This is a genomic window from Rahnella sp. NRRL B-41462, assembly GCF_003263525.1.
GTDB classification, from domain to species: Bacteria; Pseudomonadota; Gammaproteobacteria; order Enterobacterales; family Enterobacteriaceae; genus Rahnella; species Rahnella aceris.
In genome coordinates, this window is the sequence record NZ_JYDF01000009.1 from 1 (window position 1) to 183,528 (window position 183,528).

The window sequence follows — 183,528 nt, forward strand, 5'->3', positions numbered from 1 at the left end:
GATTACATTTGCAAGCCGTACAGCCCGCGGGAAGTGGTCGCGCGCGTGAAAGTGATCCTGCGCCGTTGTGTACGTCCGGGTGAGCACGTGGCAAAAGAAACCGGTCTGCATATTGATGAAGCCCGCTTTCAGGCGACATTCCAGGGGCACGAACTGGAGCTGACGCCAGCGGAATTCCGCCTGCTGAAAACCCTGTCCGTCAAACCGGGTTACGTTTTTACCCGCGAAGTGCTGCTCAATAATCTCTACGACGATTACCGCGTTGTGACCGATCGCACCATCGACAGCCACATCAAAAATCTGCGTCGCAAACTCGAATCACTGGACGGCGAAAAGGCGTTTATCCGCGCGGTATACGGCGTCGGTTACCGCTGGGAAGCGGAGCCCTGCCATTTGGTTTAACGCGCTTCTGGCCGGCAATTGAGTTTTGTAAAGTTGCTGAAAGTCTGTCGGCCAGTTCACATTTCATGCCTTAAATTTCTCCTGTCTCCGCGAAAAAGTTTCCTTTAACTACACTTATCTCTGGAAAATAACCCCTCTGATGGAGATTACCTTTATGGCTAATGGTCACTATGATCTGAAAAAAGCGAAGAATGGACAGTTTCACTTTAACCTGAAGGCCGGGAACGGAGAGATTATCCTCACCAGTGAAATGTATGCCAGCAAAGCCTCGGCCGAAAACGGCATTTCATCGGTTCAAACCAACGCACCTGACGAAGCGCAGTACGAAGTCAAACCCTCGAAAGACGGCCAGTTCTACTTTGTGCTGAAAGCAAAAAATCATCAGGTGATCGGCGTGAGCGAAATGTACTCCACGGAAAGTGCATCGAAGAAAGGCGTTCAGTCGGTCGTGAAAAACGGTACCAGTACCGATATCCGTGATCTTACCCAGCAAACCGCCTGACCTGATTGTCCTGAGGCTGCCACATTCCCTGTTGTAGCCTCAGGATGCAAAAATTGATCTGCCCCCGTAAAACCTCAAATACCCACACGAACTGGCTGCTTTTGATCAACTCAGACGTTACAATTCCGACCTTTCGTCGCCCCGCATCCGGGACGGCCCTGACTTGTGATCAGACTGAGATTGACTATGTTTACCCGCGATTCTTTTGTTCCGGAACTGCTGTCCCCTGCCGGCTCCCTGAAAAACATGCGTTACGCTTTTGCTTACGGTGCCGATGCAGTTTATGCCGGTCAGCCGCGCTACAGCCTGCGCGTACGTAATAACGAATTTAACCACCAGAATCTGGAGACCGGCATCAACGAAGCCCATGCTCTGGGTAAAAAATTCTATGTGGTAGTGAATATCGCACCCCATAACGCCAAGCTGAAAACCTTTATCCGTGATTTACAGCCGGTCATCGATATGGGGCCGGATGCCCTGATTATGTCCGATCCTGGCCTTATCATGATGGTGCGGGAAGCGTTTCCGCAGATGGATATTCACCTGTCGGTGCAGGCCAACGCCGTTAACTGGGCGACAGTAAAATTCTGGAAACAAATGGGGCTGACGCGAGTGATTTTATCCCGCGAATTGTCGCTGGAAGAGATCGCTGAAATCCGCGCTCAGGTGCCGGACATGGAAATCGAAATCTTCGTGCACGGCGCACTGTGCATGGCGTATTCAGGCCGCTGCCTGCTTTCCGGTTACATCAATAAACGCGATCCCAATCAGGGAACCTGCACCAACGCCTGTCGTTGGGAATATAAGGTTCAGGAAGGCAAAGAAGACGCCATCGGCAATATCGTGCATCAGTACGAGCCAATCCCCGTTCAACAGGTTGAAGCCGCCGAACCGACATTAGGCATCGGCCAGCCGACGGATAGAGTCTTTATGCTGGAAGAAGCGATGCGTCCGGGCGAATATATGAGTGCGTTTGAAGACGAACACGGCACTTATATTATGAATTCCAAGGATCTGCGGGCGATACAGCACGTGGAAACCCTGACCAAAATGGGTGTGCACTCGCTTAAAATCGAAGGCCGTACCAAATCCTTCTACTATTGCGCCCGCACCGCACAGGTTTATCGCCGCGCCATTGACGATGCAGTCGCCGGAAAACCTTTTGACCCGACTCTGCTTTCAACGCTGGAAGGCCTGGCGCATCGCGGTTACACCGAAGGTTTCCTGCGCCGTCATACGCATGACGCACAACAGAACTACGAATACGGTTTCTCCGTCAGCGACCGCCAGCAGTTTGTCGGTGAATTCACCGGTAACCGTAAGGATGGTTGGGCAGAAATCGACGTGAAAAATAAGTTCAGCGTCGGCGACAGTGTGGAAATGATGACGCCGCAGGGTAACGTTCAGTTCACACTGGAAGCGCTGCGCAACAAAAAAGGTCAGCCGACCGACGTGGCGCCGGGTAATGGCCACTTCGTATATGTCGCGTTGCCGGAAGATGTCAGCCTGGAATTCGCTATTTTGTTGCGTAATCTGGAAGAAACCGACACCCGGAATCCGCATTCAAAATAAGGAATTCTTCGAAAACAAGAATTCGATCACATCTATTTTTAGGGTGGCTGGTTAATATGCATTCGCAATTTACTTCGAATGCAAAATAAAGCACCGGACTATACCAGGAACCACCTCCTTGGCCAGCTCAATCTCCCTTGAGCTGGCTTTTCTTTTGGTATTCGGGCAATTCTCTGTTCTCCCATTCAGTGAACAAATAACCTCTTTCCGCCCTCAAAATAAAAAATCATTTGCAGATAAATAAGTGTTTTATTGAATGACTTTAACTGCAATTATTTAATACCAGAAAGAATGCTTCACTGATTTATCCGATAGCCAAATACGGTCATAATCATCTATTGTTGTTATGTATAGATAAAAGGAGCGTACATGACCACAGCACTGCTGATTTTAAATGGAAAAGGTGCAGCCATCGAAGAACTGCGCGAAGCGGTGAACGCGCTGCGTGCCGAAGGCGTGAAGCTGGAAGTACGGGTCACCTGGGAATACGGTGATGCCGCACGTTACGTCGCTGAAGCCATAGAACTGGGCTGTGAAACCGTGATCGCCGGTGGAGGTGATGGCACCATTAACGAAGTGGCAGGTACGCTGGCGCAAATTGACGGTGTCAGACCTGTACTGGGGATTGTGCCACTGGGGACGGCGAACGATTTCGCCACCGCCTGCGGTATTCCCCCGACGCCGGAACAGGCGTTACAACTGGCGGTAAAAGGCCGGGCCGTCGATATTGATCTGGCATGCGTCAACAGCCAGCATTTCTTCATCAACATGGCGACCGGCGGCTTTGGGACGCGTATCACTACGGAAACACCGGAAAAACTGAAAGCAGCTCTGGGTGGTGTTTCCTATTTCATCCACGGACTTTTACGCCTGGATACGCTCAAAGCTGACCGCTGCGAAATTAAAGGCCCTGATTTTCAGTGGGAAGGCGATGCGCTGGTTATCGGCATCGGTAACGGCCGACAGGCCGGTGGCGGGCAACAAATTTGCCCGGACGCGCTGATCAACGACGGCCTGTTGCAGCTACGCCTTCTGACATCAGAAGAGCTGCTGCCTTCATTCCTGCGCAGTCTGCTCAGCAATGAAGAAAATAAAAACATCCTTTCTGCCAGTCTGCCGTGGCTCGAAATCACCGCGCCGCACGACATGACCTTCAACCTCGACGGCGAACCGCTGACCGGCAAACAGTTCCGTATCGAAGTGTTGCCTGATGCCATCCAGTGCCGCTTACCCCCTCAGTGCGAACTGCTCGGCTGATATTACCCCTTCTCATTGTTCATTCTCTGTACTGTGATCCATCTTGCAGTACAGAGGAATTCTGCCCTTATTTTTGTGATCCCATCCGATAAAACCCACTTCACATACTTGTATGGTAGAGGTGCATTACCTAATTTTAATCTGCCGATGTCGCTGAATAATTCATTCATGAATTTTTTGCGGGCAAAAACGACGTATTTCTTTTTACGACTCTTATTTATCCGGTGACGGAATGCAGGGGTAGTATGATTAATCACGATAAAGAAAGACCGATATCGGTAAAAAATATGCTGGCTTACGGCGGAGGAGATTTCTTCGGCGGCGGTTGTTTTGCGGTTTTGGGTCTGTGGATAATGTTTTTCTATACTACCTATGCAGGATTAAGCCCCGCAGAGGCCGGTGCCGTTATTGCGACAGCACGTCTGCTGGATGCTTTTTTCGATCCGCTTATGGGGTATGTCACGGATAATTTCTATCGTAATCCGCTGGGTAAAAAATACGGCCGCCGCGGTTTCTTCTTCTTATTTGGTGCTCCGCTGATTATGGTGACCTACATTATTATGTGGGTCAGCGGCATGGGATTCTGGTACTACATTTTCACTTATATTCTATTCTATGCTGCTTATACGCTGGCAATTGTGCCTTATGAAACACTGGCAGCGGAAATGACATCCAGTTTTAAAATGCGCACCAAACTGACCGGCGTCAGAATGTTCTTCTCTACCGGTGCCGCGATATTAGCGGCCTGGTTACCCGGCCGGATCATTGCCTATCTCGGTGAAGATTCATCGTCATCATTTCTGATTATGGGGGTGATTTTTGGCGTGCTGTTTGCCGTGGTGATCCTGATGCTTTACTTCTACACCTGGGAGCGTCCGATCCCGGTTGACGTCGCTGCACCAAAACTTTCTTTCCGCCGTGACATGAAACATCTGTTTAAATCACTGATTTCGACAATGAAAGTCCGCACCTTCCGTCAGCATGTCGGGATGTATCTTGGCGGTTATGTCGCCCTCGACGTGCTCGGTGCGGTGCTGGCCTACTACATTATTTTTGTCCTCGGGCAAAACGCCGTGACCGCGTCGAATGCCATGACGTTAATGACTCTGGTGCAGTTTGTCTGCGTCGCCTTGTTTATTTTCCTGTGTATGAAATTAGGCAACGGGGCTTCTTACCGCATCGCACAGCTATTTATGCTGGGCAGTGTCGGGTTATTTTTAGCCATTCATTTATTACAATTGCCTTTTAATATGGCGCTGCTTTATCTCTCCGTCATTTTAATGGGCGTTGGCCGTTCGGGTACCAGTTATGTTTGCTGGAATATCTACAGCTTTATTCCCGATGTGGATGAAATGCTGACCGGAAAACGGCGCGAAGGGATATTCGCCGGGGTAATGACATTTGTACGCAAAGCCGTTCAGGCGGTGGCGTTATTTGGAGTTGGCCTGTTATTACAGCATTACGGATTTACACCGAAAAGCGCAACGCAACCGGTCGAAGCTGTTTACGGCATCACGCTGGTATTTGGCGCAGGTTCCGTCATTTTCCTGCTGGTAGGGTTATACAGCTCAATGAAATTCCGTCTCACCCGACATAACCATGCGTTGCTGGTCAGTGAAATTGAGCGGCTGAAAGCCGGCGGCAGTAAATACGATGTTACACCAGAAGCCCGTTTAGTTGCCGAGCAACTTACCGGCTGGCCATACGAAAAATGTTGGGGTGATAATAATATTCTTATCCAGACAGAAGAATTATCCCCTCTGACGCCTGATGATCTCTCAACCGGAGCCAACCATGCCAAGAATTGAATTCAGCATGATGCAACAGACCATCTTCCGCGCCCTGCAAAAAGCCGGTCTGGATGAAGAAAGCGCACATACCTGTGCACAAATCCACACAGAGTCCAGTTGCGACGGCATTTCATCCCATGGGCTGAACCGTGTGGCGCGCTTTGTCGATTACGTTAAAAAAGGCTGGATTGATATTCATGCCAAACCAGCGCTGGAAAAATCTCTTGGTGCCATCGCCATCTACAACGGTAACCGCGGGATCGGCATTACCAACGCCCTGTTTGCCGTCGAAAAAGCGGCGGAGATGGCAAAAGAATACGGCGTCGGCATTGTCGCACTGAAAAACAGCAGCCACTGGATGCGTGGCGGAAGTTATGGCTGGCATGCGGCAAAACAAGGCATGGCGGCGATTTGCTGGACGAATACTGAATCCTGTATGCCTGCGTGGGGCGGCAAAAACCCCCGCGTGGGCAACAACCCGTTCGTGATGGCCGTGCCCCGGGCCAAAGGCCCGATCGTGCTGGATATGGCGATGTCACAATATTCCTACGGTAAATTGCAGGTCACGCGGCTGAAAAAGGAAAAACTGCCGTTCCCCGGCGGCTACGATAAAGAGGGGAATCTCACAGACGATCCTGGCCCAATCGAGGCCTCCATGCGTATTTTACCGACGGGTTACTGGAAAGGCTCCGGCCTGGCAATTGTGCTCGATGCTATGGCCGCGCTGTTATCTGCCGGATCGCCCACCAATGAGATCGACAAAATAGGCAAAGGCAGTTGTACCGGCGCCAGCCAGATTTTTATGGTGTTTGACCCGACACAACTCGGTGGTGCCGAATTCACCGAACGCATGGCCGACAGCGTTGCAGACTATGTGAATCAGTCCGACCCCGCAGAAAACAGCCACGATGTCCGTTATCCGGGCCAGACTGCCGCTTCCAACCGCGAAGAAAACCGACGTTTGGGCATCCCGGTCGATGAAGCCGTATGGGATGAAGTGGTACGGCTGGCGGAATAGTTCCCGCTCTTTCACGTCAAATCACGCCTGTTAATAGCAGGCGTTTTGTTTTTAATCCCCGCAACATTTCCCTCACAAAGTGTGATCCTCTCCGGCAAAAAACGATAAACATACTTGTATGGTAGTTAGGATAAGGCGTATTTATAACCACAGAAAATGCATCCTACTTTTACTGCAGAAGGTCGTAACCGATGAAAATCGTGAATGCTGAAGTTTTTGTCACTTGTCCGGGACGCAACTTTGTTACGTTGAAAATCACCACTGACAGCGGACTGACTGGCATTGGTGATGCCACGCTGAACGGCCGCGAGTTACCGGTCGCGTCATATCTGAAAGATCATGTGTGTCCGCAACTGATTGGCCGTGATGCGCATCAGATTGAAGACATCTGGCAGTTTTTCTACAAAGGCGCTTACTGGCGTCGCGGCCCGGTCACTATGTCGGCGATTTCTGCCGTGGACATGGCGTTATGGGACATCAAAGCCAAAGCCGCCAACATGCCGTTGTACCAGTTGCTCGGCGGCGCATCCCGCACCGGCGTCATGGTTTACTGCCACACCACCGGCCATTCCATTGATGAAGTGCTCGACGATTACGCCAAACATAAAGAGCTCGGTTTCAAGGCGATCCGCGCACAATGCGGTGTTCCGGGCATGAAAACGACTTACGGCATGGCGAAAGGCAAAGGTCTGGCCTACGAACCGGCGACGAAAGGTAACTGGCCGGAAGAGCAGTTGTGGTCGACGGAAAAATACCTCGATTTCACGCCAAAACTGTTCGAAGCCGTGCGTGATAAATTCGGTTTCGACGAACATCTGCTGCACGACATGCACCACCGTCTGACGCCCATCGAAGCAGCGCGCTTTGGCAAAAGCATCGAAGAATATCGCCTGTTCTGGATGGAGGATCCGACCCCCGCTGAGAATCAGGAATGCTTCCGTTTGATCCGCCAGCACACAGTCACACCCATTGCAGTCGGCGAAGTGTTCAACAGTATCTGGGATTGCAAACAGCTTATCGAAGAACAGCTTATCGACTATATCCGCACCACACTGACGCACGCTGGCGGCATCACCGGCATGCGCCGCATCGCTGATTTCGCTTCGTTGTATCAGGTGCGTACCGGTTCCCACGGCCCTTCTGACCTTTCGCCGATTTGTATGGCCGCAGCCCTGCACTTCGACCTGTGGGTGCCGAACTTCGGCGTGCAGGAATACATGGGTTATTCCGAGCAAATGCTGGAAGTCTTCCCGCATAACTGGACGTTCGACAACGGCTACATGCACCCGGGCGAAAAACCGGGGCTGGGCATTGAGTTTGACGAAAAGCTGGCCGCGAAATATCCGTACGAACCGGCGTATCTGCCGGTGGCCCGTCTGGAAGACGGCACTTTGTGGAACTGGTGAGGGAGCGAAAAATGAACAGTGTCGTTATTCAGAAACCTGGAAAGTTAGTCATCGAGCAACGTGCTTTGCCGGTACCTGCCGCCGGTGAGGTACGAGTTCGGGTCAGTCACGCGGGCATCTGTGGTTCAGATGTTCATATTTATCACGGTCACAATCCGTTTGCGAAATATCCACGGGTAATCGGCCATGAGTTTTTCGGCCACATCGACAGCGTCGGTGAAGGCGTAGACGTCAAACGTATCGGCGAGCGCGTGGTTATCGATCCGGTCGTCAGCTGTGGACATTGTTATCCGTGCTCGATTGGCCGCCCGAATGTCTGTGCAGAACTGCAGGTTATCGGCGTCCACCGCGACGGCGGTTTCAGTGATTACGCCTGTGCGCCAGCGAAAAACGCTTATGTGGTGCCGGAAATAATCCCGGACAGACTCGCCAGTATGGTCGAGCCGTTTACTATCGCGGCCAATATCACGGCGTTTCTACAACCGACGCCGCAGGATACCGCGCTGATATACGGCGCCGGCCCGATGGGGCTGACGGTGATTCAGGTGCTGAAAGGCGTTTATGGTGTGCAGAAAGTGATTGTCGCTGACCGTATCGACGAACGGTTGCAGATGGCGCAGGCCAGCGGCGCAGACTGGATCATCAACAATAGCGAACGCAGCGTGGCTGATGAACTGGCCGCTGAAGGTGTGCGACCAACGCTCATCGTCGATGCCGCCTGCCATCCGGCGATTTTGCAGGAAGCTATTCTGCTGGCGTCTCCGGCAGCACGTATCGGTATGATGGGTTTCTCCGGCGAGCCCAGCCTGGTCACGCAGCAAAGCATTACCAGCAAAGAGATTTCACTGTTTTCTTCACGCCTGAACAGTCACCGGTTCCCCCAGGTGATTGAATGGATGGAGCAGGGAAAAATCGCACCCGAAAAACTGGTGACGCACTGGATGCCCGTCAGCGAAGTGGAAGCGGCATTAACGTTGTTTGAGAAAGATCAGCGTTCCTGCTGCAAGGTTTTACTGACATTCTGATTTTTTGATTTTTTTTTATAAAAGACGGGAAGATTTCAAATATCTTCCCGCCTCCCGTACCTCATATTCTACCTATAAAAACGCAACACTATTAAAACGACACCTACAAGTGGAGCATACATTTATGTTTAAGAACCTACGCTGGATCATCGTATTCTTGCTGTTCTTGGTTTACATGATCAATTACCTCGACCGCGTTGCGCTGTCGATTACTGTGCCTATGATAGAAAAAGAACTGACCATTAACCCCGAACAATTCGGCATGATATTTGGCAGTTTCTTCTTTGGTTACGCGATATTTAACTTTATCGGTGGCCTGGCCGTGGATAAATTCGGTCCGACGCTGGTAATGGGATTAGCCGTCGGCTTATGGTCAGTATTTTGCGGCATGACCGCTATCGCGACCGGTTTTTATTCCATGCTTATTTTACGGGTATTATTCGGCATGGCCGAAGGACCGATCTGCGCCTCAGCAAATAAGATGATTAACGGCTGGTTCCCGAAGAAACAGGCGGCAACCGCGATGGGCTTGCTCAGCGCCGGTTCTCCCCTCGGCGGTGCAGTGGCCGGGCCGATTGTCGGGTATCTGGCGATTTCCTTCGGCTGGCGTCCGGCGTTTATGGTCATTGCCAGTATCGGGATCGTCTGGATGGTCGTGTGGTTCTTTACCGTTGCCGATAATCCGCTGAAAAGTAAACGCGTTTCACCGGAAGAATTGCGTTTAGTTGATGAAATGAAGAACGAGCATTTAAGCGAAGAAGAGAATATGGCGCAGGCCGCACATGGTCTGGGCTATTATTTACGTCAGCCGATTATTCTGGTTACGGCATTTGCGTTCTTCTGCTACAACTATATTTTATTTTTCTTCCTCAGCTGGTTCCCGGCTTACCTGGTTCAGGCACATGGCCTGAATATCAAAGAGATGAGTCTGACAACGGTTATTCCGTGGATTGTCGGTTTTGTCGGCCTGGCATTGGGCGGTTATATTTCTGATAAGATTTTCAATATTACCGGCCGTTTGTTATTGTCGCGTAAAATTATATTAGTGGTCAGCCTGTTAGCCGCGGCTATTTGTGTCGCCCTCGCCGGTATTGTCACCAGCGTGGTGCCGGCAGTCATTCTGATGTCAGTGTCTATTTTCTTCCTGTATACCACCGGTGCGATTTACTGGGCGATTATTCAGGATGTGGTGCATAAATCCCGCGTCGGCGGCACCAGCGGATTTATTCATCTGGTCGGCAGCGTCTCGGGCATCATTGGTCCGGTCGTGACGGGTTTCATTGTGCAAAACACCGGACGTTTTGACAGTGCCTTTATTCTCGCTGGTGGCGTCGCCGCACTGGGTGCAATGCTGGTGTTCTTCGTGATTAAACCGCCAAAACACCTGCCCGACTCCACTCTGTCTCACAACTGATATTCTGAATACCAATGCTGCTCCCTGCCACAGGGGAGCGGCATTTTTCCCTATTCGCTGATTGTAATCTTACATTAACGCGATGCCGTTCATTCCGGAAGCGCCCTTTCCGCCATCTGCACAATCTGTACCCGGTACGCCATGCTTGCCATACTGCCCATCACTCAAAAGCCGTCAGAGCACATTTCAGGCGTAATGCATGAATCTTTGTAACACTGCGGTATTATTTTAATGGCAAAGTAAATTCCTTATTCTTCCTGACGCAACTGAGGGTGTTATGGCTTATATCATGGTGTTTTTGTCTTCGTTATTTATGGTGGGCTCAGTTTATGCGGCATCGGTGCCGGCCACAGCGATCTCTTCTCTCACAACGGCGATGAACGAACGCATGGTGGATATGAAAGACGTGGCGGCTTATAAAGCGGCAAATCATTTACCGGTCGAAGATTTGGTGCGTGAAAAGAAGGTCCTCTCTCTCGCGCAGGCTGAAGCGGAAGAGGCAGGACTTGACCCGCACTCGGTGCTTCCTTTTATTCAGGCGCAGATGGACGTCGCCAAAGCTATCCAGTACCGCTATTTTGCTGACTGGTTATCGCAGCCCGATATGGGGGACAAACCGAAAAGCCTCGATAGGGTCAGGGACTCCATCTCTGCACAAGATAAGCAAATTTTGAGCGCCATTAGTCAGCGCCTGTTGGCCGGCGGGTTCAGTGAGGAAGATAAATCAGAGATTATGATTCTGCTGCATGCGCCGCAGCTAACCGAAGTGGATAAAGCGCGTCTGGTCCAGGGGTTATCCGGGATCAGACGCGTGAAACAGGCTGAAGGATGACGGTTTTATTCGTCCACCCAAACCCGCATCTCTCCTTCCCCACGATTCGCCCAGGTAAAGTACGGCACAAAGGTTATGGTTTGCGGTACCGTTTGTTGCGCTGGCGGATTGTAACGATACAGTGGCTGCTGACTGGCCTGAACGGATGTCCGGCGTTCGCCCTGTGTCTGCAATAAGGTTTTACCGGCGAACAATCCGCTGCCGGAAATCAGACGGAATTGCGCATCACCCGGCAGGCGGATGTTATGCAGTTCACTGCCGTTGTCAGCCTGCTCAAGGCAATACACCAGCGGCCCGCGCTGCACTGCCACTTTCCCCGCAACATGCCGCAACAGCGCGTTGCCTTTCACCCGCATCACCGGCATCGGCAGCATCATTTCAATGCGATCGCCTTTCTGCCATTCCTGCGTCAAACGCAAATATCCACGTTGCGTCAGGCTGGTCAGTTCAAGCGGATTGCCATTGAGCGTGACCTGCGGACTGGCGCACCAGTCAGGTAAACGCAGCGCCAGCGTGGCTTCCAGTGGCTGATCGTTATCGATTTCAATCAGCACGCCTTCTGCCCACGGATAACCGCCGGACTGTTTCAGTCGCAACGCCTTTCCGCCGATGGTCGCTTCGACATCACTGCCGATATACAGATTGATATCCACACCGTCCGGACGCTGGGTATAGATGTAATGGCCGAGCGACGCCAGCAGACGCGCAATATTCGGCGGACAGCAGGCACAGCCGAACCAGCGCTGACGCACCGGTTTTACGTGGTCATAAATATGGTTGAACGGAATGCTTTTCGGATGCACTTCCAGAGGATTCACATAAAAAAAATGTTTGCCGTCGAGCGCCATACCGGCCAGCACAGTGTTATAAAGCGCACGCTCCATCACATCGGCATAACGGCTGTCAGAATCCATCTGCAGCATACGGTTGGCAAACATCATCAGGCCAATCGATGCACAGGTTTCGGTGTAAGCCGTGTCGTTGGGTAAATCATAGTCGGAAGAAAACGCCTCACCGCTGCTTTGCGAGCCGATTGAACCGGTGATGTACATCTGCCGCTGGGTCATGTTTTCCCACAATCGCTGGCACACCTCGCGTTTTTCCTGATCCTGACTCAACCGCGCCAGATGCGCCACACCGGCATACAGATACACAAAACGCACCGCGTGCCCGATGGCCGTTGTCTGCAAAGCCACCGGTACATGCGCCTGACTGTAGGCCTTATCTTTCACCATCCATGCCGGACCGTAAGTATTCCAGTGCGAGGTTTTTCCACGTTTTTCATATTCGATATCGTAGAAATGCGGCTGTGTGCCGCGCTGTTCAACAAAATAGCGGGTCAGTTCGAGATATCGCGTTTCGGCGGTTTGTTCATACAAACGCATCAGCGCCAGTTCAATTTCCGGATGCCCCGGATAGCCATGCAGTTGCTGTTCGCCCGGCCCGAAAACGTCTGCAATGTGATCCGCCAGTTTGCAGACAATCTCGAGTAACCGGGTTTTGCCGGTCGCCTGCGCATAGGCCACACCCGCTTCAATCAGATGTCCGGCGCAGTAAAGTTCGTGACATTCAGCCAGATTGGCCCAGCGTTGTTGCGGCTCTTTGACGGTGAAATACGTGTTCAGATAGCCGTCAGGTTGCTGCACCGCGCCGACCAGCTCGATCACCTGATCCGCCGTTGCTTCCAGCGCAGGATCCGGCGTTTTCGCCAGCAAATACCCCACCGCTTCCAGCCATTTAGCCACGTCGCTGTCCTGAAAAACCATGCCATAAAACTCGCCATCGCTTTGCCCGGCGGCAATCCGGAAATTTTCAATCGCATGGCTTGGTTCGGCGTCGGCGACGTCATCGTTGAGCGCTTTCCACTGATACGGCACCACCACATCTTTCACCAGTCGCTGATATTCCAGCCAGAACGCATCGGAAACATTCACTTTTTGCAAAGGCACTTCTAAAGAATCAACCGGAGAAAACGGCATACAACCTCCTGAAAAACAGTAAATTAGATTTTTGCGGCCAAATCGTGCGACATCCGCGACAGCAATTTGTTATCGAGTTTGCAAAACATCAGCGTTCCCGCCAGCAGCAGATGCATCGCCGCAGGCAACAATGTTTCCAGCAAAGTGATCCCGCCGAGCGACGCTGCAGTCTGATGCTCTGCGCCAGCCTGATAAGAGACCAGAATGAAGACCAGGCTGATGATCCCGGCACTTGATGCCCAGGCCAGTTTGATAAAGAACAAATTGAAGGCAAAGTTCATGCCGGAGGAACGGATACCATTTTTCCAGTGCCCGTAATCGTCGGCGAACGCCATGATGGAAAAGTGCAGAGGCAAGGTGAACCCGAGGATCACACAGTGTACAAAGATGATACCCAGCCACAGCGTCTGATAATGTTCACCGGCAGGGACAAACCACAGCATCAGGGAAAACACCGCCAGTACCAGATTAGTCAACATATACAGCCGCACGCTGTCGATAAATTTGGTCAGCTGATTGACGATCACCGCGCCAAGAATGGATGCCAGCGTTACCATGCCGAAGAACATAGAGGCGTAGCCCGCCCCGCCTTTCAGCACATAAGTGATGAAATACATGTAGCCGCCGCCACGCAGATTGAACACGTTGATCAGCAGGAAAGACATCAGTAAAACCAGCAGCAACTGATCGTTTTTCAGCATCCCGCGAATGTGTTCCTTAACGCTGAATTGCCCGAGCAGTGCAAGGGGCAGGCGTTCGCGTACCGTGAAGAAGCACCACAGGAACATCACCACAGCAACCGCGCAAAGCAACCCTACGCCCTGCTGATATCCCACCGCCGCATTGCCTTTACCCAACACCTGCACCAGCCACGGCAGCCCGACGGAAACCATAAAGCCCGCCACGCCGCACAGTACAAAGCGCCACGACTGACAAGACATCACTTCGCGATGATCAGTGGTCATGGTGTTAATCAGCGCGCAGTACGGCACGTTGATTGCCGTATAGGACACGGAGAGCAGGAAATAGGTGAAGAAGGCGTAGGCAATTTTGGCATCGCCACTCAGGCCGGGTACCGTAAAAGTGAGAAATCCGACCACGCCAATAGGCAACGCGATCCATAACTGCCAGGGACGAAAACGTCCCCAGCGGCTTTGCGTGCGGTCAGCCAGAATGCCCATCAGCGGATCGGAAATCGCGTCAATCACACGCAGCGAAATAAACAGCGTACCGACAATCGCAGGTGTCAGCCCGAAAACATCGGTATAAAAGAATGTCAGAAAACTGGTGATAAGACAGGTAATTATCGTGCCACCGGCATCACCTAATCCATAACCGATTTTTTCACTGACAGAAAGTTTGGCATTAGCAGAAAGTATTCTGTCCTCACCGTTTACCGGTGCAGAGCCTGTATTAACTGAATCTGTTGGCATTATCTTTCCTCGCTTTTATATCGTTATTTATAAGCTGTAGGAACACAATGAATAAGGCTAATTATTCGTATCAGCCCTGAGATGAAATAAGGTACGCCATAAATCTGGCATAGGGTTCTCATGCCAACAAGAGGAGAGAAAAGTAGTTAAACGGGACAATTCCGACTCACACCCAGAATCTGTGAAGCAGATCAAAACCTCTTCATGCCCGGCTGGTGGTGCACGTTTCCTGTGCTACTGTCAGGCAAAACTTGCCTGATGAGTGCCTTAAAATGCCTGAAATGCTCGCGTTCTCCGTAAATTACCCGGTTAAAGTGCAAAACGGTGGCCTGTTCATTTCCAGAGGAATTGGCACACATCCGACCCGACGTCTGAGTTCGCACGAATTAATTTATGTCGTCCGTGGCTCGTTGTCTTTACAGGAAGAAAATACGCGTTTTGATTTGCATACAGGAGAAAGTTTACTGTTATTTCCCGGCAGGGAACATAAAGGCGTCACAACCTTTGATCCCGATTTAAAATTTTACTGGCTGCATTTTGATATTGTGGAAGATATAGCAATCATTAAACCACAGCAAAATAGTCCCTCTTTACAGCTAAATATTCCACAGCATTGTAAAGTCAGGGACAGTGAACCCCTGTTAACGCTGTTCAGATTATTTTTATATGAACAGGAACGCGGCGGTAATTCTCTTGAGCTGTTCCTGATTTTGCTGTTAGAGGAAGTCTCGCGCGCCTGGCCGGAGAATGTCGAACCCGGCGGCCCCGGCGTGGCGCTGGCCTACAAAGCCCGTCAGCTGATCACAACACAGTTTCATCTGCCACTGGGGGCCTGTGAGCTGGCGCAGCGGCTGCACTGTAACGCCGATTATCTCGGGCGGGTTTTCCGCCTGACCTTTCAGATGACGCTGACGGATGCGCTGCATAAACAACGTGTCGCTGCAGCAGAAAAGCTGTTACTGGCCAATACCGGCAATGTGGCAGACGTGGCACGCCTGACGGGGTTTAACGATGTGGCGTATTTTCGCCGGGTATTTCGTAAACTGCTGGGTATCACACCCGCGGCCTATAAAAAGCTGTATTGCCGGGAGCATATAAACTCCCAATAATTTGATGAAAGCTTGCGCTAACAATCTCAAAAACATCAGAAAACTCATGTTAGTATTGTCGTTTCCCGACTTTAAAGACAACTTTTGCCCATGACAGACTCCTTTGAATTTCTCAGTAATGTGCCGGTTAATCAGCAGATTTATCGCACCTTGCGTCAGGACATCGTCACCTGTGCCATCGCGCCGGGGGCATTCCTGTCGGAGAAAGAAATTTCCACACGCTTTAATGTGTCCCGCCAGCCGGTTCGCGAAGCTTTTATCAAACTGGCCGAAGCCGGGCTGGTTCAGGTTTTACCGCAACGCGGCACCTATGTAATGAAAATTTCCTCCAAGCGGGTTGCCGACGGACGCTTCATTCGCGAAGCAGTCGAAACCGCCGTGGTACGCCGTGCAGCCATGGTCGCCACCGATAAAGATCTGGCCTTGCTCGAACATAATCTTGAGCGTCAGACGCTGGCGGCAAAGAGTCAGCAAACGCAGGAATTCCTGTTGCTGGATGATGAGTTCCACCGCACGATTGCGCAGATCATCGACTGCGCCTGGCATGGGAAACCGTCGAGCACATCAAAGCGACAATGGATCGCGTGCGCTTTTTGACACTCAGTAAAGTGTCACCGCCGGAAAATCTGATTGCACAACATTATGCGATTTTTGACGGGCTGAAAGCGCATGACCCGGACGCCGCTGAAAAAGCTATCCGCATTCATTTGCAGGAAATGATTTCCACCATTACCCCGATTGCTGAACAGAACAGTGACTGGTTTGATGCCGAGTAAGTAAAAGGACGTTGTAATACACAAACAGTGAACGACAGCGATCAAATTTTGCGGGTTATCCCTAAAATCTGTATGACAACTTGGTGTAAGCTGTAAACCACATCAATATCGTGGATACTTTTATGCCAGCCGCAGCCGCCCTGAAAAAAAGCTACTACAGTGCCGATCAGTCACTGTCCCTCTCCCAGCTCGATAACGAGAAAATCACCCAGATAGTTCATGATCTGGACGTGGCAGAAAGCGAAAAAGAACATTACGTCACGGGCTGGATGGGACAGAACAGCGTGGTACTGGTGAGAAATTATCAGGACAAACGGGGCACTTCCAGCGGCCTGGTGATGTCACGTGGCAACCGTTACAAACTCACCGTTCAGGCCATCACTTTCCGCATCCCCAAAGTGCTGCTGTGGGTCACATTCCGCCGTAAGCCCCGCACCATGACCGTTATTGCCTATAACAAGCTGGGTGAGCAGGCGACCGGCCTGCAACAGTTCATGCATGTGCAGGATCCTGAACTCAGGGAGAAACTGGAACAGGACTGGCGTGAACTGAACGATTATCTCGGCATGGCCTGCTGGCAGATGGATAACAACCGCCCGCAGTGGCGCCAGTTGTATGCGGATATCACGCCGCAAGCCCTCCTGACGCTGGCTGAATCACCGTGGTTCAGTGGCAAAAAACTGCAAAAGGATGGCGAATTTGAAGGGCTGTGGTCACACGGACAATTTATTGGCCGCCGCAGCGGTGAGCATGCGGCATTGCTGCTGTCGTGGCAGGACGAGGAGAACGACGATATTGCCAGCTATCTGTTTGAACGGATGTCAGCAACTAAAATCCGCGCCATGCTGCGCCCGCGTAAAGAAGAAAAATTCTATCCGCTGAACCCGTTTGATGCCGTTCATTTGCAACAGGCGCTGACGAAATTTCATCAGGTTGAACAGGCGCTGAGCGAAACCCAGCACCAGGCATAATCCGCGGTTACCACCAGCGGTGGAAATGATGCACAGGCCCGATACCGTGGCCGACTTCCAGTGAGTCGGCCTGCATCAGCGCCTGCTGTAAATAGGCTTTGGCTTCTCGTACCGTATCGGCCCAGTTGTGATGACGCGGACGTAACGCGGCCAGCGCGGCCGACAGCGTGCAACCGGTGCCATGAGTATGTCGGGTATTCACACGCGGCGCAGTAAACCGCTCACGGGAACCGGTCACAAACAACCAGTCAGGGCTTTCCTCATCACTCAGATGTCCCCCTTTCATCAGCACGGCACCACATCCCATCGCCAGTAAGGCTTCTCCCTGCTCACGCATTTCGGTTTCATTCGCCGCCACCGCACAGTCCAGTAACGCCGCCGCTTCGGGCAGATTTGGCGTAATAATGGAAGCCTGCGGGATCAGCAAACGACGCACGGCATCCACGGCCTCCGGCAGCAGTAACGGATCGCCACTTTTCGCCAGCATCACGGTATCCAGCACCACAAACGGCGGCTGATAATGTCTGAGTCGCTCCGCAACCGCCTCCACAATCTGACTGTTCGCCAGCATGCCGATTTTCGCACTGTCGATCCGCACATCGCTCAGTACGGAATCGAGCTGCGCTGAAACGAAACCGGGCTCAATGTTATAGACCGACTGCACACCACGGGTGTTCTGCGCCACCAGCGCGGTGATCACACTGGTGCCGTACGCACCCAGCGCCGAGAAGGTTTTCAAATCCGCCTGGATCCCCGCCCCGCCACTCGGATCTGTGCCTGCAATCGTCAGTGCATTAATACGTTTCATTGTATTTCCTCGCCATTCAGCCATTCCTCGCCCATTAAATACAGATTATCGAGGTATTCAGGCGTGAAACTGCCCGGCCCCTTCACGACCGCACAGGCGCGCTCGCCGGCACAGGACATCACCCGGCAGGCGGCGGCCACGTTATCCAGGCGATCACCCGGCAAAGCCACAAAGGCCGCCACCACCGCAGATAATGCGCATCCGGTACCCACCACGCGGGTCATCATCGGATGTCCGCCAGCCACCGCCCAACTGCGCATCCCGTCGGTGACGTAATCGGTTTCACCCGTCACAGCCACTACCGCGCCGGTCTCCCGCGCCAGTTGCTGTGCGGCAGGTAAGGCAGAAAGGGAATCATCACCGCTGTCCACGCCGCGCCCGGACGCACTGAGGCCGCTGAGAGCCAGGATTTCCGAGGCATTACCGCGGATTGCGGCAGGTTTAAGTGTGATGATTTCACGACAGAATTCTGTACGCCAGCTCAGACCGCCGACAGCAACCGGATCCAGCACCCAGGGCTTTCCGGCCTGAGTGGCTGCGTGAATAGCCGCCCGCATCGCATCGGCATGGGGATGTGTCAGCGTGCCGACGTTCACCAATAAGGCATCGGCAATGGCGCCAAATTGCGCCGCTTCGGCGGGATCAACCACCATCGCCGGAGATGCACCCAGCGCCAGCAGGACATTGGCGGTAAAAGATTGCACCACGTCGTTGGTCAGGCAGTGAACCAGCGGCGCTGAAAGGCGGAGTTGTTTGAGAGAAGTGGCGGCTAAGGCGCCGGGCAAGAAGGTAGGTCGGGTATTCATAAATCTCCCCACCGGCACTCAGGAAGGCGGTATCAGGAGAGATACCTGACTTCCCTACGCTGGCATAATCCAGATCAGGTAATACGGGTAAAATCTCAGCCCTGCTTTGCAGCGGGCACCCCGAGTCAAGGGAACATTATTGGCGGCGGAGGTCAGAAGATCAATCAGGAAATGCGTTAAAAAAACCGATCAGCCAACGTAATTGAACTCACTCCGCTTCACTGGCAGTATCAGGAAACAGACATGAACAACACACGTTGATGAAAAATTTCCTCAGGAGTTTTACTTGTCCTCATCACTTATTGTCCGTCCTTATGAAGAAGCAGACCGCCCGTTTTTACGCACGTTGTATCTGGCCTCACGCAAGCATACCTGGACATGGCTGGAAGACGATTTTCAGCTGGAAGATTTTGACCGCGCAGTGATCGGCGAGACGATTCTGGTGGCAGAACGTGACGGACATTTACTGGGATTCGCCTCAATTTTCACTCAGGAAAATTTCCTGCATAACCTGTTTGTTGATCCGCAATATCAGGGAACCGGCGCAGGTTCAGCATTGCTTCAGGCTGCGGAAGAAACGTTTACCCGTCAGGGGTCGTTGAAATGTTTAGTAAAGAGTAAAAAATCAGTCGCTTTTTATCTGTCAAAAGGCTGGAACATCATCTCTACGGGGGACAGTCCAAAAGGTGAATACTATTTGTTTCATTCATCAAAAAAATAATTAAGGAAGAAATGATTACCTCACAGAACCGTATTTTCGCGATCCTGATGAATATCAATTTTTCTTTGTCGTTAAGAGGTTAAATTCCGCAGCGGTGCTATACATACTTGGTCTTCCTTAAAATATTTCGAGGGTACGAATGAAAACAATAAAACTGATGCAGATCGCCGCAGTGACTGGCGCACTGTTCCTGGCCGGTTGTACCAGCCACATTACCAAGACGGAAAAATACTCAGGTTTTTTAGGCGATTATTCCGGCCTTAAGGAAGTGAAAACGGCTGGGGGAAATCCGGTTCTGCGCTGGATCGATCCTTCGTTTAAGAAAGAAAATTATTCTTACATCAAATACGAACCGATTAAATTCTACCCGGAACCGCAGCCTACGGCGCAGATCGACAAAACCACCTTGCAGGGGGTGCTGGATTACGCCAACAGCCGCATGAAACCTGCACTGGCAGAGCGCCTGCCACTGACAGATCACGCAGGGCCGCGCACATTGATTTTCAAAGGTGCGATCACCGGTGTGAACACGTCGGCAGAAGGTTTGCAGTTCTATGAAGTCGTCCCGGTCGCGCTGGTTATTGCCGGAACTCAAACCGCGACAGGCCACCGCACGCGTGACACTGAAGTGTATTTCGAAGGTGAGCTGATCGACGCCAGTACTGGCAAACCGGTGATCAAAGTCGTGCGTAAAGGATTCGGTAAACAAGTTTCTAATGATAAACAGAAAGTTACCGCCAACGATTTAAAAGTTGTGGTAGATAGCCTGGCGAATGATACCAAGCTGTTCAACGAATAAGTTCCGGTTTTCCGCACCGTCAGACACAGGCAGTCGTAAGGCTGCCTTTTTTCAGACTGAATCAGCGATAAACTCACGCAGCCACTGATGTGCAGGATCACGATGAGCGCGCTCGTGCCAGACCATGTACATCTCGAACCCCGAAACATCCAGCGGCGGTGTAGTAACCTGCAAAGCAGGATTTCCACGTACCAGACGTTCCGGCAACATCGCCACCAGATCAGTGGTCATCAGCACCTGAACGACAAACAGGAAATGCGGCACTGACATGACGACGCGGCGCGATAATCCAGTGGCCGCCAGCGCGATGTCGGTATTGCCATAGAAACCCCCACCATCAGGTGAAACGATCACATGTTCCAGTGCGCAAAACGCTGAACGCGATATCTCGCCTTTAACCTGCGGATGTCTTTTTCTGCTCACCAAAACATAACGTTCAGCAAACAATAATCGGCTGTGCAGGCCATTCATCACCGCCTCGCCGGTATGGAATGCGAGATCCAGCGTACCCTGCTCCATTTTGCGGATAATCCGCGCAGGTGACGTTTCAAAAATAGCCAGCCGTGCAGAAGGTGCGGCTCTACGTAATGCCCGTAACGCGGGCAGCACAATGGTCGATTCGCCATAATCTGCCGCCCCCAGATTCCAGGTATTCTTTGCCGTCGAGGGGTCAAACACTTCACCCGCAGACACGGCCTGCTCCAGCGCGGCCAGTGCCCGTCGCAGCGGCTCACGTAATTCATCAGCACGCGCGGTCGGCCGCATCCCCCGTGGTCCCGGCAGCAGCAAAGGGTCATCAAAAAATTCCCGCAACTTCGCGAGCTGAACGCTGACTGAAGGTTGTGAAAGATTACGGCGTTGCGCCGTACGCGTGACGTTTTGCTCGGCGAGCAGGACATCCAGCGTCAGCAACAAATTGAGATCCAAACGGCCGAAATTACTCATCGCTATACCTGCTATATGATCAATTCATTTCAACTATACCTGACAACAACCTACTCTGCGTTTACCACTTAGCGGAGAATTCGTCATGAATGTATTGATCGTCTATGCCCACCCTGAATCACAATCACTGAACGGCTCGCTGAAAGATTTTGCGGTCAGTCATTTGCAGGCCGCCGGGCACAATGTGCAGATATCGGATTTGTATGCCATGCAATGGAAAGCCGCGCTGGATGCCGGAGATAACACCGAGCCTTCACCAGGGCCTTTTCAACCTTCGCAGGATTCACAGCGCGCTTACCAGAATGGCACGCAAAGCCATGACATTGCCGCCGAACAGGAAAAATTACAGTGGGCTGATACCGTGATATTTCAGTTCCCGCTATGGTGGTTTTCAATGCCCGCGATTATGAAAGGCTGGGTGGAACGCGTTTATGCCTACGGATTTGCTTACGGCGTCGGTGAACATTCCGACACGCACTGGGGCGACCGTTACGGAGAAGGCAAAATGGCCGGTAAACGCGCCATGCTGATGGTCACGACCGGTGGCTGGGAACCGCATTACAGTGCGCGTGGGATTAATGGCCCTATCGACGAGCTGCTGTTCCCGATCCATCACGGCATCCTGCACTATCCGGGCTTCAGCGTACTGCCGCCGCTGGTGTTCTACCGCACCGGACGCATGGATGAAACCCGCTATGCGCAAATTTGCGCGGAGATGTCTCACCGGCTGGATACATTAGAAAGCGCGACACCCATTTCATTCCGCCAGCAGAATGGCGGCGATTACGCTATTCCGTCACTGATATTGAAACCGGAAATTGCGCCGGAGAAAAATGGGTTTGCGGCGCATTTGAAATAACGATCTGAGAGAATTTCAGGCATAAAAAATGCCAGTGGATAATTTAATCACACTGGCGTTTTGTGGATTTTAAATAGCAGATGTCTCTAAAACTTATTCCCATTTGATCGCTATTTTCTCAATGCGCTTTGCCGTTTTTGGCTAAATACATGGCGTTGTCGGCATATTCGAGAAGCTGACGTTCATCGTTACCATGCTCCGGATAGAGTGCGATTCCGATACTGGGCGTGATGGTCAAACTGTGGCCTTCCAGGGTAAAAGGAGGATTGAAAGCGTCACGGATTTTTTCTGCTACCCGAGCAGACGCGGGTAAGGAAACCCCCTGAAGCAAAACCACAAACTCATCGCCGCCGACACGAGCGACGGTGTCCGATTCGCGCACACACAACTTCAGGCGCGCAGCGGCCCCCTGCAGCAGTAAATCCCCAATACCATGGCCAAGCGTATCGTTAACCTGTTTAAATTTGTCGAGATCAATGTACAACAGCGACAACTGACCTTGCTCCCGACGTGCTGTTGAGAGCGCGACTTTCAGGCGGTCATGCAAAAAACCCCGGTTCGGGAGGTCGGTCAGTGGATCATACTGCGCCATATACTGCAGCCGAGCCTGCATTTGCTGACGCTCAATGACAGTCGCAATTTGAGTCGAAACGAACTGCAGTAACTCCTGATCCTGTTCGTTGTAGCACACACCCCCCGGGTAGCTTTTGACCATAAGCACGCCAATCGTGCCCTTATGCGACTTGAGCGGAACACCCAGCCAGCAGAATGGATTCATGCCAAAAGAGACCCGCAATTCTTCCATGCGGGCAACCATCGTTTCAGGTGTGAGCAGCAGCGGCAGACCGGTATGAATAATCTCTGCGTAGAACGTACCTGGGATCAGGGTAAAGGGGTCTGGCCTCGGCAGAAACTGATCCACATGATAAGGGAAGCTAAGTTTACCGGTTTCATCATCGTAGAGCGTCACCGAGAAATTATCGACGGGCAGCAGCGTGCCGACGATCTCATGAATACGCTGGAATAACTTGAGTAAATCTTCGGCGGTATGTGCAGCTTCAGAAATAGAATAAAGCGCAGACTGCAACAATTCGGATCGTTTGCGTTCGGTAATATCTCGGGCAACCCCAATGCGCAATTGATCAGCCGGTGACCAGCGTGCCGTCCACATGATGTTGACTACTTGTCCATTCTTATGAATGTAACGGTTCTCAAAATGAAACTGAGGATTGCCAGACATGATCCCCACCACCGAGTTTCGGGTTATTTCCCGATCTTCAGGCAGCATCATGTCAAACATGTTTTTGCCGATCATTTCTTTCGGCGTATAGCCAAAAATACGTTCGCATGATGCGCTCGCAAAAACGATATTGGCATGGGCATCAACCGCAAAAACAGCATCCATCATGAGATCAATAAAACTGGCCAACGGCGCGTGAGGATTCGATTCCATAGAGAAACTATAAGGCCTGAATATAAGAGTGAGTACGACTACCTTTACGATAGATATCCGTCGTCCATTAGCACTGCATCGTTTTGCACCACCGGTTAAAGATAGTACAGGTACAGTTGAATAAACTCAGGAAAGAATCACATGATAAAGTTGAAACGGCCGTTTGATATCTGACAGATATCAAAAAGCCCGCAGTTACGCGGGCTTAGAGGTACTTTACTGCTTTTACGTGCAGGCTGTTGCCAGACGCGAAATCATTCCCACTCAATCGTTGCCGGTGGTTTGCCCGAGATATCATAGACAACGCGGGAGATACCGTCGACTTCGTTGATGATGCGATTGGAGCAGCGGCCAAGGAAATCGTACGGCAGGTGTGCCCAGTGCGCGGTCATGAAATCGATGGTTTCTACTGCACGCAGGGAAACGACCCAGTCGTATTTACGGCCATCGCCCATCACACCAACGGAGCGGACAGGCAGGAAGACGGTGAAGGCCTGGCTGACTTTGTTATACAGGTCGGCTTTATGCAGTTCTTCGATGAAGATAGCATCGGCGCGACGCAGCAGGTCGCAGTACTCTTTCTTCACTTCGCCCAGCACGCGAACGCCCAGACCCGGGCCCGGGAACGGGTGACGGTAAAGCATGTCATACGGCAGGCCGAGTTCCAGACCGATTTTACGTACTTCGTCTTTGAACAGTTCTTTCAGCGGCTCAACCAGACCCAGTTTCATTTCTTTCGGCAAACCGCCCACGTTGTGATGCGATTTGATCACGTGCGCTTTACCGGTGGCCGAGGCTGCGGATTCAATCACGTCAGGGTAGATGGTGCCCTGCGCCAGCCATTTCACTTCATCCTGCTTGCAGGCTTCTTCATCGAACACTTCAACAAAGACGCGGCCGATGATTTTACGTTTGGCCTCAGGTTCATCAACGCCTGCCAGCGCAGACAGGAAGCGCTCTTCCGCAGCGACATGAACGATGTTCAGACCGAAACGGTCACCGAACATTTCCAGCACCTGATCTGCTTCGTTAAGACGCAGCAGACCGTTATCGACGAATACGCAAGTCAGACGGTCGCCAATGGCGCGGTGCAGCAACATGGCGGTCACGGAAGAGTCAACGCCACCGGACAGGCCGAGGATCACATGATCGTCGCCAATCTGCACACGCAGACGTTCAACGGCATCTTCAATGATTTTTGCTGGCGTCCACAGTGCTTCGCACTCGCAGATATCCATGATGAAACGTTCAAGCATACGCAGGCCCTGACGGGTATGCGTCACTTCCGGGTGGAACTGCACACCGTAGAAGCGTTTTTCTTCGTTGGCCATAATGGCAAACGGGCAAGTCTCAGTGCTGGCAACGGTCACAAAATCAGACGGGATGGCCGTCACTTTATCGCCGTGGCTCATCCAGACGTCGAGCAACGGTTTGTTGTTCTCGCTCAGGGCATCCTGAATGTCACGGATCAGCGCACTTTCAGTCTGAACTTCAACCTGCGCATAACCAAATTCGCGCTCGTTAGAGCCTTCAACATGGCCGCCTAACTGCATCGCCATGGTTTGCATGCCGTAGCAGACGCCCAGAACCGGTACACCGGCTTCGAAGACATAGTCTGGTGCACGCGGGCTGTCATGCTCGGTGGTACTTTCCGGGCCGCCGGACAGGATGATCCCGTTCGGATTGAATTCGCGGATTTGGGCTTCGGTTACGTCCCAGGCCCAGAGTTCGCAATAGACACCCAGTTCACGCACGCGGCGCGCAACAAGTTGGGTGTACTGGGAGCCGAAATCGAGGATCAGGATACGGTGCTTGTGAATATTTTCGCTCATGAGGGGGCGTTTTCCAGAAAGCAATAAAAGCGTTAAAACAACAGGTTAAATTTTCTAACAATCTTAAAAGCAGACAGCGAGCCTTTAGCTCGCTGTCTTTAGGGTCAGGATCCCATGCGGTAGTTCGGTGACTCTTTGGTAATCGTCACGTCATGTACGTGGCTTTCCTGGATCCCGGCACCGCTGATGCGGACAAACTCAGCCTTGGTGCGCAGGTCGTCGATGGTAGCACAACCGGTCAGCCCCATACAGGAGCGCAGACCGCCCATTTGCTGGTGGATGATCTCTTTCAGACGGCCTTTATACGCCACGCGACCTTCGATACCTTCCGGTACCAGTTTGTCAGCAGCGTTATCAGTCTGGAAGTAACGGTCTGAAGAGCCTTTGGACATCGCGCCCAGAGAACCCATGCCGCGGTAAGATTTGTATGAACGGCCCTGATACAGCTCGATTTCGCCCGGAGATTCTTCAGTACCCGCCAGCATCCCGCCGACCATCACACAGCTTGCGCCGGCAGCGATAGCTTTTGCGATGTCGCCGGAGAAGCGGATACCGCCGTCAGCGATAACCGGAATACCGGTGCCTTCCAGCGCTTCAACCGCGTCAGAAACGGCAGTGATTTGCGGAACACCCACGCCGGTCACGATACGGGTAGTACAGATGGAGCCAGGACCGATACCGACTTTCACCGCGCTCACGCCTGCTTTCGCCAGTGCCAGAGCACCTGCGCCAGTTGCAACGTTACCGCCAATGATTTGCAGATCCGGGTATTTCGCGCGGGTTGCGCGGATACGTTCCAGAACGCCTTCGGAATGGCCGTGAGAAGAGTCGATCAACAGAACGTCAACACCGGCAGCAACCAGCGCATCGATACGTTCTTCGTTGCCCGCACCTGCGCCAACCGCTGCACCGACGCGCAGGCTGCCCTGCTCATCTTTACAGGCATTCGGTTTACGTTCGGCTTTCTGGAAGTCTTTTACGGTGATCATACCGAGCAGATGGAATTGCGCGTCAACCACCAGTGCTTTCTCTACGCGTTTTTCGTGCATTTTTTGCAGCACGACTTCGCGGGCTTCGCCTTCTTTGACGGTGACCAGACGTTCTTTCGGCGTCATGACCGCAGTGACAGGCTGTTCCAGATCGGTCACGAAGCGCACGTCACGACCGGTAATAATACCGACCAGTTCGTTTTCTTCAGTCACGACCGGATAACCGGCAAAACCGTTAATTTCAGTGAGTTCTTTAACCTGACGCAAAGTGGTCGATGGCGTGACGGTTTTAGGGTCAGCAACAACGCCGCTTTCATGCTTCTTCACGCGACGGACTTCTTCCGCCTGACGCTCAATAGACATGTTCTTGTGAATGAATCCGAGGCCGCCTTCCTGCGCCAGAGCAATCGCCAGATTCGCTTCAGTCACGGTATCCATCGCTGCGGACAGCATAGGGATATTCAGACGGATTTTAGCGGTCAGTTGAGTACCGAGGTCGGCAGTATTAGGCAAAACTGTGGAGTGGGCTGGAACAAGGAGAACGTCGTCGAACGTTAGTGCTTCTTTTGCGATACGTAGCATGGGCAATATCTCACCAAGGTGGATGCGGAAAAGATAAAATATTGCAGCGGGAGTATACAGGTGAGTAGGCATTTCGACCAGAACTATTTCAAAAACTTCTTGATTACCTTTTGCGGGCATGTAGTATCGTTCGATTAAGTCTCTGTTTTTGAATTTGATCTGGATCACATGTCGCTACCTTCTTCGCCTCCTATTTTTACCGTAAGCCGCCTGAATCAGACGGTCCGACAGTTGCTGGAAAACGAAATGGGTCAGGTCTGGCTCTCCGGTGAGATTTCAAACTTCTCTCAGCCGTCCTCCGGCCACTGGTATTTTACGCTCAAAGATGACCGCGCTCAGGTCAAATGTGCCATGTTCCGCAACACGAATCGCCGCACAACGTTCCGCCCGCAAAATGGCCAGCAGGTATTAGTCCGCGCGACCATTACGCTGTATGAGCCACGTGGCGATTATCAGCTGATTGCCGAAAGTATGCAGGAAGCTGGCGACGGTTTATTGCAGCAAAAATTCGATCTGCTGAAACAGCAACTGGCCGCCGAAGGTCTGTTTGATGCACAGTTTAAACAACCGCTGCCCTCGCCTGCTAAATGCGTGGGTGTGATTACTTCCGCCAGCGGCGCCGCGCTGCATGACGTGTTAAATGTCTTAAAGCGTCGCGACCCGTCGTTACCCGTCATTATTTATCCGACGTCAGTTCAGGGCGCGGATGCGCCGGGGCAAATCGTCCGCGCCATTGAGCTGGCTAACGCTCGGGAAGAAGTCGATGTCCTGATTGTCGGGCGCGGTGGCGGTTCGCTGGAAGATTTATGGAGCTTTAACGATGAGCGCGTGGCACGGGCGATTTTTGCCAGCCGCATTCCGATCGTCAGCGCCGTCGGCCACGAAACCGATGTGACGATTGCCGATTTTGTTGCTGATTTACGTGCGCCGACGCCATCTGCTGCTGCCGAACTGATCAGCCGCAATCAGCTGGAATTGCTGCGCCAGATCCAGTCGCAGCAGCAGCGCCTCGAAATGGCGATGGATTATTATCTCGCACAACTGACGCAGCGCTTCACGCGTCTGAATCACCGCCTGCAACAGCAGCATCCGCATTTACGTCTGGCGCGTCAGCAAACGGCGCTGTTCAAATTGCGCCGTCGTCTTGATGAAGCCATGCAAAACCAGCTGCGTCAGATGCTGCGCCGCACCGACCGTTTGCAGCAACGCCTCACACAACAGCAACCGCAGCCGCGTATTCACCGCGCCCAGCAGCGGGTTCAGCAGCTTCAGTACCGGCTGCAACAGGCGATGTCATCGCAACTGACCGAAAGCCGTCAGCGTTTCGGTACTGCCTGTACGCAACTGGAAGGCGTCAGTCCGCTGGCGACACTCGCCCGCGGCTATAGCGTGACGACCACGCCGCAAGGCGCGTTGCTGAAGAAAACCACGCAGACTGCACCGGGCGATACACTGAAAACACGTCTGGCCGATGGCTGGATTGAAAGTGAAGTGAAATCGATTGTGGTAGAGAAGAAGGTGCGTAAACGTGCGGTTAAATAAGCGTTAGGTTTCCCCCATCCTCCCCCTTCGCAGGGGGAGGAGATTGAAAAGCTTACAGATTATAGTTATTTGTCTTCACGCCATTCACCCAAACTTCACGCGTTTCGCCTTGCGGCAGCACAATGCTCAGGGTTTTCCACGCTGGTTTGAAATCACCGCGCTGCGTCAGCGTGATGTTGATTCGCTGATCGTCACTGGCGATATCCCAGTTCAGCCACAGCGCATGATTCTGCTCCCAGCGATGGCTTTCGCCGTCATCTTCAAACAGCATGCCTGACGATGTCACCTGACCCGGTGCCGGATACACATGCAATTCACGCAGCATATCTTTACTGGCCTCAACATGCGCCAGACGGCAAGATTGCGGCAATGCAGCACCGGCGCGCACCAGCAGCGGCAATCTGTCCAGTGGTGCGTCGAGGGTGATTGTCTGCCCGCCCGCAAACCATTCGCCGGTATAGAAATCGCACCAGCCCATTCCGTTCTCAGGCAGATAAACATTACGCTCACGCTGCCCCTCATCCACCACGCTGGCGACCAGCAAATCACGTCCCATCAGGAAGTCATCGGTTTCCGCGAAGGTGTTTTTGTCGTGCTCGTGGTCGAGGAATGTCGGGCGCAGCATCGGCTCGTCATCCGCATGAGCCTGCCACAGCAAGGTGTAGAAATAAGGCAATAAGCGATAACGCAGACGGATGGCATCACGAATAAGCGGCGTCACCTGCGGATACATCCACGGCTCATTCACCGTGTGATCATCATTCCAGGAATGAATGGTGAAACGTGGATGCATCACGCCGTTTTGCACCCAGCGGACAAACAGTTCGGCATCCGGCTTATCCCCTGAGAATCCGCCGACGTCGTGCCCGACGTTATACAAACCGGATAAACTCATGCCGATGCCCATGCGGGTGTTGTAGCGCAGCGTCTGCCAGTTAGTGCGGTTATCACCGCTCCACGTTTGCACGTAACGCTGCATGCCGGAACAACCTGAGCGGGAAATCAGATACGGCCGGATTTCCGGCGCAAAGTTTTGCTGTGCTTCAAACGACGCACGCATCATCAGCAGCGGCATCACCGGACGGATATGTTTGATGGCGATAGACTTGCCAAAACCGTGGCAACGCGCATCGCTGTCCCAGACTTCATACTCGTTGTTGTCATTCCACGTCGAGCCGATGCCTTTTTCAAGCAGCTGTTGTGTCACGCCTTTCTGCCACCAGCGCACAGCGGCCGGATGAGTGAAATCGAGGTGGGAACCTTCGTCATCCCAGAATACTGAGCGTTCCGGCACGTCGCTTTCGCTGTCACGGATAAATAAACCCTGCTCAGCAACCTGTTCATATTGCGGGTGATCCTGCAACAGGCAAGGTTTGATATTGGCCGCCAGACGGATACCAGCGTCAAGAAACGCTTTCGACATCACTTCCGGCTCAGGCACTTTGTCGTAGTTCCAGTTAAAGACGTAGCGCTTGTTGCCGATCGAGGTGTAACCCGATGATAACTGGAATGAATCACACGGAATTTCATGCTGTTCGCACAGCGTGATGAATTTCATCAGCTGTTGCTGGGCATCCGGCGCATCGGTGTAATACATGGTCGAGCCACTGTAACCGAGACTCCATTTCGGCCCAAAGGTAGTTTTACCGGTCAGGCGCACCAGCTTTTTGGTGACGTCGAGTGACGTCGGGCCGACAAACAGGTAGTAATCCAGATCGCCCGCTTCGGCACTGAAACGACGGTAAGGCAGATGGTAATTATCCAGTTCATTGCCGAGATCAAGCCAGACATTGCTGAGATTGTCGTAGAAAACGCCAAAACTGACACCATTGCGCCGCGTCAGGGTAAACGGGATATGCTTATACAGCGGATCGGTGCTGGCGGCGTTATAACCCATCGCATCCAGATTACGCATTTCAAAGCGGCGGCCGCTACGGTTGAGATCACCGGCTTTCTCGCCCAGCCCGTACACGCCATCCTGCACCTCACGCAGCTGATAGTGCGCCGATGCTTCGTTTTTCACGCCGAGCATATACGCACCGGTTTTCCGATCTTTTACCAGCGGCTGCCAGACACCGGCCTCATTTTTATATTCCCACTCCAGCCACAACGGCTGATGCACCGTGACGCGCAGCGCCTCAGTGGTCAGTGTCAGGCAATCGTCGCCCTGTTCGAGCTGATAGCCCGGCACTGAAAAACCTTCGTTGCTCAGACGGCCACGCCCTTCCCATGGTGCATCATTTTGTGGTGCGATACTCCAGGTACGATCCAGCGCAAGCTCGCCGTTTCGCTGGATGAATACGCGGATTAAACCCTGTTCCAGCACACGCAGAGAAAACAGATGTTTACCATCAACCCGCAAATCCACGCCTGCTTCATCCTGCCCGGCAAGCTCCCAGTGTTTTAACGTCTTCATAGACTCTCCCTTTTTGCCGGATTGCGGCGTTCAGCGATCAGAGCAACCAGGAAGACTGCGCCGATCAAATCAAAGAAACCCATCGCGATAAACAGCGGATTGAAACCCATTTTGTCGGCAACGGCGCCGATCAGCAGTGAAAACAGGAAACTGGCGATCCACGCCGAAGAACCGCGCATGCCGTTAACTGTCGCCACCTGGCTCTTATCGAATGTCTCCACCACGACGGCGCTCAGCATGCAGGAAATCACCTGATGACCGAAACCGCCGATGGAAATCAGGGCGATGGCGGCATACGGGCTTTGCGTCAAGGCGACCAGCGCCAGCGACAGCATCATAAATGCGCCGGTGACGGAGCTGGCGACGATGGAGTTAATGCGGGTGCAGCCAAACACTTTGCGGTACAACGTGGTGAGATAGCCGCTGGCAATACTGCCGAGGTCGGCGGCCAGGAACGGCAGCCAGGCAAACATCACAATGTGTTTTAAATCCATCCCACGTTCATTGGCGAGATACAACGGCACCCAGAAACTGAACACCGCCCACGCAGGCTCAGCCAGAAATGCCGGAATGGCGATACCGTAGAATTTCTTGTTTTTACAGACAATTTTCAGCGATTTGATAAACGGCAGACGCGTTTGTTGCGGCTCGTTATCTGAACGGATCAGCGCCAGTTCATCTTTGCTCAGGTTCGGATGCGTTTCCGGTGAATGGTAGAACTTCCACCACAGCAGAACCCACAGCATCGACAGCACGCCGCAGAACAGGAACGCACCACGCCAGCCAAATGACACGTGCGCGACCAGGATAATCGGCGGGGCCAGCATGGCACCAATCGAGAAGCCTACGCCTGCCCAGCCCGCGGCAACCGGACGCTCTTTACGCGGGAACCAGTCGGAAATCGCTTTGGCGTTGGCCGGAGTCGCCGCCGCTTCGGCACTGCCCATAAAGAAGCGCAGAACGGCGAGTTGGATCCAACTGCCCGCCCCTGCATGCAGCATACAAACCACCGCCCAGATTGAGGCGCAGATCAGAAAGCCCAGCTTCAGGCCAATTACATCAATCAGCCAGCCGCACAACGGCTGGAAAATGGTGTACGCCGCCTGAAACGCCGCGACGATGTAAGAATATTGTTCCGTGGTCATGTTCAGGCTGGTTTTCAGTTCAGCCGCCAGTAACCCCAGAGAATTTCGGGTGACGTAGTTGACCGTCACGCCGAGCAGAAACAGCGCCAGCATCCACCAGCGTAAAGCCTTTATCTTTCTGCGTCCTGCAACCGCAGCTGTCCCGGTATTTATTTGAATTGTCATGTCCGTTCTCCCACCCGTCGGCCTGGCCGCAGATGATGTGTCATGTGAGGTACTTCTGCAGAGTAGGCAGCCGGATTTGTGAGGGAAACGTGATTTTTTGCAAAAGCTTTCACGCTATAACTGGACGGGGAAGTCAGGGAGGATAAAAGCTCACGGGAAGCACATCTTCTGATATGAAAATTTTTGCATGGACGATTTTGAAGGAGATCACAGTTTGAAAGGAAAGTTAAATATCCAGCAAATTGCCGACCAGACAGGGTTGTCGATCAGTACCGTTTCACGGGTTTTAGCCGGAAAAAATAACACCAGCAGCAAGGCGCGCGACAGCGTGCTTGAGTGTGCCAAATCTCAGGGCGTTCTCGATGGCCTTTCCACCGGCAGGCTGATGCTCAACAACATTTTGATTTTCGCTCCCGCCCGCGCCTTTGATGTGCGCAGCGATATTTTTTACTACAAGGTGATCCAGGGCATTCTGGCTGCCACCGCCCATCATGAAGTGCGCGTCCGTTATTGTGCGATGGAAGAAGAAAACGCCGATGCTGCGCTGTTCATCGCCAAAATGACCGATCCGCAAACCGAAGCCGTATTACTGGTCGGTATCGACGATCCTCACATTCATCAATTGGCCGCTGACATGGGCAAGCCCTGCGTGCTGGTCAATTGCCATGACCGGCATATGCGCCATGACAGTGTCAGCCCCGATCATCAGACGATGGGCGATTTCGCCTGCGACTATCTCTTTTCTCAGGGCCACACACATATCGTGACCGTGCAGTGCCTGCGACGTCATACGATGGAACTTCGGCTCACGGGGATTAAACAGGCGTTCACGCGCCATCATCAGGTTTTCAGTGACAGCCAGCATTTGCTGAATACCTCAGGATTCGGTGCCCAGGAAAGCGAACAGGCGCTGCTGGAATTTCTGGATGCCTTGCCGCCCGGCCAGCCGCTGCCGACCGCAATCCTGGCCGGTGGCGATTTTATGGCTTCCGGCGTGGTAGCCGCGCTGGCTAAACGCGGCTTTTCCGTGCCCGGGGATATCAGCGTTATCAGCACTGACGGATTCAATCTTGCAGAAATTCACGATGTGCCGCTGACAGCGGTGCATGTGCCGCGCGATGAACTCGGTGCCGAAGCGATTTCCCTGTTGCAACGGCGCATGCTGCGCCCCGATGCGCCTCACACAACGCAGCTGTTGCAGGGAAAACTGGTGGTGCGCGAATCGGTCAGAAAAGCCAGCGGACGCGCTGTGATTTGTCATTCACATACGTTGTATGACCCGCAGCCGGACAGATAAATCTCATCTTTAACAGGCTTAACGCTCAGCAGTCCTATACTGACGGTGATGACTATTCATTAGCCGGCTTTCAGTATCAGACGGTCAGAACACCTTGTTTTCACCTTCGGGTGACTCTTGATAAGGAGATTCACGATGAATCACAGTTCAGCAAAGCGTTACAACAGCGTTATCCCGCCCTACATGCTTAACCGTATTATTGAACACGGTTCAGAGCCCCAGCGCAGATGTGCCAGACAGACGCTGGTACATGTGAATACCCTGATGGCACAGCCCTACGCCAAACCGCAGAAGATCGTGACAGCCAAAGCGGGTCAGGTTGAGCGTGATATTTATGACGCCAAAAATACCACCCGACTACCGGGGGAATCCGTGCGTAAGGAAGGTCAGCCAAGTAACGGCGATGTGTCGGTGGATGAAGCCTATGATTATCTTGGCGTGACCTATGATTTCTTCTGGCAGGCCTATCAGCGAAATTCCCTTGATAACAAAGGGCTGGCGCTTCTCGGCACGGTGCATTATGACAAAGGCTATCAGAATGCCTTCTGGAACGGGCAGCAGATGGTGTTTGGTGACGGTGACGGCGAAATCTTTAACCGCTTCACGATTGCTATCGACGTTGTCGGGCACGAGCTTTCCCACGGGGTCACCGAAACGGAAGCAGGTCTGGAATATAACGGCCAGTCCGGCGCACTGAACGAATCGATGTCGGATGTGTTTGGTTCGCTGGTGAAACAATTCCACCTGAAACAAACTGCCGATAAAGCCGACTGGATTATTGGTGAAGGTTTGCTGGCGAAAGGCATTAACGGTTCCGGGCTGCGTTCTATGTCTCATCCCGGTACCGCTTACGATGACCCGCTGTTGGGTAAAGATCCGCAACCGGCGGACATGAAGGGTTATGTGAATACCCGCGATGACAACGGCGGTGTGCACATTAATTCAGGCATACCTAACCGCGCGTTCTATCTGGCAGCGACTAAACTGGGTGGTAACGCGTGGGAACGTGCAGGTTACGTCTGGTATGACACGGTTTGTGATAAATCCCTGCCCAAAAATGCAGACTTTGTCACGTTCGCCCAACTGACGATTCAGCATGCGGAAAAACGCTTTGACGCTTCCGTTGCACAAGCGGTTCGTGAAGCCTGGGAGCAGGTCGGAGTGATGTAAATGAAACCTTTAGATTCGCTGGAAAGTAATGCGGTCATTGAGATTTACCGCGAAGGCGGCATTGCGTTTATCCCGAAACTCAGCGGGCCGCGACGGGTCGAACTTTCAGGTATGAGTGATGATAAGCGGCGGGAAATTTGCCAGCTCATCAACAAAGCCCTGCCCTATGCTCAGGAAAAAGAAAACGCCGGTCATGGCGACCAGCGTTATTTCCGGCTGGAGATTTACTATGCTTCGCAAGCGCATTCGGCCAGCCTGGTGGTGATTATTCCTGAAACCGAAACGCCCGAGGAACTGGTGAATTTATGGAAGCAGGCTCCCCCTGACGATCACTCTGCGGAATAAGGCGAATACGTAAACCGTACCCTTTTTTTAGAAATCATCCCGTGCCCGTTTTGGCAGAAGTAATCGACCGCGCCGCAGGCTTTCAGCTCCTGCAACGGTTGCTGGCAATCCGGGCATAATGCGATTTGCTGATAGTCGCCATGGCTGGCGTCACAATGAAAGTGACCACTTACCCAGCTCATCGGCTGGCTGCAAACCGGACAAAGTGCATCCATCGTCTATCCCTCTAAATAACACCCAGAGTCCGCAGTAAATACAGACCCAGTGCGGTAGTGAAAAATGATCCGAGCGTGGTGACGGCAATAATATTCGCCGCCAGCGTCGCGTTGCCGCCCATTGCACGGGTCATCACGTAGCTGCCCGCTGCGGTCGGTGTGCAGGAAAAGAGAAATATAACGCCGAGCGCCGCGTCGCGAAAGCCAAACAGCCATGCCCCGAAGGTCATCAGCGCAGGCACAAATATCACACGTGACGCGGAAGACCAGGCTGCCACGTGAGAACTGCGGAACATCGCCTTCACGTCAAGACTGGCACCGGCACATAACATTGCCAGCGGCAGCGCCATCCCTGAAATAAACTCACCGGTGCTGGCAATGGTCGCTGGCATCGGTAAATGGCTGTACTTAAACGCCAGCCCGAGCACCAGACCAATAATCAGCGGATTGGTGATAATACCGCGCAGAATCGGCTTCAGCCCGATGCTATTCCCCTGCCCGCCTTTCAGGCTACGGGTTAGCGTAATCACGGAAAGCACGTTGAAGAGGATCACTGTGACCGCCAGATACATCGACCCCAGCGCAATACCTTCGCTGCCAAAGGCCAGCGAGGCATAAGCAAGACCCGCGATGCCGGTATTGGCGCGGAATCCTCCCTGCACAAAAATACCGCGCTCACGCGGGTCTTTCACCAGTTTTATCGCCACCAGTTCCAGCAACAGAAATGAAGCGACGGTGCCAAGGCCACCATAAATGGCGAGCGGCAGATTTGAGCCTGAGGAATCATGCCCTTGCGCCACGCTGAAAAAAAGCAGGCAAGGTAAGGCGATATTGAATACCAGACGGCTGGCTTTCTCGTTGAAATTGTCGTCCATCAGGCCGGTACGGCGGAGCACCACGCCCAGCAACAAGATCAGTAAGTTTGGGACCGTAACACCAAATGCAAAACTCCAGGTCTGCCAGAACATCCAGCCAGCTCCTTGCGGGGAAATTAAGACGAAAAAAAGAGGTACATTTTCATGCACCCCATTCGTTTAGGATTTGTTTTTCAGGTGCTGCATCAGACGTCGGCGCTTGCGCTGCTGGTGAGGAGAAAGCGAGTTTTTCTTGCCTTCATACGGGTTCTCACCTTCTTTGAACTGAATGCGGATTGGCGTTCCCATCACTTTCAGTGAACGACGGAAATAGTTCATCAGATAGCGTTTATAGGAATCAGCCAGGTCTTTCACCTGATTACCGTGAATCACCACGATTGGCGGGTTATAGCCCCCGGCGTGAGCATATTTCAGTTTCACGCGGCGACCATTGACCAGCGGTGGCTGGTGATCGTCAGCCGCCATTTGCATGATACGGGTCAGTAAGGAAGTGCTCACACGCGTGGTTGCACAGGTGTACGCTTCGTTTACTGACTCAAACAGGTTACCAACGCCGCTGCCGTGCAGGGCAGAGATGAAGTGAATGCGGGCAAAATCAACGAAACCAAGACGCAGATCCAGCTGATCTTTAACCTGAGCACGTGCTTCTTCGCTCATGCCATCCCACTTGTTGACCACGATAACCAGTGAGCGCCCGCTGTTGAGGATAAAGCCTAACAGCGAGAGATCCTGATCGGAAATGCCTTCGCGGGCATCGATAACCAGCATCACTACGTTGGCATCTTCAATCGCCTGCAGAGTTTTGATTACCGAGAATTTCTCAACGGTTTCAGTCACTTTGCCGCGCTTACGCACACCGGCGGTATCAATCAGAACGTATTCACGCTCGTCACGCACCATCGGGATATAAATACTGTCACGGGTCGTGCCCGGCATGTCGTAAACCACGACGCGCTCTTCGCCCAGAATACGGTTAGTCAGTGTGGACTTACCTACATTCGGACGTCGACGATAGCCAGTTTGATTGGCAGAGACTGCGGGTCGAAATTATCTTCTTCGTCTTCAGGGATTTCATCACCGGTGGCTTCCTGCTCGGCCCAGTAAGCCGCGTTAGCTTCTTCCTCGGTCAGTTCGACTTCTTCCGGCTTTTCACCCACGAACGGGATCAGTACGTGTTCGATCAGTTGCGTCACGCCACGGCCGTGTGAAGCGGCGATGGCATAGACTTCGCCAAGGCCCAGCGAGTAGAAATCGCCGGTGGCGCTGTCCGGATCCAGCCCGTCAGTTTTGTTGGCGACCAGGAAAGTGGCTTTTTCACGGCTGCGAAGATGCTGGGCAATGCCCTGATCGGCAGGCATAAGGCCCGCGCGCGCATCTACCATGAACAGCACGATATCCGCTTCTTCGATAGCCAGCAGAGATTGCCCTGCCATGCGGGTTTCAACGCCATCTTCGGTACCGTCAATACCGCCGGTATCCACGATGATGAATTCATTACCCTCAATTTCGGCACGACCATACTTGCGGTCACGCGTAAGCCCCGGGAAATCCGCCACCAGCGCATCACGCGTCTTGGTTAAACGGTTAAATAAAGTGGATTTACCCACATTCGGGCGCCCAACAAGCGCAACGACAGGTATCATTTTGAAGCCTCAGTGTTTTTATAGGTGGTGCTAAACGCAAATAGCTGGCCTGCTGAATTTCATTGCAAACCACTATAATTCAATTTGTTACAGCGTGATCTCTCATTTGGGATTACGCGGATTTCAGAATACGAAACGGCCCCTGAGCAATTCAGGAGCCGTTTTAAAGCCCGGGGTCAACCGACCTCAGGGCCAGATGCCGGTCGCAGTATTAGCGGGTGAAGGAGTAAACCTCGCCACCTTTCGCCTGCACAACCAGCTTGTCGCTTGCCACAATCGGCGCACTCAGGAAGCCATCGCTGTCGACTTTCTGCTGAGCAACAAAACGACCATCAGTGGTGTTGATCCAGTGCAGATAGCCTTCGGAATCGCCGACCACAATGTAACCATTATACAGCACCGGTGCCGTCAGGTTACGGTGCAGCAACTCACTTTGGCGCCACACGCTGACACCACCCTGAGTATCGAGCGCCATCACGCGGTCATCCTGGTCAACCATATAGATATGGCCTGCGTCGACAATGATGTCATTCACAGAACCAACATCACGTTTCCACATAATCTGACCAGAACGCAGATCCATCGCCACCAGATTGCCATTGTATGCCAGCGTATAAACAACGCCATCAACAATAACCGGCGTGGTATCCACATCGCTCAGACGGTCGATTTCAGTCGTACCGGTAGTCTGAGAAATACGTTGTTGCCAGATCAGCTGACCTTCTTTCATCAGTACAGCACTGACGCGGCCATTATCACCACCGACGATTGCAGCACCAAAGGCTACTGCAGGCGCTGATTCACCACGCAGAGACAGCGTTGGCATATCGAGGTTAGCGGTCCATTGAATGGTACCGTCGGATTCATTCAGACCCTGCAACATACCATTGCCGGTGTGAACCAGAACCAGACCATCGCTGACAACCGGACGGGACAATGCTTCCCCCGCCACTTTGGTCTGCCAGGCGATTTTACCATCAGTGGTGTTCAATGCATAAACGATAGCTTTTTCACTGCCAACGTAAACGTGATCACCTGAAACTGTCAGGCCGCCAGACAGCTGTGCAGAAATATTTCGGGAGAGGAAGCCGGTCTTTTCAGACAGGTTGACGCTCCATTTTTCTTTACCACTGTCAGCGTCGAGTGCTTTAACCAGACCAAAACGGTCAGCCGCAAAAATGGTGCTGTCCTGCCAGGCCGGACGCAGATTGGAGTAGAATTCGCCAATGCCGTCGCCTACGGATTTGCTCCACACTTGCGTCGGTGTGAACTGGTTCTCAACTTTTGGCAGAGGAGACATTTTGACCACGTCTTCTTCGCTGTTAAACAATGAACAGCCACTTAGCAGGGCAACAGAAACCCATCCTACCAAGAGTGTTTTACGCAATTGCATCGGGGTTCCCCTTAGCTGGCTAAGTTGTTCAATTTCATACGCAGCACGGTTTGCAGCGTTTGAGAGGGTTTAGAATCAAGTCCTTTGCTGTAGGCTTCACGAGCACCTTTTGCATCGCCTTTGGCAAGCAAAACATCACCACGGATGCCTTGTTGCATAGCCGTCCAGCCTTCACCCTTCACGCCGTCTAACGTTTTGAGTGCATCATCAAATTTGCCTTGCTGCATCTGGACACGCGCCAGACGTAAGTTCACCAGCGAACGTAAATTATCTTCTTTGGCCTGACCTTGCGCCTGCACTAATTGCTTTTCAGCATTGGCGAAATCACTGGTTCCGACAAAATGATCAGCCAGTTGCAGGGCGGCAAATACGCCGTAATTATTGTCATTGCTCTGAGCAAATTTTTCGAGATCAGTCACGCCTTTCGCGTTATTGCTGGTCAGCGACTGATTAGCTTGCTGGAAAGACGCAGAAGCTTCCGTCAGGGCAGAGTCCTGGTGACTCTGCCAGAAACGCCAGCCGCCCAGGGCTGCAATACCCAGAACAACGCCGATGGCCAGCGCTTTACCGTTTTCGGCAAAGAAGCGACGTACAGCATCAACCTGTTCATTCTCAGTGGTATAGACTTCCACAGTGTCCTTCTCCTTAACCCAACATCGAAGCCAGACGCGCGACGATTTCGCTTTGCGCCAGCGTTTCTTGCGTTCCACTCTGCAGGTCTTTTACGACGACCTGCTGGTTAGCGACTTCAGTTTCGCCTAGTACCAGGGCAACACGCGCACCCCATTTATCAGCACGGGCGAACTGTTTCTTGAAATTGCCGCCACCGTAGTTAGTCATAACTTTCAGCTCAGGCAGCGCATCACGCAGTGTTTCAGCCAGTTGCATAGCCACGCTTTGCGTGCCAGCACCGGATGAGATCACGTAGGTGTCGACGGTTGCCGGTGCTTTGAAGTCCGGGTTTACGGCCTGAACCAGTAATACCAAACGTTCCAGCCCCATGGCGAAACCGACACCCGGTGTTGCACGACCGCCCAGTTGTTCGACCAGACCGTCGTAGCGGCCACCCGCACACACAGTCCCTTGTGAGCCTAAGCTGCTGGTTACCCATTCGAACACGGTGCGGTTGTAATAATCCAGACCGCGCACAAGTCGCTGATTAACCGTATATGGGATACCAGACTGCTCTAAAAGTTCACACAGACCTGCAAAGTGTTCTCTTGATTCTTCATCAAGATAATCACCCAGCTCCGGTGCATCATTTAATAACGTCTGAATATCGGGATTTTTGGAGTCCAGAACACGCAGCGGATTGCTGTACATGCGACGTTTACAGTCTTCATCCAGCTTGTCTTTATGTTGCTCCAGGAAAGCCACCAGCGCATCACGATAGTTCGCGCGGGCTTCCAGTGAACCGATAGAGTTCAGTTCCAGCGCCACGTGCTCAGAAATCCCCAGCGCGCGCCACCAGCGGGCGGTCAGCAGAATTAATTCGGCATCAATGTCCGGCCCTTGCAGACCAAAGACTTCTACACCCAACTGATTGAACTGACGGTAGCGACCTTTTTGCGGGCGTTCGTAACGGAACATCGGACCGATGTACCACAGACGTTGTTCCTGATTGTACAGCAGACCATGTTCAATACCGGCGCGCACGCAGCCCGCCGTACCTTCCGGACGCAGCGTCAGGCTTTCGCCGTTGCGGTCTTCAAAGGTATACATTTCTTTTTCCACGACATCAGTCACTTCACCGATAGCGCGTTTAAACAATGGGGTCTGCTCTACAATCGGCATACGGATTTCACTGTAGCCGTAACTGCCAAGCACTTGTTTCAACGATCCTTCAATACGTTGCCACAGGGCTGTGTCTTCTGGCAGGTAGTCGTTCATGCCGCGAATGGCCTGGATATTCTTTGCCACGTCAGTTCTCTATCGTTTTATAAAAAATGAACCCGATTATAGGGGCTTTGTGGCTTGTGGTTCAACGCACAGACGCCATTACCCCAGTCGGGTTCAATATAATAATGCAGATGTACGCTGACACCTGCAACCGATGTTACTTTTCAAGATGATTGATAACGATACGTTTACTCTCATCCATAATCGCCGCTTTGGCGCGAATTTTTGCTTCTAACTGGTCGATCATATCATTGTTATCAAAACGCTCTCTCTGACGGACACCGTCTTCATAGAAACCGCTTTTGTTATGACCGCCGGTGACGCCCATGGTAGAAACCAGCGCTTCGCCCGGACCGTTAACCACACAGCCAATGATCGAAACATCCATTGGCGTGATGATATCTTCCAGACGTTGTTCCAGCGCATTCACGGTACCGATGACATCAAACTCCTGACGCGAACAAGTCGGACAGGCAATAAAGTTGATACCACGGGAACGGATACGCAGTGATTTGAGGATATCGAATCCGACTTTGACTTCTTCAACCGGATCGGCCGCCAGCGAAATACGCAGCGTGTCGCCGATACCTTCTGAGAGCAGCAGGCCCAGACCAATGGCTGATTTAACGGAACCTGCACGCAGGCCACCGGCTTCGGTAATTCCCAGATGCAGAGGCTGAACAATTTGCTTAGCCAGCAGGCGGTAGGACTCAACAGCCAGGAAAACGTCAGAGGCTTTTACGCTGACTTTGAACTGGTCGAAGTTAAGACGGTCAAGAATATCAACGTGGCGCATCGCCGATTCCAGCAGCGCTTGCGGCGTAGGTTCGCCGTACTTTTCCTGAATATCTTTTTCCAGGGAGCCGCCGTTCACACCGATACGGATAGGAATATTTTTGTCGCGTGCGCAATCCACCACGGAGCGGATGCGGGATTCGTTACCGATGTTACCTGGATTAATACGCAGGCAATCTACGCCGTATTCTGCAACCTGCAGGGCGATGCGGTAATCGAAATGAATATCAGCGACCAGCGGGACATTAACCTGCTGTTTGATAAGTTTGAATGCTTCTGCCGCATCCATGGTTGGCACAGAAACGCGAACAATGTCGACACCGACGCGTTCCAGTGATTTGATCTGTGCGACTGTCGCCGCGACATCTGTGGTGCGAGTGTTGGTCATCGATTGCACCGCAATCGGTGCTCCGTCACCTACAGGCACCTTGCCGACATAAATCCGGGTTGATTTGCGACGGGTAATGGGTGCTTGGTTATGCATTACTTCACTCTCCATCGTTGCAATCGTCTGACAAACTGCCGATTACTCGGCAGCTAAGGTCAGGCGCGCAACACGGCTTGATTTTACAAAACGACTTAAATCAACCGGCTTGCCCTGGAATTGGATATCCACCGCCCCCGGCGCACCGATTTTCAGTTTATACGGCGCAGTGCCCTTCACGCTGAAGGTCTCTCCGCCTTTCTTCATGCCGCTGAACAGGGTTTTCCCTGATGCGTCATCAATCTGGAACCAGCAGTCAGCTTTAAAGGTAAAGGTCACCGCTTGTGGATCCGCACCTGCTGCCGCAGTTTGTGCATCACCGGTTGGCAGACCGTTTTCAGCAGTTGCAGGCTGACTGGTTGAAACAGCGGCAGGCGCTTGCTCCGCTGGCGTACCTGATGCTGCCGGTGCGTTGCTTGCTGCTGCGCCCGGTGCGGTATTCAGCGGGATAGAATTCTGCGGCTGTGTTGTGTTTGCAGCAGGAGCCGGGTCAGAAGAAGTATCTTCTGTTGTCGGTGCAGAATTCGCATTGTCGCCCAGAGGAATAGTTTGCCCCTGGCCGTTATCCTGATTCAGTTGTGCCGATGATTGATCGGCCATTGTTGCGATTTCCTGCTGTTGCGCCTGATGATTTTGCCACCACCACGCACCGGTCAGGCCAATCACCACAAACACCACCAGCCAGGTAAAGCCCATCAGCCAGCCATCGCGTTTTTTGCGAGACTTACCGAGAGAGAATCCCTGCATTGAAGCCACTTTAGGCACTTTAATCGGCGCTTGTTTACCGATCAGACCTAATAATTCTTCTTCCGGGACATGAACCAGTTTTGCATAGGAACGGAGGTAACCACGCAGGAAAGTCGGCGCAAGATCGGCCGGCGTCGTTTCTTCTTCGATTTGGCGAATAGTTGAGACTTTCAGACACAGGCGTTCTGCAACAGCCTGATGACTAAGACCTAACTGTTCACGAGCCTGACGCAGACGTTCGCCTGTAGTCAGTTTTGCATTATTTTCTTGAGGGGCTTCAGTATTCATTGGCTAAGAACTGCTGGTACTGTTTAGATTGTGGATAACTACGCGCAAGTTGCTTACCGTAGCGTTGAACGCTATCCGGGTTGCCCGCTAACGCAGCGAATCGAATTTGTAACATGAGGCTGTCGGCAGTGGCTGGCAGAACATGTTGATATACATCCAGTAATAGTTTCGCCTGAGCGCGGTTCCCTTCCCCAAATTCTTTGGTTGCCTCAGTCAGCAAGGGTGCGCCTTTATCGGGATCCACTTTCAATGCCCGGCTTAGTAACACTCGCGCTTCCTCATTCTGATTGGCCTTCAGAAAACAGTAGCCTGCATTTTCCAGACTGTCAGCAACCTGACCGTAATCAGGCGCATTAGCTGCGGCGCTAAACTGCTGTTGTGCGGGTACATACTGCCCTAAACTACACAAAAACGCACCGTAATTATTTAAGACAGTCCCATTTTGCGGCGCCAGCTGCAACGCTTGCTGGTAGCGGCTTTCCGCTGCTTTCTGATTGCCGTTTTTTTGCTCGTAAAGCGCCATGCCAAGCTGTGTCCGATAATCCTGCGGCGCACCGTCAACGGCTTTCTGCAGATTCTGCCTGGCCGCCTCCATGTTCCCCTGATTCAGGTACGCCATGCCAAGTTCGAGACGCGTTTGTGCTGCGCCGCTGGCCTGTTGCGTTTCTTTCGGTGAACTGGAACATCCCGCCAGTAAAGCCACAGTCATGCCTGCGGCGATCAGCATTTTCACACTGCCCTTCATTGCCATGCTTAATTCCCTTTACCCTGCCAGCGACAATAAAACAGCGGGCTTCGACGGAACACCGTGGCGAAGCCCATTGGGATCAGACGGCTTTTACGGAAATCTGTTGCTCGCCTGCCATTTTTTTCTTCAACGTACGTTTGGTACGGTCGATAACATCACCGGCCAGCTGACCACACGCGGCATCAATGTCATCACCACGGGTTTTGCGCACGATAACTGTAAAGCCATAATCCATCAGCACTTTAGAGAAACGATCAATACGGCTGTTCGAGCTGCGGCCATACGGCGCGCCCGGGAACGGGTTCCAGGGGATCAGGTTGATTTTGCATGGCGTATTCTTCAGACGCTCAGCCAGTTCATGCGCATGCTCGGTGCCATCATTGATGTGATCCAGCATAACGTATTCGATGGTAACGCGGCCCTGATTGGCGTTGGATTTGCTAATATAACGCTCAACAGCGGCCAGGAAGGTATCGATATTGTACTTGCGGTTGATCGGCACAATTTCGTCACGAATGGCGTCGTTAGGTGCGTGCAGGGAAATCGCCAGCGCGACATCAATCATATCGCCCAGCTTGTCCAGCGCAGGGACGACACCCGATGTGGAAAGCGTCACGCGACGTTTTGACAAACCGAAACCGAAATCGTCGAGCATGATTTCCATGGCCGGAACCACGTTATTGAGGTTCAGCAAAGGTTCGCCCATGCCCATCATCACCACGTTGGTGATGGGGCGCGTACCGGCCACTTTCGCCGCACCGATAATTTTTGCCGCACGCCATACCTGACCGATAATTTCGGACACACGCAGGTTACGGTTAAAGCCCTGTTGCGCCGTGGAACAGAAAGTACATTCCAGTGCACAGCCGACCTGAGAGGAAACGCAAAGCGTCGCACGGTCGCCGTCCGGGATATACACGGTTTCAACCAGTTGTCCGCCCACCTGAATCGCCCACTTGATGGTGCCGTCAGTTGAACGTTGTTCTGACGCGACTTCCGGTGCACGAATTTCTGCAACGCGAGCCAGCTTTTCACGCAGCGCCTTATTGATATCGGTCATTTGCTCGAAATCATCGCTGCAGTAGTGATACATCCACTTCATGACCTGATCAGCACGGAACGGTTTTTCGCCCATGTTGATGAAGAACTCACGCATTTGCTTGCGGTTAAGGTCAAGAAGGTTAATTTTTGCGGCAGCAGGCACGACAGTATTCACGGCTTCTGCGGAAACAGCGTTATTTTCAGACAAAATTGGCTCGGACGTGTTGGATTCTAACATGATGAAAATGGCCTCGTTGTTACACGTTATGGCGTATTGGAAGTGCAGAGCCTGGCCCGAAAGGTAACGGCTGGCCTGCAAATAAAATTGCGCCCCGAAGAGGCTGGCTCATTCGGGGCGCAACATTGTACAAATTTTAGGGCACGGTTGCCATGTTTGGAAAGTACAGTTACAAAATTCTTGTGAATTTGCGGCTTATCTTCCAGCAACGGTGACTCAAAAATCTTAACGCGGGCAGATTTCGCTTTCGGTAAAGAAGTAAGCGATTTCGCGTTGTGCAGATTCTACAGCGTCAGAACCGTGAACCGCGTTAGCAGTGAAGCTATCCGCGAAGTCTGCACGCAGGGTGCCAGCCAGTGCGTTGTCCGGGTTAGTGGCGCCCATGATGTCACGGTTACGCTGAACCGCGTTTTCACCTTCCAGAACCTGAACCATGATCGGGCCAGAGGTCATGAACTCAACCAGACCGTCGAAGAACGGACGGCCTTTGTGCTCTGCGTAGAAGCCTTCAGCTTGTTCTTTCGTCAGTTTCAGCATTTTAGACGCGATGATGGTGAAGCCAGCGCGTTCGAAACGTGCGTAGATAGCACCGATGTCGTTGTTAGCTACGGAGTTTGGCTTGATGATGGAGAAAGTGCGTTCGATAGTCATGAAAAAACCTCTGTCTGACTTTTATAGGTAGGGCCGGTTAATTTAATGTTATACCTGCCGTAAAATGGCGGTGATTATAGGGAGCGAAGTTACGATTGCCTACCCGAATCACAACATTTAATTAAAAAAATGTGTGATTAATTCACTATCGAACCTAAACCACCTATTTCCCGCAAACAAAACAGGGGCAAAACGGTGCTTTCCCCTGGTGTCCTCTCACTTTATGCCTTTCCTGACGAAGGAATAATATTGCGCAACCAGCTTCCCCACTTGCGCTGATAGAACGGCTGGGTGTGGCTGATCAGATAATGGCTGATGCCACGCTCTTTTTCAGAAACGATACAGAAATCCACCGGACGCTCGTCGGGAGAGGTTTCACTCGCCACATTCCCTGCCTCGCGGATCAGCGCGTCAATCTCCTGCTCATCACCATCCGCTTCGACGCCAATCAGCAGGTTTGGCTGTTCATCCACGGCTTTATCGTGGATCAGCGCCATAAATGCACGGCGCACCGGTTTCTTCTGGGTGAAAAGCGTGGTGAGCGCGTCGATCATGGCGGAAGGATACTCCTCCGGCTGGCCGATCAGCAGCTGACTTTCTTTATCCAGCACCAGCTCAGATGGCGCATTTAACCCGCCATTGCTCAGCAACAGCGTCACCTCGTTCGGGGTGAATTCCTTGCCGTACTCCGACTTCGGATTCAGAAACAACTCCTCCCCTTGTGTCATTTCAAACAACACGCGGGCAGGCAGCGCGACAAACGCCTGCTCATCCGGGCTTTCGCCGGCACTGGCTTTTTCCAGAACCTCCACAGAGGAAAAGAAAGGAATGATCGAGCTGCCGTCCTGTTTTTCCCAGTGTAAAACATTCAGTTCACTGCCTGCGGTAATCGCCACACTGCCCTGCTTTTCAGCGTCATCCTGCCCTGCATCACCGAGCACAAACACGGTAGACTCCAGCAAAGTTTGATAAAACGCCGGACGCCAGGCAGGCGCGGTGACCGACAGGCGGAGCAGGCGCTCCAGCTCGTTTTCACCGTCGGTCGCCGCAGCGCTGGCAGGGAGATGATCGTGTGGGACACTCATGGTTCTTAACTCCGCTAGTGGTATAAAACGGGGCGCTGTTAAGCGCCCCGTTGTGCTTCATGCATGCATTGCTTTCTAAAACTTACTTCGCCTTGGCTAACAGCAGGTTGGCGACGGTACGCACCCCCAGACCTGTCGCACCGGCAGACCACTGATCCGCCGCGCTTTTGCGGTACGTTGCGGAACAGTCGATGTGCAGCCAGCCTTTCTTATAGTCAGTGACGAAATGAGACAAGAACGCAGCGGCAGTGCTCGCGCCCGCAGTGTGTGCAGGACCGGCAATGTTGTTCAACTCTGCAAAGTTAGATGGCAGATGAGAACGGTGGAATTCTTCCAGTGGCAGACGCCAGAACGGTTCGTGTTCGGCTTTCGCGCTTTCCAGCAGTTCGCCTGCCAGTGCATCGTCAAAGCTGAACAGTGCGTGATAATCGTTACCCAGCGCAGTTTTCGCCGCACCAGTCAGCGTGGCCGCATCAATGATCAGTTCAGGCTTTTGCGCAGAAGCGTCGATCAGGCCATCAGCCAGCACCAGACGGCCTTCGGCGTCGGTGTTCATCACTTCAACGGTTTTACCGTTGCGGTAGCGGATAATGTCGCCCAGTTTCAGTGCATTGCCGCTGACCATGTTATCCGCGCAGCACAGATACAGTTTCACACGTTTATTCAGACCGTTCGCCGCAGCCAGCGCCAGTGCGCCGGTCAGCGTGGCCGCGCCGCCCATATCCGCTTTCATGGAATCCATTGACGCGCTTGGCTTCAGGCTGTAGCCGCCGGTATCAAAAGTGATACCTTTGCCGACCAGACAGGCGTAAACCGGTGCATCTGCGTCGCCACCCGGGTTGTAATCCAGCGCCAGTAATACCGGCGGACGGTCAGAACCGCGACCTACGGTGTGGATACCCATATAACTTTGCTGACGCAGGTCGTCGCCTTTGGTGATGCGGTAGCTGACTTTTTCATTACCAAATTCACACATCAGATCAACCGCGCGGTCGCCAGTTGTTCAGGGGACAAATCCTCTGCCGGGGTATTAATGGTATTACGTACCCAGTCGATGATTTTCAGGCGTTGTTTAAGCGTGTTCGCGTCATCTTCGGACAATTCTGCCCATTCAACGTTGCGTGTGCCTTTCGGGCCACGGAAGCCTTGCCAGAATGCCCAGCTATTTTCGAGATCCCAGCCTTCACCCGCCAGTTTAACATTTTTAACACCCTGACCGTCGATACGACGCGCGGCACGGGCAATGACCGTCAGCACATCGCCGCCATTCAAATGAATGGTCATACCGGCGGAATCGGTGCTCAGTGTGGCTTTTTCGCCCCAGCGCGCATCAGCAGGCTGGGAAGAAAGGAATACGGACATTGCTTCATTGGTCGTGACTTCGGAACTCATAACAGCACTCCTGATGTTTTTTATCTTCAATGAATATTCATTTTCAATGACAGGCAAATCACCCTTTCATCGGGTGGCACTTCATTTCGTATAAACAGGTGGCAACTCACGCAGGCGGCGGACAGATTTCACCACCAGCGCAATCGCATAATCAATTTCTTCTTCCGTTGTCCAGCGCCCCAGCGAGAAGCGAAGGGAGCTGTGCGCCAGTTCTTCACTTAATCCCAGAGCACGCAGAACATAGGAAGGCTCAAGGCTGGCAGACGTACAAGCCGAACCTGACGATACCGCCAGATCTTTCAACGCCATGATCAGAGACTCCCCTTCTACACCGGCAAAACTGACGTTGAGAATATTCGGTGCCGCATGTTTCGGCGTGCCGTTCAGAAACACCTGATCCAGCGCCTGAATGCCTTTCCACAAACGATCGCGCAGTTCAGTCAGACGCGCTACTTCGGCGGTCATTTCTTCTTTGGCGATACGATAAGCCTCGCCCATCCCGACAATCTGATGCACCGGCAATGTACCGGAACGCATGCCGCGTTCATGACCGCCGCCGTGGATTTGCGCGTCAATCCGCACTTTCGGTTTACGACTCACGTACAGCGCGCCGATGCCTTTCGGGCCGTAAATCTTATGCGCGGAAAACGACATCAGATCAACCTGCAACTCGCTGAGTTCAATCGCAATCTTGCCCACACTTTGGGTCGCATCCACATGGAAAAGGATGCCCCGACTGCGGCACAGTTCGCCGATGGTCGCAATATCCTGTACCACGCCGATTTCATTATTCACCTGCATGATGGACACCAGAATGGTGTCCGGGCGCAGCGCCGCTTCAATCGCCGCTGGCGGAATAAAACCATCTGCCTGCGGCGACAGATAGGTGACGTCGAAGCCTTCGGTTTCCAGTTGAGCACAGGTGTCTAACACCGCTTTATGCTCAGTCTGGCTGGTAATAATGTGTTTGCCTTTCGCGCTGTGCGCGTGGGCGGCACCTTTAATCGCCAGATTGTCAGATTCGGTGGCGCCCGACGTGAAGACGATTTCACGCGGATCGGCATTAATCAGCTCGGCAATCTGGTTACGCGCCACATCCACCGCCTCTTCAGCCTGCCAGCCGAAACGGTGAGAACGGGAAGCCGGATTACCGAAAGTACCGTCCAGTGTTAAACACTGCATCATTTTCTGTGCAACACGCGGATCAACCGGCGTGGTGGCAGAGTAATCAAGATAAATAGGTAATTTCATGGCAGGTAAGCTCCGGACTGCGCGTTCGGCTTCGAACGAAAGAATTAAAAAACGACATCCAGTTTAAAACGGGTTCACGGCTTCTTAAAAGGGAAATGACGCTTTGCGGGCACTAATCGGTAAGAATTGACGTCAGAAAAGCAAAAGCCCGCGGAAATGTGCATTTCCGCGGGCTTTGAGTAACGTAAAAATTCACATGCATCCCCTAAATCATTCGTGTCGCATCAAGGCGGCAACGGAGCAAACCCCGAGGCGACGCGAAGGATGACAGGGATTAGGCTCGAAGATTGACGTTGATAGTTTCCATCTGGCGGCCATTCGGCTGACGACGGGTTTCACCGTTCTGACGGTCAGCCACTTCCAGGATTTCCTGATTATTGACCAGCTCTGCCAGCGTAATATTGTTCAGGAAGCCGCTGATGCGTTCGCTCAGATCACGCCATAAGGTGTGAGTCAGGCAACGTTCGCCATTCTGGCAGCCTTCTTTACCCTGGCAACGGGTCGCATCGACAGATTCGTCAACGGCAGTAATCACTGCACCAACGGCGATATCACCAGAATCTTTACCTAACAGATAACCACCGCCCGGACCACGAACACTGGCAACCAGACCATTTTTGCGTAAGCGCGAGAAAAGCTGCTCCAGGTAAGAAAGGGAAATACCCTGACGCTCAGAAATGTCAGCCAGTGGTACTGGTCCTTCCTGGGAATGCAGTGCAACATCGAGCATAGCGGTCACGGCATAACGGCCTTTGGATGTCAGTCTCATAGCATGGTTACCTGTTTAAATGACTTAGAAATTCAATAGTGCGGAACATGCAAACGAGTCTGCCATTCCCGAGTAAAACAGTCAACTATTTAACCTAGTAATTTACTCAAGTATTACAGAGCGGGCAGAACCGCACGATTTCTGTCATTTACTGATAATCGACAACCCTTTGATAAAAAGCCACAAACCGGTATTTTACAATCAAATTCCGATACTTATTCTTTGTTGCTATGAGTCTTTTCAATCGACGTCAGGATACCGCGCAGGATGTTTAATTCCTGAGATTCAGGTCGTGCACGGGTAAACAGACGGCGTAATTTGCTCATCACCTGCCCCGGATGTGCCTGACGAATAAAGCCGGTTTCCAGCAAGGTTTTTTCCAGATGCTGATAAAAACGTTCGAGATCGTCGACCAGCGGATACGGCGTTTCTTCGTATTCGATTTGCGGTTTTGCCGCTTCCAGCAAGGCCAGATGTGCGACGCGTACTTCATAGGCAATAATCTGCACAGCCATCGCCAGATTCAGCGAGCTGTATTCAGGGTTTGCCGGAATGCACACGTGATAGTTACATTTTTGCAGTTCTTCGTTGGTCAGCCCGACGCGTTCACGGCCAAACACCAGCGCCACCGGCGCGATTTGTGCGGCTTTCGCACTGTGCTCACCGCACTCGCGCGGTTCAAGCATCGGCCACGGCAGTGTGCGGGAACGTGCGCTGGTGCCGATCACCAGACTACAGCCAGCCAGCGCTTCATCAAGCGTATCAACAATTGTCGCGTTACCGATGACATCACTGGCTCCGGCAGACAAAGAGATAGCCTGAGAGTCAGGTTTTACCAGCGGATTCACCAGATAAAGGCTTGATAAACCCATGGTTTTCATAGCACGGGCGGTAGAGCCCATATTGCCAGTGTGGGACGTTTCTACTAATACAATGCGGATATTGGGCAGCATAGGAACTCTTAACCAGACGGAAAATCACAACAGCCTAACACAACGGTAGTTAATTTTCAGAACCCCTGCTATACTGCGCGCCGTTTCCCGTATTCCCGTTCTTTAACATCCTAGTTGGAAGATATCCATGCATCCGATGCTCACCATCGCCGTGCGCGCTGCGCGCAAGGCCGGTAACCTGATTGCCAAACATTACGAAACGCCAGACTCTGTAGAATCTACACAAAAAGGTACCAACGATTTTGTTACCAACGTAGACCGCGATGCAGAACACATGATTATCGATGTTATTCGCAAATCCTATCCAAAACACACCATCATCAGTGAAGAGTGTGGCGAGCTGGAAGGCGAAGACAAAGACGTACAATGGATTATCGACCCGCTGGATGGCACCACCAACTTCGTTAAACGCTTCCCACATTTCGCTGTTTCTATCGCCGTGCGCATCAAAGGCCGCACTGAAGTCGCGGTAGTTTACGATCCAATGCGTAACGAACTGTTCACCGCGAGCCGTGGTCAGGGCGCACAGTTGAACGGTTACCGTCTGCGCGGTACTAACGCGAAAGATCTCGACGGCACCATTCTGGCGACCGGTTTCCCGTTCAAAGCAAAACAACACGCAACCAGCTACATGAATGTGGTTGGCAAACTGTTCACCGAATGTGCAGACTTCCGCCGCACCGGTTCTGCTGCGCTGGATCTGGCCTACGTGGCCGCTGGCCGCGTTGACGGTTTCTTCGAAATCGCCCTCAAGCCCTGGGATTTCGCCGGCGGTGAACTGCTGGTTCGTGAATCCGGCGGCGTGGTGACTGACTTTGTTGGCGGCCACAACCACTTCTCGTCAGGCAACATCGTTGCCGGCAACCCACGCGTCGTTAAAGGTATTCTGATGACCATGCGTGATGAACTGAGCGAAGCGCTGAAGCGTTAATTCCGCTGAGTATCAGTTAAAAAAAACGGACGTCCTTTCGGGCGTCCGTTTTTTTATGTCTGTTGTTTATGTACAGGAGGTTATCCCCTGAATGGCCCGCCGGTTATCGGTGAAACATCACCGCCGCCGGTGCTGAAGAGCAAAATGCCCGCCACCAGCAGCACAATTCCGCCGGTCAGCGCCAGCAGTGACCAGGTGATCCGCTGCCACGCCGCAGGCGTGCGGGTTGCGCTTAGTTTCACTGCCAGCGCACGGCTGTAAAACACCAGCACACCAATCAGCGAGACGGTCAGCGAGGTGCCGATAGCCATCGTAATGGCTGAAATCACGCCCCAGTTGTAGACGCCAATCACCTTGGAAAACAGCAATACCATGATCGCGCCGGAACACGGGCGTAATCCCATCGCCAGCACAATCGCCACCTGCGTGCGCAAATCTCCGCCCGCCTGAAGCTGCTGATCGTTTGGCACATGCTGATGGCCGCAACCGCAATGTTCGTCGTGGACATGCGTTTCATTGCCCATCGGCGACAGGCTGTGGATTTTCATGGCGTGAACCGGACGCAAACTTTTGATGGTTTGCCACATCCGTTTAAGCGCCCGCCAGCACAACAGCAACCCCAGCAACATCACCAGAATGAAACTGCCCCGCTCCATCCAGAAACTGCTCTGATGCAGCTGACGCGAAGACAGTTGCAGCACGCCGAGCACCACACTGACCAATAATATTGCCACCAGCCCCTGCACAATCGCCGACGCGAAGGTCAGCTTCAGGCTGTTTTTCAGTCGCGAAGGATGCGTCGCCAGATAGGTGGTGATAACGATTTTGCCGTGCCCCGGCCCGATGGCGTGGATCACGCCATAAATCAGGCTAAAACCGGCCAGCGTCATACCCGCCTGCATCGGATTTTCTTTCACCTGCCGCAGCAGACCCGCCAGTTCCTGATGTAACTCCCGCTGCCAGATAATGCTGCTGAGCAAAATACGCGGCCAGTAATGGATTAACAGGGAAGCGCCGCCCGCCAGCAGCAACAGAAATACTGCCAGCGGCCAGAGATCGCGCCAGGACAGGGTTTTCGATGGCGTGGAGATTAATGACATTCCAGCGTGACCTTCTGAGCAAATTGCTGACCAAGATCCATGTCTTCAGGCGGGGCATCAGCCTTATCGAGTGACAGGGCATAATTTTGCAGCGAGGCATCCGGCTTCGGCGTAAACAGCGCCAGCGTACAGCGTTTTTCCAGCGCCGGTGGCAGATGCAACGCGGTTTTGTCTTTATAGGTCATATCGACAAAATACGAAGGATCAAAAGTGGAGAATTCCATCGGTTTGCCTTCCAGCCCTTGCGGTTTGGCCAGCGGCAGGACGAATTCCAGCACTGCCTGATCGCCCTTACGGGAAAGCTGATACTCACTGGGCAGATCCAGATATTTCACCGGTTTTCCGTTGCGATAGAAATCCGTGAAGTAATGCTGGCTCAGCACCCGCGCCATGACTTCGGCCGCCAGTTTCTTCCAGATATCCGACCCCGGTTTGGCGTTCTGTGCGTCGTACAGCAAATCTGCCGAGGTGATTTCATCCATCGTCCAGACCATTTTCAGCCCGGTCAGCGAGGTTTCATTCGCCACCAGCGTGGTCTGCATATCAATAAAACTGTGCGGGTGCGCCAGCACCGTTGCGGGCAGACAGAACAGCGCAACGCCCAGCCATTTGGCGTAACGGGAGAAAGGCCGGTTCCGGGCCTGGTGTAACGTCATTTCCATATCAGGCGCCATTATATTGTTACTAAGTAACAGTATTTTGCTGTGCATTTAACCGGTCGTCAAAAATATCTGTGATCTGAGTTGTAAGCCGGAGTAAAAGCCAATCCCCGCGCCTTATTGCGGGCATTCGCTTTGCTATGCTTGACTAATAATTTCAGGCGATACCTTTTCGGCAGGTGATATGAATCCAGAAAAACAGCCCTCCCCTGCGCTTTCCGCTACGCAACGCCGTTGCCACGTGTTGCTGATGCTGTACGCGCCGCTGACGGCGGTTCAGCTGGAGATCATCAGCGAAATTAACGGCGTCGGGCTAGACATGACGTGGGAAGATCTGGCGGAAGTGACCTGCGAAATTCAGCGGATCCACCAGCTTGATGTGCTGCAGTACAGCGAAAAAGAATGCCGCATTCAGGGCGATACGCTCGCTCAAAGGCTGTGTTTATTTCAGGGCTTGCGCCGTACATTGCGCATTTCACCGGACTTCGTTTCCCGCCATTTTATTCCCTGGCTGCATATTGCCTTCGAAGGCCAGGCCTGCCCGAAGGCTGCTCTGCGCACCGACATTCTTGGCATGATGCTGGAAGATTGCGGCGCGTTATTACCCAAACCCCTGAGCGGACACGACCGCCAGCTGATGCTCATCTGCCTGCAATACTGTCTGTGGCAAAACAATGGCCCGACCGGCTTACGCTTCACCGAACAACAGCGTCGCTGGCTGCGCGAAAAGCCCGAATATCCTGCCGCCCGCGAACTGTTTATTCAGTTACAGGAACTCAGCAACGGTCGGCTGGATGAGTGCGAATGTGAGTTTTTCACCCTGATGTTACGCATGCTGAAAATCCACAGTTATCAGAGTTCCGGTTCGACGGAAGATCAGCGGCTGTTATTAGAAATTGAAAATATGGTGGCGCGTTTTCAGGATATCGCCGGGATGAAATTCAGCAGTTACGAAGGGCTGGTCGGCCAGCTTTTCGCCCATCTGGGCCCGGCGATCGAACGCTGTCATTTTGGCATCGGCATCGACAATCTGATGCAGGAAGAAGTGAACCGCATGTATCCGCGTCTGGTGCGAACCACCCGCGAGGCGTTGCAGGGTTTCGAACACGAATATCTGATTACGCTTTCTGAGGATGAAATCGGGCTGGTGGCGATCACTTTCGGCGCGTGGCTGATGCAGGGTAATGCCTTGCAGGAAAAACAAATTTTGCTGCTGACGCACGACAATCCGCAGCTGGAAGAAGCGGTCGAGCAGCAAATTCGCGAAGCGACGCTGCTGCCGCTGAACATTAAATATCAGACGCTGGCGGATTTCTATAAATTCGGTGCGCCGAGTGGCGTAGCGCTGATTGTCACCCCTTACGCCACCCGCAGCACCGACGCCGACCCGCTGGTGATCCACACGCAACTACCGCTGGCCAAAGAGCAGCGTAAACGTATCCGCTCGCTGCTCGAAGCCCCCTAACGGGCTGACGTCACCGGCGCTGACGGCGTAACCACCGGACGCAGGAAAATCGCCGGCACCGCCAGCAGCGCCATCACCCAGAACAATCCGGCATGCAGATGTTCGAACAGGAAACCGGATACCATGGTCATCACGGCCACGCCGCCCCCCATCGCCAGTGCGGAATACACCGATTGCAGGCGGATCACCTGATCACGTGGTCGTGCGGCGATAAATCGCATGCCCGCCAGATGGCAAACCGTAAACGTGCCGCAGTGCAGAATCTGCATCACAATCAGCCACGGCAACGCGGTAAACGCGCCCATCATTCCCCAGCGCACCACGCCACACAAGGCCGAAAGCAGCAGCAGATCCCGCGCTGACCAGCGGCTGAACAGCTGTTTGCTAAAGGTAAAGACCAGCACTTCCGCCACGACGCCCAGCGACCACAAATAGCCGATGGTCGTGGAAGAATAGCCCACGTCCTGCCAGTAAATTGCACTGAAACCGTAATACGCCGCATGGGCGCCCTGCAACAGCGTCACACATAACAGGAAACGCCAGACTGGCTTTTCGCCAAGCAACGCTTTCCACGAAATACCCGGCGCACCGCTGGTACGCGGCTCTCCCACCGGCTTCACGCTCGGGCGCAGCAACATACCGAGCAACATCGCGGCCACGCCTGCGGTCAGTGTGTACAAAATCGCCTTATGACCGTAGACCTCAACCAGCTTGCCGGTCACCGCCGATCCAATCACGAAGGCAATGGAGCCCCAGACACGCACCTTGCCGTAATCCATATTGATCTGGCGTTGCAACGTGCCTGCCAGCGCATCGGTCAGCGGCACCAGCGGACCGAAAAACAGACTGAAACCGGCAATGTTGATCATCAGCCACGCCCAGCCGTTGCCAAACCAGAACCCGACGGCAAACGCCAGCGTAAGCAGCGCCAGAATACGCAAACCGGTGATGAGGTAAGACGGGTCTTTGATGGACGGAGAAATGATTAACGTGCCAAGAAAACGGGCGACCAGACCCGCACCCAGCAACAAGCCGATGCTTTCGGAGGAGATCCCCTCACCTTTAAGCCACAGGCCCCAGAAAGGAAGAAAAATACCGTAACTGAAAAAATAGGTGAAATAACTGAGTGCAAGCCAGCGCGTGGAACGCAATTCCATAAATCCTCCGGTGTGAGGCCAATACTTTGACAAAGCTCACAATCGCTAGCAATCCGCAGACGCTTTCATACTCCCGTAATGTCTGCCAGCTCACAAATTCTGATACATGCCCATAAAAAAACCCGCCGTAGCGGGTTTTAGCAGCTTAACGGCTTCGCAAATATTACGCGTAAACCGGGAAACGTGCACAGATGTCGAGAACTTTCTGTTTAACGCGTTCGATCGTTGCTTCGTCGTTCACGTTGTCCAGCACGTCACAGATCCAGCCAGCCAGTTCGCGCACTTCAGCTTCTTTGAAACCACGACGGGTCACAGCCGGGGTACCGATACGCACACCAGAGGTCACAAACGGGCTCTTCGGATCGTTAGGTACGCTGTTTTTGTTCACAGTGATGTTAGCGCGACCCAGAGCAGCATCGGCTTCTTTACCGGTCAGATTCTTATCGACCAGATCCATCAGGAACAGGTGGTTGTGCGTACCGCCGGAAACCACTTTGTAGCCGCGTTCCAGAACTACAGCCACCATTGCCTGTGCGTTTTTAGCCACCTGCTGTTGGTAAGCTTTGAACTCAGGTTCCATCGCTTCTTTCAGTGCTACCGCTTTACCGGCAATCACGTGCATCAGCGGGCCGCCCTGACCACCCGGGAAGACAGCAGAGTTCAGTTTTTTGTAGAACTCTTCGTCGCCGCCTTTCGCCAGAATCAGACCGCCGCGTGGGCCAGCCAGCGTTTTGTGCGTGGTGGTGGTCACGATGTGTGCGTGTGGAACCGGGTTCGGGTAAACGCCCGCAGCAATCAGACCGGCAACGTGTGCCATGTCAACGAAGAAGTAAGCGCCAACGCTGTCGGCGATTTCACGCATTTTTGCCCAGTCAACGATACCGGAGAATGCAGAGAAGCCGCCGATGATCATTTTTGGTTTGTGCAGTTCGGCCTGACGTTTCACGTCTTCGTAATCGATGTCGCCGCTTTCGTCGATACCATAAGGCACCACGTTATACAGTTTACCGGAAAGGTTAACCGGTGAACCGTGCGTCAGGTGACCGCCATGGCCAAGGTTCATCCCCAGAATGGTGTCGCCCGGTTGCAGCAGTGCGGTATACACCGCGAAGTTTGCCTGTGAGCCGGAGTGCGGCTGAACGTTGGCGAAATCTGCACCGAACAATTCTTTTGCACGGTCGATAGCCAGTTGTTCAACGATGTCGACGTACTCACAGCCACCGTAATAACGTTTGCCCGGGTAGCCTTCTGCATATTTGTTGGTCAGTTGCGAACCCTGAGCCTGCATGACACGCGGGCTGGTATAGTTTTCTGACGCAATCAGCTCGATATGTTCTTCCTGACGAACAACTTCTTTTTCCATTGCTGCCCACAGCTCAGCATCATAATCGGCAATGTTCATTTCACGCTTTAACATCCGCATCTCCTGACTCAACAAACTAAAAATAAACGCCCCTTCCGGGTTCTGCGCCACAGTGTAAATGTTTAAGCGGCCTTCGGATAGGGTCAGTTTGAGGTTTTTAGGCAAACGATTGGCTCCAGATACAGCAAGGCTTTGATCTGCGAACATCTGTCCATAATCAAGGGATAAATATTCACCTGAACATGTACAAATTTCAGCTTTGTGACTCAGCCCCTGTCGGGAAAAGCCCTTACCCCTTTAGGGGGTGTTTACAGAAATAGTGGGTTTATATAAGATGCATTTAAAATACATGTTTAAATAAAATCATCACAGACAAGGTGTTCACCATGCTTGATTCAGCCACTATCGCCACCGTTAAATCCATTATTCCTTTGCTCGCTGCGACCGGTCCGAAACTGACCGCACACTTTTATGACCGTATGTTTGCGCATAATCCCGAACTGAAAGACATCTTCAATATGAGCAACCAGCGCAACGGCGATCAGCGTCAGGCGCTGTTTGATGCCATCTGCGCTTATGCCGCCAATATTGAAAATCTGGCGGCGCTGCTGCCTGCAGTGGAACGCATCGCGCAAAAACACACCAGCTTCACCATCCAGCCTGAACAATACAATATTGTCGGCGCTCACCTGCTGGCAACGCTGGATGAAATGTTCAGTCCGGGTCAGGAAGTGCTGGATGCATGGGGCAAAGCCTATGGCGTGCTGGCGAATGTGTTTATTAACCGTGAAACCGAGATTTATCAGGACAGCGCAGAAAAAACGGGTGGCTGGCGCGGCACGCGTGAATTCCGCATCGCCGAAAAACAACCGCAGAGTGAGCTGATTACCTCTTTCCTGCTGGAACCTGTCGACGGTAAACCGGTGGCCGACTTCCAGCCAGGGCAATATCTGGCGGTATATATCCGCGATGCCTCACTGGAAAATCAGGAAATCCGCCAGTATTCCCTGACCCAGGCACCGAACGGCAAAACCTACCGCATCGCGGTAAAACGCGAAGGGCAAGGTGCCGTATCCAACTTCCTGCATAATTTTGCGCAGCCGGGCGACATCATTCATCTTGCTGCCCCTCACGGTGATTTCTTTATGGATATCAGCGATACCACGCCGGTGGCGCTGATTTCTGCAGGTGTTGGTCAGACGCCGATGTTGGGTATGCTCAATACGCTGGCAGAACGCGGACATCATGCGCCGGTACAATGGCTGCACGCGGCTGAAAACGGTGCCGTGCACGCATTTGCCGGTGAAGTGACAAGCGCGCAGAAAAACCTGCCGCAACTGGAAAGCCATGTCTGGTATAACCGGCCACAGGCGAATGATTTACCCGGTGAAGATTTTCAGTATGAAGGGCTGATGGATCTGAGCAAAGTCAGCGCACAGCTGAGCGATCCGGCGATGCATTTCTACCTGTGCGGTCCGGTCGGCTTTATGCAGTTTGCAGCGAAACAACTGCTGGCGATGAACATCAGCGAAGCCAACATTCATTACGAATGTTTCGGTCCGCACAAAGTCCTTTAATCCCTGCACGAAAAGAAAAGGCTGACACAGAATGTCAGCCTTTTTTATTGCTGTTCAGTACAGATTAATGACGACGTCGGCGACGTACAAAGAACAGCGCAATCAGCAGGATAACCACCAGTCCCGCAATGCCCATGCCCCAGTGCGCCAGTTCAAGCAACGGCGAAGGTTTGCCACCTGCACGCAATTCTTTCACGCGGTCAGATGTCACTTTCGCCTGATCGTTACCAAACTGCCGCAACAACTGATTGCTCAGCGTAGCGACCTGCGTATCCGACAGTAAATGCTCAAACGCTGGCATCGCGACATCTTTGCTTTCCGGCCCGCGCTGCACGCCATGCAGAATCGCCATCACCAGGTTGTCGCTGTTCAGGTGCCCGAGCGCTGTATTATTGATCAGCGACGGCAGGCCACCGTCCTTGCTGCCACGGCCGTCGGGCTGATGGCAACTGGCACAATAGCCGTCATAAACCTGCCAGCCAGTCATTTTATCGGCATCAGCCGGACGCGGAACACCACGCAAAGTATCGGCATAATTTGCCGGTGATCCGAACTGGTCTGCGGCTCTCGCCTGCCCTTGCTGACTGACCGGCGTGGTCTGTTTCAGCCAGACGGCAATTGCCTGCAAATCGCTGTCACTCAGATGGCTGAGGCTATGGTCGATCGCTTCCGCCATCGGCCCTGCCGCCTGCGCTTTACCCGGCGCGTGACCGGTTTTCAGGTAACCGGCGATCTCACCGGTGCTCCAGTTGCCAATCCCGCTGACCGCATCCGGCGTAATGTTCGGCGCGAACCAGGTGCCCAGACTGCTGCCACCCAGCGCTTTATCGCCCTCCTCCGCCATCAGCGCATTACGCGGCGTATGGCAGGTGCTGCAGTGCGCCAGTGCCTCGCCGAGATACGCGCCACGGTTGACCTGATCGCTTTTCGACGGATCGGCTTTAAACGCGCCTTTTTCGAGGAACAGTAAATTCCAGCCTGCCATCGACAAACGCACGTTGAACGGGAACGGCAGCGCCGTCGGCGTTGACGGCACATCCACCGGCTCCACGCCCTGCATAAAGTAGGCGTACAGCGCTTTCATGTCGTCATCGCTGATTTTGGCATACGAGGTGTACGGCATCGCCGGATACAGATTCGCACCATCACCGCGCACGCCATCACGCACCGCGTGTTCAAATTGCTCCAGCGTGTAATTGCCGATACCGTCTTTTTTAGACGGTGTAATGTTGCTCGAGTAAATAGTGCCCAGTGGCGTTGCCAGTCCGAGGCCACCGGCGAACGGTTTGCCGCCTTCGGTGGAGTGACAGGCCACGCAGTCCCCGGCGACCGCGACATATTCGCCTTTCCTGATCAGCGCATCCTGTTCCGGCGATAACGCGGCATAAGCCGCGCCCGTACTCAGGCTCAGGCCAAAGGCCAGCAACGCGCCCGTCAGACGTTTTTGAGTTAAACGATTCAGAGTCATGTCAGTCAGCCTATAGCGCAGTTTTGGCAAGATGATCAGCAGTGCGTAACGCCAGTGCGACAGCGGTCAGCGTCGAATTGACCGTGGCCGAGGTCGGCATGACACCGGTACTGGTGATGAACAGATTTTCATGGTCATGAGTACGTCCGAACGCATCCACCACGGAATCTTTCGGGTCATGCCCCATGCTCATCGTGCCGGTAATATGCTGGTTGTTGCCGTAAACGCCCGGCTTGCTGAAGCGCAAATTGGTGCCGCCCATCAGTCTGGCGATCTCGGTATATTCTTTTACCGCGCGCGCCATACCGCGATGCACATAATCGTCCATGTGGTAAATCGCTGCCGGTTTCGGGATACCCAGTTTGTCTTTTTTGTCGCTGAGAATGATGCGGTTATCGTAATTCGGCAACTGCTCCATCACGTTTTTCAGGCTGGTCTGGTGCGAGGCACGGCGACGAATTTCGTTATCCAGGCTGATGCCGTAAACGCCTTCCGCCAGCAGATCTTGCGTTACCGACTGCACCTGAGATGAGTTGGCGATATCGATACGGAACGAGGCGTAATCTTTACGGAAATCGCCGTCGCGCAGGCTGTTGATAGACGCCGGACTCATTGGCCCGCGCCCCGCCCACAACGGTTCTTCGGTTTCGAAGGTCAGTGAGTTACTCGGGTGATCCATCAGATGACGCCCGACGGTGCCGGAACTGTTTGCCAGCCCGTCAGGATATTTATCGCTGGCGGAGATCAGCAGCAGTTTCGGACTTTCGATGCCGTTCGCCGCCAGCACAAAGTTTTTCGCCGTAACTTTATGTTCGCCTTTATCCGGGTCGTAATAATGCGCGGCAACAATACGGCCTTTCTCATCATGCTCCAGACGGTAAACCACCGCGCTGGTGATCAGTTTTGCACCCGCCGCTTCAGCCGCCTGCGCGGCGATGCCGCCGTGATATTGCGCGTCAATCGGGCAAATCGGCATGCAGTTGTTGTTACCACAACAGGCAGGACGGCCGTCATAGTTACGGCTGTTACGGGCGGTGGTGTTAACGATCACCTCATAACCGCCCGGTGCCAGACGCTCGCGGAAACGCTGTTGCAGCCAGGATTCAGCGACCGGTTCCATCGGGAAGGGCTGGCTGCGCGGTGAACCGTTATTCGGCGCACCGGACACGCCCATTTTCACTTCGGCTTCGTAATAAAACGGTTCCAGCTCTTCGTACGACAACGGCCAGTCACGCCCGACGCCGTACAGTGTTTTAATCTTCATATCATTAGGCAGAACACGCCATGCCTGCGCCGCCCAGTGCCAGGTCGTGCCGCCCATAATGCGGATGTATTCCGCCGGGAAAGGATACGGCCCCTGCTGTTGCAGATAATCATTATCTTCCGGTTTATATACCGGATGCGGTGACCAGTCCGAGTACGGATATGGCGACATAAAGTCTTTTTTGCGCGGCGAATTACGGAAGTTTTCAGTCAGCGTACCGCGATCAATACGCGGGCCGGATTCGAGAATAATGACGGAGATGCCCTGTTTTGCCAGACGCTGTGCGACCAGCGAGCCGCAGATCCCCGAGCCGATGACGACGACGTCAGCGGAAAGTTGTTCACTCATTGTTTAACCCTTTTTGAACGTTATTTTCAGACAGGCTGTTTTGCCCAGGTGCCGTAAGCGCCGTAGGCATAACTCGGCGGATTGAGGTGATCGCGAACCGCAACATTCATCAGCGCATTTTCATACGCCAGACAAACCGCCTGTTTGCCATCGCCGACCACACCGAGATACCACGCCTGAAGAATGCTGCGCGGCAATTTCGCCAGCGCGGGCTGCTGTGCATCGAGCGCTTTTTGCAGTTCAGCGGCATCAATGTGATTCGCCGTAATAAACGCCTGCAACGCCTGAACCTGCGCGGTGAAGTCCGGATACAGCGCTAACATCGTCTGGTAATAACGTTCAGAAAGGGCCAGGTCCAGCCGGTCGTGACCGGTCAGATACAGCGAGAGTTGGGTGAAATCCTGTTTTGCCTGTGACAAACCGGCAACCGGCGCGGCATAGACCGGGCTGAGCAGCAGCTTATTCATCAACGGAACGGAAAGCGCCGCCAGTGCGCCCCCTAAAAATACGCGCCGGGAAATGCGTATGGGTTTTTCTGGTTGTGACATTGCAAAGCCTTCTGAATGGGTGTGAAAACCACGATCAACGGAGATCAATCCACACCAGTTCCGGCCGCCTGATACTTTCACCCTGAATTGTTTTAGTGGGTGATTACAACGTATCTGACAGGTTATCTGAAATGGTATAACAACAAACGTGATTTTACTCTCACTTTTTCAATGAAGTCACAATAAAAACCCCACAAATTTCACACAAAACTAACAAATAGCATTTTTTGTGGTTATTGGCGGAGAGGAACTTTGGGGGCTGATGAACAGAATTAACCGCTAAGAACTGGATAAACAAAGAGTTGAGAAGTGATGTGGTTAAAAAAAGATTGGTATAACAAGACAGGAAGGAGGAAACGGGGAATAACAGAGAAAAAACTCAGGGCCGGTAACATCGTATTACCCGCCCTGATGAAACATTAAATCGCTTCTTCGTCCTGCTCGCCGGTACGGATACGCACCACACGCGCCACATCAAACACGAAGATTTTACCGTCGCCGATTTTACCGGTCTGCGCGGTGGTCATAATAGTTTCCACGCAGGTATCCACGATGTCATCCGCCACGACAATTTCGATTTTCACTTTTGGCAGGAAATCGACCATGTATTCCGCACCACGGTACAGTTCTGTGTGACCTTTCTGACGGCCAAAGCCTTTCACTTCGGTCACGGTCATCCCGGTAATCCCGACTTCAGCCAGTGCTTCACGGACATCGTCGAGTTTGAATGGCTTGATAATCGCATCAATCTTTTTCATGGCGGACCCTTATAATCATTCGTTTGCTCTCCGCCTTCCTGAGCGGCAGCATGGTTCACAATCTGGTTTCGGATGCCGGAGGCATGCGAAGGCGCTAAAGGTATCATAGTTCAGCGGCAGGAATGTACCTCAAGCCTCTGAAAGTAAATTCCCGTTACTCTTTAAAATCGGTCGCTTCTAATTCATGACGGGACAGCAACTTGTAAAACTCGGTGCGGTTACGCCCGGCAATACGTGCTGCCTGCGTCACGTTGCCTTTGGTGATTTGCAGCAACTTGCGCAGATAATTCAGCTCGAACTGATTACGTGCATCGGCAAACGTTGGCAGCGCGGTATTTTCACCTTCCAGCGCCTGTTGCACCAGCGCTTCGCTGATCACCGGTGCAGACGTCAGCGCCACACATTGCTCGATGACGTTCACTAACTGGCGCACATTGCCCGGCCAGCTGGCAGCCATCAGCCGTTTCAGCGCATCCGTCGAAAAACTGCGCACAAAAGGTTTATGTCGCTGCGCCGCAACACGCAGCAGATGATTGGCCAGCAGCGGAATGTCTTCTGATCTTTCACTCAACGTCGGCAGCTTCAGGCTGACGACATTGAGGCGATAAAACAGGTCTTCGCGAAACTCCCCCTTCTCCATCGCTTTTGGCAAATCACGGTGCGTCGCAGAAATAATGCGCACATCCACATCGACATCCTGATTGCTGCCCAGCGGGCGCACCTTGCGTTCCTGCAACACGCGCAGCAATTTCACCTGCAGCGACAAGGGCATATCGCCGATTTCATCAAGGAACAATGTGCCGCCGGTCGCTGCCTGGAAAAGACCTTCACGGCTGCTCACCGCGCCAGTAAACGCCCCTTTGGCATGACCGAATAATTCGGATTCCAGCAACTGTTCCGGCAATGCGCCACAGTTAATGGCAATAAAGGCTTTCTTGCCGCGCGGGCTGGCACCGTGGATGGCCTGCGCCAGCACTTCTTTACCGGTGCCGCTTTGGCCGTTAATCAGCACGCTGACATCAGACTGTGCGACCATATTGGCCTGTTCAAGCAGACGCAACATAATCGGGCTGCGGGTGACAATCGATTCGCGCCAGCTTTCATCGACTGACGGGCTGGACTGCGCCAGCGCTTCATCGATAGCTTTATACAGCGCATCGCGGTCAACCGGCTTGGTGAGAAATCCAAATACGCCCTGCTGGGTGGCGGCGACCGCATCGGGAATAGAACCGTGTGCCGTCAGAATGATCACCGGCATGCCGGGCTGGAATTTCTGGATTTCGGCGAAAAGCGCCATGCCGTCCATTTCATCCATGCGCAAATCGCTCAGCACCAGATCAATACGTTCGCGATGCAGCAAACGCAACGCTTCAGCGCCGCTTTCCGCCGTGGTGACGCGAAAACCTTCGCTGGTCAGGCGCATGCCCAACAGTTTTAACAGGCTGGGATCGTCATCAACCAGCAATAAGCTGGCAGCTTTACGTATCGTCATTTGGCGTTCTGATCCTTAGCGGGCGGCGCATAGGTTTCGGCAGGTTTGACCGGCTTACCGGATGTCGCTTTCGCAGGTACGCTGGCGTCGTTATCCGGCAAATCTCCCTGAATTTGTTTACGCGAGGAAAGCTGACGCTCAATGTCGGTCAGGTTTTCCAGTTTACGCCGCGTATCCGCAAGATTGTTTTCCAGCACCTGCTGTCCGGCGATCATCGTCTGAAGTTTTTCTTCATTCATCACCTGCTGACGGGCGTTGCGGGCTTTTTCATCCCCCAGCACCACCTGCAAATTCTGACGTTCACGCCATAACTGCACCAGCGGGCGAATCGAACCCGGCATCTGGCCACGGTACTCGCTCACTTTCGCCAGCAATGCGCGACGCTGTTGCTGATCGGGATCCGCGCCGGCAAGCAGGATGCTTTGTTTAAACACCTGTTCCCAACTTGTGGCCGGGATCTGCTGCGCCTGGTAACGCGCCTGCGCATCACTCATCCGGTCAGCGCAGTCCATCGCCCGTAACCAGTACAGCGAATTGGTCAGCGCGTCGCTGTCATCCAGCGCCCAGAGGGTTTCACAGGGCGCAATGCGAAAGTCGATCACTTTGCTGTCAGGCACGACCTGATCGGAAACTTGCTGATAATAGGGATTACTGGCGGAATGCGGCGCGCAGCCTGCAAGCACCAGCGGTATGCTCAATAAGATTACCCGGCAGCGTAACAACACATGCAGCCAGCCTGAAAATTTCATCATTATTCATTCTTCTCAGCCGTCAGGGGCAATTCGATACGAAAACAGACGTCCGCATCCTCAACGGCAACCAGTTGCAGCTCTCCATGCATGCGGCGAATACAGTCCTGAGCAATACTCAACCCCAGACCGCTGCCTTTTACAGCCCCTTTCCTCTGCTGGCTACCCTGGTAAAAAGGTTCAAAAATCATCGTGCGCTCGGCCTGCGGGATCGGTATTCCGGTGTTCGCCACCTCGATTATCACCCGTCCGTTTTCCTGCCGGCTACGGACCCAAATAGTACCGGATTCAGCCCCGTAGTGCACCGCATTGGAATAGAGATTATCCAGCACCCGCCTCAGTAAGGTCGGTTCCGCCAGACACCGGGGTGCACCGATAATCACTTCACTGCGGATTTTCTTGGCGCGGGCGGGCAGGCTGTTAGCCGTTACGACGTCATCCACCAGCGCTTTAAGATCGACAAACACACTCAGCGTCGGCGCATCAGCCAGCTTGCGGTTGTAATCGAGCAGTTGTTCAATCAGCGTTTGCAGGTGACGGCTGCTGCTATTGAGGATAGCCACCACCTCTTTTTGATCCGGCGTCAGCGGCCCGGCCACTTCATCTGCCAGCAGTTCGGTGCCTTCACGCATACTGGCGAGCGGGGTTTTAAGTTCATGAGAAATATGGCGCAGGAATTCGTGGCGCTGTGATTCCAGCCAGGCAAGACGTTCACTCAGCCAGACGATGCGCTGCACCAGCGAGCGGATCTCCCGCGGCCCTTTAAAACGGGTCACATCGCCCAGATTACGCCCTTCGCCCAGCCGGTTGATCATTCGTTCAACACCTTTCACCGGCCCGATGATCATGCGGGTGAACAGCACCACCAGCGCGCCACTGAGCAGAAAAAGTACCAGCGCCTGCCAGCCAAAGAACTGACCACGTTCAGCAATCGCGCGCTGGAGTTGCTGTCCGCGCGAGAACACCACTTCCCGCGTCGCCTGAACCATTTCGGCATTGGTGCGCGAGAAATTTTCCAGCCGTGCAGAGGAATCTTTATCCGGCGAGTTATTCAGGCAGGCCGGTTGTGTCAGTTGAGTCAGTAAGGTGCGCAACGTCTGGTAATAGCGTAAATCCGGCAGCACAGACGCATGGGCATCCAGCAACTGGGCATATTGCTTGTGCTGATTCTGATAAAGGCGGGAAAGGGTCGGATCGTCAAGGACGCAATACTGGCGGTAGCTGCGCTCCATCTCCAGCGCGATGCCGGACATCGATTCACTGCGACGCGCATCACTCAGCGTGGTGCGGTTGATACGCGCCGCCTGCCGGCTGAGCTGATCCAGGCTGTCATAGGCCTGATAGGCCAGCACCAGCAACGGCAGCATCACCAGCAGGAAAGCCATTAAGACCAGCTGACGTAACGAGCCGGGGAATAAACGTCCTCTTTTCAACGCATTCATCTCATTGACCACAGATAACGTCATGCTAGCGGACAACGGTTTGAACAGCCAGTGTCAGAGAGGATATGTAAAAGGATTGGGAAACAAAAAGGCAGACTTCAGAGGGGTTGGTGTTGCAGAACATCCTGACGGATGTTCTGCAAACCGGAAGAGGTGGTGCCTCACTCAACGTGTCGTTCGATGTTTGATAACGTGCTTGCGCAACGATTATCGGTCGGGTGAACGATAGGCACCGTTTCTTTGGCGTCATTCGGACATTATGAGCATATCAACGCTTTCGCGTGAGCCAATCATAATCAGGTGAATGAGCAACTGCCCGATTCTAGCAGGATGCGTGCCAACTTTAAAGTTTAATTATCAAGTAGATGAATTTAAAGGTTTTTTATTTTAAATGTGTTTTCAGGCATCTGCACGACGCGCAATAACCCGTTTAAAAAACACCCGGAGTGTCGCCGAAACCCAACAGTATTCGATGAAGTAATTCAAACGCTTAATTATCAATATCTTAAATGTCTCCAAATGACGACATCACATAACGTGATTGTCGCCATTTTATGACACACGCTGTTTCGCAGGGGGATGACGGCTTTCCGTCGCAGAAAATATACGCAATGAAAAAATCTGCCGGTTTCACGGCCGCTTATACCTCCCGTTAAAGAGAAGCTGCAATATCATTATTCTTAAGAAGTGATTAAGTCATTAAAAAAAACTCATATGTTATATTCCTCACCATATTCCCCTAAAATTTACCCGCGAGATTATTATGTTTTCACATAAAAAATCAGGAATTCATTTTATTAAAAAGCAGGATATTAAATATTCATCTGGAGATAAGGAAAAAATACTCAACAGTTGGCGTTCCCTGCCGAAAAACTATTTGCTGGTTCATGCCTTTGAGGGTGAAGAAAGTCCTTTTTGCCAGCACCGCGCAGAGTCTATTTTAAGCAGTTGGGATATTATCAGCACCTCGTTGGTTGACTTAAAAGATATTAAACCCTTAACCAAAATTAAACGCTATACCGGGATGTATTGCACCACAGCCTTAATTCTGGATGTCCCGGTGCAAAATATTCTTGGGACGCATCCGACTGACGTCTGGTTTCCTAATCATATCGGGCGTGAAAATGACTATGCAGCGGGAAGAATTATCGATGCTTCAGCCCTGAGTCGGGCGATATTCCGGGGAGAAGGCAAAGAAGATTACCATTGTGAAGGTGGATATCAACGACTGCTGACACCTCAGTCGCTTCTGTCAGAAGATAAAAAAACACGCTCTATCGAATCACATAATGAGGTACTCATTATTGGTCGCCCGGGAGTTAAGTTATATGCAGGTCTGCCGGCAACACAAAGGATCCGGGTGCGCAAAATAGTCGTTGCCGAACCGACAGAGAGTAACAGCATGTATGACTATTATGCAGGCTCACCAGAAACAGTCGCCGCTAAAGTGGCGGAAATCAACGAATTAGAATACGAAATAGTTTGAAGGAATTTCGATAAGTACAGGATCCCGCCTGATGTAACACCATAACGATGAAAGCAGACTTAATAAAATATTGACTATTTCAGGATTGATATCATGCCATTTTTCAAAAAGAAAACCCCGACATTATCGCCGCATGCAATGTATTTAGCTGAGCGGGAAAAGCGGGGCGATAGAATAAAAGCGCGGAATCTGCAAAAAGCAGCCATACTGCAAAGCTGGGCCGTACTGCCTGAGCGCCATGTTTTGGTCCATACCTTTGAACTGCAAGAAAGCCCGTTCTGCCGTCAGGACGCAGCCTCCCTGTTTAATAGTTGGGATGTCTTCAGCACATCATTGGTTGATTTAAACGATATTAAAAAATTCACGACAGAGTCTTTTCGTTACACAGGGATGTATCACAACATCGCGCTGGTTCTTGACGTCCCCCGACAAAATATCCTCGGGACATTCCCGCGTGACGTGTGGTTTATGAACCATGCCGGACGGGAAGGATGTAACCCCCAAGGGCGGGTGCTCCAGCCCTATGGACTTGTGGAGTGCATTCAGAGCGGAAGAGGGGTAGGTGATTTCAGATGCGAGGGTGGCTATCAGCAACTTTTGACCCCCGCGGCTCTCATGACGCAAGATAAAGTGATCCGTAATCAATTTACCCACAATGAAATACTGATTATCGGCCGCCAGGGTCTGAATCTCTATGACGGGCTCCCCGCAACTCAAAGCATCCGGGTGACGAGAGTGTTAGGCGCCGATAAGAGGCAGTCTCCTGACTACAGTAAAGTCCCTGCTGGTCACATGAAGACCACGGAAGAGATTGGAAAACACGTTGCCCGGCTCAACAACGTGCCCTTTGAAATGCTCTGATCACACGCCCGGATCAATGCTCACTGAAACCGAGTGAATTTGGCGCCGGCACCGGTTGTTCGCAGTCTGCCGGATTATCCGCTTTGGCCGGATCACACATCACCGCCTGCGGCGGCAGGAAAATATGGTCGAGGATCGCCCGCGCGGTCGGCCCGGCCACCACACCATCACCGCCGCCATTTTCCATGATCAGCGCCATCACCACCGTCGGGTGTTTATAAGGCGCAAACGCAGTATAGAAAATATGGTCGCGCAAACGTACCGGCGTCATTTTGGCGTTATACACCTGATTTTCGCGCAGACTGAATACCTGTGATGTTCCGGATTTTGCCGCAATCTGATAAGGCGCGGTGTGGAAAAGTTTATAACCGGTACCATTCGGGAGATTAGCCATCCCGAACATCCCGTTTTTCACGATGCCCCAGATGGGCGATTTCGGGTCAGCGATTTGCTGCGTCGGCGGCATTTTATACGGCGTGATCACTTTGCCGCTTTTGGCGGAATATAACAGGTGAGGCGTTTCCAGTTTACCGTTGTTCACCAGTGCGCTCAGCGCCCGCACCATCTGGATCGGCGTCGCCACCCAGTAGCCCTGACCGATACCGACAGACACCGTATCGCCCTGATACCAGCCCTTTTTATGTACCTTCAGTTTCCATTCACGACTCGGCAGCACACCGTTATATTGCTCATCCAGATCAATACCGGTCGATTGCCCGTAACCAAATTTGCTCAGCCAGGTATGGATACGATCGATGCCCATTTCATAGGCCACCTGGTAGAAGAAAGTATCAGCGGACTCTTCGATAGCTTTGGTGACATTCAGCAGGCCGTGACCGGTTTTCAGCCAGTCGCGGTAATGCCGTTCTGTACCCGGCAGCGTCCAGGTCGGCGCACCAAAGAACGTGGTTTGTGGCGTGATCACCCCTTCAAACAGCGCCGATGTTGCCATAAACGGTTTCACCGTCGAGGCCGGCGGATACAGCCCCTGGGTCACACGGTTGATCAGCGGCAGATCCGGGTTCTTCAGTAACGCGCTGTATTGCTTACTGGAAATGCCGTTCACAAACGGGTTCGGATCATAACTCGGGCTGGAGACCATCGCTTTGATCCCGCCGTCACGCGGATCCATCACCACCACTGCCGCACGCTGCCCTTTCAGCACTTTTTCGATGTACTGCTGCAAATCCAGATCAAGCGTCAGATAGATATTTTGCCCGGCCTGCGGCGGAACCTCTTTCAGTAAACGCACCACATGACCGTGGTTATCGACCTCGACTTCCTGATATCCGGTGCGGCCATGCAAAATGTTTTCATAGTATTTTTCAACGCCCTGCTTACCGATATCGTGGTCAGCCGCGTAATTCTCAGCGATACCCTCCGCCTCGAGGCGTTTGGCATCTCTGTCGTTTATCTTCGAAACATAACCCACAACATGCGCCAGTTCCGCACCGTACGGATAACGGCGCTGCTGATAGGTGCTGATAGAGACGCCGGGGAAATCAAACTGATTGACGGAAAAACGCGCCACTTCAACATCCGTCAGCGCCAGCTTCAGAGGGATCTGCGCAAAGCGACGTCCGTGGATCATCGCATCGTGAAAACTGTCCAGATCGTCCTGTGTCAGATCGACAATGGGTTTCAGCGCATTCAGCGTGGCGTTGAGATCAGGCACTTTTCCCGGGATGACTTCAATCTGGTACAGGGTGATATTTTGCGCCAGCACGACACCGTTGCGATCCATGATCAACCCGCGACTGGGCGCGATCGGCAGCATTTTGATGTCATTCTGATTCGAGCGGGTCTGATAAAAATCATGCATGCCCACCTGCAGGTGATACAGGTTAAACACCAGCGCAGACGACAGGAGGATCACCACCATAAATGCGATCACGGCACGACGAACGAAAAGGACGGACTCGGCAGTATGGTCGCGGATTTCGTCGTTAAGTAAGGCCATAAGCGGGCAAATACCTTTTTTGTCTGCTTCTTGAAGCGGGCGAAAATGAAAAAAAGTGGGGACCGGAAAAGTGCGCAAGGATAGCCCGTCGTGCAACAGGCGACTATAAGAAGTGTGCTAATGAACTGGCAGGAGTGTTTCTATTTATTGCAGGGCGTTGCGGACAGACGTAACGCCCGGATTCAGAAAATGCTGTGGCCAGGATTTTTACTTCGCGGTATTCACTTTGCAATCTCCGTAAACATAACCTTCGGTTTGCGTGGCGACAACAAAACTGTCTTTTACGTGAATATACATCAGGTTATCTTGTGCACCGGCTTTCATGGGCTGATTGTCTTTGCCGATGATGTCCGTCAGTTCCGGGCTGGTGACCATTTTGCTACCATCCGGAGAAAAGCTGAACGTATTACCCGCATCATAGACCTGTGCGTTTTTATTGACGACTTCAGAAACATCGTTGCCATCATCAGACTGCGTGTGGTGCGTTAATACACATTGATACTGAGTGACAGCAGATGCTGAAAACGACGCCAGCACCAGGGTAACCGCCACAAAACTGCCTAACCTGACCATCAGATAAATCCATAAAGTGAGCAAGAGTTCCATGCTATCACTTGTCTGGCTGATAGAAAGAGTCCGGAAAAAAAATATTCACATGCTGAATGACTTAACGGGAATCCACCATCATTGATGATGCCGCCAGTCCCGGATGCGTGTTCACCCCTTTTTTATACTGCCGCTAAGAAAAATCCTGCCTATAATCCGCAGATTGCACTTAAGTGATTAACAAAGGATTGAGATGAAATCGTTCAAAGTACCCGGTATGGAAATGCAGTTACGTTTCCACGAGTTACCAGGGCTGGGTGTGCCGCTGGTCTTTTTACACGGCTTGGGTTGTGCAGCTTCCTGCGATTTTCCACGGGTGGCGACAGATGCTTCCCTGCGCCCGCGTCGCTCGCTGCTGCTGGATTTCGCCGGTTCAGGTTACAGCGATAAACCCGATGATTTCAGCTACAGCCTCCGGGCGCATACTGATTGTGTGATTGCCTGGCTGGAAAGCCTGGGTGTGCCACAGGTCAATTTAATCGGTCACAGCATGGGCGGCAGCATTGCCATTATGGTGGCAGCGCAGCGCCCTGACCTGATCCAGCGCCTGATTGTCGCCGAGCCAAATCTGGATGCCGGCGGCGGCACCTTCAGCCGCGCGGTGACTCAGTATTCAGAAGAAGCATATCTGCGCGAGGGCCATACACATCTGATTGATGTCGCCGTACGCGGGAATAATCACATCTGGGCAGGATGTATGAGCATCGCCTCGCCGCTGGCCATCCACCGTCAGGCGGTCGGGCTGGTAAAGGGGGAAACGGTATCATGGCGCGAACAGCTTTATCAGCTTGAAATGCCTGCGACGGTGTTGTTTGGTGAGTTTTCACTGCCTGAACCGGATGTCGCCGTTTTGCCGCAACATGGTGTTCAGACCGCCATTGTGCCGCAAGCCGGTCACTCGATGATGTGGGAAAACCCGACCGGCGTCGCGGCCGCGATTAATGCCGCGCTGAATACCGGGGCCTTGTAGGCCGGAACGCAGAAACAAAAACGAGCTCAAACAGCTCGTTTTTTTCACCTTTTTAATAATTAATCGTTTAAAACTCCCCCGGTCAGAATCTTTCTGATGCAGCCAATGACACAACGAAACCTTTGTAGCCCTGCCTGAAAAAACTAAATAACAGATTAGTGATCCAGATCAACTAAAACCCGCGCCCCGCAAGGCCTGCAGCGGTGTTTTAAGTCCAATTTTGAGCTGATTTTAGCCAGAAAATGGCGACTCATGCCGTCATGGATGCATTTCATTCCGCAACTCATGCATCTCACTCCACAAATCATCCGCATCCATTCCGCGGACTTATCATAGCCACAGTTAATTGAATCTACTTCGCTCGGGAGAACCCACTATGAGTGACAAATCTGGCATGCAGAACGACAACCGTACCCGCTGGCTGACACTGGCCGGTACCATTCTTACTCAGCTTGCACTGGGTTCCGTTTATACCTGGAGTCTCTTTAACGGTCAGTTGTCCGAAAAACTCGGCGAACCGATCAGCCGCGTTGCGCTGACGTTCGGTATCCTGAGTCTGTGTCTGGCTCTCGCCTCTTCCGTTGCGGGTAAACTTCAGGAACGGTTTGGTGTGCGTGCCGTCACCATCGCCGCCGGTTTACTGATGGCCGCCGGTTTCGCGCTGACCGCCCATTCCGATAACGTCATCATGCTGTACATCAGCGCCGGCGTGCTGGTCGGTCTGGCGGACGGTGCCGGTTACCTGCTGACCCTCACCAACTGCGTGAAATGGTTCCCTGAGCGTAAAGGCATGATTTCAGCCTGTTCAATCGGTGCTTACGGGCTGGGCAGTCTGTTATTCAAATTCGTCTGCGGTCATCTGCTGGCGACGGAAGGTTTGCAAAACACCTTCATGATCTGGGGTGGTGTGGCGATGGTGATGGTGATTGCCGGCGCACTGATGATGAAAGATGCGCCGAAACAGGAAACATCAGCCGTCACCCGTGAGGAAAACACCCTGAACGATAACAGCAACGACAGCCGTGATTTCACCCTGGCCGAAGCCATTCGTGCACCGCAATACTGGATGCTGGCGCTGATGTTCCTGACCGCCTGCATGAGTGGTTTGTATGTGATTGGTGTGGCGAAAGATATCGGTCAAAGCCTGGTTAAACTGGATGCGCTGACCGCCGCCAACGCCGTAACCGTGATTGCGATTGCTAACCTGAGCGGCCGCCTGGTGTTGGGTGTGTTGTCTGACAAAATGCAGCGTATCCGCGTTATCTCTATCGCGCAGATTGTGTCGCTGGCCGGTATGAGCATGATGCTGTTCACCCAGATGAACGAAATGATGTTCTTCCTCTCCGTGGCCTGCGTCGCTTTCAGCTTCGGTGGAACCATCACCGTTTACCCTTCACTGGTCAGCGACTTCTTCGGCCTGAACAACATGACCAAAAACTACGGCCTGCTGTATCTGGGCTTCGGTATCGGCAGCATCTTTGCCTCACTGGTGGCTTCCCTGTTCGGTGGCTTCGCAGTGACCTTCAGCATCATCACTGTATTATTGATTGTGTCATTGGTTCTTTCTGCCACAATTCGCTTACCGAATAAGTCAGAAGAAGCGCATAATACGCTCCAGCACGTGTAACACAGCAGCTGAGCGCAGCATAAATGATGAACGGGAGCACAATTAGCTCCCGTTTCTTATGAAGAAAGCATATAAAATCGGTCGCTGAATCACGTACCCTTATGACAAAATGTGAACAGACCGGACACCTGCAAAATGAAACGCATTACCCTCGCTCTTTTTGGCCTGATGATCTCAATGACCACGTTCAACAGTTTCGCTCAGGCTTACCCTTCCAGCGCTCAGGAAGTGGCTTCTGAACTGAACCGTAAAGCCAGCGAAAGCAGCACCAGACCTTCCACAACTATCGATGCCAGCGCGCATAACAAACTGAACGCCCGCACCGATTATTTGAAATAAAACTCGCTTAAGTCACCACACGCCAGTCAGCCCGACGTCAGCGAACCAAAGTGGCGCGCTTGCCGTCAAACGCCCAGCCGCGGATCAGATACTGCATGGCGATCGCATCATCGCGATCTTTGTGCCGCAGGTTGTTGTAACGCTGATGGGCGATGCCGACGGCATCCATATCCAGTTCAACGCCCAGCCCCGGCAGTTCATTCAGCGCCAGTTTACCGTCTTTAATCTGCAACGGGTTTTTGGTCAGATGCTGTCCCTCCTGCCAGATCCAGTGTGTATCAAATGGCGTGATCTCGCCGGGCGCGGCCGCCCCGAGATGCGCCAGCATCGCCAGCGACACATCAAAGTGATTGTTCGAATGACAGCCAAGCGTCAGCCCCCACGCATTACATAATGTGCCGATGGTATTCGCCCCGCGCATCGACCAGTAATGGGGATCAGCCAGCGGGATATCGATCGCATTCAGTTGCAGCGCATGGCTCATCTGCCGCCAGTCGTTGGCAATCATATTGGTCGCGACCGGTAATCCGGTGGCGCGCTTAAATTCCGCCAGCGTTTCACGTCCGGAAAACCCCTGCTCCGCGCCACACGGATCTTCAACGTAAGACAAAATCCCGTGCATGTTTTTGCACAGCGAAATCGCCTGATCCAGCGACCAGGACGCATTCGGGTCCACAGTAATACGCGCCTGCGGGAAGCGTTTTTTCAGTGCCCTGACCGTTTCTATTTCGACTTCACCCGCCTGCACGCCGCCTTTAAGTTTGAAATCTTTAAAACCGTATTTATCCTGTGCCGCTTCCGCCAGTTGCACCACTTTTTCGTGGCTCATGGCCTCCTGATGACGCAGGTGATACCACGGATGCTGCCCCGCCTGCGCCTTTCCTGGCTGATAATCCAGATCGGTTTTCTGCCGGTCGGCAATATAAAACAGATAACCGAGCACCGGCACTTCATCGCGCTGTTTACCGGGGCCGAGCAGTTGCGCCACCGGCTGATTGAGAAACTGCCCCATCAGATCCAGCAGTGCGGTTTCCAGAACCGCGACGGCATTGTGATGACGTTCGAGATCCCACGGCCGGAAGCCCGGCAGCACCGGTTTCGGCTGACGGTTTCCCTCCAGATCCCGTTTGTGCAAATCGCTCACCAGCTGATTCATGATGCCAATTTTCTGCCCGACGATATGCGGGATGGCATCATTGAGGATCTTCAGCACCACGCCGGTGGCGGGCGCTTCGCCCACGCCGGTATGTCCGGCACTGTCTTTGAGCACCAGCAAAATACGGGTGAAATAACAGTTATGTGCACCGGCAATGTTCAGCAGCATGCTGTCGTAACCGGCGACCGGAATGACCTGCATTTCGACAATTTTAGGCGTATCAGACATGACGTTTTGGCTCCATTCCCTGCGGGGCGTGATATTCAGGTTGCGTTGGCGTGCGGTGAGTTTTGGTGAAGAACAGCGTGATAGCGGCGAAAACCGAAATTCCGCTGAGGATATACAAACCCGCAGTGGTGCTGCCGGTGGTTTGTTGCAGATAACCAAACACCGCCGGTGCGAAGAAACCGCCGAGATTGCCCAGTGAATTGATCAGCGCAATCCCCGGCGCCACGATGGATGACGGTAGCTGACTTTGCGGGATCGGCCAGAACAATACCGCGCTGGATTTCGTCCCGATACACACCACGCATAGCGCAAATAAACCAAACCACGGACTGCCGACCGTACACAGGCAGGTGCCGATCGCAGCCACAATCAACGCCAGCGCCAGAATGGTTTCGCGACTGCCGCGGAAACGGTCGCTGACGCGGCCAAGAATATTGATGGCGATAATGGCGCAAATCCACGGAACGGAATTCAGCATGCCGATCTGGAAGGGGGAAAGCCCCTGAATGCGGCCGATGATCTCCGGCTGCCAGAACACCAGCGTGTAACCGGTCATGCACATCACAAAGAACAGGAAACACAGGTACGCCATTTTGCCGTCAGTGATCAGCTTCCAGCGCGACTGCCCCTGCGTATGTAAATCACGCGAACTGGATTCCGTGCTCAGCGCATTACTCAGCGCAAGTTTCTCTTCAGCAGTCAGCCATTTTGCCTCTTCAGGTTTCGACACCAGGAAGAATGCCGCCACGATCCCTACCAGCACCGACAGCGCACCTTCGATAAACAGCACCCACTGCCAGCCCGGCAATCCCATAAAGTCATGCAATTCCAGCAGGCCACCGGTAACCGGGCCGGAGAGCAAGTACGCGGCTGCTGAACCGGTGAGGATCAAAGCCGTGGCACGGCCGCGGTAAACATTCGGCACCCATTTGCGGAAATAGAACAGGATCCCCGGGAAGAAACCGGCTTCAGCGACACCGAGCAGAAACCGCAGCACGTAGAATTGCATCGGTGTGGTGACGAAGCCCATGGCAAAGACCACCGCACCCCAGGTGATCATGATGCGCGTCAGCCAGACACGCGCGCCATACTTGTCCATCAGCATGTTGCTGGGAATTTCAAACAGCGCGTAACCGACGAAGAACAGCCCGGCACCGAAACCGAACGCTGCCGTGCTGATGCCTACGTCGGTTTCCAGGCTATGCTTGATGAATCCGACATTGGTGCGGTCGATTTGGTTAATGATCAACATCAGGATGAGCATCGGAATGGTGCGGGCAAAGAATTTGCGGTTTGCACTGCGTACCGCTTTGTTTTCATGACCGTTCATGGTGTTCCCTTAGTGTTGAAATTATGAACAACTGCAACACTAAGTAAGATGTGTACACCGGGATTTACCATTGTGCAGTCGCCCAAGCTTTGATCACCCGCAAGGACTCACTGGCCTTATTACTGCATATTATCAATGCATTAAACGATGTGCATAAGCACAATCATCTCCCCTGCTTCGTCATTGCTTTTGGGCAGATTAGCGAGATGCTTCACAGTTCAGAAAGGGATTTCTCAGACACATTGCTTAAAATAAAAGCACATATTTATCCATATGGATTATATGTTTGTTATAATTGCATCATGAAACAAATGATTGGGACAATTCGTCCCGCACAAGGAGTGTGAAATGAAGGCCACTGCTTTTTGGTTAATGATGGCAGGAGGCTCTGTCGGGATCGGTTATGTGATGGCCCTGATGATGGAACTTCTGTGAGTAAACAGCGTTAACGACGACGGATAAATAAGGACATTTCATGGCATTTTACAGCCCTAAACGCATCATTCTTTATACTGCCTCTGCGATTGCGCTGCTGGTGATCGTTGGTTTGGTCACGTATTTCACTGTCGGCCATTTAGGTGCATAACGCCTTTCCCTCTGCTTTCTCTTCCTGTGGCGATACTTGCCGTATCGTCGCATAATGCTGCCATTCATTAAGCTATGCGGAAGGATTCATCATGACATACAAAGGATTAATGATTGTTGCCGTGGTTATCGTGCTGGCAAGCATCGGTTCTGAGTCTCTGATACAGAAGGGCATTGCGCTGGCGGACAGCAAAATTGATCAGGTGATTACGCATTATGCGGACAAATAAGGCTTACATCTGCTGGATTAACCTTACCGGGCGATGACAAAACCATACACAAGGTTTGATATCTTAAATCCATCAAATGTTGTGTGATGTCCCTGTGTAATACCCCTGTAGAACCCTGTTATTTTGCCCGCCGCGTGCGGGCTTTTTTTTACCTGTTTTTCGGCAAAGGCAGCAATTGAGGTTGGATTGGGATCGGGATTGAACACAAAGCTTATTCACGAATAATTCGAGTTGCAGGAAGGCGGCAAGTGAAGGAATCCCGATGAGCTTACTTATGTAAGTGATTCGGGTGAGCGAAGGAAGCCAACGCAGAGTCAGCCCAAAGGATAAAGGGAATTCCCGCAAGCATTTGGGTTGGATCAAGGCGGCAACAGAACGCGTCCCCGGGAGCATACATCAGTATGTGACTGGGGTGAGTGATGGCGGCCAACGCAGAGCCAGCCCAAAGGATAAAGGGAATTTGCCGGTGCTTTCCCGGCCGTCATATTATGGCGCAAGCGTCCATCGAACACTCCGACATTGCGCGGCCTGAGCACGGCCATTTCATAACAGAAAAAACAACGGGTGAAATAATCCAACTGGCTTTTCTGTTATGGCTCCCGGAAATAAATTCAGAAGCTTATATATAATAAACCCCGGCGTTGGCCAGGGTTTATTTTTGTCATTGATAATGTCGATATTGAAACAATTATTCTGGCTGCTCCGGGTTTAACCCATCTTCGCTATTGCAGAGTGTTTGCCTTCAATATCAGGCGACATTACAGAACGACAACGTTACCCGCTGATGGGCCTTTCTGACCATTTTCGATGGTGAACTCAACGTTCTGACCTTCGTCCAGGGTTTTGAAATCATTGCTCTGGATTGCAGAGAAGTGAACGAACACGTCTTTGCTGCCGTCTGCAGGGGAGATGAAACCGAAACCTTTACCAGCGTCAAACCATTTTACTAAACCAGTCATTTTATTAGACATAGAAAATACCTTCTTCGTTTTTATTTTATGATGCCATAGGGCAATATAGGTCTGTTTTTATTTGAAATACTTATGGATGCATCAGAGAAGGAAATTCGTCGGAGAAAGGATTTGCTACATCACTTGAACCAGGAACTGCTTTACTAAAATGTCTTACATAAATAGGTCTTAACCACAAACCGTTGACGCTATTTACACACAGGCGGATTTATTAAGCAAGCTTTTATTTCAACGGGATTATATTACCGGCGGATTTATTCCAACCGGAAATATCGCTCAGGCCGCCCGTGACAACGGCTGTAGCCCGATTAAATAATAAGAAAGCCTGCCCGGTTCCGGCAGGCTTTAAGAATCATCCTCCCGCTCTTTTCATGCAATCCGCACGACGACCGTCTACCCGCTTAGCAAACCACGCGGTAGTCAGCTTGCGGGTAATCTTCGGACTTTCCAGCGTGATGCCCGGTAGCATTTCCCGTGGCTGTCTTTTACCGGTGGTTTTATCCGCCAGCGCGAAGACCTGCTTGTAGAGCCGGGTCTCTTCAAACTCCAGTTGTTCGCCCTTCTCCAGCGCCTTACGGATGGCCGAATTGCTGATGTCCAGACGTTTGCTCAGTGTGCGTACTGCCAGCTCTGTGCCGCCCGGTTTATCAGTGCCGTAGTTAATCAGGTCACCGTCCAGTGCCAGCGGAATGCCTGACACTTTACTTACCGCACTCTGGAATGCGGCGTTGCGGCTGGCATACCAGCCAGCATTAAAGTCGGCAAAGCGGTATAACGGCTGAGTGTAATTCGCCGGATACCCCAGCAGATGTTTGACGCCAAAATACACGCCGCCGCGGCGGCTAAACACTTCATTGCGGATTGAATCCTCAACTTTATACGGATAGCCTTTGGCGTTTTGCTCGGCAAACGCAATGCTGACCTGCATCGGCCCGCCGGTATGCACCGGATTCAGATTGCCGAACAGCTTCTGCCCCATCGGCACCATATCAATGAAATCATCAAAAATCGCACTCAGCTGTTTCTCGGTTTTTACGTTATCCAGCCGCTCGCTGTAGGATTTGCCGTTCGGGGATTTCAGCAACAACGCGGTGTGCACCAGGAAATTGGGCACATGAACCGCATCGGCGCGCCGGTCAATCTCTTTCCACGCAATTTTGCTTAATCCCGGCACCGGTGCGTCGGCGTTGAAATTGGATTCCTGCTGCGCCACCGCCAGCACAGAACAGATATTTTCGGTGGTTGCCGGAATGTTCTGCGTGGTGAAAGCGGCGGTAATATCGGTCGCCCAACCTTTTCTGTCGGGGGCTGATGTCGGCATCAGCCGCACGATATCCGCTTTCACGTCATGCGGATTTTGCACCGGCGTTGCGTTTTTTTTCGTCGAGGTACACCCCGCGAGGATCATCATGGCCAGCACCGGCGCAAACTGTTTTATCGAAAATGACTTATGCTTCAAAGTGATACATTCCCTGAATAAATGACTCTGAGAGTGACGTTAGCGAAGATAGCTATGCTGATCTAGCAAAAAATTATCTTTATGCGTTAAGGTTAAGGCTCTGATGATGGAGATAAAGGAACAAGGAAATGATGCACTCAGCGCCCCGCTTACAGACCTCACACCGCGTATTTTTGCTCCCTTTTATGATGTTGCTGATGATTGTTGTCCTCAGCGGCTGCGGTGATAAAGAACCCGCACAACGCAAAGCCTTTATAGATTTTCTTCAGTCGCGGATCCTCGATAAACCCGTGCTGGCCGTCCCGCAACTGACCGAAGCGCAGAAAAAAGAGTTTGGCGATTACACTAAAGATTACGCGATTATCACCGGTTTTCATCATCAGATGAATATCGAACTGGATTCTTCGCTGGTGCCGGTTTTTGCCGGTATGAACGGCGTAAACAGTGTCAGTAACCTGCTTGAGCAGCGCGATGATCTGAAGAAAATGGCTGACAGCAGTGAACGATGGAAAGAGAAAATCGTGCTGCTGAAAACCCAGGCCGATACGCAGCATGCAGCGCTGAAACAGCCGGAAGACCTGAAGAAGGTTTACGATCAGGTGTATGAGAAAACCATCGTTAAACCGTCAGCCATCACTGAGCAGGTGTTTGATTTATTGCCGCAGGTGCTGAACCTGATTGTAGCGAAGGCCGACTTCATCAAAAGTCAGGGCAAAAACGTCACCATCACCGGCAACCGTCTGCAATTCGCCAACCAGAAACAACTGGATAAATACAACGCCATCCAGCAACAACTGGTTCCGCTGAATGCGCAACTGATGCAACTCAGCCGTCAGATGCAGCAAATGGTGCGTTAATCCACCAGGCAAAGACCCGCCTGCCGCAAGACGGTTTTTTCATTGCGGTGCTTTTGTTATGGTGTGCGGCAATTAAATAAGGAGACACCTATGAATGACGAGACCCTGAACAAACGTGTTGACCAGCTTGAGCGCGTAAACCGTGAGCTGCTGGTGCAAATTTCCGCCATGCGTCTGCTGTTTGGCAGCGTGGGGAATGTGCTGAATGCCAGCCAGGAAAATGCGTTCACCCTCGCGGTCAATCAGGCGCTGGAAGCCAACCGTGCAGATGTCGCCAATCAGGCTGATCTGGATGATGCCTCACGCAAATTCCGCGAAGACGTCTTCAAATGCACTGAATCCCTGCTGCCGGGTTCACGCTAAGTCAAAGCTCAGGCGCGATGCCTGAGCCTTTTCTCATCCTTCTGGCTGACCGTTTAGCCTCATCCAATCTACAAATTCACCACGCAGTTACGCCCTTTATTTTTGGCCTGATACAGCGCTTTATCCGCGGTTTTCAATGCCCCGTCAATATTGGCTTTTCCGGGATAGAACAGGGTAACGCCGAGTGAAATCGTGACCTGCCCGGCCCCCTCAAACTGCTGCATTTCAACCTGCTTGCGCAAACGCTCGGCCAGCCCGGTGGCCTGCGTCAGTGACGCGCCGGGCAGCAGCAGTAAAAATTCCTCGCCACCCATGCGACACAGCAGATCGCCTTCCCGCGAATTACTCAGAATGTGGCGCGCCAGTTGGGTGATCACCCTATCGCCCACGTCATGTCCGAAAGTGTCGTTTACTTTTTTGAAGTGATCGATATCGAGGGTGATGACCGCAACGCGCGACGATTCCTTTAGCTGTTTATCCACCGCCTCATAAAAACCGCGCCGGTTCAGCAGCCCGGTCATCGGGTCGGTATGGGCTTCGGTACTCAGTTGTTCGATACGCTGATGCAACAACCGGATCCCCTGCAACATCACCGTTTTCAGCTTCGATGCTTCGTAATACCAGGCATTGATCTGCTGAATTTCCTCGGAGACATCATGTGAGTCCATGGTGTCAGCCTTTGAGGCAAGCTGTCGCAGCGGCCGCGAAATATAGCGCGTCAGCAGCCAGATGCAGATGAACACCAGAATGACAATCGGCAACGTGTAGATCAAAACCTGCATCATTACGTGATACAGCAGCATCACATCGGCTTTCGCCGGATGCAGCACCAGCACCGTCCAGCCCGCCACCTCCACCGTAGAGAAACCCGCCAGAGATTCTTCGCCTTGCAGGTTTTCCATACGCAAAAAACCCTGCTCCCGTCCGCCCAAAAGTGCCTTGTTCACATGCCCCTGTGGCGCGCTTTCACTCCAGCCTGACGCGTCGCGATACAACACGTCGCCTTCACGGTCGATGACATAGATATAGGCGTCTTTACGGTAATTGCGGGCATTAATCAGCGTATCCACAATGCTGCCTTTGCTCAGGTCAATTTCGGTGGCCAGATACCCGAGATAGCCGCCACGCGCATTACGGATGGGTGAGGAAAGCACAATGATGTGATTATTCTGTGGAGTGAGAAAGGGGGAACTGAGCACCGGATTTTGCGTTTTCAACGCAGCGGTATTGGCATCAGACACCAGTTTTAAACCGACCATCGCCGCAGAGTTTCGTGAAGCCGCACGCACGACGCCGGTGGTATCCACCACCAGCACCGAGCTGAAGCGCTTACTTTGCAACTGCAAACGATCGGCTTCTTCAGTCAGTGCATCAACATTGTTAAACCGCTCGCCGAGTAAATCGGCGCTATAGGCCACCTGCTTGTTTGCGGCATTGAAAAACAAATCAGCCGTCAGCGACAGTCGTGTGGCGAACGACTGACTCGCCCTGAGGGAGGATTCGGTAAGGAGCTTCTTCTCTACCTGAAAAATTGCCAGATAACTGCTGAGCAAGGTGACAAGCGTACTCACCAGTGCAAGAAGCAATATCAGTCTCTTAAGATTAAATGCAAACCGCCGCTGCTGATCCATTCTCTGTCCGTTGAGCTAATGACCCTGAATATTACAGAGGATAGCAGTATGTCCGGCAAGGGTTTTGATATGTCTCAGTCAGGGCAGTTTTGCTTACGATTAACACGGGCGCTTTAGTAGCATTTTTTCCGGATCAGAGCTTGCGTATTAACTTCTGTAAACGCGCCTTCTGCCAGCGCTCCACTGATCCGCGAAAAACAAAAATGCGTAACCCCCGCAACAACACAATGCCGCCCCAGATACACAGGGGCCAGACGAACCAGACTGAATCCGGCGAGGTGTAATGGTTTATCGCGAACAGACCGGCGTTGATCACCGCCCACAACAGAACGGAACGATAAAAACTGCTTTCTTCCGCTACCTGATATCTGGCTTTTTCTATCTGGTCGTCAAGCGCCTGCCCTGAAGCACTGCCCGTTTTCGCATCGTTTTCTGTCAGTTCAGAAACCTTGATATCAAAGGCTGCTGCGATAGCGCCGAGGGTTTCGAGGCTGGCCTGCTCACCATTTTCGATACGCTGCACCGTGCGCACGCTCAGTGAGGAAAGTTCTGCCAGTTGTTCCTGAGACCATGCCCGGGAAATGCGAAGTTGCCTGATTTTGCTCTGATTCATAATTTTTACCTGTAGAGTGAATGTTGAACACCCAATCAGCATGCAACGCAGGATCGGAAATCAACACGACAGCAACCTGACACGGACACGACAGCAAACTGACAGTATTAAAAATCAGAAGGTTAGCCGGTAAAATTTACTGTCTACCGCCATCAGCGGGAAGGCTGGCGGCAGATCTGGCACCGTGACTTCCTTAAAACCGTTCTTTTCATAAAAGCGATGCGCCGCCAGAAACTTGTCTGTCGTGCCGAGAAAAATATCTTTCACATTTTTCTCCCGGGCATGATGCAGCAACGTGTTGAGTAACAATGTGGCCACGCCGTACTCCCTGCCACGAAAAGGCGCGCTGACAAACATTTTGCGCAGTGCTGTCTGCGCATTGCCGATATCTTTCAGTCCCAGCGTGCCCACGACTTTCCCTTCATAGCGGGCAACCCAGAAATCCCCGGCGCCGCGCTGATAAAATTGCGGAATGTCATGCAGATCAGGCTGCTGTTCTTCGGTGATGACAATGCCAAATTCCTGATTCTGGATCGGTAAAATCACATCCACCACACCGCGCTGATCGGCGGCAGAAAAGCGTTCAATTAAGACAGAATGACTCATCACACACTCCCTTAGTTAACAACAGATTTAATGAGGACATAGCAGCGCCAGCTCGGGATTTTCAGGGAAAACCCGTTCACTGAGAAAATCAATAAACACCCGCAACTTCGGCGTCATATAACCGCCGGAGGGCCATAAAATGTAAAAATCACCGCTGCGCTTCACGTAATCATCCAGCACGGTCACCAGTTGCCCGCCCGCCAGCTCCTTGCGGATACTGAAATCAGGCAGACAGGCGATGCCCAGCCCCTGCAGGGCAAAACATTGGCGCGTTTCAATATTATTGCAAACCATCGATACCGGCAGCGATAAATCCTGATATTCCGGCAGCGGCCATGGTTCGAGCTTTCCGCTATTAGGAAAGCGAAAATGCAGACAACGGTGTTCAACCAGTTCCTGCGGCTTCGCAGGTGTACCATACTGTTCAAAATAATCCGGCGCGCCGACCAGTAAATGATGAAAAGTACCCAGCTTGCGCATCGACAATCGCGAATCAGCCAGTTGGCCGGTGCGCACCACGGCATCAAACCCCTCTTCCACCACATCAACGATGCGATCGGTGAAATCCAGATCCAGCCCGATATCGGGATAACGACGCATAAACTCGCCCAGCACCGGCAAGAGTAGCGTGCTGACCTGAGGCAAACTCAGCCGCAACCTGCCGCGCGGACTTTCCGCCAGTTGCGACAGCTCGCTTTCTGCCGCCTCGAGTTCCGCCACGATGCGCCGGCAGCGTTCGAGGAACAGCGTCCCTTCGACGGTCAGCGTCACGCTGCGGGTGCTGCGGTGAAACAGCCGCACATTCAGCCTGGTCTCCATGCGCGCAATGCTTTTACCCACCGCCGACGCCGATACGCCTAAAATTCGCCCGGCTGCCACAAAACTGCGGGTTTCTGCCACCTGTACAAAGGTATTCAGGCTACTGAGATTTTCCATTACTGCCCCCGATTACGGACATCATCGTCCGTATATTATGGAAACCTACCCTACTTTTTCCTCACTGAGGAGATCTCTATCGTGATTTAACACTTTCTGAAGCTGAGATATCCCATGAATTCCACTGCGTTGAAATCCCGACTTGATTGCGTTATCGCTCAGGCTATTCAGTCACAAAGACTGATCGGTGCCGTTGTCATGGTCGCCCTTCACGGCGAGGTGGTTTACCACCAGGCTGCCGGTTTTGCCGACCGGGAAAGCCACCAACCGATGACTGAAAATACGCTTTTCCGTCTGGCATCGGTCAGCAAGCCGATTGTGTCCACCGTGGCAATGGCACTGATCACCCAGGGGAAGCTGGCGCTGGATGACGATATTCAGACAGGGTTGCCGCAGTTTCGCCCTACCCTGCCAGACGGACAACCGGCACGCATCACGGTACGGCAGTTATTAAGTCATACCGCCGGGCTGAGTTACCGCTTTTTTGAGCCGGACGAAAACGGCCCTTATGCCCGCGCAGGGGTTTCTGACGGAATGGACAGCAGCAGCATTTCGCTGGCGGAAAATCTGCGACGTTTATCGGACGTGCCTTTGCTGTATACACCGGGCACGTCGTGGGGGTATTCGCTGGCCGTGGACGTGCTGGGCGCAGTGCTGGAACAGGTCTGCAAACAACCGCTCGCTGAAGTGGTAAAAACGCAACTGACCGACCCGCTGAGCATGCATGACACCGGTTTCTTCGCACATGACCCGGCGCGGCTGGCTACGCCGTATGTCAGTGATGTGCCACAGCCCCATCGTCTGCGTGAAGGCGAAAAAGTCGCCGCTTTCGACAATACCGTGGGAATTGAATACTCACCTTCGCGCGCACTCGATGCCCAGGCTTATCCTTCCGGCGGCGCGGGTATGGTCAGCAGCGCGGCTGACGTACTGAAGATGCTGGAAATGTTGCGTCTTGGCGGCGCTCCGTTGATCTCGTCCGCGCTGGTCGATGAAATGGGACGAGATCAAACTCGCGGAGCTGAACTGCCGGAATCCCCGGGTCTGGGCTTTGGTTTAGGTTTTTCGGTATTACGTGACCCGCAGGCTGCCGCTTCACCGGAATCAACCGGCACGTGGCGCTGGGGCGGGGCTTACGGTCATTCCTGGTTCGTTGACCGTACCGCCGGACTGAGCGTCGTTGCCTTGACCAATACCCTGTATGAAGGCATGTCTGGCACGTTCGTCACTGAACTGCGCGATGCGGTGTATGGAGCGCAGTCATGAATTCCATTGCCTTGAAATCTCCCCTGCCACTTTCAGCTTTACTGGCGATGGCACTGACCGGCTTTATCGCCATCATGACCGAAACCTTGCCCGCCGGATTGCTACCTCAAATTGCAGCGGATCTTAATGTGTCACCGGCGATGGCCGGGCAACTGGTGACGCTGTATGCCGCCGGTTCGCTGATGGCCGTCATCCCGCTGGCGGCACTGACACGGGGCTGGAACCGCCGCACTGCATTGCTGACGGCAATCTTTGGCTTTCTGATTTTTAATACCCTCACCACCTTCTCGACGAATTATGTCCTGACGCTCTTCGCCCGCTGGGTGGCCGGCGCGGCGGCAGGGCTGGCGTGGGGGTTACTGGCCGGTTATGCACGGCGGATGGTCCCGGTGCATCAGCAAGGGCGTGCGTTGTCGGTGGCGATGGTCGGCACACCTCTGGCGCTATCTGTCGGCGTTCCGCTGGGCACCTGGATGGGTTCCGCGCTCGGATGGCGCATGGCATTCGGCGTGATGTCCGCCATCACGTTGCTGCTGATTGTCTGGGTGGTGAAAAAAGTACCGGACTATCCGGGGCAGGCCGCAGGGGAACGCCAGCCTTTAAGACAGGTAATGATGATGCCCGGCGTGCGCAGTATTCTGATGGTGATCCTGCTGTGGATGCTGGCGCACAACCTGCTTTATACCTACATCGTGCCGTTCCTGCGCCTGTCCGGGCTTGATGCACGGGCCGATCAGATATTGCTGGTTTTCGGCCTCGGCGCGCTGGCAGGCATTGGTATCACCGGCATGCTGGTGGATAAACATTTGCGGCGCACCCTGCTGGTCAGCCTGATAGCCTTTGCCCTGCTATCACTCGTGCTGGCGCTGAGCCGCTTTTCGCCGCTGACCGTGACATTGTGTGTCGCGCTGTGGGGGCTGACGTTTGGTGGTGCAGCAACCTTGCTGCAAACGGCGATTGCTGACGCTACCGGTGAACATGCCGATATGGCGCAATCGATGGTGGTCGTGGCGTGGAATCTGGCGATTGCCAGTGGCGGGGTAACCGGTGGGATCCTGCTGGAAACCGCGGGCATTGCAGTCTTTCCGTGGGCCATGCAGTTGCTTATCGTCGCCGGGCTGATTATTGCCGTTTGCGCCCGCAAGAACGGTTTCCGCCCGGGAGCCCGTCATGAAGAAATAGCACTAATGCCGGAGGAGCAGAAACGGGATCAAAGTTTCGAATCAGGGGAAAAGGTATAATCTCTAAACCTTTCCGGAACCAGAATGCTGAAGCCGCTCCCGATGCGGCTTATTCTCGCAAAGTAAAAATCAGGCAATTCAGAATCAATGGGAATCATGGAAGTACGCAATAAAGCCGTTATACTTTTGTCAGTTATTGCCATCGCAGCCTTACTGTTGATGGCGTTTGAATGGCTCACCGATCAGACCGTTCCTGAACTGAAAGAACATGTTGTCCACTATGTTGATCAGCACATGGCGCACTCAATGTCCGGATTGCAGGAGGAGAAATGGTAACCAAACGGATGATGACCAAGCACTGGAAAATGGTCGTAGTACTGCTGTGTATCTGTGGCGCACTGATGCTGTTACGCTGGGCGGCGATGATCTGGGGGTAAAGTATTGCAAATTATCCCGCTTAAAACTGCTTAAATAAGCATCATTCCGGTCAGAGGGTTGAAACCTTCCGCTACGCGAGCCAGAATATCCTGAGTGATTTTTAAGAGCCCGTTCTCCCGTTTATGAAAATACTAAAACCTCGTCGTCCGCATGGGCGATGGACTTATTACATCATGCATGAAGACATTCTGTGGCCCTGCCCGGTTCGCTGGGAGTGGGAGAATGGCTACGGTGGCTGGCTGCCTTTTTATTACTCACCGACGCTGGAATTTGTGGCTGGCGATCCGGACAAAGCCACCAAAGTGGCGGGCAACAAGGCCCGCACGCTACATAAACTCGTCAGAATTCATGAGCACGAATGCTGATTTTCGTCTTCAGGTATGCGTTACGCGCTTTCGATTAATCCGCTGGCACGTAACACCCGACGCTTCACCGCATCCGGTAAAACGGCATTCATTCCCCCGACACATCCCAGACTGAACCAGTGACGCGCACGGGTAATGCCGGTGTAAATCAGCTCGCGCGTGAGGATCGGACTGAGATTCTCCGGCAGCAGCAGCGCGGTATGGGTAAATTCGGATCCCTGTGATTTGTGCACCGTCATGGCAAATACGGTTTCCACCGCCTGCAAACGCCCCGGCATCACCCAGCGGATATCCTGCGTACCGTCTCCGGCCAGAAACGCCACTCGCAGGGTCGGCACCACAGTACCATCGGCAAGACGATGCGGGATCTCCAGCGTGATGCCGATATCGCCGTTCATCAGACGCTGGCTGTAATCATTGCGGGTCACCAGCACCGGACGCCCCGGATACCAGCCGATCGACGCCTTAAGCAACCCTTCCTTTCGCAAGATGTCGGCGATGCGCTGATTCAGTTCTTCCACACCCCAGCGCCCGCCACGTAAGGCGCACAGCAGCTGGAACTGGCTGTAGGCCAGAAGCACTCTGGCCGCCCAGCGGTTGAAGGCTTCCGGCGGTTCATTGTCTGCCGGTCGCGCCTGGATCATCACGTTGAGATAATGTTGATAGCCGACCGGAGGCTCTACGCCTTCGCGTCTGGCCGCCGCCGGGAACTGCTTCGTGCCGCCCTTCACCACCCAGTCGCGCAGTTCAGCATCATCGTCAGTGCTCAATGTCAGTTGCGCCAGGTCAGCGTATCCATGTTTCCAGACCTGTTTCAGCGCTTTCACATCCCCGTCATTTACTGCTTCCGCTAACTGACCAATGCCGCTTTGTGCATCAAAACGGTAACTGTGGCGCAGCATCACTACAGCCTGATCCATCGCCGTACCCTGGGGATCAACCAGCGAATCCGGGACCTGTTCGCCGGTCACGCTTTGCAACCAGTCGCGGGTATGCGGCAGATAATGGCCGCCGTTGGCGCGCTGACATAACTCGCTCAGTAATGCCCCCGCCTCCACCGACGCCAGTTGATCTTTATCGCCGAGCAGGATCAGACGCGCCTGTTCTGGCAATGCCGCCAGCAATGCGGCCATCATTTCCAGATCGACCATTGACGCTTCATCAACCACCAGCACATCCAGCATCAGCGGGTTGCCCGGATGATGGCGAAAATGCCGCGTATCGGGGCGGCTGCCGAGCAGACGGTGCAGTGTCACCACATCGGTGTTGATACTTTCTCGCACCGCATTACCGTTGCCGAGCGCACTGAGATCCAGCTTCGATACCGCACCGGCAATTGATTCATTGAGTCTTGCTGCCGCCTTGCCGGTCGGCGCAGCCAGTCTGATGCGCAGTGGCTGACCATTTTCCTCCAGCGCCAGCGTCTGTAACAACGCCAGCAGACGCACCACCGTGGTGGTTTTACCGGTGCCCGGCCCGCCGGTAATAATGCTGAACGCACTGCCCGCCGCCAGCGCGCAGGCCAGTTTCTGCCAGTTGGCGATATCAGATTTCGCATCCGCCGGGAATAACGCCGTCAGCGGCGCACGCAAAGATTCCACCGGCAAAGTGTGCAGCGCACTGCGCGCCAGACGTTGTTCAATTGCCGCCCGCACATTCTGTTCGTACTGCCAGTAACGGCGCAGATACAGGCGCTGGCCGGTCAGCACCAGCGGCGAATTACCTTCGTGGTGTCCGACCAGTGTCGGGTGCACAAGCGCCGCCAGCCATTCCTGCAAACTCAGGTCGTCGAGCACGGCCGCCGGACGGATCACCGCGCCGTCAGCGTGATCGCCTTCCGGTGGCAGCGAGAGTGAGAATGCGCTGTCATCAAGCGTGGCCTGCAAATCCAGACACACATGACCGCGCCCTAACTGATAGCTGGTCAGTGCGGTCGCCAGCAACAATAACGGATGCGCGTCCGGCGCTTCTTTTGCCAGAAACGTCACCAGTGCGCGATCGAGTTCGCGCAGCCAGCCACATTCCACCCAGCTCGCCAGCAGTTGTGCGATATCTTCACGGCTGTTGATTTTCATGCGTGTTCCTCCGTGCCGCTGAACAGAGCGTCGAGTTGTTCCATTAATGCTTTGTCCGGCCGCTGAACGCAGACGCCGTTACCCGGCGCGTGGCTGCCGCGCAGGAATAAATACACCGCGCCGCCGATATGCCGGTCGTAGTCATAATCCGATATGCGGGATTTCAGCAGACGATGCAGCGCAAAAAGATACAGCGAGAACTGCAAATCGTAGCGGTGCTCGCGCATTGACTGCGTCATATTTTCCTGGTCATAACCGCTGGCATCGTCTCCGAGCCAGTTGGATTTATAATCCAGCACGTAATAACGCCCGTCATGTTCAAACACCAGATCGATAAAGCCTTTCAGCATGCCGTTGAGATCTTCCGCCAGCAGCGGCGCACGCTCCGCGCCCTCAAGCGTGTATTGCTGAACCAGCTTGTCGAGGCGAACAGTTGAAACCTTCGTCAGCGAGAACCAGAACTCCATTTCAACCTGATAAGGCGGCAGTTCCGCCAGCGTGAAGGTTTCACCGTCCGGCAGGGCTAACGGCTGCGTCAGTAACGCGGTCAGCCAGCCGGAAAGCGGTACGATCCACTTTTCCCAGCCGCGCGTATTACAACGCCGCGCAACCTGATCGGCGATTTTCGCCGGATCCTTCGCCAGTGCCGCAAACCCTTCGTCGCCCGCCCATTCCAGCAAACCGTGCAGGAAATTACCCGGCGCAGGACCGCGCGGAAACGCATACAAATTCTCACCGGTCATCGGTTGCAAAAGCCCGGGCACCGGCTCTTTGTCTTCCACAAATACTTTCTGATCTTCTAAATAGCTGTCCTGAGCTGCGCTTTCGATCTCACCACGAGGCTCCCGGTTCAGGGTCTCCGGCACCATGTAGCTGCCTGCCGGTGCGATTTGCAGGCCGGAGAAACTCGACACCCACCAGCGCGGCCCTTTATGCGTTCGCAGCGGAGGACGCGGCCCGAGTTCCGGTAACAACTGCTCACTGCGATAGATTGCGCCATCCGTAACAGGCAGCGGCCAGGCGCGAATAGTGTCTGTTTCCAGTGCCTGCAAACTGGCGGGCAGCGCATCTGCATCGATCGCGTCGCCGCCGTGGAACAGATAGCCGGAGGCGCTCTTTTCGAATTCTTTCAGCGGAGCCATGCCCAGCCACAGCGCGTAACGCGAGCGGGTCATCGCGACGTAGAACTTACGCAGGTCTTCCCCCAGACGCTCGCGATCGGCCTGCACCAGTTGTTCATCCGTCGCGCTCAGCGCCACTTCCAGTTCACCTTCTGCCGTGTGCCATTTCAGCGGTGAGTCCTGTTTTTTCACCGCGCGGAAAGCACAGGCGAAAGGCAGGAATACCAGCGGATATTCCAGCCCTTTGGACTTATGCACCGTGACCACTTTCACCAGTTCAGCATCGCTTTCGAGACGCAGTTTGCGCGCATCGCCCCCCTGATGTTCATCCTGACACTGTTCCGCCAGATAGCGGATCAGCGCGTGCTCGCCGTCGAGCTGAACGCTGGCCTGTTGTAGCAGTTCAGAAAGATGCAGCAGGTCGGTCAGCGCACGTTCGTCACCACGGCCGAGCAGACGGCGCGGCACGTCGAATTCCCACATCAGACGGCGCAGCATCGGCAGAATGCCCTGTTTGCGCCAGCAGGTACGCAGCGCCTGAAACTGCTGAACGTAGCGCTCCCACTCGTTTTCATCCTGATTGAGCCGGTCCAGCGCTTCCCAGCTCAGGTTCAGCGAAGGTGTCGCGAGGGCCGCGCGCAGTAACCGGTCGTTTTCCGGCGCAGCACAAGCCGCCAGCCAGTATTGCAATTCGCCCGCCTGCGCACTTTCAAAAATCGATTCTTTATCGGAAAGATACACACTGCGCACGCCGCGTTTCGACAGCGCAACGCGCACTGCGGTCGCTTCCCGCCCGGTGTTCACCAGCACCGCGATATCGCCGGGCATTACTGGCTTCAGCGTTTCGCCGGGCAGGCCAAAACCGGCAGAACCTTGCTGGCCGAGGCGCAGCAGGCGAACAATTTCCGTGGCGCAGCGTCGGCCATCATCTGGACATACTGGTTTTTCGGCAATACTTCCGCCTGATTCTCCGGATACCACAGCGTCAGCGCAGCGGCTTCGGCATCATCAATTACCAGCGTATCGGCGCGTCCTTTGGCTTCTACCGGCAGGAACGGCACCTGATTTTCAGCGCCGCGCCGGAACAGGAACGCGCCCTCGCCGGACTTGCGATTTTCGGCCAGTTCAAACACCTGATTCACTGACGCCACCATCGCACGGGTAGAACGGAAGTTGGTCGCCAGCGTGTAGTGGCGGCCACCGGTATCACGACGGGCGCGCAGATAAGTATAAATATCGGCACCACGAAAGGCGTAAATCGCCTGTTTCGGGTCGCCGATCAGGATCAGCCCCTGCTCCGGCGCATTTTCCGCCACGCGGTAAACGGCGTCGAAAATGCGGTATTGCAGCGGATCGGTATCCTGAAATTCGTCGATCATCGCCACCGGGAATTGCGTACGGATGATCTCCGCCAGTCGTGCGCCGTTGTCGCTGCTGAGCGCAGCGTCCAGACGGGTCAGCAAATCGTTGAAACCCATTTGCGCGCGCTTTTGCTGCTCGAGGTCAAAACGATTTTTTATCCAGCGGCAGGCATGTTGCAGTAAACCGCTGCGGGCATCCGGCAAACTTTCCAGCCGGGTTTTCAGGGTTTCCATTGCCGAAATGGCCGGATGGACGGGCGCAACGCCCTGCTTCCAGCCTTCGTCTAGGCCTGCCGGTGTCAGGCGGGTCCAGCCGGTTTTGAGATCCGGGATTATTTCGTCGCTGGTCGCCCAAGCGTGGAGTTTATCCAGCCACGGATTGAAATATCGCGCCTGAATTTTCCCATTCACCGCTTTCGCTGCTACCGCGCCTTCGAGCATTGTGCGCAGTTCCTGCGTCCATTGCGGCCAGTCTTGTTTCAGCGCAGCCAGTTCCGCCGCTTTCAGGTTATTCACCGTTTCACATACTTCGGCAGGCGTCTGATCTGAGCCTAACTCTCCGGCATATTCCAGCAGCGGCATCACGCTGCGGTGTAAGTCTTCCGGTGAGCGCCACCAGCCGCGCAACATACGGATTTCCTGCTCACCGAGCGGGAAATAGAAACTGCGCCAGTAATCGCGCACCACGTTCATCAGCAGTTCGGTCTGGTCGGTTTCCAGCGTCTGGGTAAACAGGCTGTCGCTGTCGAATGCGTGCTCGCCAAGCATGCGGTTACACCAGCCGTGAATGGTGGAAACGGCGGATTCATCCATCCATTCCGCCGCCAGTTGCAGCTTGCGGGCACAGCCCGGCCATTGCTCCGACGTATATTCCGCACGCAAATTTTGCAAAAATTCGTCGCTGTCATTTTCCGCGTCAGGATTTCCTAAAAAATACCCTGCCGCTTGCGATAAACGTGCACGGATGCGATCGCGCAGTTCTTTGGTTGCGGCATCGGTAAAGGTCACCACCAGAATTTCCGGCGGCGTCAGCGGGCGGCTGAAAGCGTTATCGCCGCCGTGTCCGAGTACCAGCCGCACATACAGCGCGGCGATGGTGAAAGTTTTGCCGGTACCCGCGCTGGCTTCAATCAGGCGGCTTCCCGTCAGCGGAAAGTTCAGCACATTCAATGCTGATGGCAGACGTTGTTCCGTCATTCCTTGTCTCCTTTCTTACTGCGGGAAAGATAATTGATCAGCGGTGCCAGTAGCACATCGGCCAGCCGGGCAAATTCACCGTCAGACCAGAGTGCGGCAAAGTCCGGCCACGCGCGGGCCAGGTACGCATTGCTGTCACGCTCACCAAATTTCATGTTGGCCGGATCGTGATTTTCGTAGCTGTCGCGGGCGGCAAGCCAGGCATCGCTGTCCGTTGCGCTGTGCGCCGTGCCCTCTTTTTTCAGCCAGACAAAGGCTGTTTTTACCGCCAGCGGCAACGGCCGCAACTGCCCGATTCTCCACGTTTCAATCAGCGTGTCCCACAGTTCGCGCGCATAAGCGATCTCCAGCGGCGGTAATTCGGCGGTGCCGTTTTTGCTGACGATAAAGGTGTGCATTGGCTGTCCGTCAAGATGCCCCGCAAGATGCGCAACCCAGTAAGGCAGCAGCCGGTCAAAGCGGTAAGCGCGATCTTTTATGATGCCGGTACTTTCCAGCACCACGCGGGCACGGCCGCCCGCAGCATTTGCCCGCAGTTCGCTCAGCCAGTCGGAGAACATCACACCACCGGTTTTATCTTCCAGCGCCTCATTCGCCAGCGGCTGAGGCCATGCATCGAGAACCTGCTGATAGCTGGCAAACAAGCTATCCATCGGTTCGGCCAGATCGTCACTCAGCACCGCAGCAAATTCGCCCGGTGCCAGCTCGCCGCGTCGTTCAATACGTTCGAGTTGCTGACGTAAAACATCCTGACGCGAAACGCCCGCTTCCAGTGCCCATTTTTGCGCGCGGATCAGCTCATCCTGCAACCGCCAGTTTTCCAGCGCATTGATGTCGAACGGCTCCTGATCTTCGCTGCCCGGATCTTCCAGCTCAAAGTAGATGTTCAGCCGCTGGCGGAAGAAACTGCGCACCGGATCCGACAGGAAATCCGACAACTGACGCAGCGTCAGTGCGCCTTCCTGTTCCACCGGTTGCAGCGGTTGCGCTGCCACGGCAGCGGCTTCCGCTTCCAGCCCGGCGCGCCATTCGTGGGCATAACTAAACAGCGGGCTGCCCTGACTGAAATAGTCGCGGTTGAACGGTTGCAGACGATGTTCGGTGGTCAGGGCGTGCAGTAAATCTTCGCCACTTTGTGCTTTCCAGCCTGCCGCCAGATGGTCGCGCAACTGCGCCACCAGCACCGAAGGCGGGCGCTCGGTGTTGTCATGAATGCTGCGCCCCACCCAGCTAATGTGTAAGCGTTCACGCGCAGAAAGCAGGGCTTCGAGGAACAGATAACGGTCATCTTCACGGCGTGAACGGTCGCCCGGGCGGTAATCGCGCCCCATGAGGTCGAAATCCATCGGCACGCGGTTACGCGGATAATCACCGTCGTTCATCCCCAGCAGATGCACGTGGCGGAAAGGAATGGCACGCATCGGCATCAGCGTGGCGAACGTCACCGCGCCGCCGAAAAACGGCTGGGTCAGACCCGACTGGTCGAACTGCGCCAGCCAGTGATCGCGAACCACCGACAGCGGCAGTTCGGCCTGTAAATCTACGCTTTCACAGGCTTCGAGCCAGATTTCCAGCTCACCGTGCAGACGCACTAAAATAAAGCCATCTTCACCGTCATCCTCGCTAAAGTATTGAGAAAGGATATGACGCAGACGCCTGCCCCACTCCTGCGGAGGCGCAGGTTCACGTAGCTGACGCCAGGTGTCATCCAGGCAGTTCAGCAGATGTGACAGCGGGCCAATCAGTGCCGCATCCAGCCCGCCGATTTCATCCAGCGGCTCGATGTTTTTCCAGGCTTCGCCGCTGCCCACCGCATAGCCCAGCAACATGCGTTGCAGACCAAAGAACCAGCTGTTTTGCTCCGGTGATAACGGCAGTTCGAGGCTCTGGCGCTGCTCGGCATGCAGCCCCCAGCGCACGTTGGCGGCTCTGATCCAGCGGTGCAGCAGCGGCAGTTGTTCTTCTTCAATCCCGAAACACTGACGCACCGACGGCACATCGAGTAAATCCAGCAAATCACTGACCGCAAAACGCGACTGTGGCAGTTCCAGCAAACTTTCCAGCGCACCGAGTAACGGATTATTCTGGCGCGGTCCCTGATCGGCAACGGTGAACGGGATATAACGCGGATCACTGCGCTCCATCAGGCCAAACACCGCCTGAATGTGCGGCGCATAACCGTTGATATCCGGCACCATCACGATAATGTCGCGCGCTTTCAGCGTCGGATCTGCGGCCAGCGCCGCCAGCAGGCGGTCATGCAGCACTTCCACTTCGCGCTGGGCGCTGTGGGTAATAAAGAAACGCAGGGAATCGTCATGCTGAACGTCAGCGGCAGGCCATTCATCGATGGTTTCAGCCAGCGGGCGCAGCTGCAAAATGTCTTCCTGCAACTGATGCAACAGGGTATCGGTGCCGTTTGAGGTAAAGAGGTCGATGCGCGGGATCACCGGCGCCAGTTGCGCCGCATAGGATTCGTGGTTGTCGTATTCATTCAGCAGACCGATATAGTCACGCCCCTGCTTGCCCCATGCCGCCAGCAACGGATGCGCATGCTGATGGAGCTCATCTTCGGCAATGACCTGCGGCATGCCCGGCTTACGCAACTGACGTATCCGCTCTGCGCGCAGCAAATCTTTATCAGCAATGATATCGCTCCAGTCGTGCTCGCACGGGTTATGCACACACATAAAGATGTGTGTCCAGCGTCCCAGCACGGCCAGCACTTCAAGGGATTGTTGCGGTAACGAGGAGATGCCAAAAACCACCAGCCGCGCCGGTAAACCGGCCGGGCGCTGGTCTTCAGGAATAGTTTGCGCATAGTGCAGGAAACGCTGATGCAGCGCCGCACGGCTGGTGTTGCGCTCGTTTTCAGGTACATCCGCCAGCAGCGCGCGCCACAGTTGCGGCTGCCACAGCAGGTTTTCCGGCAAGGGCTCGCTGCCTTTACGGCTGGTGCGCAGAACGTCCAGACCGTTGCCCCAGTCTTCCAGCCAGTCAGCACGGTAAACCTGATACTGATCGAATAAATCCGCCAGACGCTGCGCCAGCTGATGCAATTTACGCATATCGCCGTCATCTTTTAAGAAACGGGCCAGCGGCGCAAAAACGGGTTCGGCAAGCAGTTCGGGTAACAGGCGGATCAGGCGCCAGGTCAGCAGCGGACGGTCAAAAGGCGACGATTCCGGCACCTGTTCTTTGCCGAGCACCGCGCGGTACACCTGCCAGAAAAAACGTGCCGGAAGTTTGATATCCAGCGCCGCCGCAATTCCGCAGCCACCGTCGGCCACATCACGCGCCAGCGCCAGTTTCAGCCACTGGTTGATGCCGTTGCTCTGCACCAGAATCACTTCATTTTCCAGCGGCGACAGCGGATGCGCTGCCATCCACGAGACCAGCACGTCCCTCAGCGTTTCTGAGTGATTTCCGTGTAATACCATCAAACCTGAATTCACGCCCGCATCCCTTTTTTCGCCTGTCAGGGTTGAGATTTTGCGTTGATTTGGAAAGGATTGAAAGGACAGAAAAGAAAAGAGGCAGGGCTTGCGGCCTGCCTCGTAGCAAAATGTAACGCGCTGAAAATTACCCGCGCGTTTTACGAGCTTCTTTCCAGAGATATTTTAGGATCACTGAATGCTGTAGCGCTCAAGCCAGTGCGCGTAAGGCGCAGGCAGAACCCATGAAGGATTGTCCTCGCCCAGTTCTTTCGCCAGCGCATACGGATAATGCGGGTTGGCGAGCATGGCGCGGCCAATCATCACCAGATCCATATCTTGTTCGCTGATACAACGTTCGGCCACGTCTGCCGACGCAACGCCCCATGAACTCGCCACCGGCAAGCCGGCTTCAGCACGCACGCGGCGCGACACTGGTGCCAGGAAACCGGCTCCCCATGGGATCTGTGCTTCCCAGGTCGAGAAACCGACGCTGACGTTGAGCATATCCAGCCCTTTCTCACGCAGAATACAGGTCAGTTCGATAGATTCCGCCAGCGTTTCTTCATCGCGGCCATCGTATTCGATCACGCCAAAACGCGCGGTAATCGGCAGGTTTTTTGGCCAGACGGCGTTAACGGCGTCGAAAGTTTCAATCAGGAAACGGCTGCGACCGGCAAAATCACCGCCGTATTCGTCGGTGCGGGTGTTGGAATGCACGGAGAAGAAGCTTTGCGCCAGATAGCCGTGGGCAAAGTGCAGCTCCAGCCATTCAAAACCGGCATCGCGCGCGCGTTTCGCGGCAGCGACAAAATCGGCCATCACGCGCTGGATATCGGCTTTGGTCATTTCTTTCGGCACTTTCGGCAGGTGTTTGCCGAATGCGACTGCGGATGGCGCAATGGTTGCCCAGCCACGCGGATCGCCTTCAGCAATATGATCGTCCCCTTCCCAGGGCAGATTGGCGCTGGCTTTACGGCCTGCGTGACCGATCTGGATCCCCGGTACTGCGCCTGCGGCTTTGATGGCTTTGGCAATCTTCGCCAGTTCAGCAGCCTGTTCATCGTTCCAGATCCCGAGACATCCCGGGGTGATACGCCCTTCCGGCGAAACCGCCGTCGCTTCGACAATCACCAGGCTCGCGCCGCCGCGTGCCAGCGTGGCGTAATGCACCTGATGCCAGTCATTCGGCACGCCATCAGTGGCGGAATACTGGCACATAGGCGGAACGGCAATGCGGTTTTTTAAGGTGACGTCTTTCAACGTAAACGGCGTAAATAGTGCAGACATAAAATTTCCTCGGTGGATTGGCACATTAAGCACACAGAGTGCTGCCAAAGAGCTATAAGCAGAAGTGTAGAAATATTATAGTGCGTATCAATTTTCGTTATAACTCAATCGGTGCCCCGCCGCCCGTCAGTGGCTGAGACAACAACTGGCGCAGGTCTGTAGCGGGCAGTAATATCCGATTTCTGAAACGTCGATAAAATCCTCTTAAAAGGGTCGTACCATGGAAAAATTACCTGCCATCACCATCACCTATTGTTCTCAATGCAACTGGATGCTGCGCGCCTCCTGGATGGCGCAGGAATTGCTGAATTCGTTCAGTACCGATCTGGCGTCGGTAACGCTTGTCCCCGGCACCGGTGGCATTTACGAAATCAAAGTCGATGACGAGATTATCTGGGAACGCAAACGCGATGGCGGTTTCCCGGACGCCGCACTGCTTAAACAGCGTGTGCGCGATATTTGTTTCCCGGAACGTTCACTGGGGCATGTGGATAAGAAGAAGGCCATAAAATAACCCACAACAGGAAACCACGGACGAAGCTACCTGTAGCTGCTTTTTTGTGACGGGTCTCAAGTTTTTCCCTTCCCTGCCGATAACTAAAACTTAAGATTCCTTCCAGGGAAATGCTCATGCTTAAGACCATCCGTTCGCGCATTATCACGGCCTGTATCGTCATCGTGGCCTGTTCGCTGATTATCAATACCTTCCTGAGTTATACCGTTGCCAACAAGTACAACAGTCAGGCGAGAGACAGCACACTTAACGCGCTGACGGCCAGCCACACGCGAGGGATCAGCGATTGGGTAAGCTCGAAAACAGGGATGATCGTTTCACTGCAACAGATCGCGATGTCAGAAGATCCGATCCCGGTTCTCAAACAGATCGCCAGTGCAGGTGGGTTTACCAACGTGTATGTCGGTTATGCAAACCGCAGCGCGAAGTTCTCCGATCCGACCGGGGTGCCTGCGGATTACGATCCGACCGGCCGCCCGTGGTACAAGCAGGCTGAAGCCGCCGGACATCCGGTGGCCACACCGCCTTATATTGATGCCGGTAGCGGGAAACTGGTGGTCACTTTCGCCGTACCGGTGATGGAAGCAGGCACGCTGAAAGCGGTTGTGGCGGGCGATGTCTCGATGGACAGCGTCGTGAGCAACGTTAATACCATTCATCCGACGCCGGGCAGTTTCGGCATGCTGGTGGATAAATCCGGTGTGATCATCGCGCATCCGGATACCAGCCTGGCACTGAAGCCGTTTACCGCACTGGCGGAAGGGGTGAATTTGCAGGATGTGTTTGCCGCCAATGCACCGGTGGATATCCGTCTGAACGGTGCGGTCAAGCGCGTCCGTGCGATGCCGGTAGCAGGCACGGAATGGTTCACGCTGGTGGCGCAGGATAAGAAAGAGTCCACTGCGGGTATGCGATCCCTGCTGACCTCGTCGGTGATTACGCTGATTGTGATCGTGCTGATTTCAGCCGTCGTCATCGGGCTGATTATCAGCAAATCGTTCCACCGCCTGTCGGTGGTGCGCGATACGCTCAATGCGATCAGTTCCGGTGAGGATGATCTGACGCAGCGCCTGCCGGCTGACGGACATGATGAAGTGACGCAAATCGCGCACGCCTTCAACACCTTCGTTGATAAGCTCAGCAAAGTGATGTCTGAAATCCGCACCACCAGTGAATCCGTTAAAATCGCGGCCGATGAAATCGCCGCAGGGAATAACGATTTGTCCGGTCGTACAGACTCTGCCGCGGCCAGCCTGCAACAAACCGCCGCATCCCTTGAGCAGATCACGGCGACGGTTTCCCAGTCGGCCAGTTCGGCGAAACAAGCATCCGAAACCGCCAAATCCGCTTCTGCGGCGGCCATACGCGGTGACGAAGTGGTGACTAAAGTCATTAAAACGATGGAAAGCATCGAAACCGCGTCATCGAAAATCGGAGACATTACCAGTGTGATCGACGGTATTGCCTTCCAGACCAATATCCTGGCGCTGAACGCCGCAGTCGAAGCCGCGCGCGCAGGTGAACAGGGGCGCGGTTTTGCGGTCGTCGCCAGCGAAGTGCGCAGCCTCGCACAACGCAGTGCGCAGGCGGCGAAAGAGATCAAAGTGCTTATCGAATCAACGGTGAGCAGCGTGGCGTCCGGCTCAGCGCAGGTGCGCCTCGCCAGCGACAGCATGAGCGAAATCGTCAGCAACGTGTCGAACGTCAGCAGTGTCATGCTGGAAATCACCCATGCATCTGAAGAGCAGATGCTGAGTATTAACGAAATCAACCGTGCCATTACCCAGCTCGACGGCATGGTGCAGCAGAACGCAGCGATGGTTCAGGAATCCACGGGGGCGGCGTCGGCGTTGCAGGAACAAGCCACCGGTCTGGCGGTTGCCGTCGGGCATTTCCGGGTCTGATCGCGCCGCCTGAGTAAGATGTTCATCACAGCGCCCGGACTTTATCCTCCGGGCGTTTTTTGCTTTACTTCACCGCCTCCTCACGTATTTTCCGCCGACCTCAGATTTTGTAATGTCTGTTTTATGCTAGGATTTAGACAAGAATATATAAAAACAGCATGTCACCTTTGAGGAGCAATGAATGAAGTATCCCGTTAACTTTCGATGGGCTCAAAAACATGAGGATTATTGTTTACGCCATAAGATCCATCTTAAATTCCCGGAAATAGTGAAAGGAATATATAAAAAGAGAAATATATTCCTTTTTAAAAAAGGGGAGAGAATAAAATTTACCGAGGATGTTTGGGTTGAAGAGTACGCCTCAATGCCACGAAAAAGTTTCTGTTCAATGGGCGCGTATTCTTACGCGTGCAGTAAATTACCCAATAACCTCAAAACTGGCAGATTTTGCAGCCTGGCAGCAGGAGTGCGGGTTATGGGGCCGCAACATCCCATACACCGGTTTACGACCAGTCCGCTGACGTATCATGATTTCTTCCCCAAAGTGGCGCAGGAACAATTCGGAGAAACGCTGAATATTGCCGGGTTCGACTATATGCCGGAGGCGACGGTATTAGGTCATGATGTTTGGGTGGGCGAACACGCCGTATTAAAAGGCGGCATCACTGTCGGCAATGGCGCAATTATTGCCGCCAATGCCGTCGTCACGTCTGATGTTCCTCCGTACGCGATTGTCGCGGGTATTCCGGCCAGAGTGATTAAATACCGGTTTGAGAAAAGTATTATTAATCGTTTACAATCTATTCAATGGTGGAATTATAAAATTACTGATTTACCCGACTTCGCAGCGGCTGATGATATTGTAAAATTCGCCGATGAGATGGAAGATAAAATACGCCGGAAGGTCATCAGCGAACATCACTATAAAGTGGTGAATATTGCGCAAGAGCTGGCAGAAATATAAAAAACCAGACCGGACAATGCGTAACGCCTCTGTTGTCCGGTCCGGAATGCCATGAAAAATGCGATCAGACTTTCAGCTCGCGCTCCACCAGCGTGGTCAGCACACCGATGCCGAGCGGAATAATGTCGTCATTAAAGTCGTAGCGCGGGCTATGCAGTGAGTCAGAAGGTGTGGCGCCATCGGCACCCAGCCAGAAATAGGCTCCCGGACACGCTTGCAGCAGATAAGCAAAATCTTCTGCAGCCATCGACGGCGCATTATTGAAATGCACTTTCTGAATACCCGGCGTGTTTTTCGCCGCGTCGCGCACAATCTCTGCCTGCGCTGCATGGTTCTGCGTGACCGGATAACCCAATTCCCAGCGCACTTCCCCTTTCACACCGTACGGTAACGGCACCGCATTGACGTATTCTTCAATCAGCCGCCAGCAGGTCTCACGGGTTTTGTTGCTCAGGCAACGCAGCGTGCCCGACATGTGCAGCGTTTCAGGAATGACGTTAATGGCTTCGCCCGCATGAAGTTGCGTCAGGCTGATCACCGTTTGTTCCAGCGGCGACAGGCGGCGCGAAATCAGGCTTTGCAATGACAAAATCAGCTGCGCGCCAGCCACCACGGGATCCGCACCCCGTTCCGGCATCGCCGCGTGACAACCTTTGCCGGTCAGGGTGATATAGAAGTTATCCTGCGACGCCATCATCGGCCCCTCGCTGACCGCCACCTCGCCAACCGGCAGTCCCGGCCAGTTATGCAGCGCGTAAACCGCCTGCATCGGAAAACGGTCAAACAGCCCTTCTTTCACCATCATTTCGCCACCGCCTAAGTTTTCTTCAGCAGGCTGAAAGATGAAATGGACAGTGCCGCGAAAATGACGGTTCTCACTCAGATGTTTTGCCGCGCCCAGCAAAATGGATGTATGGCCATCGTGCCCGCAGGCATGCATCAGGCCCGGGTTTTGTGACTGGTGCTCGAATTCATTCAGTTCTTGAATGGGTAATGCGTCGATATCTGCACGCAGTCCGATTGAAGGGCCTTCGCCGTTTCGCAGTGTGGCAATAACGCCGGTTTCGGCAATGCCCGTATACACTTCAAGACCAAAAGACAGTAGCAGTTCACTGATTATTTTTGCGGTGCCATGCTCATTCAGACCCAGTTCAGGTCGCCTGTGAAAGTCGCGACGCCACTGCTTCGCCTGCTCGATAATCTGTCCGGAAATGACCGCCATAAACCCTCTGTGCTGTTCTGAATTCAACACGGTGAAATGCTCTCACCGGCACGTTACTGCTCCAAAGTATCACATCCCGCAGTGAACCGATAAACGGGAAATCGGCTTCCTTTGCCCTTTATCGTGAGTGAGATTTCGGCGGTGAGCACACTTTCGGAATTTACCCAATATTGGCTGAACCCTTCACTATTGCCTGAATGAAAAACCCGCGCCGGATCGGTGTTTTTCCCGCCATTACATCCTTTGGAAAAGACTAAGTCCGCAAACAGGTAAAAGAGAAAAGCGCAGGTCGTCGTAAATTTTACAAAGGACTGGTGATACGCACGGGGTTATTTTCAGCCTGCGTGAAGCGGATTTAGTTATGATCCCGACGGTATAACTCCCATTCGTCGATACCGCGTCCATCAGGGAATACGCAGTCTGCACGAACGCCGTGTGGTGTTTGCACACTCACCGATCTCCCGCCTCTTTCATGGCAATATACCGCAGCCGGATTTGCCATCCCGCTCTGGTGTCTTTCTGGTTTATGGTGATAACCCGCGCAACCTGCCAGCGCTGAGACCATGATAATGAGGAAGAACTTTTTCATTCTGCACCTTCGTGATGAGAGTAAAAACGACGGGGAATTCTATTCCCCGTCGCTTTCCGTGACCTACTCCCATATTCTTAAAAAGCTTCTTCTTTTTACTTCGTTTATCAGGCGTTAAACTTTCAGGAAAGGGCCACGGCATCAGCTCCGCCGGGACGTTTTGCCAGAACAACTTAAAAAAAGCTTTTCTACTCACACAACCGGCAAAAATTTATGGCTACTATTATTCAGGTCGTGAATGGCTTCATCAATCAGGAAGGGGAATATGGAAAAGTACCAAAACCGGGGGGGCAATTCGGGTATCGTCGCTTTCACGACTACGGAAGATTCAATTACCGTGAAGTTCAAAGATGGCTGGCATTACATCTATAATTCCATCCGGCCAGGGGTGACAGACGTTGACCATATGATCGCCATGGCGAAAGCTGGCAGCGGATTGCATGGTTATATCAACCGAAAGATCCGCAATAATCACTTCCATAAATACCGCTAATCGCAGACACGAAAAAGGCGGCAACCGCCGCCTCTTCTGCTTACTGCTTGTTACTGCTCAGCTTATTTGTACATTTCTGCTGTACCGTAAAGCTGGTTATTACCGGATGCACCGATAATACGGTATGAACTTGCACCCGCCTGGGTGGCTTTTGCATTCAATTCTGATTGCAGGCCTGACAGTGAACCGGTGGTTGATGCACCGACTACACCAATGGATTGCTGACCTGCCGGCGCTGACTGCACTTCAGTCGCTGCCAGGGTTGAGAAAGAAGCTGTTGCCAGTGTCAGAGCGGCGATAGTCATTGCGATAGTTTTCATGAGGTTAATTCCTGTTCTTCGAATTTTGATTGGGAAACCTTTTGCAGGTGCCCCGGTTTAAGGTCAACGTTACTTATTAATTAACGTTCGATAAGTAAATACTAAGCGTCGCCGGGAGGTTGTGCAAGCAATTTATTTAACGATCATTAACTAATTGTGCGATCGCTTCGGGCGACGTCTGCCGCTGTTCATCGGTTTGGGGTTATTTGCTATAGGCGAGGATTGTTATTTCCGCCAGATGACCCCGAATACAGGGCCGTTCGATCCCTAAAGAGACAGGTAAAAGGATTAATTATTGGGAAATTAATCAGTTAAATTAACCGCCTCCGTTAATTAGTCCACCCATGTGTCAGCAATATCCGCTCCCGGCAAAAAAGCTGCCGAGGCTACGAGCAGGGGCGGCTATCAGTGAATAACGCTCACGAGGCCAAAGGATCGCCAGTAAAAAAAGGAAGTTCTTACCGGATTAAAAAATAAACTTGAAATTGTTTTCAGGATCCTCTCAGACTGGATATATTCTTTTAAATATCACCTTTTCTATGTGGAGCACGAAATGCTGAATTACTTTTTTTTTCAAAAGGGTAAGCAAATTGTTGTACTGGAAAGCTCGGACGTGGGCAAAGCTTCTCAGCTGATTGAACATGGCTACGAAAAACAGTTTGAAGAGATCAGTGCCACAAATGAAAAAAATGCGCTTGCACGCTTTGCTGACATTCGCCGAAATAACCAGATAGATCACGATGACTTCCTGGCAGGCGCCGGGTCTATGCCCCTTATAGATGGATTAACGGCCATTGCTACCTATCTTGTTAGCAAAAAGTAGCTCAGCTACGGACGGCTGAGAGTGAACCGTCGAAAAAACACACCCGCAATATGGCGGGTGATTATGTCCGCTGCTGGCACAAAGCCGAGCATCAGATCCCCTCAAATTAATGAATAAATCTAATAAACCCTAGCTAATTACCCCCTCTAATTGAATAAATCACTTTGCGTTATCCTTTTTCTACACAACAGCTGAAGGATTACGTCATGCAAACTGTAAATCTGAACAACGGTATTGAAATGCCCCTGCTGGGCTTTGGTGTGTTTCAGATGACTGATGCCGCTGAATGCGAAAGAGCCGTTATTGATGCCATTGATACGGGATACCGCCTGATCGATACCGCTGCTTCTTACCAGAATGAAACCCAAGTCGGGAACGCTCTGAAACAGACCGGTATCGCACGTCGCGAACTCTTTGTAACGACCAAACTGTGGCTGCAGGATACCCATTACGAAGGAGCTAAAGCCCAGTTCGAACGCTCCCTGAATCGGCTGCAACTTGATTACGTTGACCTGTACCTGATTCACCAGCCTTACGGTGATGTTCATGGTGCCTGGCGTGCCATGGAAGAATTGCATGAGGCAGGCAAAATTCGCGCCATTGGCGTCAGCAACTTCCATCCAGACCGACTGGCCGACCTTATCGCCTTCAACAAGGTTGCCCCTGCGGTAAACCAGATTGAAGTTAACCCCTTCAACCAGCAGTTGCATGCCGTTCCATGGAATCAAAGCCGTGGCATTCAGCCAGAAGCCTGGGCACCGTTTGCTGAGGGTAAAAATGGCCTGTTCCAGCATCCCGTGTTAACGGCAATTGGTCAGAAGTACGGCAAAAGCGTGGGCCAGGTTGTCCTGCGGTGGATCTTCCAGCGAGGCATCGTTTCTCTGGCCAAATCGGTGCGAAAAGAACGTATGGAAGAGAACATCAGCATCCTCGATTTTGAACTTAGTCCTGAGGATATGTTGCAGATTGCCGCCCTTGATACCGCAACCAGCGCCTTCTTCTCTCACCGCGACCCGGCGAGGGTGGAATGGCTGACTGGTCGCAAACTTGACGTTTAAACCGCGATAAAAGAGGTATTCATTCAATGCAAAAACGTTATCTGGGTAAATCCGGACTCGAAGTCTCCGCTCTTGGACTCGGTTGCATGGGGCTCAGTCACGGCTACGGCCCGGCGACAGATACCCGTCAGGCTATCGAACTCATTCGTGCTGCGGTTGAACGTGGCGTCACGTTCTTCGATACCGCCGAAGTGTATGGCCCATTTCTGAATGAAGAGGTTGTCGGCGAAGCCTTAAAACCTTTTCGCGATCGCGTCGTTATCGCCACCAAATTTGGTTTTACTTTTGGCGACGACAACAAGCAGCAGATAACCCAGGCGCTTGAAACGATTAAAATCGTCGGCGAACGTTACTCTCCTGAGCATCAGGCTCGCACAGGCCGTTAATACCCGGGCGGGTCCGCAGCGAATTGCGGACCCGTTATTCCGAGTAGCGAAGTGCATCGATCATCAGCGCAAAAGCAGGCGGATGCTGCTTACGGCTCGGGTAGTAAAGATAATATCCGGGGAAAGACGGACACCAGTCCTGCAGAACCTGAATAAGCTCTCCTGACTTTATATAATCCAGCACCCTGTCTTCAGGTATACAGGCGATGCCAAAACCGGATAAAGCCGCATCAATCCTTTCCGCCTGCAGATTAAACGTTACCTGCCCCTCAACCCTGACCCGTAACGGTTTCCCTTCCCTCTCAAACTCCCAGTGGTAAAGTCCACCGGCAGTGGGCAGACGCATATTGATGCACCGATGATTTTGTAGCTCGTGAGGCGTTTCAGGCGCGGGGTTAGCAGCAAAATATGACGGTGCGCCAACGACTGCCATTCGCATGTCCGGCCCAATTCTCACCGCGATCATGTCCTTATCCACGCTTTCGCCCAGACGGATCCCGGCGTCAAAACGCCCCTCAACAATATTGACAAAGCCGTTATCTACCACCAGCTCGAGATTAATTTCCGGGTATTCCCTGAGGAAGGGTTTTAGCTTCGGCCACACCAGATTTCGCGCGGCATGCTCCCCGGCAGATAAACGGATATTACCGGAGGCGGTGCCGTTCAGTTGAACAAGCGATTCCAGCTCCTGCTCGAGATCAGCAATACGGGGCTCAAGGCAGGCAATAATTCTCTCACCCGCTTCTGTGGGGGCAACACTTCGGGTAGTTCGCGTCAGAAGACGGATGTTCAGCCTTTCTTCCAGCGCTTTCATCGCGTGGCTGAGTGCTGACTGAGAAACACCGAGTTTGCCCGCGGCTTTGGTAAAACTTCGCTCTCTTGCTACCATCAGAAAGATTTGGAGTTCGTTGAAGTTTTCTTTAAGCATTAGCGGTTTCCTTATTGAAGCATTCCCCCCATAGTTCACTCATGAAGGGTATTCATAAACACAATCATTTTAGCCCCGTTACTGACAATAATGATAATTGATGTTGTATCGGCATCGGAAATAAGTCTGAATTATCAGCAGGTTTATCAGGAAAGGACTCGTTAACGGCCAGGTGGCATCCCACAATAACTACAAAACTGACGATGGAAATGAAATGGCGAGATGTGAGCCACTTCACTGAGTTTATCCAGTAATAATGTGTCGCGATCTCAAAAACGCCATGAATTCTATGCCGCTGACAAATAAACGGAGACAACACGTTGAGAACCGTCGAAATACTGCAATACACATTACACAAAGGCACCGGGGCCACGTTTCACGCCATCATGCAGGAAATCAGTGTTCCCCTGCACCAATGCCACGGGATCGACGTTGTTTCGTTCGGAAACTCGCTGCATGACCCGGATTGCTACTATCTGATCCGTGCCTTTGATAGCCCTGAAAGCATGGCTACGGCTCTTGATGCCTTTTATGCAAGCGCTGACTGGCGCAACGGTCCACGCGAAAACATCATTCGTAGTATCGAAACCAGCATTAAAACAGTGATGAAACTGACGCCGGAAAGCGTGGAAGGGCTACGAGGGTAAGTGCAGGTTATCGGAATATAACGTAGTAGTAATAAATCACAGGCGACAGAGATATGATCTGCCGCCTGAATATTCATTATTTTTTAGACGGCATCTGATCCGCCTCAAACTTTCCTTTTTTCGAACGCCGCTTAAAGTCACTGTATAACTCAACATCCAAAAACCTCACCAGCGGTTTACTCAGATAAATATAAATCGGCGGCATGCCGTGCGGCAGATTAACCAGGATGTAATCATCGAATGATTGTTCATCCGGGATCGGCAGTGAGGTTGAGGTGCTGCCCATTTCTTCCGCGCCGGGTAACGGTAATACTGTGCTAAGAGTAGGGCTTTATACCGTTAGCTTTTTGTGGCTACTGTATTATTTTACCTTGTTTAAAAGCCTCCTTAGCTTCATTCAAACTCATTTTGTTCGCTCCACCACGCCTGTCAGGATTTTTAGACTGAAAAGGGTCATCTTCCCAATTACAGGTGGGACAGATGTCATGCTCACCCAAAGCTTCGAATACCTTTTCACCACAGCATGGGCAAGGATAGTCATCAGTCATTGTCTTCACCTGCAGACATCTGAATAACGTAATTATCAGTATCAAATATTGTTTCAAATAGTATACCGAGGGATGCAGCTTGCACCTTATTCACGTTAAACACCGCAACACCATTGATGAAATCCATTTTATCCTCTTCATCCCAACCCATTATTTTTGAAATAGGGTCCAGTTTTTTTTTCGGGATGTTTACCTCTAAAATCAAGTCTTCTGTTTGCTTATCAAACAAATCAATCGTGTAAATAATCATTATTTTTCTACCTTTCTTGCTGGATCTGCAGGTTTCGTTTGTTTGCCGGTTACGGGATCAAATTCACCTAAATGATTACGCCCGCTTTTATCATAAACTTCGACAGTTCCATGTTGAGAATCCCATTCGTAGATCGTCTTTTTTGAGTCTTTCCAACGATACCGGAACTTTCCTCCGCCCTTGATTAGGGTCTTACTTACTGCTTTCTTAGCATCAGGAAATGCTGGCAATGGAGGATTTCCTTTTGGTGCCACATGGTATTTGTGGTCATTACTCAGATAAATATAAATCGGCGGCATGCCGTGCGGCAGATTGACCAGGATGTAATCATCAAATGATTGTTCATCCGGGATCGGTAGCGAGGTTGAGGTGCTGCCCATTTCTTCCGCGCCGGGTAACGGTAATACGGTGATGGTCGAAGGTAAATACGGCTCATCACGATTACCGGTATTGCCTGGCGCTTTAAACTCAAGCTCGTCGGGCGTCCAGATGATAGTGGGCTTTTCCGCGCCATCCGCCCAGAACTCATAGTTACCCGTGAATATGTTCCGCCGCATGGCGCGTACACGAACCTGATCCAGACCGCTGTCAGCGCCGGTGTGATAAGCCACGGGAATTAACCGGCCATATTTATCCTTCACCCACTGAAAACGGATCCGCGTCGGGGCGGACTTTCCGGCCAGCGCCGCAAGCTGGCTGTCGCTTAAAATATCCTCTTCACCGGCGTTCAGCTTGTTCGAGTAAAACGTCCCGATAACACCGACGGTGACCGGATTCACGAACAGGCTGCCGAGGCGGATCGACGTCACCCCGCGCAGTGCACTCATGCCCGACGCAATGAGCTCAGCGCCACCGCCCGTTGCTACGGGTATTGCCAGCGGCATACCAGACTGAGCGGGTGCATCAGCCTTCGCGCCAAATATCTTTTTGTACCAGGGCTTTTTATCACCGGCTGGCTTCTTGCGCTTCGTCGCCTGCGCGTGCTGCTCAACTTCGGGCTTTATGCCTGCGACCGGCGTCGGCACCCCGTAAGACAATCGCCCGAAGTTATGATGCTGCTCCTCGCAGGTTCGTGCTTCGGTATTCCCTGCGCCACATTCAGCCGATTTTGCAAACACCGGCATCGAACGTCTGGCCTGTTCTGCCGCTTCTTTCTCAGCCTGAACCAGCAATACCGCGGCACGCTCTGCTTCCCACTTTTCACGCGCCAGTTCGGCAGGTGATTTACCTCTCCCCATCCACTGTCCGGCTGGCGCGATAACCCGGTTCGTCCCCGGCGGGCAACCACATAAAACATCCGAACCGTCCACGGCAGAAGCGAGGCCGTCATAGGTGGAATGCGGTTCTCCGCTGGTGATTTTTCCGCGACGACCGCATTTCGGGCAGTCGGTCGTAGCATCACCGATGCGGATCACGCCAAGCCCGTGTTCCGTCGCATTGGGCAGAGAGGTCAGGCACACCGCGCCTGTCGTGGTTTTGTCGCCGTGCAGCGCCTGCCCGCGACCATAACAATTTGAGCGATACCCCATCCGTTACGCGCCGGTAACGGCAAGAAAATCTACTGCCATCGGGACATCTTTTCGGGCAACCAGGTAGCAACTGCCCTGCGGCGTACTGATAATTTTATCGCCGTTATCCAGCATGCTGCCGACTAAGGCAAATCCACGATTCCCCTCACAAAACTGCTGGCCTGCGCTGGTGGTAATCTTTGCCGTGCTGCCATCGGCATAAGTGACTTCATCCTGCTCAAGGGCAAACGCCGCTTCAGTGCCATTCTCAAGGGTGACTTTACCCGTACTGCTGGCTTTGGTGACTTTGCCACCGCGGGCAGTCAGGCTGCCTGGAACTGCCAGCCGGTAAATCGCAATAACAGGATGCTGACGGGCAAACGCTGCCTGTTCCTCAACAACTGCCCTCGCGCTTTCATCCATTTCAGCCAGTTGTTCAGCCGTGAAAGGTGGGGTATTGATGACATCCAGTAATTCCTGATTCAGTTCATTAGTGAATTGCATTTCCATATTTATTTTCCGTCCATTGAGGTGAGTTTCGCCGGTATGATAATCAGCTAAAATAAACACCCACAACGAACAATAAATATAAAACCATAAACCTTGAGCTAAATCATAAGATATAAGTCATTTAAGTTATTCGAGTTATTCGAGTTATTCGAGTTATTCGAGTTATTTATACAAACAGATAATACGAATACTCATATTAATTATTATTGAAAAATGATTCATATAAAATATTTATAGCACAAACAGTCTCATAAATTATTTCAAACAAGATAAATTCAAAGTCAAAATTCAGCCATCGCAGAAAATAACACATAATAATTAATGGATATAGAATGAAAATTGTCGTCATTATTTTATCATTTGCCCTCTTTTCTGGTACTCCTGATGCAAAAAAACTGTACCGAACGTGATGCAGAAGCAGCAGATATTGCAGTGGACAATCTCGATTCATGGGATGCCCTACATAAAAACTACATCGCTTACGCACAATGTGACGATGGCAGTATCGCTGAAGGAAATTCAGACGCGATGGCGCGGCTACTTGTCGATAAATGGCCGCAAATCGCTAAGCTGCAATCTCTGATAAATCGCGATTCAGGATTTGAAAAATATATTATGAGGCATATTGATGCGACGCTGGATGCGGATGACGCAGATACCAGTCAGCTTCTAAACAACGTTTTCCCGACAGAAGCCCGCCACTGTTTAATTTCGGTAACTACACTCTCTGGCGTGACTGGGTTATCACCTTCAGGATAAAAAATTAAATCAGTCCCTGAAGGATGCCCGGTAACCCGACTGAAATTTTCCAGTAAACTGTCCTGATATGACTCGCTGCCATGCACGTCGAAAATATCTTTCACCAGCGCAACAAATTCGGCTTCCGAGTACTCTTCAAACTTATCTTTGAGCTGCATGTTTTTCCTTTATCTGTATTCAGGTGGAACCTGAGAGTCATTCGTTATCCAAAACAGCCCTAACCCGCGCTTTAAGTTCATCAGCATCAAACTCATCCTTGTCACGATCATCATCAGGATTGAATTGGTCTGCGAGACAGAAAATGGTCGAGCATTTTTCACTGTCCTGATAGTTATCTTTCAGCGAATCGCCATTTTCACCCTCAGCTTTCCATAACATCTGATAAGGGTCAGCAAAATCTTCGGCTGAGATTTCGCCATTAATAAATGATCTGGCGAAGGTTAAAAGTTTCTGGCTCATTTTTGTTTCCATAGTAAAAAAATCACATGTTAAAATAATTTAATTTTGACTCAATAAAATAAAAAGTAGATCAATATAACATTTACACTATTTATAATTTGACTCAAGGAAAAACGAAGAACAACATCGAAAAGGAATTTAAATTCCTTGATATAGTTTCAATATGAAAATATATACTTTCAGTCTCACCCCCTAGGTATCGTTACAGTAATAACCCTTCCAAAAATGGTTATCTAGCTAATAATATTATATTCATAAAGGATTCACATGGTAAATACTCATGATTTAATCGCACAAGCAATTCGAGAAAAAAAACAGATTACTGCATATTACCAAGACTATTTTAGAGAGATGTGCCCTCATGCATTAGGAACAAAGAAAGGTAAACCCCAAGCTCTTTTCTATCAATTTGGTGGCGAAAGCAGCAAAGGACAGGTTTTTCCTGGTTCAGATACTAATTGGAGATGCATCCCGATTGAAGGCCTTGTAGGCGTGACTATTCGCGAAGGTGAATGGTACACGGCAAATAATCATAGCAGGGCACAAACGTGCATTGATTATATTGAGGTTGAAGTTTCAATATAACTTGATGGCGGGGTAAATTCCCCGCCATCAATTTCAAGTTCTTACCCTTTATCCCGCACACGAACCGAGCGTTCAATCAGATTTCCCTGCCGGTCATAATAACGGCTCGGCCAGACGGTTTGTGGTGGCACACCGATTACCTGAGAGATAAGGATCTCTCCTTTCGGCCAGGGTCTGGAAAGTGCATTAGAAAGCGTGGAAGAACTCAGCCCCGCAGCGCGTGAGACCGCTGCCAGCGTGGTGCCTTTCTTGCGTAGTGCTGCAATGATATCGGCGGGATGCCAGTCGTTGAGAGTATTCATGGATTGCTCCTTCAGATAGTTAATCACTACCACGGGAGCTGCGAAACCCTTTGGTGGTAGCCCAGACGAGGTTCGCAGTACCGGTTCTGAAGGCTACCGGCCAGCCCGAAGGCTGCCCCGCCTGAGCCACCATTGAGATACTGCTTGTGGCTTACAGCCACATTTTCAATAGTTGCGTCAAAGCGACGGCACTCTCAACGTGAGGTGCCGCCTTCAGATTACACGAGCTGCGAAACTCGGCTGCGGATTGTGCCGCAGCGGCGTAGATTATATCGGAAATCAGAAGGGCTGACCAAGTAAGTCGTTGAAGTTGCGAGGTGGGTTCCAGGAAGTTTTTATGGAAATAATAAACACTCGTCAATAAAATATATTTATCTTTCCGACAATTAATTTTGAAGCCCCAGATCTCTCTGGGGTTTTATTAATCTTTCTTAGTATTCTTTGGAGGAGGCGGAGGAGTGGGAGCCGCCTTAGAATAATTCGTAGGAGGAGGAGGATTCCTGCTATCTTGCGCTATACCATCTTTAACAATATTTTCATTTGAGTTTTTCATGATCACCTCTTCGTTTATTTTCAACCTGTGGAATCACTTACTTTCCTTTGATGGAGGCGGCGGTGGCGTTGGTGCAGGTTTTACATAACTTGGTGGTGGTGGTGGATTACGACTGTTATTTTGACCCGATTTTTTTATTTACATACGTAGATGGAGATTTTTTATCTTTCATAATAACCTCTTCGATTTATTTTTCTTTTTTTGATGGCGGCGGTGGAGTAGGAGCGGGTTTAGTATAGTTTGTTGGGGGGGGGGGTTTCTCCCGCCCTTTTCAACTGGGTGCTTATCGTGTTTATCAATTTTATTCTGCATTAATAATCTCCGGTTCTTCTTTCAGAAACTCGACATATTCAATATCCTGAGACTCAATAACTAAATACATGGTGTTTTTTAATGGAGTATATTTATCTCCATTAATCCATTCTGGATCTTGTAAAACTATGTGCCCACTCTTCGGATCTGATGGCCATACTAATGGCCAACCGTATACTCTCCTTCCATTTTTAAGATTGAGAATTACGAACCAAGATACTTCATTAAAAACATCTTCCCATTCGCTAAAGTGTGATGTTTGCTTAGTTATTTTTAGATTAGATAAAAAATGATGAAACTTACCATTATTTGTGTAGTAAACAAGAGTAAACCCTATTAATATTGAATAAACTACTGACCATATTAATTCCGAAGAATCATCCCACACCCCTATAGAAAAATACTTACCGATAAGAAGACTAAGATATTCCGTGATATTAGTTGCGCATTGAATGAAAAGTGTGAAAATTAATGCTTGAATAATCCTTTCAAATTGGTTTTGTTTAGGATGTGCTGTTAGTGCATGGAAAATCCACGCAGTTACAAACCCCGGAAGTAGGTATTTAAGAACACTTAAAAGTTCAGAACTGATTGATTCCATTCTTCTCCTTACTGGGTTTAGAAAGCCTTCAGCAAAAAATTATTAGCCACGTTAGTTTCAACTTCACAATACTATCATTTTCGCACAATTTTCAAACAACATTACATGCGTCAAATCAAGCTATAGCAGTTACTCCGCCTAAAATAAATTGTCAACCATCATATGTTTATAACAATTTGATTCTTATATTTTTTATACTCTAAAGCCGCATCAAACACAAAAGCCAATCAAGATTGTGAATTGGGTTATAAAGACTTGATTATTGCCAATAGTCGGAGTCGGCCCCACGACCATAGCATTAAAAATACGCTTACCCATCAACTGGTCTATATCGTCTTTTTGAAATATGCGATGGAAATGGAGCAACTATTCTCAAACCACTGACGTCCGTCAAAATACAGGGGGGGTTTGGGGAGAGCTTAATCATCATGAATATGACAATCGGTTTTGATGCGGTAGAAGCACCTTAACAAATATAAGCCAAGATGAGAAAACGAAAACATTAAAATATTCTAACAGACTGAAAAGAAGAACTACGAGGAACTAAATGGTGCCGACTACCGGAATCGAACTGGTGACCTACTGATTACAAGTCAGTTGCTCTACCTACTGAGCTAAGTCGGCATTTTGGAGTGTTACCGGGGGACTACGGGGTGCTAAATTAGTGAAATATGACGCTGCCGTCAAGCCCCCTGCAGTGCGTTTGCTGCTTTTCTCATCACCCTATGCAAAATAGGGGATTAGCACCGGCTTCATGACTAAAAATCCACCGGTGCTCACTGTTACGGACGGACTAAATCGTCGCCGTAACCAATCCATTTGTAAGTCGTCAGGGCTTCTAATCCCATCGGGCCGCGGGCGTGCAGTTTTTGCGTGCTGACCGCCACTTCTGCGCCTAAACCGAATTGTCCGCCGTCGGTGAAACGGGTGCTGGCGTTGACGTAAACCGCAGAGGAATCCACTTCACGCACGAACCTGTCCGCGCTGCTGATGGAACGGGTAAGGATCGCATCGGAATGCTCGGTGCCGTAGGTGCGGATATGCGCCACGGCGGCGTCCAGATCGGCCACTACCGTCACGTTCAGATCCAGCGACAGCCATTCATCCGAATAATCTTCTTCGGTCACCGCCAGCACTTTCGCCGGGCCGTTTTGCAGATACGGCATCGCAGATTCGCTGGCGTGTAACGTAACGCCTGCGCGGTGCATTTTGTCGCTCAGTTCCGGCAGGAAGCGGGCGGCAATCGCCTGATGCACCAGCACGGTTTCCAGGCTGTTACAGGCGCTCGGGCGCTGTACTTTCGCGCTTTCCAGCACGGTCAGCGCTTTGTCGAAATCGACGCTTTCATCCACAAACGTATGGCAAACGCCGATACCGCCGGTGATCACCGGAATGGTGGATTGTTCGCGGCAAAGTTTATGCAGCGCCGCGCCACCGCGTGGGATCAGCATATCAACGTATTTATCCAGACGCAGCAGTTCCGCCACCAGTGCACGATCGGGGCTGTCGATGGCCTGAACGGCGGCTTTAGGCAGTCCGCATTCCTCCAGCGCCATCTGAATGACGTTAACCGTCGCCTGATTGGTGTGGTGCGTTTCTTTACCGCCGCGCAGGATAACGGCATTGCCGGTTTTCAGGCACAGGCTGGCGACATCGATAGTGACGTTCGGGCGCGCTTCATAAATCACGCCGATCACGCCGAGCGGTACACGGCGGCGTTCGAGACGCAAACCGCTGTCCTGCTGTGAACCATCAATCACCTGCCCGACCGGATCGCTCAGACGGCAGACATCACGCACGTCGCTGGCAATCGCCGAAAGACGCGCGGGGGTCAGCAGCAGGCGGTCCAGTAATGCCTCGCTCATGCCGCTTTCGCGGGCAGCAGCCATGTCGAGTTCGTTAGCAAGAATAATGCTCTGGCTGTTGGCCTCAAGCATGTCGGCCATCAGCATCAGCGCACGATTTTTCTGCGCGGTGCTGAGGGTGGAAAGCTGCCAGGACGCGGCTTTCGCGGCCTTGCCCATCTCGTTAAGCATCTGTGGCTCCTTAACTGACAATCATGTCGTCACGGTGAACGGCAACCGGGCCGTATTCGTAACCGAGAATTTCACTGATCTGCTGAGAGTGATGACCGGCAATCATGCGCATCGCATCGCTGTTATAGCGGCTGACACCGTGCGCGAGGTCGCGTCCGTTCAGGTTGCGGATGCGGATCACTTCGCCACGCGAGAAATCGCCTTTCACTTCGCGGATCCCTTTTGGCAGCAGCGAACTGCCGCGCTCCATCATGGCAGAAACCGCGCCGTCGTCGATGGTGATTTCACCGGCTGGCGGTGCACCAAAGATCCAGCGCTTACGGTTTTCCAGCGGCGTCTCCATCGCGTGAAAACGTGTGCCGACGGAAACGCCGTTAATCACATCGCCAATCACGCCCGGCAGGTTGCCCGCAGCAATAATGGTATCGACGCCCGCCCGGCACGCGACATCTGCCGCCTGCAGTTTGGTGGCCATGCCGCCGGTACCGAGACCGGAGACGCTGTCGCCCGCCACACCGCGCAGTTCATCATCAATGGTCATGACTTCGCGGATCAATTCAGCTTCAGGATTGGTCCGCGGATCTGCGGTAAACAGACCACGCTGATCGGTCAGCAACAGCAATTTATCGGCACCCGCCAGAATAGCGGCCAGTGCGGAAAGATTGTCGTTATCGCCGACTTTAATTTCAGCGGTAGCGACCGCATCGTTTTCATTAATGACCGGGACGATATGGTTATCGAGCAGCGCGTGCATGGTGTCGCGGGCATTCAGGAACCGCTCGCGGTCTTCCATGTCGGCACGCGTCAGCAGCATCTGACCAATGTGGATGCCATAAATCGAGAACAATTGCTCCCACAGCTGGATCAAACGACTTTGCCCGACGGCAGCCAGCAGTTGTTTGGAAGCAATGGTGGCGGGGAGTTCGGGGTAGCCAAGATGTTCACGCCCGGCAGCAATCGCGCCCGACGTGACAATCACAATCCGGTGCCCTGCCGCATGTTGCTGCGCGCACTGGCGGACAAGCTCAACAATGTGAGCACGGTTGAGGCGGCGCGAGCCGCCAGTGAGCACGCTGGTGCCCAGTTTTACAACCAGTGTCTGACTACCACTCATAATCGTTCCATTAGTGTGAAAAAGAAGGGCTTCTTTGTCTTTGTAACAGCAGAGAAGCGTTATGCCAAACGGCATAACGCTATAATAGCAGCATTCATGATGGGAATGGGTAGTACAGAAAGTCAGGCGGAGAGCTTCACAGGTTCTTCGCTGAAATCATCAGCAGGTTCCAGTTTGAGGGACATCTCTTCGATCATGGCATTCAGGTTTTTGTGGAACCCTTTCAATGTCGTCTCAAGCTTCTCTCGCACTTCAGCATCTTTAATGTTTTGCACTTTCCAGATGCCGTCTTTATCAAACAATCCGAAATGATAAACATAGGTAAAACGTTCGGCTTCAGCCTGCAATTCAATCCACCAGCCCCAGAATTCACGCTTTTCCGGCGCAGGCTTCACGTTCACACAGACAGCTAAACAGTCAAAGAAAAAGCGGTCGTTCTCGCATTTCCCTTCTCTGATGTACGGTCCCAGTGTACCGAAACGTTTCATTAGCCTGCTTTTAGGATGACCGCTTGGTAACGTCATAGTACAACCTCCATTGAAAGACGATCCTTTTTAGCAAAACGTTAGGAATTAGCAACTATTAAGTTAACGCATATGCTTTTGCAACCACCCACAAATTTCATGTAAAGCGCTGTCAAAATGCGCGTAAAGCGGCTCGCTGCGGATGGTCAAAAGCTTGCCGTCAGCGGAAGAATCCGCAATCAGCTTAGCTTCGCTCTTCGGACTGAATATATCGTTCTCCCAGTATGCGGCCAGGATGGGCGTCGGCGTTCTGCGTCCGAGCAATCCCTGCGTTTTCAGAGAATAACGATTAAGTTCGGTTTTCAGCGCCGAGTCGGACGCGCTCGACATGCCGATGCGGCTCGCCAGCACATCTATATACATGTCCGGCACCTGCTCCTGACATTTCGGGTCGCTCAGCAGCGTATGCACCAGCGCCCCCAGCGTGGCCACTGCCCGCACGCGGCGCGGTTCGAGATACGCCAGACGCACCGCGACGTTCGCACCAAAACGGTAACCGAGCAAACTGACGCGGCTGGCATCGACCCAGGGCACATCCGAAAGCTGCATCAGCACCTGCTGATGCAGGAAGCTGGTGTCCTGCGTCAGTTTCCACTTCGATGAAAAACCGATCGACGGCATGTCGATGGTCAGCATCGCGATGCCCATCGGCGCGAGATATGAACGGAACAGGCGCTGATGGTCACTCTGTAAGGTGTCGAGACCGCCACACACCAGCACCGTCGGGAACGGTGCTTTCCCTTCGGCCGGCAGGTGCAGGAAACCGGTGATAGGGGCACCGCCGGGGATCTTAAATTCCAGCTCTTTCAGTTCGTAAGGCGAATGTTCCGAGGATTTTTCAAAGGCTTTATTGGCCAGCGCTTGCGCCTGTTCCGCCAGCGTATCGCCTTTCAGATGCGGATAACCGGCGATGCTGTAAAGGTTGGCGGCTTTCAGCCAGTATTCGCTCGCCACATCCGCATCTTTTTCTTCGGCGGCTTTTTGCTGCCAGTACATCGCCTGATTTGACCATTCGTAGATCCAGTTGCCATTGCGGTAACCAATCACGGTATCGAGCAGCAACGGATCGCTGTGCTCCGCCTGGGAGACAGCAATGCGCGACAGCACTTCTTCCACTTCCAGCGGATCAACCCCGCGCCACATCCACATCAGACGGTTAATCGTGCGGTACCAGCAATGAACCGTGTCGCCTTCCAGCGCAGAATGCATCGGCGGGTGCGTATTATGGTGATGAACGCGATGAACCAGCGTTGATGTTTCCGGGTATTTGAAGGAAGGTTTAAACAGTTTTTCCGTAAGATTGGCTGGAGCCATGATGCAAGATCCTCCGTTAGCAAGCAGCAGGTCGCCCGCAGGCGATCATTTCTGGACGGGATTATAACCCGCCCACGTTGCGACAAGTGAGGGGTGAGGTCAAGCGGAAAGGATTTCAAGGCAACAAAAGCAAAACGCCCGGCAATAAGCCAGGCGTTAAATTAGAGGAATATTAACAGTGGAGGATTATTTTCCTACCAGAGGTGGCACGAATACCACGCCCATATCCCACGGCTGTTCGATCCAGGTGTTCTGCGGGATGTCGATCACATAGTCATCAACCAGCGGTGCGCCAGCCGGTTTCGCGAAGATCGTGATGAAATGCGCTTTCGGGTACATTTCGCGGATGGCTTTCGCGGTGCCGCCGGTATCCACCAGATCGTCGATCACGATGAAACCTTCACCGTCGCCTTCTGCGCGTTTCAGCACCTGCATTTCGCGCTGATTATCATGGTCGTAGCTGGAGATACATACGGTATCCACATGACGGATGCACAGCTCGCGAGCCAGCAACGCTGCCGGAACCAGGCCACCACGGCTGACTGCAATAATGCCTTTCCATTGTTCTGCCGGCAGCAGGCGTTTAGCCATAGTGCGCGCGTGGATTTGCAGCATGTCCCAGGTTACAACGTATTTTTCGCTCATAAAGGTGTCCCAGCCAGTGAATTAACGGCTTCTAAAAAAATAATGGGGGGAAAAAAGGTTGCGCGAGATTATAGTGAGTCCGGTTCACAAAAACCAGCGATTATCTGGCTTCAGCCGCCCAAAAATCCCGGAATTTATCCCCGTCCCCGCGCACAGGTTAAGATTAAGTGATATTCTGTCAGGCCACTCGCCACACAGTCTGGCGGGGATTACTTAACCTTAAACCTACAGCATCTCAGTCAGTTCCCCTGCAAACGGAGCCTGAATGAGCTGACTGTCACAGGAGACTTATAGTGTCTGAACTGTCTCAGCTTTCGCCACAACCGTTGTGGGATATTTTTGCCAAAATTTGTTCAATTCCGCACCCTTCCTATCATGAAGAAGCGCTGGCAAAACACATCGTTGAATGGGCACAGGAAAAAGGTATCCACGCTGAGCGTGATGAAGTTGGCAACATTTTGCTGCGCAAACCCGCCACCAAAGGCATGGAAAACCGCAAAGCCGTTGCACTGCAGGCTCACCTCGATATGGTGCCGCAGAAAAACAACGATACTGTTCATGATTTCACTAAAGATCCGATCCAGCCCTTCATCGAAGACGGTTGGGTAAAAGCCCGCGGCACCACGCTGGGTTCTGATAACGGTATCGGTATGGCGTCCGCGCTGGCGGTTCTGGCTGATGACAGCGTAGAACACGGCCCGCTGGAAGTGTTGCTGACCATGACCGAAGAAACCGGCATGGCAGGCGCATTCGGCCTGCAACCGAACTGGTTACAGTCTGAAATTCTGATCAACACCGATTCTGAAACCGAAGGCGAAATCTACATGGGTTGCGCTGGCGGGATTGATTTTACCGCCACACTGCCGCTGAGCCGTGAAGCGGTTCCGGCCGGTTTCAGCACGCTGAAACTGACCCTGAAAGGCCTGAAAGGTGGCCACTCCGGCGCGGAAATCCACTTAGGTCTGGGCAACGCCAGCAAACTGCTGGCACGTTTCCTGGCAGACAACGCTGATACTCTTGGTCTGCGCCTGCTCGACTTCACCGGCGGCACACTGCGTAACGCTATCCCGCGTGAAGCAATTGTGACTCTTGCTGTTGCTGCTGATAAAGCAGACGCGCTGAAAGCGGCAGCACAAGAATTCCTGGCAACGATTCAGTTCGAACTGTCAGCGGTAGAGAAGAAAATTGCCTTTGTGGTGGAAGCGGCTGAAAGCAACGCGAAGGCGCTGACCGCAGAAACTCAGGGTAAATTCCTTGCCCTGCTGAACGCGACGCCAAACGGCGTGATCCGCATGAGTGATGACGTGAAAGGCGTGGTAGAAACCTCGCTGAACGTCGGTGTTGTCACCATGAAAGATGACGAAGTGGCGATCAACAGCCTGATCCGCTCGCTTATCGACAGCGGTAAAGAATATGTGGTCAGCATGCTCAATTCACTGAGTGAACTGGCTGGCGCGAAAAGCCTGGCAAAAGGCAGCTATCCTGGCTGGAAACCTGAGCCGAATTCACCAGTGATGACGCTGGTGCGTGAAACTTACCAGACGCTGTTCAATAAAACTCCGAACATCATGGTGATCCACGCCGGTCTGGAATGCGGTCTGTTCAAAAAACCGTACCCGGACATGGACATGGTTTCCATCGGGCCAACCATCACCGGGCCACACTCGCCGGATGAGCAGGTGGAAATCGCCAGCGTCGAGCTGTACTGGAAACTGCTGACGGCCCTGCTGAAAGCGATTCCTGAACGCGGTTAATACTCGATCGGTCCCCTAAATCATTCGGGCTGTATCAAGGCGGCAACTGAGTAAATCCCCGGGAGCATACACAAGTATGTGACCGGGGTTTGCGAAGGCAGCCAACGCAGAGACAGTTTGAAGGATGACGGGGATTATTCCCAGGGAAGCAGAAGCTGCCGCTCGATCTGCGGATCCTGCAACGTCACATGCAATCCCACCAGCCTGACTCCCCTTCCGCCACGCCTCTGTTCCCAGGCTTCATGCGCGACCTTCAGCAGATCTTCTTTATTCAGCACCGGCCAGACGTGTTCCTGCGTGGTCTGCTGGAAATCATGGAATTTGAGTTTTACGCCCTGCCTCGCGATGCGCAGATCCGGGCTGACACGGCTTAAACGTGTTTGCAGTTCAGGATACAAACGTTCGATCAGCGACACGCATTCTTCCCAGCTGTGGATATCTTCTGCCAGTGTGCGTTCAACGCCGACCGATTTACGTAACCGCTCGGGGGAAATTTCACGTTCATCGATACCCTGACAGCGTTCCCACAGCACACGGCCAAATTTGCCAAAGCGTTTAAGCAGTTTTGCCAGATCATAACGCTGCACATCGCCGCAGGTGATCAGCCCCTGCTCCTGCAAACGCTGAGCGGTGACTTTACCGACGCCGGGGATTTTACTCAGCGGAAGATCCTGTAAAAACGCCCCGACTTTTTCCGGCGTGATCACAAACTGACCGTTGGGCTTGTTCAGATCCGAGGCGATTTTTGCCAGAAATTTGATCGGCGCGATACCCGCAGATGCCGTCAGATTGATCTCATCGAAAATGGCCTGACGGATTTCAGCAGCGATAAGCGTTGCAGAGCCGTTGCATTGCGTCGCGTGGGAAACATCCAGATAAGCTTCATCGAGTGACAGCGGTTCGATCAATGGCGTATAACGCGCAAAGATTTCACGGATATGGTTTGACGCTTCTTTATAGGCCTCCATTCGGCCGGGGATCACTTTCAGGTGCGGGCAAAGTTTCAGTGCCATGCCGGTGGGCATCGCGCTGTGCACGCCGAATTTGCGGGCAGGATAATTAGCGGTGCTGATAACACCACGGCGGTCACGACTGCCGCCAATGGCAATAGGAATGTCGCGCAGGGAAGGATCATCGCGCATTTCGACCGCAGCGAAAAAGCAGTCCATATCCACATGAATGATTTTACGCATAACCCTCCCCCTCAATAACTGTATAAGTATACAGTTGAATGCAGGGATGTCCAACATAGAAAATGAGGGTTAGTTTGACTTAATTAATCACCATTAATGGCAACGTAATAATTTTCCTATTCCTAAAGTCATTATTCATTATTTGGTGATTGCTAAAAATTTAATCAGTATTAATATGACAGCGTTTCCGACAGACAGTACATAAGAAGAAAATCAGTGGCGGTCTTACAGGCAGTTGAGCTGTAGACAAAATAATCAAAATTATTACCGAGCAGGACTTAGAATGATCAGAATCGCGCTGTTTCTTGCGATGCTCCTCAGTTTGCCTTTATTTACAGCAAATTACGCCGTGGCCAGCGATGCTGTCCCGGTCAACGCGGCACTAAAAAAACAATTATTGGGTGCACCTGTTTATATCCAGATCTTCAAACAGGAACGTAAACTCGAATTGTATGCTCAGCTCGACGGCGAATTTCGTCTGATCGGCAGTTATGGCATCTGCGATTTTTCCGGCGGTTTGGGAAATAAACGTCGCGAAGGCGATTTCAAAAGCCCGGAAGGTTTCTACAACGTGGATATTCACCACCTGAAACCCGACAGCCGCTTTTATCGCGCCATCAACATCGGTTTCCCCAATGCTTATGATATCTCGCAGGGTTATTCAGGTAAGTATCTGATGATCCACGGTAACTGTAAGTCTATTGGGTGCTACGCCATGACCGACGGCTACATGGACGAAATATTCACCTACGTACAGGCGGCATTCCAGTTCGGGCAACGCAATTTAAAGATTAGCATTTACCCGTTCAGGATGACCGATGCCAACATGAAGGCGCATAAAAACTCCAGCTATTACAGTTTCTGGAACCAGTTACAGCCGGGATATGCGTACTTTGAGAAACACCATCAGCCACCAAATGTCGTGGTCACTGACGGTAGATATGAAGTGCTACAACCGTTGTCCAATACCCCGCTGCCTTCACAGCTGGCGTTCGCCCCGATGAAATAATGCGAATTCACCTGGAGCAATTTTGTTCCAGGTTTCGTTCGCCGTCAGCGGTTGCGTGGCAATCACGGTGACGACATCATCCGGTGTCGTCTGCTGCTGAAAATCAATTTCCACATCCTGATCCAACAACGTTGCCTTGCCGAAAGGCGCACGCCGCGTGATCCAGTGCAAATTCGTCGAGCAATACGCCATCACGAAATTGCCATCCGACAGCAACATGTTAAACACCCCTTTCTGCCGTAATTCATCAGCCAGCGACGCAATATAGCGAAACACCGGCGGCCAGCTTGCAGGGCGGCGCGGATAGCGTTGGGTGAGTTTGTGCAGTAACCAGCAGAAGGCGTATTCGCTGTCGGTCTGGCCCACCGGACGCAGCGTACCGGTATCGAGCTGACGATAACCACGAAGCTGACCGTTGTGCGCATAAGTCCAGTTGCGTCCCCACAGTTCGCGGGTAAACGGATGAGTATTTTCCAGCGCGACTTCACCACGGTTTGCCTGACGGATATGAGAAATCACCGCGCAGGATTTGATCGGATATTCCTGAACAAGGCGGGCAATGGGCGAATTAAAGCTTGGCGTCGGATCTTTAAAAGTACGACAGCCATTCCCTTCATAAAAGGTGATGCCCCAGCCGTCTTTATGCGGGCCGGTCCCGCCACCACGCTGCACTAATCCACTGAAACTGAAACAAATATCAGTAGGAACGTTAGCGCTCATCCCGAGCAATTCGCACATCACCAGCCTCCTTTACGGCAAAAGGCTTATGCCTTTGCCATCTCTTTTTCGATCAGAAGAATCAAAATATGAATGACTTTGATGTGGATTTCCTGCACGCGGTCAGCGAAACCAAAGTGCGGAACGCGGATTTCCACATCGGCTGAACCGTCCATTTTCCCGCCATCTTTACCGGTCAGGGTGATAACTTTCATGCCTTTAGCACGTGCGGCTTCGATGGCTTTGATCACGTTACCGGAATTACCGGAAGTGGAAATGCCCAGCAGAACGTCGCCCTTCTGGCCTACGGCTTCCAGATAACGGGAAAAGATGTATTCGTAACCGAAATCGTTGCCGACGCAAGAGATGTGGCTGACGTCAGAAATCGCAATTGCCGGATAGCCCGGACGGTTTTCACGATAGCGGCCTGTCAGTTCTTCGGCGAAATGCATGGCATCGCAGTGTGAACCCCCGTTACCACAGGAAATCACTTTCCCACCCGCTTTGAATGAATCGGCCAGCAGCACCGCTGCACGTTGAATAGACTCAATATTTGCCGGATCGCTGATGAATTTATTCAGCGTGTCAGCAGCTTCGTTCAGTTCAGTACGGATAATATCCTGGTACATAGCAGCCTCTTTTATGTCCATTTGCAGCCGGTTTCAGCACGGCCGATAGCAATAAAACGTTCCGCTGTGCAGTTTAACGGAAAGCCGAAACAGCGAGAAGCCATGAAGCGGTAATGATTCCGATAGTTTCTGTTTTTGACGCTTCGTGCGGCCGGTTTGTGAGCTGCGTTGTAATTAGTATGTAAACACATTGATAAAGAAATGAGCATGAACTAAAACCATTATATCCCTACAACAGGTCAGACCTCCTACTACTCAGGAGCTTTACTATGATGGTTCTTAGCATTGTTGCATTTATCGTGATCCTTGGTGCGTTGTTCTATCACAAGGTCAATCTCGCCCTGAGCAGCCTGATTTTACTGGCGTTTACGGCGGTTATGGGTGCCATTAATCTGTGGACACTTTGGCTGTTATTGCCGCTGGCGATCATTCTCCTGCCCTTCAATATCCCTGTCATGCGCCGTTCATTGTTCTCCGGCCCGGCGCTTCGCACCTTCCGTAAAGTGATGCCCGCAATGTCGCGCACGGAAAAAGAAGCGATTGAAGCAGGCACCACCTGGTGGGAAGGTGACTTGTTTGGCGGCAAGCCAGACTGGAAGAAACTGCAGGATTATCCTGAACAGCAACTGACCGAAGAAGAGCAGCGCTTTATTGACGGGCCGGTTGAAGAAGCCTGCCGTATGGCGAATGACTTCCAGATCACCCATGAACTGGCTGATTTGCCGCCGGAACTGTGGGCGTATCTGAAAGAACACCGCTTCTTCGCGATGATCATTAAGAAAGAGTACGGCGGTCTGGAATTCTCGGCTTATGCGCAGGCGCGTGTGCTGCAAAAACTGGCCGGTGTGTCAGGCATTCTGGCGATCACCGTCGGTGTGCCGAACTCCCTCGGGCCAGGCGAATTACTGCAACATTACGGCACCACGGAGCAGAAAGATCACTATCTGCCGCGTCTGGCCGAAGGTCTGGAAATTCCCTGTTTCGCCCTGACCAGCCCGGAAGCGGGTTCTGATGCCGGTGCCATCCCGGACTTTGGTATCGTGTGTAAAGGCCAGTGGCAGGGTAAGGAAGTGCTTGGCATGCGCCTGACCTGGAACAAGCGTTACATCACGCTGGCACCTATCGCCACCGTGCTGGGCCTGGCGTTTAAACTGAAAGATCCCGATCACCTGCTCGGCAACGAAACGGATCTGGGCATTACCTGTGCGCTGATCCCAACAGACACCGCCGGTGTTGAAATTGGTCACCGCCACTTCCCGCTGAACGTGCCATTCCAGAACGGTCCGACGCGCGGCAGCGATATTTTTGTACCGATCGATTACATCATTGGCGGCCCGAAAATGGCCGGTCAGGGCTGGCGTATGCTGGTGGAATGTCTGTCTGTTGGCCGTGGCATCACGCTGCCGTCTAACTCTACCGGCAGCCTGAAATCTCTGGCGCTGGCGACCGGGGCTTATGCCTATATCCGCCGTCAGTTCAAACTGCCTATCGGTAAAATGGAAGGTATCGAAGAACCGCTGGCGCGCATTGCCGGTAACGCTTACGTGATGGATGCCGCCGCAACGCTTATCACGAACGGCATTATGCTGGGTGAAAAACCAGCGGTGCTGTCCGCTATCGTCAAATACCACTGTACTCACCGCGGCCAGCGCGCCGTGATGGATGCGATGGATATCACCGGCGGTAAAGGCATTATGCTCGGCAGCAGCAACTTCGTGGCCCGCGCTTATCAGGGTGCGCCGATTGCGATTACCGTGGAAGGTGCCAACATTCTCACCCGCAGCATGATCATCTTTGGTCAGGGTGCGATCCGCTGTCATCCTTATGTTCTTCGTGAAATGGCGGCGGCGGAGAAAAACGATCTGGTTGATTTTGACCGTGCGCTGTTCGGGCATATCGGCCACGTCGGCAGTAACAAAATGCGCAGTTTCTGGCTCGGTCTGACTAACGGCCGCACCAGTGATACGCCGGTCAATGATAAAACCGCCCGTTACTATCAGCACATCAACCGTCTGAGCGCTAACCTGGCATTGCTGGCTGATGTGTCGATGGGCGTGCTCGGCGGCAGCCTGAAACGTCGCGAACGCATTTCCGCCCGCCTCGGTGATATCCTCAGCCAGATGTATCTGGCGACGGCGACACTGAAACGTTATGACGAAGAAGGCTGTCACGAAGCGGATTTGCCGCTGGTGCACTGGGGCGTGCAGGATTGTCTGCATCAGGCCGAAGTCGCTATCGACGATTTGCTGCGTAACTTCCCGAACCGTTTTGTGGCTGGCGTGATGCGCCTGGTGATTTTCCCGTTGGGCCGTTCGCACTCCGCACCGTCTGATCGTCTGGATCACCAACTGGCGCGTATTCTGCAGGTGCCTTCAGCGACACGCAGCCGCATCGGTCGTGGTCAGTATCTGACACCCGGCGAGCACAACCCGGTTGGTCTGCTGGAAGAAGCCTTGCAGGATATTCTGGCCGCTGAGCCGGTTCACAAACGTCTGTGCGAAGCGATGGGCAAAAAATTGCCGTTCACCCGTCTGGATATTCTGGCGCAAAAAGGTCTGGATGCCGGTCATCTGAGCGCCGACGATGCGCGTATCCTGAGCCGTGCGGAAGAAAGCCGTCTGCGTTCAATCAACGTCGATGAGTTTGAACCCGACGCGCTGGCCGCACAAAAACCGGCAGCGGAGAAAGACAGCGTAAAAAAGGCTGAGGCGAAACCCCGCCACACCGAAGCTGCCTGATTTAACTGTTAATCCATAAAAAAACCTGAGTGTTTACGCACTCAGGCTTTTATTATTTATGAAGATACATACATATTACCCTAAATAGTTCGTGTTGCAGAAAGGCGGTAAGCTCACTCACCCTGGGAGTGCAGCCAACGCATCTGTGACGCGAAATATGACGGGTAATCAGAAGTAGTATTTAAAGCGTACCCGCGCCCCATACCGCTCATCGCTGTCATCATCGCCGCTGTAGGTTTTATCTGCTTCCAGCATGGAGACATAAGCGCCCAGATACACGTTGAAGTTTTCCATATCCATCACGTTCGGGATCAGGTAACTGGCGTGAACGGTATGAATGTCGTAGCTGCCCGGTTCATCAAACCAGTCATCGTCGTAATCGGATGCGCGGACGCCATTGATGCTGAAGTCTTCGATTTTGTTGTGCGCATAGATGTAGCCCAGCTCGAAGCGTTTCCATAAGGCATTGGCACCGACGGTGAAGTCTTTTTCATCCGATGCATCCATATAGGCCGTGCTCAGGTTTGCCACCACGCCGTTCTCAGGGTCAGCTTTCTGCCCGTCCCAGGTCATGGTCATGCCATAACCATTACGTTTGGACTGATCAACGAATTCGCCATTTTCACCGGTGTAGCCATACGCATTGTTCACCACGTTGGTTTCCATTGCGGCGGCCACCGAGAACGCATCCCCTTTCCAGGCAATGACCGGACGCAGGTACGCGACGTTTTTATCATTCTCAAGTTGGTTGCCGTGGTAGTTTTGCTCAGCAAACAGTGAGGTGCCGTTTTCCAGCAGGGTGTTCAGCTCGAAATACCAGTTGCCGATATTCTTATTCAGCATGATGTTGCCGCCGCTGTCACTGCGACCGCGCCCTTCTTTCATCATGTAGACATAACCGTAGCCGTCGGCGTACAGATCATTGGCGGTATTCCCGGAGTATTCAACGAAGGTGTCCTGATTAAGCGGGAACATATCATAAGCTTCGAAGCGGCCGATTTTTGCCATCCAGTTTTTTTCTTCACCGAAGAAGAAAGCGGCATCATCAAGATTCATTGAACCGTTCAGGTCAGCCGTTGGCTGCACAGAGAAACCGGAGAACTGACCATTATCATTTCGACGATAACCATCAAGACCGATTAATAACCGTCCGTTAACATCCCAACGCTCATTATTCCCCGGTTTCCAGTTTTTATTGTCACTGGTTCTGACGGAGGTTAATTGCCCGCTGCGGCTGGCACCGTCAACGTTAAATTCCACATCACCGTACAGTTTTAAATTATCGAATCCATTAAGTGTTAATAATTTGTCTTCCGATATGCCATCCTTTTTAACTTCTACCGGACTGGCTTCTTTCACGCGGGCAATTTCCTGCTCGCGCTTAATATCCTGATGCTTCAACTGCTGGATTTGTTTTTCGGCAGTTTCAGCCCGTGTTTCCGCCTGCTGAAGACGCTGCTCAAGCTGTGCCATACGTGCTTCAAGGCTGCTTCCAGACGTGGCGGCAACCGCAGAACCCGAAATGGCGAATCCGACGAATAAGGCCAATAGTTTAATTTTTGTCATAATAAGATATCCTTTTCACTATAAAAATTACCCGCTGCCAGTCAATTAACAGCGGTGTTTTATTTTTTGAAATAGTGCCCTGAGGTATTACGGCGAAGGATGAAGATAGTTTCCGAATTAATATGCTGTCAAAAATAAACTAGAGAAACGTGATGTGGGAAGTAAAATAACGAAATTTCGTCATTACAGAGTAAATAAACGTAAAGCGGGAGCCTTTTAAAAAAGGCTCCCGCTTATTATTCACTATTAAAGTATTCAGTATATAAATATTTATTTCATGAATACTTTATATTCAGCTTTTTTTAGGACGCACTTTCGCCGTCAGCCCTTTCAGGAAATAACGCATCACCTGATCGCCGCACGGACGGTAATTTTTGTGGCCTTCTTTGCGGAAGAATGCGCTCAGTTCACCTTCAGACACTTTGAAATCAGCCGCCGTCAGTACAGAAATCATGTCTTCGGTTTTCAGCTCAAACGCCACACGCAGTTTTTTCAACATGATGTTATTGGTCAGGCGTTTTTCCACTTCCGGTGCCGGGAAGCGATCGTCTTTACCGCGTTTGAAGGTAATCAGGCCATTGAGGAAGTTCGCCATCACTTCGTCAGGCACTTCCATGTAACCTTCTTCGTCTTCTTTTTTCAGATAACGCGACATCACGTCAGGGCTGACGGGCGTACCGGTGGTTTTAAGGATCTCGATCAGCTGGCCTTCGCTTAAATCCAACATGTAGCGCACGCTGCGTAAGACATGGTTATGCATCATAATTCTGTATTCCTGTTAAAAGTAAACCGAGGAAATGCCACCGGGTTTACCCCTACGCACCTCGAAGGCGGGCATTATACAAGAAACTTACAGGATTAGCTGAACTGACGTATCCGCGCAATAAGTGACTCCACATCGCCGATTTGTTGTGCAGTGAGGATCAGTTTTTGCCCAAGGCTCAGCGCATGACGCTGGCAGTCGGCGCGCATCGCATCATCTTTAATGGTATCGAGATCAGCAACATGTGCCAGGCCGATGGTGCGACGGATTAACTCCGCGCCGCAGTAACCGACGGCATCGTGCCAGACTTCCTGCAAAAAGAGTCCGGCATAGCCGGTTTCCGCCAGCGTCGGATCCTGAGATTTATCCCGCGCCAGTTGCAGGAAACGCTCTGAGAAACTCATCCACAGTTCACGCACATCTTTCAGGCGCTGCTCGCGGCCGTCCGCCGCCTCGCGCACACCCACCAGCCCCGGCAGACCACAATAGTTCAGCAACAGGTTGCCGATAGCAGAACCGGGATCAAAGCCCATCGGGCCGTAATAACCGAACTCCGCGTCAATGGCTTTCAGTTTGCCTTCAGCAACAAAAATCGATCCGCTGTGAATATCACCGTGCAACAGCGCTTCGGCCTTGCTCAGGAAACGATGCTTGAGCGCGGCCACAGCCAGACGCAGCGGTTTGTCCTGACGCAGTGCATCCACCGCCGGCTGCAATACCGGCTCAAAATTATTGCGCTCATGGTCAACATACGGATCGGTGAAGAACAGATCTTCGGTGATCTGACACAATTCAGGGTTGGTAAAACGCGAGACTTCGGCTTTTTTGGCCTGCGCATTCTGGTAGAAATCGGAAGTATGAAACAGTGTCTGCGCCAGATATTCTCCCAGCTGGGCTGCCGCCTGCGGGTAATGTTTCCCCAGTACCAGTTCACTGCGCCAGATCTGATGATCCGATAAATCTTCCTGCACCATCACCGCCAGTTCAGCGTCGTGATGCAACACATTAACCGTGTGCTGCGGACAGTACTGGCCGTGGATAATCAGGGTTTCGGCTTCAATGCGCGCACGATCTAACGTCAGCGGCCAGGATTCCCCCACACACCGCACGTACGGCAGCGCCTGTTTTACAATCACCCGGCTTTTCCCCGCAGTATCGCGGATCTTAAACACCAGGTTCAGGTTTCCGTCACCGATTTCATCGGCCGTGACCAGAGATTGCGGATCCGCCACGCCACCAAACTGACGGGCATATTCAACGGCATCGTTGGCGGTAAATGTGTAGTAGCGTGACATCCTGACCTCTCGAATTCTTTTTTTAGCCTTTAAAGCGTTTAGACGTCTATACATCCGTGAAGCATGTTGGCAGAATAAGTGAACAGATGCAACCGGGCAACAAGGATTTAACTAACAATGCAAAGCCTCACAACCACCAGTTTACGTATTCGTGAAAACCAGCTGTGGATCCTCGACCAGCAAGCTCTGCCGCAACGTTCAGACTGGCGCGAATGCCGTGATGTCAGCGAACTGGTGGATCACATCCGCACCCTGCGCGTACGCGGTGCGCCGCTGATTGGTTTGTCCGCCAGTCTGTTGCTGGCGCTGCTGGCCGAACAGGGAATGGCGCAGGATGAATTGCATCATGCTCTGGAGACATTGCGCGCCTCGCGCCCGACCGCAGTGAATCTGATGAACAATCTCGACCGTATGAAGGCCGCGTTGCAACAAGCTGATTACGTGAAAGCGCTGGTGGAAGAAGCATTGCGGCTGGTGGATGAAGACCAGACATTGTGCGATAGCATTGCCACTCACGGCGCAAAACTGGTCACGCCCGGCAGCCGTCTGCTCACCCACTGCAACACCGGCGGCCTGGCAACAGCGGGCGTCGGCACGGCCATCGGCGTGATCCGCCGTGCCCATGAACAGGGCAATGTAGAACAGGTTTGGGTGGATGAAACCCGTCCGTTGTTGCAAGGGGGGCGCCTGACCGCGTGGGAACTAGGCGAGCTGGGTATTCCTTATCAGCTGATTTGTGATTCGATGGCCGCCAGCCTGATGGCGCAAAAACGCGTTGATGCCATCTGGGTCGGCGCTGACCGCATTGCTGCAAATGGCGATGTCGCCAACAAAATCGGCACTTACAGCCTGGCGGTGCTGGCGAAATATCACGGTATTCCGTTCTATGTTGCCGCGCCGCATACCACCCATGACCCGCACTGCCCGAACGGTGCCGCCATCCCTATCGAACAGCGCGCGGCAAATGAAGTGACCGGCGTTTCCGGCAGCTTTGGTTCCGTACAATGGGCGCCGCTCGGTGCGCAGGTTTATAACCCGGCGTTTGATGTCACACCGGCGGAGTTGATCAGCGGATGGGTGCTGGATGTGGGGGTGGTGACGCCGGAGCAGGTACGGGATGGTGTGTTTGCGAAGGCGTTGAAGTAATCTTTTCTCCTCCCGGCAAACTGTGGCAAACAACTCGGTTTTACTCCTCCCCCTGCGAAGGGGAGGGAGTCAAAGCTTACTCCCCCATCCGCGGATACGCATCCGCAATCTTATCGCCGGTGAAATGCGCCACCCAGCCTTCCGGATTATCGAATACACGGATCGCGGTAAACGACGGGGATCCGCCCATGTCAAACCAGTGGCGGGTATTAGCCGGTACGGAAATCAGATCGTTTTTCTCGCACAGGATCTGAAAAATCTTGCCGTTCAGATGCAGGCAAAACAGCCCGGCACCTTCGACGAAGAAACGCACTTCGTCTTCGCCATGTGTATGTTCAGAGAGAAATTTGGTGCGCAGCACCTCACGCTGTTCGTTGTCCGGGCGCATGCTGATCACATCCCAGCTCTGATAGCCCTTCTCTTCGACCAGTTTGTCGATTTCATGCTGATAGGCGGCAATCACGTCCTGCGGCTGCGGGTTCTCGCCTAAATCGCGGTCAGCCTGCCAGCGTTCGAAACGCACATCAATTTTGCTCAGCTCAGCAGCGATCGCGTCCCCGTCGCGGCTTTCCCACAACGGTGCGGAAGGATCCTGGTCACTAAAAATCGTTAATGCACTCATGGTCAACCCTCTTATAAGAATGTTTCTAAGGCTATCTGATCAAAACGATTAACTTGCAGGTGATCGCTGAGTTCGTCCGCGTCATCGCGGATCAGCTGACAGGTATGCCAGCCCGCTAAGCGCGCGGCATCCAGCTCCTGACGGATGTCTGATAAAAACAGTAAATCCTGCGGCGGCAGGATCAGTTGCTCAGCGATGTTCTGATATGACTCCGTTTCACGCTTAGCACCGACGCGGGTATCGAAATATCCGCTGAACAGTGAGGTTAAATCACCGGCATCGCTGTAACCAAACAACAGCTTTTGCGCGTCCACCGACCCCGAGGAATACACGCAAAGTTGCAGACCTTCAGCTTTCCACGCTTCCAGCTGCGGTGCGACGTCAGCATACAGATGCCCGCGAAAATCGCCGTTTTCATAGCCGGTACGCCAGATGATGCCCTGCAACACTTTCAGCGACGTCGATTTCACGTCGTTATCCATGTAAGTAAAGAGTTGTTCAATCAGCGCCTCGACGCTGGCCTGTGGCCGGTCGATTTCTGCGCGTAAGGCATCCAGTGCCGCCGCAACGTCCGGCTGTTCATGCTCATGGCGCAGGAATTCAGCAAGACGCTGACGGGCATACGGGAACAACACCTGATGCACAAAACGGATATCCGTGGTGGTACCTTCAATATCAGTCACAATGGCGCGGATCATTTAGCCTCCAGCAGGCGACGTTGCAGTTCACACTGGAATAAAAATTCCAGCCCTTCCAGATGGCGGCGCGCTTCGGCCACATCCCGTCCCCAGCAGGTCAGCCCATGACCGCGCAGCAGAAAACCATACTGCAACGGCGTGTGCTCCGCTGATGCGATGATCTTCTGCGCCAGCGCGGGAATATCCTGACTGTTGTCGAAAATCGGGATCACCACCTGATCAAGGTGCGAGGTCTGGCCGCTGAGCGATTTCTGCATCTCATAGCCTTCCAGCACCAGCGCAGCACTGCGTTCTACCCGCGATAACACTGTCGAATTGACCGAATGGGTATGCAGCACCGCGCCTGTTTCAGGATAGCGGGAATACAGCATGGTGTGCAGGCCGGTTTCCGCAGAAGGACGACGTCCGCTGGGCGCAAGGCCGCTTTCCAGTTCCACCAGCAGGAAATCGTCTGCGGTGAGTGATCCTTTGTCTTTTCCCGATTCGGTGATCAGGCAATGAGCATCGCCTTCGCGGACGGACATATTGCCGCCCGTTGCCGGGCTCCAGCCCTTCTGACCAATCCAGTGACAGGCTGCCAGCAGCGCGCCCAGTTGCAAATTCTCTGTCATCGTATTCCTGAAAAGCTGTGCGTTGAGGGACGGAGTTCGGAATGAAATTGACGCTATTTACCGCGATATATTCAATGTGTTGCGGCTTAGATCGAATTGGCATTTAGCCATCTAAGCGTCTCGATTGCCAAATATTAACATCGTGTTATATTGTGAGCAACATCGCTATTTGCACACCTGACGCCTGTCAGGTCAACGGTCCAGGAGTATTGACCCGCCATGAGCACAGCAGCATTGATCCCCGAAAGTAAACTTCCTGCATTAGGCACCACGATTTTCACCCAAATGAGTGCGCTGGCGCAGAAACACAATGCCATTAACCTGTCGCAGGGGTTTCCTGATTTCGACGGCCCGCAATATCTGAGGGATCGTCTGGCGTATCACGTCAGTCAGGGCGCGAACCAGTACGCCCCGATGACCGGCACGGCGCAGCTACGTGAAGCGATTGCCACCAAAACTGAACAGATTTACGGCTATGCACCGGACGCCAACACCGACATCACCATCACGGCGGGCGCGACAGAATCGCTGTATATCGCCATCACCGCGCTGGTGTCGAAAGGCGACGAAGTGATTGCTTTCGACCCGAGCTATGACTGTTACGCCCCGGCGGTAGAACTGGCAGGCGGCGTGATGAAACGCATTCAGTTGCAGCCACCGGAATTCAAAGTGAACTGGGCGGAATTCGCCGATCAGATTACCGACCGCACAAAGCTTGTGATCATCAACACGCCGCATAACCCGTCGGCTACCGTCTGGAGCCACAGCGACGTCGGGCAGCTTTGGCAGATCATTGCGGATAAACACATTTTCGTGCTGAGCGATGAAGTGTACGAGCACATTTGTTTTGCGCCGGAAGGTCACGCCAGCGTGCTGCGACATCCGCAGCTGCGTCAGCGCGCCATTGCCGTATCGTCGTTCGGCAAGACTTACCACATGACCGGCTGGCGCGTGGGATATTGCATCGCACCGGCGGTTATCAGCGCCGAACTGCGCAAGGTGCACCAGTATCTGACCTTCTCCGTCACCACGCCGGTTCAACTGGCGCTGGCGGATATGCTGCGTGAAGCGCCGGAACACTGGCAGGAATTACCGGCCTTTTATCAGGCTAAACGCGACCGTCTGGCGCAAGGGCTGGCGAACAGCCGTCTGAAAGTTTTACCGAGCCAGGGCACCTATTTTCTGCTGGTCGATTACAGCGAGGTGTCCGGTTTAGACGATGTTGCATTCTGCCACTGGCTGACTGAACATGTGGGCGTAGCGGCCATTCCGATGTCGGTCTTCTGCGCCGCGCCTTTCCCACATAAACTGATCCGGCTGTGCTTTGCCAAACAGGAAGCCACGCTGGACGCTGCTTCGGAGCGCCTGTGTCAACTTTAAAACTGTCCGTATTGCAACAGCCGCTGGTGTGGCTGGATGGCGAGGCGAACCTCGCACATTTCGACGGCCTGCTCAGTGCACTGACCGGCCGCGACCTGATTGTTCTTCCTGAAATGTTTACCACCGGTTTCGCCATGCAGGCACCGGGCAGTGCGCTGCCTGAATCGCGTGTCGTGCAATGGCTGCAACAGTGGGCGAAACAACTCGGGGCAATGATTGGCGGCAGTGTGGCGTTAAGCACTACGGAAGGCGCCGTGAACCGTTTTCTGCTGGTTGAACCGCAGGGCAAGGTGCATTTTTACGATAAACGTCACCTGTTCCGCATGGCCGGTGAACACAATTATTATGTAGCGGGCAAACGTCGTGAAATCGTCGAATGGCGAGGCTGGCGTATTCTGCCGCAAGTCTGTTACGACCTGCGTTTTCCGGTGTATTCCCGCAACCGGCAGGATTATGACCTGGCGCTTTACGTCGCCAACTGGCCTGCCCCGCGCAGCCGCCACTGGCAGACGCTGCTCGCCGCCCGGGCGATTGAAAATCAGGCTTATGTCGCCGGATGCAACCGCGTCGGCACCGATGACAACGGCCACTACTACAGCGGTGACAGCCTGATTATTAATCCGCAGGGGGAAGAGCTGGCGCGTGCTGAGCCGGGTTCGGCGATGATTATCGACGCAGAGTTGTCGCTGGAAGCGTTACAGGATTACCGCGAAACCTTCCCCGCCTGGCGCGATGCCGATACCTATTTGTTACATGACTAAAAAAATGCCCCGGACTTTTCAGCCGGGGCATGTTTAATTCCTGCCTGTCTGTTTAGTTCCCACCAATAAAGTCCATTTTACCGATGTTCACGCCCAGATGGCGCAGAATGTTGTAGGCGGTGGTGATGTGGAAATAGAAGTTCGGCACGGCAAACACGGTAACATAGCTGTGCGCAGTAAATTTCATTTCACGATTTCTGCCTTTCACCACGATCTCACGGGATTCATCGCCTTCCAGCTGTTGTGCATCCACACTTTTGATAAAACGCAGCGTTTTGGCGATGCGCTCCTGCAACTGGGCGAATGTTACTTCACTGTCTTCCATTGCAGGCGCGGCGATACCGGCCAGACGGGCAATTGCGCCTTTCGACATATCACTGGTGATTTGCACCTGTCGCGCCAGTGGATACATATCTTCTGCCAGACGGGTATTCAGGACTTCTTCTTCTGATTTTCCGTTTTCCTTTGCCCATGCCGCGCCTTTTTCCAGCAAGGCTGAAAGATTTTGTAAACCACGAACAAATTGTGCCGCCGTACTGCCATAAAGCGATGCTGACATGATGCTTCCTTAATGAATGATGGGTTAGAACAACTGGCGCTACCTTAGCGCGTTATGGTCTGAACAGCGCGCCGTTTTATAGCAATGAAGTGTGACGAAAAATCCGCTTTGCGAGCTGCCCCTGTCTTTTTGTCAGCGCATGTAAAAACATCCCGGTGTGGATCACTTCTTGCATTCAATACCCCCGCAAAAACATCTGACAGAGGATCACTGATGACTATCACCTTTATTGCCCACTCCACGCCCGAACCTGCGTTGTACGGCGCGATGGCAGCGATACTTGCTGAGCTACGCGCTTTGCCGCTGTGTCACTTTCCCGTCAGCCATGATGCGCAACGTTACCCGAATGCCCGCCAGCACGTGACGGCGCAAGGGCATGCACTGACCAGCGGGCTGCTGTGGCTTGAGCGCCTGACCGGGCGCGGTGCGGGTGAAGAATCCGGTGTTGAATCCCTGATTTATCGGGCACTTAAAGAAGATATCGTCGTACCGTTGCGTGAACCGTTATCCGCAGAACTGGCAGTGCAAATCGCGGAACAGGGTATTGAAATTGAATCATTAACCGTGGTGCGTAATCAGGATAAATTCCAGCTGGAAGACGGCATCACCGGCAAAATTCGCAGCAACGGCTGGGGGCGTGATGCCTTTGGCCGCTGGGCATTAGGCCCGGTTTCACAACCGGTCATGCGGGCAGGAAAAACCCTGCGCGTGGCACTGGTCGGGGATTTTACCGAGCAGCGTGACAGTTATCCGGCGATGCTGGCTGCACTGGGAGACGCCGCCGATGCACTGGCAATGAACATTGATGTGATCTATGTGCCATCGACGTTACTGGGCAGCCAGCTCGACTGCACGCTTTTCGACGTCGACGGCATTATGTTGCCGGGCGCGACACTCACCCGCAGCGACACGCAGGCCGGACAACTGGCGACCGCCACCTGGGCTCTGGAAAACCAGACGCCGGTATTAGGGATTAATCAGGGTATGCATCAGATGATCACTGCGCTGGGGCAGAAAGTGCTCGGGCAGGAACGCGTGGTGATGCACGGGCCGTCGACGCTCGGCAGCCTGCAAACCGCGTTGCCGCTGGCCGAGCACGTGCAGCCGCGTGTGGGGAATCATCCGGTCATTACCCGCAACGGCAGCCTGCTGGCCAATAAAACGGGGGATGAATTTATGCTGCGCTACAACCAGCGCCGCTATCTGAATCCGCATTTGCTGGCTGAGCTGGAAAACGCCGGGCTGATCGTTTCAGGGTATGACGAAAGTGGCGAACAGGCGCAGGCTGTTGAGCTGAACAATCATCCGTTCTTTATGGGTGTGCAGGGGCAGCCGGAGCTGATGTCACGCCGCGAGCGGCCAAATCCGCTGCTGATGGCGTTCCTGCAACAGGTACGTCAGGGCAACCGTGACCGCGATGTCAGCCACGCCGCGCTGACCCAAAGCGTGCGGCTTAAACATCCGCACCTGCTGATGGGCTGACTGAAAGAAAGATCTAACTGCCGCGATACGTTGAATAAGAATACGGACTGATCAGCAGCGGCAGATGGTAATGATCCTGATCACCGTCGATCACCACATCAATGATCGCCGAGTGATACAGCGTCTCACGACCGGTGGCGGTGAAATACGCGCCGATATCCGCACACAACCGGTAATGCCCGGAGGTGACCGGTTCCGGCGTTAATTTTGCGGCGCGGCCATCGGCATCGGTTTGGATTTCACTGATGATCGTGACGTTCTGCCCTTCAATACATTCCAGCCAGACGCGCACATTCGCCGCGGGCTGCCCTAAAGACGTATCGAGAATATGGGTAGTGATGCGGGTCATTATTGAAATATCTCCTTTAAACGCAGCAGGGTAATTTCTTTGAGTTGTTGCGCCGTTTCCTGATCTTCAGCCTCCGGCGAATTCTGTAGCCGCCGTTGCAGATTATCAAGGATCTCCTCTGAACTGCGCCCTTTAGCGCGGATCAGAAACACCCGCCCGAAACGCTGCTCATAACGCAGATTCCCCTCGTGCAGTGCATCAATCACTGCCTGCTGGCTGATATTGAGCGTCGCCTGTTCGCCACGGGAAAGCTGCGCTTCTTTACTGGCACCGGCGGCGCGTTCACCGATACGCGGGTGCGCCGACAGCGCCTGAGTAATATCTTCAGGTTGCCAGTTTTCGCAGGCCGCTCCGGCGCTGTGCAATACGTCTTGCACAGAAGCATAAGGTCGCGCATCGCTGACGGTTTTCGCCCACGACGGGATATTCACCAGCGGGCGTAACAGGGCTACCGCTTCGAATTCGGATAATGCGTTGAATTCTTCAAAGGTCATAAATGTCCCTCAGCAAAACTCAGCACCGTATTGATATACGCCTGCACCGCGTAAGCTACATCGCCGGTGGTGACCGATTCATCGGGATGATGGCTGATGCCGTCCTTGCAGCGCACAAACAACATGCCGACCGGCCAGCATTCAGCGATAGCAATCGCGTCGTGCCCTGCGCCGCTTGGCAGTGACATCGCCTGCCCCTGTAAATGCAAAACACTCTGGCTGAGACGATGCTGTAAACCGTCGTTACATTCAGTCGCGCTGATGCCATAAAACTGTTCGGCGGCAAACGTCAGCCCGCGACGTGCAGCAATATCGCGGCCCTTCGCCAGCAGCGTTTCCAGCAGTGCCGATAAATCATCATCACGCGGTCCGCGTACATCCAGCGACAATTTCACCTGTCCCGGAATGACATTCACCGCACCCGGCAGGCATTCCAGCGTGCCCACTGTCGCCACCAGATTGCGGCCGGTGGCGGTGGTGATACTTTCAATGGCCAGCGTCCATTCGGCGGCGGCAGTCAGCGCGTCCTGACGCTGCCCCATCGGCACGGTGCCGGCATGACCGGCATGACCGGTAAATTCACAATTCAGGCGACGCGCGCCGTTAATCGCCGTGACCACGCCGAGCGGCACATCCGCCGTTTGCAGGCACGGCCCCTGCTCGATGTGCAATTCCAGGTAAGCGCAAAAGTCGCTGACCGCACGCTGTGATGCGCCGATTCTCAGCGGGTCCAGCCCGACATCACGCATCGCCTGGGCGACCGAAATCCCCTGCGCGTCCTGACGTTCCAGCCAGTCCGCGGGCCAGGTACCGGTCAGTCCACGACTGCCGAGCAGCGTGATGCCAAAACGTGTGCCTTCCTCATCGCAGAACCCGACAATTTCCACCGCCATCGGCAAACGAATGCCGTTCTGATGCAAATGCGCCACCACCTCCAGCGCGGTCAGCACGCCCAGCGGGCCGTCGTAACGCCCGGCATTACGCACGCTGTCGAGATGTGATCCCAGCAAAATGGCCGGTGCTGTCGCATCCAGCCCGTCATAGCGCCCGCAGATATTGCCGACGCTGTCCTGCCAGACACGCATCCCGGCGGCAGTCATCCACTCGCCCACCTGTCGGTTAGCCTGCAAATGTTCCGGCGAGAGATAGACGCGGGTCAGTTGTCCCGGCGTTTCGCTGATGGCGGCGAGTGCGTCGCAACGCGCCATCACCCGTTCAGCGGCAAGCTTTGCGCTTTCTGAAACCGCAGCCAGCGTAAAAGCTTCAGCCATTACTGACCTCCCGCGTAATGATCCCAGGCACCCTGCGCCCCTGCGCCGTATTTTGACGCAAAGCCGAGACGGTTGAGCACCGCTTCAAGCGCCACCAGCGTTTGCAACACGCAGTCTTTACGCGCGTTGTAACCCATGGTGCCGATACGCCAGATTTTCCCGGCCAGCGGACCAAATGAGGTGCCGATTTCAATGCTGAAATCATTAAGCATCATCTGGCGAACCTGTTCGCCGTGGATGCCCGGTGGAATGACTACGCCGAGCACGTTGCTCATGCGGTTATTCAGGTCGCCGAACACTTCCAGCCCCATGCCCTGAATGCCTGCCAGCAATGCGCCGCCGTGTAATTTATGACGGGCGATGCCGGTATCCAGCCCTTCTTCCAGAATGATGCGCGCACATTCACGCGCCGCAAACAGCATGCTGGTGGCTTCGGTATGGTGGTTAAGACGCTCCGGCCCCCAGTAATCCATGATCATCCCCAGATCGAAATAGTTGGAGTAGATCATCTCGTCGTCGCCGTCAGCATGGTCGGCGGTACGGATACCTTGCTCGACACATTTACGGCGGCGGATTTGTTCTTCAAAGCGCGGGCTGATGGTCACTGGCGAGCTGCCTGACGGACCGCCGAGGCATTTTTGCAAACCGGCAGATACGGCGTCTAAACCCCATGCGTCGGTTTCCAGCGGGTTACCGCCAAAGGACGCCGTGGCATCAGAGTAGAACAGCACGCCGTGACGGTGGCAGATTTCACCCAGTTGCTCCAGCGGCTGCAACATGGTGGTGGAGGTATCGCCCTGCACGGTCAGCAACCAGCGCGGTTTAACGGATTTAATCGCATCTTCGATTTGCTGCGGATCAAACACTTCGCCCCACGGCACTTCGAGGGTATGAACTTCCGCACGACAGCGACGGGCAATTTCGCACAGCAGATGACCGAAACGACCAAACACCGGCACCAGCACTTTGTCGCCCGGACGGATACCGGAAAGCAGCACGGCTTCGATACCGGCGCGCGAGGTGCCGTCGATCAGGAACGTCCACTGATTGTCGGTTTTGTACAAGGCGCGGTACAGCGCCATCACTTCGTTCATGTAGCCGGTCATCACCGGATCATATTGCCCGACCAGTTGACTCGCCATCGCCCGCAGTACGCGCGGATCGGCATTGATGGGTCCCGGCCCCATCAGCAGACGGGTTGGCGGGTTGATTTGTCCGGGAGAGATGAAATCTGACATAGTTAATCCTTTACGATGTTAGCTTGCGGCAGCCTCAGTAAGGCCGCGTACGGATGCTATAAATTGTTTTAACTCCGGCGTTTGCGGGTTAGCAAACAGCGCCCGGCTTTCGCCCTGTTCCCACACGGTGCCCTGATGCATAAACACCACGCGGTCACCCACTTCGCGGGCAAAATTCATTTCGTGTGTCACCAGCACCAGCGTCATACCTTCTTTCGCCAGTTGCTCGAGCACTTTCAATACTTCGCCGACCAGTTCCGGATCCAGCGCCGAGGTGATTTCATCACACAGCAGCACTTTCGGGTTCATGGCCAGCGCACGGGCAATCGCCACGCGTTGCTGCTGGCCGCCGGAAAGATTCGACGGGTAATAATCCATGCGATCCGCCAGACCGACTTTCGCCAGCATCTGCGCGGCCAGTTCACGGCATTCGGCAGCGGACTTTTTCAGCACGCGGCGTGGCGCCAGCATGACGTTTTCCAGCGCGGTCATGTGCGGGAAAAGATTGAAACTCTGGAACACCATGCCCACGGAACGGCTGATGTCACGCGCCTGAGAATCGCGGTCGGTAATGGTCATCCCGCCGAGTTTGATGCTGCCTTCCTGATAGCCTTCCAGCCCGTTCATGCAGCGCAACAGCGTACTTTTGCCTGAACCGCTGCGGCCGATGATCGAAATCACTTCGCCGCTGTCAATATCCAGATCCACGCCTTTCAGTACGTGGTTCTGACCGTAAAATTTCTGAACCTGGTTGATGGTGATCAGTGGCATTACTGTTTCTCTCCACGCAATGATTTTTCTAAATGCTGGCTGTAACGGGACAGCGGATAGCACATCAGGAAGTAGCCCAGCGCCACTAATCCAAACACTTTGAACGGCTCATACGTCACGTTGTTCAGCATCGTTCCGGCTTTGGTCAGTTCGACAAAACCGATAATCGAGGCCAGCGCGGTCCCCTTCACCACCTGCACGGAAAACCCGACGGTCGGCGCGATAGCAATGCGCAGCGCCTGCGGGGTGATCACCCGCCATAACGTCTGGCCGAAATTCAGGCCGAGACAGCGCGACGCTTCCCACTGGCCTTTCGGTAATGCGGCAATACTGCCGCTCCAGATATCCACCAGATAAGCGCTGGTATACAGCGTCAGCGCCAGCGCGGCGGCGGTCCACGGGCTGACATTAATTCCAAACAGGCCAAGGCCGAAGAAGGCCAGGAATAGCTGCATCAGCAGCGGCGTGCCCTGAAACAGCTCGGAATACAGACGGACAAAAAGCGTCGGCCAGCGGCGTTTGGTGAGACGCAGTAACAGCAACGGCAACGTCACCAGCGTGCCGCCGATAAAAGCGGTCAGCGACAACAATAACGTCCAGCGCGCCGCCAGCAGGAGATTGCGCACAATGTCCCAGTCGGTGAAGGTCATCATCAGTTTTCACTCCCAAAGACACGGCGTCCGGCCAGCAGCAGCAACTGACGCATCGCAACCGACAGCAATAAATAAAACAACGTGGTGACCAGATACACTTCAAAACTGAGGAAGGTGCGCGACTGAATTAAGTTCGCGGCAAACGTCAGTTCTTCATAGGACACCTGCGATACCACGGAAGATCCGAGCATCACGATAATGCACTGGCTGACCAGCGACGGATAAATGCGTTTCAGCGACGGCGGCAGCACGATGCGCAGAAACGTCTGACTGCGGGTTAATCCCAGCACGCGCCCGGCTTCCCACTGACCTTTCGGCGTCACCTGAATACCGGCGCGGATAATCTCCGTGCTGTAGGCGCCGAGGTTAATCAGCATCGCCAGCAGCGCCGCTTCACCGGCAGTCATTTTCAGGCCAATGGCTGGCAGGCCAAAGACAATGAAAAACAGCTGCACCACAAACGGCGTATTACGGATGGCTTCGACATACACGCCCCAGACCGCACGCAGGGTTTTATGGTTGCCGCAGCGGATGGCCGCGCCGCAAATCCCTATTGCGACACCGCCAACCGTTGCCATTACCGTCAGCTCAATGGTGGTCCATAAACCGGCCAGCAGTTCCGGCATATAAGGCCATAGCGCGCTAAAGTTAAGCTGATAGGTCATGAAAGATCTCCGTCAGGCCTCTGATCACGCGCCGATGGACGCTGGCAGCGGTGCCTTCATCCATTTTTCAGACAGTGTATTCAGCGTCTTGTCTTTGATGCCTTCGGCGATCAGTTCATTCACTTTGTCTTTCAGCGCGGGTTCGTCTTTACGCAGACCGACGTAGCATGGTGAATCTTTCAGCATGACTTTCGAAACCGGTGCTTTGGCCGGGTTCATGCGGGCAATCGCGGCGACCACCAGGTTGCCGGTAGCGATGTATTCCACCTGGCCGGAAAGGTATGCAGACAGCGTGGTGTTGTTGTCTTCATACCGCTGAATTTTGGCATCTTTCGGTGCCACGCCGGTCAGTGCCAGATCTTCCACCGCGCCACGGGTCACGCCGATGGTTTTACCGGACAGTTCTTTCAGGTCGGACAGTTTGTCACCCTGGGCACCAAACACGCCGAGGAAGAACGGTGCGTAAGCGTTGCTGAAGTCGATGACTTTTTCGCGCTCAGCGTTTTTACCCAGGCTTGAAATCACCAGATCGACTTTATCCGTTTGCAGATAAGGCACGCGGTTGGCGCTGGTGACCGGCACCAGTTGCAACTTAAGTTTCATCTTATCGGCCAGATAATGCGCCATATCGATGTCATAACCTTCCGGCTGCAAATCCTTGCTCACCGAACCAAACGGCGGGAAATCCTGAGGAACAGCCACACGCAGCACGCCACGTTTCTGAATATCCTGCAACTGATCCGCCATTACGCTGGATGCCTGAAGCACCAGCATTGCCGCACCTGCCCATGCCAACAGCCGTTTGTTCATGTTCATAGATTATCTCCGGTGAAAGGTTTTTGGAACGATAGATTCTTATGTTTATAGCTTTGCAACGAATGTGCCAAAAGCCGTGCAGCAGAAAAATTGTGCACAAAGTCACGGTATGACAAGGAATTAGACAATGAGAGGCGCGATCAGAAGAGGTTTTTTGCCCTGAATCAGGGCAAAAAGCGTGAACCAATGAAAAATATGATGCACTGAAATTGTGCGCAAGCACCAGAAAAGCGCCCGATTTGTTCTTCAAACGGGAATCAGCGCTGCTCCAGCTCATCCAGATCGTTATACAAATCGCTTATCTGATGAATACGCTGGCGGCCTGAAGCGAGCATATCGTGCAGCAATGCATTGCTGAGCAAATTCGCCAGACTCATGGCAGAAGAATAACTGTCGAACGCCGATACGCTGTCGAGCGGAGCAGCCAGATGCCAGGTTGCCAGCGGGATAAGTGTCTGCGCCTGCGGCTCGCAAATCAACAACACCGGCACGCCAAGTGACTGTAACTGCATCAGAATTGCCTTCGCCATGCGCGGCCTGCGGCGGAAAGCGACGAAAATCACCACGTCCTGCGCGGTAAGATCCACCAGTTCTTCCGCCAGCGTTTGCCCCGGCTGCGGCATTATCATCACGCCAGCGCGCACCTGAATCAGTTGCTGACGCAGGTGCAGCGCCACCGGGTAACTGTTACGAAAACCCAGCAAACGTACTTGCCGCGCCTGATTCAGGGCGGCGATCAGCGCACCAAACTGGGTGCCATCAATCTGGTTAATCCACTGCGTCAGGTTGGCCATTTCCTGTTTATAGTGCCGTGATAACAAGGTGTTACCTTGCACCGCGTCGCGGCTGTCGGTCAGCGGCATCCCGCTCTGGCGCAGGGTGCGCATTTCATCGCGCATATCGCGGTAGCTCGGGTAACCGAGGCGTTTGAACAGGCGGCTGACCGTGGCTTTCGATACGCCGCTAAGCCGCGCCAGTTCGGCGCTGTTATAGCTCATCAGGTCGTCAATACTGGCAAAAATAAAGTCGGCCACCCGCTGTTCCTGCGGCGTCAGTTCTGCGTAATGGTCACGCAGACGCTCATCAATCTGTTTCATCTCTGGCCCTTTTGTAACCAATGTTTCAGTAAATCAGCGGAACATACCATGCACTATGCTTGCCAATGCAAGAGAAATTAGCGCTAAAGCTGCAAGGTTTTGCCGATGTGGAACACCTCTTGCTTAACTTTATCCCTACGCGCCCACAACCCTGCAAGCACGGGCAGCATAAAAAAGCGTTTCTAAAAAGGACATCGCATGATTAACAGTAACAGCGCACCGCTGGGCATGGCGGTCACACCTCATCATCTGGCGAGCCAGAGTGCGCTTGCGGTATTGCGTGAAGGCGGCAATGCCATCGAGGCCATGGTGGCTGCGGCCGCGACGATTGCCGTGGTCTATCCGCACATGAACGGGCTGGGGGGCGATGGCTTCTGGCTGATCGTGCCGCCGCAGGGCAATCCGGTGGCGATAGACGCCAGCGGTGCCGCAGGCTCCCTCGCCTCTCTCGATTTCTACGCCGGTGAAACGCACATTCCGCACCGTGGCCCGAAAGCCGCGCTGACGGTAGCGGGTACCGTCGGCGGCTGGCAGGAAGCGCTGAATGTGTCGGCTGAATTTGGCGGCGAGCAAAAACCGCTCTCCCGCCTGCTGCGTGACGCCATCCGTTATGCCGCTGATGGTATTCCGGTGACGGCATCGCAGGAAGCGGCGACCCGCGCCAAGCAACACGAACTGAAAGATTTCCGCAGCTTTGCCGATGTTTTTCTGCCTAACGGCGATGTGCCCCGCGCCGGAAACCGCTTCACTCAGCCGCAACTGGCGCAGACGTTATCGATGCTGTGCGAGGACGGGCTGAACAGTTTCTATCGCGGTGAGCTGGCCGACAATATGGCCGCCGACATGGAAAAGCTCGGCATGCCGGTGACCCGCGCTGATCTCGCGGCTTACAGGCCACAGCGCCGTGTGCCGTTGCGGCTCAAACACAGTAAAGGCGAAATCTACAACCTGACACCCCCGACGCAGGGGCTGGTTTCGCTGGCGATCCTCGGCCTGACTGACCGTTTGCCGCTGGAAACCATGGACGAAAGTGCCACCATTCACAGCGTGGTGGAAGCCACCAAACTGGCGTTCGGTCTGCGCGATCGCTTTATCACCGATCCGCGCATGATGACGCAGGATGCACAGGAACTGCTGGATCCACAGTATCTCGATGCTCTTGCGACCCGCATCAAACCACACAGCGCCGCCGACTGGGGTAAAGGTAAAGGGCCGGGCGATACCGTCTGGATGGGCGTGATGGACAGCAGCGGGCTGGCGGTTTCTTTTATCCAGAGCATTTATCACGAGTTCGGCAGTGGCGTGGTGCTGCCGGGCAGCGGCGTGTTGTGGCAAAACCGCGGCGCGTCCTTCAGCCTCGACGCCAGCCATTTACTGGCGCTGGCACCGGGCAAGCAACCGTTCCATACCCTCAATCCTGCCGCCGCACGCTTATACGACGGGCGCACCATGGTTTACGGCTCGATGGGGGGGTGACGGCCAGCCGCAAACGCAGGCCGCCGTGTTTATCCGCCATGTAGTACAGGGGCAATCTTTGCAACAGGCGATCAGCGGCCCGCGCTGGCTGCTTGGCCGTACCTGGGGCGAGAGTTCGGATTCACTGAAACTCGAAGGCCGTTTTGCCTATCCGACGCTGGCCGGGCTGAGGCAGCGTGGTCACGACGTCGAACTGTTGCCGGATTTCAGTGAAGCCGTCGGTCACGCCGGTGCCATCGTTCGTCACACCAACGGCATGTTTGAAGGTGCCTCCGACCCGCGCAGCAACGGCAGCGCCGCCGGTTTTTGATCAGGGTTTGCATAACAGAATGGATAAGGAAGCAGAATGAAAAATACCTCCGCAGCGACCGACTGGGCCGCCTATATCCGCCAGATGGAATCCGTTCTGGCGCTGGAACTCGACGACGCACGCCGTCAGGAATTGCTGGTGCAGTTCAGCCGCATTGCCCAAATGGCACAACCGCTGATGGATTTACCGCTGGATCCGCGTCTGGAAATTGCCGGGGTGTACCGCGCATGAAATCGTTTGATAGCTTTACCGTCAGCCAGTTACATCAGGCGATTGCGCAGGGCGAAATCTCGGCCACAGAAATCGCCACCTCTACGCTCGACGCCGTTGAACAGGCCAATCCGGTCATCAACGCCTGGACGCAGATCACCGGTGATCGCATGCTGAGTGAAGCAGCGAAAGTGGATAAAAGCCGCGCCAGCGGTGCCGTACTTCCGCCGCTGGCGGGCATTCCTTATGCGGTGAAAAACCTGCTGGACGTGGCCGGTGAAGTGACGCTGGCCGGTGCCAGCCTCAACAGCAGCAACGCCGCTGCACGCCATGACGCCTGGACGGTTTCACGCCTGGCTTCTCAGGGCGCGATGCTTTCCGGCATGCTGAATATGGATGCTTACGCGTACGGTTTCACCACAGAAAACAGCCATTACGGTGCCACCCGTAACCCGCGGGATCTGGCGCGGGTAGCCGGAGGCTCTTCCGGTGGTTCGGCCGCCGCCGTGGCTGCCGGGCTGGTGCATTTCACCCTCGGCAGTGATACCAACGGCTCGATCCGCGTGCCGTCCTCATTAAGTGGTATTCTCGGCCTGAAACCGACCTTCGGGCGGATTTCACGTCGCGGCAGCCAGCCGTTTGTCGCCAGCCTCGATCACATCGGCCCGATGGCACGTTGCAGCGAAGATTTGTCGCAGGTCTATGACGCCATACAGGGCACGGATCCGCAGGATCACTTTCAGGCTGACAAACCTGTCACAGAAACATTTTCCCAGCTTAAGCGCGGGCAACAGGGCCTGCGCAGCGCCGTACTGGGCGGATACTTTTCTCTCTGGTGTGACGACCACGCCAAAGCAGCCGTACGCCGGATAGCGCAGGCACTGGCAGCCCAGGAAGAAATTGAAATGCCACAGGCCGGGCTTGCACGATCCGCCGCGTTTATCATCAGCGCGTCGGAAGGCGGCAATCAGTACCTGCCAAAACTGCGCAGCATTCCGGAACAGTTTGAGCCACTTTCACGTGAGCGTCTGCTCGCTGGCGCAATGATCCCGGCGGCATGGTATGTTCAGGCGCAGCGTTTCCGTCAGCAATTTCAGCAGCAAATCTTGCCCTTGTTCGATCATTGGGACATTCTGATCGCCCCTGCCACGCCGTGTCCGGCAACGTTGCTTGGTCAGGAAACCATTCGCATCAACGGTCAGGATCTGCCGACACGCGCCAACATGGGCATGCTCACGCAGCCAATTTCGTTCCTCGGCTTGCCGGTGGTGACGGTGCCGGTCACCACGTCGACCGGCCTGCCGATAGGATTACAATTGATTGCGCCACCGTGGCGCGAAGATCTCTGCCTGCGTGCCGCCTGGGCACTTGAGCAGCAGGGAATAGTGAATGTCAGCAGTTCTCCGGTGATGCCCGCGTAACAACCCGCATCCCCGTTTTCCCAGGGTGAAGTGAAAAGAGTAAAGAGAGTCACTATGAAAACTGAACATATCGACCGCCCGGCGATCCTCGCCGAAATGAATGCGGCGTTTTATCGCTATGAACAGGCGCTGATCACCAACGATACCGCCGTACTCGACGAACTGTTCTGGCACGACCCGCGTACCGTGCGCTATGGCGCGGGAGAAAATCTTTACGGCATTGACGCTATCCGCGCATTCCGCACCGCGCGATCGTCACAAGGGTTAGACCGGGAACTGGTCAACACGACTATCACCACGTTTGGCGATGACATGGCGGTCGCCAGCACAGAATTCCGCCGGGAAGGCAGCGACAAGATTGGTCGCCAGCAGCAAACGTGGGTGAAGATGGCGAGTGGATGGAAGATTGTGGCGGCGCATGTGAGTCTGATGGTTTGACCGAACCAATGGGCGGTTCAGCTTTGGAAAGCTGAGGAAACTGTTCTTTTCCAGGAATGGACGGTGACAATTTCGGTTCCCACCGAGGGGAAATCTGAACGGTGATAATTTCGGTTTCTCAATAACAGCGATCACTTATCGCGCTGCGCCGAAACCGCCCAAAAGGGGCCAGGACGGGCCCCTCTTGGATCTCCCACGTCTTTTAACTGCGCGCTATCGCAGGCATGACGGACATGTTCCGGTAGAACAGAGAGTGGCGCAAAATATTGCCGCTTCGCGGTTCCTTCTCTCGGTCTTCGAGCCTGTGGTCTCGAAGCCGCTCCGTTCAGCAAAATTTTTGATCACGCCAATGCACTTTTCTAAAAGATGAAAGCAGTCTGCCTTTGAATTTAAAATCGCGCGGGCGATTCAGAAATCTTGCCGAACGGAGCGGCCTGAAGACCTAAGGCTTCAGGACCGAGAGAGGGAACCGCGCAGCGGCAAGATTTCCAGCCTGTCACGGTGATACCTGAAACATATTATCTAGCGATAGCGCGCAGTGAAAGAGCCTGGGATTCTTAAGGGGTGCGGCGATAGGCGCCCCTTAAGGCCAGTTTGGGCGGCGAGCCCAAGGTTTTGAATTTGAATTTGAATTTGAATTTTGAATTTGAATTTGAATTTCGAGATTAAACACCGAAATGTTTAACCCAATGTTCCGCAATTTCCTGCCGCTTACACACCCACACGCGATCATGCGATTCGACGTAATCGAGAAACCGCTGTAAAGCGCGAAATCTCCCCGGGCGTCCCAGGATCCGACAATGCATCCCAATCGACATCATTTTCGGTGAGGTTTCACCCTCGGCGTACAACACGTCAAATGTGTCTTTCAGGTAGGTATAAAACTGTTCGCCGGTGTTGAAACCCTGCGGAGAGGCAAACCGCATGTCGTTGGTTTCCAGCGTGTAAGGGATGACCAGATGCTGCCTGGTTTCGCCATTTTCCAGTTTTACCGGCGTCCAGAACGGCAGGTCATCGCCATAATAATCGCTGTCATACTGCAACCCGCCCGATTCCACCACCAACTGACGGGTGTTCGGGCTGTCGCGTCCGGTATACCAGCCGGACGGCGCTTTGCCGAACAGGTCACGCAGCACGGTGATGGCTTTTTGCATGTGCTCCGCCTCTTCGGTTTTGCTCATGTCCTGATAATGGATCCAGCGCCAGCCGTGGCTGACAACATCGTAATCCGCTGCTTTGATCGCACTGACGATTTCCGGATTGCGAGCCAGTGCCATTGCCACGCCGAAAACGGTCAGCGGTAAGCCGCGTTTCTGAAACTCATTGTGGATGCGCCAGAAACCAGCACGCGAACCGTATTCGTACAGCGAATCCATCGACATGTGGCGGTCGGGGAAACTGGCGGCACCGATAATGTCTGATAAAAATTGTTCAGAACCGGCATCACCATGCAGAACGTTATTCTCTGCGCCCTCTTCATAATTGAGGACAAACTGTACCGCAATGCGCGCGTTGCCCGGCCAGTTAGCGTGGGGCGGGCGTCCGGCGTAACCGATTAAATCGCGCGGGTAAGCATCAGTAAAACCGTATTCAGTATCAGACATAGTGTTCTCTCAGATTCAGCCCGGCAAAACGGCCAGACAAGGGTTTTTCCAGCGGATAATCCAGATCACCGTGTTTACTGGTCGTCAGGCGAAGAGCTGCCAGTGACTCGACCATTTTGACCGCCGCGCTGACGCCATCGATCACCGGTATACGCAGCTCGCGCGTCAGTTCCTGCGCCAGATCGGCCATTCCGCCACAACCGAGCACGATCGCCCCGCTGCCGTCAGATTTTTTCGCCGCGATACACTGCTCGCGCACTTTTTCCTGCGCCAGCCCGCTGCCGTCTTCCAGTGATAACACCGGCAGATCGATGGCGTGCAAGGCCGCGCAATGGCGTTCGAACCCGTACTGATGCAGTAAATGCCGGGCGATCGTCAGTGTACGCGGCAAGGTCGTCACGATAGAAAATCGCGTCGCCAGCATCGTCGCCAGATGCATTGCCGCTTCCGCAATACCGATAACCGGCGCATGCGCCAGCTCGCGGGCAGCCAGTAATCCGGGGTCACCGAAACAGGCAATAATATGGCCGTCGACACCGGCATCGCGTCCGGCTTTTATCTGCTGCAACACGCCCAACGCGGCAATCGCTTCATCGAAATGGCCTTCAATTGACGGCGCACCTTCTTCAGGGCAAACGGCCAGAATTTGTGTATCCATCCCCGCAACCGAGCGGGCAGTTTGCGCCATCACTTCGGTCATCGCCTGGCTGGTGTTCGGATTGATCAGTTGTATACAAAGTGATTTGACCATCAGCCTGGCTCCTTACCTGCAACCGGCTTCTGAACCGCAAATATCTGCGCAAAATCGGGGGTCTGCCCGTTATGTTGCTCAAAACGCAGACTGGCGACGATGGTGTCGAAATGATGCGCCATGCTTGCCGTCAGCCCGGCGACGTCGCGCTTTTTCAGCAACTCAATAAGGTCGTCGTGATCATGGCAACGGCAGCCCTGTTGCCACGGTGCGCCCCAGGCAGCAATCGCCAGCGAGGAACGCAGGGTCAGTTGCGAGACAGACTCAGTCAGCACTTTATTGCCGGAAATAGCCTGAAGCTGAACATGGAAGGCGGCGGAAAGGCGGATCGCAGCGGCACCGTCACGTTCATCGTGCGCACGCTTTTCTTCCTGCACCAGTTTTTTCAGCGCCACCAGATGTGGCGACTGGCAATGCGCAATCACCAGCGGCAGGTTGGCGCACTCCAGGATTTTACGGGTTGCGAAGACATCGCGCGATTCTTCAGCGTCCGGCGTGGTGACATGCGCACCACGCTTGGGCAATAACGTCACCAGTTGCACTGCGGCAAGGCGCTGCAGGACGCGGCGAATCCCCGTGCGGCTGACTGAAAACACCTCAGCCAGCGCTTCTTCCGGCAATTTACTGCCCGGCAAAAGCTGGTGTTCCACAATAGATTTCACCAGCGCGTTATAAATATGGTCGTCCTTATCCTCGGTAAAATAGGCCGTATTAAGCCCGTTCCAACTGGTCATTGCCGTTACTCCGTATACCGTTCGAGAATTTAATCGTATACATGAAAGTTAATTTTTGTATACAAAAAATGAAATTTGGCCTGATTCATGCAGTGCTCCTGTGACTGCTTTTTAACTTTTGGCAGCCGGCATCCGGCTTCCGACTTTCACATGTTGTTTATGACAGGAGCACGATTTATGCCAAATCAGGAAATCACCTCCGCCACGGCGTCATCAGAACAGAGCGCCGGGATCATCAAACCTTATTACAGCCCGAAGCTGTGTAACGATGATTTAGCGCCCACCCGTGACCAAAACTGGAGCTGGTACAACATATTTTCTTTCTGGATGTCCGATGTACACAGTATGGGCGGCTATGTGGTGGCCGCGAGCTTCTTTACGCTCGGCCTGACCAGCTGGCAGGTTCTGCTGTGTTTGTTGTGCGGGATTTGTATCGTGCAGATTTGTGCCAACCTGGTGGCGAAACCGAGCCAGCAGGCCGGTGTGCCTTACGCGGTCATTTGCCGTCAGGCATTTGGCGTATTCGGAGCGAATATACCGGCAGTGATCCGCGGGCTGATCGCTTTCGCCTGGTACGGCATTCAGACCTATCTGGCGGCTAATGCGTTAATGCTGGTGCTGCTCAAATTCTTCCCATCGCTGACACCTATGACCCTTCCGCACTGGCTGGGATTGTCGGCGCTGGGATGGGTGTGTTTCGGCATTATGTGGGTGTTGCAGGCGATGGTGTTCTGGCACGGGATGAGCGCGATTAAGCGTTTTATCGATGTGGCGGGTCCGGCGGTATATGTCGTTATGCTGATGCTGGCGGGCTGGATTTTGTATAAAACCGGGCTGAGCAATATCTCCTTTACGTTATCCACCAAAACCCTGACGGTCGGCCAGCAAGGCTGGGAAATGCTGACCGCCACGGCGCTGGTGGTGTCTTACTTCTCCGGTCCGCTGCTGAACTTCGGCGACTTCTCACGTTACGGGAAAAGCATGGGCGAAATCCGTCGTGGTAACCGCTGGGGCCTGCCGTTTAACTTCCTGCTGTTCTCGATTGTGACCGTAGTGATCGTTTCAGGGACACAATCACTGTTCGGGCAGATGATCACCGATCCTATCGAAACCGTCAGCCGTGTGGGTAACAGCGTGGCTGTGGCGCTCGGCCTGCTGACCATGATCATCGCGACCATCGGTATCAATATCGTGGCGAACTTCGTGTCTCCTGCGTTCGACTTCTCTAACTGTTCGCCGCAGAAAATCAGTTTCCGTACCGGCGGGATGATCGCCGCAGTCGGTTCTGTTCTGCTGACACCGTGGAACCTGTTCCAGTCACCGGAAATTATCCACTATACGCTGGACGTGCTGGGATCCTTTATCGGGCCACTGTTCGGGATTTTACTGGCGGATTATTACCTGATTAAACGCGGTCATATGGATGTGGATGCGCTGTTTAACGCCACGCCTTCCGGCCGTTACTGGTACCGCAACGGGTTCAACCCGAAAGCGATTGCCGCGCTGGTGCCGGCGGTGGTGATTGGTCTGGTGATAAGCTTTACGCCGAGCCTGCATCAGGTAGCGAACTTCAGCTGGTTTATTGGTGCCTTCCTGGCTGGCGGTTTCTATCGTTACATCGCCCGTCATGATCGTGCGACCAGCGGTGCAATTGGCTATATGAAAACCGAAGCGGAATAACAGGAAGGAAATAGCCAGGACGGCTGAAACGACGAAGCCCTGAGTGATTTCTCACTCAGGGCTTCTGAATAGTGGCGGAACGGACGGGGCTCGAACCCGCGACCCCCTGCGTGACAGGCAGGTATTCTAACCAACTGAACTACCGCTCCGCGTTGTGTTCTGGTTAAGAACGGAGCGGATATTAAGGAATGGCCGCCGTTACGTCAATGCTTTTCCTGATATTTTCAATCAACCGCACAGTTTTTCCGCAGGCTGGACAATTTCAATCCAAAAGTCAGAAAAACGGCTTACGAACGCCACAAACAGCTACCGCCCTTTTTCACCACTAAATCTAAACGCTCTTCATGCCACGCCAGTTCCTGATCAGTGGCGGCGATGACTTTTAACCCGGAGGCTGGCCGCGCAACACGCTGGATCCCCAAGCCGTCAGCGCCAGTATTTTGCTCGCCTTCGTGGGTGAATTTAATGCTGGTCTGGCCGCCGGTCATCATCAGATAGACTTCGGCAAGAATCTCGGAGTCAAGCAACGCGCCATGGAGCGTACGCTTGCTGTTGTCGATCAGGTAGCGATCGCTCAGGGCATCGAGGTTATTACGCTTGCCCGGGAACAGCTTGCGCGCCATGGCCAGGCTGTCGGTAATTTTGCAGAACGTCTCGGTTTTCGGCAGATTACGGCCGAGCATGTCGAACTCGTAATCCATAAAGCCGATGTCGAACGTCGCGTTATGAATGACTAATTCGCCGCCGCGAATGTATTCAATGAAGTCGTCGGCCACGTCGGCAAACGTCGGTTTATCAGCGAGGAATTCGTCGCTGATACCGTGAACGCCAAAGGCTTCCGGATCCACCAGACGATCGGGTTTGAGATAAACATGGAAATTGCGCCCTGTCAGGCGGCGGTTAACCACTTCAACAGCACCGATTTCGATAATCCGGTGCCCTTCATAATGGACGCCGAGTTTATTCATACCGGTGGTTTCGGTATCGAGAACGACGATCCTGTTAGAGGTGTTTTGTAAATCCATGGCTCATTATCCAACGCTGACAGTCAATTACAGAAACGATCTGCCCGGCGCGAGACAGGGTGACGCGCCGGGCACTTTTTCTTACGCAGGGATTTGCTGTGTAATGCAGTGGATGTTACCACCACCCAGCAGAATTTCACGGGCAGGAATACCCGTGATTTTGTACTCAGGATACATTTCACCCAGCAACTTCTCAGCCTGCTTATCCGTTTTAGCGTCCAGTAGCGGGAAGATAATGTGGTTGTTGCTGATCAGGTAATTGACGTAAGACGCCGCCAGACGGTTACCTTCCACACGCTCAATGGCTGTGCCCGGCAACACCCCGATCGTTTCTTCCGCGGTGGCATGCATAACCGGAGGTGAGGGCATTTTCCAGATTTTCAGGCTGCGCCCTTTGGCATCTTTCGCCGCTTCCAGCACTTTCAACGCTGCCGCCGAACGCGCGTACTGCGGATCCTGCTGATCGTCAGTCCAGTGCAATGCAACTTCTCCCGGACGCACGAAGCAGCACATGTTATCAATGTGACCGTCTGTTTCATCGTTAAATACGCCGTCTTCCAGCCAGATGAATTGCTTAACACCGAGGAGTTCCCGCAATTTCGCCTCAATCTCTGCCTTCGACAAATCAGGATTGCGGTTAGGATTGAGCAAACATTCAGCGGTGGTCAGCAAAGTGCCTTCACCATCAACATGAATGGAGCCACCTTCCAGTACCAGATCCGTTGAAACATAAGGAATGTGATGATAGTTCGCCACCTGACGCGCCACCCGCTGATCACGCTCCCAGCTTGAGTAAAGGCCACCGTGCAAGCCGCCCCATGCGTTGAATGTCCAGTCAATTGCCAGACGTTCACCTTGCGGATTGACCACAATGGTCGGGCCGGTATCACGCATCCACGCATCATCGCTTTCCATTTCCACCAGCGTAATTTGTGCTGGCATCACTTCGCGTGCATTTGCCATTTCTGCTGCCGGAACCGCCATAAATACCGGCGTTTTGGTCGCAATCGCTGCCGCTACGTTAGCAAAAGCCAACTGGGCCGGACGCCCGTTAGAGCGCCAGTTATCGGTGCGATAAGGCCAGATCATCCAGACAGCCTGCTGCGCAGCCCATTCAGCGGGCATCGCAAAACCTTCAGCCTGAGGATTGATATCAATAGAAGACATCAGTTATTTCCTTGTTGAACCGTCGGACGTCGCGATTGCGCCATACATTTCAGGACGGCGGTCGCGGAACAGACCCCAGGATGCACGCTGTGCAGCGATAGCATCCAGATCAAAGGTATGAACCAGCACGGCTTCTTCCGTTTTGTTGGCCTGCTCAACCAGCGCACCGGTCTGATCAGCAATGAAGGAAGAACCGTAGAAGGTCATTTCATAATCAGGAATGAATTTGCTTTTTTCAGTACCAATGCGGTTTGAGGCGATCACCGGCACCAGATTTGCCGCAGCGTGGCCCTGCTGAACACGGGTCCAGTGTGGCTGGCTGTCAATTTCCGGATAGGCCGGTTCGGAACCAATCGCTGTCGGATAGAAGATAATTTCCGCGCCTTGCAATGCCAGACAGCGGGCAGTTTCCGGGAACCACTGATCCCAGCAGATACCCACGCCGATTTTCGCGTAACGGGTATTCCACACTTTGAAGCCGGTATCACCAGGAATGAAGAATTGTTTTTCCTGATAGGCCGGGCCGTTCGGAATGTGAGTTTTGCGATAGACATCCAGCACACTGCCGTCAGCATCAATCATGACCAGCGAGTTATAATAGGCGTTATTGCACTTCTCAAAGAAGCTCAGAGGAAGCACCACTTCCAGTTCTTTCGCCAGCGCAGAGAAATGGCGGATAAGCGCGCTGTTGTCCAGCTCCTGTGCCAGGCTGTAATGCTCAGGGCTCTGATCAATACAGAAGTAAGGTGCAGCAAAAAGTTCCTGAATCAGAATAACTTGCGCGCCTTTGGCATGTGCCTGGCGAACCAGCTTTTCGGCGTTAACAATATTATTTTCCAGATCCCAGCTGCAGCTCATTTGTGTTGCAGAAACCGTTACATTTCTCATCAGACATCCTTAAAGCATTGAAAAATTGGCAGTGAAAAAACCATGAAAGGCTCAACTCGCTCAGAGTTTTGAACTGGCACTCTGCATTTTCCTATTATATTGCAAAAGACAGCGCTCTCCAGCCAAAAGAGTGATGAATGCCCGGGCAACCTGTTTCATCCCCCCGCTTTCAGACAGTTACACCTCAAGATATTGCTGTGCCCGGCACGGCGGTTTATGTCAGACTTGGTTTTTACATTTGATGAAAGAGCCTGCCAGATATGACCAAACAGGTAGAAATTTTCACCGACGGCTCCTGCCTGGGTAATCCCGGCCCCGGCGGTTTCGGCGCGATTTTACGCTATAAGCAACACGAAAAAGAGTTCAGCGCGGGTTTTCGTCTGACCACCAATAACCGCATGGAAATGATGGCGGCGATTGTGGCGCTTGAAGCTCTGAGCACACCATGCGAAGTGACGCTGAGCACCGACAGCCAGTATGTTCGCCAGGGGATCACATTGTGGATCCACAACTGGAAAAAACGTGGCTGGAAAACTGCCGATAAAAAACCGGTGAAAAACGTCGATTTGTGGAAGCGTCTTGATGCCGCGATCCAGACGCATGAACTGAACTGGATGTGGGTGAAAGGCCATGCCGGACACCCTGAAAATGAACGCTGTGATGTGCTGGCGAAAGAAGCCGCAGGGAATCCGACGCTGGACGATTTAGGCTATCAGGCGGAGAATTAATTCCGCAGGCCCCACAGCCCATCTCAACCTTCCCCTTGTGAAAGGGGAAGGTGCAAGACTTCAGTCGCGATGCTCCTTCCGGTAACTCTTCGTTGCACCCACCGCCTGCGGTATTTTCTGTTTCTGCGCAAGAACTTTTTTCGCGGTTGGCGTCAGCGGGAAAGTCCGTTTACGGGCAATAATCAGCGTCATGCACCCCAGCGCGGGAAGGTGCGTACTCAGCAATTTTCCGCCATTCTTTTTCCACGGCAGCACGTGAAAACGCCGGTGCACCATCACTTCATAATTAAGCAACGACAGCCAGTCGAGCAGACGCATTTGGGTAAACAAGCGGCTGCTGTACGGCTGACGTTTGCGAAAAAGCGGCATCAGTTTGCCAATGCCCAGCAGGCTGAGCGGATTAAAGCTACTGAGCACCATCCAGCCATCATCAATCAGCACGCGGTCCACTTCGCGCAGAATGCGGTGCGGGTCATCCGCGTAGGCCAGCGTATGGCTGAGCAGGCAGGCATCCACTGATTTTGCTGCGAAAGGTAAATGGTACGGATCACCCCGTACATGCAGCCCCTCGCCTTCCTGGGCAAAGTTTACCTGATGCGAGATCGGGCATGCCCGGGCGTCGATTTCGGCACTTAATGCGCCGATTTTCAGCAGGTGGAAACCGTAAAGTTTCCCCCACCAGGGTTGCAGTTGTTGCTCAAGCGCGGCACGGTAGTAGCCGCCGCACGGGATCTCATCCCAGGAAGCCGGAGCAACAATGGTCTTGCGGATGCGGGCTGGTCGCATAGTTTATTATCTTCTTTCAAGCAGTTGCCAAAGAGAGGTTGCCATGAATCTTATCAGTATTCCGGCGTTGCAGGACAATTACATTTGGATGCTCGATGACCAGCAGGGGCATTGCCTGATCGTCGATCCCGGCGAAGCAGCGCCAGTTTTGGCCGCGTTGAAAAAGGCCAATTTAACCCCGACAGCCATCCTTCTGACACATCATCATCACGATCATGTGGGGGGCGTTGATGAGATTTCGAGCCATTTTCCGGGTCTAAAAGTATACGGACCTCACGAAACTGAGAATAAATTTAGTCAGACTAGTCTTAAAAATGGTGAAAAAAGGGTAATTGGCGGTCTGGAATGGCAGATCTTTGCTACGCCCGGTCATACGCTTGGTCATATTTCATACTATAGCGCGCCTTATCTTTTCTGTGGAGACACGATGTTTTCCGCCGGATGTGGTCGTTTGTTCGAAGGGACGCCGGAGCAAATGTACCAGTCGTTTCAACGGTTAGCGGCGTTGCCTGACGAAACATTAGTCTGCGCAGCACATGAGTACACTCTTTCAAATCTTAAGTTTGCGCGCTCTATTTTACCGGAGGATGATGATATTCTTTCTCATGAGCACAAAGTGCAACAAATGCGTGAAAAGGGACAATCTTCCCTGCCTTCAACCCTCGGTCTTGAGCGTAAAATCAACCTCTTTTTACGATGCGATGACGTTGATTTACAAAACAAATTAAACCTTAACGATCCCTTAAAGCCTGACTGGCAGGTTTTTGCCTATTTAAGGGCACTCAAGGATAGCTACTAGACCCAAAGGTTGTGTTTTTTTCCGAAGCAAAGTATTATCGCTCGTCTTTTAAGCAACTATGACACACACATGAAGGCAAACGCGATCCTAATAATCGCCTCCATGTTGCTCACAGGTTGCCAGGCGTCCAGGCAGGGCGTGAAGGTACCGGAACAACATGCACAGAGTTTGTCTTCAGCAAGTCAAAGTGAAGAAGCAGGACAGTTCACAGGTGATGGCCGAGCGGCCTCTGGGGGATGGTTGGATGGAAACGACACCGTCTCCCAACAAAATCTGTGGAACTTCATAGGCGACGAGCTGAAGATGAAGGTTCCGGATAATCCCCGGATCCGCGAGCAAAGAGTTAAATATTTAAAAAATAAGAGCTATCTCCACGATGTAACATTACGGGCAGAGCCGTACATGTACTGGATCACCGAGCAGATTAAGAAACGTAATATGCCGATGGAACTGGTACTGCTACCCATAGTGGAGAGCGCTTTTGACCCCAAAGCAACCTCATCAGCTAACGCTGCAGGGTTGTGGCAAATTGTGCCGCAGACGGGTCGAAACTATGGTTTGAAACAAAACCAGTGGTATGACGGACGCCGCGATGTTGTGGCTTCGACAACTGCTGCGCTTGATATGATGCAACGTCTGAACAAGATGTTTGGTGGCGACTGGTTACTGACCGTTGCTGCGTATAACAGCGGTGAAGGCCGTGTCATGCAAGCGGTGAAAGCGAACAAAGCCAGAGGCCGTTCCACGGATTTCTGGGCACTGGCGCTGCCACGTGAAACATCGATTTATGTGCCGAAAATGTTAGCCCTTAGCGACATTCTCAAGCACAGCAAGAAATACGGTATCAATCTGCCGAAACCGAGTGAAGACCGTGCTCTTGCGCGTGTTGAAGTCGGACAGCAGATGCAACTGACCCAGGCGGCTGAGATGGCGGGCATGTCCCTGACCAAGCTTAAGTCGTTTAACACTGGCTACAAGAAAAATGTAACCGCGCCGAATGGCCCGCATTACATTGTTCTGCCGAAGGCGCATGCCGACCAGTTAAAAGATTCACTGGCTGATGGCGATATTGCCGCAGTACAGGAAACCAAACTGGCCAGCAACACTCCGTCAGGTGCAAAACAGTACAAGGTTCGCTCCGGCGACAGCTTGTCTGGCATTGCAGCCCGGCTGAATGTGAAGACCCGTGATTTACAGCGTTGGAACAATTTGCGCTCAGCAGGCGCGTTAAAAGTTGGGCAAACACTGCAGGTGGCGGATAACAGCGTCAGCAATACCAGTGCCAATCGCGGCAGTATCACTTATCAGGTACGTAAAGGTGATTCATTGTCGAGCATTGCTAAGCGTCACGGCGTCAACATCAAGGATGTGATGCGCTGGAACACCAATGCCGACAACCTGCAACCGGGCAACAAGTTAACGTTGTTCGTCAGCAACAAGATGAGTCCTGATACCTGATTCGAAAGGTACCGGTAATAAAAAAGCACCCTGAATATTCCGGGTGCTTTTTTTATGTCTGCGTTTTTTAGCGGACGAATTAAGCGTTATTGCGTCAGCGGTTTTCCCGCCATAAATTCTACCCGCAACGGGTTATGGTCAGAGGCTCGTGTTTCCATCACCGATGCGCTGGTGACGCTGAGATCCCGGTAGAAAATGAAGTCCAGCGGTCTGCCGAACGCCCGCTTGCGGTAATCAGAAGGAAAACGGACTTCCTCCAGATGGATATTTCCCGCAAAGCCAAACAAGGCATTGATACGCTGTTTGCTCCACGCATTAAAATCCCCGGCCATGATCACCGGCCCTTTGTGATTAGCAATCTGCTCACCAATCGGATCCAACTGCTTGCTGTAAACGTCGATGCCAATGCTGAAATTGACCGCATGAATGTTCACCACCATCAATAAACGACCATCTACAAGCGGATACACCGTAACTAAAGCCGATTTAGACAGCCTCAGAAGCGGCTCACGCTCACGCAGCGGGCAACAATAAACCGGATGTGCCGCAGAGAGTGTCATCACGCCAGAGGGGTGCTGAGGCAGCATAAAGGCAGGCACCTGATCGGCGGCCAGATAATTTGAGGTCGCGTAACGGATCAGTTCAGGGGTTGTCTGGGCTTCCTGAAGCAAGACCAGTTGCGCATCTTTGCCATAATCACGCAGAACTGACAACCAGTCAGCCCGCTGTTGTTTGAAGATATTCCACACCATCACGCGCAAAATATTCGAATTGGGCAGTGCAGCACCCGGCGGCAAATCTGGTCCTAAATGTGCGAGGACTCCCGGAAAGATTTGCTCTGCGGGCTGACCTGCGACATACCTCATTGCATATGTTTTTTTCCGCACGCTAATCGCCTGTTTACCCGTTATATCGTTGCTATATGAGAGAGATTCTCACAGCGAAAGCTCAGTATACGCCCGCAAGCGCTCAGGCCAAATCTGTTTACATTGGTATACAACCTGGTCACATCTATAGGCTAGCATAAAAATAAAAACGGCCCGCCAGAGGCGAGCCGTGCAGACGCAGAATGACAGGATAATCAGGCCAGCGCCGCTTTGGGTTTTCGGTCCAGATGCCCGCTCAGGCAGATAAGCAGCAGCGCGCCCGCGACGATAACCGCTCCAATCCATGGCGTTTGCGCCAGGCCAAGGGTGGAAACCACCTGCCCGCCAATCACTGACCCCAGGGCAATACCGACGTTAAAGGCCGCAATGTTCAGGCCGGAAGCAACATCGACCGCATTTGGCGTCACCTCTTCGGCTTTCTGCACCACATAAACCTGTAATCCCGGTACGTTACCGAAAGCAAAGATGCCCATCACCAACAGCGTGATTAACGCCGGAATACCGAAACCTGAAGTGAACTGGAAAATCAGGAGCAGCACAGCGAGTGCGGCAAAAATAATCGTCAGCGCTTTGACTGCGCCATGACGGTCAGCCAGTTTGCCGCCCCAGATATTCCCGATGGCCACCGACACGCCATACGCCAGCAGGATCCAGCTCACCATGCTGGCTGAGAAACCGGCTTGTTCCTGCATCATCGGAGCAAGGAACGTAAAGGTAGTGAATACGCCACCGTAACCCAGCGCGGTAATGGCGTAAATGAGTAACAGTCGCGGATTCATCAGCACTTTTACCTGATCTACAATGCGTGACGCAGGTTTGTTTTTGATGTTATTGGGCACCAGAATAGCGCTGGCAATAATCGCCACGACACCAATAACTGACACGGCGAGGAAGGTTTCGCGCCAGCCAAAATGCTGACCTATAAATGTCCCGAGCGGCACACCGGTCACCAGCGCGACGGTCAGACCGCCAAACATCAGCGCAATCGCAGAAGCCGCTTTTTCTTTCGCCACCAGACTGGTGGCGATCGTCGAGCCAATAGAGAAGAAAACGCCATGCGCCAGACCGGTCAGCAGACGCGCCATCACCAGCGTGCTGTAATTCGGTGACTGCCACGCCAGCAGATTACCCAGCGTGAACAACACCATCAAACCAATCAGCAGCGCTTTGCGCGGTACGCGGCCGGTCAGCGCCGTCAGAACCGGTGCGCCAATCGCCACACCGAGGGCGTATATAGACACCAGCAAACCGGCTGACGGGACCGAAACCCCCAGTTGCTGCGCGATAGTCGGCACCAGCCCGACGATGACAAACTCTGTTGTTCCTATAGCAAACGCACTGATGGTCAGTGCTAATAGTGCAAGCGGCATAACCTTTACTCCACATGAATATCGATTTGATGGCGACGATTATCAGCTTGTGCTTAAATGACTTAAATAACCAAAGTATCAATTTATTTATGCTGGAGTAACAACAATGCGAGCCAGTTCCGAAGAGTTGATTACGTTTGTGACTGTGGTGGAAAGTGGCAGTTTCAGCCGTGCCGCTGAACAACTGGGTCAGGATAATTCAGTGGTCAGCCGGACATTAAAACGTCTGGAACAAAAGCTGGGGATCACCCTGCTCAACCGCACCACGCGTCAGATCAGCCTGACGCACGAAGGCGAGCGCTATTTCGTCCGGGTACAAAAAATCCTGCATGAGATGGCGGCTGCAGAAGATGATTTGCTGGAGAACCGCGACGATCCGCAGGGGCTGTTGCGAATCGATGCCGCAACCCCGGTCATTTTGCATGTCATTTCACCGCTGGTGGCCGAATTTACTGAACGTTTCCCGAAGATGTCGCTCGCACTATTCTCCTCCGAGAGCAATATCAATCTGATCGACCATAAAGTGGATGTGGCGATCCGCGTCGGTGAGCTGGAAGATTCCAGCCTGCGGGCGCGCAAACTGATGCTGAGCTATCGCAGCGTGCTGGCTTCGCCGGATTACCTGAAAAAATGGGGAACGCCGCAAAGCGCCGATGATTTACTGAAACACCGTTGTCTGGGCTTTAACGAAGTGGTTGCGCTGAATAAATGGCCGCTGCTGTGCGCTGACGGTCAGCAACTGACGGTCACACCATTTATCAGTTCAGGAAGCGGTGAAACACTGCGCAGGCTGTGTTTGCAGGGCAATGGTATTGCCTGTCTGTCGGATTTTATGACTGATGAAGATGTGGCGCGGGGTGATTTGGTAAAACTGCTGGTGCCGGACATTATGCGCATCGCCATGCCGTTGCACGCGGTGTATTACAGCGATCAGACCGTCAGCACACGTATCCGGTGTTTTATTGATTTTCTCAGTGAGAAGCTTGGGGCTGGAAGAGCTTAAATGCCTGCTTCTCCCCCTTTGCAGGGGGAGGCGTTGTGGATCAATCCCACGCAGGCGCCAGACCTTCAGGGCTGACCAGACGCCCGTTGCGTTCAAGCGCAGCGATCTGCTGCATATCCGCATCTGTCAGCGTCAGTTGTTGCGCCAGCAGATTACTTTGCAGGTTTTCACGTTTGGTCGATGACGGGATCACCGCGTAACCCAGTTGCAATGCCCAGGCCAGAACGATCTGTGCAGGTGTTGCGTTATGGCGGGCGGCAATCTCAATAATCGTCGAATCTTTCAACGCGTCGCCGTAAGCCAGCGTCATGTAAGACGTCACGGCAATACCGTTCTGGCGGGCAAAATCGACTACGGTCTGGTTTTGCAGGAACGGTGAAAGTTCAATCTGGTTAGTCGCAATCTGATCCGCGCCCACCGCGTCGATCGCTTCCTGCATCAGTGCAACGGTAAAGTTGGAAATACCGATTTCACGGGTCAGGCCCATTTTCTTCGCCTCAACCAGCGCATGCATTGTTTCTGCCACGCTGACGGCCTGATTCGGTGACGGCCAGTGGATCAGCGTCAGATCGACATAATCGGTTTTCAGTTTGCGCAGACTGTCTTTCAGGCTGTCGATGACTTTGTCAGCCGCAAGGTTTTCAATCCAGATTTTGGTGGTGATGTAAAACTCTTCACGCGAGACACCGCTTTCAGCCAGTGCATCGCCGACAGCCGCTTCGTTGTCATAAATTTGTGCGGTATCGATGGCGCGATAGCCCAGTTCCACGGCGGTGGCTACGGACGCTTTGACCACGTCATCTTTCAGGCGGAATGTGCCCAGACCGAATGCAGGAATACTCATCGTGTTCTCTCTTTTAATGTTTCAGGAAGATAAATCTTGGAGAGAGTATGGACTGCGCATTCATGGATAAAAACGACCGCTTTGCCAGAAGACTTTTGATGTGAGCGCAATAATCAGGAAAGGGAAAAACGGGTCCAGTGCCGTGAAACCTGCCAGATAAAACCGCCTGACGCGGCATCAAACCGATATTCATCAACGTCAGAGACACCGGCAGGCAACGCCAGCGCGCGCATCACGGACTCATCCGCAGCGCACCATAACCGGCTTTCAGCGGCAAGTTGTGAAGTAAACTGCTGATTGTCTGGATCCAGGCGAAGCCTGTCCATCTGCCACACACTGCCGCCCTGCTGTTTCAGCCACGCTTCACGCAGACACCATAGCTGCCAGAACGCCGTTTGCGGGCAAGCCTGTTCCACCAGCCACTGACATTCGATATCACTGAATGCGGCGCGTGCCACGTCAAGATAACGTGGGCGCGGGCGGATTTGCTCCACATCACCGCCACTTTCACCCGCCGGACATAACAACAGTTGCAGATGATTTTTACTGTGGCTGAGGGAGAAATGTGGCAGAGAAGCATCCGCAAAAGACGGTTTTCCCTGCGCGGAAATCTGCAGGGCGGGTAAGTTGTCACAGCCATTGAAAACTGACATGGCCTCGGCCAGAAGCGCCCTGCCCGCGTACCATTGCTGGCGGCGGGCAGGATTCATCCCTTCACTTTTTTCGAGCCATTCTGCGGGCAAACGTGACAACGAAAAGTTGTCATCCAGCGACGCAGTAATGACACGCGCAACATTCATCGTTACGGCCAGCGACGGAAAACTAAAGAGGTATTAATTCCACCGAATGCAAAGTTATTCGACTGGATAAATTCAGTCTGAATATGACGTGATTCGCCCATTACGTAGTCGAGTTCGCCGCAAAGCGGATCCGGCTGCGTCAGGTTGATAGTCGGCACGAACCGGTCTTCGCGCATCATTTCCAGCGACATCCACGCTTCCAGTGCACCGCAGGCACCGAGTGTATGACCAAAGTAGCTTTTCAGTGACGAGATTGGCGTCTGATTGCCAAACACCGCAGCGGTCGCGTGGCTTTCGGCAATATCACCGCGGTCGGTGGCCGTGCCATGTGCACTGATATAACCGATTTCAGAAGCAGGTATACCGGCATTTTTCAGCGCTTTTTCGATGCAAATCTGCATCGTCGATTGCTGCGGCTGAGTGATATGGGACGCGTCGCAGTTAGTGGCAAAACCCACGATCTCGGCGTAAATTTTCGCACCGCGCGCCTGTGCATGTTCCAGTGACTCGAGGATCAGTGCCCCGGCACCTTCGCCGATCACCAGTCCGTCGCGCTGCTTATCAAACGGACGCGGCGACAGTTCAGGGTGCTCATTTTGCTGGCTGGTGGCGAACAGCGTGTCAAACACAGCAGCTTCTGACGGGCAAAGTTCTTCCGCGCCGCCTGCCACCATCACCGTCTGGTAACCGTGTCTGATGGCTTCATAGGCATAACCGATCGCCTGGCTGCCCGAGGTGCAGGCGCTGGAGGTTGGGATCACCCGCCCTTTCAGGCCAAAGAACAAACCTGCATTCACCGCTGTGGTGTGCGGCATCATCTGCACGTAAGTCGTACCGGTAATATTGTTAGTGTGCTTTTCCGTCAGCATGGTCGCGAATTCGCTGACCGGACCCGTGCTGCCAGTGGATGACCCGAAGGCAATACCGGTTTCGCCGTCAGTCAGCACCGGGTCTTCCAGTAAACCGGCCTGCTCCAGCGCCAGTTCAACCGCACGGGTTGACAGCAGGGAGACGCGGCCCATCGAACGGATGCGCTTGCGGGTGTAATGCGCCGGGATAACAAAATCATCCACCGGCGCACCCAGATGCGTATTCAGCCCCTGGTAAATCAGCCATTCGTCCATGTGGCGGACAGCGTTTTTACCCTGTTGCAGGCGGGTGGAAATCTCGTCCCAATGATTGCCGAACGCCGTTATGCCTTTCATACCGGTAATGACTACGCGCTGGCTCATACCATGCCTCCGTTGATGGAGATCACCTGGCGGGTCACATAACCGGCGATATCTGACATCAGATAGCTTGCCAGTCCGGCAACTTCTTCTGCCCGGCCCATACGTTTGAGCGGGATCATACCCATTGCGGCATCGAGTGCCGTTTTTTCCATATCCAGCATGCCAGTGTCGATCAGCCCCGGCGCAATACAGTTAACAGTGATTTTGCGTTTCGCCAGTTCCAGCGACAGCGCTTTACAGGCACCGATAATTCCGGCTTTCGCCGCGCTGTAGTTGACCTGTCCGCGGTTGCCCGTAATACCGGAAACCGAGGAAAGCGCGATTATACGCCCGCCCTGACGCAGCCCAATCATCGGCATCACGCAGGGCTGTAAAACATTGTAGAAGCTGTCGAGATTGGTGTGGATCACGCCGTCCCAGTCTTCGTCGGTCAGTGCCGGAAATGCCGCGTCGCGGGTAATCCCGGCATTATTAATCACACCGTAGTACGCGCCGTGCGCCTCAATATCGGCTTCAATAACGTCGCGGCACTGCTGGCGGTTGCTGATATCAAACTGCACAATTCTCCCGCTGCCGCCGTTCTCGGTTATCTGTTGCAAGGTGCTTTCTGCCCCTGCTTTATCGCTGTGGTAGTGAATGACCACCAAAAAACCATCGCCGGCTAACTGGCTGGCAATGGCTTTGCCGATCCCTTTGCTGGCACCGGTTACTAATACCGAACGCATCATTCCTGTTTCCCCTGAGTTAACTTAATAAGTTCATCCTTGTCTGGCTGGTATGTATTCAGCCGTCCTTTTGCAACCTGCAGGTTGTCTTTTTCTTGTTTAATGCAGATCACGCCTTCGAAGCTGGCGAGTTTTTCATCGCGCAGCACCATTGAGACGCTGATGAATAATTCACTGCCTGCCGCAAATTCCGGCACGCTGCATTTCAAAGCCCTGCCGCCCAGCAACATGCCAACCTGAGGCGGTTCGCCACTTTGTGCACCGTGCCAGCCGCTCCAGACGCCGACCGTTTGCGCGATAAGCTCAAGGGCATACCACGCAGGTAACGCGCCACGGACATTGAGAAACGGCGCCAGCACGCTGTTTTCGGACACCACCACGCTGCACAGCGCAGTCTCTTCTGTGACGCTAAGTACCTTATCCAGCAAAACCATCGGTGATTCATGCGGCAGATAATGCTCCGCGCTGAGCCTACTCATGACGGCCTCCCGATCACAATGCAGGCGTTATTACCGCCAAAAGCAAACGAGTTGGAGAGAATAACGGGTTTCACCAGCGCTTCGCCTTTTTCCACCAGCCGGATCGCCGCCAGACGGGTATCACGGGGCATCACGCTGAAATCCTGTGGCGGCAGGTTAAGATTTTGCGTCAGGATCAGCCAGCCCAGCGCCGCTTCTGTCGCACCCGCCGCGCCCAGCGTATGGCCAGTGAGATGCTTGGTCGAACTGCACGGCGTCTGGCTGCCAAACAGCCGGTGTATGACAGCGGCTTCTGCCTGATCATTGAGCGGTGTGGCGGTACCGTGTGCGTTGATGTAACCCACGTCTGCCGCACTCAGCCCGGCCTGCGCCAGTGCCATGCGGATTGCCCGTTCCGCGCCGAGGCCTTCCGGATGCGGTGCAGACATATGCCACGCATCGGATGATTCGCCAGCCCCCAGTAATGCGACGTCTGCGGGCTCACGGGTCAGCAGGATCAACGCCGAGGCTTCACCGATATTGATGCCATCACGATCTTGCCCGAACGGCGTACAGCGTCCGCGGGAGAAAGATTCCAGGCTGTTGAAGCCGTTCACCGGCATCCGGCACAGGCTGTCAGCGCCACCCACCAGCGCCGCGTCGGCCAGCCCGGCGTCAATCAGGCGTTTCCCGCTGATAATCGCTCGCGCGCTGGATGAGCAGGCTGTTGATAATGTGTAAGCCGGGCCACAGAGATCCAGCAACTCCGCCATAAAAAGTGAAGGATCGCCCAGTTCCTGTTGCTGGTAATCATAGCCCGACGGAAATTGCCCATGCCGGTGCAGATGGCGCACCGCCTCTTCGCCTTCGGCAATGCCCGAGGTACTGGTGCCCATAATGACCGCGACACGATCTTTACCGTACCGGCTGACAGCCGCGTGAACCTGAGACTCAATCTGTGCCAGCGCAGCCAGCAATAACTGGTTGTTGCGGCTGCGGTGCGCTGACAGAGAGCCGGGGATCGCGGGCAGTTCGCCGGTCACCGCGCCGAGCCAGACCGGCCGTTCTTCCGTCAGCCATCCTTCCTGCAACGACATTCCCGGCGCGGCACCTGATGTCAGGCTGGCAGCGATTTGCGCATTGCTGTTTCCCAGCGCGTTAACCATGCCCACGGCCGAAAAATAAATCATGTTAGTCACCCACATTCTGGATAGTTATCTGGTAGTGGAACGCCATCTGCGTGATGGATACCGGCTGACGTCCGCTGCCCTGTGGCAGATAGTCGATGCGGGTGATCGTTTTGCCCTGGTTATCCAGTAATGTGCGGCGCAGCGGCTGATCGTCCAGTTTCCAGCCCGCCGGCAACAGCGGCTGCCAGCGCTGCGCTGGCCAGTAGCTCAGCATAATATCGGCCAGAACTTGATTTGCTGGAGGTAAACCGTCGATCTTCATGGCCTGTTCGGTGTGGATCCCCGTTTGATCGTAGACCACTTTGAACAGGCGGATCCCCAGAGGGGAAAGCCCGGCAAGCTGTAACGACTTTCCATCTGCATTGAGCAGCACCAGCAAAGACTGTTGTTTACCTTTCACCGTGGCTGTCAGCAACTGCTGCTGGCTGACCGGTTTATCCAGGGTGGGCGCGGGTAATTTCACCTGCACGCCGCGTTTCAGCCAGGCTTGCGGCTGCGTATCTGAAGGGGGATTTGTCGCGCACCCGACAAGAATAAAAATCAGAAGTGTCAGCGCTGGCAGCATAAGCCGGGTCATTTTTTGCGTCCTCTTTTTTTAGCTGGCAAGGTCAGTGGCGACAACAGAAATGCCGTTAATATGCCAAAGCTCAGCACGATGCCAAAACTGCTGATCGCCTGCGTGGAACTGAACACCAGCATACCGAACGTCAGCAACGTGGTGACCGCAGCCATAAAAATGGCAAACATGGATGTCGTCGGCGTGCCGCGTGGATTGGTGAAAAACAGGGTGTAATTGATGCCGATCCCCAGCACCAGAATCAGCGCCAGCAGGGAAAACAAATTAAGATTATGGCCACTGAAGCCCAGCGCAGCGACGCCCATCCCAAGGGAAAGTAAGGTCGGAACCAGGCAAACAAGCCCGTGTGGCAGGCGAAAACGCCAGAGATAAGTGACCGCAATGACTGCAACGGCGAGCGCCAGTAGCCAGGTCAGATAAACACGGTATTGCGAAAACAGTTCGCTGAATTCAGTTTTACGATCGATCCAGCCGGTCCCCGGCATGGATGCCGCCAGCGCCGCCATGGCTGCGCTGTCATGAACGCCATTCACCGGGATCAGTGCGGCGCTGCGCCCGTCCGGCAGGGACAGCCACAACAAACGCCAGCCCTCACTGACCACGCTGTTGCGCCATTCCGGCACATCAACCGTCTGCGCACTGAGATCCGGCTTCGCCACCGGGATCCCCGCCTGCTGCAATTGTGCAATAATTTGCGGTGCGTGCTGGCGAAGCAGCGATAAATCCCGCTGCTGCTGTGCCTGAGAAGGCAGAGTGATCGCCCGGAATCCGTCAATCACCCCCTTCTCTTTGGCCTGCGCCAGCTTTGGCCGCAATGCTTCCAGACGTTGCAGTGTCTGCTCTGCGCTATCGCCGTATACCACCAGCCATTTCTGATCGTTCGTCTGCCCGGTCAGCGCGGCAATTTGCTGTTCCTGTAGTTGCAAACCAGCCGGAAGAGATTGCAAATCCGCAATGTCATCATTGATTTTCAGCCGCGATATTCCTGCCACCACCAGCACTAAAATCAGTAACGGCAGGCCAATGCGCACAGCTTTGCGACTGCGCCAGGCCAGTAACCAGCGCATGATCAGCGTCAGCCCCGGCGCTGGCCCTGTCGGCAAACGCCTGGACAAATACGGATACCAGCACATCACGGTGATGCAGGCCGCACTCAGCCCGGCGGCGGCAAACACTGCCAGCTGCCGCAAGCCGGGGAATGGCGCAATCAGCAACATCAGATAGGCCACCACCGTGGTCAGCAGCGCCACCGATAACGCAGGGAACAGTTTTTTCAGACTTTCCAGCGGTGTGCTGGAATCGCCATGCACCCGCCGTTCGGTCAGGAAATACAGCGTGTAATCGGCAGAAATACCAACAATGCTGGTGCTCAGCACCAATGTCATCACGTGGATTTCACCAAATACCCACAGGGTAAACACCGTGCCTGACAGCGCGCCGATGGCGATTGACAGTAAGCTGAGCAGCATCGGCAGGACCGAACGAAACATCAGTAAAATCAGCACAAACACGCCAGTTACTGACGCCGCACCAATCGTGGAAAGATCGTGCTCAGCCTGCTGGCTGGCATAATTGCTGTAGAAAATCGTGCCACGCTCAAGCACTTTTGCACCCGGCCAGCGCGCCTCAAAAGCTTCTTTCACCGCACCAAGAGCCGCTACGGTTTGTTTAGCCGACGTGATGTCATAAGAAGACGCCTTCAGCTCGCCATGCACCATGTACCAGCTACGCCCCTTTTTATCACGGACCATCAGCCAGCCCTGATCCAGCGTCATACCGCCGCTGCTCTGCTGTTGCGCCATCTGCGAGGCACGAACCAGCAATAACGGATCGTTTGCCAGCTCTTTGCCACTGACGCCTGAAAATGCCGAATAGATCTGGCCGAGGATCCACTGGCTTTGCGATTCAGCACCTGCCGTCAGACGCTGGCGTGTGGCGTCATCGAGCAACGCATTACGGTGTTTGAAGAAGAAAGTGCCCCACTCCTGCTGACGCTGTGCGTCCATCGGACCCTGTACCTGACTCAGTTCAGGCAGCGTCTGCAAATGCTTCAGCCAGTCAGCAGCGGGCTGAATACCGGCTCCCGGCGGCGGACTGACCAGCCACATAAGCTGGCGATCCAGACGCTGAGTAAAGCCGTCAGAAAAAGCCTGCGGAATATCCGTTTCCTGCTGCTGCGGCAACAGCGCCAGAACGCTGCTGTTAGTCTGGCTGCGTGGCAGTAACCAGAACAGCGCCGCGACCAGTAGCACGATAATCAGCAGCCAGCTTTGCGCCAGTTTTCGATGAAGGTCAGGATGCAAAATGGCGTTTCTCTGCGTCAGTCAGCATGGCTGGCGTCGTTTTCTGATTGAAGAAACGAATATGCGTGGCGTCTCCCTGCATGTCATTAATATCGATATTGTTCAGAAAGGTTTCGCCATTGAGCGTAATACTGCGGAACAGACGGTTTAGCGGCGAGACCTTCGGCGTCAGAATCAGCGTCCAGGCGCCTTTACCGTGATCGGTAAAATCAAGCGAAAAATTCTCTTCCAGCACCTTGCGGTCTGCGTGGAACAGCGCGCTGAGCAAGGAATTAAACTGGAACATTTGCGGATTCGTCTCCGCCGTGACCACCTGTGGCTGCTGCCCCGCCATGATTTGCACCATGCGGTTTTCAGTCAGTAATAATGTCAGGCTGAACGGTTTTTCCTGCTGCCACCACAGCCCTTGTTGCCGGGCAATCAGCAGATTTCCGCTGGAATTGAGCGGTTGCGCCATCCCGCTGATGGTTCTTTGCTGCGCAAACTCAGCACGGAGTACCGGCACCTGGCTGAAGCGCTGTTGTAATTCTTCCAGGGCAACAGCGTTTGCCGTTACGCTGAAAACCGTCAGTACAAATAGCAAAAAGGCTTTCACAGGCTGACTCCTGTTTTATCAAAAAGAACCTGCGGCGAGACAAAACACATTTCTTTGGTGGCAGCGTCTACCGCGACCTGTAACGTGTAACCTGTCGTTGTGCGTTTACCGGTTTCGATGTCGTAAATCTGATAGCCGATGCGCAAACGGTTTTCGATTTCCTCAAGCTGCGCATGAACGGCAATACGCTGTTCAAAGAGCAGCGGCGCGATATATTTCACGCGGGTATCAACGATCGGCCAGACATAACCTGACGCTTGCATCTGACGATAACCGTAATCAAATTGCTTGAGTAACTGCTCGCGCGCGACTTCCAGATAACGGAAATAGTTGCCATGCCAGACCACGCCCATTGCATCTGCGTCGTGGAAAGGAACCGTGATTTCAACGCGGGTAGAAAATCGCGGATCGTTAAAACGCGGATCAAGTTTGGAAGTCATATCAGTCAGGTTTCCTGTCAGGGGCAACATCCGTCGGATGTTGCCAGAAATCATAAAAATTGAACCAGTCGTGAGGCGCCAGCAGGCTGTAATGCTCAAGTCGTGCGGCATAGTGATCGACGGCAGACTGTAACGCAGACAGGCGGCTGGTACGCGGCAGGATCAGAGGATCCGCAAAAGATTCGCAGTAAATATGCAGACGCTGTCGCTGCATGATGCCAAACATCAGCATGACGGGCGCGCGTAGCGCTGCAGCCAGAATAAAGGGCCCCTGCGGGAATGCGGCGGGTTCACCCAGAAACTCGCTGTAAATCACGCGGGCATGCTCTCCACGCTGATGAGGACTGGCAGATGTCCGGTCGCCGACAATCGCCACCCACTCACCGGCATCCAGTTTTTCCTGCAATAAAATGGCGGTCTCCGGCCCCATCTTGCTTACCTGGATAAGGTTAACCACGGCCTGCGGATTAATCTCTTTCATTACCTGATTGAACCGCTCGGCATGTTCGGTAAATACCAGCGCATTGACGGTAATGCGGTGATTGAGCGCGCCAATCGCGCGGCAGGATTCGATATCGCCTAAATGCGAGGCGAGGATCACCGTGCCACGCCCCGAGGCAATATGCGATTCGCAAATTTCGGGATTGACCAGTACCGCATCGGTCAGGGTTTTATCGCCCTGCCAGCTCGCCAGTTTACTCAGCATAGATTCACCAAACCGCATGAAATGCCGGAAAGTGCTCAGCGGATAAGGCAGGGAAATATTGCGATGTGCGGCCGTTACGCGGACACGTTCCAGCCAGCTGGCAGAGGCATTGCGCTGTTTGCGGCCGGTAAGCCAAAAATAGGTGATGACCGGATAAAGCAGCAGACGAAAAGCCTGATATCCCAGTGTCCGGTAAACCGCCAGCATCAGGCGAATACCCCACAATCCTTTGCGTTCCTGTGTAGCAGACCAGTGCCGGGGACATTTTCTTCGCTGACGCAGCAAATAAGGAATACGCGCCAACATGCCAAAAAACAGCCGCGTGTGCATCCAGGAAATCTGCAGATTGTCCTTCACTGCATCAAAATGCGAGAGGCCATCTTCGGGATAGGTCACCCGCGTGGGCAGGAAACGGCTGCGCGTGCCCTGCCAGTAAAGGCGCACCATGATTTCCGTATCGAAATCCATCCGTAAACCCAGTGTTTTTTCCGCCATCAGTTGCAGACAAGGTTTGAGAGGATACACGCGAAATCCACACATACTGTCTTTGATTGAGAATGACAGGGTTTCAATCCAGACCCAGAAATGGGTGATATAGCGGCCATACAGGCGCGATTTCGGCACGCTGTCATCGTAAACCGGCTGTCCGGAGATCAGACAATCCGGATGACTTCTGGCTTCAGACAGCATCGCGGGAACATCTGAAAGCTGATGCTGGCCGTCGGCATCCACCTGTAAGGCGTGCGTAAAGCCTTTTTCAACGGCCAGCCGCAGGGCCGCCATCACAGCCCCACCTTTCCCCTGATTTACAGTTAATCGCGTCAGGCTCATCCACGGCGTCACACTGGCCAGGCGTTGCAACTCTTCTGCTGTCTGCTCGTCGCTGCCATCATCCACCACAATGCAGGGCAAACCGAATGGCCGGAGACTCTCCAGTACACCGGCCATCATCGGCCCGTGGTTGTAGCAGGGAATAATCAGGCAGGGAGAAAAAGAAACTGACAGCATTATGGACATAAGGTAATTTTTCCACTGCTGGCGACGGCATCACCTACGCTGTACCGGAATACCAGCCGGTTTTTTTCTTTCAGCCAGTCGATGTGCAAATCTACGGTTTCTTCAGGCAAAAGTGGTCGCTGGAATTTCACCACTTCCATGCCGGAAAACGCTTTATCCAGCCCCAGAAGTTCTTCGGCGTAGCCCATGGCCCAGTTCACCTGTGTCACGCCAGGCAAAATCGGAGACGACGGGAAATGGCCTTTAAACCAGAATAAATCCGCAGACAACCGGAACGTGAGAAGCAGACGGGTGTCGCTGACGAGTTGCTGGTTCAGCACTTGCGGCAAAATCATAAGAACAGTTCCTGTAATTCAGCAGTCGCGCGTTTGCCTTGCTGGTTAAGAGGAATGGCAGACGCCAGACGCCAGTATCGCGGCACAGAGACCGGCGATAACCACTGGTGCAGCGTCAGGCGAATCTGCCCAAGCAGCGCGGCCTGCCCCTGCGCCTGTAATAACAGCTCTCCGCCGTGACTTAATACCAGTACGGCTGCGATATAAAGCCGCCCCTGTTTTTCGAGTGTCAGCACGCTGGCGTCGCTTAAAAGATCCAACGCACACAAACGCTGCTCAATTTCAGTCAGTGAGATCCGCTGCTCTGCAATCTTAACGATCCGATCCTTACGGCCTAAAAGAACAAACTGGCGTTGTCCGGCGGGCAATAGCTGGATTTTATCACTGAGGATCATGCCTTCCGGCTGCGGGATCAGCGGAGAAATCAGGGAAATATTGCCATCAGCACAGGAAGAGAATCGGATATTTTCAAAAAGCGTCCAGGCTTCGTCTGGCTGATGTTGCGTACGAAAAGCAATAATGCCGCTTTCGCTGGTGCCATAGATTTCTGTCGGCAGACAACCACAGACATTTTCTACCAGCAAGGCGGCCTCATTACTTAGCGGGCCTCCGGCAGAAAAGACATGCCGGCAGTGGGTTGGCTCCAAAGCCGGATCAAGGCGTTTAAGAAAAGCCGGACTGCTGGTCAGCACCAAAGTATTTTTACTGGCAAGTGACTGCAACTGTTCGTGATACTCCACACTTTTCGTCGCAAAAGGCCGGCCAAGCGACAGCGGCAACATAAAAGCAAAACTCAGGCCGTACATATGATGAGGCGCCACGGTGGCAACAAAGTGTGCCTCTGCGAATTGATCGCCCCATCGCGCTGAAAGCCACTGGCTCTCCAGTTCAAGACAGGTAATTGGTTTGATTATTTTTTGCGGTTTACCGGTCGAACCGGAGGTAAATAAGTGAAGCGCGGGATTTTCTGGCCAGTTGGGTAAAACAGTCAATGGCTGATCCACTGAGCAAGGCAAACGCAGAACAGGGCAATCAATCGTCAAATCAAGATCGGTTATTAACGCATCAAATTCATCGCGTTGTTCAGCCAGAACGGCCGGGCGAAAATGTCCAGGTAAAACCGGCGTGTTACCGCTGTAAAGCACTGCCAGCAGCGCCACGGCAAATGAATAGTTATCTTCAAAACACAATGCCCAGCGGGTATGCGATGTCGCGCTGATATGAGTCAGCAGAGATAATACGTCCTGGCGGAAATCACACTGACGCCATTCCCGGCTTTCGCTCCAGGCAACCAGATAATCATCTGCTCTTTCCGTGCTTAGCCATTTGCACATTGGCAGCGTCATGGCTGGCGCAGACGCTTTCTGACTATCCATTCAATACCCATTATTAAGCCAATCAGCAGATAACTGATCCCGCCGTTGTAAAGAGCCCATAGGGCCATATCGCCTTTCAGGCAGGTATATAAAGCAAATGATCCATTCCACAGAAAAAAAATGCACCAGACCTGGGTGACACGGCGTGTATAAACAACACCTTCGGGCGGTAAATCGGGTTCATTCAGTCGCGCAAGACGTTCAACCAAAGATTGCCGGGCGTATAAGGAACTGAAAAATACCCCCAGTAATAAAGCATTTACCGCGACCGGGTAATACAACAGCATAGAGGTTTCGCGTAATAAAAGGCTGCTGGCGACCAGCACAATCCCTGAGGCCGCAATCGCTTTTCCAAAAAAAGTTAACTGGGATAATTTTCCGCGAAAAGTCAGTAATCGCAGAATAAAGACAGCAATCAGCACAGGTGCCAGAACGCTAATTCCCCAACTTTTTAAACCGCACCATACGGCTAGCGGATAGACAATAACCGCCACCGGCATCGCCCAGCGGGCAATCTTCGCAACCAGAGAAAATGAGAAGCGCCGGGGTTTATCCACAAAAAAGATACCCACACATACTATGGCGCCGGGGAATTAAGTAATTCATCTATGGCATCAACAACATCCTGAACGGTGCGAACAGATTTAAACATTTCAGGCTTAATTTTTCTGCCGGTGATTTTCTGCAAATGAACCACCAGATCAACAGCATCAATGCTGTCTAATTCCAAATCCTCATAGAGTTTTGCATCCGGGCGGATATCATCTTCATCGATTTCAAATAGCTTGACTAATAACGCGCTAATCTGCTGGTAAATTTCTTGCTTCTGCATAGGAATCTCTTTAACCACGCTGTACTGATATAAATCTGGCCAAACTTTCAACAGAATAAAAGTGCTCGCGCATTTCCTGACTTTCCGCCGAAAGGATCACACCGTATTGCTTCTTTAATGCCAGACCAAGCTCAAGGGCATCAATAGAATCCAGCCCTAATCCGTCACCAAAAAGTGGGGCCTGCGTCTCTATCTCATCTGGCGTCATTCCTTCCAGATTCAGCGTCTCAATGATAAGTGCTTTTATGTCGTTACTTAATGAATCCATGACTTAATTCTCGTTATTTTGCATATTGCTGCGCATCAACTCAGTGCACAAATACTGCGTCAGACGCCGTGCAGCCAGAGCAGGTGAAAGATCGCTTTCATCTAAAAAGTCTTCAGCCTTTACCTTATCGGCAACGGTAATCACAAACTGAGGTTTTACACGGGGAATTTCGTACCACTTCCCATTTTTTGTCAGCATGGGTGGCTGACATGAAATATGGACAATCCTGACATCACACCCCGCCCTCAGAGCAATGTTAGCGGCACCACGCTGCAGCGTCATCGGTTTCTCAGGTAAGGAGCGCGTTCCTTCCGGAAAAATTAACAGCGTACCGCCTGCTTGCAACCGGGTTTCACAGGCCTGCAACAGAGCGTCAGACCCAGAGTTAATCAGGTAGCCCGCCGCTTTTATCACTCCGCTTAAGAATGGGTTTTGCAACAAAGCCTGTTTGACGATGCAGTCACAACGCGGCATCCGGGATGCCAGGATCACATAATCAAGAAGGCTGGGATGATTCGCCACGATCAGACACCCGGTATCTTGCTGAAACTTTTCATCACCGGTAAACCGGTAATCCATCACTCCCACCCTCCGTAATCCACTCAGAAAAAACCTAAAACTATTACGGATGCTGTTTAGCGTCATTCGGTGCAATCTGTCGGGTTGCCGGATGATCAGTCGCAACAGATTAAACCAGATAATAGAAAGCAACAGCCCGCCAATTCCGAAAAGTGCGAAAAAGAATCCAGTTGCCAGCCATCGCCAGATGCGATTTACCAGAGAAGACTTTTCTTCGGGTACTAGCGTTTCTCTCATCACAAATCCCGAACCCATTGCCAGCTATGGCGGCTATCTGCACTGACATTGAATAAAGGAGAGGAAGAAAGATAACCTCGCAGAAATTGCAGACTCTGCGGAATTTCTGAATTCAGATCCTCACCCGGCAATGAAATACGCTGGCACTGCAAACTATCGCCAGAAGTTAATATTATTGCTACAGCGTAAGGTAGAAACTCAGAATTTACCGATTCGTTATATATATCTGGGATTTCACCATCAAAATCGACCAGCATGACGCTGGAAGCACCGGTTGCCAGCATCGACTGAGCTTCCAGTATCCCTTGCTGAAAACTGTCTTTTCCGGCTGCTAATGAGGTTACCGGCAACGGATTTTTGCTAATAATGGTAAGCCAACCTGCTGCGGTATTATGTACTGACATGGAGAATTCAGTCGGAGATAAAGCGTCTTCCTCTGCCAGAGAATGCAAAATGCGCCCTGTATTCTCCAGCTCACCATGGCGGCTGGTAAAAATTGCCGCATCTACGTTGTTATTGGCGAGCAATGCAAGCCCGGCATCAACAGCAAAACGACTGCCGGTACTCATTCGACGTGCTGACATCATTGGAATTTGCTGGCTTTTGGGGTTCTCACCGGAAAATGTATTTATATCTGAGCACTGAGCCCATTGGATCCAGTGCTCACAACTATCGACTCCCGGAGCCACTGCCCGCCAGTCCAGTATATCCAATGAGAATTTCATAATGATGATCTTTGTGATTATTCCAAATTGAGACTTTATGGTATTTTATTGGAACTTGCATCTGTAATCTGACAACTTATTGAACTGGATTAAGAATTTTAGTACTCATTTATTATGAGCTTTATTAGTACTTTGCAGGTTTATCTGAACACACAAATTTTTCAATTTGATACAAAGTATTCCCTGGATGTCTGGATATACTTATTCTTTGATAAATTCAAACTGATAACCATTCTATTTAGTTAAAGATAATAGTTTAATATCAGTTAACTCCTCAGGATTAAATCCTGTAAGAAACGCCGATGAGATAAACGTGAGCCTGTGAGATAATAAATATATCAGAGAAAGAAAGGAGTCCGGTTTGCATTTTCACTGGAAAATAAATGCAAAAAGTCCCTGAATCTTTCGATTCAGGGACTATGCAATAATTGGCGGAACGGACGGGGCTCGAACCCGCGACCCCCTGCGTGACAGGCAGGTATTCTAACCAACTGAACTACCGCTCCACCGGTTCTTTCACAGGTATCAGCAATCGTCTGATACCTGTTTGTTCCTGTTATTTTCCTTGTCAGGGGAAAAGGAACTAATTTGATGCCTGGCAGTTCCCTACTCTCGCATGGGGAGACCCCACACTACCATCGGCGCTACGGCGTTTCACTTCTGAGTTCGGCATGGGGTCAGGTGGGACCACCGCGCTACTGCCGCCAGGCAAATTCTGT

General features: G+C 53.1%; 172 protein-coding genes, 3 tRNA genes, 1 rRNA gene, 7 pseudogenes and 1 riboswitch. Of the genes and pseudogenes, 63 read left to right on the forward strand and 120 right to left on the reverse strand.

The features are described 5' to 3' along the window. From UC14_RS02625 to UC14_RS02670, 10 genes are all read left to right on the forward strand, one after another. Positions 1-402: winged helix-turn-helix domain-containing protein (locus tag UC14_RS02625; RefSeq protein ID WP_198670048.1), on the forward strand; the 402-nt coding region annotated here is incomplete at its 5' end. Positions 403-556: 154 nt separating this feature from the next. After that, a complete protein-coding gene (locus UC14_RS02630; RefSeq protein WP_013574406.1) occupies positions 557-904 on the forward strand; it encodes a YegP family protein in 348 nt (115 codons plus the stop codon). A gap of 186 nt (positions 905-1,090) precedes the next feature. Next, positions 1,091-2,476, forward strand: a complete 1,386-nt coding sequence (yegQ, locus tag UC14_RS02635) for a tRNA 5-hydroxyuridine modification protein YegQ (protein ID WP_013574405.1) — start codon at positions 1,091-1,093, stop codon at positions 2,474-2,476. A 369-nt stretch (positions 2,477-2,845) separates the two neighbouring features. Next, positions 2,846-3,733, forward strand: a complete 888-nt coding sequence (gene yegS, locus UC14_RS02640; RefSeq protein WP_112151272.1) for a lipid kinase YegS — start codon at positions 2,846-2,848, stop codon at positions 3,731-3,733. Between the two features lie 245 nt (positions 3,734-3,978). Further along, entirely contained in the window at positions 3,979-5,541 is a 1,563-nt protein-coding gene (locus UC14_RS02645) for an MFS transporter (RefSeq protein WP_112197182.1), read from the forward strand. Beyond that, complete coding sequence (yiaK, locus tag UC14_RS02650) at positions 5,528-6,541, forward strand: 3-dehydro-L-gulonate 2-dehydrogenase (RefSeq protein ID WP_112197183.1); 1,014 nt, start codon at positions 5,528-5,530, stop codon at positions 6,539-6,541. Before UC14_RS02645 ends, yiaK begins: the two co-directional genes overlap by 14 nt. A gap of 191 nt (positions 6,542-6,732) precedes the next feature. Next, the gene (manD, locus tag UC14_RS02655; RefSeq protein WP_013574401.1) at positions 6,733-7,947 is read left to right on the forward strand and encodes a D-mannonate dehydratase ManD; all 1,215 of its coding nucleotides are present in this window, start codon (positions 6,733-6,735) and stop codon (positions 7,945-7,947) included. Positions 7,948-7,958: 11 nt separating this feature from the next. Continuing rightward, a complete protein-coding gene (locus UC14_RS02660; protein WP_112197184.1) occupies positions 7,959-8,972 on the forward strand; it encodes a Zn-dependent oxidoreductase in 1,014 nt (337 codons plus the stop codon). Between the two features lie 124 nt (positions 8,973-9,096). After that, a complete protein-coding gene (locus UC14_RS02665; protein WP_015689485.1) occupies positions 9,097-10,386 on the forward strand; it encodes an MFS transporter in 1,290 nt (429 codons plus the stop codon). A 277-nt stretch (positions 10,387-10,663) separates the two neighbouring features. Then, on the forward strand, positions 10,664-11,218 hold the full coding sequence (locus UC14_RS02670) for a chorismate mutase (RefSeq protein WP_112151278.1): 555 nt from the start codon (positions 10,664-10,666) through the stop codon (positions 11,216-11,218). Between the two features lie 5 nt (positions 11,219-11,223). Here the strand turns inward: UC14_RS02670 and UC14_RS02675 are convergent, their stop codons facing one another. Together UC14_RS02675 and UC14_RS02680 are read right to left on the reverse strand one after the other, a co-directional pair. Beyond that, positions 11,224-13,197, reverse strand: coding sequence for a glycoside hydrolase family 127 protein (locus tag UC14_RS02675; RefSeq protein ID WP_112197185.1), 1,974 nt, complete (start codon positions 13,195-13,197; stop codon positions 11,224-11,226). A gap of 23 nt (positions 13,198-13,220) precedes the next feature. Beyond that, the gene (locus UC14_RS02680; protein ID WP_015689482.1) at positions 13,221-14,630 is read right to left on the reverse strand and encodes an MFS transporter; all 1,410 of its coding nucleotides are present in this window, start codon (positions 14,628-14,630) and stop codon (positions 13,221-13,223) included. A gap of 281 nt (positions 14,631-14,911) precedes the next feature. Here UC14_RS02680 and UC14_RS02685 point away from each other — a divergent pair, with 281 nt between their 5' ends. From UC14_RS02685 to UC14_RS02695, 3 genes and pseudogenes are all read left to right on the forward strand, one after another. Beyond that, positions 14,912-15,739, forward strand: a complete 828-nt coding sequence (locus UC14_RS02685; protein WP_198670049.1) for an AraC family transcriptional regulator — start codon at positions 14,912-14,914, stop codon at positions 15,737-15,739. Between the two features lie 90 nt (positions 15,740-15,829). Beyond that, positions 15,830-16,515 (forward strand): annotated as a pseudogene (locus UC14_RS02690) (GntR family transcriptional regulator). Positions 16,516-16,637: 122 nt separating this feature from the next. Beyond that, positions 16,638-17,486 carry a hypothetical protein gene (locus tag UC14_RS02695; protein ID WP_112197187.1) on the forward strand — a complete coding sequence of 283 codons (849 nt, stop codon included), beginning with the start codon at positions 16,638-16,640 and terminating at the stop codon, positions 17,484-17,486. Positions 17,487-17,493: 7 nt separating this feature from the next. Here the strand turns inward: UC14_RS02695 and thiD are convergent, their stop codons facing one another. After that, positions 17,494-18,294 (reverse strand): bifunctional hydroxymethylpyrimidine kinase/phosphomethylpyrimidine kinase, encoded by an 801-nt coding sequence (gene thiD / locus UC14_RS02700; RefSeq protein WP_015689480.1) that lies wholly within the window; start codon positions 18,292-18,294, stop codon positions 17,494-17,496. Then, positions 18,291-19,100 (reverse strand): hydroxyethylthiazole kinase, encoded by an 810-nt coding sequence (gene thiM, locus UC14_RS02705; protein WP_112197188.1) that lies wholly within the window; start codon positions 19,098-19,100, stop codon positions 18,291-18,293. The genes thiD and thiM overlap by 4 nt, the downstream gene beginning before the upstream one ends. 34 nt (positions 19,101-19,134) lie before the next feature. After that, a riboswitch (TPP riboswitch) is annotated at positions 19,135-19,233 on the reverse strand. Between the two features lie 153 nt (positions 19,234-19,386). Between thiM and UC14_RS02710 the strand changes: the two genes are divergently transcribed. Both UC14_RS02710 and UC14_RS02715 read left to right on the forward strand, forming a co-directional pair. Next, the gene (locus tag UC14_RS02710; RefSeq protein WP_013574390.1) at positions 19,387-19,821 is read left to right on the forward strand and encodes a GNAT family N-acetyltransferase; all 435 of its coding nucleotides are present in this window, start codon (positions 19,387-19,389) and stop codon (positions 19,819-19,821) included. A 139-nt stretch (positions 19,822-19,960) separates the two neighbouring features. Continuing rightward, the gene (locus UC14_RS02715; RefSeq protein ID WP_013574389.1) at positions 19,961-20,620 is read left to right on the forward strand and encodes a DUF3313 domain-containing protein; all 660 of its coding nucleotides are present in this window, start codon (positions 19,961-19,963) and stop codon (positions 20,618-20,620) included. Positions 20,621-20,671: 51 nt separating this feature from the next. Here UC14_RS02715 and UC14_RS02720 read toward each other — a convergent pair whose 3' ends face one another. After that, entirely contained in the window at positions 20,672-21,565 is an 894-nt protein-coding gene (locus UC14_RS02720; RefSeq protein ID WP_013574388.1) for a LysR family transcriptional regulator, read from the reverse strand. 85 nt (positions 21,566-21,650) lie between these two features. On the opposite strand from UC14_RS02720, the gene UC14_RS02725 reads away from it, so the two are divergent. Beyond that, positions 21,651-22,424: an NAD(P)H-dependent oxidoreductase gene (locus UC14_RS02725; RefSeq protein WP_013574387.1), complete on the forward strand. Its 774-nt coding sequence runs from the start codon at positions 21,651-21,653 to the stop codon at positions 22,422-22,424. A 118-nt stretch (positions 22,425-22,542) separates the two neighbouring features. On the opposite strand, the gene UC14_RS02730 is transcribed toward UC14_RS02725, so the two are convergent. From UC14_RS02730 to guaB, 3 genes are all read right to left on the reverse strand, one after another. Next, a complete protein-coding gene (locus tag UC14_RS02730) occupies positions 22,543-23,877 on the reverse strand; it encodes a bifunctional diguanylate cyclase/phosphodiesterase (protein ID WP_013574386.1) in 1,335 nt (444 codons plus the stop codon). Between the two features lie 254 nt (positions 23,878-24,131). After that, the gene (gene guaA, locus UC14_RS02735) at positions 24,132-25,709 is read right to left on the reverse strand and encodes a glutamine-hydrolyzing GMP synthase (RefSeq protein ID WP_013574385.1); all 1,578 of its coding nucleotides are present in this window, start codon (positions 25,707-25,709) and stop codon (positions 24,132-24,134) included. A 104-nt stretch (positions 25,710-25,813) separates the two neighbouring features. Further along, on the reverse strand, positions 25,814-27,280 hold the full coding sequence (gene guaB / locus UC14_RS02740) for an IMP dehydrogenase (protein WP_015689478.1): 1,467 nt from the start codon (positions 27,278-27,280) through the stop codon (positions 25,814-25,816). 168 nt (positions 27,281-27,448) lie between these two features. Here guaB and xseA point away from each other — a divergent pair, with 168 nt between their 5' ends. Then, a complete protein-coding gene (gene xseA, locus UC14_RS02745; RefSeq protein ID WP_013574383.1) occupies positions 27,449-28,822 on the forward strand; it encodes an exodeoxyribonuclease VII large subunit in 1,374 nt (457 codons plus the stop codon). A 52-nt stretch (positions 28,823-28,874) separates the two neighbouring features. Here xseA and UC14_RS02750 read toward each other — a convergent pair whose 3' ends face one another. After that, positions 28,875-31,238, reverse strand: a complete 2,364-nt coding sequence (locus UC14_RS02750; RefSeq protein WP_112197189.1) for a TIM-barrel domain-containing protein — start codon at positions 31,236-31,238, stop codon at positions 28,875-28,877. Continuing rightward, a complete protein-coding gene (locus UC14_RS02755) occupies positions 31,235-32,548 on the reverse strand; it encodes an MFS transporter (RefSeq protein WP_013574381.1) in 1,314 nt (437 codons plus the stop codon). Before UC14_RS02755 ends, UC14_RS02750 begins: the two co-directional genes overlap by 4 nt. A 214-nt stretch (positions 32,549-32,762) precedes the next feature. On the opposite strand from UC14_RS02755, the gene UC14_RS02760 reads away from it, so the two are divergent. The 3 genes from UC14_RS02760 to UC14_RS02770 all read left to right on the forward strand — a co-directional run bounded on the left by UC14_RS02760 (position 32,763) and on the right by UC14_RS02770 (position 35,360). Further along, the gene (locus tag UC14_RS02760) at positions 32,763-33,845 is read left to right on the forward strand and encodes a LacI family DNA-binding transcriptional regulator (protein WP_013574380.1); all 1,083 of its coding nucleotides are present in this window, start codon (positions 32,763-32,765) and stop codon (positions 33,843-33,845) included. Between the two features lie 135 nt (positions 33,846-33,980). Continuing rightward, a complete protein-coding gene (locus UC14_RS02765) occupies positions 33,981-35,015 on the forward strand; it encodes a M4 family metallopeptidase (RefSeq protein WP_112151286.1) in 1,035 nt (344 codons plus the stop codon). Next, on the forward strand, positions 35,016-35,360 hold the full coding sequence (locus UC14_RS02770; protein WP_013574378.1) for a protealysin inhibitor emfourin: 345 nt from the start codon (positions 35,016-35,018) through the stop codon (positions 35,358-35,360). Here the strand turns inward: UC14_RS02770 and UC14_RS02775 are convergent. The 16 genes and pseudogenes from UC14_RS02775 to trmJ all read right to left on the reverse strand — a co-directional run bounded on the left by UC14_RS02775 (position 35,345) and on the right by trmJ (position 51,827). Next, a complete protein-coding gene (locus tag UC14_RS02775; RefSeq protein ID WP_013574377.1) occupies positions 35,345-35,575 on the reverse strand; it encodes a zinc ribbon domain-containing protein in 231 nt (76 codons plus the stop codon). The two genes, UC14_RS02770 and UC14_RS02775, sit on opposite strands and share 16 nt — an antisense overlap. An 11-nt stretch (positions 35,576-35,586) precedes the next feature. Further along, on the reverse strand, positions 35,587-36,543 hold the full coding sequence (locus UC14_RS02780; RefSeq protein WP_112197190.1) for an AEC family transporter: 957 nt from the start codon (positions 36,541-36,543) through the stop codon (positions 35,587-35,589). A 66-nt stretch (positions 36,544-36,609) separates the two neighbouring features. Then, positions 36,610-38,093, reverse strand: a pseudogene (der, locus tag UC14_RS02785) (ribosome biogenesis GTPase Der). A 211-nt stretch (positions 38,094-38,304) separates the two neighbouring features. Then, positions 38,305-39,486, reverse strand: a complete 1,182-nt coding sequence (gene bamB / locus UC14_RS02790) for an outer membrane protein assembly factor BamB (protein WP_013574374.1) — start codon at positions 39,484-39,486, stop codon at positions 38,305-38,307. 11 nt (positions 39,487-39,497) lie between these two features. Then, the gene (locus tag UC14_RS02795; RefSeq protein ID WP_112197191.1) at positions 39,498-40,118 is read right to left on the reverse strand and encodes a YfgM family protein; all 621 of its coding nucleotides are present in this window, start codon (positions 40,116-40,118) and stop codon (positions 39,498-39,500) included. Between the two features lie 13 nt (positions 40,119-40,131). Beyond that, entirely contained in the window at positions 40,132-41,406 is a 1,275-nt protein-coding gene (gene hisS / locus UC14_RS02800) for a histidine--tRNA ligase (protein ID WP_112197192.1), read from the reverse strand. A gap of 136 nt (positions 41,407-41,542) precedes the next feature. Then, positions 41,543-42,664 (reverse strand): flavodoxin-dependent (E)-4-hydroxy-3-methylbut-2-enyl-diphosphate synthase, encoded by a 1,122-nt coding sequence (ispG, locus tag UC14_RS02805; protein ID WP_013574371.1) that lies wholly within the window; start codon positions 42,662-42,664, stop codon positions 41,543-41,545. A gap of 42 nt (positions 42,665-42,706) precedes the next feature. Further along, entirely contained in the window at positions 42,707-43,699 is a 993-nt protein-coding gene (gene rodZ / locus UC14_RS02810) for a cytoskeleton protein RodZ (RefSeq protein ID WP_013574370.1), read from the reverse strand. After that, a complete protein-coding gene (pilW, locus tag UC14_RS02815; RefSeq protein WP_041673193.1) occupies positions 43,689-44,426 on the reverse strand; it encodes a type IV pilus biogenesis/stability protein PilW in 738 nt (245 codons plus the stop codon). Before pilW ends, rodZ begins: the two co-directional genes overlap by 11 nt. Positions 44,427-44,526: 100 nt before the next feature. After that, positions 44,527-45,726, reverse strand: a complete 1,200-nt coding sequence (locus UC14_RS02820) for a bifunctional tRNA (adenosine(37)-C2)-methyltransferase TrmG/ribosomal RNA large subunit methyltransferase RlmN (RefSeq protein WP_013574368.1) — start codon at positions 45,724-45,726, stop codon at positions 44,527-44,529. Between the two features lie 225 nt (positions 45,727-45,951). Then, positions 45,952-46,377, reverse strand: coding sequence for a nucleoside-diphosphate kinase (gene ndk, locus UC14_RS02825; protein WP_013574367.1), 426 nt, complete (start codon positions 46,375-46,377; stop codon positions 45,952-45,954). Between the two features lie 221 nt (positions 46,378-46,598). Continuing rightward, complete coding sequence (sseB, locus tag UC14_RS02830) at positions 46,599-47,462, reverse strand: enhanced serine sensitivity protein SseB (protein ID WP_112197194.1); 864 nt, start codon at positions 47,460-47,462, stop codon at positions 46,599-46,601. Positions 47,463-47,544: 82 nt separating this feature from the next. Then, positions 47,545-48,854, reverse strand: a pseudogene (gene pepB / locus UC14_RS02835) (aminopeptidase PepB). 81 nt (positions 48,855-48,935) lie between these two features. Next, the gene (locus UC14_RS02840; RefSeq protein WP_112197195.1) at positions 48,936-50,105 is read right to left on the reverse strand and encodes an IscS subfamily cysteine desulfurase; all 1,170 of its coding nucleotides are present in this window, start codon (positions 50,103-50,105) and stop codon (positions 48,936-48,938) included. Between the two features lie 274 nt (positions 50,106-50,379). Beyond that, positions 50,380-50,874, reverse strand: coding sequence for a Fe-S cluster assembly transcriptional regulator IscR (gene iscR / locus UC14_RS02845; RefSeq protein WP_013574363.1), 495 nt, complete (start codon positions 50,872-50,874; stop codon positions 50,380-50,382). 215 nt (positions 50,875-51,089) lie between these two features. After that, complete coding sequence (trmJ, locus tag UC14_RS02850) at positions 51,090-51,827, reverse strand: tRNA (cytosine(32)/uridine(32)-2'-O)-methyltransferase TrmJ (protein ID WP_112197196.1); 738 nt, start codon at positions 51,825-51,827, stop codon at positions 51,090-51,092. Positions 51,828-51,954: 127 nt separating this feature from the next. On the opposite strand from trmJ, the gene suhB reads away from it, so the two are divergent. Continuing rightward, positions 51,955-52,758, forward strand: coding sequence for an inositol-1-monophosphatase (gene suhB, locus UC14_RS02855; protein WP_013574361.1), 804 nt, complete (start codon positions 51,955-51,957; stop codon positions 52,756-52,758). An 80-nt stretch (positions 52,759-52,838) separates the two neighbouring features. Here suhB and UC14_RS02860 read toward each other — a convergent pair whose 3' ends face one another. Both UC14_RS02860 and UC14_RS02865 read right to left on the reverse strand, forming a co-directional pair. Continuing rightward, positions 52,839-53,858, reverse strand: coding sequence for a nickel/cobalt transporter (locus UC14_RS02860; RefSeq protein ID WP_037036418.1), 1,020 nt, complete (start codon positions 53,856-53,858; stop codon positions 52,839-52,841). Then, entirely contained in the window at positions 53,849-54,514 is a 666-nt protein-coding gene (locus UC14_RS02865) for a DUF1007 family protein (protein WP_370447448.1), read from the reverse strand. Before UC14_RS02865 ends, UC14_RS02860 begins: the two co-directional genes overlap by 10 nt. Before the next feature lie 187 nt (positions 54,515-54,701). On the opposite strand from UC14_RS02865, the gene csiE reads away from it, so the two are divergent. After that, on the forward strand, positions 54,702-55,982 hold the full coding sequence (gene csiE, locus UC14_RS02870) for a stationary phase inducible protein CsiE (protein WP_013574358.1): 1,281 nt from the start codon (positions 54,702-54,704) through the stop codon (positions 55,980-55,982). Here the strand turns inward: csiE and UC14_RS02875 are convergent. Together UC14_RS02875 and glyA are read right to left on the reverse strand one after the other, a co-directional pair. Further along, on the reverse strand, positions 55,979-57,139 hold the full coding sequence (locus UC14_RS02875) for a 3-phenylpropionate MFS transporter (protein ID WP_112151291.1): 1,161 nt from the start codon (positions 57,137-57,139) through the stop codon (positions 55,979-55,981). The two genes, csiE and UC14_RS02875, sit on opposite strands and share 4 nt — an antisense overlap. 163 nt (positions 57,140-57,302) lie before the next feature. Further along, the gene (glyA, locus tag UC14_RS02880) at positions 57,303-58,556 is read right to left on the reverse strand and encodes a serine hydroxymethyltransferase (RefSeq protein ID WP_015689472.1); all 1,254 of its coding nucleotides are present in this window, start codon (positions 58,554-58,556) and stop codon (positions 57,303-57,305) included. Between the two features lie 332 nt (positions 58,557-58,888). On the opposite strand from glyA, the gene hmpA reads away from it, so the two are divergent. Beyond that, positions 58,889-60,079 (forward strand): NO-inducible flavohemoprotein, encoded by a 1,191-nt coding sequence (hmpA, locus tag UC14_RS02885; RefSeq protein ID WP_112197197.1) that lies wholly within the window; start codon positions 58,889-58,891, stop codon positions 60,077-60,079. Positions 60,080-60,143: 64 nt separating this feature from the next. Here the strand turns inward: hmpA and UC14_RS02890 are convergent, their stop codons facing one another. The 7 genes from UC14_RS02890 to UC14_RS02920 form a co-directional block, all read right to left on the reverse strand. Beyond that, positions 60,144-61,547, reverse strand: coding sequence for a cytochrome c (locus UC14_RS02890; RefSeq protein ID WP_013574354.1), 1,404 nt, complete (start codon positions 61,545-61,547; stop codon positions 60,144-60,146). A 10-nt stretch (positions 61,548-61,557) separates the two neighbouring features. After that, the gene (locus tag UC14_RS02895; protein ID WP_013574353.1) at positions 61,558-63,159 is read right to left on the reverse strand and encodes a GMC family oxidoreductase; all 1,602 of its coding nucleotides are present in this window, start codon (positions 63,157-63,159) and stop codon (positions 61,558-61,560) included. Between the two features lie 26 nt (positions 63,160-63,185). Next, a complete protein-coding gene (locus UC14_RS02900; RefSeq protein WP_013574352.1) occupies positions 63,186-63,707 on the reverse strand; it encodes a sorbitol dehydrogenase family protein in 522 nt (173 codons plus the stop codon). Positions 63,708-64,126: 419 nt separating this feature from the next. After that, positions 64,127-64,465 (reverse strand): nitrogen regulatory protein P-II, encoded by a 339-nt coding sequence (glnB, locus tag UC14_RS02905; protein ID WP_013574351.1) that lies wholly within the window; start codon positions 64,463-64,465, stop codon positions 64,127-64,129. A gap of 154 nt (positions 64,466-64,619) precedes the next feature. Further along, positions 64,620-65,957 carry a two-component system response regulator GlrR gene (gene glrR, locus UC14_RS02910; protein WP_013574350.1) on the reverse strand — a complete coding sequence of 446 codons (1,338 nt, stop codon included), beginning with the start codon at positions 65,955-65,957 and terminating at the stop codon, positions 64,620-64,622. After that, the gene (gene qseG / locus UC14_RS02915; RefSeq protein ID WP_013574349.1) at positions 65,954-66,709 is read right to left on the reverse strand and encodes a two-component system QseEF-associated lipoprotein QseG; all 756 of its coding nucleotides are present in this window, start codon (positions 66,707-66,709) and stop codon (positions 65,954-65,956) included. Before qseG ends, glrR begins: the two co-directional genes overlap by 4 nt. After that, entirely contained in the window at positions 66,709-68,148 is a 1,440-nt protein-coding gene (locus UC14_RS02920; protein ID WP_015689470.1) for a HAMP domain-containing sensor histidine kinase, read from the reverse strand. The genes qseG and UC14_RS02920 overlap by 1 nt, the downstream gene beginning before the upstream one ends. Positions 68,149-68,911: 763 nt before the next feature. On the opposite strand from UC14_RS02920, the gene UC14_RS02925 reads away from it, so the two are divergent. Both UC14_RS02925 and UC14_RS02930 read left to right on the forward strand, forming a co-directional pair. After that, a complete protein-coding gene (locus UC14_RS02925; RefSeq protein WP_013574347.1) occupies positions 68,912-69,634 on the forward strand; it encodes a hypothetical protein in 723 nt (240 codons plus the stop codon). Between the two features lie 93 nt (positions 69,635-69,727). Next, positions 69,728-70,495, forward strand: coding sequence for a hypothetical protein (locus UC14_RS02930; protein ID WP_013574346.1), 768 nt, complete (start codon positions 69,728-69,730; stop codon positions 70,493-70,495). A 13-nt stretch (positions 70,496-70,508) separates the two neighbouring features. Here UC14_RS02930 and mrdA read toward each other — a convergent pair whose 3' ends face one another. Both mrdA and UC14_RS02940 read right to left on the reverse strand, forming a co-directional pair. After that, entirely contained in the window at positions 70,509-72,455 is a 1,947-nt protein-coding gene (gene mrdA, locus UC14_RS02935; RefSeq protein WP_013574345.1) for a penicillin-binding protein 2, read from the reverse strand. A gap of 207 nt (positions 72,456-72,662) precedes the next feature. Then, positions 72,663-73,061, reverse strand: a complete 399-nt coding sequence (locus tag UC14_RS02940) for a hypothetical protein (protein WP_231576090.1) — start codon at positions 73,059-73,061, stop codon at positions 72,663-72,665. A 193-nt stretch (positions 73,062-73,254) separates the two neighbouring features. On the opposite strand from UC14_RS02940, the gene UC14_RS02945 reads away from it, so the two are divergent. The 3 genes from UC14_RS02945 to UC14_RS02955 all read left to right on the forward strand — a co-directional run bounded on the left by UC14_RS02945 (position 73,255) and on the right by UC14_RS02955 (position 75,997). Beyond that, a complete protein-coding gene (locus UC14_RS02945) occupies positions 73,255-74,031 on the forward strand; it encodes an alpha/beta fold hydrolase (protein ID WP_013574343.1) in 777 nt (258 codons plus the stop codon). A 376-nt stretch (positions 74,032-74,407) separates the two neighbouring features. Continuing rightward, positions 74,408-75,658, forward strand: a complete 1,251-nt coding sequence (locus UC14_RS02950) for an OFA family MFS transporter (RefSeq protein WP_013574342.1) — start codon at positions 74,408-74,410, stop codon at positions 75,656-75,658. A gap of 135 nt (positions 75,659-75,793) precedes the next feature. After that, complete coding sequence (locus UC14_RS02955) at positions 75,794-75,997, forward strand: hypothetical protein (RefSeq protein WP_013574341.1); 204 nt, start codon at positions 75,794-75,796, stop codon at positions 75,995-75,997. A gap of 37 nt (positions 75,998-76,034) precedes the next feature. On the opposite strand, the gene UC14_RS02960 is transcribed toward UC14_RS02955, so the two are convergent. Both UC14_RS02960 and UC14_RS02965 read right to left on the reverse strand, forming a co-directional pair. After that, positions 76,035-77,381, reverse strand: a complete 1,347-nt coding sequence (locus UC14_RS02960) for an enolase C-terminal domain-like protein (protein WP_112197198.1) — start codon at positions 77,379-77,381, stop codon at positions 76,035-76,037. Continuing rightward, positions 77,374-78,711: an MFS transporter gene (locus UC14_RS02965; RefSeq protein WP_013574339.1), complete on the reverse strand. Its 1,338-nt coding sequence runs from the start codon at positions 78,709-78,711 to the stop codon at positions 77,374-77,376. The genes UC14_RS02960 and UC14_RS02965 overlap by 8 nt, the downstream gene beginning before the upstream one ends. Before the next feature lie 677 nt (positions 78,712-79,388). Between UC14_RS02965 and UC14_RS26860 the strand changes: the two genes are divergently transcribed. After that, positions 79,389-79,526, forward strand: coding sequence for a hypothetical protein (locus tag UC14_RS26860; RefSeq protein WP_013574337.1), 138 nt, complete (start codon positions 79,389-79,391; stop codon positions 79,524-79,526). A 758-nt stretch (positions 79,527-80,284) separates the two neighbouring features. Here UC14_RS26860 and cspA read toward each other — a convergent pair. Both cspA and UC14_RS02980 read right to left on the reverse strand, forming a co-directional pair. Further along, positions 80,285-80,497, reverse strand: coding sequence for an RNA chaperone/antiterminator CspA (gene cspA, locus UC14_RS02975; protein ID WP_013574336.1), 213 nt, complete (start codon positions 80,495-80,497; stop codon positions 80,285-80,287). A gap of 352 nt (positions 80,498-80,849) precedes the next feature. Further along, positions 80,850-81,908 (reverse strand): DUF1615 domain-containing protein, encoded by a 1,059-nt coding sequence (locus tag UC14_RS02980; RefSeq protein WP_166860687.1) that lies wholly within the window; start codon positions 81,906-81,908, stop codon positions 80,850-80,852. Positions 81,909-82,084: 176 nt separating this feature from the next. On the opposite strand from UC14_RS02980, the gene UC14_RS02985 reads away from it, so the two are divergent. Together UC14_RS02985 and UC14_RS02990 are read left to right on the forward strand one after the other, a co-directional pair. After that, positions 82,085-82,813, forward strand: a complete 729-nt coding sequence (locus tag UC14_RS02985; RefSeq protein WP_112197201.1) for a DUF3053 domain-containing protein — start codon at positions 82,085-82,087, stop codon at positions 82,811-82,813. A gap of 90 nt (positions 82,814-82,903) precedes the next feature. Further along, positions 82,904-83,176, forward strand: a complete 273-nt coding sequence (locus UC14_RS02990) for a hypothetical protein (protein ID WP_015689466.1) — start codon at positions 82,904-82,906, stop codon at positions 83,174-83,176. Positions 83,177-83,244: 68 nt separating this feature from the next. On the opposite strand, the gene UC14_RS02995 is transcribed toward UC14_RS02990, so the two are convergent. The 4 genes from UC14_RS02995 to UC14_RS03010 all read right to left on the reverse strand — a co-directional run bounded on the left by UC14_RS02995 (position 83,245) and on the right by UC14_RS03010 (position 86,962). Continuing rightward, the gene (locus UC14_RS02995) at positions 83,245-84,807 is read right to left on the reverse strand and encodes a sensor domain-containing diguanylate cyclase (protein WP_013574333.1); all 1,563 of its coding nucleotides are present in this window, start codon (positions 84,805-84,807) and stop codon (positions 83,245-83,247) included. Positions 84,808-84,940: 133 nt separating this feature from the next. After that, the gene (locus UC14_RS03000; protein ID WP_112151302.1) at positions 84,941-85,420 is read right to left on the reverse strand and encodes a 2TM domain-containing protein; all 480 of its coding nucleotides are present in this window, start codon (positions 85,418-85,420) and stop codon (positions 84,941-84,943) included. A gap of 114 nt (positions 85,421-85,534) precedes the next feature. After that, positions 85,535-86,026 carry a GNAT family N-acetyltransferase gene (locus UC14_RS03005; RefSeq protein ID WP_013574331.1) on the reverse strand — a complete coding sequence of 164 codons (492 nt, stop codon included), beginning with the start codon at positions 86,024-86,026 and terminating at the stop codon, positions 85,535-85,537. Between the two features lie 27 nt (positions 86,027-86,053). After that, positions 86,054-86,962: a LysR family transcriptional regulator gene (locus tag UC14_RS03010; protein ID WP_013574330.1), complete on the reverse strand. Its 909-nt coding sequence runs from the start codon at positions 86,960-86,962 to the stop codon at positions 86,054-86,056. Between the two features lie 114 nt (positions 86,963-87,076). On the opposite strand from UC14_RS03010, the gene UC14_RS03015 reads away from it, so the two are divergent. The 5 genes from UC14_RS03015 to UC14_RS03035 all read left to right on the forward strand — a co-directional run bounded on the left by UC14_RS03015 (position 87,077) and on the right by UC14_RS03035 (position 90,212). Beyond that, positions 87,077-88,228: a serine hydrolase gene (locus UC14_RS03015; RefSeq protein WP_112197202.1), complete on the forward strand. Its 1,152-nt coding sequence runs from the start codon at positions 87,077-87,079 to the stop codon at positions 88,226-88,228. Further along, a complete protein-coding gene (locus UC14_RS03020) occupies positions 88,225-89,469 on the forward strand; it encodes an MFS transporter (RefSeq protein WP_112151303.1) in 1,245 nt (414 codons plus the stop codon). The genes UC14_RS03015 and UC14_RS03020 overlap by 4 nt, the downstream gene beginning before the upstream one ends. A gap of 96 nt (positions 89,470-89,565) precedes the next feature. Beyond that, entirely contained in the window at positions 89,566-89,745 is a 180-nt protein-coding gene (locus UC14_RS03025) for a hypothetical protein (RefSeq protein WP_223509705.1), read from the forward strand. Next, positions 89,739-89,846, forward strand: coding sequence for a small membrane protein YniD (gene yniD / locus UC14_RS03030; RefSeq protein ID WP_013574326.1), 108 nt, complete (start codon positions 89,739-89,741; stop codon positions 89,844-89,846). Before UC14_RS03025 ends, yniD begins: the two co-directional genes overlap by 7 nt. 174 nt (positions 89,847-90,020) lie before the next feature. Further along, positions 90,021-90,212, forward strand: coding sequence for a hypothetical protein (locus UC14_RS03035; protein WP_013574325.1), 192 nt, complete (start codon positions 90,021-90,023; stop codon positions 90,210-90,212). Between the two features lie 20 nt (positions 90,213-90,232). Here UC14_RS03035 and recD read toward each other — a convergent pair whose 3' ends face one another. From recD to UC14_RS03055, 4 genes and pseudogenes are all read right to left on the reverse strand, one after another. Next, positions 90,233-92,287 carry an exodeoxyribonuclease V subunit alpha gene (gene recD / locus UC14_RS03040; protein ID WP_112197203.1) on the reverse strand — a complete coding sequence of 685 codons (2,055 nt, stop codon included), beginning with the start codon at positions 92,285-92,287 and terminating at the stop codon, positions 90,233-90,235. Then, positions 92,284-95,966, reverse strand: a pseudogene (gene recB / locus UC14_RS03045) (exodeoxyribonuclease V subunit beta). The gene recD and the pseudogene recB overlap by 4 nt, the downstream one beginning before the upstream one ends. Continuing rightward, positions 95,963-99,421, reverse strand: coding sequence for an exodeoxyribonuclease V subunit gamma (gene recC / locus UC14_RS03050; protein ID WP_112197204.1), 3,459 nt, complete (start codon positions 99,419-99,421; stop codon positions 95,963-95,965). The pseudogene recB and the gene recC overlap by 4 nt, the downstream one beginning before the upstream one ends. Before the next feature lie 171 nt (positions 99,422-99,592). Continuing rightward, a complete protein-coding gene (locus UC14_RS03055; protein WP_112151307.1) occupies positions 99,593-100,690 on the reverse strand; it encodes an NADH:flavin oxidoreductase/NADH oxidase in 1,098 nt (365 codons plus the stop codon). Positions 100,691-100,910: 220 nt separating this feature from the next. Here UC14_RS03055 and UC14_RS03060 point away from each other — a divergent pair, with 220 nt between their 5' ends. The 3 genes from UC14_RS03060 (at position 100,911) to UC14_RS03070 (ending at position 104,072) form a co-directional block, all read left to right on the forward strand. Further along, on the forward strand, positions 100,911-101,204 hold the full coding sequence (locus tag UC14_RS03060; RefSeq protein ID WP_112197205.1) for a SelT/SelW/SelH family protein: 294 nt from the start codon (positions 100,911-100,913) through the stop codon (positions 101,202-101,204). A 116-nt stretch (positions 101,205-101,320) separates the two neighbouring features. After that, on the forward strand, positions 101,321-103,108 hold the full coding sequence (locus tag UC14_RS03065; protein ID WP_112197206.1) for a methyl-accepting chemotaxis protein: 1,788 nt from the start codon (positions 101,321-101,323) through the stop codon (positions 103,106-103,108). Between the two features lie 181 nt (positions 103,109-103,289). Next, positions 103,290-104,072, forward strand: coding sequence for a CatB-related O-acetyltransferase (locus tag UC14_RS03070; RefSeq protein ID WP_112197207.1), 783 nt, complete (start codon positions 103,290-103,292; stop codon positions 104,070-104,072). Between the two features lie 64 nt (positions 104,073-104,136). Here the strand turns inward: UC14_RS03070 and UC14_RS03075 are convergent, their stop codons facing one another. Further along, positions 104,137-105,294, reverse strand: coding sequence for a M20 aminoacylase family protein (locus tag UC14_RS03075; RefSeq protein ID WP_112197208.1), 1,158 nt, complete (start codon positions 105,292-105,294; stop codon positions 104,137-104,139). A gap of 355 nt (positions 105,295-105,649) precedes the next feature. Continuing rightward, the gene (locus UC14_RS03080; protein ID WP_013574310.1) at positions 105,650-105,883 is read right to left on the reverse strand and encodes a DUF333 domain-containing protein; all 234 of its coding nucleotides are present in this window, start codon (positions 105,881-105,883) and stop codon (positions 105,650-105,652) included. Positions 105,884-106,148: 265 nt separating this feature from the next. Between UC14_RS03080 and UC14_RS03085 the strand changes: the two genes are divergently transcribed. After that, the gene (locus UC14_RS03085; protein WP_013574309.1) at positions 106,149-106,376 is read left to right on the forward strand and encodes a hypothetical protein; all 228 of its coding nucleotides are present in this window, start codon (positions 106,149-106,151) and stop codon (positions 106,374-106,376) included. 62 nt (positions 106,377-106,438) lie between these two features. On the opposite strand, the gene UC14_RS03090 is transcribed toward UC14_RS03085, so the two are convergent. Continuing rightward, positions 106,439-106,696, reverse strand: coding sequence for a YdgH/BhsA/McbA-like domain containing protein (locus UC14_RS03090; protein ID WP_112151311.1), 258 nt, complete (start codon positions 106,694-106,696; stop codon positions 106,439-106,441). 553 nt (positions 106,697-107,249) lie between these two features. Between UC14_RS03090 and UC14_RS03095 the strand changes: the two genes are divergently transcribed. The 3 genes and pseudogenes from UC14_RS03095 to UC14_RS03105 all read left to right on the forward strand — a co-directional run. Continuing rightward, a complete protein-coding gene (locus tag UC14_RS03095; protein WP_112197209.1) occupies positions 107,250-107,519 on the forward strand; it encodes a hypothetical protein in 270 nt (89 codons plus the stop codon). A 206-nt stretch (positions 107,520-107,725) separates the two neighbouring features. Then, positions 107,726-108,577, forward strand: coding sequence for an aldo/keto reductase (locus UC14_RS03100; RefSeq protein WP_112197210.1), 852 nt, complete (start codon positions 107,726-107,728; stop codon positions 108,575-108,577). Positions 108,578-108,603: 26 nt separating this feature from the next. Continuing rightward, positions 108,604-108,888: pseudogene (locus tag UC14_RS03105) on the forward strand (aldo/keto reductase); the annotation flags it as partial. A gap of 109 nt (positions 108,889-108,997) precedes the next feature. Here the strand turns inward: UC14_RS03105 and UC14_RS03110 are convergent. Next, complete coding sequence (locus tag UC14_RS03110) at positions 108,998-109,891, reverse strand: LysR family transcriptional regulator (RefSeq protein ID WP_112197211.1); 894 nt, start codon at positions 109,889-109,891, stop codon at positions 108,998-109,000. Between the two features lie 320 nt (positions 109,892-110,211). Between UC14_RS03110 and UC14_RS03120 the strand changes: the two genes are divergently transcribed. Next, entirely contained in the window at positions 110,212-110,538 is a 327-nt protein-coding gene (locus UC14_RS03120) for an NIPSNAP family protein (RefSeq protein WP_013574303.1), read from the forward strand. Between the two features lie 76 nt (positions 110,539-110,614). Here the strand turns inward: UC14_RS03120 and UC14_RS03125 are convergent. The 5 genes and pseudogenes from UC14_RS03125 to UC14_RS03145 all read right to left on the reverse strand — a co-directional run. After that, a pseudogene (locus UC14_RS03125) lies at positions 110,615-110,851 on the reverse strand (pyocin); the annotation flags it as partial. 40 nt (positions 110,852-110,891) lie between these two features. Beyond that, entirely contained in the window at positions 110,892-111,086 is a 195-nt protein-coding gene (locus UC14_RS03130) for a CPCC family cysteine-rich protein (RefSeq protein WP_013574302.1), read from the reverse strand. Then, positions 111,079-111,336, reverse strand: coding sequence for a hypothetical protein (locus UC14_RS03135; protein ID WP_013574301.1), 258 nt, complete (start codon positions 111,334-111,336; stop codon positions 111,079-111,081). The genes UC14_RS03130 and UC14_RS03135 overlap by 8 nt, the downstream gene beginning before the upstream one ends. Continuing rightward, the gene (locus tag UC14_RS03140; RefSeq protein WP_112197213.1) at positions 111,336-112,865 is read right to left on the reverse strand and encodes a colicin E3/pyocin S6 family cytotoxin; all 1,530 of its coding nucleotides are present in this window, start codon (positions 112,863-112,865) and stop codon (positions 111,336-111,338) included. The genes UC14_RS03135 and UC14_RS03140 overlap by 1 nt, the downstream gene beginning before the upstream one ends. 3 nt (positions 112,866-112,868) lie before the next feature. Continuing rightward, entirely contained in the window at positions 112,869-113,354 is a 486-nt protein-coding gene (locus UC14_RS03145) for a hypothetical protein (RefSeq protein WP_013574299.1), read from the reverse strand. Positions 113,355-113,738: 384 nt separating this feature from the next. Between UC14_RS03145 and UC14_RS26995 the strand changes: the two genes are divergently transcribed. Then, positions 113,739-114,113 carry a hypothetical protein gene (locus tag UC14_RS26995; protein WP_232829635.1) on the forward strand — a complete coding sequence of 125 codons (375 nt, stop codon included), beginning with the start codon at positions 113,739-113,741 and terminating at the stop codon, positions 114,111-114,113. On the opposite strand, the gene UC14_RS03155 is transcribed toward UC14_RS26995, so the two are convergent. Then, on the reverse strand, positions 114,017-114,271 hold the full coding sequence (locus UC14_RS03155) for a bacteriocin immunity protein (RefSeq protein WP_112197214.1): 255 nt from the start codon (positions 114,269-114,271) through the stop codon (positions 114,017-114,019). The two genes, UC14_RS26995 and UC14_RS03155, sit on opposite strands and share 97 nt — an antisense overlap. Positions 114,272-114,308: 37 nt before the next feature. Then, positions 114,309-114,572, reverse strand: a complete 264-nt coding sequence (locus UC14_RS03160; RefSeq protein ID WP_112197215.1) for a colicin immunity domain-containing protein — start codon at positions 114,570-114,572, stop codon at positions 114,309-114,311. 267 nt (positions 114,573-114,839) lie between these two features. On the opposite strand from UC14_RS03160, the gene UC14_RS03165 reads away from it, so the two are divergent. Further along, positions 114,840-115,157 carry a hypothetical protein gene (locus UC14_RS03165; RefSeq protein WP_047607407.1) on the forward strand — a complete coding sequence of 106 codons (318 nt, stop codon included), beginning with the start codon at positions 114,840-114,842 and terminating at the stop codon, positions 115,155-115,157. Positions 115,158-115,198: 41 nt separating this feature from the next. Here UC14_RS03165 and UC14_RS03170 read toward each other — a convergent pair whose 3' ends face one another. Next, on the reverse strand, positions 115,199-115,459 hold the full coding sequence (locus UC14_RS03170) for a helix-turn-helix transcriptional regulator (RefSeq protein WP_112197216.1): 261 nt from the start codon (positions 115,457-115,459) through the stop codon (positions 115,199-115,201). 19 nt (positions 115,460-115,478) lie between these two features. Next, complete coding sequence (locus tag UC14_RS03175) at positions 115,479-115,592, reverse strand: ash family protein (RefSeq protein WP_112197217.1); 114 nt, start codon at positions 115,590-115,592, stop codon at positions 115,479-115,481. A 482-nt stretch (positions 115,593-116,074) separates the two neighbouring features. On the opposite strand from UC14_RS03175, the gene UC14_RS26670 reads away from it, so the two are divergent. Next, positions 116,075-116,251 (forward strand): hypothetical protein, encoded by a 177-nt coding sequence (locus tag UC14_RS26670; RefSeq protein WP_157962067.1) that lies wholly within the window; start codon positions 116,075-116,077, stop codon positions 116,249-116,251. Between the two features lie 62 nt (positions 116,252-116,313). Here UC14_RS26670 and UC14_RS03180 read toward each other — a convergent pair whose 3' ends face one another. The 7 genes from UC14_RS03180 to gpt form a co-directional block, all read right to left on the reverse strand. Then, complete coding sequence (locus UC14_RS03180; RefSeq protein ID WP_112197218.1) at positions 116,314-116,925, reverse strand: DUF6338 family protein; 612 nt, start codon at positions 116,923-116,925, stop codon at positions 116,314-116,316. 548 nt (positions 116,926-117,473) lie between these two features. Continuing rightward, positions 117,474-117,549, reverse strand: a tRNA-Thr gene (locus UC14_RS03185). A 158-nt stretch (positions 117,550-117,707) separates the two neighbouring features. Then, complete coding sequence (proA, locus tag UC14_RS03190; protein ID WP_013574292.1) at positions 117,708-118,961, reverse strand: glutamate-5-semialdehyde dehydrogenase; 1,254 nt, start codon at positions 118,959-118,961, stop codon at positions 117,708-117,710. Positions 118,962-118,971: 10 nt separating this feature from the next. Next, positions 118,972-120,075 carry a glutamate 5-kinase gene (proB, locus tag UC14_RS03195; protein WP_013574291.1) on the reverse strand — a complete coding sequence of 368 codons (1,104 nt, stop codon included), beginning with the start codon at positions 120,073-120,075 and terminating at the stop codon, positions 118,972-118,974. A 122-nt stretch (positions 120,076-120,197) separates the two neighbouring features. After that, entirely contained in the window at positions 120,198-120,599 is a 402-nt protein-coding gene (crl, locus tag UC14_RS03200; RefSeq protein ID WP_013574290.1) for a sigma factor-binding protein Crl, read from the reverse strand. Between the two features lie 63 nt (positions 120,600-120,662). Continuing rightward, positions 120,663-121,913, reverse strand: a complete 1,251-nt coding sequence (gene frsA, locus UC14_RS03205) for an esterase FrsA (protein WP_013574289.1) — start codon at positions 121,911-121,913, stop codon at positions 120,663-120,665. 186 nt (positions 121,914-122,099) lie between these two features. Beyond that, a complete protein-coding gene (gene gpt, locus UC14_RS03210; RefSeq protein WP_013574288.1) occupies positions 122,100-122,558 on the reverse strand; it encodes a xanthine phosphoribosyltransferase in 459 nt (152 codons plus the stop codon). Between the two features lie 293 nt (positions 122,559-122,851). On the opposite strand from gpt, the gene pepD reads away from it, so the two are divergent. Next, positions 122,852-124,312: a beta-Ala-His dipeptidase gene (pepD, locus tag UC14_RS03215; RefSeq protein WP_013574287.1), complete on the forward strand. Its 1,461-nt coding sequence runs from the start codon at positions 122,852-122,854 to the stop codon at positions 124,310-124,312. Between the two features lie 134 nt (positions 124,313-124,446). Here pepD and dinB read toward each other — a convergent pair whose 3' ends face one another. Beyond that, entirely contained in the window at positions 124,447-125,505 is a 1,059-nt protein-coding gene (gene dinB, locus UC14_RS03220; protein ID WP_112151318.1) for a DNA polymerase IV, read from the reverse strand. Between the two features lie 283 nt (positions 125,506-125,788). Here dinB and dpaA point away from each other — a divergent pair, with 283 nt between their 5' ends. After that, positions 125,789-126,514 (forward strand): peptidoglycan meso-diaminopimelic acid protein amidase, encoded by a 726-nt coding sequence (gene dpaA / locus UC14_RS03225; RefSeq protein ID WP_013574285.1) that lies wholly within the window; start codon positions 125,789-125,791, stop codon positions 126,512-126,514. On the opposite strand, the gene UC14_RS03230 is transcribed toward dpaA, so the two are convergent. Beyond that, positions 126,485-127,252, reverse strand: coding sequence for a class II glutamine amidotransferase (locus tag UC14_RS03230; RefSeq protein WP_015696178.1), 768 nt, complete (start codon positions 127,250-127,252; stop codon positions 126,485-126,487). The genes dpaA and UC14_RS03230 overlap by 30 nt on opposite strands. A 26-nt stretch (positions 127,253-127,278) precedes the next feature. Then, complete coding sequence (gene lpcA, locus UC14_RS03235; protein ID WP_013574283.1) at positions 127,279-127,860, reverse strand: D-sedoheptulose 7-phosphate isomerase; 582 nt, start codon at positions 127,858-127,860, stop codon at positions 127,279-127,281. Positions 127,861-128,129: 269 nt separating this feature from the next. Between lpcA and fadE the strand changes: the two genes are divergently transcribed. Then, the gene (gene fadE / locus UC14_RS03240) at positions 128,130-130,598 is read left to right on the forward strand and encodes an acyl-CoA dehydrogenase FadE (protein ID WP_013574282.1); all 2,469 of its coding nucleotides are present in this window, start codon (positions 128,130-128,132) and stop codon (positions 130,596-130,598) included. Between the two features lie 168 nt (positions 130,599-130,766). On the opposite strand, the gene UC14_RS03245 is transcribed toward fadE, so the two are convergent. The 3 genes from UC14_RS03245 to mtnK form a co-directional block, all read right to left on the reverse strand. Next, entirely contained in the window at positions 130,767-132,164 is a 1,398-nt protein-coding gene (locus tag UC14_RS03245) for a carbohydrate porin (RefSeq protein ID WP_015689451.1), read from the reverse strand. Between the two features lie 292 nt (positions 132,165-132,456). After that, positions 132,457-132,927, reverse strand: coding sequence for a DUF1456 family protein (locus tag UC14_RS03250; protein ID WP_013574280.1), 471 nt, complete (start codon positions 132,925-132,927; stop codon positions 132,457-132,459). Positions 132,928-133,022: 95 nt separating this feature from the next. Beyond that, positions 133,023-134,222 carry an S-methyl-5-thioribose kinase gene (gene mtnK, locus UC14_RS03255; RefSeq protein WP_013574279.1) on the reverse strand — a complete coding sequence of 400 codons (1,200 nt, stop codon included), beginning with the start codon at positions 134,220-134,222 and terminating at the stop codon, positions 133,023-133,025. Between the two features lie 117 nt (positions 134,223-134,339). On the opposite strand from mtnK, the gene mtnA reads away from it, so the two are divergent. After that, a complete protein-coding gene (gene mtnA, locus UC14_RS03260) occupies positions 134,340-135,368 on the forward strand; it encodes an S-methyl-5-thioribose-1-phosphate isomerase (RefSeq protein ID WP_037036522.1) in 1,029 nt (342 codons plus the stop codon). A gap of 76 nt (positions 135,369-135,444) precedes the next feature. On the opposite strand, the gene UC14_RS03265 is transcribed toward mtnA, so the two are convergent. Genes UC14_RS03265 through UC14_RS03275 form a run of 3 tightly spaced genes read right to left on the reverse strand, consistent with a single transcriptional unit; the run spans position 135,445 to position 137,299 of the window. Beyond that, on the reverse strand, positions 135,445-135,990 hold the full coding sequence (locus tag UC14_RS03265) for an acireductone dioxygenase (RefSeq protein ID WP_013574277.1): 546 nt from the start codon (positions 135,988-135,990) through the stop codon (positions 135,445-135,447). 11 nt (positions 135,991-136,001) lie between these two features. Then, positions 136,002-136,688, reverse strand: coding sequence for an acireductone synthase (gene mtnC, locus UC14_RS03270; protein ID WP_013574276.1), 687 nt, complete (start codon positions 136,686-136,688; stop codon positions 136,002-136,004). Then, positions 136,685-137,299, reverse strand: coding sequence for a methylthioribulose 1-phosphate dehydratase (locus tag UC14_RS03275; RefSeq protein ID WP_112197219.1), 615 nt, complete (start codon positions 137,297-137,299; stop codon positions 136,685-136,687). Before UC14_RS03275 ends, mtnC begins: the two co-directional genes overlap by 4 nt. A 219-nt stretch (positions 137,300-137,518) precedes the next feature. Between UC14_RS03275 and UC14_RS03280 the strand changes: the two genes are divergently transcribed. Both UC14_RS03280 and UC14_RS03285 read left to right on the forward strand, forming a co-directional pair. Beyond that, positions 137,519-138,679: a pyridoxal phosphate-dependent aminotransferase gene (locus UC14_RS03280; protein WP_013574274.1), complete on the forward strand. Its 1,161-nt coding sequence runs from the start codon at positions 137,519-137,521 to the stop codon at positions 138,677-138,679. Then, positions 138,667-139,440: an amidohydrolase gene (locus tag UC14_RS03285; RefSeq protein WP_112151324.1), complete on the forward strand. Its 774-nt coding sequence runs from the start codon at positions 138,667-138,669 to the stop codon at positions 139,438-139,440. The genes UC14_RS03280 and UC14_RS03285 overlap by 13 nt, the downstream gene beginning before the upstream one ends. A 52-nt stretch (positions 139,441-139,492) precedes the next feature. Here UC14_RS03285 and UC14_RS03290 read toward each other — a convergent pair whose 3' ends face one another. Continuing rightward, the gene (locus UC14_RS03290) at positions 139,493-139,999 is read right to left on the reverse strand and encodes a DUF1993 family protein (RefSeq protein ID WP_112197220.1); all 507 of its coding nucleotides are present in this window, start codon (positions 139,997-139,999) and stop codon (positions 139,493-139,495) included. A 213-nt stretch (positions 140,000-140,212) separates the two neighbouring features. Between UC14_RS03290 and UC14_RS03295 the strand changes: the two genes are divergently transcribed. Next, the gene (locus UC14_RS03295) at positions 140,213-141,481 is read left to right on the forward strand and encodes a glutamine amidotransferase (protein WP_112197221.1); all 1,269 of its coding nucleotides are present in this window, start codon (positions 140,213-140,215) and stop codon (positions 141,479-141,481) included. Positions 141,482-141,494: 13 nt separating this feature from the next. Here UC14_RS03295 and uraH read toward each other — a convergent pair whose 3' ends face one another. The 9 genes from uraH to UC14_RS03340 all read right to left on the reverse strand — a co-directional run bounded on the left by uraH (position 141,495) and on the right by UC14_RS03340 (position 148,835). Further along, the gene (uraH, locus tag UC14_RS03300) at positions 141,495-141,830 is read right to left on the reverse strand and encodes a hydroxyisourate hydrolase (RefSeq protein ID WP_112197222.1); all 336 of its coding nucleotides are present in this window, start codon (positions 141,828-141,830) and stop codon (positions 141,495-141,497) included. Beyond that, a complete protein-coding gene (uraD, locus tag UC14_RS03305; protein ID WP_112197223.1) occupies positions 141,830-142,324 on the reverse strand; it encodes a 2-oxo-4-hydroxy-4-carboxy-5-ureidoimidazoline decarboxylase in 495 nt (164 codons plus the stop codon). The genes uraH and uraD overlap by 1 nt, the downstream gene beginning before the upstream one ends. Beyond that, the gene (gene hpxK, locus UC14_RS03310) at positions 142,321-143,595 is read right to left on the reverse strand and encodes an allantoate amidohydrolase (protein WP_112197224.1); all 1,275 of its coding nucleotides are present in this window, start codon (positions 143,593-143,595) and stop codon (positions 142,321-142,323) included. Before hpxK ends, uraD begins: the two co-directional genes overlap by 4 nt. Further along, entirely contained in the window at positions 143,595-144,833 is a 1,239-nt protein-coding gene (locus UC14_RS03315) for an alanine--glyoxylate aminotransferase family protein (RefSeq protein ID WP_013574267.1), read from the reverse strand. The genes hpxK and UC14_RS03315 overlap by 1 nt, the downstream gene beginning before the upstream one ends. A gap of 18 nt (positions 144,834-144,851) precedes the next feature. After that, positions 144,852-145,604, reverse strand: a complete 753-nt coding sequence (locus UC14_RS03320; protein ID WP_037036540.1) for an amino acid ABC transporter ATP-binding protein — start codon at positions 145,602-145,604, stop codon at positions 144,852-144,854. Further along, positions 145,604-146,254, reverse strand: a complete 651-nt coding sequence (locus UC14_RS03325) for an amino acid ABC transporter permease (RefSeq protein WP_099049209.1) — start codon at positions 146,252-146,254, stop codon at positions 145,604-145,606. Before UC14_RS03325 ends, UC14_RS03320 begins: the two co-directional genes overlap by 1 nt. A gap of 2 nt (positions 146,255-146,256) precedes the next feature. After that, positions 146,257-146,922: an amino acid ABC transporter permease gene (locus UC14_RS03330; protein WP_013574264.1), complete on the reverse strand. Its 666-nt coding sequence runs from the start codon at positions 146,920-146,922 to the stop codon at positions 146,257-146,259. 24 nt (positions 146,923-146,946) lie between these two features. Next, positions 146,947-147,738, reverse strand: a complete 792-nt coding sequence (locus tag UC14_RS03335; protein WP_037036542.1) for a transporter substrate-binding domain-containing protein — start codon at positions 147,736-147,738, stop codon at positions 146,947-146,949. Between the two features lie 257 nt (positions 147,739-147,995). Next, complete coding sequence (locus UC14_RS03340; RefSeq protein WP_037036543.1) at positions 147,996-148,835, reverse strand: MurR/RpiR family transcriptional regulator; 840 nt, start codon at positions 148,833-148,835, stop codon at positions 147,996-147,998. A gap of 198 nt (positions 148,836-149,033) precedes the next feature. Here UC14_RS03340 and UC14_RS03345 point away from each other — a divergent pair. From UC14_RS03345 to hpxZ, 4 genes and pseudogenes are all read left to right on the forward strand, one after another. Next, a pseudogene (locus UC14_RS03345) lies at positions 149,034-150,621 on the forward strand (gamma-glutamyltransferase family protein). A 36-nt stretch (positions 150,622-150,657) separates the two neighbouring features. After that, entirely contained in the window at positions 150,658-150,852 is a 195-nt protein-coding gene (gene hpxX, locus UC14_RS03350; protein ID WP_013574260.1) for an oxalurate catabolism protein HpxX, read from the forward strand. Further along, entirely contained in the window at positions 150,849-152,252 is a 1,404-nt protein-coding gene (locus UC14_RS03355; protein ID WP_112197225.1) for an AtzE family amidohydrolase, read from the forward strand. The genes hpxX and UC14_RS03355 overlap by 4 nt, the downstream gene beginning before the upstream one ends. A 54-nt stretch (positions 152,253-152,306) precedes the next feature. Beyond that, complete coding sequence (hpxZ, locus tag UC14_RS03360) at positions 152,307-152,690, forward strand: oxalurate catabolism protein HpxZ (RefSeq protein WP_013574258.1); 384 nt, start codon at positions 152,307-152,309, stop codon at positions 152,688-152,690. A gap of 665 nt (positions 152,691-153,355) precedes the next feature. Here hpxZ and puuE read toward each other — a convergent pair. Genes puuE through UC14_RS03375 form a run of 3 tightly spaced genes read right to left on the reverse strand, consistent with a single transcriptional unit; the run spans position 153,356 to position 155,779 of the window. Further along, positions 153,356-154,294, reverse strand: a complete 939-nt coding sequence (puuE, locus tag UC14_RS03365; RefSeq protein WP_013574257.1) for an allantoinase PuuE — start codon at positions 154,292-154,294, stop codon at positions 153,356-153,358. Continuing rightward, positions 154,287-155,045, reverse strand: coding sequence for an aspartate/glutamate racemase family protein (locus tag UC14_RS03370; protein WP_112197226.1), 759 nt, complete (start codon positions 155,043-155,045; stop codon positions 154,287-154,289). The genes puuE and UC14_RS03370 overlap by 8 nt, the downstream gene beginning before the upstream one ends. Beyond that, a complete protein-coding gene (locus tag UC14_RS03375; RefSeq protein WP_013574255.1) occupies positions 155,045-155,779 on the reverse strand; it encodes a GntR family transcriptional regulator in 735 nt (244 codons plus the stop codon). Before UC14_RS03375 ends, UC14_RS03370 begins: the two co-directional genes overlap by 1 nt. Positions 155,780-155,956: 177 nt before the next feature. Between UC14_RS03375 and UC14_RS03380 the strand changes: the two genes are divergently transcribed. Further along, positions 155,957-157,459 carry an NCS1 family nucleobase:cation symporter-1 gene (locus UC14_RS03380; RefSeq protein WP_013574254.1) on the forward strand — a complete coding sequence of 501 codons (1,503 nt, stop codon included), beginning with the start codon at positions 155,957-155,959 and terminating at the stop codon, positions 157,457-157,459. A gap of 72 nt (positions 157,460-157,531) precedes the next feature. Here the strand turns inward: UC14_RS03380 and UC14_RS03385 are convergent. The 4 genes from UC14_RS03385 to aguB all read right to left on the reverse strand — a co-directional run bounded on the left by UC14_RS03385 (position 157,532) and on the right by aguB (position 160,539). Beyond that, positions 157,532-157,608: transfer RNA gene (locus tag UC14_RS03385), tRNA-Asp, on the reverse strand. Positions 157,609-157,746: 138 nt separating this feature from the next. After that, positions 157,747-158,484 (reverse strand): DNA polymerase III subunit epsilon, encoded by a 738-nt coding sequence (dnaQ, locus tag UC14_RS03390; RefSeq protein ID WP_013574253.1) that lies wholly within the window; start codon positions 158,482-158,484, stop codon positions 157,747-157,749. 81 nt (positions 158,485-158,565) lie between these two features. Beyond that, positions 158,566-159,651 (reverse strand): agmatine deiminase, encoded by a 1,086-nt coding sequence (gene aguA / locus UC14_RS03395; RefSeq protein WP_013574252.1) that lies wholly within the window; start codon positions 159,649-159,651, stop codon positions 158,566-158,568. A 3-nt stretch (positions 159,652-159,654) separates the two neighbouring features. Beyond that, entirely contained in the window at positions 159,655-160,539 is an 885-nt protein-coding gene (aguB, locus tag UC14_RS03400; RefSeq protein ID WP_013574251.1) for an N-carbamoylputrescine amidase, read from the reverse strand. Positions 160,540-160,799: 260 nt separating this feature from the next. Between aguB and rnhA the strand changes: the two genes are divergently transcribed. Continuing rightward, a complete protein-coding gene (rnhA, locus tag UC14_RS03405) occupies positions 160,800-161,267 on the forward strand; it encodes a ribonuclease HI (protein ID WP_013574250.1) in 468 nt (155 codons plus the stop codon). A 60-nt stretch (positions 161,268-161,327) separates the two neighbouring features. Here rnhA and UC14_RS03410 read toward each other — a convergent pair whose 3' ends face one another. Then, positions 161,328-162,053, reverse strand: coding sequence for a class I SAM-dependent methyltransferase (locus UC14_RS03410; protein ID WP_013574249.1), 726 nt, complete (start codon positions 162,051-162,053; stop codon positions 161,328-161,330). A gap of 43 nt (positions 162,054-162,096) precedes the next feature. On the opposite strand from UC14_RS03410, the gene gloB reads away from it, so the two are divergent. Then, entirely contained in the window at positions 162,097-162,852 is a 756-nt protein-coding gene (gene gloB, locus UC14_RS03415; protein WP_013574248.1) for a hydroxyacylglutathione hydrolase, read from the forward strand. 69 nt (positions 162,853-162,921) lie between these two features. Then, positions 162,922-164,310, forward strand: coding sequence for a murein transglycosylase D (gene mltD, locus UC14_RS03420; protein ID WP_013574247.1), 1,389 nt, complete (start codon positions 162,922-162,924; stop codon positions 164,308-164,310). 86 nt (positions 164,311-164,396) lie between these two features. Here the strand turns inward: mltD and UC14_RS03425 are convergent, their stop codons facing one another. Both UC14_RS03425 and UC14_RS03430 read right to left on the reverse strand, forming a co-directional pair. Beyond that, positions 164,397-165,197 carry an endonuclease/exonuclease/phosphatase family protein gene (locus UC14_RS03425; protein ID WP_013574246.1) on the reverse strand — a complete coding sequence of 267 codons (801 nt, stop codon included), beginning with the start codon at positions 165,195-165,197 and terminating at the stop codon, positions 164,397-164,399. Positions 165,198-165,391: 194 nt separating this feature from the next. Beyond that, the gene (locus UC14_RS03430) at positions 165,392-166,567 is read right to left on the reverse strand and encodes an MFS transporter (RefSeq protein WP_013574245.1); all 1,176 of its coding nucleotides are present in this window, start codon (positions 166,565-166,567) and stop codon (positions 165,392-165,394) included. 106 nt (positions 166,568-166,673) lie between these two features. Between UC14_RS03430 and yafC the strand changes: the two genes are divergently transcribed. Next, positions 166,674-167,570, forward strand: a complete 897-nt coding sequence (yafC, locus tag UC14_RS03435; protein WP_013574244.1) for a DNA-binding transcriptional regulator YafC — start codon at positions 166,674-166,676, stop codon at positions 167,568-167,570. 40 nt (positions 167,571-167,610) lie between these two features. On the opposite strand, the gene dkgB is transcribed toward yafC, so the two are convergent. From dkgB to rrf, 20 genes are all read right to left on the reverse strand, one after another. Further along, positions 167,611-168,414, reverse strand: a complete 804-nt coding sequence (dkgB, locus tag UC14_RS03440) for a 2,5-didehydrogluconate reductase DkgB (RefSeq protein WP_013574243.1) — start codon at positions 168,412-168,414, stop codon at positions 167,611-167,613. Between the two features lie 113 nt (positions 168,415-168,527). Continuing rightward, positions 168,528-169,214, reverse strand: a complete 687-nt coding sequence (locus UC14_RS03445) for a 4'-phosphopantetheinyl transferase superfamily protein (RefSeq protein WP_112197227.1) — start codon at positions 169,212-169,214, stop codon at positions 168,528-168,530. A 2-nt stretch (positions 169,215-169,216) separates the two neighbouring features. Then, the gene (locus UC14_RS03450) at positions 169,217-170,446 is read right to left on the reverse strand and encodes a beta-ketoacyl-ACP synthase (RefSeq protein WP_112197228.1); all 1,230 of its coding nucleotides are present in this window, start codon (positions 170,444-170,446) and stop codon (positions 169,217-169,219) included. Beyond that, positions 170,443-171,174, reverse strand: a complete 732-nt coding sequence (locus tag UC14_RS03455) for a 3-ketoacyl-ACP reductase FabG2 (protein WP_112197229.1) — start codon at positions 171,172-171,174, stop codon at positions 170,443-170,445. The genes UC14_RS03450 and UC14_RS03455 overlap by 4 nt, the downstream gene beginning before the upstream one ends. Next, positions 171,171-171,650, reverse strand: coding sequence for a hotdog family protein (locus UC14_RS03460; RefSeq protein WP_112151336.1), 480 nt, complete (start codon positions 171,648-171,650; stop codon positions 171,171-171,173). Before UC14_RS03460 ends, UC14_RS03455 begins: the two co-directional genes overlap by 4 nt. Beyond that, positions 171,647-172,819: a beta-ketoacyl-[acyl-carrier-protein] synthase family protein gene (locus UC14_RS03465; RefSeq protein WP_112151337.1), complete on the reverse strand. Its 1,173-nt coding sequence runs from the start codon at positions 172,817-172,819 to the stop codon at positions 171,647-171,649. Before UC14_RS03465 ends, UC14_RS03460 begins: the two co-directional genes overlap by 4 nt. Position 172,820: 1 nt before the next feature. Then, entirely contained in the window at positions 172,821-173,396 is a 576-nt protein-coding gene (locus UC14_RS03470; RefSeq protein WP_112197230.1) for a DUF3261 domain-containing protein, read from the reverse strand. Continuing rightward, entirely contained in the window at positions 173,393-175,699 is a 2,307-nt protein-coding gene (locus tag UC14_RS03475) for an MMPL family transporter (protein ID WP_112197231.1), read from the reverse strand. Before UC14_RS03475 ends, UC14_RS03470 begins: the two co-directional genes overlap by 4 nt. Continuing rightward, positions 175,689-176,294 (reverse strand): outer membrane lipoprotein carrier protein LolA, encoded by a 606-nt coding sequence (locus tag UC14_RS03480; protein ID WP_112197232.1) that lies wholly within the window; start codon positions 176,292-176,294, stop codon positions 175,689-175,691. Before UC14_RS03480 ends, UC14_RS03475 begins: the two co-directional genes overlap by 11 nt. Next, positions 176,291-176,734 (reverse strand): thioesterase family protein, encoded by a 444-nt coding sequence (locus tag UC14_RS03485; protein ID WP_013574234.1) that lies wholly within the window; start codon positions 176,732-176,734, stop codon positions 176,291-176,293. Before UC14_RS03485 ends, UC14_RS03480 begins: the two co-directional genes overlap by 4 nt. Before the next feature lies 1 nt (position 176,735). After that, on the reverse strand, positions 176,736-178,448 hold the full coding sequence (locus UC14_RS03490) for a glycosyltransferase (protein WP_370447449.1): 1,713 nt from the start codon (positions 178,446-178,448) through the stop codon (positions 176,736-176,738). Beyond that, a complete protein-coding gene (locus UC14_RS03495) occupies positions 178,448-178,792 on the reverse strand; it encodes a 3-hydroxyacyl-ACP dehydratase FabZ family protein (RefSeq protein WP_013574232.1) in 345 nt (114 codons plus the stop codon). Before UC14_RS03495 ends, UC14_RS03490 begins: the two co-directional genes overlap by 1 nt. Then, positions 178,789-180,168 (reverse strand): AMP-binding protein, encoded by a 1,380-nt coding sequence (locus tag UC14_RS03500; protein ID WP_232829633.1) that lies wholly within the window; start codon positions 180,166-180,168, stop codon positions 178,789-178,791. Before UC14_RS03500 ends, UC14_RS03495 begins: the two co-directional genes overlap by 4 nt. Continuing rightward, the gene (locus UC14_RS03505) at positions 180,135-180,740 is read right to left on the reverse strand and encodes a hypothetical protein (RefSeq protein WP_013574230.1); all 606 of its coding nucleotides are present in this window, start codon (positions 180,738-180,740) and stop codon (positions 180,135-180,137) included. Before UC14_RS03505 ends, UC14_RS03500 begins: the two co-directional genes overlap by 34 nt. A gap of 5 nt (positions 180,741-180,745) precedes the next feature. Next, positions 180,746-181,000, reverse strand: a complete 255-nt coding sequence (locus UC14_RS03510) for an acyl carrier protein (protein WP_037036563.1) — start codon at positions 180,998-181,000, stop codon at positions 180,746-180,748. Positions 181,001-181,010: 10 nt separating this feature from the next. Further along, a complete protein-coding gene (locus tag UC14_RS03515) occupies positions 181,011-181,268 on the reverse strand; it encodes a phosphopantetheine-binding protein (protein ID WP_013574228.1) in 258 nt (85 codons plus the stop codon). Positions 181,269-181,271: 3 nt separating this feature from the next. Next, entirely contained in the window at positions 181,272-182,084 is an 813-nt protein-coding gene (locus UC14_RS03520; RefSeq protein ID WP_013574227.1) for a lysophospholipid acyltransferase family protein, read from the reverse strand. Continuing rightward, positions 182,084-182,809, reverse strand: a complete 726-nt coding sequence (locus UC14_RS03525) for a beta-ketoacyl synthase chain length factor (RefSeq protein WP_112197234.1) — start codon at positions 182,807-182,809, stop codon at positions 182,084-182,086. The genes UC14_RS03520 and UC14_RS03525 overlap by 1 nt, the downstream gene beginning before the upstream one ends. Positions 182,810-183,238: 429 nt before the next feature. Continuing rightward, positions 183,239-183,315: transfer RNA gene (locus tag UC14_RS03530), tRNA-Asp, on the reverse strand. Positions 183,316-183,402: 87 nt separating this feature from the next. Next, positions 183,403-183,518, reverse strand: a 5S ribosomal RNA gene (rrf, locus tag UC14_RS03535). Positions 183,519-183,528 lie beyond the last annotated feature (10 nt).

What these genes read in the sequence shown, in the direction of transcription:
- UC14_RS03135 (WP_013574301.1), bottom strand. Translation starts at nt 111,336, where the DNA reads ATGATTATTTACACGATTGATTTGTTTGATAAGCAAACAGAAGACTTG.
- UC14_RS03375 (WP_013574255.1), bottom strand. Translation starts at nt 155,779, where the DNA reads ATGACCAGTTGGAACGGGCTTAATACGGCCTATTTTACCGAGGATAAG.
- UC14_RS02920 (WP_015689470.1), bottom strand. Translation starts at nt 68,148, where the DNA reads ATGAATGCGTTGAAAAGAGGACGTTTATTCCCCGGCTCGTTACGTCAG.
- hpxK (WP_112197224.1), bottom strand. Translation starts at nt 143,595, where the DNA reads ATGGCTGAAGCTTTTACGCTGGCTGCGGTTTCAGAAAGCGCAAAGCTT.
- puuE (WP_013574257.1), bottom strand. Translation starts at nt 154,294, where the DNA reads ATGTCTGATACTGAATACGGTTTTACTGATGCTTACCCGCGCGATTTA.
- pilW (WP_041673193.1), bottom strand. Translation starts at nt 44,426, where the DNA reads ATGCTGATCGCCGCAGGCATGACTGTGGCTTTACTGGCGGGATGTTCC.
- UC14_RS03155 (WP_112197214.1), bottom strand. Translation starts at nt 114,271, where the DNA reads ATGCAGCTCAAAGATAAGTTTGAAGAGTACTCGGAAGCCGAATTTGTT.
- UC14_RS02820 (WP_013574368.1), bottom strand. Translation starts at nt 45,726, where the DNA reads ATGTTAGAATCCAACACGTCCGAGCCAATTTTGTCTGAAAATAACGCT.
- UC14_RS03145 (WP_013574299.1), bottom strand. Translation starts at nt 113,354, where the DNA reads ATGGAAATGCAATTCACTAATGAACTGAATCAGGAATTACTGGATGTC.
- UC14_RS02995 (WP_013574333.1), bottom strand. Translation starts at nt 84,807, where the DNA reads ATGGATCAGCAGCGGCGGTTTGCATTTAATCTTAAGAGACTGATATTG.
- UC14_RS03320 (WP_037036540.1), bottom strand. Translation starts at nt 145,604, where the DNA reads ATGCCACTGATCACCATCAACCAGGTTCAGAAATTTTACGGTCAGAAC.
- UC14_RS02780 (WP_112197190.1), bottom strand. Translation starts at nt 36,543, where the DNA reads ATGTTCTGGCAGACCTGGAGTTTTGCATTTGGTGTTACGGTCCCAAAC.
- UC14_RS03085 (WP_013574309.1), top strand. Translation starts at nt 106,149, where the DNA reads ATGGAAAAGTACCAAAACCGGGGGGGCAATTCGGGTATCGTCGCTTTC.
- UC14_RS03515 (WP_013574228.1), bottom strand. Translation starts at nt 181,268, where the DNA reads ATGGATTCATTAAGTAACGACATAAAAGCACTTATCATTGAGACGCTG.
- UC14_RS03410 (WP_013574249.1), bottom strand. Translation starts at nt 162,053, where the DNA reads ATGCGACCAGCCCGCATCCGCAAGACCATTGTTGCTCCGGCTTCCTGG.
- guaB (WP_015689478.1), bottom strand. Translation starts at nt 27,280, where the DNA reads ATGCTACGTATCGCAAAAGAAGCACTAACGTTCGACGACGTTCTCCTT.
- UC14_RS03095 (WP_112197209.1), top strand. Translation starts at nt 107,250, where the DNA reads ATGCTGAATTACTTTTTTTTTCAAAAGGGTAAGCAAATTGTTGTACTG.
- UC14_RS03370 (WP_112197226.1), bottom strand. Translation starts at nt 155,045, where the DNA reads ATGGTCAAATCACTTTGTATACAACTGATCAATCCGAACACCAGCCAG.
- UC14_RS03060 (WP_112197205.1), top strand. Translation starts at nt 100,911, where the DNA reads ATGGAAAAATTACCTGCCATCACCATCACCTATTGTTCTCAATGCAAC.
- dkgB (WP_013574243.1), bottom strand. Translation starts at nt 168,414, where the DNA reads ATGAGTATTCCTGCATTCGGTCTGGGCACATTCCGCCTGAAAGATGAC.
- mtnA (WP_037036522.1), top strand. Translation starts at nt 134,340, where the DNA reads ATGCAAAGCCTCACAACCACCAGTTTACGTATTCGTGAAAACCAGCTG.
- dnaQ (WP_013574253.1), bottom strand. Translation starts at nt 158,484, where the DNA reads ATGGATTTACAAAACACCTCTAACAGGATCGTCGTTCTCGATACCGAA.
- dinB (WP_112151318.1), bottom strand. Translation starts at nt 125,505, where the DNA reads ATGCGTAAAATCATTCATGTGGATATGGACTGCTTTTTCGCTGCGGTC.
- UC14_RS03265 (WP_013574277.1), bottom strand. Translation starts at nt 135,990, where the DNA reads ATGAGTGCATTAACGATTTTTAGTGACCAGGATCCTTCCGCACCGTTG.
- UC14_RS02720 (WP_013574388.1), bottom strand. Translation starts at nt 21,565, where the DNA reads ATGAGTAATTTCGGCCGTTTGGATCTCAATTTGTTGCTGACGCTGGAT.
- UC14_RS03070 (WP_112197207.1), top strand. Translation starts at nt 103,290, where the DNA reads ATGAAGTATCCCGTTAACTTTCGATGGGCTCAAAAACATGAGGATTAT.
- UC14_RS03315 (WP_013574267.1), bottom strand. Translation starts at nt 144,833, where the DNA reads ATGTCAGATTTCATCTCTCCCGGACAAATCAACCCGCCAACCCGTCTG.
- uraH (WP_112197222.1), bottom strand. Translation starts at nt 141,830, where the DNA reads ATGACCCGCATCACTACCCATATTCTCGATACGTCTTTAGGGCAGCCC.
- mtnK (WP_013574279.1), bottom strand. Translation starts at nt 134,222, where the DNA reads ATGTCACGCTACTACACATTTACCGCCAACGATGCCGTTGAATATGCC.
- frsA (WP_013574289.1), bottom strand. Translation starts at nt 121,913, where the DNA reads ATGGCTCCAGCCAATCTTACGGAAAAACTGTTTAAACCTTCCTTCAAA.
- UC14_RS02860 (WP_037036418.1), bottom strand. Translation starts at nt 53,858, where the DNA reads ATGTCATTAATCTCCACGCCATCGAAAACCCTGTCCTGGCGCGATCTC.
- UC14_RS03005 (WP_013574331.1), bottom strand. Translation starts at nt 86,026, where the DNA reads ATGAGTCATTCTGTCTTAATTGAACGCTTTTCTGCCGCCGATCAGCGC.
- ispG (WP_013574371.1), bottom strand. Translation starts at nt 42,664, where the DNA reads ATGCATAACCAAGCACCCATTACCCGTCGCAAATCAACCCGGATTTAT.
- UC14_RS02695 (WP_112197187.1), top strand. Translation starts at nt 16,638, where the DNA reads ATGCCAGCCGCAGCCGCCCTGAAAAAAAGCTACTACAGTGCCGATCAG.
- proB (WP_013574291.1), bottom strand. Translation starts at nt 120,075, where the DNA reads ATGAGTGGTAGTCAGACACTGGTTGTAAAACTGGGCACCAGCGTGCTC.
- UC14_RS02960 (WP_112197198.1), bottom strand. Translation starts at nt 77,381, where the DNA reads ATGTCTGATACGCCTAAAATTGTCGAAATGCAGGTCATTCCGGTCGCC.
- hmpA (WP_112197197.1), top strand. Translation starts at nt 58,889, where the DNA reads ATGCTTGATTCAGCCACTATCGCCACCGTTAAATCCATTATTCCTTTG.
- UC14_RS02875 (WP_112151291.1), bottom strand. Translation starts at nt 57,139, where the DNA reads ATGGAATTGCGTTCCACGCGCTGGCTTGCACTCAGTTATTTCACCTAT.
- UC14_RS02715 (WP_013574389.1), top strand. Translation starts at nt 19,961, where the DNA reads ATGAAAACAATAAAACTGATGCAGATCGCCGCAGTGACTGGCGCACTG.
- UC14_RS03380 (WP_013574254.1), top strand. Translation starts at nt 155,957, where the DNA reads ATGCCAAATCAGGAAATCACCTCCGCCACGGCGTCATCAGAACAGAGC.
- UC14_RS03000 (WP_112151302.1), bottom strand. Translation starts at nt 85,420, where the DNA reads ATGAATCAGAGCAAAATCAGGCAACTTCGCATTTCCCGGGCATGGTCT.
- UC14_RS03340 (WP_037036543.1), bottom strand. Translation starts at nt 148,835, where the DNA reads ATGAAACAGATTGATGAGCGTCTGCGTGACCATTACGCAGAACTGACG.
- dpaA (WP_013574285.1), top strand. Translation starts at nt 125,789, where the DNA reads ATGATCAGAATCGCGCTGTTTCTTGCGATGCTCCTCAGTTTGCCTTTA.
- UC14_RS03170 (WP_112197216.1), bottom strand. Translation starts at nt 115,459, where the DNA reads ATGAATACTCTCAACGACTGGCATCCCGCCGATATCATTGCAGCACTA.
- hpxX (WP_013574260.1), top strand. Translation starts at nt 150,658, where the DNA reads ATGAAAAATACCTCCGCAGCGACCGACTGGGCCGCCTATATCCGCCAG.
- rnhA (WP_013574250.1), top strand. Translation starts at nt 160,800, where the DNA reads ATGACCAAACAGGTAGAAATTTTCACCGACGGCTCCTGCCTGGGTAAT.
- UC14_RS03020 (WP_112151303.1), top strand. Translation starts at nt 88,225, where the DNA reads ATGAATTCCATTGCCTTGAAATCTCCCCTGCCACTTTCAGCTTTACTG.
- UC14_RS02660 (WP_112197184.1), top strand. Translation starts at nt 7,959, where the DNA reads ATGAACAGTGTCGTTATTCAGAAACCTGGAAAGTTAGTCATCGAGCAA.
- UC14_RS02900 (WP_013574352.1), bottom strand. Translation starts at nt 63,707, where the DNA reads ATGTCACAACCAGAAAAACCCATACGCATTTCCCGGCGCGTATTTTTA.
- glnB (WP_013574351.1), bottom strand. Translation starts at nt 64,465, where the DNA reads ATGAAAAAGATTGATGCGATTATCAAGCCATTCAAACTCGACGATGTC.
- UC14_RS02675 (WP_112197185.1), bottom strand. Translation starts at nt 13,197, where the DNA reads ATGCCGTTTTCTCCGGTTGATTCTTTAGAAGTGCCTTTGCAAAAAGTG.
- mtnC (WP_013574276.1), bottom strand. Translation starts at nt 136,688, where the DNA reads ATGATCCGCGCCATTGTGACTGATATTGAAGGTACCACCACGGATATC.
- UC14_RS03250 (WP_013574280.1), bottom strand. Translation starts at nt 132,927, where the DNA reads ATGATGCATAACCATGTCTTACGCAGCGTGCGCTACATGTTGGATTTA.
- UC14_RS02950 (WP_013574342.1), top strand. Translation starts at nt 74,408, where the DNA reads ATGAGTGACAAATCTGGCATGCAGAACGACAACCGTACCCGCTGGCTG.
- aguA (WP_013574252.1), bottom strand. Translation starts at nt 159,651, where the DNA reads ATGTCTTCTATTGATATCAATCCTCAGGCTGAAGGTTTTGCGATGCCC.
- UC14_RS02895 (WP_013574353.1), bottom strand. Translation starts at nt 63,159, where the DNA reads ATGAGTGAACAACTTTCCGCTGACGTCGTCGTCATCGGCTCGGGGATC.
- UC14_RS03325 (WP_099049209.1), bottom strand. Translation starts at nt 146,254, where the DNA reads ATGACCTTCACCGACTGGGACATTGTGCGCAATCTCCTGCTGGCGGCG.
- gpt (WP_013574288.1), bottom strand. Translation starts at nt 122,558, where the DNA reads ATGAGCGAAAAATACGTTGTAACCTGGGACATGCTGCAAATCCACGCG.
- proA (WP_013574292.1), bottom strand. Translation starts at nt 118,961, where the DNA reads ATGCTTAACGAGATGGGCAAGGCCGCGAAAGCCGCGTCCTGGCAGCTT.
- xseA (WP_013574383.1), top strand. Translation starts at nt 27,449, where the DNA reads ATGTCGCTACCTTCTTCGCCTCCTATTTTTACCGTAAGCCGCCTGAAT.
- trmJ (WP_112197196.1), bottom strand. Translation starts at nt 51,827, where the DNA reads ATGCTGCCCAATATCCGCATTGTATTAGTAGAAACGTCCCACACTGGC.
- csiE (WP_013574358.1), top strand. Translation starts at nt 54,702, where the DNA reads ATGAATCCAGAAAAACAGCCCTCCCCTGCGCTTTCCGCTACGCAACGC.
- UC14_RS02865 (WP_370447448.1), bottom strand. Translation starts at nt 54,514, where the DNA reads ATGACGTTACACCAGGCCCGGAACCGGCCTTTCTCCCGTTACGCCAAA.
- UC14_RS03525 (WP_112197234.1), bottom strand. Translation starts at nt 182,809, where the DNA reads ATGAAATTCTCATTGGATATACTGGACTGGCGGGCAGTGGCTCCGGGA.
- recD (WP_112197203.1), bottom strand. Translation starts at nt 92,287, where the DNA reads ATGAAAATCAACAGCCGTGAAGATATCGCACAACTGCTGGCGAGCTGG.
- UC14_RS03445 (WP_112197227.1), bottom strand. Translation starts at nt 169,214, where the DNA reads ATGAATGTTGCGCGTGTCATTACTGCGTCGCTGGATGACAACTTTTCG.
- UC14_RS03275 (WP_112197219.1), bottom strand. Translation starts at nt 137,299, where the DNA reads ATGACAGAGAATTTGCAACTGGGCGCGCTGCTGGCAGCCTGTCACTGG.
- yegQ (WP_013574405.1), top strand. Translation starts at nt 1,091, where the DNA reads ATGTTTACCCGCGATTCTTTTGTTCCGGAACTGCTGTCCCCTGCCGGC.
- UC14_RS02890 (WP_013574354.1), bottom strand. Translation starts at nt 61,547, where the DNA reads ATGACTCTGAATCGTTTAACTCAAAAACGTCTGACGGGCGCGTTGCTG.
- mrdA (WP_013574345.1), bottom strand. Translation starts at nt 72,455, where the DNA reads ATGGCCTTACTTAACGACGAAATCCGCGACCATACTGCCGAGTCCGTC.
- glyA (WP_015689472.1), bottom strand. Translation starts at nt 58,556, where the DNA reads ATGTTAAAGCGTGAAATGAACATTGCCGATTATGATGCTGAGCTGTGG.
- UC14_RS02630 (WP_013574406.1), top strand. Translation starts at nt 557, where the DNA reads ATGGCTAATGGTCACTATGATCTGAAAAAAGCGAAGAATGGACAGTTT.
- UC14_RS03180 (WP_112197218.1), bottom strand. Translation starts at nt 116,925, where the DNA reads ATGGAATCAATCAGTTCTGAACTTTTAAGTGTTCTTAAATACCTACTT.
- gloB (WP_013574248.1), top strand. Translation starts at nt 162,097, where the DNA reads ATGAATCTTATCAGTATTCCGGCGTTGCAGGACAATTACATTTGGATG.
- UC14_RS02730 (WP_013574386.1), bottom strand. Translation starts at nt 23,877, where the DNA reads ATGGAATCGAATCCTCACGCGCCGTTGGCCAGTTTTATTGATCTCATG.
- UC14_RS03500 (WP_232829633.1), bottom strand. Translation starts at nt 180,168, where the DNA reads ATGGATAGTCAGAAAGCGTCTGCGCCAGCCATGACGCTGCCAATGTGC.
- glrR (WP_013574350.1), bottom strand. Translation starts at nt 65,957, where the DNA reads ATGACGATACGTAAAGCTGCCAGCTTATTGCTGGTTGATGACGATCCC.
- UC14_RS03455 (WP_112197229.1), bottom strand. Translation starts at nt 171,174, where the DNA reads ATGATGCGTTCGGTATTAGTAACCGGTGCCAGCAAAGGGATCGGCAAA.
- yafC (WP_013574244.1), top strand. Translation starts at nt 166,674, where the DNA reads ATGCGAGCCAGTTCCGAAGAGTTGATTACGTTTGTGACTGTGGTGGAA.
- yniD (WP_013574326.1), top strand. Translation starts at nt 89,739, where the DNA reads ATGGTAACCAAACGGATGATGACCAAGCACTGGAAAATGGTCGTAGTA.
- sseB (WP_112197194.1), bottom strand. Translation starts at nt 47,462, where the DNA reads ATGAGTGTCCCACACGATCATCTCCCTGCCAGCGCTGCGGCGACCGAC.
- UC14_RS02840 (WP_112197195.1), bottom strand. Translation starts at nt 50,105, where the DNA reads ATGAAATTACCTATTTATCTTGATTACTCTGCCACCACGCCGGTTGAT.
- UC14_RS02980 (WP_166860687.1), bottom strand. Translation starts at nt 81,908, where the DNA reads ATGATGATCCTCGCGGGGTGTACCTCGACGAAAAAAAACGCAACGCCG.
- UC14_RS03055 (WP_112151307.1), bottom strand. Translation starts at nt 100,690, where the DNA reads ATGTCTGCACTATTTACGCCGTTTACGTTGAAAGACGTCACCTTAAAA.
- UC14_RS02940 (WP_231576090.1), bottom strand. Translation starts at nt 73,061, where the DNA reads ATGGAACTCTTGCTCACTTTATGGATTTATCTGATGGTCAGGTTAGGC.
- UC14_RS03175 (WP_112197217.1), bottom strand. Translation starts at nt 115,592, where the DNA reads ATGGTGGCTCAGGCGGGGCAGCCTTCGGGCTGGCCGGTAGCCTTCAGA.
- UC14_RS02775 (WP_013574377.1), bottom strand. Translation starts at nt 35,575, where the DNA reads ATGGATGCACTTTGTCCGGTTTGCAGCCAGCCGATGAGCTGGGTAAGT.
- UC14_RS02930 (WP_013574346.1), top strand. Translation starts at nt 69,728, where the DNA reads ATGCCATTTTTCAAAAAGAAAACCCCGACATTATCGCCGCATGCAATG.
- thiD (WP_015689480.1), bottom strand. Translation starts at nt 18,294, where the DNA reads ATGAAACGTATTAATGCACTGACGATTGCAGGCACAGATCCGAGTGGC.
- UC14_RS03140 (WP_112197213.1), bottom strand. Translation starts at nt 112,865, where the DNA reads ATGGGGTATCGCTCAAATTGTTATGGTCGCGGGCAGGCGCTGCACGGC.
- UC14_RS03130 (WP_013574302.1), bottom strand. Translation starts at nt 111,086, where the DNA reads ATGACTGATGACTATCCTTGCCCATGCTGTGGTGAAAAGGTATTCGAA.
- UC14_RS02755 (WP_013574381.1), bottom strand. Translation starts at nt 32,548, where the DNA reads ATGACAATTCAAATAAATACCGGGACAGCTGCGGTTGCAGGACGCAGA.
- UC14_RS03355 (WP_112197225.1), top strand. Translation starts at nt 150,849, where the DNA reads ATGAAATCGTTTGATAGCTTTACCGTCAGCCAGTTACATCAGGCGATT.
- UC14_RS02680 (WP_015689482.1), bottom strand. Translation starts at nt 14,630, where the DNA reads ATGCCAACAGATTCAGTTAATACAGGCTCTGCACCGGTAAACGGTGAG.
- UC14_RS03160 (WP_112197215.1), bottom strand. Translation starts at nt 114,572, where the DNA reads ATGAGCCAGAAACTTTTAACCTTCGCCAGATCATTTATTAATGGCGAA.
- fadE (WP_013574282.1), top strand. Translation starts at nt 128,130, where the DNA reads ATGATGGTTCTTAGCATTGTTGCATTTATCGTGATCCTTGGTGCGTTG.
- UC14_RS03015 (WP_112197202.1), top strand. Translation starts at nt 87,077, where the DNA reads ATGAATTCCACTGCGTTGAAATCCCGACTTGATTGCGTTATCGCTCAG.
- crl (WP_013574290.1), bottom strand. Translation starts at nt 120,599, where the DNA reads ATGACGTTACCAAGCGGTCATCCTAAAAGCAGGCTAATGAAACGTTTC.
- UC14_RS03485 (WP_013574234.1), bottom strand. Translation starts at nt 176,734, where the DNA reads ATGACTTCCAAACTTGATCCGCGTTTTAACGATCCGCGATTTTCTACC.
- UC14_RS02725 (WP_013574387.1), top strand. Translation starts at nt 21,651, where the DNA reads ATGAATGTATTGATCGTCTATGCCCACCCTGAATCACAATCACTGAAC.
- UC14_RS02645 (WP_112197182.1), top strand. Translation starts at nt 3,979, where the DNA reads ATGATTAATCACGATAAAGAAAGACCGATATCGGTAAAAAATATGCTG.
- UC14_RS02990 (WP_015689466.1), top strand. Translation starts at nt 82,904, where the DNA reads ATGAATGACGAGACCCTGAACAAACGTGTTGACCAGCTTGAGCGCGTA.
- UC14_RS03495 (WP_013574232.1), bottom strand. Translation starts at nt 178,792, where the DNA reads ATGATTTTGCCGCAAGTGCTGAACCAGCAACTCGTCAGCGACACCCGT.
- UC14_RS03450 (WP_112197228.1), bottom strand. Translation starts at nt 170,446, where the DNA reads ATGAGCCAGCGCGTAGTCATTACCGGTATGAAAGGCATAACGGCGTTC.
- rodZ (WP_013574370.1), bottom strand. Translation starts at nt 43,699, where the DNA reads ATGAATACTGAAGCCCCTCAAGAAAATAATGCAAAACTGACTACAGGC.
- UC14_RS02750 (WP_112197189.1), bottom strand. Translation starts at nt 31,238, where the DNA reads ATGAAGACGTTAAAACACTGGGAGCTTGCCGGGCAGGATGAAGCAGGC.
- UC14_RS02670 (WP_112151278.1), top strand. Translation starts at nt 10,664, where the DNA reads ATGGCTTATATCATGGTGTTTTTGTCTTCGTTATTTATGGTGGGCTCA.
- UC14_RS03290 (WP_112197220.1), bottom strand. Translation starts at nt 139,999, where the DNA reads ATGTCAGCATCGCTTTATGGCAGTACGGCGGCACAATTTGTTCGTGGT.
- yegS (WP_112151272.1), top strand. Translation starts at nt 2,846, where the DNA reads ATGACCACAGCACTGCTGATTTTAAATGGAAAAGGTGCAGCCATCGAA.
- UC14_RS03090 (WP_112151311.1), bottom strand. Translation starts at nt 106,696, where the DNA reads ATGAAAACTATCGCAATGACTATCGCCGCTCTGACACTGGCAACAGCT.
- yiaK (WP_112197183.1), top strand. Translation starts at nt 5,528, where the DNA reads ATGCCAAGAATTGAATTCAGCATGATGCAACAGACCATCTTCCGCGCC.
- UC14_RS03230 (WP_015696178.1), bottom strand. Translation starts at nt 127,252, where the DNA reads ATGTGCGAATTGCTCGGGATGAGCGCTAACGTTCCTACTGATATTTGT.
- UC14_RS03510 (WP_037036563.1), bottom strand. Translation starts at nt 181,000, where the DNA reads ATGCAGAAGCAAGAAATTTACCAGCAGATTAGCGCGTTATTAGTCAAG.
- UC14_RS26860 (WP_013574337.1), top strand. Translation starts at nt 79,389, where the DNA reads ATGACATACAAAGGATTAATGATTGTTGCCGTGGTTATCGTGCTGGCA.
- UC14_RS03465 (WP_112151337.1), bottom strand. Translation starts at nt 172,819, where the DNA reads ATGATTTATTTTTCGGCCGTGGGCATGGTTAACGCGCTGGGAAACAGC.
- UC14_RS03165 (WP_047607407.1), top strand. Translation starts at nt 114,840, where the DNA reads ATGGTAAATACTCATGATTTAATCGCACAAGCAATTCGAGAAAAAAAA.
- UC14_RS02955 (WP_013574341.1), top strand. Translation starts at nt 75,794, where the DNA reads ATGAAACGCATTACCCTCGCTCTTTTTGGCCTGATGATCTCAATGACC.
- guaA (WP_013574385.1), bottom strand. Translation starts at nt 25,709, where the DNA reads ATGAGCGAAAATATTCACAAGCACCGTATCCTGATCCTCGATTTCGGC.
- UC14_RS03520 (WP_013574227.1), bottom strand. Translation starts at nt 182,084, where the DNA reads ATGAGAGAAACGCTAGTACCCGAAGAAAAGTCTTCTCTGGTAAATCGC.
- UC14_RS03460 (WP_112151336.1), bottom strand. Translation starts at nt 171,650, where the DNA reads ATGAGTAGGCTCAGCGCGGAGCATTATCTGCCGCATGAATCACCGATG.
- UC14_RS02685 (WP_198670049.1), top strand. Translation starts at nt 14,912, where the DNA reads ATGCTCGCGTTCTCCGTAAATTACCCGGTTAAAGTGCAAAACGGTGGC.
- UC14_RS03470 (WP_112197230.1), bottom strand. Translation starts at nt 173,396, where the DNA reads ATGACCCGGCTTATGCTGCCAGCGCTGACACTTCTGATTTTTATTCTT.
- UC14_RS03280 (WP_013574274.1), top strand. Translation starts at nt 137,519, where the DNA reads ATGAGCACAGCAGCATTGATCCCCGAAAGTAAACTTCCTGCATTAGGC.
- iscR (WP_013574363.1), bottom strand. Translation starts at nt 50,874, where the DNA reads ATGAGACTGACATCCAAAGGCCGTTATGCCGTGACCGCTATGCTCGAT.
- qseG (WP_013574349.1), bottom strand. Translation starts at nt 66,709, where the DNA reads ATGATGAAATTTTCAGGCTGGCTGCATGTGTTGTTACGCTGCCGGGTA.
- UC14_RS02985 (WP_112197201.1), top strand. Translation starts at nt 82,085, where the DNA reads ATGATGCACTCAGCGCCCCGCTTACAGACCTCACACCGCGTATTTTTG.
- UC14_RS03330 (WP_013574264.1), bottom strand. Translation starts at nt 146,922, where the DNA reads ATGACCTATCAGCTTAACTTTAGCGCGCTATGGCCTTATATGCCGGAA.
- UC14_RS03025 (WP_223509705.1), top strand. Translation starts at nt 89,566, where the DNA reads ATGGAAGTACGCAATAAAGCCGTTATACTTTTGTCAGTTATTGCCATC.
- UC14_RS03335 (WP_037036542.1), bottom strand. Translation starts at nt 147,738, where the DNA reads ATGAACATGAACAAACGGCTGTTGGCATGGGCAGGTGCGGCAATGCTG.
- mltD (WP_013574247.1), top strand. Translation starts at nt 162,922, where the DNA reads ATGAAGGCAAACGCGATCCTAATAATCGCCTCCATGTTGCTCACAGGT.
- cspA (WP_013574336.1), bottom strand. Translation starts at nt 80,497, where the DNA reads ATGTCTAATAAAATGACTGGTTTAGTAAAATGGTTTGACGCTGGTAAA.
- UC14_RS03110 (WP_112197211.1), bottom strand. Translation starts at nt 109,891, where the DNA reads ATGCTTAAAGAAAACTTCAACGAACTCCAAATCTTTCTGATGGTAGCA.
- suhB (WP_013574361.1), top strand. Translation starts at nt 51,955, where the DNA reads ATGCATCCGATGCTCACCATCGCCGTGCGCGCTGCGCGCAAGGCCGGT.
- UC14_RS03430 (WP_013574245.1), bottom strand. Translation starts at nt 166,567, where the DNA reads ATGCCGCTTGCACTATTAGCACTGACCATCAGTGCGTTTGCTATAGGA.
- UC14_RS02765 (WP_112151286.1), top strand. Translation starts at nt 33,981, where the DNA reads ATGAATCACAGTTCAGCAAAGCGTTACAACAGCGTTATCCCGCCCTAC.
- UC14_RS03490 (WP_370447449.1), bottom strand. Translation starts at nt 178,448, where the DNA reads ATGCTGTCAGTTTCTTTTTCTCCCTGCCTGATTATTCCCTGCTACAAC.
- UC14_RS02965 (WP_013574339.1), bottom strand. Translation starts at nt 78,711, where the DNA reads ATGAACGGTCATGAAAACAAAGCGGTACGCAGTGCAAACCGCAAATTC.
- UC14_RS03295 (WP_112197221.1), top strand. Translation starts at nt 140,213, where the DNA reads ATGACTATCACCTTTATTGCCCACTCCACGCCCGAACCTGCGTTGTAC.
- UC14_RS03080 (WP_013574310.1), bottom strand. Translation starts at nt 105,883, where the DNA reads ATGAAAAAGTTCTTCCTCATTATCATGGTCTCAGCGCTGGCAGGTTGC.
- UC14_RS03065 (WP_112197206.1), top strand. Translation starts at nt 101,321, where the DNA reads ATGCTTAAGACCATCCGTTCGCGCATTATCACGGCCTGTATCGTCATC.
- thiM (WP_112197188.1), bottom strand. Translation starts at nt 19,100, where the DNA reads ATGAATACCCGACCTACCTTCTTGCCCGGCGCCTTAGCCGCCACTTCT.
- UC14_RS02665 (WP_015689485.1), top strand. Translation starts at nt 9,097, where the DNA reads ATGTTTAAGAACCTACGCTGGATCATCGTATTCTTGCTGTTCTTGGTT.
- UC14_RS03075 (WP_112197208.1), bottom strand. Translation starts at nt 105,294, where the DNA reads ATGGCGGTCATTTCCGGACAGATTATCGAGCAGGCGAAGCAGTGGCGT.
- hpxZ (WP_013574258.1), top strand. Translation starts at nt 152,307, where the DNA reads ATGAAAACTGAACATATCGACCGCCCGGCGATCCTCGCCGAAATGAAT.
- manD (WP_013574401.1), top strand. Translation starts at nt 6,733, where the DNA reads ATGAAAATCGTGAATGCTGAAGTTTTTGTCACTTGTCCGGGACGCAAC.
- bamB (WP_013574374.1), bottom strand. Translation starts at nt 39,486, where the DNA reads ATGCAATTGCGTAAAACACTCTTGGTAGGATGGGTTTCTGTTGCCCTG.
- lpcA (WP_013574283.1), bottom strand. Translation starts at nt 127,860, where the DNA reads ATGTACCAGGATATTATCCGTACTGAACTGAACGAAGCTGCTGACACG.
- UC14_RS03100 (WP_112197210.1), top strand. Translation starts at nt 107,726, where the DNA reads ATGCAAACTGTAAATCTGAACAACGGTATTGAAATGCCCCTGCTGGGC.
- UC14_RS03010 (WP_013574330.1), bottom strand. Translation starts at nt 86,962, where the DNA reads ATGGAAAATCTCAGTAGCCTGAATACCTTTGTACAGGTGGCAGAAACC.
- UC14_RS03035 (WP_013574325.1), top strand. Translation starts at nt 90,021, where the DNA reads ATGCATGAAGACATTCTGTGGCCCTGCCCGGTTCGCTGGGAGTGGGAG.
- UC14_RS02925 (WP_013574347.1), top strand. Translation starts at nt 68,912, where the DNA reads ATGTTTTCACATAAAAAATCAGGAATTCATTTTATTAAAAAGCAGGAT.
- uraD (WP_112197223.1), bottom strand. Translation starts at nt 142,324, where the DNA reads ATGACCTTTGAAGAATTCAACGCATTATCCGAATTCGAAGCGGTAGCC.
- UC14_RS26995 (WP_232829635.1), top strand. Translation starts at nt 113,739, where the DNA reads ATGCAAAAAAACTGTACCGAACGTGATGCAGAAGCAGCAGATATTGCA.
- UC14_RS02945 (WP_013574343.1), top strand. Translation starts at nt 73,255, where the DNA reads ATGAAATCGTTCAAAGTACCCGGTATGGAAATGCAGTTACGTTTCCAC.
- UC14_RS02770 (WP_013574378.1), top strand. Translation starts at nt 35,016, where the DNA reads ATGAAACCTTTAGATTCGCTGGAAAGTAATGCGGTCATTGAGATTTAC.
- ndk (WP_013574367.1), bottom strand. Translation starts at nt 46,377, where the DNA reads ATGACTATCGAACGCACTTTCTCCATCATCAAGCCAAACTCCGTAGCT.
- aguB (WP_013574251.1), bottom strand. Translation starts at nt 160,539, where the DNA reads ATGAGAAATGTAACGGTTTCTGCAACACAAATGAGCTGCAGCTGGGAT.
- UC14_RS03245 (WP_015689451.1), bottom strand. Translation starts at nt 132,164, where the DNA reads ATGACAAAAATTAAACTATTGGCCTTATTCGTCGGATTCGCCATTTCG.